The 224,824-nt window shown below is 68.1% G+C and carries 230 protein-coding genes, 3 tRNA genes, 6 pseudogenes and 1 riboswitch (1 of these 240 cut by a window edge); of the genes and pseudogenes, 138 read left to right on the top strand and 101 right to left on the bottom strand.

Annotated features, from left to right (window positions below; all coding sequences use genetic code 11):
* The 4 genes in view from EV644_RS09940 to EV644_RS09930 are tightly spaced (at most 51 nt apart) and all read right to left on the bottom strand, a layout consistent with a single transcriptional unit that may run on beyond the window.
* Positions 1–843 carry the 5' portion of an oxygenase MpaB family protein gene (locus EV644_RS09940; protein WP_132190024.1) on the bottom strand. 57 nt of this gene lie to the left of the window's left edge, so the window shows 843 of its 900 coding nt (coding positions 1–843); its start codon is at positions 841–843; the stop codon falls past the left edge of the window.
* Between the two features lie 51 nt (positions 844–894).
* Positions 895–1,428 carry a GNAT family N-acetyltransferase gene (locus tag EV644_RS09935; protein ID WP_132190025.1) on the bottom strand — a complete coding sequence of 178 codons (534 nt, stop codon included), beginning with the start codon at positions 1,426–1,428 and terminating at the stop codon, positions 895–897.
* Between the two features lie 8 nt (positions 1,429–1,436).
* Positions 1,437–1,862: a hypothetical protein gene (locus tag EV644_RS46200; protein ID WP_241998462.1), complete on the bottom strand. Its 426-nt coding sequence runs from the start codon at positions 1,860–1,862 to the stop codon at positions 1,437–1,439.
* The gene (locus tag EV644_RS09930; RefSeq protein WP_241998463.1) at positions 1,778–2,731 is read right to left on the bottom strand and encodes a hypothetical protein; all 954 of its coding nucleotides are present in this window, start codon (positions 2,729–2,731) and stop codon (positions 1,778–1,780) included. The genes EV644_RS46200 and EV644_RS09930 overlap by 85 nt, the downstream gene beginning before the upstream one ends.
* A gap of 230 nt (positions 2,732–2,961) precedes the next feature.
* Here EV644_RS09930 and EV644_RS09925 point away from each other — a divergent pair, with 230 nt between their 5' ends.
* On the top strand, positions 2,962–3,141 hold the full coding sequence (locus tag EV644_RS09925; RefSeq protein WP_132190026.1) for a hypothetical protein: 180 nt from the start codon (positions 2,962–2,964) through the stop codon (positions 3,139–3,141).
* Positions 3,142–3,206: 65 nt separating this feature from the next.
* A complete protein-coding gene (locus tag EV644_RS09920) occupies positions 3,207–3,386 on the top strand; it encodes a hypothetical protein (RefSeq protein WP_132190027.1) in 180 nt (59 codons plus the stop codon).
* A gap of 74 nt (positions 3,387–3,460) precedes the next feature.
* Here EV644_RS09920 and EV644_RS09915 read toward each other — a convergent pair whose 3' ends face one another.
* On the bottom strand, positions 3,461–3,802 hold the full coding sequence (locus EV644_RS09915; RefSeq protein WP_199239724.1) for a hypothetical protein: 342 nt from the start codon (positions 3,800–3,802) through the stop codon (positions 3,461–3,463).
* Between the two features lie 41 nt (positions 3,803–3,843).
* On the opposite strand from EV644_RS09915, the gene EV644_RS09910 reads away from it, so the two are divergent.
* A complete protein-coding gene (locus EV644_RS09910; protein ID WP_132190028.1) occupies positions 3,844–4,278 on the top strand; it encodes a MarR family winged helix-turn-helix transcriptional regulator in 435 nt (144 codons plus the stop codon).
* A 4-nt stretch (positions 4,279–4,282) separates the two neighbouring features.
* Here EV644_RS09910 and EV644_RS09905 read toward each other — a convergent pair whose 3' ends face one another.
* The gene (locus EV644_RS09905) at positions 4,283–5,317 is read right to left on the bottom strand and encodes a GNAT family N-acetyltransferase (RefSeq protein WP_132190029.1); all 1,035 of its coding nucleotides are present in this window, start codon (positions 5,315–5,317) and stop codon (positions 4,283–4,285) included.
* Positions 5,318–5,374: 57 nt separating this feature from the next.
* On the opposite strand from EV644_RS09905, the gene EV644_RS09900 reads away from it, so the two are divergent.
* Both EV644_RS09900 and EV644_RS09895 read left to right on the top strand, forming a co-directional pair.
* Positions 5,375–5,923, top strand: coding sequence for a hypothetical protein (locus EV644_RS09900; protein WP_132190030.1), 549 nt, complete (start codon positions 5,375–5,377; stop codon positions 5,921–5,923).
* A gap of 26 nt (positions 5,924–5,949) precedes the next feature.
* Positions 5,950–6,825 carry a proline dehydrogenase family protein gene (locus EV644_RS09895; RefSeq protein ID WP_132190031.1) on the top strand — a complete coding sequence of 292 codons (876 nt, stop codon included), beginning with the start codon at positions 5,950–5,952 and terminating at the stop codon, positions 6,823–6,825.
* Positions 6,826–6,830: 5 nt separating this feature from the next.
* On the opposite strand, the gene EV644_RS09890 is transcribed toward EV644_RS09895, so the two are convergent.
* Entirely contained in the window at positions 6,831–8,279 is a 1,449-nt protein-coding gene (locus EV644_RS09890; protein WP_132190032.1) for an MDR family MFS transporter, read from the bottom strand.
* Between the two features lie 180 nt (positions 8,280–8,459).
* Between EV644_RS09890 and EV644_RS09885 the strand changes: the two genes are divergently transcribed.
* Positions 8,460–10,751, top strand: coding sequence for an NACHT domain-containing protein (locus tag EV644_RS09885; protein ID WP_241998464.1), 2,292 nt, complete (start codon positions 8,460–8,462; stop codon positions 10,749–10,751).
* On the opposite strand, the gene EV644_RS09880 is transcribed toward EV644_RS09885, so the two are convergent.
* From EV644_RS09880 to EV644_RS09855, 6 genes are read right to left on the bottom strand one after another with little or no spacing between them, the layout of a single operon-like run.
* On the bottom strand, positions 10,738–11,346 hold the full coding sequence (locus EV644_RS09880) for a TetR family transcriptional regulator (RefSeq protein WP_132190033.1): 609 nt from the start codon (positions 11,344–11,346) through the stop codon (positions 10,738–10,740). The genes EV644_RS09885 and EV644_RS09880 overlap by 14 nt on opposite strands.
* Positions 11,343–12,191 carry an SDR family oxidoreductase gene (locus EV644_RS09875; RefSeq protein WP_241998465.1) on the bottom strand — a complete coding sequence of 283 codons (849 nt, stop codon included), beginning with the start codon at positions 12,189–12,191 and terminating at the stop codon, positions 11,343–11,345. Before EV644_RS09875 ends, EV644_RS09880 begins: the two co-directional genes overlap by 4 nt.
* Positions 12,184–13,749 (bottom strand): AMP-binding protein, encoded by a 1,566-nt coding sequence (locus EV644_RS09870; RefSeq protein ID WP_132190034.1) that lies wholly within the window; start codon positions 13,747–13,749, stop codon positions 12,184–12,186. Before EV644_RS09870 ends, EV644_RS09875 begins: the two co-directional genes overlap by 8 nt.
* A 47-nt stretch (positions 13,750–13,796) precedes the next feature.
* Positions 13,797–14,954, bottom strand: coding sequence for an acyl-CoA dehydrogenase family protein (locus tag EV644_RS09865; protein ID WP_132190035.1), 1,158 nt, complete (start codon positions 14,952–14,954; stop codon positions 13,797–13,799).
* The gene (locus EV644_RS09860; protein WP_132190036.1) at positions 14,951–16,930 is read right to left on the bottom strand and encodes an ATP-binding protein; all 1,980 of its coding nucleotides are present in this window, start codon (positions 16,928–16,930) and stop codon (positions 14,951–14,953) included. The genes EV644_RS09865 and EV644_RS09860 overlap by 4 nt, the downstream gene beginning before the upstream one ends.
* A 5-nt stretch (positions 16,931–16,935) precedes the next feature.
* Entirely contained in the window at positions 16,936–18,501 is a 1,566-nt protein-coding gene (locus EV644_RS09855; RefSeq protein WP_132190037.1) for an acyl-CoA carboxylase subunit beta, read from the bottom strand.
* Positions 18,502–18,559: 58 nt separating this feature from the next.
* On the opposite strand from EV644_RS09855, the gene EV644_RS09850 reads away from it, so the two are divergent.
* Positions 18,560–19,756, top strand: a complete 1,197-nt coding sequence (locus EV644_RS09850; protein ID WP_132190038.1) for an RNA-guided endonuclease InsQ/TnpB family protein — start codon at positions 18,560–18,562, stop codon at positions 19,754–19,756.
* 33 nt (positions 19,757–19,789) lie between these two features.
* On the opposite strand, the gene EV644_RS09845 is transcribed toward EV644_RS09850, so the two are convergent.
* Genes EV644_RS09845 through EV644_RS09835 form a run of 3 tightly spaced genes read right to left on the bottom strand, consistent with a single transcriptional unit; the run spans position 19,790 to position 23,590 of the window.
* Complete coding sequence (locus tag EV644_RS09845; RefSeq protein ID WP_255511334.1) at positions 19,790–20,923, bottom strand: acyl-CoA dehydrogenase family protein; 1,134 nt, start codon at positions 20,921–20,923, stop codon at positions 19,790–19,792.
* Positions 20,920–22,779 carry an acyclic terpene utilization AtuA family protein gene (locus EV644_RS09840; protein ID WP_241998466.1) on the bottom strand — a complete coding sequence of 620 codons (1,860 nt, stop codon included), beginning with the start codon at positions 22,777–22,779 and terminating at the stop codon, positions 20,920–20,922. Before EV644_RS09840 ends, EV644_RS09845 begins: the two co-directional genes overlap by 4 nt.
* A gap of 22 nt (positions 22,780–22,801) precedes the next feature.
* Complete coding sequence (locus EV644_RS09835; protein ID WP_132190040.1) at positions 22,802–23,590, bottom strand: TIGR03084 family metal-binding protein; 789 nt, start codon at positions 23,588–23,590, stop codon at positions 22,802–22,804.
* A gap of 333 nt (positions 23,591–23,923) precedes the next feature.
* Here EV644_RS09835 and EV644_RS09830 point away from each other — a divergent pair.
* A pseudogene (locus tag EV644_RS09830) lies at positions 23,924–25,167 on the top strand (IS256 family transposase).
* 181 nt (positions 25,168–25,348) lie between these two features.
* Entirely contained in the window at positions 25,349–26,074 is a 726-nt protein-coding gene (locus tag EV644_RS09825; protein ID WP_132190041.1) for a GntR family transcriptional regulator, read from the top strand.
* A gap of 11 nt (positions 26,075–26,085) precedes the next feature.
* On the opposite strand, the gene EV644_RS09820 is transcribed toward EV644_RS09825, so the two are convergent.
* From EV644_RS09820 to EV644_RS09810, 3 genes are all read right to left on the bottom strand, one after another.
* Complete coding sequence (locus EV644_RS09820; protein ID WP_241998467.1) at positions 26,086–26,538, bottom strand: MarR family winged helix-turn-helix transcriptional regulator; 453 nt, start codon at positions 26,536–26,538, stop codon at positions 26,086–26,088.
* Positions 26,539–26,738: 200 nt separating this feature from the next.
* Complete coding sequence (locus tag EV644_RS09815) at positions 26,739–27,188, bottom strand: SRPBCC family protein (protein ID WP_132190042.1); 450 nt, start codon at positions 27,186–27,188, stop codon at positions 26,739–26,741.
* Between the two features lie 62 nt (positions 27,189–27,250).
* Positions 27,251–28,084 (bottom strand): LLM class flavin-dependent oxidoreductase, encoded by an 834-nt coding sequence (locus EV644_RS09810; protein WP_132190043.1) that lies wholly within the window; start codon positions 28,082–28,084, stop codon positions 27,251–27,253.
* A 169-nt stretch (positions 28,085–28,253) separates the two neighbouring features.
* Between EV644_RS09810 and EV644_RS09805 the strand changes: the two genes are divergently transcribed.
* From EV644_RS09805 to EV644_RS09795, 3 genes are read left to right on the top strand one after another with little or no spacing between them, the layout of a single operon-like run.
* A complete protein-coding gene (locus tag EV644_RS09805; RefSeq protein WP_132190044.1) occupies positions 28,254–29,183 on the top strand; it encodes an N-acetylglucosamine kinase in 930 nt (309 codons plus the stop codon).
* Positions 29,176–29,928, top strand: coding sequence for an N-acetylmannosamine-6-phosphate 2-epimerase (locus EV644_RS09800; RefSeq protein ID WP_132190045.1), 753 nt, complete (start codon positions 29,176–29,178; stop codon positions 29,926–29,928). Before EV644_RS09805 ends, EV644_RS09800 begins: the two co-directional genes overlap by 8 nt.
* A 1-nt stretch (position 29,929) precedes the next feature.
* A complete protein-coding gene (locus tag EV644_RS09795) occupies positions 29,930–31,186 on the top strand; it encodes a neutral/alkaline non-lysosomal ceramidase N-terminal domain-containing protein (RefSeq protein ID WP_132190046.1) in 1,257 nt (418 codons plus the stop codon).
* Positions 31,187–31,290: 104 nt separating this feature from the next.
* Here the strand turns inward: EV644_RS09795 and EV644_RS09790 are convergent, their stop codons facing one another.
* Positions 31,291–33,354, bottom strand: a complete 2,064-nt coding sequence (locus EV644_RS09790) for a YhgE/Pip domain-containing protein (RefSeq protein ID WP_132190047.1) — start codon at positions 33,352–33,354, stop codon at positions 31,291–31,293.
* Positions 33,351–34,091, bottom strand: a complete 741-nt coding sequence (locus EV644_RS09785) for a hypothetical protein (RefSeq protein WP_241998468.1) — start codon at positions 34,089–34,091, stop codon at positions 33,351–33,353. Before EV644_RS09785 ends, EV644_RS09790 begins: the two co-directional genes overlap by 4 nt.
* A gap of 57 nt (positions 34,092–34,148) precedes the next feature.
* Between EV644_RS09785 and EV644_RS09780 the strand changes: the two genes are divergently transcribed.
* Positions 34,149–34,751 (top strand): TetR/AcrR family transcriptional regulator, encoded by a 603-nt coding sequence (locus EV644_RS09780; protein WP_132190048.1) that lies wholly within the window; start codon positions 34,149–34,151, stop codon positions 34,749–34,751.
* 9 nt (positions 34,752–34,760) lie between these two features.
* Here EV644_RS09780 and EV644_RS09775 read toward each other — a convergent pair whose 3' ends face one another.
* Both EV644_RS09775 and EV644_RS09770 read right to left on the bottom strand, forming a co-directional pair.
* Positions 34,761–36,281, bottom strand: a complete 1,521-nt coding sequence (locus tag EV644_RS09775; protein WP_132190049.1) for a molybdopterin-dependent oxidoreductase — start codon at positions 36,279–36,281, stop codon at positions 34,761–34,763.
* Between the two features lie 135 nt (positions 36,282–36,416).
* A complete protein-coding gene (locus tag EV644_RS09770) occupies positions 36,417–36,959 on the bottom strand; it encodes a MarR family winged helix-turn-helix transcriptional regulator (RefSeq protein ID WP_241998469.1) in 543 nt (180 codons plus the stop codon).
* A gap of 186 nt (positions 36,960–37,145) precedes the next feature.
* Here EV644_RS09770 and EV644_RS09765 point away from each other — a divergent pair, with 186 nt between their 5' ends.
* From EV644_RS09765 to EV644_RS09755, 3 genes are all read left to right on the top strand, one after another.
* A complete protein-coding gene (locus EV644_RS09765) occupies positions 37,146–37,997 on the top strand; it encodes a DUF8175 domain-containg protein (protein ID WP_132190050.1) in 852 nt (283 codons plus the stop codon).
* Positions 37,997–39,268 (top strand): TrbL/VirB6 family protein, encoded by a 1,272-nt coding sequence (locus EV644_RS09760; RefSeq protein WP_132190051.1) that lies wholly within the window; start codon positions 37,997–37,999, stop codon positions 39,266–39,268. Before EV644_RS09765 ends, EV644_RS09760 begins: the two co-directional genes overlap by 1 nt.
* 119 nt (positions 39,269–39,387) lie before the next feature.
* Positions 39,388–40,173, top strand: coding sequence for a metallophosphoesterase family protein (locus tag EV644_RS09755; protein WP_132190052.1), 786 nt, complete (start codon positions 39,388–39,390; stop codon positions 40,171–40,173).
* Between the two features lie 41 nt (positions 40,174–40,214).
* Here the strand turns inward: EV644_RS09755 and EV644_RS09750 are convergent, their stop codons facing one another.
* Entirely contained in the window at positions 40,215–40,859 is a 645-nt protein-coding gene (locus tag EV644_RS09750; protein WP_132190053.1) for a GNAT family N-acetyltransferase, read from the bottom strand.
* A 95-nt stretch (positions 40,860–40,954) separates the two neighbouring features.
* On the opposite strand from EV644_RS09750, the gene EV644_RS09745 reads away from it, so the two are divergent.
* Complete coding sequence (locus EV644_RS09745) at positions 40,955–41,881, top strand: hydroxymethylglutaryl-CoA lyase (protein WP_199239723.1); 927 nt, start codon at positions 40,955–40,957, stop codon at positions 41,879–41,881.
* A gap of 125 nt (positions 41,882–42,006) precedes the next feature.
* Complete coding sequence (locus EV644_RS44450) at positions 42,007–43,887, top strand: hypothetical protein (protein ID WP_158292778.1); 1,881 nt, start codon at positions 42,007–42,009, stop codon at positions 43,885–43,887.
* A gap of 48 nt (positions 43,888–43,935) precedes the next feature.
* Here the strand turns inward: EV644_RS44450 and EV644_RS09735 are convergent, their stop codons facing one another.
* Positions 43,936–44,403, bottom strand: coding sequence for a VOC family protein (locus tag EV644_RS09735; protein WP_132190055.1), 468 nt, complete (start codon positions 44,401–44,403; stop codon positions 43,936–43,938).
* 151 nt (positions 44,404–44,554) lie between these two features.
* On the opposite strand from EV644_RS09735, the gene EV644_RS09730 reads away from it, so the two are divergent.
* Positions 44,555–45,421: a helix-turn-helix transcriptional regulator gene (locus tag EV644_RS09730; protein WP_132190056.1), complete on the top strand. Its 867-nt coding sequence runs from the start codon at positions 44,555–44,557 to the stop codon at positions 45,419–45,421.
* Here EV644_RS09730 and EV644_RS47720 read toward each other — a convergent pair.
* From EV644_RS47720 to EV644_RS09715, 3 genes and pseudogenes are all read right to left on the bottom strand, one after another.
* Positions 45,366–46,201, bottom strand: a pseudogene (locus tag EV644_RS47720) (helix-turn-helix transcriptional regulator). The gene EV644_RS09730 and the pseudogene EV644_RS47720 sit on opposite strands and share 56 nt — an antisense overlap.
* 31 nt (positions 46,202–46,232) lie before the next feature.
* Entirely contained in the window at positions 46,233–46,619 is a 387-nt protein-coding gene (locus tag EV644_RS09720) for a VOC family protein (protein ID WP_132190057.1), read from the bottom strand.
* Positions 46,620–47,315, bottom strand: coding sequence for an EcsC family protein (locus EV644_RS09715; protein ID WP_132190058.1), 696 nt, complete (start codon positions 47,313–47,315; stop codon positions 46,620–46,622). It abuts the gene before it with no gap.
* A gap of 169 nt (positions 47,316–47,484) precedes the next feature.
* Between EV644_RS09715 and EV644_RS09710 the strand changes: the two genes are divergently transcribed.
* Together EV644_RS09710 and aat are read left to right on the top strand one after the other, a co-directional pair.
* Complete coding sequence (locus EV644_RS09710; RefSeq protein ID WP_241998470.1) at positions 47,485–48,201, top strand: MBL fold metallo-hydrolase; 717 nt, start codon at positions 47,485–47,487, stop codon at positions 48,199–48,201.
* A 48-nt stretch (positions 48,202–48,249) separates the two neighbouring features.
* The gene (gene aat / locus EV644_RS09705) at positions 48,250–48,915 is read left to right on the top strand and encodes a leucyl/phenylalanyl-tRNA--protein transferase (RefSeq protein ID WP_132190059.1); all 666 of its coding nucleotides are present in this window, start codon (positions 48,250–48,252) and stop codon (positions 48,913–48,915) included.
* On the opposite strand, the gene EV644_RS09700 is transcribed toward aat, so the two are convergent.
* Positions 48,908–49,609, bottom strand: coding sequence for a TetR/AcrR family transcriptional regulator (locus EV644_RS09700; protein ID WP_132190060.1), 702 nt, complete (start codon positions 49,607–49,609; stop codon positions 48,908–48,910). The two genes, aat and EV644_RS09700, sit on opposite strands and share 8 nt — an antisense overlap.
* Positions 49,610–49,731: 122 nt before the next feature.
* Between EV644_RS09700 and EV644_RS09695 the strand changes: the two genes are divergently transcribed.
* Entirely contained in the window at positions 49,732–50,193 is a 462-nt protein-coding gene (locus EV644_RS09695) for a nitroreductase family deazaflavin-dependent oxidoreductase (protein ID WP_132190061.1), read from the top strand.
* 71 nt (positions 50,194–50,264) lie between these two features.
* Here the strand turns inward: EV644_RS09695 and EV644_RS47715 are convergent.
* A pseudogene (locus EV644_RS47715) lies at positions 50,265–50,648 on the bottom strand (DUF1016 N-terminal domain-containing protein); the annotation flags it as partial.
* Positions 50,649–50,734: 86 nt separating this feature from the next.
* Between EV644_RS47715 and EV644_RS09685 the strand changes: the two are divergent.
* The 5 genes from EV644_RS09685 to EV644_RS09665 all read left to right on the top strand — a co-directional run bounded on the left by EV644_RS09685 (position 50,735) and on the right by EV644_RS09665 (position 55,192).
* The gene (locus EV644_RS09685) at positions 50,735–51,826 is read left to right on the top strand and encodes an adenosine deaminase (protein ID WP_132190062.1); all 1,092 of its coding nucleotides are present in this window, start codon (positions 50,735–50,737) and stop codon (positions 51,824–51,826) included.
* A 62-nt stretch (positions 51,827–51,888) separates the two neighbouring features.
* Positions 51,889–52,401 (top strand): GNAT family N-acetyltransferase, encoded by a 513-nt coding sequence (locus EV644_RS09680; RefSeq protein ID WP_199239720.1) that lies wholly within the window; start codon positions 51,889–51,891, stop codon positions 52,399–52,401.
* A 94-nt stretch (positions 52,402–52,495) separates the two neighbouring features.
* The gene (locus tag EV644_RS09675) at positions 52,496–53,206 is read left to right on the top strand and encodes a PadR family transcriptional regulator (RefSeq protein WP_132190063.1); all 711 of its coding nucleotides are present in this window, start codon (positions 52,496–52,498) and stop codon (positions 53,204–53,206) included.
* Positions 53,207–53,357: 151 nt separating this feature from the next.
* Positions 53,358–54,368 carry an ATP-binding cassette domain-containing protein gene (locus tag EV644_RS09670; protein ID WP_132190064.1) on the top strand — a complete coding sequence of 337 codons (1,011 nt, stop codon included), beginning with the start codon at positions 53,358–53,360 and terminating at the stop codon, positions 54,366–54,368.
* Complete coding sequence (locus EV644_RS09665; protein WP_132190065.1) at positions 54,368–55,192, top strand: ABC transporter permease; 825 nt, start codon at positions 54,368–54,370, stop codon at positions 55,190–55,192. Before EV644_RS09670 ends, EV644_RS09665 begins: the two co-directional genes overlap by 1 nt.
* A 149-nt stretch (positions 55,193–55,341) precedes the next feature.
* Here the strand turns inward: EV644_RS09665 and EV644_RS09660 are convergent, their stop codons facing one another.
* Genes EV644_RS09660 through EV644_RS09650 form a run of 3 tightly spaced genes read right to left on the bottom strand, consistent with a single transcriptional unit; the run spans position 55,342 to position 57,324 of the window.
* The gene (locus EV644_RS09660) at positions 55,342–55,878 is read right to left on the bottom strand and encodes a hypothetical protein (protein WP_132190066.1); all 537 of its coding nucleotides are present in this window, start codon (positions 55,876–55,878) and stop codon (positions 55,342–55,344) included.
* A 58-nt stretch (positions 55,879–55,936) separates the two neighbouring features.
* Entirely contained in the window at positions 55,937–56,371 is a 435-nt protein-coding gene (locus EV644_RS09655) for a GNAT family N-acetyltransferase (RefSeq protein WP_132190067.1), read from the bottom strand.
* A complete protein-coding gene (locus EV644_RS09650; protein ID WP_132190068.1) occupies positions 56,371–57,324 on the bottom strand; it encodes a GlxA family transcriptional regulator in 954 nt (317 codons plus the stop codon). Before EV644_RS09650 ends, EV644_RS09655 begins: the two co-directional genes overlap by 1 nt.
* An 83-nt stretch (positions 57,325–57,407) precedes the next feature.
* Between EV644_RS09650 and EV644_RS09645 the strand changes: the two genes are divergently transcribed.
* A complete protein-coding gene (locus tag EV644_RS09645; protein ID WP_132190069.1) occupies positions 57,408–57,677 on the top strand; it encodes a hypothetical protein in 270 nt (89 codons plus the stop codon).
* A gap of 46 nt (positions 57,678–57,723) precedes the next feature.
* On the opposite strand, the gene EV644_RS09640 is transcribed toward EV644_RS09645, so the two are convergent.
* Both EV644_RS09640 and EV644_RS09635 read right to left on the bottom strand, forming a co-directional pair.
* A complete protein-coding gene (locus tag EV644_RS09640; protein WP_132190070.1) occupies positions 57,724–58,236 on the bottom strand; it encodes a hypothetical protein in 513 nt (170 codons plus the stop codon).
* Positions 58,230–58,778, bottom strand: coding sequence for a superoxide dismutase family protein (locus EV644_RS09635; RefSeq protein ID WP_158292777.1), 549 nt, complete (start codon positions 58,776–58,778; stop codon positions 58,230–58,232). The genes EV644_RS09640 and EV644_RS09635 overlap by 7 nt, the downstream gene beginning before the upstream one ends.
* 142 nt (positions 58,779–58,920) lie before the next feature.
* On the opposite strand from EV644_RS09635, the gene EV644_RS09630 reads away from it, so the two are divergent.
* The 3 genes from EV644_RS09630 (at position 58,921) to EV644_RS09620 (ending at position 61,042) form a co-directional block, all read left to right on the top strand.
* Complete coding sequence (locus tag EV644_RS09630) at positions 58,921–59,451, top strand: RNA polymerase sigma factor (RefSeq protein ID WP_132190072.1); 531 nt, start codon at positions 58,921–58,923, stop codon at positions 59,449–59,451.
* Entirely contained in the window at positions 59,448–60,083 is a 636-nt protein-coding gene (locus EV644_RS09625; protein ID WP_132190073.1) for a hypothetical protein, read from the top strand. The genes EV644_RS09630 and EV644_RS09625 overlap by 4 nt, the downstream gene beginning before the upstream one ends.
* A 131-nt stretch (positions 60,084–60,214) precedes the next feature.
* Positions 60,215–61,042, top strand: a complete 828-nt coding sequence (locus EV644_RS09620) for a class I SAM-dependent methyltransferase (RefSeq protein WP_132190074.1) — start codon at positions 60,215–60,217, stop codon at positions 61,040–61,042.
* A 56-nt stretch (positions 61,043–61,098) separates the two neighbouring features.
* On the opposite strand, the gene EV644_RS45225 is transcribed toward EV644_RS09620, so the two are convergent.
* On the bottom strand, positions 61,099–61,242 hold the full coding sequence (locus EV644_RS45225; RefSeq protein WP_199234685.1) for a hypothetical protein: 144 nt from the start codon (positions 61,240–61,242) through the stop codon (positions 61,099–61,101).
* Positions 61,243–61,417: 175 nt separating this feature from the next.
* On the opposite strand from EV644_RS45225, the gene EV644_RS09615 reads away from it, so the two are divergent.
* The 3 genes from EV644_RS09615 (at position 61,418) to EV644_RS09605 (ending at position 66,588) form a co-directional block, all read left to right on the top strand.
* On the top strand, positions 61,418–62,275 hold the full coding sequence (locus tag EV644_RS09615) for a DNA-formamidopyrimidine glycosylase family protein (protein ID WP_132190075.1): 858 nt from the start codon (positions 61,418–61,420) through the stop codon (positions 62,273–62,275).
* Positions 62,276–62,594: 319 nt separating this feature from the next.
* On the top strand, positions 62,595–62,918 hold the full coding sequence (locus EV644_RS09610) for a rhodanese-like domain-containing protein (RefSeq protein WP_241995325.1): 324 nt from the start codon (positions 62,595–62,597) through the stop codon (positions 62,916–62,918).
* 148 nt (positions 62,919–63,066) lie between these two features.
* A complete protein-coding gene (locus EV644_RS09605) occupies positions 63,067–66,588 on the top strand; it encodes a phosphodiester glycosidase family protein (protein WP_132190076.1) in 3,522 nt (1,173 codons plus the stop codon).
* A 167-nt stretch (positions 66,589–66,755) separates the two neighbouring features.
* Here the strand turns inward: EV644_RS09605 and EV644_RS09600 are convergent, their stop codons facing one another.
* A complete protein-coding gene (locus tag EV644_RS09600) occupies positions 66,756–67,040 on the bottom strand; it encodes an antibiotic biosynthesis monooxygenase family protein (protein WP_132190077.1) in 285 nt (94 codons plus the stop codon).
* 79 nt (positions 67,041–67,119) lie between these two features.
* Here EV644_RS09600 and EV644_RS09595 point away from each other — a divergent pair, with 79 nt between their 5' ends.
* Positions 67,120–68,037, top strand: a complete 918-nt coding sequence (locus tag EV644_RS09595; RefSeq protein WP_132190078.1) for a S66 peptidase family protein — start codon at positions 67,120–67,122, stop codon at positions 68,035–68,037.
* 15 nt (positions 68,038–68,052) lie between these two features.
* Here the strand turns inward: EV644_RS09595 and EV644_RS09590 are convergent, their stop codons facing one another.
* The 3 genes from EV644_RS09590 to EV644_RS09580 all read right to left on the bottom strand — a co-directional run bounded on the left by EV644_RS09590 (position 68,053) and on the right by EV644_RS09580 (position 73,483).
* Positions 68,053–69,855, bottom strand: a complete 1,803-nt coding sequence (locus EV644_RS09590; RefSeq protein ID WP_199239719.1) for a S9 family peptidase — start codon at positions 69,853–69,855, stop codon at positions 68,053–68,055.
* Positions 69,856–69,944: 89 nt separating this feature from the next.
* Positions 69,945–71,723: an ABC transporter ATP-binding protein gene (locus EV644_RS09585; protein WP_132190079.1), complete on the bottom strand. Its 1,779-nt coding sequence runs from the start codon at positions 71,721–71,723 to the stop codon at positions 69,945–69,947.
* Positions 71,720–73,483 (bottom strand): ABC transporter transmembrane domain-containing protein, encoded by a 1,764-nt coding sequence (locus EV644_RS09580; protein WP_132190080.1) that lies wholly within the window; start codon positions 73,481–73,483, stop codon positions 71,720–71,722. The genes EV644_RS09585 and EV644_RS09580 overlap by 4 nt, the downstream gene beginning before the upstream one ends.
* Positions 73,484–73,652: 169 nt before the next feature.
* Here EV644_RS09580 and EV644_RS09575 point away from each other — a divergent pair, with 169 nt between their 5' ends.
* Complete coding sequence (locus EV644_RS09575; protein WP_132190081.1) at positions 73,653–75,089, top strand: MFS transporter; 1,437 nt, start codon at positions 73,653–73,655, stop codon at positions 75,087–75,089.
* A gap of 17 nt (positions 75,090–75,106) precedes the next feature.
* Here EV644_RS09575 and EV644_RS09570 read toward each other — a convergent pair whose 3' ends face one another.
* Entirely contained in the window at positions 75,107–76,138 is a 1,032-nt protein-coding gene (locus EV644_RS09570) for a GTP pyrophosphokinase (RefSeq protein ID WP_132190082.1), read from the bottom strand.
* A gap of 413 nt (positions 76,139–76,551) precedes the next feature.
* On the opposite strand from EV644_RS09570, the gene EV644_RS09565 reads away from it, so the two are divergent.
* The 6 genes from EV644_RS09565 to EV644_RS09540 all read left to right on the top strand — a co-directional run bounded on the left by EV644_RS09565 (position 76,552) and on the right by EV644_RS09540 (position 82,851).
* On the top strand, positions 76,552–77,745 hold the full coding sequence (locus EV644_RS09565) for an ATP-binding protein (RefSeq protein WP_132190083.1): 1,194 nt from the start codon (positions 76,552–76,554) through the stop codon (positions 77,743–77,745).
* 393 nt (positions 77,746–78,138) lie between these two features.
* Positions 78,139–78,996: a DUF3152 domain-containing protein gene (locus tag EV644_RS09560; RefSeq protein ID WP_132190084.1), complete on the top strand. Its 858-nt coding sequence runs from the start codon at positions 78,139–78,141 to the stop codon at positions 78,994–78,996.
* Positions 78,997–79,055: 59 nt separating this feature from the next.
* A complete protein-coding gene (locus EV644_RS44445; RefSeq protein WP_158292776.1) occupies positions 79,056–79,976 on the top strand; it encodes a chromosomal replication initiator protein DnaA in 921 nt (306 codons plus the stop codon).
* The gene (locus EV644_RS09550; protein ID WP_132190086.1) at positions 79,973–80,635 is read left to right on the top strand and encodes an alpha/beta fold hydrolase; all 663 of its coding nucleotides are present in this window, start codon (positions 79,973–79,975) and stop codon (positions 80,633–80,635) included. Before EV644_RS44445 ends, EV644_RS09550 begins: the two co-directional genes overlap by 4 nt.
* Before the next feature lie 19 nt (positions 80,636–80,654).
* Positions 80,655–80,783: riboswitch (TPP riboswitch) on the top strand.
* Positions 80,778–82,106, top strand: coding sequence for a purine-cytosine permease family protein (locus tag EV644_RS09545; RefSeq protein ID WP_132190087.1), 1,329 nt, complete (start codon positions 80,778–80,780; stop codon positions 82,104–82,106). (Overlaps the previous riboswitch by 6 nt.)
* A gap of 64 nt (positions 82,107–82,170) precedes the next feature.
* Positions 82,171–82,851 (top strand): class I SAM-dependent methyltransferase, encoded by a 681-nt coding sequence (locus EV644_RS09540; RefSeq protein ID WP_132190088.1) that lies wholly within the window; start codon positions 82,171–82,173, stop codon positions 82,849–82,851.
* Positions 82,852–82,943: 92 nt separating this feature from the next.
* Here the strand turns inward: EV644_RS09540 and EV644_RS09535 are convergent, their stop codons facing one another.
* The 3 genes from EV644_RS09535 to EV644_RS09525 form a co-directional block, all read right to left on the bottom strand.
* Positions 82,944–83,600: an alpha/beta fold hydrolase gene (locus EV644_RS09535; RefSeq protein ID WP_132190089.1), complete on the bottom strand. Its 657-nt coding sequence runs from the start codon at positions 83,598–83,600 to the stop codon at positions 82,944–82,946.
* Positions 83,601–83,905: 305 nt separating this feature from the next.
* Positions 83,906–84,472, bottom strand: a complete 567-nt coding sequence (locus tag EV644_RS09530; protein WP_132190090.1) for a methylated-DNA--[protein]-cysteine S-methyltransferase — start codon at positions 84,470–84,472, stop codon at positions 83,906–83,908.
* Entirely contained in the window at positions 84,465–84,959 is a 495-nt protein-coding gene (locus EV644_RS09525; RefSeq protein WP_132190091.1) for an RNA polymerase sigma factor, read from the bottom strand. Before EV644_RS09525 ends, EV644_RS09530 begins: the two co-directional genes overlap by 8 nt.
* Before the next feature lie 210 nt (positions 84,960–85,169).
* Here EV644_RS09525 and EV644_RS44440 point away from each other — a divergent pair, with 210 nt between their 5' ends.
* The 6 genes from EV644_RS44440 (at position 85,170) to EV644_RS09500 (ending at position 90,013) form a co-directional block, all read left to right on the top strand.
* Positions 85,170–85,319: a hypothetical protein gene (locus EV644_RS44440; protein WP_158292775.1), complete on the top strand. Its 150-nt coding sequence runs from the start codon at positions 85,170–85,172 to the stop codon at positions 85,317–85,319.
* A 170-nt stretch (positions 85,320–85,489) separates the two neighbouring features.
* Positions 85,490–86,050 (top strand): flavin reductase family protein, encoded by a 561-nt coding sequence (locus EV644_RS09520; protein ID WP_132190092.1) that lies wholly within the window; start codon positions 85,490–85,492, stop codon positions 86,048–86,050.
* 21 nt (positions 86,051–86,071) lie between these two features.
* Positions 86,072–87,127: an ABC transporter substrate-binding protein gene (locus tag EV644_RS09515; RefSeq protein WP_132190093.1), complete on the top strand. Its 1,056-nt coding sequence runs from the start codon at positions 86,072–86,074 to the stop codon at positions 87,125–87,127.
* Positions 87,124–87,975 (top strand): ABC transporter permease, encoded by an 852-nt coding sequence (locus EV644_RS09510; protein WP_132190094.1) that lies wholly within the window; start codon positions 87,124–87,126, stop codon positions 87,973–87,975. Before EV644_RS09515 ends, EV644_RS09510 begins: the two co-directional genes overlap by 4 nt.
* Entirely contained in the window at positions 87,951–88,676 is a 726-nt protein-coding gene (locus EV644_RS09505; RefSeq protein WP_132190095.1) for an ABC transporter ATP-binding protein, read from the top strand. The genes EV644_RS09510 and EV644_RS09505 overlap by 25 nt, the downstream gene beginning before the upstream one ends.
* Positions 88,673–90,013 carry an LLM class flavin-dependent oxidoreductase gene (locus EV644_RS09500; protein WP_206751497.1) on the top strand — a complete coding sequence of 447 codons (1,341 nt, stop codon included), beginning with the start codon at positions 88,673–88,675 and terminating at the stop codon, positions 90,011–90,013. The genes EV644_RS09505 and EV644_RS09500 overlap by 4 nt, the downstream gene beginning before the upstream one ends.
* A gap of 152 nt (positions 90,014–90,165) precedes the next feature.
* On the opposite strand, the gene EV644_RS09495 is transcribed toward EV644_RS09500, so the two are convergent.
* Together EV644_RS09495 and EV644_RS09490 are read right to left on the bottom strand one after the other, a co-directional pair.
* A complete protein-coding gene (locus EV644_RS09495) occupies positions 90,166–91,137 on the bottom strand; it encodes a zinc-binding alcohol dehydrogenase family protein (protein WP_255511336.1) in 972 nt (323 codons plus the stop codon).
* Positions 91,138–91,291: 154 nt separating this feature from the next.
* Positions 91,292–92,164 (bottom strand): glycerophosphodiester phosphodiesterase, encoded by an 873-nt coding sequence (locus EV644_RS09490; protein ID WP_132190097.1) that lies wholly within the window; start codon positions 92,162–92,164, stop codon positions 91,292–91,294.
* 810 nt (positions 92,165–92,974) lie between these two features.
* Between EV644_RS09490 and EV644_RS09485 the strand changes: the two genes are divergently transcribed.
* Together EV644_RS09485 and EV644_RS09480 are read left to right on the top strand one after the other, a co-directional pair.
* A complete protein-coding gene (locus EV644_RS09485) occupies positions 92,975–93,391 on the top strand; it encodes an ATP-binding protein (protein WP_132190098.1) in 417 nt (138 codons plus the stop codon).
* Between the two features lie 138 nt (positions 93,392–93,529).
* On the top strand, positions 93,530–94,498 hold the full coding sequence (locus EV644_RS09480; RefSeq protein WP_132190099.1) for a DUF5926 family protein: 969 nt from the start codon (positions 93,530–93,532) through the stop codon (positions 94,496–94,498).
* A gap of 180 nt (positions 94,499–94,678) precedes the next feature.
* On the opposite strand, the gene EV644_RS09475 is transcribed toward EV644_RS09480, so the two are convergent.
* Positions 94,679–95,878 (bottom strand): arginine deiminase, encoded by a 1,200-nt coding sequence (locus EV644_RS09475; RefSeq protein ID WP_132190100.1) that lies wholly within the window; start codon positions 95,876–95,878, stop codon positions 94,679–94,681.
* Between the two features lie 269 nt (positions 95,879–96,147).
* Here EV644_RS09475 and EV644_RS09470 point away from each other — a divergent pair, with 269 nt between their 5' ends.
* The 4 genes from EV644_RS09470 to EV644_RS09455 all read left to right on the top strand — a co-directional run bounded on the left by EV644_RS09470 (position 96,148) and on the right by EV644_RS09455 (position 99,661).
* The gene (locus tag EV644_RS09470) at positions 96,148–96,750 is read left to right on the top strand and encodes a dihydrofolate reductase family protein (protein WP_132190101.1); all 603 of its coding nucleotides are present in this window, start codon (positions 96,148–96,150) and stop codon (positions 96,748–96,750) included.
* Between the two features lie 225 nt (positions 96,751–96,975).
* The gene (locus EV644_RS09465; protein WP_241998473.1) at positions 96,976–97,680 is read left to right on the top strand and encodes a glycosyltransferase; all 705 of its coding nucleotides are present in this window, start codon (positions 96,976–96,978) and stop codon (positions 97,678–97,680) included.
* Positions 97,681–97,694: 14 nt separating this feature from the next.
* Positions 97,695–99,311, top strand: coding sequence for an MptA/MptB family glycosyltransferase (locus tag EV644_RS09460; RefSeq protein ID WP_241998474.1), 1,617 nt, complete (start codon positions 97,695–97,697; stop codon positions 99,309–99,311).
* Between the two features lie 32 nt (positions 99,312–99,343).
* Positions 99,344–99,661, top strand: a complete 318-nt coding sequence (locus EV644_RS09455; protein ID WP_132190103.1) for a cupin domain-containing protein — start codon at positions 99,344–99,346, stop codon at positions 99,659–99,661.
* Positions 99,662–99,688: 27 nt separating this feature from the next.
* Here EV644_RS09455 and larC read toward each other — a convergent pair whose 3' ends face one another.
* Together larC and larB are read right to left on the bottom strand one after the other, a co-directional pair.
* A complete protein-coding gene (gene larC, locus EV644_RS09450) occupies positions 99,689–101,035 on the bottom strand; it encodes a nickel pincer cofactor biosynthesis protein LarC (protein WP_132190104.1) in 1,347 nt (448 codons plus the stop codon).
* On the bottom strand, positions 101,032–101,751 hold the full coding sequence (gene larB / locus EV644_RS09445) for a nickel pincer cofactor biosynthesis protein LarB (RefSeq protein ID WP_132190245.1): 720 nt from the start codon (positions 101,749–101,751) through the stop codon (positions 101,032–101,034). Before larB ends, larC begins: the two co-directional genes overlap by 4 nt.
* A 107-nt stretch (positions 101,752–101,858) precedes the next feature.
* Between larB and EV644_RS09440 the strand changes: the two genes are divergently transcribed.
* Entirely contained in the window at positions 101,859–102,371 is a 513-nt protein-coding gene (locus tag EV644_RS09440) for a DUF4446 family protein (RefSeq protein ID WP_199239717.1), read from the top strand.
* Here the strand turns inward: EV644_RS09440 and EV644_RS09435 are convergent.
* Positions 102,339–103,931 (bottom strand): bifunctional phosphatase PAP2/diacylglycerol kinase family protein, encoded by a 1,593-nt coding sequence (locus EV644_RS09435; protein ID WP_132190105.1) that lies wholly within the window; start codon positions 103,929–103,931, stop codon positions 102,339–102,341. The genes EV644_RS09440 and EV644_RS09435 overlap by 33 nt on opposite strands.
* A 106-nt stretch (positions 103,932–104,037) precedes the next feature.
* Between EV644_RS09435 and serS the strand changes: the two genes are divergently transcribed.
* Both serS and EV644_RS09425 read left to right on the top strand, forming a co-directional pair.
* The gene (serS, locus tag EV644_RS09430) at positions 104,038–105,315 is read left to right on the top strand and encodes a serine--tRNA ligase (protein ID WP_132190106.1); all 1,278 of its coding nucleotides are present in this window, start codon (positions 104,038–104,040) and stop codon (positions 105,313–105,315) included.
* Positions 105,312–106,106: an HAD family hydrolase gene (locus EV644_RS09425; RefSeq protein ID WP_132190107.1), complete on the top strand. Its 795-nt coding sequence runs from the start codon at positions 105,312–105,314 to the stop codon at positions 106,104–106,106. The genes serS and EV644_RS09425 overlap by 4 nt, the downstream gene beginning before the upstream one ends.
* 170 nt (positions 106,107–106,276) lie before the next feature.
* Here EV644_RS09425 and EV644_RS09420 read toward each other — a convergent pair whose 3' ends face one another.
* Positions 106,277–106,786, bottom strand: a complete 510-nt coding sequence (locus EV644_RS09420; protein ID WP_241998476.1) for a WhiB family transcriptional regulator — start codon at positions 106,784–106,786, stop codon at positions 106,277–106,279.
* Positions 106,787–107,389: 603 nt separating this feature from the next.
* Between EV644_RS09420 and EV644_RS09415 the strand changes: the two genes are divergently transcribed.
* A complete protein-coding gene (locus EV644_RS09415; protein ID WP_132190109.1) occupies positions 107,390–108,202 on the top strand; it encodes an HAD family hydrolase in 813 nt (270 codons plus the stop codon).
* A 56-nt stretch (positions 108,203–108,258) separates the two neighbouring features.
* On the opposite strand, the gene EV644_RS09410 is transcribed toward EV644_RS09415, so the two are convergent.
* On the bottom strand, positions 108,259–108,870 hold the full coding sequence (locus EV644_RS09410; RefSeq protein WP_132190110.1) for a bacterial proteasome activator family protein: 612 nt from the start codon (positions 108,868–108,870) through the stop codon (positions 108,259–108,261).
* A 31-nt stretch (positions 108,871–108,901) separates the two neighbouring features.
* Positions 108,902–109,432, bottom strand: a complete 531-nt coding sequence (locus EV644_RS09405; protein WP_132190111.1) for a CGNR zinc finger domain-containing protein — start codon at positions 109,430–109,432, stop codon at positions 108,902–108,904.
* 619 nt (positions 109,433–110,051) lie between these two features.
* Between EV644_RS09405 and EV644_RS09395 the strand changes: the two genes are divergently transcribed.
* Together EV644_RS09395 and EV644_RS09390 are read left to right on the top strand one after the other, a co-directional pair.
* Positions 110,052–110,375, top strand: a complete 324-nt coding sequence (locus tag EV644_RS09395; protein ID WP_132190113.1) for a hypothetical protein — start codon at positions 110,052–110,054, stop codon at positions 110,373–110,375.
* Between the two features lie 94 nt (positions 110,376–110,469).
* On the top strand, positions 110,470–110,793 hold the full coding sequence (locus tag EV644_RS09390) for a transposase (RefSeq protein WP_439649157.1): 324 nt from the start codon (positions 110,470–110,472) through the stop codon (positions 110,791–110,793).
* Positions 110,794–110,923: 130 nt separating this feature from the next.
* Here the strand turns inward: EV644_RS09390 and EV644_RS09385 are convergent, their stop codons facing one another.
* Positions 110,924–111,496 (bottom strand): TetR/AcrR family transcriptional regulator, encoded by a 573-nt coding sequence (locus EV644_RS09385; protein ID WP_132190114.1) that lies wholly within the window; start codon positions 111,494–111,496, stop codon positions 110,924–110,926.
* 73 nt (positions 111,497–111,569) lie between these two features.
* On the opposite strand from EV644_RS09385, the gene EV644_RS09380 reads away from it, so the two are divergent.
* Positions 111,570–111,989, top strand: coding sequence for a VOC family protein (locus EV644_RS09380; RefSeq protein ID WP_132190115.1), 420 nt, complete (start codon positions 111,570–111,572; stop codon positions 111,987–111,989).
* Positions 111,990–112,026: 37 nt separating this feature from the next.
* On the opposite strand, the gene EV644_RS09375 is transcribed toward EV644_RS09380, so the two are convergent.
* The 3 genes from EV644_RS09375 to EV644_RS09360 form a co-directional block, all read right to left on the bottom strand.
* Positions 112,027–113,004 carry an NAD(P)H-quinone oxidoreductase gene (locus EV644_RS09375; protein WP_132190116.1) on the bottom strand — a complete coding sequence of 326 codons (978 nt, stop codon included), beginning with the start codon at positions 113,002–113,004 and terminating at the stop codon, positions 112,027–112,029.
* Between the two features lie 380 nt (positions 113,005–113,384).
* Positions 113,385–113,924, bottom strand: a complete 540-nt coding sequence (gene mobA / locus EV644_RS09365) for a molybdenum cofactor guanylyltransferase (RefSeq protein WP_241998478.1) — start codon at positions 113,922–113,924, stop codon at positions 113,385–113,387.
* A 67-nt stretch (positions 113,925–113,991) separates the two neighbouring features.
* Positions 113,992–114,102, bottom strand: coding sequence for a MerR family DNA-binding transcriptional regulator (locus EV644_RS09360; RefSeq protein ID WP_132190118.1), 111 nt, complete (start codon positions 114,100–114,102; stop codon positions 113,992–113,994).
* 66 nt (positions 114,103–114,168) lie between these two features.
* On the opposite strand from EV644_RS09360, the gene EV644_RS09355 reads away from it, so the two are divergent.
* The 5 genes from EV644_RS09355 to EV644_RS47710 all read left to right on the top strand — a co-directional run bounded on the left by EV644_RS09355 (position 114,169) and on the right by EV644_RS47710 (position 119,045).
* Entirely contained in the window at positions 114,169–114,960 is a 792-nt protein-coding gene (locus EV644_RS09355; protein ID WP_132190119.1) for a carbon-nitrogen hydrolase family protein, read from the top strand.
* A gap of 54 nt (positions 114,961–115,014) precedes the next feature.
* A complete protein-coding gene (gene cobC, locus EV644_RS09350; protein WP_132190247.1) occupies positions 115,015–116,103 on the top strand; it encodes an Rv2231c family histidinol phosphate aminotransferase CobC in 1,089 nt (362 codons plus the stop codon).
* A gap of 121 nt (positions 116,104–116,224) precedes the next feature.
* Positions 116,225–116,704, top strand: coding sequence for a BatC protein (locus tag EV644_RS09345; RefSeq protein ID WP_199239716.1), 480 nt, complete (start codon positions 116,225–116,227; stop codon positions 116,702–116,704).
* 5 nt (positions 116,705–116,709) lie between these two features.
* A complete protein-coding gene (locus tag EV644_RS09340; RefSeq protein WP_132190120.1) occupies positions 116,710–117,978 on the top strand; it encodes a cupin domain-containing protein in 1,269 nt (422 codons plus the stop codon).
* The gene (locus EV644_RS47710) at positions 117,975–119,045 is read left to right on the top strand and encodes a sucrase ferredoxin (RefSeq protein WP_369410490.1); all 1,071 of its coding nucleotides are present in this window, start codon (positions 117,975–117,977) and stop codon (positions 119,043–119,045) included. The genes EV644_RS09340 and EV644_RS47710 overlap by 4 nt, the downstream gene beginning before the upstream one ends.
* A gap of 309 nt (positions 119,046–119,354) precedes the next feature.
* On the opposite strand, the gene EV644_RS09330 is transcribed toward EV644_RS47710, so the two are convergent.
* The 6 genes from EV644_RS09330 to EV644_RS09305 form a co-directional block, all read right to left on the bottom strand.
* Complete coding sequence (locus EV644_RS09330) at positions 119,355–120,038, bottom strand: IS3 family transposase (RefSeq protein WP_241998506.1); 684 nt, start codon at positions 120,036–120,038, stop codon at positions 119,355–119,357.
* Positions 119,990–120,253: a hypothetical protein gene (locus EV644_RS09325; protein ID WP_132190123.1), complete on the bottom strand. Its 264-nt coding sequence runs from the start codon at positions 120,251–120,253 to the stop codon at positions 119,990–119,992. The genes EV644_RS09330 and EV644_RS09325 overlap by 49 nt, the downstream gene beginning before the upstream one ends.
* A complete protein-coding gene (locus tag EV644_RS09320) occupies positions 120,250–120,561 on the bottom strand; it encodes a transposase (protein WP_158292774.1) in 312 nt (103 codons plus the stop codon). Before EV644_RS09320 ends, EV644_RS09325 begins: the two co-directional genes overlap by 4 nt.
* A gap of 64 nt (positions 120,562–120,625) precedes the next feature.
* Entirely contained in the window at positions 120,626–121,228 is a 603-nt protein-coding gene (locus EV644_RS09315; protein ID WP_132190125.1) for a gamma carbonic anhydrase family protein, read from the bottom strand.
* Positions 121,229–121,538: 310 nt separating this feature from the next.
* Complete coding sequence (locus EV644_RS09310; RefSeq protein ID WP_132190126.1) at positions 121,539–122,765, bottom strand: MFS transporter; 1,227 nt, start codon at positions 122,763–122,765, stop codon at positions 121,539–121,541.
* A gap of 79 nt (positions 122,766–122,844) precedes the next feature.
* Positions 122,845–124,074, bottom strand: coding sequence for an MFS transporter (locus EV644_RS09305; protein ID WP_132190127.1), 1,230 nt, complete (start codon positions 124,072–124,074; stop codon positions 122,845–122,847).
* 336 nt (positions 124,075–124,410) lie between these two features.
* Between EV644_RS09305 and EV644_RS09300 the strand changes: the two genes are divergently transcribed.
* Together EV644_RS09300 and EV644_RS09295 are read left to right on the top strand one after the other, a co-directional pair.
* Positions 124,411–124,499 (top strand) — tRNA-Ser (locus tag EV644_RS09300).
* A 215-nt stretch (positions 124,500–124,714) separates the two neighbouring features.
* Positions 124,715–126,673 (top strand): hypothetical protein, encoded by a 1,959-nt coding sequence (locus tag EV644_RS09295; RefSeq protein ID WP_132190128.1) that lies wholly within the window; start codon positions 124,715–124,717, stop codon positions 126,671–126,673.
* A 721-nt stretch (positions 126,674–127,394) separates the two neighbouring features.
* On the opposite strand, the gene EV644_RS09290 is transcribed toward EV644_RS09295, so the two are convergent.
* Complete coding sequence (locus EV644_RS09290; RefSeq protein WP_132190129.1) at positions 127,395–128,105, bottom strand: hypothetical protein; 711 nt, start codon at positions 128,103–128,105, stop codon at positions 127,395–127,397.
* Between the two features lie 123 nt (positions 128,106–128,228).
* Here EV644_RS09290 and EV644_RS09285 point away from each other — a divergent pair, with 123 nt between their 5' ends.
* From EV644_RS09285 to EV644_RS09260, 5 genes are all read left to right on the top strand, one after another.
* On the top strand, positions 128,229–129,065 hold the full coding sequence (locus EV644_RS09285; RefSeq protein ID WP_132190130.1) for a hypothetical protein: 837 nt from the start codon (positions 128,229–128,231) through the stop codon (positions 129,063–129,065).
* 37 nt (positions 129,066–129,102) lie between these two features.
* Entirely contained in the window at positions 129,103–129,333 is a 231-nt protein-coding gene (locus EV644_RS09280; RefSeq protein ID WP_132190131.1) for a hypothetical protein, read from the top strand.
* 514 nt (positions 129,334–129,847) lie between these two features.
* Entirely contained in the window at positions 129,848–134,272 is a 4,425-nt protein-coding gene (locus tag EV644_RS45220) for an NACHT domain-containing protein (RefSeq protein WP_199239715.1), read from the top strand.
* A gap of 58 nt (positions 134,273–134,330) precedes the next feature.
* On the top strand, positions 134,331–134,699 hold the full coding sequence (locus tag EV644_RS09265; protein ID WP_132190132.1) for a nucleotide pyrophosphohydrolase: 369 nt from the start codon (positions 134,331–134,333) through the stop codon (positions 134,697–134,699).
* Between the two features lie 3 nt (positions 134,700–134,702).
* Positions 134,703–135,758, top strand: coding sequence for a hypothetical protein (locus EV644_RS09260; RefSeq protein ID WP_132190133.1), 1,056 nt, complete (start codon positions 134,703–134,705; stop codon positions 135,756–135,758).
* 216 nt (positions 135,759–135,974) lie between these two features.
* Here the strand turns inward: EV644_RS09260 and EV644_RS09255 are convergent, their stop codons facing one another.
* The 3 genes from EV644_RS09255 to EV644_RS44435 form a co-directional block, all read right to left on the bottom strand.
* Positions 135,975–136,634 (bottom strand): DUF6308 family protein, encoded by a 660-nt coding sequence (locus EV644_RS09255; RefSeq protein WP_132190134.1) that lies wholly within the window; start codon positions 136,632–136,634, stop codon positions 135,975–135,977.
* Positions 136,631–137,086, bottom strand: a complete 456-nt coding sequence (locus EV644_RS09250) for a hypothetical protein (protein WP_199239714.1) — start codon at positions 137,084–137,086, stop codon at positions 136,631–136,633. The genes EV644_RS09255 and EV644_RS09250 overlap by 4 nt, the downstream gene beginning before the upstream one ends.
* Before the next feature lie 1,079 nt (positions 137,087–138,165).
* A complete protein-coding gene (locus EV644_RS44435) occupies positions 138,166–138,342 on the bottom strand; it encodes a hypothetical protein (RefSeq protein ID WP_158292773.1) in 177 nt (58 codons plus the stop codon).
* Between the two features lie 377 nt (positions 138,343–138,719).
* Here EV644_RS44435 and EV644_RS09245 point away from each other — a divergent pair, with 377 nt between their 5' ends.
* Together EV644_RS09245 and EV644_RS09240 are read left to right on the top strand one after the other, a co-directional pair.
* A complete protein-coding gene (locus EV644_RS09245) occupies positions 138,720–139,553 on the top strand; it encodes a hypothetical protein (protein ID WP_132190135.1) in 834 nt (277 codons plus the stop codon).
* A 3-nt stretch (positions 139,554–139,556) separates the two neighbouring features.
* Positions 139,557–140,288: a hypothetical protein gene (locus tag EV644_RS09240; RefSeq protein WP_132190136.1), complete on the top strand. Its 732-nt coding sequence runs from the start codon at positions 139,557–139,559 to the stop codon at positions 140,286–140,288.
* A gap of 482 nt (positions 140,289–140,770) precedes the next feature.
* On the opposite strand, the gene EV644_RS09235 is transcribed toward EV644_RS09240, so the two are convergent.
* The gene (locus EV644_RS09235; protein WP_132190137.1) at positions 140,771–141,826 is read right to left on the bottom strand and encodes an IS110 family RNA-guided transposase; all 1,056 of its coding nucleotides are present in this window, start codon (positions 141,824–141,826) and stop codon (positions 140,771–140,773) included.
* A 224-nt stretch (positions 141,827–142,050) separates the two neighbouring features.
* On the opposite strand from EV644_RS09235, the gene EV644_RS09230 reads away from it, so the two are divergent.
* The 3 genes from EV644_RS09230 to EV644_RS09220 all read left to right on the top strand — a co-directional run bounded on the left by EV644_RS09230 (position 142,051) and on the right by EV644_RS09220 (position 143,616).
* Positions 142,051–142,284, top strand: a complete 234-nt coding sequence (locus tag EV644_RS09230) for a hypothetical protein (protein ID WP_132190138.1) — start codon at positions 142,051–142,053, stop codon at positions 142,282–142,284.
* A 183-nt stretch (positions 142,285–142,467) separates the two neighbouring features.
* Positions 142,468–143,136, top strand: a complete 669-nt coding sequence (locus EV644_RS09225) for a hypothetical protein (RefSeq protein WP_132190139.1) — start codon at positions 142,468–142,470, stop codon at positions 143,134–143,136.
* A 96-nt stretch (positions 143,137–143,232) separates the two neighbouring features.
* Complete coding sequence (locus tag EV644_RS09220; RefSeq protein ID WP_132190140.1) at positions 143,233–143,616, top strand: hypothetical protein; 384 nt, start codon at positions 143,233–143,235, stop codon at positions 143,614–143,616.
* A 579-nt stretch (positions 143,617–144,195) separates the two neighbouring features.
* On the opposite strand, the gene EV644_RS09215 is transcribed toward EV644_RS09220, so the two are convergent.
* Positions 144,196–145,017 carry a hypothetical protein gene (locus tag EV644_RS09215; RefSeq protein ID WP_132190141.1) on the bottom strand — a complete coding sequence of 274 codons (822 nt, stop codon included), beginning with the start codon at positions 145,015–145,017 and terminating at the stop codon, positions 144,196–144,198.
* A complete protein-coding gene (locus tag EV644_RS09210; protein WP_199239713.1) occupies positions 145,014–145,901 on the bottom strand; it encodes a sigma-70 RNA polymerase sigma factor region 4 domain-containing protein in 888 nt (295 codons plus the stop codon). The genes EV644_RS09215 and EV644_RS09210 overlap by 4 nt, the downstream gene beginning before the upstream one ends.
* A gap of 149 nt (positions 145,902–146,050) precedes the next feature.
* Here EV644_RS09210 and EV644_RS09205 point away from each other — a divergent pair, with 149 nt between their 5' ends.
* From EV644_RS09205 to EV644_RS09145, 14 genes are all read left to right on the top strand, one after another.
* Entirely contained in the window at positions 146,051–146,272 is a 222-nt protein-coding gene (locus EV644_RS09205; protein WP_132190142.1) for a hypothetical protein, read from the top strand.
* Positions 146,269–146,589, top strand: a complete 321-nt coding sequence (locus EV644_RS09200) for a hypothetical protein (protein WP_132190143.1) — start codon at positions 146,269–146,271, stop codon at positions 146,587–146,589. Before EV644_RS09205 ends, EV644_RS09200 begins: the two co-directional genes overlap by 4 nt.
* The gene (locus EV644_RS09195) at positions 146,589–146,870 is read left to right on the top strand and encodes a hypothetical protein (RefSeq protein WP_132190144.1); all 282 of its coding nucleotides are present in this window, start codon (positions 146,589–146,591) and stop codon (positions 146,868–146,870) included. Before EV644_RS09200 ends, EV644_RS09195 begins: the two co-directional genes overlap by 1 nt.
* On the top strand, positions 146,867–147,220 hold the full coding sequence (locus EV644_RS09190; RefSeq protein ID WP_199239712.1) for a hypothetical protein: 354 nt from the start codon (positions 146,867–146,869) through the stop codon (positions 147,218–147,220). Before EV644_RS09195 ends, EV644_RS09190 begins: the two co-directional genes overlap by 4 nt.
* Positions 147,217–147,696, top strand: a complete 480-nt coding sequence (locus EV644_RS09185; RefSeq protein WP_132190145.1) for a hypothetical protein — start codon at positions 147,217–147,219, stop codon at positions 147,694–147,696. The genes EV644_RS09190 and EV644_RS09185 overlap by 4 nt, the downstream gene beginning before the upstream one ends.
* A gap of 25 nt (positions 147,697–147,721) precedes the next feature.
* Positions 147,722–147,961, top strand: a complete 240-nt coding sequence (locus tag EV644_RS09180; protein WP_132190146.1) for a hypothetical protein — start codon at positions 147,722–147,724, stop codon at positions 147,959–147,961.
* The gene (locus EV644_RS09175; protein WP_132190147.1) at positions 147,961–148,332 is read left to right on the top strand and encodes a hypothetical protein; all 372 of its coding nucleotides are present in this window, start codon (positions 147,961–147,963) and stop codon (positions 148,330–148,332) included. Before EV644_RS09180 ends, EV644_RS09175 begins: the two co-directional genes overlap by 1 nt.
* Positions 148,329–149,321 (top strand): hypothetical protein, encoded by a 993-nt coding sequence (locus EV644_RS46190; RefSeq protein ID WP_241998480.1) that lies wholly within the window; start codon positions 148,329–148,331, stop codon positions 149,319–149,321. Before EV644_RS09175 ends, EV644_RS46190 begins: the two co-directional genes overlap by 4 nt.
* The gene (locus EV644_RS09165; RefSeq protein WP_132190148.1) at positions 149,321–151,657 is read left to right on the top strand and encodes an FtsK/SpoIIIE domain-containing protein; all 2,337 of its coding nucleotides are present in this window, start codon (positions 149,321–149,323) and stop codon (positions 151,655–151,657) included. Before EV644_RS46190 ends, EV644_RS09165 begins: the two co-directional genes overlap by 1 nt.
* Before the next feature lie 283 nt (positions 151,658–151,940).
* Positions 151,941–153,014 carry a hypothetical protein gene (locus tag EV644_RS09160; RefSeq protein WP_132190149.1) on the top strand — a complete coding sequence of 358 codons (1,074 nt, stop codon included), beginning with the start codon at positions 151,941–151,943 and terminating at the stop codon, positions 153,012–153,014.
* Positions 153,011–153,283, top strand: a complete 273-nt coding sequence (locus EV644_RS09155; RefSeq protein ID WP_199239711.1) for a hypothetical protein — start codon at positions 153,011–153,013, stop codon at positions 153,281–153,283. The genes EV644_RS09160 and EV644_RS09155 overlap by 4 nt, the downstream gene beginning before the upstream one ends.
* A gap of 20 nt (positions 153,284–153,303) precedes the next feature.
* Positions 153,304–153,477 (top strand): hypothetical protein, encoded by a 174-nt coding sequence (locus EV644_RS44430; protein ID WP_158292772.1) that lies wholly within the window; start codon positions 153,304–153,306, stop codon positions 153,475–153,477.
* Positions 153,465–153,659 (top strand): hypothetical protein, encoded by a 195-nt coding sequence (locus EV644_RS09150; protein ID WP_132190150.1) that lies wholly within the window; start codon positions 153,465–153,467, stop codon positions 153,657–153,659. The genes EV644_RS44430 and EV644_RS09150 overlap by 13 nt, the downstream gene beginning before the upstream one ends.
* 5 nt (positions 153,660–153,664) lie before the next feature.
* Positions 153,665–154,171 (top strand): single-stranded DNA-binding protein, encoded by a 507-nt coding sequence (locus EV644_RS09145; protein WP_132190151.1) that lies wholly within the window; start codon positions 153,665–153,667, stop codon positions 154,169–154,171.
* A gap of 200 nt (positions 154,172–154,371) precedes the next feature.
* Here EV644_RS09145 and EV644_RS09140 read toward each other — a convergent pair whose 3' ends face one another.
* Entirely contained in the window at positions 154,372–155,040 is a 669-nt protein-coding gene (locus EV644_RS09140) for a hypothetical protein (RefSeq protein ID WP_132190152.1), read from the bottom strand.
* Between the two features lie 101 nt (positions 155,041–155,141).
* Between EV644_RS09140 and EV644_RS09135 the strand changes: the two genes are divergently transcribed.
* From EV644_RS09135 to EV644_RS09055, 17 genes are all read left to right on the top strand, one after another.
* Positions 155,142–156,041: a bifunctional DNA primase/polymerase gene (locus EV644_RS09135; protein ID WP_132190153.1), complete on the top strand. Its 900-nt coding sequence runs from the start codon at positions 155,142–155,144 to the stop codon at positions 156,039–156,041.
* 11 nt (positions 156,042–156,052) lie between these two features.
* A complete protein-coding gene (locus EV644_RS09130) occupies positions 156,053–157,621 on the top strand; it encodes a DNA cytosine methyltransferase (RefSeq protein ID WP_199239710.1) in 1,569 nt (522 codons plus the stop codon).
* A complete protein-coding gene (locus tag EV644_RS09125; RefSeq protein ID WP_132190155.1) occupies positions 157,621–158,415 on the top strand; it encodes a deazapurine DNA modification protein DpdA family protein in 795 nt (264 codons plus the stop codon). The genes EV644_RS09130 and EV644_RS09125 overlap by 1 nt, the downstream gene beginning before the upstream one ends.
* A complete protein-coding gene (locus EV644_RS09120; RefSeq protein ID WP_132190156.1) occupies positions 158,415–159,416 on the top strand; it encodes an AAA family ATPase in 1,002 nt (333 codons plus the stop codon). The genes EV644_RS09125 and EV644_RS09120 overlap by 1 nt, the downstream gene beginning before the upstream one ends.
* Before the next feature lie 139 nt (positions 159,417–159,555).
* A complete protein-coding gene (locus EV644_RS09115) occupies positions 159,556–159,753 on the top strand; it encodes a helix-turn-helix transcriptional regulator (protein ID WP_132190157.1) in 198 nt (65 codons plus the stop codon).
* Positions 159,753–161,126, top strand: coding sequence for a tyrosine-type recombinase/integrase (locus EV644_RS09110; RefSeq protein ID WP_132190158.1), 1,374 nt, complete (start codon positions 159,753–159,755; stop codon positions 161,124–161,126). The genes EV644_RS09115 and EV644_RS09110 overlap by 1 nt, the downstream gene beginning before the upstream one ends.
* Before the next feature lie 322 nt (positions 161,127–161,448).
* Positions 161,449–161,946: a hypothetical protein gene (locus EV644_RS09105; protein ID WP_132190159.1), complete on the top strand. Its 498-nt coding sequence runs from the start codon at positions 161,449–161,451 to the stop codon at positions 161,944–161,946.
* 350 nt (positions 161,947–162,296) lie between these two features.
* Positions 162,297–164,492, top strand: coding sequence for a KAP family P-loop NTPase fold protein (locus tag EV644_RS09100; RefSeq protein WP_158292771.1), 2,196 nt, complete (start codon positions 162,297–162,299; stop codon positions 164,490–164,492).
* 186 nt (positions 164,493–164,678) lie between these two features.
* Positions 164,679–165,494 (top strand): HEPN domain-containing protein, encoded by an 816-nt coding sequence (locus EV644_RS09095; protein ID WP_132190161.1) that lies wholly within the window; start codon positions 164,679–164,681, stop codon positions 165,492–165,494.
* Between the two features lie 722 nt (positions 165,495–166,216).
* On the top strand, positions 166,217–166,702 hold the full coding sequence (locus tag EV644_RS09090) for a deazapurine DNA modification protein DpdA family protein (RefSeq protein ID WP_439649156.1): 486 nt from the start codon (positions 166,217–166,219) through the stop codon (positions 166,700–166,702).
* On the top strand, positions 166,702–167,697 hold the full coding sequence (locus EV644_RS09085) for an AAA family ATPase (RefSeq protein ID WP_132190163.1): 996 nt from the start codon (positions 166,702–166,704) through the stop codon (positions 167,695–167,697). The genes EV644_RS09090 and EV644_RS09085 overlap by 1 nt, the downstream gene beginning before the upstream one ends.
* A 133-nt stretch (positions 167,698–167,830) precedes the next feature.
* Positions 167,831–168,031, top strand: coding sequence for a helix-turn-helix transcriptional regulator (locus tag EV644_RS46185; RefSeq protein ID WP_132190164.1), 201 nt, complete (start codon positions 167,831–167,833; stop codon positions 168,029–168,031).
* Positions 168,031–169,050 carry a site-specific integrase gene (locus tag EV644_RS09075; protein ID WP_199239708.1) on the top strand — a complete coding sequence of 340 codons (1,020 nt, stop codon included), beginning with the start codon at positions 168,031–168,033 and terminating at the stop codon, positions 169,048–169,050. The genes EV644_RS46185 and EV644_RS09075 overlap by 1 nt, the downstream gene beginning before the upstream one ends.
* A complete protein-coding gene (locus tag EV644_RS45210) occupies positions 169,029–169,400 on the top strand; it encodes a site-specific integrase (RefSeq protein ID WP_199239707.1) in 372 nt (123 codons plus the stop codon). Before EV644_RS09075 ends, EV644_RS45210 begins: the two co-directional genes overlap by 22 nt.
* Before the next feature lie 165 nt (positions 169,401–169,565).
* The gene (locus EV644_RS09070) at positions 169,566–169,871 is read left to right on the top strand and encodes a hypothetical protein (protein ID WP_132190165.1); all 306 of its coding nucleotides are present in this window, start codon (positions 169,566–169,568) and stop codon (positions 169,869–169,871) included.
* Between the two features lie 1,178 nt (positions 169,872–171,049).
* Positions 171,050–171,679 (top strand): winged helix-turn-helix domain-containing protein, encoded by a 630-nt coding sequence (locus tag EV644_RS09060; protein WP_132190166.1) that lies wholly within the window; start codon positions 171,050–171,052, stop codon positions 171,677–171,679.
* Positions 171,679–172,941 (top strand): MFS transporter, encoded by a 1,263-nt coding sequence (locus tag EV644_RS09055; protein ID WP_132190167.1) that lies wholly within the window; start codon positions 171,679–171,681, stop codon positions 172,939–172,941. Before EV644_RS09060 ends, EV644_RS09055 begins: the two co-directional genes overlap by 1 nt.
* Here the strand turns inward: EV644_RS09055 and EV644_RS09050 are convergent.
* Both EV644_RS09050 and EV644_RS09045 read right to left on the bottom strand, forming a co-directional pair.
* Positions 172,855–173,493 (bottom strand): hypothetical protein, encoded by a 639-nt coding sequence (locus EV644_RS09050; RefSeq protein WP_132190168.1) that lies wholly within the window; start codon positions 173,491–173,493, stop codon positions 172,855–172,857. The two genes, EV644_RS09055 and EV644_RS09050, sit on opposite strands and share 87 nt — an antisense overlap.
* 76 nt (positions 173,494–173,569) lie before the next feature.
* On the bottom strand, positions 173,570–174,250 hold the full coding sequence (locus EV644_RS09045) for a TetR/AcrR family transcriptional regulator (RefSeq protein WP_132190169.1): 681 nt from the start codon (positions 174,248–174,250) through the stop codon (positions 173,570–173,572).
* A gap of 58 nt (positions 174,251–174,308) precedes the next feature.
* On the opposite strand from EV644_RS09045, the gene EV644_RS09040 reads away from it, so the two are divergent.
* Both EV644_RS09040 and EV644_RS09035 read left to right on the top strand, forming a co-directional pair.
* Entirely contained in the window at positions 174,309–174,869 is a 561-nt protein-coding gene (locus tag EV644_RS09040) for a hypothetical protein (RefSeq protein ID WP_132190170.1), read from the top strand.
* Positions 174,866–175,558 carry a DUF4386 domain-containing protein gene (locus EV644_RS09035; RefSeq protein WP_132190171.1) on the top strand — a complete coding sequence of 231 codons (693 nt, stop codon included), beginning with the start codon at positions 174,866–174,868 and terminating at the stop codon, positions 175,556–175,558. The genes EV644_RS09040 and EV644_RS09035 overlap by 4 nt, the downstream gene beginning before the upstream one ends.
* Positions 175,559–175,704: 146 nt before the next feature.
* Here the strand turns inward: EV644_RS09035 and EV644_RS09030 are convergent, their stop codons facing one another.
* The 5 genes from EV644_RS09030 to EV644_RS09010 all read right to left on the bottom strand — a co-directional run bounded on the left by EV644_RS09030 (position 175,705) and on the right by EV644_RS09010 (position 180,827).
* Positions 175,705–176,838 carry a serine hydrolase domain-containing protein gene (locus tag EV644_RS09030; protein ID WP_132190172.1) on the bottom strand — a complete coding sequence of 378 codons (1,134 nt, stop codon included), beginning with the start codon at positions 176,836–176,838 and terminating at the stop codon, positions 175,705–175,707.
* Positions 176,839–176,898: 60 nt separating this feature from the next.
* Positions 176,899–177,678, bottom strand: a complete 780-nt coding sequence (locus EV644_RS09025) for a YybH family protein (RefSeq protein ID WP_132190173.1) — start codon at positions 177,676–177,678, stop codon at positions 176,899–176,901.
* 82 nt (positions 177,679–177,760) lie between these two features.
* Positions 177,761–178,741, bottom strand: coding sequence for a sigma-70 family RNA polymerase sigma factor (locus tag EV644_RS09020; protein ID WP_132190174.1), 981 nt, complete (start codon positions 178,739–178,741; stop codon positions 177,761–177,763).
* Positions 178,726–179,769: an anthranilate phosphoribosyltransferase gene (gene trpD / locus EV644_RS09015; protein ID WP_132190175.1), complete on the bottom strand. Its 1,044-nt coding sequence runs from the start codon at positions 179,767–179,769 to the stop codon at positions 178,726–178,728. Before trpD ends, EV644_RS09020 begins: the two co-directional genes overlap by 16 nt.
* A 164-nt stretch (positions 179,770–179,933) precedes the next feature.
* Complete coding sequence (locus tag EV644_RS09010) at positions 179,934–180,827, bottom strand: SDR family NAD(P)-dependent oxidoreductase (RefSeq protein WP_132190176.1); 894 nt, start codon at positions 180,825–180,827, stop codon at positions 179,934–179,936.
* A gap of 100 nt (positions 180,828–180,927) precedes the next feature.
* On the opposite strand from EV644_RS09010, the gene EV644_RS09005 reads away from it, so the two are divergent.
* A complete protein-coding gene (locus tag EV644_RS09005) occupies positions 180,928–181,782 on the top strand; it encodes a helix-turn-helix transcriptional regulator (protein WP_241998482.1) in 855 nt (284 codons plus the stop codon).
* A gap of 36 nt (positions 181,783–181,818) precedes the next feature.
* Here the strand turns inward: EV644_RS09005 and EV644_RS09000 are convergent, their stop codons facing one another.
* Positions 181,819–182,580: a glycoside hydrolase family 16 protein gene (locus EV644_RS09000; protein WP_132190178.1), complete on the bottom strand. Its 762-nt coding sequence runs from the start codon at positions 182,578–182,580 to the stop codon at positions 181,819–181,821.
* A 92-nt stretch (positions 182,581–182,672) separates the two neighbouring features.
* Between EV644_RS09000 and sigJ the strand changes: the two genes are divergently transcribed.
* Positions 182,673–183,551, top strand: a complete 879-nt coding sequence (sigJ, locus tag EV644_RS08995) for an RNA polymerase sigma factor SigJ (protein ID WP_132190179.1) — start codon at positions 182,673–182,675, stop codon at positions 183,549–183,551.
* Positions 183,552–183,611: 60 nt separating this feature from the next.
* Here sigJ and EV644_RS08990 read toward each other — a convergent pair whose 3' ends face one another.
* A complete protein-coding gene (locus tag EV644_RS08990; RefSeq protein ID WP_132190180.1) occupies positions 183,612–184,433 on the bottom strand; it encodes an aminoglycoside phosphotransferase family protein in 822 nt (273 codons plus the stop codon).
* Between the two features lie 20 nt (positions 184,434–184,453).
* Between EV644_RS08990 and EV644_RS47490 the strand changes: the two genes are divergently transcribed.
* A complete protein-coding gene (locus tag EV644_RS47490; RefSeq protein WP_132190181.1) occupies positions 184,454–185,779 on the top strand; it encodes an FAD-binding oxidoreductase in 1,326 nt (441 codons plus the stop codon).
* A 91-nt stretch (positions 185,780–185,870) separates the two neighbouring features.
* Here the strand turns inward: EV644_RS47490 and EV644_RS08980 are convergent, their stop codons facing one another.
* Positions 185,871–186,767 carry an SH3 domain-containing protein gene (locus tag EV644_RS08980; protein ID WP_242001015.1) on the bottom strand — a complete coding sequence of 299 codons (897 nt, stop codon included), beginning with the start codon at positions 186,765–186,767 and terminating at the stop codon, positions 185,871–185,873.
* Between the two features lie 404 nt (positions 186,768–187,171).
* On the opposite strand from EV644_RS08980, the gene EV644_RS08975 reads away from it, so the two are divergent.
* From EV644_RS08975 to EV644_RS08970, 3 genes are all read left to right on the top strand, one after another.
* On the top strand, positions 187,172–187,951 hold the full coding sequence (locus EV644_RS08975; RefSeq protein ID WP_132190183.1) for an enoyl-CoA hydratase/isomerase family protein: 780 nt from the start codon (positions 187,172–187,174) through the stop codon (positions 187,949–187,951).
* Positions 187,952–188,096: 145 nt separating this feature from the next.
* Positions 188,097–188,252 carry a DUF6131 family protein gene (locus tag EV644_RS45205; protein WP_199234527.1) on the top strand — a complete coding sequence of 52 codons (156 nt, stop codon included), beginning with the start codon at positions 188,097–188,099 and terminating at the stop codon, positions 188,250–188,252.
* A 79-nt stretch (positions 188,253–188,331) separates the two neighbouring features.
* Positions 188,332–188,682: a YciI family protein gene (locus EV644_RS08970; RefSeq protein ID WP_132190184.1), complete on the top strand. Its 351-nt coding sequence runs from the start codon at positions 188,332–188,334 to the stop codon at positions 188,680–188,682.
* A gap of 156 nt (positions 188,683–188,838) precedes the next feature.
* Here the strand turns inward: EV644_RS08970 and EV644_RS08965 are convergent, their stop codons facing one another.
* Positions 188,839–189,429, bottom strand: a complete 591-nt coding sequence (locus tag EV644_RS08965) for an alpha/beta fold hydrolase (RefSeq protein WP_132190185.1) — start codon at positions 189,427–189,429, stop codon at positions 188,839–188,841.
* A gap of 88 nt (positions 189,430–189,517) precedes the next feature.
* On the opposite strand from EV644_RS08965, the pseudogene EV644_RS08960 reads away from it, so the two are divergent.
* Positions 189,518–190,132: pseudogene (locus EV644_RS08960) on the top strand (helix-turn-helix transcriptional regulator); the annotation flags it as partial.
* Positions 190,133–190,440: 308 nt separating this feature from the next.
* Here EV644_RS08960 and EV644_RS08955 read toward each other — a convergent pair.
* On the bottom strand, positions 190,441–191,853 hold the full coding sequence (locus tag EV644_RS08955) for an MFS transporter (protein ID WP_132190186.1): 1,413 nt from the start codon (positions 191,851–191,853) through the stop codon (positions 190,441–190,443).
* 193 nt (positions 191,854–192,046) lie between these two features.
* On the opposite strand from EV644_RS08955, the gene EV644_RS08950 reads away from it, so the two are divergent.
* Genes EV644_RS08950 through EV644_RS08940 form a run of 3 tightly spaced genes read left to right on the top strand, consistent with a single transcriptional unit; the run spans position 192,047 to position 194,379 of the window.
* Complete coding sequence (locus EV644_RS08950; protein ID WP_241998510.1) at positions 192,047–192,400, top strand: YciI family protein; 354 nt, start codon at positions 192,047–192,049, stop codon at positions 192,398–192,400.
* Positions 192,397–193,635, top strand: coding sequence for an RNA polymerase sigma factor (locus tag EV644_RS08945; protein ID WP_132190188.1), 1,239 nt, complete (start codon positions 192,397–192,399; stop codon positions 193,633–193,635). Before EV644_RS08950 ends, EV644_RS08945 begins: the two co-directional genes overlap by 4 nt.
* A 51-nt stretch (positions 193,636–193,686) precedes the next feature.
* Positions 193,687–194,379 (top strand): hypothetical protein, encoded by a 693-nt coding sequence (locus EV644_RS08940; RefSeq protein ID WP_132190189.1) that lies wholly within the window; start codon positions 193,687–193,689, stop codon positions 194,377–194,379.
* Positions 194,380–194,401: 22 nt separating this feature from the next.
* On the opposite strand, the gene EV644_RS08935 is transcribed toward EV644_RS08940, so the two are convergent.
* Both EV644_RS08935 and EV644_RS08930 read right to left on the bottom strand, forming a co-directional pair.
* The gene (locus tag EV644_RS08935) at positions 194,402–194,953 is read right to left on the bottom strand and encodes a DUF4240 domain-containing protein (protein WP_132190190.1); all 552 of its coding nucleotides are present in this window, start codon (positions 194,951–194,953) and stop codon (positions 194,402–194,404) included.
* Positions 194,954–195,044: 91 nt separating this feature from the next.
* On the bottom strand, positions 195,045–195,992 hold the full coding sequence (locus tag EV644_RS08930; RefSeq protein ID WP_132190191.1) for an aldo/keto reductase: 948 nt from the start codon (positions 195,990–195,992) through the stop codon (positions 195,045–195,047).
* 102 nt (positions 195,993–196,094) lie between these two features.
* On the opposite strand from EV644_RS08930, the gene EV644_RS08925 reads away from it, so the two are divergent.
* On the top strand, positions 196,095–196,667 hold the full coding sequence (locus EV644_RS08925; protein ID WP_132190192.1) for a transglutaminase-like domain-containing protein: 573 nt from the start codon (positions 196,095–196,097) through the stop codon (positions 196,665–196,667).
* Positions 196,668–196,806: 139 nt separating this feature from the next.
* Here the strand turns inward: EV644_RS08925 and EV644_RS08920 are convergent, their stop codons facing one another.
* Positions 196,807–197,808 (bottom strand): LacI family DNA-binding transcriptional regulator, encoded by a 1,002-nt coding sequence (locus tag EV644_RS08920; protein ID WP_132190193.1) that lies wholly within the window; start codon positions 197,806–197,808, stop codon positions 196,807–196,809.
* 349 nt (positions 197,809–198,157) lie between these two features.
* Between EV644_RS08920 and EV644_RS46165 the strand changes: the two genes are divergently transcribed.
* The 8 genes and pseudogenes from EV644_RS46165 to EV644_RS48270 form a co-directional block, all read left to right on the top strand.
* Positions 198,158–198,754, top strand: coding sequence for an ATP-binding cassette domain-containing protein (locus EV644_RS46165; RefSeq protein ID WP_241998486.1), 597 nt, complete (start codon positions 198,158–198,160; stop codon positions 198,752–198,754).
* A 17-nt stretch (positions 198,755–198,771) separates the two neighbouring features.
* Positions 198,772–199,119 carry an L-rhamnose mutarotase gene (locus EV644_RS08910; RefSeq protein WP_132190194.1) on the top strand — a complete coding sequence of 116 codons (348 nt, stop codon included), beginning with the start codon at positions 198,772–198,774 and terminating at the stop codon, positions 199,117–199,119.
* Position 199,120: 1 nt separating this feature from the next.
* A complete protein-coding gene (rhaI, locus tag EV644_RS08905) occupies positions 199,121–200,278 on the top strand; it encodes an L-rhamnose isomerase (protein ID WP_132190195.1) in 1,158 nt (385 codons plus the stop codon).
* Positions 200,275–202,314, top strand: coding sequence for a bifunctional aldolase/short-chain dehydrogenase (locus tag EV644_RS08900; RefSeq protein WP_132190196.1), 2,040 nt, complete (start codon positions 200,275–200,277; stop codon positions 202,312–202,314). The genes rhaI and EV644_RS08900 overlap by 4 nt, the downstream gene beginning before the upstream one ends.
* 12 nt (positions 202,315–202,326) lie before the next feature.
* Positions 202,327–203,790, top strand: a complete 1,464-nt coding sequence (locus tag EV644_RS08895) for an L-fucose/L-arabinose isomerase family protein (RefSeq protein ID WP_132190197.1) — start codon at positions 202,327–202,329, stop codon at positions 203,788–203,790.
* A gap of 16 nt (positions 203,791–203,806) precedes the next feature.
* A complete protein-coding gene (locus EV644_RS08890; RefSeq protein WP_132190198.1) occupies positions 203,807–205,249 on the top strand; it encodes a rhamnulokinase in 1,443 nt (480 codons plus the stop codon).
* Entirely contained in the window at positions 205,246–205,503 is a 258-nt protein-coding gene (locus EV644_RS08885; protein WP_132190199.1) for a LuxR C-terminal-related transcriptional regulator, read from the top strand. Before EV644_RS08890 ends, EV644_RS08885 begins: the two co-directional genes overlap by 4 nt.
* Positions 205,504–205,588: 85 nt before the next feature.
* Positions 205,589–205,909: pseudogene (locus EV644_RS48270) on the top strand (glycoside hydrolase family 78 protein); the annotation flags it as partial.
* A 60-nt stretch (positions 205,910–205,969) separates the two neighbouring features.
* Here EV644_RS48270 and ilvA read toward each other — a convergent pair.
* Complete coding sequence (gene ilvA / locus EV644_RS08875) at positions 205,970–207,241, bottom strand: threonine ammonia-lyase IlvA (protein ID WP_132190200.1); 1,272 nt, start codon at positions 207,239–207,241, stop codon at positions 205,970–205,972.
* A 232-nt stretch (positions 207,242–207,473) separates the two neighbouring features.
* Between ilvA and EV644_RS08870 the strand changes: the two genes are divergently transcribed.
* Positions 207,474–208,340, top strand: a complete 867-nt coding sequence (locus EV644_RS08870) for an HIRAN domain-containing protein (protein ID WP_132190201.1) — start codon at positions 207,474–207,476, stop codon at positions 208,338–208,340.
* A 75-nt stretch (positions 208,341–208,415) separates the two neighbouring features.
* Here the strand turns inward: EV644_RS08870 and EV644_RS08865 are convergent, their stop codons facing one another.
* From EV644_RS08865 to EV644_RS08855, 3 genes are all read right to left on the bottom strand, one after another.
* Complete coding sequence (locus EV644_RS08865; protein WP_132190202.1) at positions 208,416–209,375, bottom strand: acetylxylan esterase; 960 nt, start codon at positions 209,373–209,375, stop codon at positions 208,416–208,418.
* A 49-nt stretch (positions 209,376–209,424) separates the two neighbouring features.
* Entirely contained in the window at positions 209,425–209,883 is a 459-nt protein-coding gene (locus EV644_RS08860; protein WP_241998488.1) for a hypothetical protein, read from the bottom strand.
* 235 nt (positions 209,884–210,118) lie between these two features.
* Entirely contained in the window at positions 210,119–211,588 is a 1,470-nt protein-coding gene (locus EV644_RS08855) for an LCP family protein (protein ID WP_241998490.1), read from the bottom strand.
* A gap of 341 nt (positions 211,589–211,929) precedes the next feature.
* Here EV644_RS08855 and EV644_RS08850 point away from each other — a divergent pair.
* Positions 211,930–212,019 (top strand) — tRNA-Ser (locus EV644_RS08850).
* Positions 212,020–212,551: 532 nt separating this feature from the next.
* On the opposite strand, the gene EV644_RS08845 is transcribed toward EV644_RS08850, so the two are convergent.
* Positions 212,552–213,445 carry an LLM class flavin-dependent oxidoreductase gene (locus EV644_RS08845; protein ID WP_132190204.1) on the bottom strand — a complete coding sequence of 298 codons (894 nt, stop codon included), beginning with the start codon at positions 213,443–213,445 and terminating at the stop codon, positions 212,552–212,554.
* A 169-nt stretch (positions 213,446–213,614) separates the two neighbouring features.
* On the opposite strand from EV644_RS08845, the gene EV644_RS08840 reads away from it, so the two are divergent.
* Positions 213,615–213,839 (top strand): hypothetical protein, encoded by a 225-nt coding sequence (locus EV644_RS08840; RefSeq protein WP_132190205.1) that lies wholly within the window; start codon positions 213,615–213,617, stop codon positions 213,837–213,839.
* A 37-nt stretch (positions 213,840–213,876) separates the two neighbouring features.
* Here the strand turns inward: EV644_RS08840 and EV644_RS08835 are convergent, their stop codons facing one another.
* From EV644_RS08835 to EV644_RS08810, 6 genes are all read right to left on the bottom strand, one after another.
* Positions 213,877–214,293, bottom strand: coding sequence for a PPOX class F420-dependent oxidoreductase (locus EV644_RS08835; RefSeq protein WP_132190206.1), 417 nt, complete (start codon positions 214,291–214,293; stop codon positions 213,877–213,879).
* A gap of 90 nt (positions 214,294–214,383) precedes the next feature.
* Complete coding sequence (locus EV644_RS08830) at positions 214,384–215,115, bottom strand: hypothetical protein (RefSeq protein WP_132190207.1); 732 nt, start codon at positions 215,113–215,115, stop codon at positions 214,384–214,386.
* A gap of 322 nt (positions 215,116–215,437) precedes the next feature.
* The gene (locus EV644_RS08825; protein WP_241998492.1) at positions 215,438–217,330 is read right to left on the bottom strand and encodes a phosphoenolpyruvate carboxykinase (GTP); all 1,893 of its coding nucleotides are present in this window, start codon (positions 217,328–217,330) and stop codon (positions 215,438–215,440) included.
* Positions 217,331–217,727: 397 nt separating this feature from the next.
* Positions 217,728–218,870 carry a hypothetical protein gene (locus EV644_RS08820; RefSeq protein ID WP_132190208.1) on the bottom strand — a complete coding sequence of 381 codons (1,143 nt, stop codon included), beginning with the start codon at positions 218,868–218,870 and terminating at the stop codon, positions 217,728–217,730.
* On the bottom strand, positions 218,867–219,445 hold the full coding sequence (locus EV644_RS08815; protein ID WP_132190209.1) for a hypothetical protein: 579 nt from the start codon (positions 219,443–219,445) through the stop codon (positions 218,867–218,869). The genes EV644_RS08820 and EV644_RS08815 overlap by 4 nt, the downstream gene beginning before the upstream one ends.
* A gap of 137 nt (positions 219,446–219,582) precedes the next feature.
* On the bottom strand, positions 219,583–219,834 hold the full coding sequence (locus EV644_RS08810; protein ID WP_241998494.1) for a hypothetical protein: 252 nt from the start codon (positions 219,832–219,834) through the stop codon (positions 219,583–219,585).
* A 316-nt stretch (positions 219,835–220,150) separates the two neighbouring features.
* Between EV644_RS08810 and EV644_RS08805 the strand changes: the two genes are divergently transcribed.
* Positions 220,151–220,226: transfer RNA gene (locus EV644_RS08805), tRNA-Arg, on the top strand.
* A gap of 73 nt (positions 220,227–220,299) precedes the next feature.
* Here EV644_RS08805 and EV644_RS08800 read toward each other — a convergent pair.
* Genes EV644_RS08800 through EV644_RS08790 form a run of 3 tightly spaced genes read right to left on the bottom strand, consistent with a single transcriptional unit; the run spans position 220,300 to position 222,272 of the window.
* A complete protein-coding gene (locus EV644_RS08800; RefSeq protein ID WP_132190210.1) occupies positions 220,300–221,538 on the bottom strand; it encodes a tyrosine-type recombinase/integrase in 1,239 nt (412 codons plus the stop codon).
* A complete protein-coding gene (locus tag EV644_RS08795) occupies positions 221,538–221,720 on the bottom strand; it encodes a helix-turn-helix domain-containing protein (RefSeq protein WP_132190211.1) in 183 nt (60 codons plus the stop codon). The genes EV644_RS08800 and EV644_RS08795 overlap by 1 nt, the downstream gene beginning before the upstream one ends.
* 15 nt (positions 221,721–221,735) lie before the next feature.
* Complete coding sequence (locus EV644_RS08790; RefSeq protein ID WP_369410489.1) at positions 221,736–222,272, bottom strand: replication initiator; 537 nt, start codon at positions 222,270–222,272, stop codon at positions 221,736–221,738.
* Here EV644_RS08790 and EV644_RS47705 point away from each other — a divergent pair.
* The 4 genes and pseudogenes from EV644_RS47705 to EV644_RS08775 all read left to right on the top strand — a co-directional run.
* Positions 222,229–222,351, top strand: a pseudogene (locus EV644_RS47705) (UTRA domain-containing protein); the annotation flags it as partial. The gene EV644_RS08790 and the pseudogene EV644_RS47705 overlap by 44 nt on opposite strands.
* A gap of 29 nt (positions 222,352–222,380) precedes the next feature.
* The gene (locus EV644_RS47115; RefSeq protein WP_132190213.1) at positions 222,381–222,638 is read left to right on the top strand and encodes a UTRA domain-containing protein; all 258 of its coding nucleotides are present in this window, start codon (positions 222,381–222,383) and stop codon (positions 222,636–222,638) included.
* Positions 222,638–223,135: a GNAT family N-acetyltransferase gene (locus tag EV644_RS08780; RefSeq protein WP_132190214.1), complete on the top strand. Its 498-nt coding sequence runs from the start codon at positions 222,638–222,640 to the stop codon at positions 223,133–223,135. Before EV644_RS47115 ends, EV644_RS08780 begins: the two co-directional genes overlap by 1 nt.
* A 201-nt stretch (positions 223,136–223,336) precedes the next feature.
* Positions 223,337–223,675 (top strand): hypothetical protein, encoded by a 339-nt coding sequence (locus EV644_RS08775; RefSeq protein ID WP_132190215.1) that lies wholly within the window; start codon positions 223,337–223,339, stop codon positions 223,673–223,675.
* Between the two features lie 204 nt (positions 223,676–223,879).
* Here the strand turns inward: EV644_RS08775 and EV644_RS08765 are convergent, their stop codons facing one another.
* Positions 223,880–224,359 carry a mycothiol transferase gene (locus EV644_RS08765; RefSeq protein ID WP_132190216.1) on the bottom strand — a complete coding sequence of 160 codons (480 nt, stop codon included), beginning with the start codon at positions 224,357–224,359 and terminating at the stop codon, positions 223,880–223,882.
* Positions 224,360–224,824: the final 465 nt, after the last annotated feature.

Here is a 224,824-nt window from a genome sequence, read left to right as displayed (position 1 = left end):
GCGGGTCAGCCCGTCCCCGGCCGCCCGGACCACAGTGCTCTCTGCCAGCGGCAGATACGGCAGCCGCAGCGGCCACCGGGTCCACCTCGGCAGCAGCCCGACCGCCGCGGCCGTCAACACCCCGTACGCCGGACGCGCCGCCCACGGCACAGGCGGATGCACCAGGATGAAGCGAGCCGCCTGCCGAGCCTCGGTGGTCCCCCGCAGTTCCGACCGGTACTCCGCCAGCGCCTGCCGCAGTTGCCCCTCAGTGGTCGGCGGATCCACCACACCGAGAGCACGAGCCACCCGGGCCGTGTCCTCGACATACGCGTCCCTCTCGGAGGCGTCGAGCGGTGCTGCGCCGTACCGCTGGTGGGCGGCAAGGAAGCTGTCCACCTCGGCCACATGCACCCACCCCAGCAGATGCGGGTCCGACGCCTGGTAGCGAACCCCGTCCGGGCTGGTACCGCGTACCCGCTCGTGCACCGCCTTCACCCGAGCAACCGCCTCCTCCGCCTGCGAGGCAGCGCCGTACGTCGTGATCGCCAGGAAGTAACTGGTCCGCTGCAGCCGGCCCCACGGGTCGCCGCGGTAGCCGGAGTGGGCCGAGACAGCCGCCATCGCCAACGGGTGCAGCGACTGCAGCAGTAGTGCCCGCAGGCCGCCCGCGAACATCGAGGCGTCGCCGTGCACCCGCCGGATCGGCCGGTCCGGCCCGAACCACCTAGGTCCCGGCGTGTTGTGGACCCGGTCGCGCTCCGCCTGTGGGTCCGGGCCCGCGACCTTGGTCATGATCATCCGGGCAAGGCCGTCCCTGAGCGGGTCGAGCACTCCGTCGGTCGGGTGGGCGGTAGTGGTCATAGATCCAGTCTCCCCGCCACTCCAACCCGACGTCACTGTGCGCCGGATGAACTAGCCGCGGTACTCGCCGGCGAGGATCGAGTAGAGCAGGGAGTCACGCCAGGCGTTGTTGGTGAAGACGTGGTGGCGGATGCGGCCCTCGTAGCTGAAGCCGAGGCGCTTCACCACGGCGACCGAAGCCAGGTTCTCCGGGCCGATCGCGGCGCTGACCCGGTGCAGGTCGAGGTTCTCGAAGGCGAACCTCACCAGCGTCCGGGAGGCGTCCGTGGCATAGCCGTGGCCCCAGTGGTCCGCGGCGATCGCGTAGCCGAGGTGGGCCGCTTGCACTCCGGTCGGCCCGAGCCGGGCGAAGCCGATCAGCCGGTCGTCGTCCAGGCGGGTGACGGCGAGCATGTAGTCCAGCCGATCGTCTTGCTGGGACCGCTCCACCGCGGCGGCGAGTGCCGTCTGCGCGCTGTCGCGGTCGCGGCTGTCGAAGGACAGCCAGTTGGTCACCCGGTCGTCACCGACGATGGCCAGGTAGTCGTCCAGGTCGTCGAGCCGGAACTCGCGCAGCCTGGTGCCATCGCCGGTGAGCGGATCCATCCCGCCTGCTACCGCGGGAAGGTCTGGATGGGCGTCCGGGTGAACATCTCGATCTCCTCCTGCAGGTCGCGGGCGTCGTCCGCGCGACCCGACTGCCGCAGTGCCTGGTGGACCCGGCGGGCCGAGTGCACGACACCGTTGATCCGGCGCTCCGTGGGCAGGCCGAGGACCGGCGCGATCGCGTCCGCCGCGCCGTCGAGCTCACCGTTCGCGATCCGGGTGATGGCCATGGCGGCCTGGCTGCCGGCGGCGTCGCCGAAGGCCCACTCGGGGTGCGATTGATCGGTGTAGGCGTCGACTGCCTGGCTGGAGTACCGCTCGGCTGTCTCCACCTCGCCCGGCAGCCACGCTAGCGCGTCGGCCGCGTAGTACAGCTGCCGGTTGCGGCCGAAGGTGCACAGGCCGCCCATGTCGTCCAGGTCGTCGTTCTGCACCGAGGCCAGGCGTTCTCGGCGCGCTCCAGCGCGGCCCGGGCGGCGTCGGCATTGCCCAGCGCGGCCCAGGCACGGGCCTCGCTGACCGGGAGCCAGACGCCGGTGGTGCTGTTGGCCCGCTCCGCGTACCCCGCGCCGAGCTGGGCGTAGCGGACCGAGTCGTGCGGGTTGCCCGCCCAGTAGGACACCAGCGACTGCAGTCCGCGGACCCAGGCACGCAGCCCGTGGTGGTCGGCGTTGTCGGCGCAGAGGAAGGCCGTCCTGGCCTGGGTCAGGGCGGCGTGCGGGTTACCGAGGTCGTGGGACGCCTTGGCGAGCAGGCCACCGGTCACGCCGCCGAGGAAGTACAGCTGCCGTAGGTGTTCCGGACGCTGCCGGCTCTCCAGCAGTGCGAAGACAAGGTCCTGGGTCTCGACCAGCTGGCCGAGGATCTCTGGGAGCGGGCGCTGCGGGTACGCCTTCGCAACGTGTCTCACATCGTCGTACACCTGTTCCATAGCCTCGCTACCGAGACCGGTCTGGGCCGCGAGGGCAAACGCCCGCGCACGGCTGGCAGCCATGTCGAGAACCTCCGTCTCATTACCTGTCGTGAACCGTCCACCCCCGGCAGACGCCGGCACCACCTGGCCGGCCTGCTCGGGGACGTACGGGGTGAGGAGTTCCTCGACCGGCTTGCCGAACATACGTTGCAGGGTGCGCCGGGTCTGTGGAGTGGTTCCCGCGCGCTCGCCCGATGCGAGGCGCCGCAGGTGCCGCTCGGTGATGGTTCCACCCAGCTCGACGAACTCGGCGACGATCTCGGAGTAGGTCTGGTTCCGGCGCTGGATCAGGTGCGCAAGAACCGTTCTTGGCGTATACCTACCCGCCATCGTTCCTCCCGTTCACGTCAGACAAGACGGTGTCTCGACTCATGCCCCACGACAAGGTGTAGTCCTCCAGATGTCCGCCAGAGGTCCTGAAGAGGTCCGGCAAAGGTCCGGTCCAGGTCCTGGAGCTGTCACGGTCGGTCTGTGCACCATTACTGCCATGACAACCAGCAAGTCCAACTGGTTGCAAGGTCCGATAGTTACGGGGTGAGCAAGCAGTGACTGTTGCAGAAATGACGTCGAGGCAGCACCGCCGCCGAGTGCGGGTCTGGTTCGGCGAGCACGTCATCGCGCAGTACGTCGCGGAAGCACCGCTGGCGGCGCGGTACGAGCAGGCAATGCGGAGGCGGTTCGCCGGTCTCCGGGTCACGAACGACATCCTCGGCCCGCAGCCGGACACAGACAACATCTGAGCTCACCAGATCCTCCTCAGATCCGGTGGTTGCTCCTGGGGTCTCCTCACGTCCAGGAGTGGCGAATGAAGGTCCGGGACACTCCTCAGTCCCGGACGAAACCAGAGGTGCGGTCCGGAGCACTCCTCAGCTCCGGACCGCACCGCCCACCGGCCCGGCTGGGCCGGCGGTTGAGTCCCTGCATCGCCGCCGCCCAGCCGTTCCAAGCCCACCTCCTGGCCGACACCTCGGGCCGGGCGGGCTAGTGGCTCGTGACACCTCACCACGAGCCACACTCCGAGGTGGCCGACTCCGCTGTGTGACCGCCGCGCCTGGGCGGTCACACGGCGGAGCCATTTGTGGGCTGATAACCCAGGTTCACCGCCATCCGGCGCAGTACGTCGATCGTCTGCAGGTACTCCGAGTCGACGATGCCGTTGGTGATCCGGCGGCGCTCCGCCTGCACCTTCTCCGTGACCGCGGCGAGTTCGGCCGGGTCGCCGGCCAGGAACGGCGCCAGCGCGACCTCGATCGGCTCCTCGCCGCGCGCCGCGTTGAGCGCCTGCCACTGCCGCCGGCTCACCCCGTCGGCCGCGAGGACCCGCTCGAACGCCAGCTCGAGCAGCCGATCCACTTCCTTGATCCACCACCCGATAGGCTTGTTGTCACCTGACATATGCATGTCAATGAGCATATACCTGAGGAGTGGCCCTGAGGAGTGACATGGTCGACCCCGTCGCCGAGGTGGAGGCCGCGATGGTCGTCGTCCGCCGGCGCCAGACGCGCCGGACGCTCGCCCGCGAGGTGGGGATGGCGCCGCAGGACGACGCGATCCAGCAGGTGATCGACGCGCTCGAGGCGGCCGGAGACGAACTGATCGGGGTCAACGGGGTCGCCGAGGCGCTCAGCGTCGACCAGCCTCGGGCCAGCAAGCTGGTCGCGGCCGCGGTAGCGGCCGGCCTGGTCCGCCGCGAGACCGATCAACTTGACGGCCGGCGGACGAATCTGGTGCTCACCGACGACGGCAGAGCGAGGCTGGATGCTGTCCACGCCATCCGTCGCGCCCGCTTCGCTACCGCGATGGAGGACTGGCCCGAGGCGGAGAGGGCCGCCTTCGCCGCCCTCCTGACCCGCTTCGTGTCCGCTCTGGACCGCTAGACCGCTAGGCGCGGAGCACGTAGACCGCGAAAGGAGCGTCCGGGAGGACTCCGGACTGTCCTTCGAGCAGGCCCTCGGTCCGGATCTCCCCGGCGAACTTCATCCCGAGGCGTTCCATCACCGCACGCGAGGCCCGGTTGTGGCGTTCGGTGAATGCGATCACAGCACCAGCCCCCAGCGTCGCGAAGGCGAACTCCAGCCCGGCCCGCCCGATCTCTGTGGCGTACCCACGCCCCCGAGCCTCGCCCAGCAACGCCCACCCGAGCTCGAGCCGATCCGCCGCCCACACCTCCCCGAGCGACTCACCCCCCGACCCAGCCGAGTCGAGCAACTCCGTGATGGCCGAGGTCACCGCTCCGTCGGCCGGCAACCGCGACAACCCGCCCCGCCCGACCAACCCGGCGGCGGGCTCGTACGCCATCCACTTGCTCACGCCGTCGTGTTCCCAGGCGACGTGCATCGCGGCGGAGCGCAGCACGGACTCTTCGGTGGACCATGCGCCGCCGTACCACTCGGCCACCCAGGGATCGCTCAGCAGGCGCTCGAGGTCCGCCGCATGTCCGGGCAGGACCTCCCCTGGACCGGTGACGGGTTCCAGCCGCAGCCGCTCGGTGAACCTGGTCCGTACCGAGTGCGCCACGATGTCCCGCAGCCGGCGGTCCCCATCCGTCCGGTTCAGCATCAGCAGTTCGAGGTCGTCCGGACCGACCCAGGCGTTCGCGTCGTGCTTGCCCTGTTCGAGCCGCGGCTGCCGCAGGTCCCCGTCGATCGTCACCATGTAGTCGAGCTCACGGCGGATCCGTCCCTGGTGCTCCCACTCCCAGTCGGTGACCGTGGCGACGATCTCCCGGACCCGCCACCCGGTCTCCTCCTCGACCTCCCGTGCCAGCGCCTGCTCCGGCGTCTCCCCGTCCTCCAGGTGACCTCCGACGATGTCCCAGATCCCGGGGAACAACCGGCGGTCCGCAGTACGGCGATGCACGTAGACCCGGTGCTGCTCGTCCTGGATCAGAGCCCCGACACAATCCACTGGCCGCATGCCCACCAACCTAGACTCCGCCGGGTCTGCCCTGGTCGCGTGGCAGAGTTTCCTCCCATGTCCAGAGCACCCCGGTACGTCGGCCGAGCTGTGGGCCTCGGCTTCGCTGTTGCCGTGCTCTGTGGTGTGGGCGGCGCCTTCGTCGGAGAACCCGTGGTCGCCGCGGTCGGCCGCCTCGTCAACCACCACGAACTCGTACTCCGAGGGCTCGGCTGGTGCTGGGGCGGGCTGCCGTTCGTAGTACTGGTGGCTGCCTACACCCAACGCCACCGGCTGTCGCAGCACGCCAAGCAGGTAGTCGCCTACGCCCTGCCGATCTGGGCCGCCGCTGCCGCGCTCCTGATCCCCGGCCGGCACAGCACTCTGGAGGAGAGGTTCAGCAGCGCCTACCTCGACGCCCGCCCGCTCGCCTTCGGCTGGGCCGCCGGCTTCCTCTCCACCTTCGCGACAGTTCTCCTCGTCGCCCTCCTGATCATCGGTTGGCGCAAGCTCACCCGCACCGTGACCAAGCAGTCCGTGGTCATCCTCAACCGAGCCATCACCATCCTCTGGAGCGTCCTCGCCGCAGCAGGCCTGGCCGCGGCGTTGATCGCACCCCTCCCCTAAGGCGTCCTAGCTGGCAGACTCCAGGTATGCGTGCGGACCGGGCGATCCTCTTCAAGCTGGCGACCAACGAGCGAGTCGAACAACTGGTCAAGGGACTGCCGGGCGGCGAGGAGAACGCCTGGCGGGCAGCCTCGCGGTATGTGGCCGGCCGGACTCGTGACGAGGCGCTGGAGGTCGTCGCCGAGCAGTTGGGCAAAGGCCACGGCGTGAGCGTCGACCTGTTCGGTGAGCTGTCCACCGACCCGGCAGACGCGGCTCGAGTCGTCGACGAATACCTGGAACTGGCCAGGCTGGTACCGGAGCCTCCGGCTGACGTCTGGTTGTCGCTGGACCTCTCGCACCTCGCTCTGGACGTGGACCCGGCCGGTGCTGCGGACCTGGTCGCGAGGATCGCCGAAGCACTTCCACCCGGCCGCTTGCTCCAAATAGGCGCCGAGGACACCGCTCGCACGGACAAGATTCAGCAGTGCGTCCTGGAAGTAGCCAGTCGCGGCTTGGCCGATCGCCTCGGCGCCACGGTCCAGGCGAACCTCCTGCGCTCACCGAATGACGTCGACGCGCTCATCTCCGCCGGAGTACAGGTCCGGCTCGTCAAGGGCGCGTATGTCGAGCCGACTGGATCCCACCCGTACGGCGAACCTACGGACATCGCGTACCTCCGCCTGGCCCACCAGTTGGCAGCTTCCGGCGGCAGGTGGTCCCTAGCTACCCACGACGGCCGCCTTCGCGAAGCAGTACTACTCGGACTCGGCCCAGTCCCGGTGGAACAATTACTGGGTGTCCGCCCCGAGACCCTGGACGCCCTGCACTCTCGGGATATCCCCACCCGCGTCTATATCCCCTACGGTCCCGCCTGGTTCCGCTACTGGATCCGCCGCCTGGCCGAGTCCCGCGGCGCCTGAGGAAGTCAGACGCGAGGTTGCTCGGCCACGCGGTTGGGCATGAAGCTGACGGCCACGACCAGAAGGAGTGCGGCGACTCCGGCTCCGTAGTACACGTCGTGGATCGCGGGGGCGAGGATGTGGCTCGGGAGGTTCTCCAGGTCGTCGTGGCTGTCGCCGAGGCGGGAGGCCACGACGCCGTTCGCGACGGCCCCGAAGATGGCGACGCCGATCGCGCTGCCGACGGACCGGGCGAACATGTTCGCGCCCGTCACCACACCGCGGCTGCGCCAGTCCACGGACGACTGGGCGGCGACGATGCCGGGTGAGGCGGAGAAGCCGAGACCGAGGCCGATCACGAAGCAGGCGAGAGCGAGGTACAGCACCGAGCTGTCCGAGCGCACCGTCAGCAGCAGCGCGGCGCCGACCACCACGATCACCGCACCCAGCAGCATCGTCGTGCGGTACCCGAGCCGCAGGTAGATCCGCCCCGCGAAGGACGCCGCGATCGGCCAGCCCAGCGTCATCGCCGCAAGCGCGAAACCCGCTACCAGCGCGGACGTCCCGAGCACCCCTTGCGCATACAGCGGCACGTACGTCGACAGCCCGATCATCAGTACGCCGATCAGCAGCGCGGCCGAGTTCGCCGAGTTCAGCACCCGGTGTCCCAGCACCCACAGAGGCAGGACGGGCTCGGCCGCACGGCGCTCGACGAACCCGAAGGCGACCAGCAGGAGCACCGCGAGAGCCAGGATCACGATGCTGGTCGGGGAATCCCAGGACCACAACACGCCGCCCTCGAGCAGACCGAGCAGCAGCAACGAAGCACCGACGGCGAGCAGGATCGTGCCCGCGTAGTCGATCTTGTGCCGGGTGGTCACCTTGACGTCCTCGTGGAACCGCCGGAACAGCACCCACCAGGCGGCCAGGCCGAGCGGCACGTTCACGAAGAAGATCCAGCGCCAGGAGATGAAGTCCGAGAAGACGCCGCCCAGCGTCGGCCCGACGAACGAGGCGATCCCCCAGACGCTGGCGATGTATCCCTGCACCTTCGCGCGTTCGGCGACCGAGTAGATGTCGCCCACGATCGTCATCGCGATCGGCTGGATCGCGCCCGCGCCGAGTCCCTGGACCAGCCGGAACGCGATCAGCGCCGACATGCTCCAGGCGAACCCGCAGAGCACGGAGCCGAGCACGAACAGCGCGACGCCGAGCAGCATCAGTGGTTTGCGGCCGCGCAGGTCCGCGAGCTTGCCGTAGATCGGCACCGAGACCGCCTGGGCGAGCAGGTAGATCGAGAACAGCCAGGGGAACTGGGTGAACCCGCCGAGGTCCTCGACCACGGACGGCACCGCGGTCGCCAGGATGGTCGCGTCGATCGCCACCAGGCCGACGCTCAGCATCACCGCGAGCAGGATCGGTCCACGCTCCGACCGCAGCCCCACGCTCGCCCGGTCGATCCGCTCAGTAGTCATGACAAAGGGAAACCTACGTGACGGGACAACGTTTCCCCGAGCCCCGGACCGCCAGTTGGGACAGGACCGCCAGGCGGAACGCTGCTGACGTCCTGCCCGGGCTCGAGCGATGGCACCGGGATGGCCGGTGAAACGCGGAGAGCGACTCCGCGGGAACCGCCGGCTCGATACTCTCCGTGGGTGAGGATCCGTGGGCTGCTCCGCATCGCCCTGCTCGTCCTCACGCTGTCGCTGACCCTGGTACTGCTGCCGATCGCGATCAACGTCGGTACCGGCGGCACCGCCCCGGACTTCCTCGCGCCGTACGTCGACTGGACCTGGCCGGTGATCGGCGTGCTCTGGCTGGTCGCGGTCGTCACCGGCCTGATCGAGTACCGCAGCCGCCGGACGGTCGGCCACTCGGCGCGGTCCGCGGACCAGCCGCGGAACCGCCCGAACGCCCTGGCCCGGGTCGATCGCTACCTGGCCGACCGGTTCGCGGGCTCGCTGGCGTCGCGGACCAGGCTCGCCCTCGCGCTCGACCTCCGGCCGGAGGCGGTGATCCGGCCGTACGACCTGCTCGTCCAGCCGCTCGGCAGCAGCGTTGCGGAGGTCCGCGAGGACGCCGACATCGTGGCGGCCTTCGACGATCTGCAGGACTCGATGCTGATCCTCGGCGCGCCAGGCTCCGGCAAGACCACGCTGCTGCTGGAACTCGCCCGATCGCTGGCCGCGCAGGCCTACAGCGATCCGGACAGCCCCATCCCGGTACTGGTCGGGCTGGCCGGCTGGACCGGTTCGACCGGACGGCATGCCGATGACGATCCCGGTGACAGCGCCTTGCTCGCCGGGTTCGTCCGCTGGCTCCTCGAGGAGCTGAACGACCGCTACCAGATCCCTGTCGCAGTAGGCCGGGTCTGGCTGCGCAAGGGCCGCCTCGCGCTCCTCCTGGACGGTCTTGACGAGGTAGACGGTCCCCACCGCGACAAGCTCGCGCCTGTACTGGCCGAGCTGGGCCGTCGCTACCTGATCGGCCAGCTGGCCGTCACCTGCCGCAGCCAGGACTACGAAAACCTCCATCACCGCCTCAAGCTGTACGGCGCTGTGCACATCCGCCCGCTGAGCCGTCGCCAGGTGCTCGACTACTTCGCGTCCGGCGGGAGCGAGCTGGCCGGTGCACGGGCCGCCATCGAGCGGGACGAAGACCTGTGGGACCTGATCAACTCGCCGCTGATGCTGAACGTCATGGCGCTCGCCTACCAGGGCCGGGACGCTCGCGACATCGCCGCCGGCGGACTGGCAGACCACCGGCGCGAGCTGTTCGACACCTTCATCTCCGAGGTGCTGGCCCGCTATCGTCCGGCCAGTCGCCAGTACGAGTCCCGCGCCGTCATCCGGTCGCTCTGGTGCCTAGCCTGGTGGACGAGGACCCGAGCAGGCGACCGGATCGAGGTCCCCAACCGGCTGACACCGAACGGCTGGTACGGCCTGGTCCTGCCCGCCGTGGGCTACCTGGCCCACATGGTCTGCCTCCCCGCCCTCTTCGCCGGTCTGATCGGCGGCGCCACCCTCGCCACGACAGCCCTGTACGGCGTACCGGCGGGGCTGGCGGTGGGAGCGTACGGGCTACTGCTCGTGCACGTCAGGCCACGGACCTGGTGGGTTCTCCAGGACAGAGCCAAACAGCCGCGCCTCCTGCTGACGGCGATGATGCTCTGCGTGGGTGCGGTCGCCGGGCTCGGCTCGATCCTCCTGGGCGCGGGCGTCGTCTCGCGCCTACCACCGTGGCTCGGTCTCGCCCTCGCCGCGACGGCGATCGGATCCTCCTACGCGCTGGAGTACGTCCTCTCCGGCGGCATCCACCGCAGAGTGCTGCTCGCCGTCCGGCTGGTCGTCGTGATCGCGGCCGGCTGGATCGGCTACACCTGGGCCGACTCGCCCGCGGCCTTCGTGGCCGGCCTCGCGATCGGCCTGATAGTTGCCCAGGGCATCCGTCTGGTGAAGGCGCTGCCGATGGATCACCTGGTCTACCCGCACAACAAGGACGAGTCCCAAGAAGGGCCGCGAGCCCAGTGGCTGATGGATCCCTGGGTGGTAAGCGGCGTCCTGGTCGCGCTCCTCGTGGCCGTGGCGCTAGGAGCGAGCCTGGGATCGGCCGAGCCTGAGGCGGCCCTCGGAGTACTGGTCGGGGCTGTCGCTGCCAAGGCCTGGCGGCGGCGGGCTCCACTGTTCGCCGGTGGTCTCTCCCGGCTGCTGCACGGCTTCCTGCTCCGGTGGAGCGGCTACCTGCCGTGGCGACGCCGCGCCTTCCTCCGCTACGCGGCCGATCGCTATGTACTGTCCAGGACCGGGCGAGGCGAGTACGCGTTCATCCACCTGCTCGTGCGCGACCACCTGGCCGACTGTGACCCAGAGGCCCTCGCCGCGAAGGTCGACCAGCGCATCGCCGCTCGAGGCGCTCGCACCAGCCGGCCGGCCACTAGCGACCTGTAGCCAGCGCCTGGTCCAGGATGGCGGCCCACTGCCGGACGATGCCACGCCGGCGGCGAGCGTCGTCCGTGAGCAGGTCGGCCAGGCCGAGTCCGCGGGCCATGTCGAGCACGCCCTGCACGGTCTCGCGTACCCCTGGCGTGCGCTCGTCGACCTCGAGCACCTCCAGCAGCGCCCGATGCGCCTGCCGTCCGACGTGCGCCTCCAGCCGGACGATCTGCTGGCGCAGCGGCTCCTCGGTGGACGCCGCCACCCACAGATGCAACGCCGCCCGGAACAGGGGACCGGTGTAGACGTCCGCCAGCATCCCGACGATCGCCTCGGTCCGCCCGTCGCCACTGGGCAACCCGGCGGCCTGCTCACGGATCTCCGCCAGCCGCACCTCGGTCATGTACTCGACGGCCGCCGCGAACAGGTCCTGCCGAGTGGGGAAGTGATGCTGCGCGGCGCCCCGGGATACTCCTGCGCGAGCGGCGACCACCGCGACGGTGGTCGCCGAGTACCCGACCTCAGCGAGCGACTCGAGCGCGGCCGCCAGGAGCTTCTGCCGGGTCGCCCGGCTCCGGTCCTGCTGCGGTTCGCGGAGCGCCTCGCTCACAACGACTCCAGGAAGAGGTCCGGCGCCAGGTCCGCTTCACTCGCCGCCAGCCGGTACTGCGAGAAGTCGGTGATCCCGGCCTCGGCAAGCACCTCGTCGTCGATCAGGAACTCCCCGGTCCGCCGCCGGGTCAGTACGACGTACGCCGCGTCCGCCACGATGTCCGGAGTTCGGGACCGGCTGGTCGCCGCGGAGCCGCCGAGCAGATTCTGCACCGCGGCGGTCGCGATCAACGTCCGCGGCCACAGCGAGTTCACCGAGATCCCGTCGGCCCTGAGCTCCTCCGCGAGCCCGAGCGTGGTCAGGCTCATCCCGTACTTCGCCATCGTGTACGCCAGGTGCGCGCCGGCCCAGCGGGGGTCCAGGTTCAGCGGCGGCGACAGCGTGAGGATGTGCCCGGCCGGCGACTTCCGCAGCCACGGGATGCACAGCTTCGACAGCAGGAACGCGCCACGCGCGTTGATGTCCTGCATCAGGTCGTACCGCTTCATCGAGATGTCCGCCGCCGGCGCCAGGTCGATCGCGGACGCGTTGTTCACCACGATGTCGATCCCGCCGAACTCCGCCGCGGTCCGCCGTACCGCCTCGGCGACGGACTCGTCGGAGCGTACGTCGCCCACGATCGGCAACGCGTGCCCGCCCGCCACCTCGATCTCGGCGGCGGCCGTGTAGATCGTGCCGGGCAGTTGCGGATGAGGCTCGGCGGTCTTCGCCAGCAGCGCCACGTTCGCCCCGTCGCGGGCGGCCCGGAGCGCGATCGCCAGGCCGATCCCGCGGCTGCCGCCGGACATCAGCATCGTCCGACCGGCGAGACCTGAGGACTGCCCGGCTTCCGATTCACTCACGCGCGGCCTCCCGTGCTCGCAGCTCACGCCGCAGGATCTTGCCCGAGGCCGCCTTCGGAACGGCGTCGATGAACTCCACCTGCCGGATTTTCTTGTACGGCGCGACCCGCTCCGCGACGTACGCCATCACGTCGTCCTCGGTCAGCTCGGCCCCCGGCATCGGCACCACGAACGCCTTCGGTACCTCGTTCCCGTCCGCCTGGACGCCGATCACGGCGGCATCGGCGATCCGGTCGTCCGTCAGCAGCACGGCCTCCAGCTCGGCCGGCGGCACCTGGTACCCGTGGTACTTGATCAGCTCCTTCAACCGGTCCACGACGTACAGGTAGCCGAGGTCGTCCACCCGGCCGATGTCGCCGGTGTGCAGCCAGCCGTCCGGGTCGATGGTGGCGTCGGTGTCCGCGGGCCGGCCGAGGTACCCCTTCATCACCTGCGGTCCGCGGATCCAGATCTCCCCGGTCTCGCTCTCCGGCACGTCCTCGCCGTCGGCGCCGACCAGCCGCATCTCGGTCGACGGGAAGAGCTTGCCCACGGCACCGGCCGGCGGATCGATCGCGTCCTGCGGTACTGCGTGGGTGCCCGGCGAGAGCTCGGTCATCCCGTAGGCCTGCAGGACCGCGTGCAACCCCAGCCGCTTCGCGCAGGCCTCGGCCAGGTCGCCGTCGAGCGGAGCCGCCGCACACGTCACGTACTTCAGCGCGGACAGGTCCACGCCGTCGACCGCCGGGTGCTTCGCCAGTGCGAGCACGATCGGCGGCGCGACGAAGGCCCGGGTGATCTTCTGCTGGTCGAGCACCGTGAGGAACTGCTGCAGGTCGAACTTCGGCAGCACCACCACGGTCGCGCCGAGCCGCAGCGGCAGGTTCATCAGCACAGTCAGTCCGTAGATGTGGAAGAAGGGCAGGATCGCGATGATCCGCTCGTTCTCCCCGACGGCGATCGTCGGCTCGGCCTGCGAGATGTTCGTCGCGATGTTCCGGTGGGTCAGCATCACGCCCTTGGCCGCGCCCGTGGTCCCGCTCGAATACGGCAGTACCGCGACGTCGTTGGCGGGGTCGATGTTCACCACGGGTTCCGGTGCGGTGCTCGCCAGCAGTTCCATCACCGGGCGGTATCCCTCGGCCGTATCGCAGACCAGGATCTCCTCGACGGCGGTGCCCTCGATGGCGGCGGTGGCGACCGGCAGGAACAGCGAGATGGTGACGAGCAGCCGCGCCTTCGAGTCGATCAACTGCTTGTTCAGTTCGGACGCGTTGTAGAGCGCGTTGACCGTCGTCACCGTGGCGCCCGCGCGCGTAGCGCCGTAGAACACCGCCGGGTAGATGATCGTGTTCGGGCTGTAGAGCGCGATGGTGTCGCCGTGCTTGATGCCCATCTCGGCGAACCCGGCGGCGATCCGCCGGCTCATCCCGTCCAGCTGGGCGTAGGTGATCTCCTGGCCGGTGACGCCGTCCACCAGCGCCGGCCGGTCGCCGTACTCCTGGGCGCGGCCGAGCACCGCGTCATGGATCGGGAGGTCGAGGATCTCGACGGGTGGGAACTCACTCTGGATGACCATGGGCCGGTCCTCTCAACTCGTCGACTAGGAGGATGACTGTGGCGGAATCAGTACGACTTCGGTAGGCCTAGGCTGTGCTGCGCGACGAAGTTGAGGATCATCTCCCGGCTGACCGGCGCGATCCTGGTGGCGCGGGCCGCGGCGACGAGCGAGGCGACGCCGTACTCGACCGTCATGCCGTTGCCGCCGAGTGACTGGACCGCCTGGTCAGTGACCCGGACGGTCGCCTCGCCGGCGGCGTACTTGGCCATGTTCGCGGCTTCACCGGCGCCCAGGTCGTCGCCCGCGTCGTACAGGGCGGCGGCCTTCTGCATCATCAGCCGGGCCAGCTCCAGCTCGATCTTGCACTGGGCCAGCGGGTGCGCGATCCCTTGGTGGGCGCCGATCGGGGTCTTCCAGACCTGGCGTTCCTTGACATAGGCAACGGCCTTGCCGAGCGCGTGCCGGCCGATTCCGATCGCGAAGGCCGACGCCATGATCCGCTCCGGGTTGAGGCCCGCGAACAGTTGCATCAGGCCCGCGTCCTCCGACCCGACCAAGGCATCCGGGGGCAGTTGCACGTCGTCGAGGAACAACGCGAACTGCTTGTCCGGGCTGATCAGGTCCATCTCGATCTTCCGGAACTCGACCCCCGGAGCATCGGTCGGCACGATGAACAGCGCGGGCTTCAGCCGGCCGGTCTTCGCGTCCTCGGTGCGCCCGACCACCAGCACCGCCTTGGCCACGTCCAGGCCGGAGATGTAGACCTTCCGCCCCGACAACGACCAGCCGTCGTCCGTACGGCGGGCCGTGGTGGTGATCCCGTGCGAGTTGGATCCGGCGTCGGGCTCGGTGATCGCGAATGCCATCGTGGTGGAGCCGTCGGCCAGGGTCGGCAGCCACCGCTCCTTCTGCCCGTCCGTGCCAAACCGGGCGATCACTGTGCCGCAGATCGCCGGTGACACGACCATCATCAGCAGCGGGCAACCGGCCGCGCCGAGTTCTTCCAGCACGATCGACAGGTCGGCCATCCCGCCACCTCCGCCGCCGTACTTCTCGGGCAGGTTCACGCCCAGATAGCCGAGCTTGCCCGCCTCCTGCCAGAGCTCGGTGGTCTGCCCGCCGGAGCGCGCGCGTTCGTTGAAGTAGGCGTACCCGTACTTCTTGCCCAGCTCGCTCACCGCGGTTCGCAGCGCCCGGCGCTCTTCGGTCTCGACGAAGTTCATGCGTCTTCTCCTTCGGCTGCTTGCACGACGGCCAGCACGGCGCCGACCTCGACCTGTTGCCCTGGACCGACCGCGAGTTCGGCCAGCATGCCGTCGGCCGGCGCGGAGATGGTGTGCTCCATCTTCATCGCCTCCAGCCACAGCAGTGGTTGTCCCTGCTCGACCTTGTCGCCCACCTTCACCGCGACCCGGATCACGGTGCCCGGCATCGGTGCAAGCAACGACCCCGCCGCCACCTGCGCCGACGGATCCGCGAACCTCTCGACAGGCTTCAACGCCACCGACCCCAACGCCGAGTCAACACACACCAGCCCGGGATAGGCCGCGACGTCAAACGCCCGCCGCACTCCGCCCAGCTCCAGCAGCACGCGCTCGGCCCCGGCGTCCACCAACCGAACATCTCCCGCGACCACCGGCCCGTCCCGAGTCAGCCGATAAGCGACCTCGTACGTCGAATCGCCCACCCTGTACGACTTCGTCTGAGCCTGCGACGGCACATTCCGCCACCCACTCGGCAACCCCTTCTGCACCTTCGCAGTACCCCGCCGCCTCGCCGCGTCGGCAAGTGCCGCCGCCAGCGCACACAGTTCCTCCACAGCAGGCTCGGCCAGTGGACGCGACAACTCTTCCAACCCATTCCGGTCGAAGAAGGCTGTGTCGGTGTCGCCTGCGAGGAAGGCGGGGTGGCGGAGGGTGCGGACCAGGAGGTCGCGGTTTGTGCGGACGCCGTGGATCTGCGCCTTCGACAGCTCGGCCGCCAGCCTGGTGGCTGCTTCTGCGCGGGTGGCGCCCCAGACGATCACCTTCGCCAGCATCGCGTCGTAGTACGGGGAGACCTCGGAGCCGCTGACCACTCCGGAGTCGACCCGCAACCACGGCAGACCCGAGCGTGGTCCGCCCGGCCCGAACTCGGCAACATCACCAAGGTGGAAGCGCTGCAACGTGCCGGTCTGAGGTTGCCAGTCGCACGCGGGATCCTCGGCGTACAACCGAACCTCGATCGAATGCCCAAGCGCAGCAGGCGGTTCAGCGGGCAAGGCCTCACCAGAAGCGATCGCGAACTGCAGCGCGACCAGGTCGAGGCCGGTCGTCGACTCGGTGACGGGGTGCTCGACCTGGAGGCGCGTGTTCATCTCCAGGAAGTAGAACCGCCCGCTGTCGTCCGCGAGGAACTCCACAGTGCCGGCACCGACGTACCCGATCGCCTCGGCAGCCTTCCGCGCCGCCGCGAACAACTCGGCCCGCATCGACGGAAGCCGTTCCACCAAAGGCGAAGGAGCCTCCTCGAGCACCTTCTGATGCCGCCGCTGGATCGAGCACTCGCGCTCGCCGACCGCCCAGATCGTGCCGTGGTGGTCAGCCAGGATCTGGACCTCGATGTGCCGGCCGGTCGCCAGATACGGCTCACAGAACACCGTCCCGTCGCCGAAGGCCGACAGCGCCTCCGCTTCGGCGGCGGCGATCTCCGACCGCAGGTCCTCCAGGTGGTGCACGACGCGCATCCCGCGCCCGCCGCCGCCCGCCGACGCTTTCACCAGCACCGGGAGTTCCGCTTCGGTCACGTCGTCCGCGGAGAGTCGCGGCAACACGGGAACTCCCGCCGCGTCCATCAGCTTCTTCGCCTCGATCTTCGAGCCCATCGACTCGATCGCCTGCGGCGGCGGCCCGATCCACGCCAGCCCAGCGTCCTCGACAGCCCGCGCGAAGGTCGCGTTCTCCGACAGGAACCCGTACCCCGGATGCACCGCATCCGCCCCGGCTCGACGGGCCGCCTCGATCAGCAACTCCGTCCGCAGGTAGGTCTCACCCGGCGCGTTGCCCGGCAGGTGGACCGCCGCGTCAGCCTCCCCGACGTACGGCATCGAGGCGTCGGCAGTCGAGTGCACGGCGACAGTCGACACCCCCAGCTCGCGCGCGGTCCGGAACACCCGCCGCGCGATCTCGCCACGATTCGCCACCAGTACTGAAGTGAACATCGCCATCACATCCGGAAGACGCCGAAGTTGGCGCCGTCGAAGCGGGTTCCCTCGACCGGAGCCGAGTGGATGGCGGACAGGCACAGGCCGAGCACGGTGCGCGTGTCGCGCGGGTCGATCACGCCGTCGTCGTAGAGCCGGCCGGACAGGAACATCGGCAGCGACTCCGCCTCGATCTGGCCTTCCACGTAGGCCCGCATCGCGGCATCGCCGTCCTCGTCGTACGGCTGGTTCTTCGCGGCCGCGGCGGCGCGCGCGACGATCGACAGCACCCCGGCGAGCTGCTGGGGGCCCATCACCGCGGACTTCGCGGACGGCCAGGCGAAGAGGAAGCGCGGATCGAACGCCCGCCCGCACATGCCGTAGTGCCCGGCGCCATAGGAAGCGCCCGTGAGGATCGAGATGTGCGGCACGCGGGAGTTGGAGACCGCGTTGATCATCTGCGCGCCGTGTTTGATGATCCCGCCCTGCTCGTACTCCCGGCCGACCATGTACCCCGTCGTGTTGTGCAGGAAGATCAATGGCACCGAGGCGCGATTCGCGAGCTGGATGAACTGCGCGGCCTTCTGCGACTCCTCGCTGAACAGCACGCCACGCGCGTTGGCCAGCACGCCGACCGGATACCCGTGGACCGAGGCCCACCCGGTCGCGAGCGATGACCCGTAGCGCGGCTTGAACTCGTCGAACACCGACCCGTCCACCACCCGGGCGATCACGTCCCGCGGGTCGAACGGGATCTTCAGGTCGCCCGGCACGATCCCCAGCAACTCGTCCGCGTCGTACAAGGGCTCCTCGTACTGCGCTGCCGGCGGCGGGCCGAGCTTCTTCCAGTTCAGCCGCGACACGATCTGCCGGCCGAGGCGGATCGCGTCCGGTTCGTCCACGGCGAAGTAGTCCGCGAGCCCCGAGACGCGGGCGTGCATCGAGGCACCACCGAGGGACTCGTCATCCGCATCCTCGCCGGTCGCCATCTTCACCAGCGGCGGCCCGGCCAGGAACACCTTCGCGCCGCCGTCGACCATCACCACGTAGTCGCTCATCCCCGGGATGTACGCGCCTCCGGCGGTGGAGTTGCCGAACACCAGCGCGATCGTCGGGATGCCCTCCGCCGACAACCGGGTCAGGTTGCGGAACATCGCGCCGCCCGGGATGAAGATCTCCTTCTGCGTCGGCAGATCCGCGCCGCCGGACTCGACCAGGCTGATCACCGGCAGCCGGTTGGCCCGGGCGATCTCGTCCGAACGCAGGGCCTTCTTCAAAGTCCAGGGATTGCTCGCGCCGCCCTTGACGGTCGGGTCGTTCGCGGTGATCAGGCACTCGACGCCCTCCACCACGCCGATCCCGGTGACCAGGCTCGCGCCCACGGTGAAGTCGCTGCCCCACCCCGCGAGCGGCGACAACTCGAGGAACGCGGTGTCCGGGTCCAGCAGCAACTCGATCCGCTCGCGAGCCAGCAGCTTGCCGCGCTTGTGGTGGCGCGCGACGTACTTCTCCCCACCCCCGGCCAGCGCCTTCTGATGCTCGGCATCAAGCTCAGCGAGCTTCTCCAGCATCACCTCGCGATTGTTCATCCGACTGCCTCCCTTCGAACATCGGAAACTGTCGGTCGCGGCTGATTGGATCGATTCCATGTCCAGGTTCCGGATGTACCCGACGCCCGCGCAGCAATCTGCGTTGCTGCAGCAATGCGGACACGCCCGGTACGTGTGGAACCTGGCGCTTGAGCAGTGGTCGATGTGGACCCGCGACAAGCGACCAACGCCTCGGTACGTCGAGCAGGCACGGCAACTCACCGAGGCCCGGGCTGCGTTCGACTGGCTGCGGGCCGGTTCGCAGACGGTGCAGCAGCAGGCGCTGCGTGACTTCGACGAAGCCGTCAGGTACTTCCTTGCAGGGAGCCACCGGCGGCCGACCTGGCGCAAGGCCGGGCTGCATGAGGGGTTCCGCATCGTCGGTGCCCAGGCGTCGCGGATAGTGAAGCTGAGCCGGAAGTGGGCCGCGGTCAACGTGTCGAAGGTCGGCTGGGTGCGGTTCCGGCTGTCGCGTGCGGTTCCGGAAGCGAAGTCGTACCGCATTACCCGCGACGGGGTGGGTCGCTGGCACCTCGCGTTCGCCGTCATCCCGCCGCCGATCCCGGCACCGGGTACGGGTGAGGTCGTCGGTGTTGACCGCGGCGTGACCGTCTCGGCGGCACTGTCCACCGGCGAACTCCTGTCGTGCCCAGGGCTGTCGGTGACTGAACAGGTTCGACTGAAGCACTTGCAACGTCGCCTGTCCCGATGCCGTCGCGGCTCCAGTCGACGTCGGCGGGTGAAGGCTGCGATCGCGAAGCTGTATGCCCGTGCCGGCGATCGTCGCAAGGACTGGGTCGAGAAGACGAGCACCGACCTTGCCCGACGGTTCGATGTCATCCGGGTGGAAGACCTGCGCATCGCCCAGATGACCAAACGCCCCAGGCCCAAACCCGATCCCGAACGACCAGGTAGGCACCTGCCGAACCGTCGCCGGGCCAAGGCAGGTCTGAACCGGGGCATTCTGGCCAACGGCTGGGGCGATCTGGTGACCCGTCTGGAGCACAAGGCCGCTGGACGGGTCGAGAAAGTGAACCCCGCGTACACATCGCAGACCTGTAACGTCTGCGGGCACTGCACACCGGACAACCGCAAGAGCCAAGCGGTGTTTCGGTGCGCAGCCTGCGGACACCAGGCGAACGCGGACGTGAACGCAGCAGTCAACATCGCGGCCGGACGGGCCGTCAGCGCACGCCGAGAGACGCCGGTACAGGTCTCGCTGAAGCGTGAACCTCAACTCACTACCTCCACGTAGTAGTTGGAATCCCCGTCGTGGACGGGGAGGACGTCAAGCGGTGAACCCCAGTCGTTTGGCTGCCAAGTTCGTCATGATCTCGGTGGTGCCGCCGCCGATCGCGAGGATCTTCTGGTCGCGGTACTGGCGTTCAACCTCGGCCTCGCGCATGTACCCGAGCCCGCCGTGCAGCTGCAGCGCCTGGTCACACACCCAGGCGCCCGCCTCGACCGCGGTGTTCTTCGCGAAGCACACCTCCGCGATCACGTCCTCACCCTGCTCGGCCTTCTCGACGACGTGGTGCACGTAGACCCGGGCGACGTCGATCCGCCGCGCCATCTCGGTCAAGGTGTGCTGCACGGTCTGCCGCGTGATCAGCGGTCGCCCGAACGTCTCCCGCGCCCGGCACCACTCGACCGTGAGGTCCAACGCGCGCTGCGCCCCGGCATACGCCTGTACTGCGAGGGTCAGGCGCTCCGCGACGAAGTTGATCGCCAGCTGGACGAATCCCGAGCCCGGCTCGCCCACCAGGCTCGCGGCCGGCACCCGTACGTCAGTGAACGACAACTCGGCCGTGTCCGAGCAGAGCCAGCCCATCTTCTCGAGCTTGCGGGACACCTTGAAGCCCGGCATGCCGCGCTCGATCACCAGCAGGGAGATGCCGTGCGCGCCGGGCCCGTCCGTGCGGACCGCGGTGGTGACGAAGTCCGCGCGACATCCTGAGGTGATGTAGGTCTTGGCGCCGTTGACGACGAAGTGATCCCCGTCGCGGCGGGCCGTAGTACGGACGGAGGCGACATCGGAGCCGCCGTCGGGTTCGGTGATTGCCAGGGCGCCGATCAGCGAGCCGTCCAGGGTCGGCCGCACCCAGCGTTCAGCATGCTCTTGATTGCCCGCAGCAACGATGTGTGGCAAGGCGATCCCGCAGGTCAGCAACGAGGCGACGAGTCCGCCGGAGCCGCCCGCATAGTGCAGCTCCTCGACGACGGCGATCGCGTCGGCCAGGGAGCCGCCGCCACCACCGACCGCCTCGGGGAAGGCGACTCCGAGCAAGCCGAGCTCGCCCGCCTTCTTGTGGAGCTCACGAGGCAGTTCGCCATCGCGCTCCCACTGGTCGAGGTTGGGCAGCACCTCCGCGGCCATGAACCGGCGGACCGTCTCGCGGAGTGCCTTCTGCTCATCGCTCACAGCAGCACCTCCGGTACGTCGATGTACCGCGAACGCAACCATTCGCCGACCGCCTTCGCCTGCGGGTCGAACCGCGCCTGCGACGCGACCCCTTCGCCGAGCAGGCCGCCGACCACGAAGTTCAGCGCCCACAGGTTCGGCAGGACGTGCCGGGTGACGGAAAGATCCTGGGTCTCCGGCAGCAACTCCCGGAACTTCTCGACCGTCATCGTGTGCGCGAACCAGCGCCAGGCGGTCTCGCTCCGCACCCACACACCTACGTTCGCGTCGCCGCCCTTGTCACCACTCCGCGCTCCGGCGACCCGGCCCAGTGGCACCTCACGGGTCAGCGACCGCGCAGGACGCCCCGCAGCCACCAACTGCGGCAACGGCATCGGCAAGGGCCCGTCCTCGGCTGGCTCCAACCCCTGCGTCTCGGCCGACGGCTCGATCGCCTTGCGGCTGCCGTCGGGCAACACCACCACATGCTCGACCTCGCCGGCATCGACATACCCGGCCGTGAACACCCCGTACGGCGCTGCGTCACCGGGCGGAGCCGTGACATGGAAGCCCGGATAGCTCGCCAGAGCCAGCTCGACCGCCGCACTGGAGAAGGCCCGGCCGGCCACCTTCGGATCGGGGTCCTTCACCGTGCACTTGAGCAGCACACTCGCCTGCTCCTCGGTCTCCGCGTTCGGCTGCTCCGTCCAGTTCAGCGACCACTTGAGCTCGGCCGGCCTCCTGCGCAGCCCTCGCTCGAGCTGCCGCTGGACCAGCTCGGCCTTCGCCTCCAGGTCGAGCCCCGTGAGCACGAAGTCCACCTCGTTGCGGAAGCCACCCACCGCGTTGAGAGACACCTTGTACGTCGGGGGAGGTGGCTCGCCCTCGACCCCGGAGATCCGGATCCGGTCGGGCCCGACCTCGCTCAGCTCGACGGAATCCATCCGCGCGGTGACATCCGGACCGGCGTACCGGGCGCCGGTGATCTCGTAGAGGAGCTGCGCCTTGACCGTGTCGAGGGTGACGGCGCCACCGGTGCCGTCGTGCTTGGTGATCACGCTGCTGCCGTCGGCGTGGATCTCCGCGATCGGGAACCCCAGGTGGCCGAGGTCGCGGATCTCGTTGAAGAACGCGTAGTTGCCGCCGGTCGCCTGACAGCCGCACTCGATCACGTGCCCGGCGACGACCGCGCCCGCGAGTTCGTCGTACTGGGTCCGCTTCCAGCCGTGGTGGGCCGCGGCGGGTCCGACGATGACGGACGCGTCGGTGACTCGTCCGGTCACGACGATGTCGGCGCCGGCCTGGAGTGCCTCCGCGATTCCCCACGCGCCGAGGTAGGCGTTCGCCGTGAGGGGCTGGCCGAGGTCGAGCTCCTTGGCTCGGGGGAGGAGGTCGTCGCCTTCGACGTACGCGATCTTCGGGTGCAGGCCGAGCCTGTCCGCCAGTTCCTGGATGGCGCCGGCGAGGCCTGCCGGGTTGAGGCCGCCTGCGTTGCTGACCACCTTCACGCCGCGATCGAGCGCTTCACCGAGGCCGGACTCGAGCTGCTTGAGGAAGGTCTTCGCGTAGCCGAGCGACGGATCCTTCAGCCGGTCCCGGCCGAGGATGAGCATGGTCAGCTCCGCCAGGTAGTCGCCGGTCAGCACGTCCAGCGGCCCGCCGGTCAGCATCTCCTGGAAGGCGCTGAACCGGTCGCCGTAGAACCCCGAAGCGTTCCCGATCCGAATCGGCTTCCGGAGGCCCTCGGGCGTTTGCTCCGGCGTGCCGTCCCCGGCGCTCTCGGGCGCGTCCGCCTGCGTGCTCTCCTGCTCGCCCTCCTCCGGGACGTCGGGCGTGCTCGCGGGGGTGCTGGCCTTGGTGTCTTCCGGGGTGGTCATGCCGAGACTCCCGCGCCGCGGGTCATGCGAACTGCCCTCGCTCGCGGCCCTTGCCCGGGAGACCGGCGAAGGCCTGGATGATGCCGAGCCACTCGTCCGCCTGCTCGCCGGACGCTTGTACGTCGAGATCGTCGCGGTGCCGGCGTTGGGTCGCCAGCAGGCAGAAGTCGAGCGCCGATCCCGTCACCCGCTGCTCGGCGTCCTCGGGGCCCCACGTCCACAGCTCGCTGTCCGGTCCGCGAAGTTCCACGTGGAACGGAGCCTCGGGCGGTTTGCGGTCGTTCAGCAGGTAGGAGAAGTCGCGGGTCCGGACCGCCAGGTGCGCGACGTGCCGCAGTCGCGCGGACGGCCGGCGATGGACCCCGAGGGCGTCGGCGACGTCCAGCCCGTGGGCCCAGGTCTCCATCAGTCGCGCGGTCGCCATCGAGGTCGGGCTCATCGGCGGACCGAACCACGCCACCTTCTCGCCGCTCGGCACTGCCCGCAGCGCGTCCGCCAGCTCACCGCGGGTCTCGCGCCAGTAGGTCAGCAGCTCGCCGGGCGGCAGCGAGGCCGTCTCGGCGGCCCCCTCATCCACGTAGCCACTGGGGTTCTTCAGCGCCTGCTTCAGCGTGGCCTGGAACTCCTCGGGCGCGGCCGCGGCCATCCGCGCCGCCTCGTCGGTCCAGGCCAGATGCGCGATCTGATGTGCGATCGTCCAGCCCTCGGCCGGCGTCGGGGTCGCCCAGGCGTCCGCGCTCAAGCCGCCGACGAGCAGGTCCAGCTCGACGCTCTCGGCCCCCAGATCAGCAAGCACCTCGTCCAGTTGCACACGCGACTCCCTGCCTCGGATCGTGCCCCGAGCCTCCCACCGTCCCGAAAAAGAATCAAGGGTGCTTGTTTTTGAGCTGTGCCACTCACCGGGACCCTCATACCGCGCGGGCTTCGACCGCGTCGGCCAGTCCGAGTACGCCGAGGACGCGGATCGCGTTCGGCCAGAGCGTCAGGCCGGCACCGACGATGATTGCCGTGGAGGGCGCTGTAGTGGCGTCCAGCAGAGTGGTGTACGGCAGGCCCGCTGACGGGCGTGGCGTAGACGTGTGAAAGCGGTCATCGCGTGATCCTTTGGAAGACCTCTCACAGACTTCTGAAGGAGAAGAACGCGATGACCGCGAACACCAGTATCGACCCTGCCGAGTTCCTGCACGAGCAGCTGACCACCGCGTCGCCGGATCTGTTGCGTGACATGTTGACCACGTTCATCCAGGCGCTGTTGTCGGCGGAGGCGGACGCGGTCTGCGGCGCGCCGTACGGCCTGCCCAGCAGCGAGCGGGTGAACTCCCGCAACGGGTACCGGCACCGCGACTTCGACACCCGCGCCGGCACCCTGGACGTGGCGATCCCCAAGCTGCGCTCGGGCAGCTACTTTCCCGACTGGCTGCTCGAGCGTCGCAGGAGGGCGGAGAGGGCGCTGACGACGGTGGTGGCGACCTGCTACCTGCTCGGGGTGTCCACGCGGCGGATGGAGAAGCTGGTCGAGACCCTCGGCATCACCAGGTTGTCGAAGTCGCAAGTCTCGGTGATGGCCGCCGAGCTCGACGAGGCCGTGGAGCAGTTCAGGACCCGGCCGCTGGACGCCGGCCCGTACACGTTCGTGGCCGCGGACGCGCTGGTACTGAAGGTCCGCGAAGGCGGCCGGGTCGTCAACGTCCACGCCCTGGTCGCGACCGGCGTAAACGGCGACGGACACCGAGAAATCCTTGGCCTACAAGTGACTTCGGCCGAGGACGGCGCCGGCTGGCTGGCGTTCCTGCGCGACCTCACCGCCCGCGGCCTGACCGGCGTCCGCCTCGTCACCAGCGACGCCCACGCCGGCCTCGTCGCCGCCATCGGCGCCACCCTGCCCGGCGCGAGCGGGCAGCGCTGCCGCACCCACTACGCCGCCAACCTGATGTCGGTCACCCCCAAACCTCCTGGCCGTGGGTGAAGACGCTGCTGCACTCGGTCTACGACCAGCCCGACAAGGACGCGGTGCACGAACAGTTCGACCGCGTCCTGGACGCCCTGGCCGACAAGCTACCCGCGGTCGTCGACCACCTCGAGACCGCCCGCGCAGACGTGCTCGCGTTCACCGCGTTCCCCAAGGAGATCTGGCGACAGATCTGGTCCAACAACCCGCAAGAACGGCTGAACCGCGAGATCCGCCGCCGCACCGACGTGGTCGGCATCTTCCCCGACCGCAACGCGTTGATCCGCCTCGTCGGCGCCGTGCTCGCCGAGCAGCACGACGACTGGATCGAGGGCCGCCGCTATCTCGGCCTCGACGTCCTCGCCAAGTCCCGACTCGCCCTCATCGAGACCACAGAGGAGACCACCACAGACACCGACATCCCGGCGCTCAGCGCCTAACCAACCCAAGGATCACGCGACACCACCGCTACACCACTCCGCTGGACTTGACCGGCGCTGTCCCGCTGCTCATCCTCCGGACACTACTTCTCATCGCGCGGCTAACGCTCCGGGGTCGAGGTTGTCTGTCTGTGCTGCTGGAAGGGTTCCAGTGGACCCGTGTGAGTGTTAGTCAGGACGGATGCACAGTTCGCTGCCTGGAAAGGCCGCCGAGATCCGGGCACTGCTGCTCACCTTGATCGACACCCTGCCCGAGGGTGCCGCGCTGCCGCCCGAGCGCGAGTTGGCGGCCAGGTGGAACGTCGCGCGGATGACGCTGCGCCGGGCGGTGGACGAACTGGTGATCGAGGAACTGCTCGTCCGCCGGCACGGCAGCGGCACGTACACCACCCGCCCGAAGGTGGCGAAGTGGCTCGGCATGATGGGCTTCTCCGAGGACATCCGCCGGCGCGGCATGATGCCGGGCAGCAAGATGCTCGAGTTCCGCCGGCAGAAGGCCGAGCGCTCGGTCGCCCGGCGGCTGCGGATCCCGGTCGGCGATCCGGTGCTCACGTTCACCCGGCTCCGGCTGGCCGACGACCTGCCGATGGTGGTCGAGCGGACCACGCTGCCCGACAGCTACGTGCCCGGCATCGAGGCGGCCGACCTGAACGGCTCCCTCTACGAACTCCTCACCAGCCGCTACGGCATCGAACTGGTCAGCGGTACGTCGAAGCTGGAGCCGGTGATGCCCGACGCGAGAACGGCCGGCTGGCTCGGCATCCCCACGACCCAGCCGTGCCTCGGCCTCAACGGCGTCAGCTTCGACCGCCGGGAGCGCGTCTTCGAGTACACGTCGGGCGTCTACCGCGGCGATCGCTACGCCTTCACCGCCGAGCTCCGCATGCCCCCGCCGTCCCATTCCTAGCCGAAGGGCTCCTAACCCCTGCGCTGGTGTTCGACCACGTCAATGAAGGTGGTCTTGAAATCGGCGTACTTCTCCCGGCCCAGTCGCCGTGCGTGCCGCTCCTGCATCGCCGTCATCATCTTGTCGGCTGCAGTCATCTGAGCCAGCCCCCGCTCCGTCGGGCAGACCAGTTTCGCCCGTCGGTCCGCCGGATCCGGCCGGCGCTCGACATATCCGAGCGTTTCGAGCTCGTCGATCATCGTCCCGATCACCTGCTTGTGCTGCCCCGACAGCCGCGACAGGTCGGTCGCCCGGATGCCGTCGACCTCCAGATACGCGAGCACCGCCCCGTGCCGCGGATGCAGATCATCGAACCCCAGTTCCGCCAGCGCCCCGAACAACTCCCCCTGCACCGCGAACAACAACCGCCCGGCCAGCATCCCCAGATCCGGATCCTCCTGACTCCGCCGTACCCGACTCTCCACCCGCCACCTCCACCAACCAATAGTCACCAAACCTGACCATCCCACGCTAGCGCTTCTGGTACGTGCCGGACATGAGAGGGGCTCGGGCGACCCTTGCCGGGCTGATCGCCAAAGGGCTCGTCGAGCGAGCCCCTGTCGACAGCGAGGTGGTCGGAAATCTTCTCAGCTCGGCGACCTGAGTCGGGTTTCGCTGAAGCCGGCTAACGCCGCGAGGTTGTCTCGAGAATCTCGCGCAGGCGATTGAGATCCTTCTGGTTGGCGCGACGCATGGCGGCGGCCATCACCGGCGCGGCCAGGCCTGCGAACCCGGACGGCTCGCCACGGTTGCGCAGGCTCATCCGGGTCGAGTCGGCACCCTCGGCGGACCATTCGTAGCTGGTCTCCATCGGGAACGGCCCTTGCGCGGTCCGCATCACCAGCCGCCGCAGCGGCTCGAACTCGACGATCTCGTAGGTGTAGGCCAACCGTCGTCCCAGGAAATGAGCGACGAAGTCCATCCGTGAGCCGAGCGCCACTGGCGGCGGGGTCTGCCACTCGACCGACTCGATGTTGGCGTACCACTCCGGCGCATTGGAGGGATCCCCGACATACCGAGCGACCAGCTCGACCGGTCGCGCGATCACGATCTCGGTGAGTACGTTGACAGCCATCTCGCCTCCTCGCACCGACACTAGACCGCCGAGCACCGGAGCAGGCGGTCCAGCCCGAGCGACTAGCGGTACGTGTCGAGCCGGGCGATCACCCTGTCGAAGACGGCTCGTTCGTGGTCCTTCGGTGCGTAGAGCACGAGTTCGTTGAAGCCGATGCCGCGGTACCGGTCGACCAGTCGGGCGAAGCCGTCCACCGAGGCCCACGGGTCGATCTCGCCGTACGCGAGCAGGATCCGGCGGATCTCGCGTCGTCCCTCGAGCAACGAGTCGAGCAGTTCGGTACGCCGTACGGAGGCGTCGTAGAAGTCCGCCTCCGCGGCAGCGCCGGGGAACGTCACCCAGCCGTCGCCGTGCGCCGCGACCACCGCGAGTGCACGAGGTGCGTTGGCGGCGACGATCAGCGGCAACCGCTCCTGCACGGTGCTCGGCGTCATCGCGGCCAGCGTGTACGGGTAGTACGGCCCGGCGTGATCGCTCACGTCACCCGACAGCAGCCGATCCACCACGGCGACGAACTCGGCCAGCCGGTCCGTCCGCTCGCGGGCCGTCCACACCTCGGTCCCGGCCATCCCGTGATCGGTCGGCCAGACGCCCGAGCCGATCCCCAGGTCGAACCGCCCACGGGACACGTGGTCCAGCGTGGTGGCCTGCTTCGCGAGCACGGTCGGCTGCCGGAACACCATGTTGGCGATCAGCAGCCCGACCCGGATCCGCGTCGTCGTCGCGGCCCAGCCGGCGATGATGGTCGGGCCGTCGTGCACCGGGATCGCCGGATCCCGCGGGTTGCGCAGGTTGTCGCCGGTCCACAGTCCGTCGAACCCGGCCGCCTCCGCGATGCCGGCCCACTGCGACGCGTCGTCCCACCCCGCCGGATTCACCTTCAGCCCGAACCGCATGCCGCCCGCCCCTCACGATCGGAAACCGTCCGGCGTCAGCCTGCCACGGGAAGATTGCGCGAGCACACGACGGGCGCCAAGTGGTCTACTCGGATTGCTTTACCCGCAGAGGTCCGGGGAGCGAGAGTAGGCCAATCAGTACTTGCAAGAAGGCAGAGGTCCACCGTCCATGACCGCTCACCCAGCCTCGGCGGACCCTGCAGCGCGCGGGCCGATCCGCCTCGCCTTCGACGGCGGGCAGTCAGCGCTCAGAGTGCGCGTTATCCCCGATGGCAGGACCGGCAGCGGCCCGGGCTTCACGCACAGTGCCAACAGCATCCAGGCCACCGTCGACGCCGTCCGCGCGGCCGCCGATCAGGCAGGTGTCACCGGACCGGTAGAAGTCGCCGCGCTCGGCCTGACCGGCTTCCCGAAGGACCTGCCGACAGCCGAGATCCTGGCCAAGAGCATCGCCGAGACCCTGCGGGCTACCGAGGTCAGGCTCACCCAGGACATGGTCACCGCCCACGCCGGCGCTCTCCCCGACCGGTACGGCGTCGTGCTGGCCGCCGGTACCGGCGTGGTCTGCCTGGGGATCGACCGGGACGGCTCCTGGTACAAGATCGACGGCCACGGCTACCTCTTCGGAGACGCCGGCAGCGCCTTCGCGATCGGCCGGGCCGGGCTTGTCGCGGTGCAGCGCGCCAGGGACGGCCGTGGCCCGGCGACGGCCTTGGCCGACACCGACCTGGACCCGATCGCGCTGTACCCGTCGCCGACGCTGGTGGATGACGTCGCCCGCTTCGCTCCCGTCGTACTGCGTCGCGCCGCCGAGGGGGACCCGGTCGCACACGACATCGTCGTACGGGCTGCTGGTGAGCTCGCGGAGACGATCGGTGCGGCGATCGGGTCGTTGGCAGGCCAAGGACAGGTGCCGGTCGCGTGTGTCGGCGGGCTGTTCGACGGTGCGGGCGATCAGTTGGCCGAGCCGCTGCGGGCGAAGCTGCCGAGCAGGGCGGAGCTTATAGTTGCTGAGGGCAACTCATTGGATGGTGCGCAGAGGTTGGCGAGCGGTCCACCTGGGCCGTACGACGAGCTGATCGTGACCCACCATGCCTGACCGCACCGCGGTCCTCGACCGCGGCTGCCTGGTGGTGTCCTGCCAGGCAGGTCCCGGCAACCCTTTCAACGCACCCGGGCCGATGGCGCTGATGGCCCGCGCGGCTCTGGCGGGTGGCGCCGGTGCGATCCGTGCCAACGGCGCTGCCGACGTGGCAGCGATCAGGGCTGTCACGGACCTTCCGATCATCGGCCTCAACAAGCTCGGCGACCCCGCGGGAGTGTTCATCACGCCGACGTACGAGTCGGCCGTCGGGATCGTCGAGGCAGGCGCCGACCTGATCGCACTCGACGCCACGCTCCGCCCGCGCCCGGACGGACTCCCGCTCGAGCTACAGATCAAGCGCATCCACGAAGAACTCGGCGTAGCCGTGCTCGCGGACTGCGACAGCCTCGAAGCAGGACATGCGGCCCGCGCGGCCGGCGCCGACCTCGTCGCGACAACGCTCTCCGGGTACACCGCTGACGCCGTACCGGATGAGCCGGACATCGAGTTGATCCGGCAGTTGGTGGCCGAGGTGGACTGCCCGGTCGTGGCCGAGGGCCGGATCCGCACCCCCGAGGACGTCCGCGCCGCCTTCGAAGCCGGTGCGTACGCGGTCGTCGTGGGGACGGCGATCACCAATCCGATGGAAACCACCGCGCGTTTGGTGGGATCGATTCCGCGGTACGCAGGAGCCAACTCCCCCCGAGGGGACCAGTTGAGCGCACCACCCGCCTCGGCGGACAGACTGCTGGAGCGTTGACGTGAGCGAGCTACTCCTGGGCGCGGCCTCCCTCGATGTCACCCCACCGCCAGGACACCGCCTGGACGGATACGCCGCTCGCGCGGACCTGGCCACCGGTACTGCGGACCCGTTGCGGGCGACGATGATCTGGCTCAGTACGGCGGACTCGCCGGGCGTGCTCTGGTTGAGTCTGGACGCGATCGCGGTGGGCCCCGCCCTGGTGGCCGAGTTGTCCGCGGCAGCCGCATCGGCCGCGGGGATCCCGCCGGAATGTGTGGTCGTCTGTGCCTCCCACACCCACTCGGGCCCGTCCGGGTGGACCGGACAGATCCACCCGGTGATCCCCGCCTCGCGGGAACCGTCGCTGTACGAGCCGCTTGTCGCGGCAGTCGCCTCGGCCCCTCTGCAGAGGCAGCCGGTGCGTGCTTCGTGGCGGTCGGTGGAGGTCGTCGGCGTCGGGACCAACCGGCACCGCAAGAACGGCCCGCACGACAACACGGCCGGCGTGCTTGCGTTGCACTCGCTGGATGGTTCGCTGGCCGCGATCCTGCTCGACTTCGCCTGTCACCCGACCACCTATGGGCCGGAGAACCTGCGCTGGTCCGCAGACTGGCCGGGCGCGGCTCGGGCGGCTCTGAGCGCGGACTCCGTGGTGGTGGGGTTCCTGCAGGGCGCCGCCGGCGATGTGAGCCCCCGCTTCACCCGTCAGGGTCGTGGTGCGCAGGAGGTCGACCGCCTGGGCGGACTACTTGCCGCCCGCGTCGCCGCCGCCCTGGCCGGACCAGGCCTCGACCTACCCGCCGTCGCCCCGGCCATCCGGCGTACGACGGCTCGGTTGAAGGTGCGGGATCTTCCCGCACCGGCGGAAGCGGCCGCGATGGTTGCTACCGCCGCGGCCGGCATCCACGGTGGCCTCGACGAACCGGCGGTCCGGATCGCGCAGACCCGCCTCGACGGTGCTCGCGGTCAAGCCCTGATGTCGGCCGCGGAGCTCCCCGAGTACCTCGATCTTCCCGTCAGCGTGGTCGTCTTCGGCGAAGTGGCCTGGGTGCACCTTCCGGTCGAACTCTTCGCCATTCACGGCGCCTGCCTGCAGGCGGACAGCCCGCACCCGGTCACGCGGGTAATCGGCTACACCGACGGCTACTACGGGTACGTCGTCGACCCGGACGCCGCCCAGCGCAGTACCTATGAAGCGCTCATCACTTTCTTCGACCAGCCCGCCACGAACCACCTCCTCGGCACCGCCTCCGCCCTCCTCGGAGTGACCCGCTAACTCTCCGCGCATCCCAATTCAGCTCGGGCGAAACCCGCCCCGGCATCCGCACCCCCACCGCGTGGCACCTCAAGACCTGACACCCCTGCGGCGCCGGGTGACGCTCAGAGGGCTAGTTCGGGTTGGAGTATTTTGGCGGGCCAGACGCGTTGTTTGCGGGCTGCCAGGGCTGAGGCGGTGATGCCTGCGAGGAGCCAGGCCGTCAGCACCAGGAGGTCCTTGCCGAGGTTGGGTCCGGGGCCGCCGTACATCAGGTGGCGGACGCCGTCGATCGCGTAGCTCATCGGCAACACGTGGTGGAAGAAGTAGAGCGGTGCGGGGATCGTCTGCCACGGGAAGGTGCCGCCCGCGCTGACCAGTTGGATCACCATCAGGACCAGTCCGAGGAACTTGCCCACGGCACCGAACCAGGCGGACAGTGCGTGCAGGATCGCTACGAACGTCAGCGACGTCAGCATCAGGTAGCCCACCGTCAGCCACGGATGCGCGGTGTCGATCCCGAGGACGATCACCACCGCGGTGAACACCAGCGTCGCCTGGACCGCACCGAGGATCGCCGGCGGCAGCCAGCCGCCGAGGGCGACCCGCAGAGGTGCCTGCAGACCAGCCAGCGCCCGGGGTGACAACGGCCTGACCAGCAGGAACAGCACGTAGGCGCCGATCCAGCAGGACAGGCTGAGGAAGAACGGCGCCAGCCCCGCGCCGTAGCTGTCGGCCGTCGCCTGCGAGGTGTTCGTCAGGCCGACCGGGGCTCCGAGGGTCTCCGCGACCGCCTTCCGTGCCTCGGGCGACGGGTTCGGGATCCGCTTGGCGCCGTTGGTGAGCGCGGTGTTGAGCTCGGTCGCGCCGGTCTTGAGCTTGCCGACGCCGGTCGCCAGGCTGTTCACGCCGGTGAGCAGTTCACCCTGGCCGGCCACCGCCTGCTGTTCGCCAGTCGCCAGCTTCGACGCGCCCGCTTGCAGCGACGCCACACCCGTCCTCAACTGGGTCGCACCTGTGCTGAGCTTGGTCGCGCCAGTGGACGCGCTGTTGATCCCGGCGGTCAGAGCCGGTGTGGCGTTGGCCAGGGCGGTAGCGCCGTTCGACACCTGCCGAGCGCCACTGGCGAGCTGGTTCAGCTGCTTCGAGGTGGACTGGATCTTGGTGTTCGCGGTGACAGCAGGACCACGCAGCTTGGCCGTTTCCGCGAGGACCTGGTTGATCTGCGCCTGAGTGAACCCGCGAGCCTTGAGCCGCGCGGCCAAGTCGCCATCGAGCGTGCTCAGGTCCTTCACCAGCGTGCCGGACGCGGTCGCCACCTGCTGCCCGGTGGTCGCGATCTTCTCGTTGCCATCAGCAACCTGATCGGCGCCGCTCGCCAGCTTCTTGGTCTCGGCCGGCAGCGTGGCGGTCTTCGTCTTCAGGGTTCCGAGCCCGGTGCTCAACTGACTCGCGCCACTCGAGAGGTCAGTGGCGCCCTTGCCTGCCTGAGTGAGGCCGGTGGAGAGCTGGGTCGCGCCCGCCGAGAGCTGCTTCTGCGCGGTGTTCAGCTGCCCGGCTCCGGTCTGCAGCTTGGTCACACCGGTCGCGGCCGAGGTGAGACCGCTCTGCAGCTGCCCGGCGCCCGTCGCCGCCTTGGTGATCTGCCCGTGGATCGTGCTGAACCCGGCCAGCAGCTTGCTCGCCGCAGTCTCGCTCACCTGGGCGGCGACGGTCTTCGTCACCTGCGCGACGACCTGGTTCGCGATCGTGTGGGCGAGATAGTTGTTCGCGTCGTTGGTCAGCAGTTCGAGATTCGCCTGCCGTGGCGCGAACTCCGCGCTCGAGGCGAGATCCGCCGAGAATGTCTTCGGCAGCACCAGCGCGAACTCGTACCGCCCGTCGGTGACGCCCGCGTTGGCCTCCGCCCGGTCGACGCGGTGCCAGTCGAAGCTCTTCGACTTCACCAGTTCGTCGGCGACCTGGGGGCCGACCGACAGCTTCTCGCCGGTCGACAGGGTGGTCCCCTCGTCCTCGACGACTACCGCCGTCGGGACCTTGTCGAGTCGCCCGTACGGGTCGTGGTTCGCGTACAGGTACAGCCCGCCGTACAGCATCGGGACGCACAACAGGGCCACCACCGCCAGCTTCGGCAACCGCCCGGCGGTCAACCGGCGCAACTCGCTCAGCGCCATCCGGATGGCCGTCATACCCCGTCCTTCACGACTTCGTCGTCCTTCTCTGCTGCAGCTTCTGTTTCGGCCGGCGCTTCGGGTTCGGCCTGTACTTCGGACGCCGGCGCGGCGGGTTCGACCTGCACGGGGTCGGGCTGATTCACCGAACCCAGCTGTGCCGCCGGTACGCCGAGCAACCGGGCCGAGGCATCCGCGCAGGTGATGAGCACGCCGTATCCCCGGGACGCCAGATCCCGCCCGACGCCGTACCAGTCGTGAGGATCCCCGCCGAGCCGGTCCGGCATCGTCAGGATCACCACCTTCACGTCCTTCCGCGCGACGGTGAGCTCCGCGAGCAACTCCGTCCGCACACTCACCGGCAAATGCTCGAACCGCCGGTCGGCGTACTCGGACCACTCGTGCTCGCCCAGCCACTCGCGCACCGCTTTACGCCCTGCCTTGCGCCCACCGATCGCCAGTTCCTCGCCGACAACCGTCTGCACCGGCAGGGCGTCGTCCGGCTCGGTGATCCCCGGCGCGTCCACCACAGCGACACTCCGGCGGAGCAGGCGGCCGTCGGGGTGCCCGTCGAGCTTCACCTCGCCACCGTCCGGCTTCAGCCGACCGGACAGACCGAGCGCGGCAGCGACGTGACCAGGGCCGGGATAGCCCGCGAGCAGCACCACCTGGTGGTCGCCGACGTTCACCGACGTCGGCTGCAGCATCGGCGCGTGCGGACCTTGCACGCTGATCGCGTAAGCCCTGAGCTCCACTGTCGCTTCCCCGTTCAATACGTTTGTGTATCCAATACAAGACTGTATCGTACGGCTATGGAAACCCCCAAGCGACGTCGCTCCGCCACCCGCGCCCGGCTGCTGGAAGGTGCCCTCGAGGTGTTCGCCGAGCGTGGTTTCCACGGCGCGTCGGTGGAGGACATCTGTGAGCGGGCCGGGTTCACCCGCGGCGCCTTCTACTCGAACTTCGGGTCCAAGGACGAACTCGTGCTGGCCCTGTTCCAGGCGACCACGGATCGCCTGCTGGAGCAGATCAGCGCGCTGCTGCCCGACCTTGCGAATCAGCCTGGATCGCTGCTCGACGCAGTACTGGGGTTGCTGGACGACGCGGCGCCCGACCAGCGGCAGTGGCACCTGATCTCGACGGAGTTCACGCTGCACGCGCTGCGGAACGCAGACGCGGCCAAGGCGCTCAACGAACAGCGCGCGATGTTCCGCGAGCAACTGACCCGGCTGGTCGAGGAGATCACCGCCGCGAGCAACCTGCGGCTGTCCGTGCCCCCTGAGCAGTTCGTCCGCCTGGTGATGGCGCTGCACGAGGGCGCGCGCTCGCAGTACCTGCTGGAGCCGGCGAAGGTCCCGGCCGGCTCCCTGGAGCACACCTTCCTGCCGATGGTCCTGGAGACCATCAGCAGTTAGGGACTGTTGTCAGTCGACCTTGATGTTGACGGTGTGCAGGCCGGTGGAGCCGTTCGGGGCGGGCGGGGCCTGCGCCTCGATCTGCGGGTTGCCCTTGGCGTCGAACGCGCGGACCTGCAGGACATGGTTGCCGCGCTGCGCGTCCCAGCTCCAGTGCCACTGCCGCCAGGTGTCGATCGACGCATCCGTGGCGAGGGTCGCTTGTTGCCAAGGGCCCCCATCAACGCGGACCTCGACCTTGGACACCCCGACGTACTGGTCCCACGCGACCCCGGCGACGGTGACCTGACCACCCGACGCCTTCGACCGCGGTACGTCGATCCGCGACGACAACTTGATCGGCCCGAGCTCGTCCCAGCCGCGGGGCGTCCAGTACGCCTCGAACTGGTCGAACCGGGTCACCTCGATATCCACCAGCCACTTCGTCGCCGACACGTACCCATACAGCCCAGGTACGACGATCCGCACCGGGAACCCGTGCTCCAACGGCAACGGCTGCCCGTTCATCGCGAACGCGAGCATGGACTCGCGATCGTCCAGCAAGGTGCTCAACGGAGTACCGGCGGTGAAGCCGTCCTTCGAGGTCGACTGGATCGCGTCCGCGTCCTTCGAGGGCCCGGCCTCGGCGAGCAGATCCTTCAGCAATACTCCGGACCAGAGCGCGTTGCCGATCAGGTCGCCGCCGACCTCGTTGCTCACACAGGTCAGCGTGACCCACTTGTGGATGACCCTGCGCTTCAGCAGGTCGTCGAAGGTCAGCTCGATCTCGCGCTCGACCATGCCGTGGATCCGCAGCTTCCAGTCCTTCGGCTGGATCAGCGGCACGGACAACGCGGTGTCGATCCGGTAGAAGTCGTCGTTCGGAGTAGCCCACGGCGTTGCACCGGCAGCCTGTACTCCGGCCGGTGGTGCCAGGGTGGGCGGCTTCGGCAGGGCGAGGGCAGCCCGGGCATCCGTCACGGCGGAGCGGCGGCCACCGACGACCCTGCCGAGTGCGCCTACCGCGACAGTGCCGAGGGCGACGCCTGCCGTGAGCTGGAGGAACCCGCGCCGGCTGACTCCGTCCTCCTCGGCGCCGCCGAGGTCAGCGAGCCGGTTGGAGAACAACCTCAGGACGAGAAGGGCGACGATCCCCGCGACGAACGACGGGACGAACCCGGTCTGCCCGGCGTCGGGACGCGTCGCCGCGGCGATAACGGCCACCCCGGCCAGGACGATCACGACGAGCGCGCCTGCCCAGTACCGGCGTACGGCGAGAATGCCGCCGACGGCGGCCAGCGCGAGCAGAACGACGAGGATGCCGGTCTTCAGCGCGGTCTTGTCATGCGTCCCGAAGAGGGAGATCGCGAGGTCCTTCAGCCACGGCGGGACCCGGTCGATGAAGGCCGAGCCGATCGCCACCACCGGCGTCTGTGAGGTGCCGAGGACCGCGGCGGCCACGCTACCCGCCGCGAGTCCCGCGAGCGCGGCGAGGATGCCACCGATCGCTGCGCGGATGAGGGGCAGGCGCCGGGGCTGAGGTTGGTTCACCTCTCAACAATCGCTCGGTCGGGCACCCGACACCAGCCGGGTGCCACAACCGTTAGTTCCAGGTAACCGGTATTGCGGCAGGTCATGCCCGGCGCTTGGGCACGACGGTAGACCGATCGGTCCGGGTCGGGCCGGTCAGCGGGTGATGGGGCCGAGGCTGGGCCGGCCGTTGGGCCAGCGACGGGCGTTGTCCCGGACCCGGCGGAGCCTGCCGAGCACGAGCTCCCGCTCGTCCGCCAACTGGGACATCCACAGGCTGTCGATCTCCAGGAGGTGGTCCGGCAGCGCTTCGCGCAGCCGCCGCTTGCCCTCCTCCGTGAGGACCGCGAACGACCCGCGGGCGTCGTCGGGACAAGGCTCCCGGCGCACCAGGCCGAGGTTCTCGGCGCGGTCGACCAGCCGGGTGATGCCGCCGGTGGTGACGGTCAACTCCCGGGCGAGTGAGGTGAGACGCTGCTTCTCCCCGTGGCTGCGGGCAAGCCGCAGCAACAGTTCGAACATTGCCATTTGCAGACCACTGCGCTTGAGAGAATTGCGCATCAGGTGATCGAGTTCGGCCGCTGCTTCACGCAGCAGGCCGTACGCGCTGATCAGGTCGCTTTCCCAGGGTTCGGCGACATGTGTGGGTTCTGCATCGGCGAGCGCTCGGGGCGAGCAAAGCGAAGGCGCGATGGTCATGCGCGGACTCTATTAGCTGACCCGGTCATTTCGCTACACGGGGTGACCTTTCGGCTACAGGTCGGGACGCGTTCGATGGCAGCTTGAGCGTGACTCCGGCCTGCCTGTGGATAACTTCCGCGGCGGTCGGCCGATCTTTGCCAGGCTTTCCCCGTCAGGCGAAACCAGCGGGAAAGCGGGGAACCGATGAGCGAGAACGAGGACCAGTCACCCTTCGGCCGGGGGTTCGTCGCCGCATGCATCGTGATCGGAGCCATTCTGGCCTGCGGCGGTCTGCTCATCATCACCGGCCTCTCGTCGGACGCCTCCTCCGCACCCACCCCGGCATCGTTGCCAGCCCCAGCGGGCATCGACCTGGCCGCGGAACCAGCCGGCCCCGCCGGTACCGCGGGCCCGGCAACCCCCGCCGGTACGGGAGGCCCGGCTACCCCCGCCGGTACTGCGGGCTCGGCGACGCCCGGCTCCGAGGATCTCGCGGGTGACTCTGGTCGCGACGGCGCGAGCCGGTGTGGACTGGCGGCCGGCGACCAGGCCATCCCTGCCTCGGCGCCTGCGGTCGACGGCTGGGAGGTCACTCGCCGGGTGGTGGTCCCGCGCTCGGCCGCCTACGGACCCGCCAAGGTCGACGCCGACGGTTTCCGCCGGTGCTTCGCGCACTCCCCGACCGGCGCGGTCTTCGCGGCGTACAACGCGATCGGTGCGATCGCCGACCAGCGCAAGGCGGTCGCGACGGCCGGCAAGCTGATGCTGCCGGGCCGCGACACCGACGCCCTGATCAGGGAACTGCGGTCCGAGCCGGTGAGCGACAGTTCCGACTCGGCCCAGCCGGTCGCCTACCGGGTGCTCGACGCCTCCCGCGACCGCGCGACGGTGATGCTCGCGATGCCGGTCGAGACGGCGTTCGTCAGCGCGACCCTCACTCTCGCGTGGTACGACGGCGACTGGCGAGTGGTGCCGCCGCCGGCCGGCGAAGCGGTCGGCGCGCCCTTCGCCCAGCGCCGTGACCTCGACGGATTCGTGGCCTGGAGTGGTATCTGATGTGCGGCAAGCTCGAGATCGGCTGCTCGATCAAGGAAGGCTTCCAGTCGATCGTCACCGGGCAGTTCGACGCCCTGGCCACCAAGATCGGTGAGCTGGCATCGGCCGGCCTGCAGGCGGTCGCCACATTCTGGATGAAGATCGACAGCCCGACCCTGGACCCGCAGCATTCGGACACCGGCACTGCCGCCAGCGGGTCGATCGAATTCCTGCACGGCCACGCTCTGGCGGTGTCGGGCGCGATCTTCACCTTCGCCATCCTGGCAGCGGGCCTGCGGATGGCCTGGGAACAGCGCGGCGAGCCACTCCGGGAGTTGCTCAAAGCAACGATGTTGTTCGTCCTGGTCGCCACTGCCGGGACAGCCTTCCTGCAACTGCTGGTCGCCTTGTCCGACGAGTTCGCGATGGAGGTGGTGCAGAGCGCGACTCCGAAGGACCAGCAGTTCCACCTGGCCCTGGGCGCGATGGTGGTGAAGGGTGGAACGCAGGCCGCGACCAACCAGCTTCCGCTGCTGGCGGCGATGTTCCTCGGGGTCGCGGTGTTCTTCGCGGCCGTGATCCAGGTCGTGCTCATGCTGATCCGCTCGGCGATGCTCGTCCTGCTGGCCGGAACCTTCCCGATCGCGGCGGCAGCAACGAACACCGAGGTCGGCAAAGCCTGGTTCAAGAAGTACTGCGGCTGGGCGCTGGCCTTCATCGCCTACAAACCCGCGGCCGCGTTCGTCTACGCCGCGGCGATGAAGATGAACCAGGCGGGCATGACGAACCAGTCAGGCAACGGCCTGGTCCAGGCGCTGACCGGCCTGATGATGATGCTCCTCGCAGTCTTCGCCCTACCTGCCCTGCTCCGATTCGCAGTACCCCTGACAGCAGCCGTCTCCGGCGGCAGCTCAGGCATGGGCAGCGGAGTCGCAGACCCAGGCGGCGCTGCCTCCGGCGCCGTCTCCATAGGCCGCTCCGCCTTCGGCGGCCGCTCATCCTCAAGCGGTGGCGGCGGGGGAGGAGGCGGCGGCAGCAAAAGCGCATCCGGCGCAATCGGCGTCGCAGCAAGCGGCGGCCTAGCCGCAGCCGGCGCAGCAGTAACCGGCGCCAAGAAGGCCGGCGGAGCCCTAGCCGCCGCGGCCTCCCACTCAGCCGGCGAATCCGGCGGAGGTGGCTCCTCGGGCAGCACCTCCAACAGCTCAGGCGGCCGAGGCTGGGGCGGCTCCCGCAAGAACTCCGCCCCAACCACCCGCACCCCCGAACCCACAGGTCCAAAGGGCAGCAAGTAACCACCCCACCCGACAACACCTGTCTCGCACACGCCCACCTGCAGCAACCACCGCCGAGACCGTCCAGCCCGACCAACCATCCGTGCGGACTGACCTGGGGGCGGTGTGAGGATGGGGTCATGGGGCTGGAGCGGATTGCGTTGATCTCGGATGTGCATGGAAATCTGACCGCGCTCGAGGCGGTGCTCGCGGATATCGAGGCGAGGGGGATCGAGCGGATCTTCAACCTCGGCGACTACGTGGGCAAGGGCCCACGGGGCAGTGAAGTGGTGGATCGGTGCCAGCAATTGTGCGAGGTGAACATCCTCGGCAACTGGGACGACTTCCTGCCCGACCCCGACCGCGAGTTCGACAACGAGGCCCTCCGCTGGTGGAAGAAGGAACTCCGCGAGGACCAGTGGACCTGGTTGCGCGCCCTCCCGTTCTGCCACGACTTCGTGCTGAGCGGTCGGCAGATCCGGCTCTTCCACGCGTCGGAGACGACCGTGCACCGGCGGGTCCGGTTCGACCATGACGAGCGGGAGTTCCTCGCCATGTTCGAAAACACCGAGGCCACCGGCGACGGCCCGATCCCGAACGTGGTCGGCTACGGCGACACCCACGACGCCTTCTACGAGGTCGACCTCGGCGGCCGCACCCTGTTCAACACCGGCAGTGTCGGCAACAGCATGAGCGACCCCACCCCGGTCTACGTCATCCTCGAAGGCGTCCCCGACACCCCCGACCCGGCCCCGTTCTCCATCCAGTTCGTCCGCGTCCCGTACGACGCCGCCGCCGAGCTGGAGGTCGCCCGCGACCTCGGCATGCCCGACCTCGACGGCTACGAAAGCGAAATCCTCCACGGCATCTACCGAGGCGACTTCTACTCCAACGCCCCGCCCACCTACCACCGCCCACCCCACTAACAGCTATTGGAGCTGGCGGGGGCTGGCGGACGTGGCTCGGGCTAGCGGACGAGGAGGGCTTCGGAGCCGATGGGTTGGTAGCCGGCGGCTAGGAAGGTTCGGGTGGAGGCGGCATTGCCGGGGGTGACCTGGGCCCAGATGTGGGCGGTCGGTGGGATGAGGGCGCGGGCTGCTCGGGCGAGGCGGCGGCCGTGGCCCTTGCCGCGTTCGCCTTCCGGGACCTCCAGGGCGCACTCGAGGCGGCCGGCGAGCCCGCGCCCGGTCAGCACCAGCCCGCCGTACGAATCGGCGTACACGTGTACGTCGTCGCGGTACCGCCAAGCTCGCTCGACGCGCGGGTGCTCGTGGTCAGTCAGTTCCGTGAGCCCCTCGATCGCGGCGGCCCGCTCGACGGGATCCACCAACGCAGGCGCGAGCAGCATCGCGTCGATCGCGTTGACCCGGCGGCCGGTCAGTTGCTCGAGTGCGTAGAGGAAGGGCGGGTTGAGGGGCGCCGAGAGATCCCCGGGCGGGATGCGTTCGGCGACCCAGGCGGGGTCGACGTCGGCGGCGACCACGATGTGGCCGGTGAACGCGACGACGCAGCTCTCCCGGTCGGACGGCGCCGGGACGACCGTGACGCTCAGGTCCGGGGCGGGGAAGACGCCGCGTTCGATGCCGCGCAGAATGTCAGCCAGAGTTGTCATCACGAGCCATTGTGGAGGAGAACCCTCGCGGGCTCAGACGGCGGATCCGCCCACGAAGCGGTCGCGCCACGAGGTAAGTGGACAGGGAGGCAGACGTGCGGAAGCCGGAGCGGGTCGGGGCCGAAGGGCTGCCCGAGCGGGTGACGATCTACGAGGTCGGACCCCGGGACGGGTTGCAGAACGAGGACGCGATCGTCGACGTGGCGGTGAAGGCGGAGTTCATCCGCCGACTGGTCGACGCCGGGCTGACGACCGTCGAGACCACCAGCTTCGTGCACCCGAAGTGGGTGCCGCAGCTCGCTGACGCCGCCGAACTGCTGACCATGCTGGACCTCCCCGAGGGCGTTCGCGCCCCGGTCCTCGTCCCGAACGAGCGCGGCCTGGACCGTGCCCTCGAGGCCGGGGTCAGAGAGATCGCGATCTTCGCGAGCGCGACCGAGACCTTCGCGGCGAAGAACCTGAACTCGACCGTGGACAACCAGTTCGCCATGTTCGCCCCGACGGTCGAACGTGCGCTGGCACAGGGATTGACGGTCCGCGGCTACGTCTCGATGTGTTACGGCGACCCGTGGGAGGGCGATGTACCGATCGACCAGGTGGTCAAGGTCGGTGCGCGCCTGGTCGAGCTCGGCTGCCACGAACTCTCCCTCGGCGACACGATCGGCGTCGCGACCCCGGGCCAGGTGATCGCGTTGATCCACGCCTTCACCGCCGCCGGTGTTGGTGTGGACACGCTGGCCGTGCACTTCCATGACACCTACGGCCAGGCGCTCGCCAACACCCTCACCGCGCTCCGCGAAGGCGTCACCACGGTCGACAGCTCCGCGGGCGGGCTCGGCGGCTGCCCGTACGCCGAGAGCGCGACCGGCAACCTCGCCACCGAAGATCTCGTCTGGCAGCTCGACGGCCTCGGCATCCAGACCGGCGTCGACCTCGAGAAGCTGGTCGCCACCAGCGCGTGGATGTCCACCCAACTAGGCAAACCCTCCGCCAGCCGAGTAGTCCAAGCCCTCGCTGGCTGACTACTGATCGTCAGGTATATCCGTTCTCCGCAGACCTCGCCTGTGACGTTTTCCCTTGTGGATAAGGGGAATCTGACGCTCTGACGGTTTGCGTCCGGACTGACACGGACGGTAGTATCGAACACATGTTCGCCCGTGATGTGCCGCCTGACGTGGCCGCGTTGAGTGCGGCCGAGACGCTCGCCTCGGCCGCACAACTGCACGCGCAACGCAACCGCGCCGACGTCGAACTGCTCGAACTGGCCCTGCACTTCGCCGACCTGCACCCCGACCCCGCCACCGTGCCCGGCCACCACCGGGTCCCCGGTGGAGAACGCGGCGTCGTGTACGGCGGACCGGGCTGCCCGGCGGTCGCGGAGTTCGCCGTGGCCGAGTTCGGCGCCGTGACCGGCCGCTCCACCGGCTCCGCCGCCGCCTACCTCGGCCAGGCCCTGGCGCTGCGCCACCGGCTGCCCCGGATCTGGGCCCAGGTCCGCTCCGAGCACGCCACCGCCTGGAAAGCCTGCACCATCGCCACCGCCTGCCTGCACCTGTCCGAACAGGCCGCCGCGATCGTCGACGCCGAACTCGCCGGCATCGTGGACACCGTCACCCCGCACCGGATCGCCAACATCGTCCGCGCCGCGCTGTGGCGAGCCGACCCCGCAGCCGCCCAGGCCGCCGCCGAGGCCCGAGCCAGACAACGCGGCGTCTGGCCCGGCCGCACCGACGAACACGGCACCACCACCTTGTACGTCAAGGCCGCCACCGGCGACATCATCCGCCTCCACGCCACCCTCACCCAGCTCGCCGACGCCCTGGCCGACCTCGGCGACACCGACCCCCTCGACCAACGCCGCGCCAAAGCCATCGGCATCCTCGCCGACCCAGACCTGACCCGCGAACTCCTCACCGTCGCCCAGCACCTCACCAACACCCCCACCCCGGCACGGCCTCAGCCACTGGCATCGGCCGTACCGCGCCCACAGGCACCGCCACCGCCGCCCTGTGACCAGGCCCCGCCAGGCGACTCTCAGCCTGCCAGCACGCCCCAGGCCGAGCAGACGGCCACAGCCGAGCAGGCGGCTACAGCCGAGCAGGCGGCTACAGCCGAGCAGGCGGCTACAGCCGAGCAGGCACCACCTCTCGAGGACCAACCGCACGTGGATGACCGGTGCGAGCCCCGCCTCGACGCCGAGCCCGGCCCGGACGACGAAGCCGACCGCGACGCACCCCACCCCAGCGAGCCGGCATTCGACGAACGATCCGAACCACTCTCGGCACCCGACCACAACAACACCAACAGCGGCGACAGCGGCAGCAACAGCCGTCACATCAACCCGGCCGAACCAACCACCGACGCGGGGATGGACGCCGCCGCGCGCCGCGAACTCGCCCGGAAACTAGCCGCCATCAAACAAGGCGCCCACAGCAACCACCCCACCAGCGGCGCCGGCACCACCGACAACCGCACCACCGACGGCCACACCGGCGGCGCCGAGAGCACCGGTCGCACCGGGCGCAAGCCGGCCCGGACCACGACCCTCTACGTGCACATCACCGACCAGACCCTGCTCGCCGGCGGCGGCATCACCCGCGTCGAACGCTTCGGCCCCGTCTACGCCGCCCGCCTCCAAGAACTCCTCGGCCACGACCAGATCACCGTCAAGCCCGTCATCGACCTCAACAACAAGATCAGCGTCGACGCCTACGAAATCCCCCGCCGGATCCGCGAACACCTCAAACTCACCCACCCCGTCGAACAATTCCCCTACGGCACCGCAGAAACCACCCACCACACCGACCTCGACCACATCCAGCCCTACAACTTCAACACCACCGGACCACCAGGCCAAACCAGCACCACCAACCTCACCCCGCTCCGGCGCCACAGCCACCGGGTCAAAACCCACGGCCACTGGACCGTCCACCGCCTCGACGACGGAGCCCTGCAATGGACCACCAAACACGGCTACACCTTCCGCGTCGACCACACCGGCACCCACCCCGTCGCAGACCAGCCATGACCCCCATGACCTGCGAGCGCCCCCGGAGATCTGGTGGTTCGCGGAGGGTCAGGCGCCGGCGCCCGGGAGGGTTTCGGAGAGTTCGATCATGTTGCCCCAGGGATCGCGGAAGAAGGCCAGGCGGCGGCTGATGTCGTCGATCTCGAAAGGGTCGCCGATCAGGTCGACACCGCGGCGGGCGAGTTCCGCGACAGCCTTGTCCACGTTGTCCACGTGCACGCAGATGTGCTGGTAACCACCGTGCTGCAGGCTGACCCCGAGATCGTCGAGCACCTCGTTCGGGAACGGGACCGGGCCGGCCAGCAGTTCCAGGTGGAAGTCGTCGTCGTTGGCAGGGCTGAGGTACGCGAGCTTGAGATCGCCGTACGGCCACTCCTGCAGCACGCGGAAGTCCAGCTTCTCGACGTACCACTGCTTGGCGGCCTCGTAGTCCGGCACCCTTACGCCGACGTGGTGGCCGGCGAACGACGCGAAGGGGCTGGACGGGTTCTTCGGGGGATTGCTGGGCATCGGCATGATCTGTCTCCTCGAGCTCGAAGCGCGGACGAGCTCAGTCAAGAGCGCGGCATCTCCGCGCAGAAGGCGGAGCAAGGCCCTGGTCAACCTAGGTCTGGCAGACCCACCCACCTCCTCGCCGGCGGAGCTGCCAGCGAGCGAGACTGGGAGCATGAACGAGCTGGGTGAATTCCTCCGCTCCCGTCGGGCCCGCCTGACGCCACCGGAGGTCGGCCTGCCCTGGCGCTCGGGGAGCCGTAGCGTGAGCGGACTGCGACGTGAGGAGATCGCCTTGGTCGCCGGCGTCAGCGCCGACTACTACACGCGTCTCGAGCAGGGCCGAGCCAGGAACGTGTCCGCGCAGGTCCTCACGGCCGTCGCCGACGCGCTCAGGCTCGACCAGCTCGAGCGGCAACACCTCACGGATCTGGTCAAGCCGACCGGGCGGCCCGACCAGCCACGCCCACCGAAGGCACGACCGGCGATCCGGATGATGCTCGACGCCCTGGACCCGGTGCCGGCGGTCGTCCACGGACCGCGGCTGGAGGTCCTCGCGATCAACCGGATGGGCAAGGTGCTGATCGACGACTTCGACGCGATGCCTGCGGCGGAGCGCAACATGGCCCGCTGGATGTTCCTCAACCCGAAGGCGCGCGAGGTGTACCCGGACTGGCCCGAGATCGCCGCGCAGATGGTCGCGATCCTGCGCGCGGCGGCCCGCCCCGATGCGTCGGACCCACTGCTCGCCGCACTGGTGGGAGACCTGACCACCCGCTCAGACGAGTTCGCCCGCTTCTGGGCCGACTACAAGGTCTTCAAGCACACGCATGGCACCAAGACGTTCCACCACGAGGCCGTCGGCGACCTGCGGATCAACTACGAGTCGCTCGTGCCGGCCGCGGATCCGGACCTCTCGTTGATCATCTACAGCGCCGCCACGGGATCGCCGTCGGAGGAGAAACTGAAGCTGCTCAGTAGTTGGGTCACGTCTCGGCCGTTATCGGTTCCCGGCGAGTCAGCGGCAGCCTCTCGCGAGTGAGCTCGTCGGCGGGGGTCTCCACGAAGAGAACCAGTTCGGGGTGGGCCGGTACGGAGAGCTCGGTGACGGTGAAGTGGAGCTCGCCGGCGATCGGGTGGACGACGTGGCGGGGCCGCGGGCTGCATTCGGCCACCTCGTGCTTCGACCACAGCTCGTCGAACTCCGGGCTCAGCTTGCGGAGCCGGGCGAGGTCGGTCTCCCAGTCAGGATCGCCGATGTGTTCCCCGTACGCCGACCTGAGCCGGGCGACGAGGTACGGAACCTCGTCCTCTAGTTCAGCAGTTGCTCCCGCGCGAGTGGCTCGGTGACGATGCACCAGAGCAGGTTCTTGTGGACGCAGGGCAGCGTGTGCCAGTCGTGGAAGAGATCGCTGAACGCTTGGTTCGGCTGGATGATGTCGAAGCGGGTGTTCGTGATCACCGCCGGCAGCGGATCGAGCGCGTCGAGGATCTCGGTCAGCACCAGCTCGTTCGCACACTCGCGGGGCTTCGGCCGCACTGTCGTCGCCTCGGCCAGACGATAGAGGTGCGCGCGCTCGGGTTCACTCAGCCGCAGAGTCGCCGCGACGGCGTCGAGCACCTGGCCGCTCACGTTGATCGGGCGCCCCTGCTCGAGCCACGTGTACCAAGTCACCCCGACGCCTGCGAGTTGGGCGAGCTCCTCGCGCCGCAGGCCTGGAGTACGGCGTCGTCCGCCCGGCGGCAGGCCGACAGCCTCGGGGGTCACCTGGGCGCGGCGCGCCTTGAGGAACTCCCCGAGCTCAATCCGTCGGGTACTCATCCAGCCATGCTGACACGCACCACCGACAGTTTCACCGGGATTGCGCGGGCGCGGCCGGCGTACCCCAGGTGGTCAGGCAGAACGGATGCCCGGCCGGATCGAGAAACACGCGGAAAACCGACGGCGCAGGCTGTACTGCGGTCTTCGTGGCGCCGGCCGCGAGTACCTGGGCCTCTTCGGAGTCCAGGTCGGCCGTCTTGAAGTCGAGGTGGCACTGCTGCGGCACGCGGGGTTCGGGCCAGGTCGGCTCGCGGTAGTTCAGATCCCGCTGGAACCCCAGGCTGAACCCGTCGCAGCGCAGCTCCACGAACGTCTCGCTGGAGACGGTGATCTCGCCACCGCAGACCCGCTGGTAGAACTCGGCCAGCCCGCGAGGCTCCGGACAATCCAGCGTCGGCCCCCAGAACGGCGCGACCATCTACTGCTCGATCGGCCGCGGGATCCGCCGCACCAGGCTCTTGTCGGCGTACTGACCGACCCGGTACGTCGACCAGCCGTCCACGCCGGCGGCAACCGCACCGCCGAGCAGCGGGACTCGCCGGGTCACCATCAGGCCCATCCGCTTGCCGCTGATCCGGGCGATCAGCTCACCGACGACCTCGCCGGAGACCAGCCGGTCGAGCTCCGGGTCGAACACCGGCGCGGTCGCGATCGCCAGCGGTGACGTCGGCAGGCTCGACTTCTTCAGCCGGTCGTCGACACCTTCCTCGCCCAACATGCAGGTGATCACCGCGGTCCGGACTCGCGGATCGTCGAGGTCGTAACCGCGCAGGTGCGCGACCGCGGCGATCATCCGGGCCTGCACGACGGCGAGGCCGGTCAGGTTCGCGGGCAGCGCGACCGGCAGCGTGACGAGTCCGCCGATGCTGGTGACGAAACCCTGCACTCCGGCCAACCGGATGTGCTGGTCGATCACGGCGTCGACCGCCAACTGCGCGTCGTTGCCGTTCTTGGAGAGCTGGCGTTCGGCGACCTTCTCCGCGCCCGGGAACCGTTGATAGCCGTCGATCGCGATCTCGAGGACCTGACGGAGCACACCCGCCGCGGCCTGCGGGGCGAACCGCTGGGCGGCAGGCGCGAGACTGCTGGCGACGAACCTGGCTACTCCGGCCACAGCACTCCTTCACAACTCGGGCACCCGCCCCGGGGTTCCGGCGGCGGGTGCAGCACTTTCAACTCTACGTGGCTGCCCAGCGCGCGCCACTCGGGAGAAACCCCGGCCGGTCCCCCACCGGGGCAGTTTCCCCACCGGCCCGGCCCTCACCGGGCGATACGTTCGGCGGATGAGACTGACTGTGGTCGGCTGCTCGGGCTCCGCGCCGGGTCCGGATTCCGCCGCGTCGAGCTATCTGGTCGAGAAGGACGGTTTCCGGTTGCTGCTCGATCTCGGTGCGGGCGCGGCCGGGCCGCTCCAGCGGTACGCCGCGGCGGAGGACATCGGAGCCGTGATCCTGTCGCATGCGCACTCCGACCACTGGTCGGACGTGACTCAGCTCAGCTACTACCGTTCCAAAGCGGTCCGCGACGGATCCGACTGCGGTCCCATCCCGATCTTCGGCCCGTCGAACATGAACCCGGTGCTGACCACCAACCCGGACGACTTCACGACCACGGTCATCCAGGCGGGTGTCCGCATGCTCGGTCCGCTGACCGTTCGGCTGGTGGGCGTGCGGCACGGTGCGCTCGGGTGCTGGGCCACGAGGGTCGACGATGCCCTCTGCTACACGGCCGACACCGAGCCGTGTGCCGCAGTCGAGGAGCTGGCCGTGGGCTGTGGAGTGTTGCTCGCCGAGGCTTCGGGGTTCGATGCCGACGGGCCGCTGCGCGGGCACCTCACTGCCGGGGACGCCGGCCGGCTCGCCGCGAAGGCGGGCGCCAGGCTGTTGATCCTGACCCACCTCCGCGCCTGGCAGGACCACCTCCGGCTGCTCGACGAGGCCTCGCAGCTGGCGGGCTGTCCCGTCGTCCTCGCCCAGCCCGGTATGCGCGTCGCCCTCTGACGGCCCGCCCGGCGTTTGGTTGTTCGGGGCGTAGGTCAGGATGGTGGGGTGCCTCTCGAACCACCAGCCTCCGTGTGGGACTTCCCGCCGGTCGCGGTCGCCGGTCCCAGCGATGTCGTCGCGGCCGGGGCTGATCTCGAACCGGGCACGGTGCTCGCGGCGTACCGGCGGGGGCTGTTCCCGATGCCCGACAGCCATGGACCGCTGCTCTGGTGGTCGCCGGTCGACCGCGGCGTGATCGAGATCGACGGGTACGCGCCGTCCCGGTCGCTGCGCCGGGCCCGGCAGCGCTTCGAGATCCGGGTCAACACCGCCTTCGACCAGGTGATCCGCGCCTGCGCCGACCCCAGCCGGCCGGGTTCGTGGATCGACGCGGACATCATCGCGTCGTACACCCGGCTGCACCGGATGGGCTGGGTCCACTCGGTCGAGGCCTGGGACGGCGACGAGCTCGCCGGCGGCCTGTACGGCGTGGCGATCGGCGGGTTGTTCGCCGGGGAGTCGATGTTCCACCACAAGACCGACGGGTCGAAGGCGGCCGTCGCCGGACTGGTCGAACTGCTCGACGACAAGTACGCCGCCGACCGGGTGCTCGACATCCAGTGGGTGACCGACCACCTCGCCACCCTCGGCGCCGTCGCGATCCCTCGCGAGCAGTACATCCGCCGGGTCGAACGCGCCCTCACCCTCCCGCTCCCGGACGCCTTCAGCTGAGCTCCTGGGTGAGTCCGATGAAGTCGGCGAGCTGGGACGTGGCCTGGAGGAAGAACTCGTCCGCGGGATCCATCGTGCCGACCAGCTGACCGAACAGCTCGAAGCTGATCATCCCGAACAGCTGCGTCCACGCGATCACCGTCCGCACCAACACCTTCGGCGGTACTCCGGGCGCCATCTCCTTGAACACGGTGAGCTGCTCCGCGAGCAACCCCAGCGGTTCCGGCGCCTCGGCAGGAGCAACCAGTACTCCGGTGTCCTGGGCCCGGCTGAGTATCCCGAGCAGCACGACCGCGACCCGTCCGGCCGGCTGGATCGTGCTCTCGGGCGCCTTGTACCCGGCGACTGGCGAGCCGTAGATCAACGCGTACTCGTGCGGATGCGCGACCGCCCAAGCCCTGACCGCCTGGCAGACCGCGAGCCAAGCCGTAAGCGGATCGTCCTGGTCCTTGGCCGCGGCTTCCGCCTTCGCCCCGAGCGCGTCGTACGCGTCGATGATCAGGGCGGTGAGCAGGTCGTCGCGGCTGGGGAAGTACCGGTACAGCGCGGACGAGACCATGCCGAGCTCGCGGGAGACGGCCCGGAGCGAGAGGCGCTCGGCCCCTTCGGCCGCCAGTTGGCGGCGGGCGGCGTCCTTGATCTCCCGCGTCAGCTCGGCACGGGCACGGTCGCGGGCGGTTCGTCCGGCGTTCATGGCGGTCAGTCTGCCATGAGCACCGGACTAAATCGAGAGCAGTGCTCTTGACATGTACCGCGTGTCGGTGTTCACTGGTCACAACAGAGAGCACCGCTCTCGCAAACTGGGAGGCGATCCTGATGCAGGAGTACAACGACAAGCGAGTGTTCACCGGCGGCCGCCGCACCATGCTGATCATGAACAAGGTCGTCGCGGGGCTCGCGAAGGTCGGCATCAGCCTGATGGGCAGCCGGGTCCTCTCGGTCCGGGGCCGCAAGTCCGGCGAGTGGCGCAGCGTCCCCGTCAACCTGCTCACCGTCGACGGCGAGCGCTACCTGGTCGCCCCGCGCGGCCACGTCCAGTGGGTCCGCAACCTCCGCGCGAATACCGAAGGCCGGCTCGCCATCGGCCGCCGGGTGGAGGTCTTCCGCGCCGAAGAACTCGCCGACCCCGCCAAGCCCGAGATCCTCCGCGCCTACCTCAAGAAGTGGGCCTGGGAAGTAGGCGCCTTCTTCGGCGACGACGTCCGCGCCGACTCCCCCACCGAAACCCTCCTCCACGTAGCCCCCGGCTTCCCCGTCTTCAAAATCCACACGGTCTGAGTACTCCGCCCCACGTCGCTCCTACGTCGCGGCTCGAAGTTGGTCACCGCTTGGCCGGCCCGCTCGTGGAACCGGCCCTCGATCTGGGGTGCGAGAACATCCCGGCTCCAGCCGCGCTCGACCGAAGCCGCGGCGTACCAGAGGCGGAGGTCGGCATCGTCGAGTTTCTGCAACAGAGCGAGATGGTGGTACCAGGGCAATTCTGCAAGCGGCGCTTGCAGAATTGTGCGACTCGGCCAGGCAGAGGCAAACGAACGCATGTAGCGAAGGTTCCGAGGTGAGTAGCCCTTGGCGCCGGGAAACCGCGACTTGAGGTCCGTCGACAATCGATCGATGACGCTGCTGCCCCGTCCCTCCTCGTGTTGCCGGCCCAAGGTCTCCTGACCGATGCCCCAGTAGCTCCTGATCAGTTCGGTGTTGGCTGCCGAGACGGCTCTGCGGTGGCCGGCTGAGATGTGCGCGGAGACCCGGTCCAGGAGATCCGGGTACCAGGCGGGGCAGCCTGGGGCAGATTGTCGAGCTTGCCTGCGAAGATGGCTGGATGATCAGTGCGGAGGAGTTGACGGCGGCGCCCAAGGTTTTGTTGCACGATCATCTGGATGGTGGGTTGCGGCCGGGGACGATCGTGGAGTTGGCGGCGGAGATCGGGCACAAGTTGCCGCGACAGGATGCCGGGGAGTTGGGGCTGTGGTTCGTGGAGTCGGCGGATTCCGGGTCGCTGGAGCGGTACCTGGAGACGTTCGACCACACCGTCGCGGTGATGCAGAACGCCGAGGCGATCACCCGCGTGGCCAGTGAGTGCGTCCAGGACCTGGCGGCCGATGGAGTCGTGTACGCCGAGATCCGGTACGCGCCCGAGCAGCACCTCACCCGCGGACTGAGTCTCGAGCAGGTGGTGGACGCGGTTCGCGAGGGATTCGAGCACGGGATGGCGAACGCCGAGCGCCCGATCGTCGCGAGGCAGTTGCTGACCGCGATGCGCCACCGGGCCCGTTCGATGGAGATCGCCCAGCTTGCCGTCGCCTACCGCGACGTGGGGGTCGTCGGCTTCGACATCGCCGGCGCCGAGGCCGGTTACCCGCCCACCCGGCACCTCGACGCCTTCGAGTACCTCCAGCGCGAGAACGCCCACTTCACCATCCACGCCGGCGAGGCGTTCGGGCTCCCCTCCATCTGGCAGGCGATCCAGTGGTGCGGCGCTGACCGCCTCGGCCACGGTGTGCGGATCATCGACGACATCACGTACGACGAGTCCGTCGATCTCCAGCACCTGGACGGAAAGGTCGAGCTCGGCCGGCTCGCGGCGTACGTGCGGGACCGGCGGATCCCGCTGGAGATGTGCCCGAGCAGCAACCTGCAGACCGGCGCCGCCGACTCGATCGCGCAGCACCCGATCGGCCTGCTCGCCAAGCTGAAGTTCCGCGTCACGGTGAACACGGACAACCGGCTGATGAGCGGTACGTCGATGAGCCGTGAGCTGGCGTTGCTCGCCGAGGCCTTCGACTACGGCCTGAGCGATTTCCGCTGGTTCGCGATCAACGCGATGAAGTCCGCGTTCCTCCCGTTCGACGAACGCCTCGCGATCATCGAGAACACCATCAAGCCCTGGTACGCCGAAGCGCTGTCCCGCTGAGCCGAGGTCTGACAACCGTTAATCGGTCGCAGGGCGGGGTTCCCGGCCGGATGATGGCCGTGATGACTACCTCCACGAAATCGGTCCGCTTCGTCGAGCTGACCAGTACTGCGATGCGCGCGTTGCTCGCCGACGATCTTGCGGCCGCGCGGGCGGAGACCGGGTACGAGCTCGGTGACGCCTTCCTGACGGATGCCGCCAAGTGGCTCTGGCAGTACCGCGTCGACCAGATGGCCGCGGATCCCACCAGCGTCGGCTGGCTCGTCAAGCTCGTGCTCTCCGACCCGGGCGTCGTCGGCTACGCCGGGTTCCACGGACCACCCGACGCGGCCGGGATGGTGGAGATCGGCTACACCGTCGACCCGCAGTACCGGCGGCAGGGCTACGCGCGGGCGATCGTCGCCGCGCTGCTGGAACTCGCCGCCAGCAAGCCCGAGGTACACACCGTCCGGGCGTCGATCAGTCCCACGAACGCGGCCTCGCTCGCCACCATCGCCGGCTTCGGCTTCCTGGAGGCCGGCGAGCAGTGGGACGAGGAAGACGGCCTGGAACTCCTCTTCGAACGCCCTGTCTGACCGGTTCCACCGGTTTCACGCCGAATACTTGACATCGGATACACGGAAGCTAATACTCGATTTCGAGTAACCGAGATCGAGAAGGTGGGCTGCAGTGGTCAAGCGCAAGGTGGCGAACCCGCTGGCGTTCGCCGTGCTGGGCAGTCTCGCCGAGCGGCCGATGCACCCGTACGAGATCTCCACGATGCTCAAGAGTCGCGGCAAGGACCTGAGCATCAAGCTCAACTACGGCTCGCTCTACTCGGTCGTGGCGGCGCTCGAGAAGCATGGTTTCATCGAGGCGGTCGAGACCCTGCGCGACGGCAATCGCCCGGAGCGGACCGTGTACGACATCACCGAGGCCGGCCGGCTGGAGTTCCAGGACTGGCTGACCGAGCTGCTCGGCACGCCGGAGAAGGAGTTCAGCCAGCTGGAGGCCGGGCTCGCGTATCTGCCGGCCTTCCCGCCGGACCGGGTGGTCGAGCTGCTGGACCAGCGGATAACCGCGCTCGAGGCAGAGATCGCGGAGGTCGAGGGCGCGCACGCCTCGATGGAGGCGATCAAGTTCCCCCGCGTCTTCTGGGTCGAGTCCGAGCTCCGGCTGGCGTTGCTGAAGACGCAGGCCGACTTCGTTCGCCAACTGGCGAAGGAGATCCGCTCGGACGAGCTCGAAGGCAGTGTGTTCTGGCGCAAGGGCTACGAGCTGGTGGAGACGCTGGGGATCAAGCCCGCCGACCTGTTCAAGGATCCGGTCAAGTACTTCGGGGAGGAGTTCACCTGGATGCAGGCCATGCCTCCCGAAGCAGGCGCACCAGAACCAAAGTAAGGACGGCCCCCGACCAAGGTGCGGCAACACCCGGGTCAAGGGCCGCAGTTCCTCGAGTCGGTCCCGAAGGACCTGGCACCCAAGGCGCAACCATCAGGATAGCCAGGCCGCCGTGGATCGACTCCTCACCCATCAAGAGGAGTCACATCACATGCCATCAACCAGTCATACCCTCGAGGCGTCCGACCTGGTCAAGACCTATCCCGACGGGCGGAAGAAGCCGCCACTGCGGGCTCTCGACGGACTCACCTTCGCCGTACCGGAGGGCGTCGTACTAGGTCTGCTCGGTCCGAACGGCGCCGGCAAGTCGACCACCGTGAAGATCCTGACCACCTTGTCCCGGGCGGACTCCGGTACTGCGCGGGTCGCCGGGTTCGACGTGGTCCGACAGCAGAACGACGTCCGGCTCGCGATCGGGTACGTGCCGCAGAAGTCCAGCTCCGATCCGATGGCCACAGGCGTCGAGAACCTCGTCCTGAGCGGGCGGATCTACGGCCTGTCGCGGCAAGAGGCCGTACGGCGGTCCGCCGAGCTGCTCGAGCGGTTCGACCTGACCGAGGCGGGTGGTCGCCAGGTTCGCACCTACTCGGGTGGAATGCAGCGCAAGCTGGACGTCGCCCTGGGCCTGGTCCACCGGCCGCGGGTGCTCTTCCTGGACGAACCGACCACCGGACTCGATCCCGAGGCCCGCGCGGATCTGTGGAACGAGGTCGAGCGGCTCTCCGGCAACGAAGGTCTGACCGTGCTCCTGACCACGCACTATCTGGAAGAGGCGGACCGCCTCGCCGACCAGCTGGCCATCGTCGACCACGGCCAGGTCGTTGCCGAGGGCACACCGGAGTCGCTGAAGGCCGAGCTCCGTGGTGATTCCGTCCAGGTCGAGCTCGTCGACGCCGATGTCGACGGCAACGTTCGCCGGCTGCTCGGCCACCTGCCTGGCATCGGGGAGATAGTTGTCGACGGCAACACCTTGCGAGCCCGAGTGGATCGCGGCGCCACGGCGGTGCCCGCAGTACTGGGAGCCCTTGAGGAGAAGGCGATTCCAGTCACTGCGGTGACGGTTTCGCGGCCGTCGCTGGACGACGTCTACCTGCAGTACACGGGTCGCTCGTTCCGGGCGGCCGAGAACACAGCCGGACAGGTTGAGGGGAGGGCCGCCTGATGGCCACGATCACCGCGAACCCCGCAAGGACTACCGGAACCGCCCGCCGGGGTGGGTTGGTCAGTCAGACGGGATACATCACCGGGCGCTGGCTGCGGGCGCAGTACAGGTCGCCTGCTCTGATCGCCTTCACGTTGGTGCAACCGGCGATCTGGTTGTTGCTGTTCGGCCAGCTGTTCAAGGGCGTGGTGGCTCTCCCGGGCTTCGGCGACTCGTCGTACATCGCGTTCCTGACGCCGGGCATCGTGATGATGACCGCGCTGATGACGAGCGGCTGGGCCGGCACCACCTTCATCGCCGACATGGAGCGCGGTGTGATGGACCGGATGCTGACCTCGCCGGTCCGCCGGGGTGCGCTGATGGCGGGTCAGCTGATCAGCAACGGAACCACCACCGTGATCCAGACCATCATCGTGTTCGCGATCGGCATCGCCGCCGGCGCCCGGTACGACGGGGGCGTGGTCGGCTACCTGGTCACGATCGTGGCGTCGATGCTGGTCGGCACGGCGTTCGGGTCGCTCTCGAACGCGGTCGCCCTGCTGACCCGTCAGCAGGAGGCCCTGATCGGGATCTTCCAGTTCGTCTCGCTGCCGCTCACGTTCCTGTCCTCGATCATGCTGGACCTGGAACTGGCCCCCCACTGGGTCCAGGTGGCCGCCCGCTACAACCCGGTCGACTGGGCCGCCGTAGCCGCCCGCGAAGCCCTCTCAGCCGACCCGGACTGGTCCTCAGTAACCCGCCACGGCGTCTACCTGACCGCCTTCACCCTGATAGTCGGCTATCTCTCAACCCGAGCCTTCCGCACCTACCAACGCTCGGTCTGAACCCCGAAAGCCCTCCCGCCGCTCCGGGAGGGTTCTTCGAGGTAGCAGACCGTGGGCAAGGATGTGTACGCTTGACACAGCCCAGGCAATAGCCGCGGGAAGTGAACCCGGGAGCCGTCCGGACGGTCGGTCGCCCGGGTTTCGCGTGTCTACGGGCCGACATCACGGACGTCGAGCAGTCCTTGCCCACAGCGCCGCTTCCAGTCCCCACCCCTCCCGACGGCCCACGCCATGATGTCCGGCAACCACAGCAACGGTTCACTCGCCGGAGCCGAGTGAAGATAGGTCAACCGGTGTCCGGCCGGGCGATCGCTCAACACCTCGCGGATCACCTGGTTGTCCTGATGGTCCTGGTCGCAGGATTCGACAACCATCCGGCCTACAGCGAACTTCTCCAGCAGATCCGGCACCATCGTTCTGAAGCACTCGTCCTGCGCCCGGCGCTCCGACCGTCCGTTGAGCACAGCACGATAGACGAGCGTCTGGGCGTCGAGCTGTGAGACGGCGCTCAGGATCTCCCGCCGGCGCCCGTCGCTCTCGTGCTTCATGTGCACTCTGCGCTGACCCGGCTTGCAAAGGGTGCGCAGAGTACGGCGGATCGCGGTCACGTCGGCAGGCAGGATCACCACCGCACAGAGCAGATAGCCACTCCGGGATGACTCGTCGACGTAGGCATGGGAAGCCATGATCGGCCAACAATAGAAGGGAAATCAAGGCTTACCAAAACCCCTGGAAGCTGTCGCGTCAGGCTAACGGTTTCACCCAGCGGGTCCAGTTGTCTTGGGGGCTGTAGCCGGCGGCGGTCCAGGTCGGGTGGGCGTCGGTGTTGACGTCGAGAACCATGGCGTCGGCTCGGGTGCCGCCGTAGGTGGTGAACCGGGTTTCGGCCAGGGAGACGAGGGTTCGGGCGATGCCGCGGCGGCGGTGGGTGGGGGCGACGCCGAGGCGGTAGAGGTGGCAGCGCCAGCCGTCCCAGCCGACGATGATCGAGCCGACGATCGCCTCGTCGTGGACAGCGAGGATCAACGCCGACGGGTCCCGCGCGATCAGGCGCAGGACGGCTTCAGGCGAGTCCGGTGGGCGGTGTGAGTCCTCCGCTGCTGTCGCCCAGAACGTCATCACGGCATCCGCGTCGGCCGGTACTGCGAACCGGTAGCTGAGGCCGTCATCGGATCCCATCAGCTGGTGGTTTGGAAGGTTCGGCGGTAGTCCTGGGGTGGGACGCCGACTACTCGGCGGAAGTGGTGGCGGAGGAGGGCGGCGGTGCCGAAGCCGGCCTCGGACGCGATCTGCTCGATGCCGAGTTTCGTCTGCTCCAGCAGGGTTCTGGCGTGCAGGACGCGCTGGGTGGTGACCCATTTCAACGGGGTCGTGCCGGTCTCGGCGACGAACCGGCGGGCGAAGGTGCGGTCCGACATCCGCGCGCGCCGGGCGAGGTCCGGGACGGTGTGCTCGACGGTGAGGTTGCCGACCATCCAGTCGAGCACCGGCTGCAGGCTCTCGCCGGACGACTCGGGCACGGGCACCTCGACGTACTGCCGCTGGCCGCCGTCGCGCTGTGGCGGGACCACCATCCGGCGGGCGATCCGGGTCGCCACGGCGCTGCCGAGCTCCCGGCGTACCAGGTGCAGGCAGGCGTCGATGCCCGCGGCGGTGCCGGCGCTGGTGATGATGTTGCCGTCGTCGACGAAGAGCACGTCCGCGTCCAGCCGGGCCAGGGGGAACTGCTCGCGGAACTTGTCCGCGTAGCGCCAGTGAGTCGCGCAGCAGCGCCCGTCGAGGAGCCCGGCGGCGCCCAGTACGAAGGCGCCCGAGCAGACCGTCAGCAGGATCGCGCCGCGCTCGGAGGCCTTGCGGAGCGCGGAGAGGATGCGTTCGTCGTACTCGCCGCGCCAGGTGGTGGCCGGCAGCGCGACCAGGTCGGCGTCCTCCAGCTCCTCCAGCCCGTACGGCGCGATCACCGCGGAGTGGCTGCTGGTTCGCAGCGGCTCACCCGGGCGGGTCGAACACACCTTGAAGTCGAACGGCGGCACACCGTCGTCGGTCCGGTCGATGCCGAACACCTCCGACAGCACTCCGAACTCGAACACGGCGACGTCCTCCATCAGGACGACAGCAATCTTCCGCAGCATGCGAACCAGTATGGCAGGAATTAGTGGAAGGATGTCAATAGTGCCAATTGTGGCGGGATCTAGTTGATAGCATAGTTACTGCCATGACCGGAATCATCGTCCTCGCAGTACTCGCGCTGGTCGTGATCGCGGCCCTCGAAAGCAGCAACAGGAAGCACGCAACCGGGCTCGGACACGGGCCCGAAGGCGCCTGGGTTGCCGACGATCGCGATCTCGCCAGGTCCAAGCTCGACTTGCTCGCCCTTGGTGGCGCAGCCGAGCCCTTCTCCCACAAGCCCGCTACCACCCCCGGCAGCGTCGTCAACATCCACCGGGCCCGCATCCTCCAGCACCACAGCCGCCACGCGGCCTGATCCACCCCCCTGAGCCGGCGGAAGGACCACTTCCGCCGGCTTTCCGCTACTTTGCGAGCGCTACCGCAGGCTCTCGGCGGCGTGCTGGGCGGGGAAGATAGAGCTCGGCTGCTCCCGCAGTCAGGGCCACCGACAGCAGGAGGAAGCCGCCGTACATCGTTGCGGGGTTGACCGATGCCGGCTCCTGCTGATTGAGAATCCACAGCAGGAGTACTCCGCAGGCGACCGCCGCGGCACCGATCACCTTGCACCAGATCTGCCGGAGATGAAGCAGGCCGCCCAACAGGAACGCGGGCAGGAAGACAATCCCCGGGCCCGCGAAGACGAACAACCAGCACAAACCGAGCAGTCGCCACGAGCGGGACCGGCCGGCCCGGCGGGCGCCGTACAGGAATCCGAGCGCCGCACCGCAGACGGCAGTCGAGCCGAGGATCATGCCCGTCCCGGTCCAGCTGAACTCCGGATCGGTGGAGATCAGCCGCATCCACACCCGAGCCGCTGCTCCCCACATCAGCCCGAGCGCGAAGCCTGCGCCGGTAGCGCGCGGGATGCTCACCATTCCACCGGCAGGCAGGCGAGCCGTGGACCGGCGGCGCCCTGCGGATCAGTGGGTTCCTGGTGGATCACGATCGCCCGCCGGCCCGGCAGCGGCGCGAACGGCACCTGGGTGAGCGCAAACCCGGTCCCAGCCCGGGTTGCGGTGAAGTCGAGCCATACCTCCGTGGTCGCGTCGACCCGCGGTGGGACGCGCCCGGCCACAGTGTCCGCGTTGTAGTGCGGCCCGGCCGCGGCGCCGTCACCGGTCACACAAGGCCCCACGTGAAGGTGAGCGCCGAAGTCCCGCCCGGCCACCGATCGGTCGATTCCGCGGACCTGGAGAACGACCAGGCTGCGACCGTTGTGCTGAACCATCACGAGCGCGGCCCTGGCGTGATCGAAAGGTCCGGCCGCACCGGGCTGGAGATCGCGGAGATTGCCGTGGGCACTCACCACGCGGGTCGTGCCGTGGCCGGGATGGGCTTCGGCTGTGGCCGGCATGAAGACGGCGGTAGCCAGGAGGACCGCTGTTCCTCCTGCGGCGGCGAGCTTCGTTGTTGTCATGACTCCCCCAATCGGGTCCATGCTGGGTGCACGGATCACTGCAACAGACGGGTCTGGACGCGGCCTGGGTGACAAGGAAAAGAAGATCTCCGCGCTGTCACCCGGCTGGTGGTTTCGCTCGTCCGTCAAGGTGATGGGGGCTATGGATGCGGCTGCGGAACTGTCCGGTGCCGGCGTACGGCGGGACGCCGACGCGCTGGTCGTCGCGCTGTTCCGGGCCGAGGGCGCGCGGCTGGTCCAGCTCGCCCGGTGGTTCGTCGACGACCGCACGGCCGCTGAGGACCTGGTGCAGGAGGCATTCCTGCGGCTGGCCCGCAACCAGCACCGGATCAACGACCCGGACCGGGCCGCGGCGTACCTGCGCTCGATCGTGATCAACCTGGCCCGCGACCACAACCGGCGTGGTCTGGTCTCCCTGCGGCACCGGCCACCCGCCGAGGTGGACGACCGCTCCGCCGAGGACCACGTGGCCGACGGGGAGAGCCGCCGCGAGGTGATCGAGGCGTTGCGCGGTCTGCCGCGGCGGCAACGCGACTGCGTCGTCCTGCGGTACTACGTCGAGCTGCCCGTCGCGGAGATCGCGGCGACCCTCGGCCTGTCCCCGAACTCGGTGAAGACTCACTTGCAACGCGGCCTGAGGTCGCTCAAGGCGGAACTGGAGGAACCCCGATGACAAGACATCCGCCCGCCGGCGACCTGCCGTCCAGCGACCCGACACCGGTGGAGCGCCGACTGCTCGAGGCACTCGGGCCGGGACAACCCCGCAGTACCTCGCCTGATCTGTTCGACCGGGTGCTCGGAAGCATCGCCGACGACCGGATCCGTCGGCGGCGGAACCGGCGCGGGGTACTGGCGGCGGTCGCCGGTCTTTTGTTGCTCACCGCAATCGTTTTGTTGCTCACTCCGACGAAGAACGGACATCTGCTGATGGACTGGTGGGTTCTCGAGCTGATCACCACGGGCCTGCTGATCGGACTCGCGCTCTGGCTCGGGCCGTTCATCAAACGCTTCGGCCGGGCCTATGCGGCCGACGTCTTCCACGACAACCCGCAGACCGGCAAGAGCTACATCGTGCTGACCGACATCGTCTACTACCTGATCTTCACGGCGTACATCCTGTTCACGGTCAGCTTCGAGCCGCGGCCGTTCTGGGGGCTGAGCGTGCTGCCGCGGCAGGTGTCCTTCGAAGCCGCCCGGCTCGGCGGCATCCTGCTGATCATCGGGGTGCTGCACGGCCTCAACATCGTCCTGATGCCGGTCCTCGGCCGCCTGTTCTCGCTCAACCGGAAACTCTCGGGCCACTAGCCGGTGGATCTTCGGTCGGATCGGAGGGTGACCATCTGGCGTTGAAAGGTAGATGCTCCGGGCGAAGCGCCTGATCGACAGCTCGAGGAAATCCCCGCGCGGTGTTGGCCGGTGTGTGTCAGAGTCGCTTCGTGGATGACTATCGCGTGCTGAATCGGGCGAGCTGGGACGAGCGGGTTCCGGCGCATGCCGCGTCGCCCGACTACATGCTCGAGCGGTTCGTGGACGATCCGGATTTCCTCAGCGGTGTGGTGCGGTTCGACGTACCGCGACTCGGGGACATTTCCGGACTGCGCGGTGTCCACCTGCAGTGCCACATCGGCACGGACACCGTCTCGCTCGCGCGGCTCGGGGCGCGGATGAGCGGGCTGGACTTCTCGACGCCGGCGATCGAGCAGGCGCAGGGATTCGCCGACCGGCTCGGGCTCGAGGTCGACTTCCACCAGGCAGACGTGTACGACGCCGTCGAGGTGCTGGGCGGCGCGTCGTACGACCTGGTGTTCACCGGGATCGGTGCGATCGGCTGGCTGCCGAGCATCGAGCGCTGGGCGAACACGGTCGCCGGATTGCTCAAGCCGGGCGGCCGCCTCTTCATCCGCGAGGGTCATCCGATGCTCTGGGCGCTGGAAGGCTCGAAGCATCCGGGGCTGATCACCCTCGGCTATCCGTACTTCGAGACCGAGGAACCCATGGTCTGGGACGAGGGCGGCACGTACGTCGCGACGGACGTCGAGTTCCAGCACAACGTCACGCACGAGTGGAACCATGGCCTCGCGGAGATCATGAACGCGCTGATGACCGCGGGCATGGAGATCACCGCGTTCGAGGAGCACGACAGCGTCCCCTGGGAAGCACTCCCGGGTCACATGACCCTCGACCCTGAATCAGGCGAGTGGCGCCTCACCGAGCACCCCGAGCGACTGCCCGCCAGCTACACCCTCCAGGCCCGCCGCCGCTGACCACCCAGCACAAGCCGCACCCCGTACGACGTACGCGGTGCGGCCGAGTGTGGAGGCTAGTGCGCGTTCCGGCGCTGCTGGACCTTCTGGAACATCTCCTTGGCCTTGCGCTGGTTCTCCGGCTTGCTCAGTTCGCGCTGCGCGACCTGCACCAGCTTGGCGACCACAGCGCCCTTGACCAGTGTCTTCACGAAACCCATCGGGGGCCTCCTTCTCTACTTCCTACGAAGGTAGCGGTACCCGCAACCATTCCCTATGGGTGATCCTCCTGGCTTCCCCCTGTTTCCCAGCCCCACAGCCCGAGTCAGGCTCGTGATCGCAGGGAGCTGAGTACTTTTCCGGGAAATGTCCCTGTGTTGTGGGCACAATGGGTGGGTGCCTGAGTTGCCGGAGGTTGAGTCGCTGGCGGGGTTCCTGCGGGAGCGTGCCGTTGAGCGGGCTTTCGTGCGGGCGGACATCACCGCGATCAGCGCGTTGAAGACGTATGACCCGCCGATCTCGTCGCTGGTGGGGTTGCTGATCGACGACGTGCAGCGGCGCGGGAAGTTCCTGGACATCTCGGCGCAGGGGATCCACCTCGTGATCCATCTGGCGCGGGCCGGGTGGTTGCGGTGGCGGGAGGAGCAGTCGACCGGGCTGGTCCGGCCGGGCAAGGGGCCGATCGCGCTGCGGGTGGTGCTGGACGACGGGTCCGGGTTCGACCTGACCGAGGCGGGCACGCAGAAGAAGCTCGCCGTGTACGTCGTTCGCGACCCCGCGGAGGTTCCCGGCATCGCGCGGCTCGGGCCCGATCCGTTCAGCCTGTCGCTCGAGGACTTCGGCGGCATCCTGAAGCGGGAGGGCCGGGTCCAGCTGAAGGGCGTACTGCGGAACCAGTCGGTGATCGCCGGCATCGGCAACGCGTACTCCGACGAGATCCTGCACGTCGCGAAGATGAGCCCGTTCAAGCCGGCCTCGAACCTGACCTCGGACGAGCTCCAGCAGTTGTACGACGCGATGCAGGAGACGCTCCGCGACGCCGTCACCAGGTCGGCTGGCCTCGCGGTACAGGACCTGAAGTCGGAGAAGAAGAGCGGGATGCGGGTGCACGGCCGCAAGGGGCTGAAGTGCCCGATCTGCGGCGACATCGTCCGCGAGGTGAGCTTCGCGGACTCGTCCCTGCAGTACTGCGCGACCTGCCAGACAGGCGGCAAGCCACTCGCCGACCGCCGCCTCTCCAAGCTGCTCAAGTAGTCAGCCGGTGTGACAGAGAGGCCGGGCGACGCCCCGCGTCGAGGTTCACGGTGAGCTCCGGCTCCCTGGCGCTCGTGGGGATCTCGACCACGACTGCGCGCCAGGCGAGACCGGCTCGACCGTCAGAGCGACCACCCGCGCCGCGAGATACGCCGTCGGCCTCGCGGGATCCGCGAGCACGTCCTCTCCGGCCGGCGAGTCCTGCCTCGACCTTCGGTGTCCGGCCTCGCGACTGTCAACGCTCGATCCAGCACTCGGGCAGCCGCATTCCTCCCGGCCCCGAGAGCGGCGATTGGGTGGGGCTGCGATGATCTGAGGCATGTTCCAGACTCCGGAGATTCCTGCCGTCGTGGTTGCCGATGTCGATGACGACCTGCTGGGCGAGGCGTTCGTGCTCGACGTGCGCGAGCCCGACGAGTGGGCTCGTGGTCACATCGAGAGCGCCGTCCACATCCCGCTCGGCCAGTTGCAGGAACGGGTCGGCGAAGTACCGCTCGGGCAGAAGGTGCTCTGCGTGTGCGCGGTCGGTGGCCGGTCGTCGATGGCGACCCAGTACCTCGCCTCCGAGGGACGCGACGCGATCAACCTGGACGGCGGCATGCACGCTTGGCAGGTCGCCGGTCGCCCCGTCGCCGTCGACTGATCCCGGCGAATTCATGACAGAAAGCTTCCGGTTGGTCGCTGAGGGCGTTACTTTGTCACCGGTCGGTTGACCGGCGTACACCTGCGCCGCACACGGCGGTAGGTCCCACGGCGTCGGATGGCCGCGTCCGCCCAGCCCAGGAGGCCCCGTGTCCACGCCTGCTCCGCCCGCCTTCCGCCCGGAACCACCCGAGACGCCAGCCCGTACGCCAGTCACAGGGACCAAGCCGCGCCGCCGGACAGCGGCATTGAGCCTCGTGCTCGGCGGCCTGCTGGCCACGGCCGCGGTGAACCCTGCCTCGGCCGCCCAGCCCTCGCCCGACCAACTCCTGCAGACCACCGCGGTCGAGGCGCACCGCGGCTCGTCCGCGGCCTCGGACATCCCCGATGTCGCCATCGCCCCGCCCGGCGAAGGAATCATCACCAGGCGCGAGGACACCCCGGTCGCGCCCGGCGTGAGCTACACCAGCTTCGACCGGCTCGACGCCCGCGGCTGGTTGCGCGGCGACATCCTGGTCGCGGACCTCGACGCGGGTGGTGTGACCGTCGACTACCTCAACCCCGGTACCGTCTCCGGCCGCGAGGTGCTCAGCCAGCAGGTCGCGCGCAAGGGTGCGATCGCCGGTGTGAACGGCGACTTCTTCGACATCAACGACACGGGCGCACCGCTCGGCATCGGGATCGAACGGGATGCCGACGGTGGCGCCGGCCGGTTCGTCAACGGCCCGGCCGCCGGTCACAACGAAACCGCCGTCATCGACAAGAACGGCCTCGGCCGGATCGCCCAGGTGTTCCTCGAGGGCACGGCGACCGACGACGACGCGAGCAAGGTCGACCTGACCAACCTGAACTCGCCCTCGGTCAACAGCGGCGGCATCGGTCTCTACACCCCGCAGTGGGGTGAGGCGGCCCGGACTCGCACGGTCGACGGCCTGCCAACGGTCCGCGAGGTCATCCTCCGCGACGGCGTCGTGGTCTCCTCGGCCACCACCCCCGCGACCACCCCGCTGGCTGCGAACGAGTTGGCCCTGGTCGGCCGCGAGGCCGGAGCGACCGCGCTCACGGCGTTCGAGCCGGGCGACAAGGTCGAGGTGAAGTACGGTCCGCGCGCCGATGCCGCGGATGTCGCCGTCGGCCTCAGCGGCAACATCCAGCTGGCCCGCGACGGCCAGATCCTGAACGTCGACGACACTGCCCTGCACCCGCGGACCGCGATCGGCTTCTCCGCCGACGGCCGCCGAATGGTGCTGCTCACGGTGGACGGCCGGATGGTCGACTCCCGCGGCCTGACCGAGAAGGAGCTGGCCCGGCTGATGCTGGACCTGGGCTCCGACGACGTGCTCAACCTGGACGGCGGCGGCTCCTCGACGATGCTGAAGCGCTCGCCCGGCGAGGCCACCCCGGAGGTCGTGAACAAGCCCTCGGACGGTTCCGAGCGGCTGACCCCGAACGGCCTGGGACTCCTTCCGGTCAAGGGATCCGGCAGGCTCAAGGGCTTCCGGATCGAGGCCACCGGCACCGCCGCCGAGCTCGCCGACACCGACATCACCCGCAGCTCGCGGGTCTTCACCGGCCTCAGCCGCGTCCTCACCGCCCGCGGCCACGACGAGACGTACGCCCCAGCACCCGGTACGCCGTACTGGTCGGTCGGCAGCAACGCCAACGTCACCGGCCAGGGGATCGTCACCGGTCGTCGTGCGGGTGATGTCATCGTGACGGCTGCCAACGGAACCGCACGCGGCCGCTTCCCGATGACGGTTCTCGGTACGCCGATCCGGCTGGCGCCCTCGAGCAAGCAGGTGTCGTTGCCCGACGCAACGGCGAAGGGGTTCTTCACCGTCAGCGGATTCGACGCCGACGGTTTCTCCACCTGGGTCGAACCGCGGGACGTCAAGCTCACCTTCGACCCGGCGCTCGTCAAGGTTGTTGCCTGGGGCAATGGGTTCGACGTGAGCGCAGTAGGCGCCGACGCGGTGTCCACCGTGGTCACCGCGAAGGTGGGAGACCTCACCACCCAGCTCAGTGTCACCGCCGGCCTGAGCAGCGAGGTGGTCGATGAGGTCGACGACACCACCCGCTGGCAGGCGAACGCAGTACCGGTGGGTGCCGCGACGGCGTCCCGGTCGGCCGCGGAGGGTCACGACGGCGGCCAGGCGATCGCGCTGGACTACTCGCTCACCGGGAGCACCGCCACCCGGGCGGCGTACCTGTCGCAGACTCCGCAGCAGACGTTGCCCGGTCAGCCGCAGAAGCTCGGCGCCTGGGTGTACGGCGACGGCAAGGGCGCCTGGCTGCGGGCCAACGCGTACGACGCCGCCGGTGGTGCCGCGCAGACGCTCAACCTCGCCGCGGCGGTGGACTGGACCGGCTGGAAGTACGTCGAGGCGGACATCCCGCCGGGGCTCACGATGCCGTTGAGGTTCTGGCGGATCTATGTGGTGGAGACGGTGCCGACCCGGCAGTACTCCGGACGCATCGTCATCGACGACCTGACCGTTCGGGGCGCTCCGCCGGTGACGGTGACGCCGTCGGCCAAGGTGGTCGACCCGATGGTGGTGACGGATGGCACCGCGACAGGTGGTGGCCGGTGGAAGTTCGCGGTGATGTCGGACGCGCAGTTCACCGCCGACGACCCCGAGTCCGACTTCGTGAAGCAGGCGCGGCGGACGATCCGCGAGGCACTGGCGCAGAACCCGGACTTCCTGGTGATCAACGGCGACTTCGTCGACCGCGGCTTCTCCAACGACGTCGCGCTGGCGAAGAAGATCATCGACGAGGAGGTCGCCGGCAAGGTGCCGGTGCACTACGTACCGGGCAACCACGAGAGCTACGGCCCGGGCGACCTGTCCGAGTGGAAGAAGGTCTTCGGCGAGCCGACCAGCACCTTCGACCACAAGGGCACCCGCTTCGTACTGCGGGACTCGTCGCTCGGGTCGCTCCGAGCGGGTGGGTTCGACCAGATCCTCGACCTGCGCAAGCAGTTGGACGACGCGGCGCGCAACCCGGAGATCCACAACGTCGTGATGATGGCACACCACCCGATCGACGATCCCTCGCCGACGCAGAACTCGCAGCTCGGTGATCGCAAGGAGGCCGACCTGCTGGTCCGGTGGCTCGCGGACTTCCGCGCGTCCACAGGTAAGGGTGCGGCGTACATGGCAGCTCACGCGGGTACCTTCGCGGCGACTCGTATCGACGGCGTCCTGCTGCCGCTGACGGGTAACTCGGGCAAGGGCCCGGCCGCCGCACCTGACGCCGGTGGGTTCACCGGCTGGGCGCTGGTCGGGATCGACCCGTCGGCGCGCGAGGCCGCCGCGGGTGAACGGCACTGGTCCGCTCCCGAGCGGTCGTGGTTCCAGCTCGAGCTCCGGCCGCATGTCGACTCGCTCGAGCTCGCGGCGCCCACCTCGCTTCGCAGCGGTACGAGTGCCCCGGCGGCGGCGACCGTCGTACAGGAGAACCGGCGGGTGCCGGTGTCGTTCCCGGTGTCGGCTGACTGGTGGGGTTCGAGCTTGCTGCACATCGGCCCGGCCCGCACCGCGCCGTTCTGGGCGGTCGCGGCGTACGACCCGGCGACGGGCCAGCTGACGGGCATCCGCCCGGGCACGGTTCAGGTCGGCGTGACGGTCAACGGCGTCAGCAAGAGCGCCACCGTCAAGGTCGACTGGTAAGCAGCAGACCGCCGCCACTCACCAACTCCTCGGCCATCCAGTCGCCGAGAGCGCCCGCCCTCCCGGGTCGGGGTTTGGTGAGTGGCGGCGGTCCGCGACCGGCGAAGGCGATGATCGACATGGCGGCGGTCGAGGAGCCGTCGAAGGGCTGGCCGAGCCCCCAGCTGTCAGATGTCGGTGAAGTGCTCGACGTGCGGCGGGTTGGCGAAGTGGGGACCGATCAAGCCGCGCCAGACACCGAAGGCGTCACTTGCGCGGAACACGTTGTGCGCCTCGACCGAGTCCCACTCGACCATCAGCACGAACCTGGTCGGCGTCTCGATACCGGCGGTCATCCGGATGCTGCGGCTGCCGTCCGCCTGCTCGATCTGCTGCCGAGCCTCCTGGTACGCCGCCGCGAAGGCGTCTTCCTGACCGGCCGTGACATCGATCAATGCAACCTCGAGCACCATGCCCGCCACTCTTTCACGCCACCTGTACCGCGTACTCCGCCAGCCCGGCTGGTGGGACGGGTGAAGTAGCGTCTGGGGCATGACTGAGGTGAGGAGACCGCGGCGGCTCGAGCGCGGAGATCGGGTGGCTGTGGTGGCGCCGGCCGGGCCGTTGTCCGCCGAGCGGCTGGCGGACGGGTCGGAGTACTTGCGGGCGTGGGGGCTCGAGGTCGAGCTGATGCCGTCCGCGCTGGCGATGCACGACGAGTTGCCGTACCTGGCTGGTGACGACGAGGCCCGGGCTGCCGACTTCCGGGCCGCCTGGCTGGATCCGCAGTACAAGGCGGTGTTCGCCGGTCGCGGCGGGTACGGCGTCCAGCGGATGCTGCAGCACCTCGACCTGGACGAGCTCGCGCCGATCGGCAAGATCCTCGTCGGGTTCAGCGACCTGACCGCGCTGCACGAAGCCTTCAACGCTCGCGGCCTCGTCACGATCCACAGCCCGATGGCCGCGTCCGTCGGTCAGCTGCAAGTGCCCGCATCCCACGACCGGCTCCGGGACCTGCTGTTCGAGCCGGGCTCGATCAAGGATCTGCTCGACCCCGTCGGCGCCCGGACCGTCATCCCTGGTACTGCGGAAGGCCGCCTGCTCGGGGGCAACCTGGCGCTCCTGGCCGCCAGCCTCGGTACTCCGACCTTCGCCCAGCCGGACGGCATCGTTGTGATGGAGGACGTGAGCGAGGACGGGTACCGGGTCGACCGGCTGCTCACCCAACTGCTGAGGGCCGGCTGGTTCGACCAGGTCACCGGACTGGTGATCGGCGACTTCAGCGAGTCGGACGACCAGGGACTGGTGGCTCATGTCGTCCGTGAGCGGCTCGAACCGCTCGGCCTGCCGATGGTCGAGGGCGCCGCGATCGGGCACGAGGACCTCAACCTGGCGATCCCGCTCGGCCTGCCGGTCCGCCTGGACGCGAACGACGCCACCCTCACCCCACTGCTGGAACCGCTCAGCTAGAACTGGTGGAACCGCTCAGCCAGCCAGGTGTACGCGGAGGAATGCGAACGCCTGCGGGTAGGCGTCGAGGCGGTTCGCCCGCTTCGCAAGACCGTGGCCTTCGTCCGGGTAGACCAGTAGCTGACACGGCACGCCACGCTTCTCGAGAGCCTTGGCGATCTGTTCGGCCTCGGACAAGGGCACCCGCGGGTCGTTCGCGCCGTGGATGACGAACAACGGCGCGCGGATGTCGTCCACCCGGTTGAGCGGACTCGCCTGCTCGAGGAAGTCCCGGTCCTCGGCCAGTACGCCGTACTCGCGTTCCCGGGCCACCTTCCGGTACTCCGAGGTGTTCTCCAGGAACGTCACCAGCGAGGCGATCCCGACGATGTCGACACCTGCCGCCCAGAGGTCCGGCTGGAAGGCCAGGCCGGCGAGCACCATGTACCCGCCGTACGAGCCACCCCAGAGCGCAGTACGGCCGGGGTCGACGCCGATGGACGGCAACCACTCGTGGATCGCGGCGAGGTCCTTCACCGAGTCGAGCCGCAGGTGTTTGTCGTCGAGGGAGTACCACCGCTTGCCATAGGAAGCCGAGCCACGCACGTTCGGTACGACGACCGTGTGGCCCTGGGCAACGAGTGCCGGGACGAGGGGATTCCAGATCCGCAGGGACATCGCCTCGGGGCCGCCGTGCACCAGCACCACGGCTGACCCGTCTCCGCCATCGGCCGGGCGGTACACGAAGACCGGCACCTGCTCGCCGTCGAAGGAGGTGACCCGATGGCTCTCCGGATGGGCCAGACCCTCCGGCAGAGCGGGCATGTAGGGCACGTGGATGGCGACGACCTCGCCGGTCTCCCGGTTGTAGCGGAACACCGACAGCGGTTCGACGGGTGAGCTGTGGTTGAGCAGCGCGAACGTCCCGTCCGGCGACCACAACGGATCCGGCGCCATCAGCAAGCGTGCGGCGCATCCGCCTGTGGGTAAGGCGAGCGGCGCGACGAGCGAGGCGTCCGCGAGCTTGTGCAGGGCCATCGACACCACGCCGTCGTCGGTGGTCCCGATCAGCAGGTGCTCGCCGTCCGGGCAGACCCAGCCGGCCAGATCGTGCTCGTCGTCGACCAGGAGATCCGTCCAGGTCGCCGTGCCGAGGTCGTACCGCCGCAGCGCCAGCCGGTCCCGTCCGGCATCGCTCGCGACGACGAAGGCGGATGAGTCGGGCAGCCAGGAAGGCCCGTCCTGATAGTTCGGGGCGTCGTAAGCCGTGAGCTCCGTGACCGCGCGGGTGGTCACGTCGACCAGCAGCAGTTGGGTGGAGTTGCCCGGGCCGCCGGCGAGGACGATCACCGCCGAGCGCTCGTCCGGCGACGCGTGCACCGAGCCCACGTAGCCGCCGCCGTCGTACAGCACGGTCTCGGCACCGGTCGCCAGGTCCCGGGCGATCAGGTCGAAGTCGACGTTGTTGCGCCGGTTGGTGAGGAAGAGGATCCGGGTCGGCGTCGCGTCCGCCAGGTGGTGGAAGTACTCCGGGTCGTGCACCAGCGGGGTCAGCTCGGGCAGACCGTCGGGGCCGCTGCGATCGTCCAGGTCGAGGATCGACAGCTGGCCGCGTTCGTCCCCGCCGCTGTCGTGCTCGACGACCACCTTGCTGCTGTCCGGGACGAACCGCGCCGCCCGGGCGGTGTCGTCGAGCGCCGTCAACGCCCGCCACTGGCCGTCGGGCTCCACCTCGTGGATCTGCCGGATCCCGCTCCCGTCGTACCCGACCAGCAACCGCCCTTCGCTATCGACATCGAAGGCCATCACGGTCGGCAGCGAGAGCAGTGTTTTCAGCACGGCGATCAGTCTCACATGCAGGCACAAAGCAAGGGAGGGGCGGTCAAGGCTGCCCCTCCCTTCTTCTCCTGCTGTTCGTCTGGCGGCCTCTAGCGCTCGCCGTGCCAGGAGTGCCACAGCGCCGCGTAGGGGCCCTCGGCATCCACCAGGTCGTCGTGGCCGCCGAGCTCGACGATGCGACCGTCCTCGACCACGGCGATCACGTCGGCGTCGTGCGCGGTGTGCAGCCGGTGCGCGATCGCCACAACCGTTCTGCCTTCCAGTACGCCGGCCAGGGACCTCTCCAGGTGACGAGCCGCTCGCGGGTCCATCAGCGAGGTCGCCTCGTCGAGGACCAGCGTGTGCGGGTCGGCCAGGACCAGCCGGGCCAGGGCGACCTGCTGGGCCTGCGCCGGAGTCAGCGAGACTCCGCCCGAGCCGACCTCGGTGTCGAGGCCGTGTTCGAACCCGGCCACCCAGGCGTGCGCGTCGACCGCACGAAGAGCCGTCCACAGCTCCGCATCCGCTGCTGCCGGCCGAGCCAGCCGCAGGTTGTCGCGGACGCTGCCGACGAACACGTGGTGCTCCTGGTTCACCAGCGCCACGTGGCTGCGCACCTGCTCGGCCGACATCTTGTCCAGGGCGGCACCGCCCAGGGTGATGTCGCCCAGCCTCGGCGAGTAGATGCCTGCGAGCAGCCGGCCCAACGTCGATTTCCCTGCCCCAGAAGGGCCTACGAGCGCGACCCGGGCTCCCGGCTCCACCGTCAGGGTGACGCCGTGGAGCACGTCGCGGCCTTCGAGGTACCCGAAGCGCACCTCGTCCGCGAGCACCGTCCGCCCCTCCGGCTCGTCCTGCTTGCCCGCCGCCTCGGCCTCGATCTCCCGCACGCCGACGAGCCGGGCCAGGGAGACCTGGGCCACCTGCAGTTCGTCGTACCAGCGGATCATCATGTTGACCGGCTCGACCAGCATCTGGATGTACAGGGCGCCTGTAGTGAGTGCGCCCACGGTGATCCAGCCCTCGATCGCGAGGCCGCCGCCGATCACCAGCACCGCGGCCAGCGAGACCGTGTGGGTCATGTTGATGACCGGGAACAACACCATCCGCAGGTAGAGCGTGTACCGCTCCCAGGCGACCCACTGGCCGATCCGGGTGTCACCGAGCTTGATCCGGCGGTTGCCGAGGCGGTGCGCCTCGACGGTCCGGCCGGCGTCGACGGTCTCGGCCAGCGCCGAGGCCACCGCCGCGTAACCCGCGGCCTCGGACCGGTACGCCGATGGCGCGCGGCGGAAGTACCAGCGGCCGCCGATGATCAGGATCGGCGCGGCGATCACGATCGCGACGGCCAACTCCGGCGCCGTGACGATCAGCGCGCCGATCAGCAGCGCGGCCCAGATCACCGCGATGGTCAACTGCGGTACGGCGTCCCGCATGGCGTGTGAGAGCCGGTCCACGTCGGTGGTGATCCGGGACAGCAGGTCACCGGTGCCGGCCCGCTCCAGCACACCCGGCGGGAGCGCGACGGCGCGGACCAGGAAGTCCTCCCGCAGGTCGGCCAGCATCTCCTCGCCCAGCACCGCGCCGCGAAGGCGGGTGAGCCGGACGAACACCGTCTGCACCGCGAGGGCGCAGAGGAAGCCGAGCACGACGTAGGGAAGGTCGACGTCCGTCTCCCCGAGCGACAGCTTCTCCACCACGTTGCCGAGCAGCCAGGGCCCGACCATGCCGCTCAGCGCCGCTATCGCGTTGACCAGAGTCAGCCAGCCGAAGGCGCGACGGTGCCGCTTGAACAGCGTCTTCAGGTAGGCCCGCACAGTGGCGGTCCCGGCCACCGGCAGGCGAGCCGCCTCCTGCGGGGCTGCCGGGTCGTACTCCGGGCGCTTCACGCCGACTCCTCGAGGGTTGCTTCCTCTTCACGGGTGACCACCGCGCGGTAGCGGGGGTTGGTGTGCAGCAGGTCGTGATGGGTGCCGACGGCATCTACCCGGCCGTCCGGCACGAACACGACCTGCTCGGCGCGGTCCAGCATCAGCGGGCTGGACGTGAACACCACAGTGGTCCGCCCGGACCGCAGGAGCCGCAGGCTGTCGGCGATCCGTGCTTCGGTGTGGGCGTCCACCGCGCTGGTGGGCTCGTCGAGCACCAGCACCGCCGGGTCGACGTACAGCGAACGGGCAAGAGCCACCCGCTGGCGCTGTCCGCCGGACAGCGAGCGGCCACGCTCGGTCAGGACCGCCTGAGTGGCATCGGTGACACCCGCGGGCAGGGTCTGGCGCAGTACGTCCAGGATGTCTGCGCACTGCGCAGCCTCGAGCGCTGCCTCGACCGGGACGGCTCCACTGGCCGGTACGTCGAACAGGTCGCGCACCGTGCCCGAAAGGAGCACCGGGTCCTTGTCCTGCACGAGCACTGCCGTGCGGGCGGAGTCCAGCGGCAGGTCGTCCAGCGCGACACCGCCCAGCAGCACAGACGGGTCCTCGGCCTCCGCCTCTGGGCTGTGCCCGCCCAGGCGGTTCGCCAGCAGACCACCCGCGTCAGGGTTGCCGCAGACCACTGCCGTGAAGGAGCCGGCCGGCACCTCCAGGCCGGAGAGCGGGTCGACCAGGTCGCCGGTCGGCACCTGCGCCTCCGAGGTCCCCTTCGTGTCGTCCATCCGCTGCAGCGCCAGCACGCGGGCAGCGCGACGGGCGGACACCTTCGAGAAGATGAACGCGCTCGCCGTCTCCTCGAACGTGTGCAGCGGCACCAGCATGAAGGTGATGAACCCGTACGTCGTGACGAGCTCGCCGACGCTGATCCGGCCCTGGGTGACCAGGCCGACCCCCAGCCAGACGATCAGCACCAGGAACAACCCGAACAGCAGCACCTGGATCGCCGCGATCAGCGACCACATCTTCGCGCTGAGGACCGCGCTGGCCCGGAACTCCTGCGAGGCCGAGCGGTATCGCTCCAGGAAGAGCTGCTCGCCGCCGATGCCCCGCAGTACCCGCAGACCGGCGACGGTGTCCGCGGCGAGCTCGGTGGCCCGGCCGCCCTTGGCGCGCTGGACGTCGGCCCGGCGCTCGGCCGGACCCATCAGCGGCACGATCGAGAAGGCCAGGACCGGCACCGCGATCAGCACCACCAGGCCGAGCAGTGGCTCGTAGAAGAGCAGGCCGATGACGACCGCGAAGCAGGTCAGCAGGGCGGCTGCGAAGCGGCCGAGCACCTCGACGAACCAGCCGATCTTCTCGACGTCGCCGCTGCTCACGGCGACCACTTCACCCGCGGCGATCCGGCGGGTCAGCATCGAGCCGAGCTCGGCAGCCTTGCGGGAGATGAGCTGCTGGATCCGGGACGCGGTACTGATCCAGTTGGTCACCACGGCACGGTGGAAGAACGCGTCGGAACCGGCCTTAACGGCGCCCATGGCGAGCATCAGGAGGCCGGCCAGCAGGAGCTTCGGCCAGGACTTGTCGATCACGGCCTGGACCGCGAGGCCGACCGCGACCGGCGCGGCGGCGATGCCGCCGAAGTACAGCAGGCCCCAGCCGATCGCGACGGCCTGCCCGCGCAGTTGCTGGTGCTCCAGCCAGAGAATGAGTCGGAGGCCGGACCGGGTATCGGGTACACCCGGGTCGGCGAACGGAATGAGGCGCAGCGACATGACGTCCCAAAAGAAGACATAGGAGGGGGGTTTTGAACACCTGACCAGGCGAATGCATCAAGCCTAGGCTCCCTGGTGAGGGCCCTCAACCGAGTTTCGAGCGGTGGCCTGGGCAGGCGGTAGTACAGTCTTCAACGGGTTGTCGACAGGTGATTCGGAGGCTGATGGGGTGCGGGAGTTGAGCCGGCGGCGGCGGTTGCTGGTGCTCGGCATCTGCTGCCTGAGCCTGTTCATCGTCGGGCTCGACTCGACCATCGTGAACCTGGCTCTGCCGGCCATCCGTAGTGACCTCGACGCCTCGGTCTCCAAGCTGCAGTGGACGATCGACGCCTACACGCTGGTGATCGCCAGCCTGCTGATGCTGTCCGGCTCCACCGCCGACCGGATCGGCCGCCGCCGGACCTTCCAGGCCGGGCTGGTGCTCTTCGGGGTCGGCTCCCTGCTCTGCGGCATCGCGCCGACCGTCGACCTGCTGATCGTGTTCCGGATGCTGCAGGCGATCGGCGGCTCGATGCTCAACCCGGTCGCGATGTCGATCATCACCAACACCTTCACCGACCCGCGCGAACGCGCGCAGGCGATCGGTGTCTGGGGAGGCGTGGTCGGCCTCAGCCTGGCGGTCGGCCCGGTCGTCGGCGGCGCCCTGGTCGACACCGCGGGCTGGCGGTACATCTTCTGGATCAACGTGCCGGTGGTGCTGATCGCCTTCCTGCTCACCGCGCTGTTCGTGCCGGAGTCCCGGGCCGCCGTCGCGCGCCGGATCGACCCGGTCGGGCAGCTCCTGGTGATGCTGTTCCTGGTCGGGCTGACCTACGGGATCATCGAGGGCCGGTCCGCCGGGTGGGGTTCACCGCTGATCGTCGGTTGCTTCGTGGTGGTCGCGCTGTCGCTGGTCTTCCTGGCGCTGTACGAGCGGCGACGGGAGCAGCCGCTGCTCGAGCCGCGGTTCTTCCGGAGCGCGCCGTTCTCCGGAGCAACGCTGATCGCGGTCTGCGGGTTCGCCGCGCTCTCGGGCTTCCTGTTCCTGAATTCCCTTTATCTGCAGGAGGTCCGGGGATTCTCGGCGCTGCACGCCGGGCTGCTGACGTTGCCGATGGCAGCGATGACGGTGGTCTTCGCGCCGTTGTCCGGCTGGCTCGTCGGCAATCGCGGACCGCGCGTCCCGCTGGTGGTCGCAGGCACGATGCTCGCCGTGAGCGGCCTGGTGCTGTCACGGTTGACGGACAGTACTGCGACCCCGCTGCTGCTCGGCGGGTACCTGATCTTCGGTCTGGGCTTCGGCATGCTGAGCACGCCGATCACGAACGCTGCCGTATCGGGCATGCCGCGCTCCCAGGCGGGCGTCGCGGCCGCGATCGCCTCGACCAGTCGTCAGGTCGGCGCTTCGCTGGGCGTTGCGATCGTGGGGACCGTGCTGACCGCCCGGCTGGTCGGGTCGCTCGAGACCGGGTTCGTCTCGGCCGCTCGGCTCGGGTGGTTCATCATCGCCGGTTGCGGAGTGCTCGTCCTTGCCCTTGGGGTGATCACCACCGGGCGCTGGGCGCGGAGTACAGCTGAAGCTGTAGCTGCCGACCTCCAGGTGGACAGGGCGACTGTCTCTGCCTAATCGCTTGTTGTCAGGAGTCAGGGGAGGTCGACGAGGCCGGCGCGGGCGAGGGCCTTCAGGCGGCCGCGGAGGATCTTCTGCCGGCGCTCCTCCTCCGGGAAGAGCTCCACGTACGCCGAACCGCGCGCCGCGAGCAGGTCGTCGTCGAGCCGCCGGACGGTCCCGGCCGGGAAGCGGTGCGTCATCGCCGCCTGCACGGCCGCGCTGTCGATGCCCCGTAGCAACTCGGTCAACTGCTTCTCGGTAGTGACGCCGAGTTGGGCGAGGATGCCGAGGATCCAGGTGTAGTGGTTCGTCTTCGCGTGCGGCGCGTCGGGGTACCGCCTGGTCAGGTAGGTGGTCAGCGTCGCCGTGGTCAGGTCCATCGGCGCCGCGTCGGGTTCGGCGGCGGCCAGCTCGCGGTACAGCTTGTCGATCTCGGCGAACTCGTTGTCCGCGAGCTCCATCAGCGCCGCCGCGAGCAGGAACCGCCGGTCGAACTCAGGCTTGCGGTCCGGCGGGATGTCCAGCTTGTACCGGATGTCGTGCTCGAACTCGGCCCACGCGTGCTGGACCGCGGTACGGACCTGGATCTCCATCGTCAGGTTCTTGAGCACCGCGTACTCCGGGAGCTCGCGGCGGTGCGCGTTCAGCCGGACCAGGTAGTGCTTGCTGGCATAGCCGAACGCGCCCTGCGCCCGGGTGTGCGCGCCCATGTCGGTGTGCTCGACGATGTCGAACTCCGACTCGATCACCTCGCAGACCCGGTCCACCGCCTCCACCAGGAACGTGATCACCCGGGCGGCGACGAGGTCGGTGATCTGGTTCAGCGGATCGTCGTACTTCGGCCTGCTCGGATCGTCCGGGTGCGGTTTCGACGCCTTCGCCAGGAACGACTCGGGCTCCTTCGCCCGCGCCGTCGCACTCAGGTAGTTGATGCCTTCTTCCTCGCCGATCAACTCGTTGATCAGAGCTTCCAGCTTGCGGGCACCCCCGACGTACTGCTGATGCGTCCGCTCATACTGCCCCGCGGCCTGCACCGTCCACTCCCGCAACTCAACCCCACCCATGCGCAGACTTTAGCGGGCGGAGTTGACCCGGCGAGTCGGAGTACTTCGGCACCCGGGCGCGGGGTTCGCCTACCGGGCCGGGCAGTGGGCGAACCCCGTCCGGAGGAGCCAACCCCGCCGAGCGGGCGGAGTTGACCCGGCGAGTCGGAGTACTTCGCCCCCAGGCGCGGGGTTCGCCCATCGGGCGGGCAGTGGGCGAACCACGTCCGCAGGAGCCAACCCCGCCGAGTGCGCAACCGGCCCGCGATGCCTGAACCCCACCGGACCGACCGCTGCTAGCGAGGGCTAACACTGTCTAGTGGTTTCTAGGGAAAACAGTAGACGGGGTAAGAAGTTGGTAGGGCAGCGACACGCGATCGGGTTGGCTAGCGAAATCTAAGGAAAACGCTAGACACGCTCATAGAGTGAAATGCATGGATCCGATCCGGAATCCCTATGCGCCCGGCGCCGGTCAGCGCCCGCCTGAGCTGGCCGGTCGCGACACCGAGGTGCGGCAGTTCGAGGTGGTCCTCGAGCGCGTCGCGGCGGGCAGGCCGGAGCGGAGCCTGGTGCTCTCGGGACTCCGCGGCGTCGGCAAGACCGTGCTGCTGAACACCCTCCGGAGCCAGGCGATCAAGCGCGCCTGGGGCACCGGCAAGATCGAGGCCCGGCCCGACCAGAGCATCCGGCTGCCCATCGCCCAGGCGCTGCACACCGCGATGCGCGAACTCGGTCACCGGCACCGGGACGACGAACGCGTCGACCAGTTCAGCGCAGTACTGAAGGCCTTCGCGCTCCGGACCGCGCAGAACGACCGCAAGGGCATCCGCTGGCACCCACCCGTCGACGTGGTCGCCGCGAAGGGCCGCGCCGACTCGGGCGACCTCGAGATGGACCTGATCGAACTCTTCGCCGACGCCGCGGACCTGGCCGGCGACCTCTCGGTGGGCGTCGGGCTGTTCATCGACGAGATGCAGGACATCAGCGCGGACGATCTCTCCGCCCTCTGCGCCGCCTGCCACGAGATCTCCCAACAGAGCGCACCCCTGGTCGTCGTTGGCGCCGGCCTGCCGCACCTCCCCGCAGTACTGTCCGCCAGCAAGTCGTACTCCGAGCGCCTGTTCCGCTACATCCGGGTGGACCGCCTGGCCCGCGAAGCGTGTGACCGAGCTCTCATGGTGCCCGCCGAGACCGAGGACGTCCGGTACGACGAGGAAGCCCTCGACGAGCTCTACGCCCAGACCGACGGCTACCCGTACTTCGTCCAGGCCTTCGCCCACGCCACCTGGGACCACGCGCCCGCCAGCCCCATCACCATCAAGGACGTCGCCGTCGCCGGACCCGAAGCCTCGGCCGAACTCACCGTCGGCTTCTTCGGCTCCCGCTACGAACGAGCCACCCCGGCCGAACGCGAATACATGCGAGCCATGGCCGAACTAGGCGTCGGCGTAGACGACGGCTCCGTCCCAACCGCCGAAGTAGCCAGCACCCTCAACCGCAAACCCCAGTCCCTCTCCCCAGCCCGAGACGGCCTCATCAAGAAAGGCCTCGTCTTCTCCGCCGAACGAGGCACCGTCGCCTTCACAGTCCCCCACTTCGGCAAGTTCCTCCGCACCCGTACCGCGTAACCCACGCACCTTCTCCGTCGCCGCTCAGCGAATGCCGGGTGTCGCAGTGGAGTCACGGATCACCGGGCGGTCCGGGGTGGTTGGCAGGCCGCTGCGAGGCTGTTGGGCGGCTGGCTCGCGTGACAAGAGTCTCCCCGTGCTGGTGCATAGGCACGGCTGTACCGATCGACAGGAAGATGTCGGTGGCGACGTCGACCTCCACGCGTACCCAGGCGGTTGGGGAGCAGACAGAACGCAGTACTTCCTGTCGGTCCGTACGCCGCAACCCGTCCTCAGCTCTTGCCCCAACATGTGGTGTGCGAGGCGGTTCTGCGGCGTGTCGGTGGTGGTGGGGAGGTTCGGCGGTGGAGGGGCCTTTCGGGAATTACCGGGGAGTCGCTAGGGTGAATCGTCATGACCACCGGGCGGAACGGGCAGCGTGCCAGCGCGCGTGCTCGTCGTCGTCGGAGTGGGCGGCATAGCCGGCGGAAGTCGTACAAGGCGCAGTGGTTGTCGGTGAGCGCGCTGGCTGTGCTGGGAGTCGTGATGGTGGCGCATCCGGATGCCACCAAGCAGAGCAATCTGGCCGCTCGGTTCAGCGGCAGCGCTGTCGCCGCGAGTGAGCCGTCGCTGCCTCCGGTGGTGACGCCGACACCTGTTCCGACGCCGACGGCAACGTTGACCACGCCGTTGCGCCCGGCACCTACCTTGACCCGGCAGGCCAAGGGGTCGAAGCCGAACGTGCTCGTCTCGACCGGGCGGCTGGCGGTGGTCCCGGGCTTCTCGAAGGCGACCGGTGAGCGGGACAAGCTCACGTACCGGGTCGAGATCGAGGAAGGGCTGTCGTTCAACGGAGCGGTCGTCGCCGCGGCGATCCACAAGACGCTGACGGACGCGCGCGGCTGGCAGGCGATCCACCCGGTCAGCTTCGAGCGGACCGACAAGGCCGACGTCGACCTCCGCATCATCGTCGCGACCCCGACCCTGACCGACAAGCTCTGCCTGCCGCTCGACACCGGTGGCGAGGTCTCCTGCCGCGTGGACGACCGGGTAGTGCTCAACGCCAAGCGCTGGATGTACGCCGTCCCCGCGTACTCCGGCCAGGTCGACCTCTACCGCAGCTACCTCGTCAACCACGAGGTCGGCCACGCGCTCGGCCACGGCCACTCCACCTGCGCCAAGGCGAAGACGCCCGCGCCGGTGATGATGCAGCAGACCAAGGGCCTCGGCGGCTGCCTCCCGAACGCCTGGCCCACGATCAAGGCGACGTAGTACCTCCCGCTCGTGAGAGCCTAGGCCGGAGAAGGTCCGATCGAGCCGAGGGAGCAGCGATGTCGTCACCTCAGTTCCCCACCTACGGCCGGGGCGACGACCCCGACGAGTCCGGCGAACAGGACCACTACGCCAAGCCGGCCCCGTACGGCGGCAACACCTACGGCTCCAGCCCGTACCACGACCAGCCCCCGCCCGGCTCGTACGTCGCCCCACCCGAGCCCGGCGCCTACCAGGGTCAGCCGGGCCAGTACGGCGCCCCCGGACCGTACGGCGAACCCCAGCCCGGCCAGTACGGCGCACCGGGCGGACCACCGGGTGCACCAGGCGGACAAGCAGCGGCACCGGGCCAGTACGGCGACCCGCAATCCGCGTACAACCAGCCGCCGACCTACCGCCCGGGTCACCCGTACGGCCCTCCGGCGCACCCCCAGCAGCACGAGCTCCCGGCGTACGGCAGAGACTCCGCGCCTCGTGATCCCCGCGCGGCCCGAGTGCTGCTGCTCGCCACGATCATCGCCGCGGTCTACGGCCTCCTGGTCCTCTCGGTCCAGCGGGTGTCCCTCCGTGAGATCTCCCAAGCCCCGGGCTCGTCTCTGAACCACCCGCTCCGCACGGACGTCATCGACACGATCGGCCAACTCCTCATCCTCGTCGTCGGCGTCGCGGCCATCGTGATGTGGCTCCGTGACGTGATGAGCCGCCGGAAGGCCGGGCAGCAACCGGACCCCGTCGAGCTCGGCGGACTCGGCCTGGTCGCTCTGTCGCTGATCCCGCTGCTGATCTGGATGGTGATGGTGCTCACCACCGGCATGGGTGCCATCGACGACTCCCTGCACCGCCTGCCCACGGCGTACGGCTGGGGCGGTGTCGGCCTGCTGCTACTCGCTGTCGGGTTCGGCCTCGGCTACCGCGAGCTCAAGCCGGAGGTGTCGAACCCAGTCGTCAAGGCAGCTCCCGACCGCCCGCCCTGGGAATGACCACGCCGGTCGTCCTGGTTCCCGGGCTCGGACTCGGGCCGGAGTCGTACGCGCCCACCCTGCAGCACGTCGAGGCGCCGTACGAGGTCGTGACGCTCCCCGGGTACGGCAGCAAGGCACGCAGGGGTGATGACCTCCACACCGAGGCACTGGCCGAGCGACTGGCGCAACGGATGCCAGAGCGCGCCGTACTGGTCGGGCACTCGGCGAGCTGCCAGATCGTCGTGGCGGCCGCCCTCGCCCACCCCGACCTCGCCAAGGCGCTGGTGCTCGTGGCGCCGAGCGGCGACGTCCGGGCGTCTGGCTGGCCGACGCTGGCCGCCAGGTGGGCCCGCTCGGCTGTCTGGGACGACCCTCGGCTAGTGCCGACCCTGAGCCGCCAGTACTTCCGGACGAGCTTCCCGTCGATGGCCCGGGCCATGGAGGCCGCACGGCACTACGATCTGGCCGCGGCCGTCCGCCGACTCGAGATCCCGACGCTGGTCGTTCGCTCGGAGCACGACCGGATCGCCCCGCAGCGATGGATCCAGGAGGTCGCCGACCTGTCCCACGGCGAGTCCTGGACGCTGCCGACCGGGTCTCACATGCCCGTGCTCACGAACGGCCGGGAGCTCGCGGCGTTCATCCACCGGTACGCGGGTGTATACAAAGCCGGGTAAGGCGTATCGTTGGCGCGGTAACCACCTCCGCGGGAGCTCGCGCCGATAGAGCGGGCTGAGAGGGCGACGAGCTGAGAAACCAGCCGGGTCGCCGACCGCCTGAACCTGACCGGGTAATGCCGGCGTAGGGAGCAGGTCAGCCATGACCACGACTGCTGCACGTACGACCAGTACCGACACCGAGGCACCGCTCGTCCTCACCACGGACGCCCCGCGCACGCTCGGCTTCCTCGACCAGTTCACCCTCTGGGGCAACTTCGGGATCTCGCTGTTCGGCCCCGTCACCGGAGCGCTCGTCGCGGCGTACACGGGCTCGCTGGTGCAGGGCCTGCTCGCGGTCGTCGTCGGCTGCGGGATCGGCGCGCTGGTGCTCGGCGGCGCGGCCGTGTTCGGCTCGCAGACGGGTGCGCCGGCGATGGCCAGTCTGCGCGGGTTGTTCGGCCGCCGCGGCTCGATGGCGCCGACCGTGCTCAACATCGCGCAGAACATCGGCTGGGCCACGATGGAGATCATCGTCATCTCCCAGGCGGCCGTGGCGGTGACGAGTGAGCGCTGGCGCTGGCTGTTCGTGATCCTGGCCGGCGTGATCGCCACCGCGATGGCCGTGCGTCCGCTGGGCAGCGTCAAACTGCTCCGGAAGTTCATGGTCTGGCTGGTGCTGATCGCGTCGGTCTACTTGTTCGTCGCGGTGCTCAGCAAACCGGTCCACGCTATCCCGCAGGACAGCGTGTTCGGCTTCTGGCCGGCCGTCGACCTGGCCGCTGCCGGGGTCGTCTCGTTCGCCCCGCTCGCCGCCGACTACACCCGGCACTCGCGGACGAACAAGGCCGCCTTCGCCGGTTCCGCCCTCGGCTACGGCCTCGCCGCGATGCTGTACTACGCCCTCGGCGTACTGGCGGTCGCCACCCTGCAGACCAACAGCACCGACGTGATCACCGCACTGGTCACCTTGCCCGCGGGTGCGATCGCGCTGTTCGTGCTGCTGGTGGACGAGGTCGACGAGGCCTACGCGAACGTCTACTCGACCACCATGGCCGCGCACAACCTGATCGGTCACGTGGACCGACGGTGGATCTCCGTGGTGATCGGCGTGCTCGCCACCGGGCTCGCCCTGCTGGTTGACCTGGGCAACTACACGCAGTTCCTCTACCTGATCGGTTCCGTGTTCATCCCGCTCTTCGCGGTGGCGATCGCGGACTTCTTCCTGGTCAGCAAGATGCGCTGGGACGTTTCCGACACCGCCCGCTTCCGTTGGCAGCCCGCGTTGGCGTGGGTGTGCGGATTCGTCGCCTACCAGTTGGTGAACCCCGGCACGGTGGAACGCTGGTCGCCGTTCTGGCAGGACCTCCAGTCGCGCCTGTTCAACGGCCAACCCGTCCCCGGCTGGCTCGGCGCGACGTACACGTCGATCATCATCTCGATGCTGGCGGCAATTGTCTTCGGCCGCCTGGGCAGGTCGCGGGGCAGATAACGCCTTCGCAGTTGTCTGGCACCCGGTACTGACAGTGACACCTCGGGGCCGGGATACTTGCGCAATGCTGAATTCTGCACTGCGCAGCCGGGCCGAGTACGAAGAACTCGGCGTCGAGGGGCTCGCCAGTCGCACCACGCCTGAACGTGACGCCGCCACCGTCGAGGCCGTCGAGGAACTCCTGGAAGGCCGGGAGTCCGTACTCGACCTGTGCTGTGGGTACGGCAGGATCAGCCTGCCGCTGAGGCGGGCGGGCAAGGTCGTGCGTGCGCTCGACATCTCCCCGAACCTGGTCGAGGCCGGCCGTGCGAAGGCGGCAGAGGAAGAACTGTCGATCGACTGGGCGATCGGCTCGATGACGGATCTGCCGTACAGGTCGGACTCGTTCGACGCGGTGATCTGCCTGTGGACGGCCTTCCACGAGTTGTTCTCCGAGGACGAGCAGATGTCGACGATCTGGGAGATCTCGCGGGTTCTGAAGCCGGGCGGCCTGGCGGTGATCGAAGGCCCGATCTGGGGCCCCGCGACGGCGTCCGAGATCGCGAACGGGCTCCGGCAGGGGCCGGAGCACCGGATCGTCACCACCGAGCACTTCGGCACCAGCAGCGTCCACTTCATCCATGACGAAGCCAGCTACGGACGGCTCTGCACTGCGGCAGGGATCAAGGACTACAAAGTCTACAAGCGCGAGTGGGGCGGGCGTCGGCGGTTGATCCTCGAGATTCGCGTTCCTGCTGGGGATTGATCGCTCGTACTGCGCTACCGCGGCTGGCCGTCGCGCGCACGTGCAGGCCCGGCCCAGTCCCGACCTCCCAGTCCGGCCCACGCCTATCACGCTCAAGCTTCCAGGAAGTCCTTGATTGCAAGGGAAAGCTCGGTTGTTGCTGTGAGCATCGGTAGGTGGCCCGTGGGGAGTGTTCGGGTGTATGCGGGGTTGAGGTTGGTGATGAACGTTTGTTGTAGGGGCTGGGGGAACTCTTTGTCTGCTGTGGTTTGGATGTAGGCGGTGTGAGTGGGGAAGTGGCGGGCGGGGACGGGGTCTCGGTAGAGGTGTTGGGATTCGGGCTTGAAGTCCGTGACGATGCGGTCGGCCTGGGCGGGGTCGACGCCGCCGGTCAAGCCTGTGCGGATGGCCTTTTCGGGGGGCTTGGTGCCAGCCAGGCGCATGGCGAGGCTGATGATCAGTTTGTTCGGGAACGGCAGGGCTTTGAGGAAGGACTGGCCGGGCCTGGGGAAGGAGGCGGCGATGCCGAGGAGGGCTTCGACTCGCTCGGGCGCCTGGGCCAGGAGTTGGCTGGCGACGACGCCGCCGATGGAGTGGGCGACGATGACGAATCGCCCGGGTGCCTCCGCCAAGACCTTGGTGGCGTAGTCCTGCAGCGTTCCCGTGCTGGGGTACGCGGCGACGGACGAGTCGGGGTGGGCGGCGCGGACGTCGTCCCAGATCCAGGCAGGGAGTCCGGCGCCGCTGAGGAACAGCAGAGGTGAGGTCATGCGACCAACCTATTCGCCAAGACCGACACTCTTCCCGGGCGAGGTGGCAGCCCTGGTGGTGTCGCTGAGTCCGCGCTGACGGGAATGCGGGAACTCCTGGCCGCCCTCGGCGTAGCTAGCTGACCCGTCAGATTCCCCGGGAACTATTCGCCGGAATTCCCTTACCAATGGTGAGCGACGCCATTCATCAGGGCTGGATCCCCCTTGCTGGCAAGGAGAAAACAAAGAGCAGGTCCCCACTCCACAATGGGGACCTGCTCCTTCTTGTCATCAGGGTAAATGCTTGACTCCGGTCGGCGGAAAACTCAGCTTTTCGATTCAAGATTCAGCAAGAAGCGTTTCGCGTCGAGTCCACCCGCATACCCGGTGAGCGCCCCGCTCGCCCCGATCACCCGGTGGCAGGGCAGTACGACGCACAACGGGTTCGCGCCCAGCGCAGTACCGACCGCGCGGGCCGCCTTCGGCCGGTCGATCTCACCGGCCAGCCGCCCGTACGTCGTAGTACGGCCGTAGCTGGTGTGGCTCGGCAGGTCGCTGAGCACGAGCCGCTGGAAAGGTGTGGCCAGCGCGAGGTCCACCTCCAGGTCGAACGTGTGCCGCCGTCCGTCGAGGTACTCGTCCAGTTGCCGGCGTACGTCGTCCAGCGCGGCGGGCTGGCGCAGTACTCGGGGGGAGATCGCGCGGGCCAGCCGGGTCGTCATGGTCTCCTCGTCGCCGAAGGAACTGGCCACGACCCGGCCTGCGGCGGTAGCGAGCAGAAGGGTGCCGATCGGGGTGTCGTGCAGGGCATAGGAGACGTCCGCGGCGGGCAGTACTGGTGGCCTGCCGGATGCGGAGGTGAGACGGCTGAGCCGGCTCTCGAGGTCATTCATGGTCAACTCCGAGTTTGTTGCGCAAGGTCGCGAGCGCATCGCTGACGAGTCGGCGGGATGCGGCGGGCGTGGTGTCCAGAGCGGCGGCCACGCCATGGTGGTCCAGGTCGCCGACGTATTTCAGCGTGACGGCAAAACGCTGCCGTTCGGGGAGTTCGTTGACCGCCTGCCAGAGGTCCGGATCCGGCCACTCGGCGGATTCCGGGCCGTCGACCGCGACGGGCAGGCTCTGGTCCAGCGGGCTCTGTGGCTTGCGGGCGCGGTGCAGATCCGTGGCACAGCGGGAGGTGATGGTCAGCAGCCAGCTGCGCAGGTTCTTTGCCGAGGTGAGGTTCGGGTAGGCGGCGAAGGCCTTCTCCCAGGCGCGTTGGGCGACGTCGTCGCCGTCGACCGGTCCGGCCAGTGCGCGCGCCAGCCTGGCCACGTCACGCCAGTGCTCGTCGACGAGCGCCTGGAACGGCGGCAGCGAGACCCTCTCCGAAACCATCACGCCAGTAGAACGCACGCCGCAAGCCAGATGTGAGGGCGACACCCGGCCGCGTCGCCGACACCCGACCGCGAAGTCGCCGACACCCGACCGCGAGGTCGTCGGCAACCCGGACGCGTGTCGTTCCAGCAGCCGGTCAATTTCGGACAGGTGTTCCGAATGACGAGATTGTCTAGTTCTTCAGTCGACTTTGATGAGAGAGTCGTTGACATGACGAAGACCTGGCAGCCTGCGAGCGGACCGGTGGCCCCGAGCCACCACCGCGTGCTGCCCGGTGACCTGCCGGTGCTGATCAGCCGTCTGCTGACCCGCCGCCGCGTGATCGACCAGATGCGCACGGCCAGCGCCACCTGTCGCTGATCACCCGCTGTCCCGGCGTGCCCCGTCAGGCGCCAGCTGGCCTCGAGCCGCCGCCATCACCCCCTGACAAGCCGATGCCCTAGAGGTCCGGCTGCCAACCCCACCCGTCCGGTCGCGGTGTCTTCGCCTGTCCGCTGCCGGTCGTCCCTGCCCCGTCCCGAGGGAGAGACATGTCCGTCCACGCGTTCAACCCTGCCCGAACGAGCCGCCCCGGCCTGACCGTCGTACCGGACCACGTCGAGGAGCGGGCGGTCGATGCCGACATCTTCCGTACCGTCTTCCGCCGGCACGCGGCCGGTGTCGTGGTGATCACCGCGGACTCGGGCCACGGCCCGGTCGGCTTCACCGCCACCTCGCTCGTGTCGGTCAGCCTGCTGCCGCCGCTGGTGTCGTTCTCGATCGCCACCACCGCGTCCAGCTGGCCGACCGTGCACCAGGCCGACAGCCTGGTGATCAACTTCCTCGACGCCGACCAGTACGCGATCGCCGGGGTGTTCGCCACCAGCGGCGTCGACCGGTTCGCCGAACCGACCCGCTGGTCCCGGCTGCGCACCGGTGAACCCGTGCTGGACGACGCCCCGAGCTACCTGCGGGCTCTGGTCGAGCACCGCTTCGCAGTCGCCGATCACCACATCGTCGTGGCCCGGCTTGCCACCCATGCCGAGCGCCGCGAGCACGAGCCGTTGCTGTACCACGACGGCCGCTACGCGACCACGCACCGGCCCGCCTGAACCCCTGTCTGGAAGAAGCTCATGCCCAAGAAGAAGTCCTTTCTCGTACTGGCCGCCGCCCTGTCGGCGCTGACCGTTCTGTCCGGCTGCGGCGGTGACGCCGAGGCCGGCGGCGGCCAGAAGCTCGCACTCGACGCGGCGCTGCCGACCGAAGTACCTGACGGCGTCAAGATCGTGGTCGGCGATCCGGCCACCCAGAAGGCCCTGGAGCTGTCGGGGCAGATCGACAAGGTCTCCAAGTTCGTCCAGTTCGCGAACCTCAGCGGTGGACCACAGACCACCGAGGCGTTCCGGGCGAAGGCGCTGGACCTCGGCTCGGTCGCGGAGATCCCGCCGATCCACGCCACCTGGACCGGCCTGCACGTGAAGATCGTGGCCTCCAAGTTCCGCCAGGACGCGATCAACCACCCGATCTACCAGCTCGGCGTCGCCCCCGGAGTACAGGTGAAGTCGCTGGCAGACCTGCGGGGCAAGAAGATCGCCTACAGCCCGGGCCAGGCGCAGGGCGCGCTCGTGCTCAAGGTGCTGAAGAAGGCCGGATTGACCAAGGACGACGTCAAGTTCGTCGAGCTTCCGAGCACCGGCGACGTCTACTCGAATGCGCTGGCCGCGAAGCAGGTCGAAGTCGCGCCGATCGGCGGTGTCCAGATCAAGCGGTACCTGACGAAGTACGGCAAGGACGGCGCCAGCACCATCCAGCACGGGATCAGGGACGACGCCGGCCACCTCTACGGTCCGACCGAGTCGCTCGAGGACGCCGGCAAGGCCGCCGCGATCAGGGCGTACGTCGCCGCCTGGGGTGTCGCCCAGGAGTGGATCGACAAGCACCCGAAGGAATGGATCGAGGGCTACTACGTCAAGGACCAGGGCCTCACCACCGCCGACGGCGAGTGGCTCGTCGAGAACGCCGGGCACCCGGACATCAGCGCTGACTGGAGCGAAGCGATCAAGCGGCAGCAGGAGACGATCGAGCTGCTCGCCAAGGAGACCGGCAACAAGGTGATCCAGGCCGCGGACCTCTACGACCTGCGCTTCCAGAGCGTGGCCTCCGACGCGATCAAGGCGGCAGCGAAATGACTCAACTGGCAACCCTCCCAGGGGTTCGCGCCGAGCGGGACCAGACCGCCGTCGCAGCTCCCGTACGCCGCCGGCGCCGGCTCGGGCCGGGCAAGCCGATCAAATTCGGCGCCGCGATCGGCCCGGTCCTGCTGCTGGTCGTGTGGAGCATCGGCTCCGCCACCGGCTGGCTCGATCCGCGAGTGCTCTCGGCGCCCTGGACCGTGGTCACCACGACCGGCGACCTGATCGCCGACGGCCGGCTCCAGTCGAACCTGCTGACGTCGGCCCAGCGAGCCTTCGTCGGCCTCGGCCTCGGTATCGCGCTCGGCACCGTCCTGGCCCTGCTGTCCGGCCTCAGCCGGTTAGGCGAGGCGGTCCTGGACGGCCCGATCCAGATCAAGCGGGCGATCCCGTCGCTCGCGCTGCTGCCGCTGCTGATCCTCTGGCTCGGCATCGGCGAATCGATGAAGATCACCACCATCACGCTGGGCGTCTTCGTACCGATCTACATCCACACCCACAACGGTCTGCGCACCATCGACAGCCGGTACGTCGAACTCGCCGAGACCGTCGGGTTGTCGCGCTGGGAGTTCATCCGCCGGGTGGTTCTGCCGGGCGCGCTGCCCGGGTTCCTGCTCGGTCTGCGGTTCGCGGTCACCGGCGCGTGGCTGGCGCTCGTGGTGGTCGAGCAGATCAACTCCACCAGTGGGATCGGCTACATGATGGAGCTGGCCCGCACCTACGGACAGACCGACATCATCATCGTCGGCCTGGTCCTCTACGGCGTCCTCGGCCTGCTGTCCGACGGAGCCGTCCGACTGATCCAGAGGAAGGCTTTGTCATGGCGACGCACGCTGGCGGACTGACTCTCGAGAAAACCGCCGTCGAGGTTCGCGGCCTGGTCCGGAAGTACGGCGAACGCGCGGTGCTCGATGGAGTTGACCTGACCATCCAGCCCGGGGAGTTCGTTGCCCTGCTGGGAAAGAGCGGCTCCGGCAAGAGCACGCTGCTGCGGGCGTTGGCCGGGCTCGACTACGACGTGGACGGCAGCGGCGAGCTCGCAGTACCAGCGAATGTGTCGGTGGTCTTCCAGGACTCGCGGTTGTTGCCGTGGGCCCGGGTGCTCGACAACGTCGTACTTGGGCTGCGGGCAGCTGACGAGCGTGGACGGGAGAGTCTGGCCGAGGTGGGACTGGCCGGGCGGGAGAGGGCTTGGCCGAACGAGTTGTCCGGCGGTGAGCAGCAGCGGGTCGCGTTGGCGCGGTCGCTCGTGCGGGAGCCGGCGTTGCTGCTGGCGGACGAGCCGTTCGGGGCGCTCGACGCGTTGACCCGGCTCAAGATGCACGTCCTGCTGCGCAAACTCTGCGCCGCGCACCAACCCGCGGTACTGCTGGTCACGCACGACGTCGACGAGTCGATCGTGCTGGCCGACCGGGTGATCGTCCTCGACGAGGGGCGGATCGTGGCCGAGGAGTCGATCGACCTCGCCGAGCCGCGCAGCCCTGCCGACCCCGGGTTCACCGCCGTCCGTTCCAGACTTCTAGACGCTTTGGGAGTGTCGCTGTGAGCCGTCACCTGCATCTGAACGCGTTCCTGATGAGCACCGGGCACCATGAGGCATCCTGGCGGCTGCCGGAGAGCAACCCGGTGGCGAACACGGACGTCGCGCACTACCAGAACCTGGCGCGGATCGCGGAGCGCGGTAAGTTCGACTCGGTCTTCTTCGCGGACTCGCCGGTGCTCATCGGCGACGTCGGCCGACGCCCGGCCGGATCACTCGAGCCGACCGTGCTACTGACGGCGATCGCGGCCGCCACGGAGAAGATCGGGCTGATCGCGACCGCCTCCACGACGTACAACGATCCGTTCAATCTGGCTCGCAGGTTCGCGAGCGTGGATCACGTGAGCGGTGGACGGGCCGGCTGGAACGTCGTCACCACGGCCGGGCCGGAGGCGGCGTTGAACTTCAACCTGGCCGACCAGCCCGCCCACGCGGAGCGGTACGACCGGGCGGCGGAGTTCCTCGAGGTCGCCTACCGGCTGTGGGACTCATGGGAGGACGACGCGACGCTGGCCGACAAGGAGTCCGGGGTCTGGGGCGACAACGCCAAGGTCCACCCGATCGATCACCTCGGGCGGCACTTCCAGGTCCGCGGGCCGCTGAACCTGCCGCGGTCTCCGCAGGGTCATCCGCTGATCGTCCAGGCGGGCTCCTCGGAGGACGGCAAGGGTTTGGCCGCTCGCTATGCCGAGGCCGTGTTCACGGCGCAACAGACGTTGGAGGATGCGCAGGCGTTCTATTCCGACCTGAAGGCGCGGACGGCCGCGCTTGGTCGGGATCCGTCGTCTTTGAAGATCCTTCCGGGCATCGTGCCGGTGATCGGTGGGACCGAGGAGGAGGCGTTGCGGCTGGAGCGGGAGCTGGATGAGCTGATCAGGCCCGAGTACGCGCGGCAACAACTGGCCAAGACGCTGCGGGTACGGCCGGAGGACCTGCCGTTCGACCAGCAGTTGCCGGCGGACCTGCCCGACGAGGACGAGATCGAGAGCGCGAAGAGCCGCTACACGCTGGTCGTCACCCTGGCCCGGCGGGAGAAGCTGACCGTGCGCCAGTTGATCGGCCGGCTCGGTGGTGGCCGCGGACACCGAACCTTCAGCGGTACGCCGGAACAGGTGGCCGACGCAATCGTCGAATGGTTCAACGCAGACGCCGCCGACGGCTTCAACATCATGCCCGCGGTACTACCTTCGGGCCTGGAGGCCTTCGCGGACCAGGTTGTCCCGATCCTCCAGCAACGCGGCCTGTTCCGCACGGACTACACAGGTACGACGTTGCGAGACCACTACGGCCTAGCCCGCCCACCGTCGCAGTACGAACAGCTGCAGCGGCTGGCCACGGTCTGAACCTAGACATCGGATAGCCGGCAGACCACCACAAACCCCGTTCATTCGGTTCTTTTCACCCGTCAGACCACGGTCGCCTGGACCGCAGGCCCGCACGATGGTGAAAAGGACCGAATGAACGGAAACCTGTACCACCGCTAGCGGACGCTGGCCTACCGAACCCGCACCACCAGCTTCCCAACCGCACCACCAGCCTCCATCACCCGATGCGCCTCCACGATCTCCTCGAACGCGAACACCCGATCCACCCGGATCGGAAGCTTGCCCTCAGCAACCAGATCCACATACCGCTGGAAGTCCGCCGCCGGCAGATCGCTGCTCTCCCCGCCGTACCCCGTCAACCGCACCCCGTTCGGCAGATACCCGATCGGATAGAAGTCCGGGATCGTCCACTGATCACTCAACATCCCTGTAAAACAAACGGTCCCATGCACCTTCGTACTCCGAAGGGTGTCCGGCAGCACGTTCGTCCCCACCAGTTCGAGCGCCGCATCCACCCCTTCCGGCACGATCTCCCGCACCTTCTCCGCAACGTTGCCATCATCAACCAACGGATGATCCACCCCGAGCCTCTGCAGCATCTCCACCCGCCCCGGATTCCGCGTGGTCGAGAACACCGTCAGCCCGAACTCCTTGGCCAGCACAGCCGCCGCCACCCCGACGGACGACGTACCGCCTCGCACAAGCAACGTTTGCCCCGGCTGGATCCCCAGCCCGGTGTGCAGCGACCCGTGCGCCGTCTGCAGCATCTCCGGCAACGCCCCGAGTGTCGCCCAGTCCAGGTCCGTCTGCACCGGCAACACCGAACTCACCGGCACCACCGTGTACTCCGCGTACCCGCCGTCGAACTCCCGCCCCATCCCACCCATCATCGCGACCACCTGCTGCCCGACGGCGAACTCCCCACCCGGCGCCAGATCCACCGTCCCCACCGCCTCGATCCCCGGCACGATCGGAAACCGGGCGTTGGTCGCCAACCCGGCCCGCAAGTGATACTCCGACCGATTCAGCCCGAACGCCTCAACCCGAATCCGAACCCACCCAGCCTCAACCCCAGGCACCCCCACCTCCCGGATCCGAAGCACCTCCGGCCCACCCGGCCCGTCCAACACCACAGCCCGCATAGTCGCTTCCACCCCCCAAGTCTCCGCCCCCCAACCCCAACCACCCACCCACGACACCGCCCACAACCCTCACCCACCCGCCGGCAACCCGCGCCTTGCTCCCACCGTCCCCGCGACACCCGCCCCCGCAGTACCTCGGCTGGTGAGCGCGTGGTCAGGCTGGGCGCCGCGGGCGGCGGAGGGGGGAGCGGGAGGGTTTGGGGGGTGGCGTGGGGAGCCTGGCTGGGCGGGGGGCGGCGAGGGTGTTGAGGGCTAGTTCGGGGCGGTCGCTGATGATCGCGTCGACGCCGATGTCCGCGCAGTGGAGTACGTCCTGCTCGGTGTTCACGGTCCAGACGTGTACCTGGTGGCCATGCTTGTGAGCGCGATCCACGAACTCCGGGTGGGCCGTGACGATCTCCAGGCTCGGCCCCGCGTACGAGACACCCGTCGGCAACGACCCGTCACGGAACCGCAGCGGTACCCGGTCCATCAGGAGCACCGTGCGCAGACCAGGTGCCATCACCCGCATCCGCCGCAGGGACAACCAGGAGAAGCTCATCACCCGGACCGGCGACTCCGACCCGATCTTCGGATGCGCCCACCCGAACCTGTCCAGCATCTCGATCAACCGCCGCTCGACCAGCCCGGCGTACCGCGTCGGGTGCTTCGTCTCGATCGCGAGCTCCAGCGGCCGGCCCGCATCGCGAACCGTCTCCAGCAGCCTTTCCAGCGTGAGCACCTTCAGCAGGTCCGGATCCGGCAGTTCGGCCTCGTCGTCGAGGTCGGCCCACGGCGTCTTCCACGAACCCCAATCGAAGCTGTCGAGCTCCTCCAACCGCATGGTCGACAACACCCCGCGGCCGTTCGAGGTCCGGTCGATCCGCCGGTCGTGCACGCAGACCAGGTGACCGTCAGCCGTCAGCCGGACGTCGCACTCGAGCCCGTCCGCTCCGGCCTCGACCGCCCGGCGGTACGCCGCCAGCGTGTGCTCCGGACTGACCTCACTAGCGCCACGGTGGGCCACCACGCTCGGGCGTTTCCCCATGAACCCAACTCTGGCACGCCCCCCACCGAACCCCTAAACCGGCCACGCCGCTCCCGGGAAAACGATTGCTACCAACCCTCTGTACTCCGGTACGCCGGGCCCGGGTCGAGCTCGGCAGGCCTCCGCAACCCTCCGCGCCAAGGCAAGCAACCAGGCATGCCCGGGATCTCCGCCGACAGCAGGCTGACCCGACCCGCGGAGCGTAAGCCGGATGAGCGCGCCGACCGGGGGTCAGCCAAGCGGGTGCTGAGCGGGCTCATCGGCATGCCTGGTAGGCCCGCAGGTTGGGATGGTTGCAGCGAGGCGGTCACTGGCGAGGTCGTGGACTCGGGCTCAAGTGGCCATGGCGTGGAGCAGGGCTGATGGACGAGAGGGCGGGGGCTGACTGAGGGGTTGACCAGCGTCGCTGGCGTTTCCCGGGTGGTGGGGGCTGACGTGCGGCGGCGTGGGGCGGGTTGGGCGTGGCGGCACGTCGCGGCTGACGGGACACGGTGGGCTAGGTGGGGGCGGTTTGGGGGTGGGCGAGGTGGGTGGTTCACGGGCGTGGTGAGGGGGAAGGCTGGGAGGGTGTTTGGGGGTGGGGAGGGTGGTTGCAGAGGGTTTTGGGGAGGGGGCCGGGGTGGTTGTTCTGTGTAGTTGGGTGAATGCGGGGGGTTATTTGCACGTTCAATTCCGTCGCTTTTGTCTCGGTTTCTTTGCTAAACGTGTGATCTTCCCCGGTGTGATGTAACGGAATTGCTGAGAGTGTTTTCAACGGGTTGATGCTGGGCAGAACTGCTAGTGCTGTTCCGATGACTGAGGAGACCCTGCTTGTCCTCTGCGACCTTGCCTGCCGACGTGAGCGTGATGGACGTCGTACTGCCGCACGAAGTGTCCGCGGTAGCGGATGCCCGCCGCCGTCTGGCCGGCTATCTGAAGCGGCATCGGGTCGCCGAAAATGCGTGCGATGACGCGCAATTGGTGCTCTCGGAACTGCTCTCCAATGCGATCCGGTACGCGCCGCCGCTGCCCGACGGTGAGGTACACGCGGCCTGGTGGATCGACAAGGCCGGCATCCACATCGAGGTGACCGACGGCTGCGGGGACACCGAGCCGCAGCGGATCAACGACCCGCACCCCGAGTCGATCGGCGGCCGTGGGCTGGCGATCGTGGAAATGCTCACCGTCGAGTGGACCGTACGCACCGCCGACAAGCGCCGCACCGTCCACGCCATCGTCCCCCGCTGACCTCCCCAACGCCATCGCCTCTCCCGGACCACGTGTTGACCTCAACCGTCGTCGTACCGCGCGGCGCTCCCGCGCCGTGGCCCGGCCCGGGATGTCCGTGGGTTGGGTGTGGTGGCGCGGTGCTGCAAGACTGCGGGCATGGGAAAGAAGTCGCGCAACCGCGCCAAGAACACCACGACCGTCACACTGGACCCGGCCGACCTGGTCGACGTCAGCCCGCGCGAGCCCTGCCCGTGCGGCTCCGGGAAGCGGTTCAAGCAGTGCCACGGCCGTGAGCAGGCGCAGGCCGCCGACGCTTTCGTGGTCCGGCCGTTCGAGGGACTGCCGGCCGAGTGCGACCTGATCGCCTTCCGTGAGATCGTCCCGGCCGGTACCGCCGAGGTGACGCTGACCGGTGAGCACAAGGGCAAGACGGTCAACCTGGTGACGCTGCTGCCGATGGCGATGCCGGGTCTGGTTCGCGACGACGAGACGATCTGGATCGGCCTGCAGACTCACGCGTCTTCGGGTGACCCGAGCCGCGACGTCGCCCATGCCATCACCGCCGCGCTGAACACCGAGCCGGGCAACCCGATCCAACTGGGCGACCTGCTCAAGGACGGTCCGCGCCTGCAGGATCTGATCGACACCTCCAAGCCGATCACCGTGAAGGTGCATGAGGGCTTCGACTACTGGGTCGGCGAGAACGTCGAGGATCCGACCGGTGAGGTCGCCGCCGGGCTCGAGCGGGCGAACGCCGCCGCTGCGCCGACGATCCGCCTGGAGTCGGTCGAGGCGGCGTACTGGACGCAGATCGGTGACCGCCGGTACCTGCGCTGGGTGATGCCCCACTCGGAGGACACTCTGCTCGACGCACTGGCGCGCCTCCACGCTGCCGGTTCGTCCGCACTCACCGACGGGAGCCGCCTGATCGGGTCGTTCCGTGCGCTGGGTGTGCTGGCTCCGGTCTGGGAGTTGCCGGCCGATGCGGAGGCCGCCGACCTGGAGAAGCCGGCTGCCGATTTCGCCGCGGCGCTCGACAAGGCGCTCGCGACCGAGGACGCGCTGACCACCGAGGAGCGGGCTGCTCGCGCGGGGCTGGCCAGCCGGCAGTTGACGATCCGCTAGGACCTGACATGACGAAGGGCCCGCGCTCGATGAGCGCGGGCCCTTCCACGTGGACGGCCCAAGTCCTGCTGACGGGGGAGCAACAGGGCCTGGGCCTAGGCATGAAGAGTACTCACAACCGGCCCTGACAACAACCCCCGATTTCACTCCGCGTGTCGCCGGGTTTACGTGCCTTGTCAGCTACCCGATCGTGATTGGTTCGCGTAGTACCGGGCAGGACATGCAGCGGGGTCCACCGCGGCCCGAGCCCAGCTCCGAACCGGAGATGCGGATGACCTCGATGCCGGACTCCTCCAGGCGCGCGTTGGTCTCGACGGTCCGCTCGTACGCGATGCAGACCCGTGGCGCCAGCGCCAACGTGTTGTTGCCGTCGTCCCATTGTTCGCGTTCGGCGGTGACCGGGTCGAGGCCCGTGTCGATCCTGCGCAGGGTGTCGATGCCGAGTGCCTTCGCGGCCGCGACCAGGAACGGCTCGGACTCCGCCACGTGCAGTTCTTCGCCATCCGTGGTGACCGCGAGCGCTCGCATCTCCTCGGCCATGTTCGGGTACATCAGCACGGCGTCGACGTCGACCATCGTGCACACGGTGTCGAGGTGCATGGTCGCCCGCTGCTGGGCGATCGGTACTGCGAGAACGGTGTGCGCCAGGTCCTTGGCGAACACGCGCCGCGCCAACCGCTCGACACCAGCAGGAGTGGTCCGCTCACCCACGCCGACAGCCAGTACTCCGGGGCCGAGCGCCAGCACATCGCCGCCCTCGACGTGCTCCAGCGTGTGGTCGTAAACCTTGTCCGCCCCGGAGAAGCGCGGGTGGAACTTGTAGATCAGCTCGGTCAACTGCGTCTCCCGGGCCCGCGCCGGCATCGCCAGCGACGTGACCGCGACCGAGTCACGGATCCACACGCTCGAGTCCCGCGTGAAGAGCAGGTTCGGCAGCGGGTCGATCAGGAAGTCCTCGTGGGCGAGCAGCGACGTCACCAGACCACCGGCCCGTACTTCGTCGTTCCGCACGCCGGCCATCAACGCCTCCGCGAGCTGCTCCGGGTCGAGCGCCGCCAACGCGGTGCGCAGATAGTCGCGGAGGCTGTCGCCGAGGCGCAGGTCCTCGGTGGTGCCGGAGACGGCCGAAGCGCGCGCGGCGGGATCGCCCAGAGCCTCGCTGAGGAGTTGTCCGAGGTAGAGCACCTCGACATTCCGGTCGCGGAGAGCCTGCGCGAACGCATCGTGCTCGTCCTGAGCCCGCCCGACCCAGGGGATGCCGTCGAACAGCAGTTTGTCGTTGTTCCGCGGAGTCAGTCGCCGCAGTTCGTTGCCGGGACGGTGCAGCATCACCGTCCGCAGCGGCCCGACCTCGCTGTCGACGCCATACGCCTCAGTCATGCGCCTGCCCTCTCGTCCCGATCCGGTCGTCCCACCCAAGCTACGGCAGCACCGCCGCCGACGCGGGGAACTGCCCTGATTCTGTCTGATTGTCCGACAATTTTGCCGAAGCTCCAACTCGACCGCCCGGCGCCTGCCCAGGTCGCGGTACGGGATCGGCCGGGGGTGGGCGCAGATCGGCCACGTGGCCGATGTTCCACGGCGAGGTCTCCGACAGGATTGTGGTCAAGAGGACGCCGGAAAGGGCGTTTCGACCAGGAGGAACAGAAATGACCAACGGAAACGCCCGCACGGTGACCGGCAACATCATGCTTTCGCTCGACGGTCGCGTGAATGGCCCTGGTGGTGACTACGACATGAGCTGGATCGTGCCGCACGCGATCACCGAGGGCGCCCGGGACCACATGACCCGGGTGACGAGCCCCGCCACCACGGCGTTGCTCGGACGCAAGAACTACGAGGGGTTCGGCGGCTTCTGGCCGGCGGTCGCGGACGACGAGAACGCGGCGCCGCAGGACCGGGCCTTCTCGCGGTGGCTGAACTCCACGGAGAAGGTGGTCTTCTCCTCGACCCTGAAGGACACGCCGTGGCAGAACTCCCGGATCGTCGACGGCGACCCGGCGGCCGCGGTGAAGCAGTTGCGGGCCGAGGAAGGTGGCGACATGGTCGTCCTCGCCAGCGGCAGCGTGATCAAGGCATTGCTCGCGGCCGACGAGCTCGACCGGCTCAGCATCACCTTGGCCCCTGAACTGGTCGGTGGCGGCGAACGCCTCTTCGAGGACGGCATCCCGGCCACGTCCTGGAAGCTCGTCTCCTCGGCTCCCACCGAGTCCGGCGCGTTGTGCCTGCTCTACGACCGCGTCCGCTCCTGATGCGCTCATGACTTCTCCTTTCGGTCCTGCCAGAGAAGATGCCGCGATCGGCTCCGGCAGGACCGGAGTTGTCCACAGGCCGCGCACCCGATCGTTCGAAAGAACGAGATATCCCCAGGTGACGGGTGCGGAGGGGTGGATTCGGCTGGGGAACAACTAGGCTGCGGTGCTGTGTCCGGTTCAGATCTGCCCCCCGTCGAGCCCTTCGAGAGATCCGTTGCGTGCGTGATCCCGGCGAAGGACGAGGTCGAGCGGATCGCCGCGACAGTGGACGCGGTGCACAAGATCGCCGGGGTCGACCTGGTCGTCGTCGTGGACGACGGCTCCACGGACGGGACGTCGGCAGCGGCCGAGCGGGCCGGGGCAGTCGTCGTGCGGCACGAGCGGAACAAGGGGAAGGCAGCGGCGATGGAGACCGGGGCGGCGGCTGTTGCCGAGCGCGACGGCGCCCGCGCGCGTCATCTGTTGTTCGTCGATGCCGACCTGACCGACTCGGCGACCGGTGCCGAGCCGCTGATCGAGCCGGTGATGTCCGGCCGGGCCGACATGACCATCGGCACTCTCCCGGCCCAGGTGCGTGCGGACGGTAGCAAGGCCGGCGGCCACGGATTCGTGGTGAGGCTGGCCCGGGAGGGGATCGAGCAGGCGACCGGTTGGGCGCCCGAGCAGCCGCTGTCCGGCCAGCGTTGCCTCACCCGGGACGCGTTCGACGCAGCTGTTCCGCTGGCGAGCGGATTCGGTGTCGAGACCGCCCTGAGCATCGACCTCGGCCGGAAGGGTTTCCGGATCCTCGAGGTGCCGATCGACGTCCGGCACCGTGCGACCGGCACGGACCTGCGCGGCCAGTTGCACCGCGGTCGTCAGTTCCTGCACGTACGCCGCGCCCTCGCCGCCCGGAGTGCGCTTCCGTCCCGAAAGCCCGGCCGATGAGTGCCGAAGGACCGATGAGCGCCGGCGAGACAGGCCAGGCGAGCAACGACGAGAGCGTGGCTGACGCCGTCGATCAGAAGTCCGGGGACGTCGACCGGAAAGCCGGGGACAGGGACGGCCGCAGAGCAGTCGGGCTGTACCTGATCTCGACGGTGCTGATCGTTGCCGCCGGACTGCTCGGGCCGTCCGTGGTCGTGCTGACCCTGACGAACCGCCACACCTGGCTCCCGTCGTACTGGTTCAACGCGAAGCCGAACGACTGGCTCGTCACGCTGATGGTGTACGTCGCGATCCTGCTCGGTGGATACGGCGTCTACCTCGCCACCCGGGCGCTCAAGAACGGCTGGGCGCCCCGCGTCCAGCGATTGGTTGCCCTGGGCATCGGTACTACGGCCGCGATCACGCTGGTCCCGCCGATGGCCTCGGGCGACGTGCTGATCTACGCGGCGTACGGGCGGATCATGTCGCTCGGCGGCAACCCGTACACGACAGCCCCGGCCGACACCATCCGGCTCGGCTACGACCCGGTGATCGCGGCGACCGAGCGCCCGTGGCAGGGCGCGAAGAGCGTGTACGGCCCGATCGCCACCTGGATCCAGTGGTTCTCCTCGTGGGTCGGCGGCGACTCGATGCAGCTCACCGTGTGGATGCTGCAGTTGTCCGTCGCGATCAGCCTGGTCGTCTCCGGTCTGCTGCTGATGAAGCTGGTCGGCCCGAACCCGGTGGCCCGGCGGCGCGTGGTGATGCTCGGCCTGGCGAACCCGCTGATCCTGTGGACGGTGTTGGCCGGCGCGCACAACGACGCAATCGCGGTGATGTTCGCGGTGATCGCGCTCGTGCTGTTCCGGCGGCACATCTTCTGGGCCGGCATCATGCTCGGCGTCGCCGGCTGTACGAAGCTCTCGATCGGTCTGGTCGGTATCGCGATGCTCTGGTCGCTGCGCGCGGACCGCCGCCGGATGATCATGCTCTGCCTCGGGGCCGGCATCTCGATGATCGGCCTGTACGCCGTGGTCGGGCTCGAGGCGCTCCAGCAGGCCCGGTCGAACAGTTCGTTCATCTCGACGGGGACGCCGCACAAGGTCCTGCTCAGCTTCTTCGACCTGTTCCTGCCGGGGGCGCTGGTCAGGACCGTGCTCGCGATCGCCGCCTGGGTCGGTCTGATCGTCGTCGCGATCCTGCTCTCGCAGGTGTTCCCGAAGTCGCTCGTGCCGCAGGCACACCCCGAGGACAGAACGCCCGACGCGATCCGCTACACCGCGATCTACGCGATCGCCTGGCTGGTCACGGCGATGTACTCGCTCCCCTGGTACGACATCATCGCCTGGGTCGCGCTGGCCGCGATGGCGGCGTCGAAGGTGGACAAGCTGATGGTCATCCGGACCACCATGCTCGCGATCGCCTATGTGCCCGGACGGGACCCGAACGCCCGGCAGGTCGCGGCGAGCCTGTCCGACTCGCTGGAGTGGTTCAGCACCCGGCTGCGCGACACGATCTGCCCGGCGGTCGAGCTGGGCGTGCTGATCGCGCTGATCGTCTGGGCCCGGCGGGGCGGGGCCCAGTGGTGGCCATACGACTGGCCGAAGCGGAAGTCCAAACCCGTGACCGAGAAAGCCCACGCCGGAAGCTGAGTGCGGACCGGTTGGCCGTTAGGGTCTGGCGGATGCGGAAGTTGTCTGGGGCGGGTGTGTTCGAGCGGGTCGAGCCGAATCACTTTGCCGAGCAGTTGAGGACCGACTCGTTGTCGGTGGGGACCTACTCGATCCCGGCGGGCGGTGTTGACGACCAGGCGCCGCACCACGAGGACGAGATCTACGTCGTGACGACCGGGCGGGCGACCATCGTCACCCCGAGCGGCACCGAGCCGGTCGGCCCCGGTGATGTCCTGTTCGTCCCCGCCGAGGAGGAACACCGCTTCACCGACATCACCGAGGACCTGGCCCTGCTCGTCTTCTTCGCTCCGCCGTACTCCGGCCGGTGACGTAGCCCCGTCAGCTCCGGAGCCCCATCAGCTCCAGAGGTCGTGGCCGGCGGCGATCGCCTTGGCGAGGATGGTCTTCACCGGCTTCTTGAGCTGGGCGGCGGCCGCCGCGACGTCGTCGTACTCGGGTTGCACATTGACCACCTGACCGCCGTACCGGGCGATCTTGACGTGGATGAGCTGGCCCTCGACCTCGACGCTGGCGAACTCGCGGTCCGCAGCGTGCTTGCGAACGCTGAACTCGCGAAGGCCGATCGCCGACGTCTCGGCCAGGATCACCGAGCGGACCACCTCGGCGCTCGCGCTGCCGACCAGAACCGACAGCGTGTGCGCCGGGCGGCCCTTCTTCATCAGGATCGGGGTCAGCCACGCGTCGGCGGCGCCGGCCTCCATCAGCCGGGCGAGCACCTGCGGCCAGATCCGCGGGTCCAGGTCGTCGACGTTGGTCTCGTAGAGGAGTTCGGTGGACGGCCGGTCGACGGCGTCGCCGATCACCACGCGCACGATGTTCGGCACCTCGACCGGGTCACGGCCACCCGCGCCGACACCGGTCTGCTGGATCCGCATCGGTGGCAGCAGCCCGAATTCGTCGGCCAGTGCGGCGAGCAGCGCGGCCCCGGTCGGCGTCGTCATCTCGTACGGCGCGCTGCCGCCGGTAACAGGTGCTTCTGCCTCGGAGAGCAGTGCCAGTACTGCGGGGCCGGGTACGGGAATACCGCCGTGTTGGCCGCGGACCTGGCGTCCGCCACCGAGCGCGATGGTGGAGACGATCACGCGGTCGAGTTCGAGGGACACCGACGCGGCGGCGACCCCGACGATGTCCGCGATCGCGTCGAGCGCGCCGACCTCGTGGAAGTGCACGTCGTCCGGGGCGACCCCGTGCGCGGCCCCCTCGGCCCGAGCCAGCCGCGCGAAGGTGTCGAGCGCCAGATCCCGCACAGCGTCGGCAAGCCCGGCGGCCTCGACCAGCCGCCGTACCTCAGCCCAGCTCCGCGTATGCCCAGCCCCAGCAGAAGCCCCGTGCCCATGCCCAGCGCCGTCCTCATGCCCGTGCCCGGCGCCGTCGTCGTGCCCATGACCATGCCCGGCACCGTCGTCGTGCCCGTGCCCGGCGGTGGACCCGGCTTCGGGCTCAGCGGAAGGACCGACGCCCTCCGGGAAGTTCTCCGGGTGTAGCTCGCCCGAGACTCGGACCGAGGCCTTGGTGGCGGCGATCTGGTGGCGGCTGGTCTGCTCGACCGTCACCGACAACGACGGGTCCACCGCGGCCATCGCCGCGTTGACCACCTCCAAGTCGGCCCCGGCCGCCAGGAACGCTCCGAGGAGCATGTCCCCGGACGCACCGGCCGCGCAGTCGATCCAGGCGACCCTCACTGCGCCTTCACCTCTGCCGGCGCCGCACGCCGGGCGACCCGTGCCGCGAAGACCCCGGCGCCGAACCCGTTGTCGATGTTCACCACGGTCACCCCCGGCGCACACGAGTTCAGCATCGCCAGTAGGGCCGCAACCCCACCGAACGAGGCCCCGTAGCCCACGGAAGTCGGCACAGCCACGAGCGGAACGCCGACGAGCCCCCCGACCACACTCGGCAGCGCGCCCTCCATCCCGGCCACCACGATCAGGCAGTCCGCAGCGTCGAGCCGCTCCCGCACACCCATCACCCGGTGCAGCCCCGCCACTCCGACATCGGTGATCAGGTCGACCCCAGCGCCGAACACCCGCGCAGTAGTCGCGGCTTCCGCAGCCACCGGCGCATCCGACGTACCAGCCGAGACCACGGCGACTGTGCCACGCAGTACAGGCGCCTCGCCTAGCACCGCAGTACGGCCGACGGGGTCCACGACAGCCTCAGGCAGAGCGGCGGAGACGGCTTCTTGAGCCTCTACCGCCAGCCGGGTCGCCAGAACGGCATGGCCGGGGTGGGTAGCGTGCAGCGTGCGGAGCAGTTCGACGACCTGTGAGGGCGTCTTGCCGGCGCCGTAGACCACCTCGGCGTCGCCGGTGCGCTCCAGCCTGTCGGTGTCGAGCCGCGCGTAGCCGAGGTCATGGACCCCGGGCAGCGGGCCGCTAGCGGGAGTTTGGTCAGACAAATGGGTCACGCCGTGAATCTACGTGGCTTGCTCGGAAGTGGCGCCGCGGACCCAGTAGCTGACACGCAGCGCGCCCAGCTGAGCACGCAGCCATTAGGCTGCGGTGCGTGTCTTCGACGTTAGCCGGTGCTTTCGGGATCGCCGCTCTGTTCGTGGCGGTGCTCGCCCTCGTGTTCGCCGTCCAGGCGCTCAGGGCGCAGTCCGGCACGGCCAAGGCCGTCACGGAGCTTGCCGCCACCCCAGAACCCCAGCAGCAGGCCCAGGCACAAGCCCAGCCGGAGGCCAAACCCGGCACGGTGAAGTCTGAGCTCCGCAGGCTGAGCAGGGAGCTCGAGGAGGCCCGCACCGAGCTGCGAGAGACGCTGCAGCACCTGGCGGTCGTCCGCTACGACGCGTACGGCGAGATGAGCGGCCGGTTGTCCTGGTCGATGGCGTTGCTGGACGACAACGGCGACGGAGTCGTGCTGACCTCGATCAACAGCCGGAACGACGCCCGCTCCTACGCCAAGGAGGTCAAGGCCTTCGAGAGCGACGCCAAGCTGTCGCCGGAGGAGGAAGAGGCGATCGACACGCTCCGCAAGGAGGCGTCACCGACGCTTGGGAACCCGGACCACCAGTGACCCCGGCTCGACCTCCGCGGTGAGGCTGCGGCCAGGGCCGATCCCGTCCCCGTCGAGCTGACGCTGGACGTCCACCGCGGCGGTGACCTCCACCTTCCGCCCGGTGAACCGCTCGAGGTACATCTCGGTCCGCTTGGTCCGCGTCATCACCCGCCAGAACACCAGCGGCCACTGCGTCACCCTCCGTGGCGCGATCACCACCACGTCGATCAGGCCGTCGTCCGGCCGCGCGTCCGGCAGCAGCGGGATGTTCGCCTGCAGCATGCCGACGTTCCCGATCACCACCGTGCGCACCCGCCGCTCGACCGGTTCCTCGTCGTCCAGCGAGATCCGCACCTTCACCGACGGGTGGTTGATGTTCCTGGCCGCGGACACCAGGTACGCCGTCCAGCCGATCTGCGCCTTCAGGATCGGTGGCGCGCCGGTGATGATGGCCGCGTCCAGCCCGAGCCCGGCCATCACCGCGAAGTGGTCGGTGTCCAGGCCGTCGCCGTGCACCCTGACCAGGTCGATCCGCCGGTCCCGGCCTTCCAGGATCCGCTCCAGCGCGTCGTCCAGGTCGAGGGGGATGTGCAGGTTCCGGGCGAGCAGGTTGCCCGTGCCCGCCGGGATCACACCGACCGGGATTCCGGTGGAGGCGAGCGCGGCGCAGACCACCCGGACCGTGCCGTCGCCGCCCGCGACCAGGACCAGGTCGGAATCGTTCTCGATCGCCTGCTTGGCCATCGCGTTGCCCGCGTCGTCCTCCCGCGTCTCCAGCCACAACGGGTCGTCATACCCCCGTACTGCGAGCGCGCGGGCGACCTTGCGGCGGAAGGCCACGCCGTCACCGACCTTGATCGGGTTGACGATCACCGCAGCCCGGGGCGGCACCGTCGTACCGTCATCCTCCGTCTTCGGTCGCCGGCGGCGTCGGCGCAGGCCCGGGCGAAGCCCGAACCCGATCGTGGTGGCGGTCAGAATCGCCAGTCCGAGGGCCCAGCCGCCGATCACGTCGGAGACGTACTGGAGGTTCAGCGCGACCCGGTCGAACGAGACCAGCAGAACCACCGCGATGGCCGGCAGCGTCACCAGCAGGCGGAACCGGCGCCGCCAGCCGCGGACGGACGGCAGCACCACGCCGAGGGCTCCCGCCATCACGAAGGCGGCGGTCGAGTGTCCGGACACGTAGGACCAGCTGTCGACCTCGACCAGCGCCTGCTCCGGCGCGGGGCGGTCGAAGGTGTGGATGACGGCCTGGACCAGGGCAAGCTCGGCCCCGACGGTGACCAGCAGCCAGATCGTCAGCAGGCGGGCCCGGCGGTGCCACAGGTAGATCGCTACCACCAGGACGACCGCGCGCACGGTCCACGGCAGGATGACGGTGCCCAGCAGCTGCCAGAGGTCCACCCAGCCCTCGTGCGACAGCCCGTGCTCCGCGACGCGGTCCGCCACGGACTCGTCCCAGCGGCGCAACGGCGGCCAGTCCTTGAAGACGAGCAGCGTGACCGCGACGAACGGCAACACACCCAGGACGACCGTGAGCGCACGGCCGACGTGACTGGGTGGATGGTGGTTCATGGCCCGCTGATTCCCCCTCGATGGCATCGCCGGCACGGCTGGTGCCCAGCCCATCATCCCGAATACGCTTCGCCACCCCTGACACGCCCCAGATACCCTCGGGGGTGTGATCGACGCCAAATTGCTCCGAGAGAACCCCGATGCCGTCCGCGAGTCCCTGACCAAGCGCGGCGAGAGTACTGATCTGGTCGACCAGATCCTGGCGGCCGACGGTGATCGTCGATCGTCCATCGCGGCGTTCGAGTCGTTGCGGGCGGAGCAGAAGGGCCTCGGCAAGGAGGTCGCGCAGGCCAAGGGCGACGAGCGCACCGCGCTGCTGGAGCGGACCAAGGCGCTGTCCGCCGAGGTGAAGGCCAAGGAGGCCGCCGCGAACGAGGCGGAGACCCGGTTCACCGAGCTGTCCCGCGCCCTGCCGAACCTGGTGTCCGAGCAGGCGCCGGTCGGCGGCGAGAAGGACTTCGTCGTGATCGAGGAGGTCGGCAAGCCGCGGGACTTCGCCGCGGAGGGCTTCGAGCCGCGCGACCACCTGGAGCTGGGCGAGCTGCTCGGCGCGATCGACATGGAACGCGGCGCGAAGGTGTCCGGTGCCCGGTTCTACTTCCTCAAGGGCGTCGCCGCGCAGCTCCAGCTCGGCATGCTCCAGCTCGCGATCGCGCAGGCGGTCGAGAACGGCTTCACCCCGATGATCACGCCGACCCTGGTCAAGCCCGAGGTGATGGGCGGAACGGGATACCTGGGCGCCCACTCGTCCGAGGTCTACCACCTGGAGGAGGACGACCTCTACCTCGTCGGTACGTCGGAGGTCCCGCTGGCCGGCTACCACATGGACGAGATCCTCGACCTGTCCGCCGGCCCGGCCCGGTACGCCGGCTGGTCGTCCTGCTACCGGCGCGAGGCCGGTTCCTACGGGAAGGACACCCGCGGGATCATTCGTGTCCACCAGTTCGACAAGGTCGAGATGTTCTCCTACACCAGCCCCGAGGATGCCGAAGCGGAGCACCAGCGGCTGCTCGGCTGGGAGAAGGAGATGCTGGACAAGATGGAACTGGCCTATCGCGTGATCGACACGGCGACCGGTGACCTGGGCACGTCGGCGTACCGGAAGTTCGACTGCGAGGCCTGGGTGCCGACGCAGGGCGCGTACCGCGAGCTCACTTCCACCTCGAACTGCACCGACTTCCAGGCCCGCCGGCTGAACATCCGCTACCGCGACGCGGACGGCAAGACCCGCCCGGTCGCGACGCTGAACGGCACGCTGGCCACCACGCGCTGGCTGGTCGCGATCCTCGAGACGCACCAGCTGCCGGACGGTTCGGTCCGGGTGCCCGCGGCACTCCGGCCGTACGTCGGTGGTCGTGAGGTCCTCGAACCGGTCGGCAGATGACGAAGGGCTGGCGGCCGAAAGCCGTTGCCCTTGACATCGACGGAACCCTGATCGACCACGACGAGTCGCTCTCGCCGGCGGTCGTCGACGCGGTCCGCCGTACTGCGGCGCAGGTGCCGGTGATCCTGGCCACCGGCAGGTCCTGGCAGACCACCCGGCCGGTCGCGGAACTGCTCGGCCTGCCGGACGGCGGATTGGTTGTCTGCAGCAACGGTGCACGGACGCTCCGGTACCCCGACGGCGAGGTGGTCGACGAGCGCACCTTCGACCCGTCGACGGTGATCAGGTCGGTCCGCAAGCACGCGCCGAACGCCCGGATGGCCGTCGAGGAGCACGACGGTGGCTACCTGGTCACCGCGCCCTTCCCGGACGGCGATCTCGGCACGGGCGCGGGGATCCGGGTCGTGGCGGACGAGGAGCTCGCGCCGGAGCCGGTGACCCGGTTGATCATCCGCGACCCGGAGCAGTCCGAGGCCGACTTCGTCCAACTGGCGGAACGGCTCGGTCTGCACGGCGTCAGCTACTTCGTCGGCTGGACCGCGTGGCTCGACATCGCCCCCGAGGGTGTGGACAAGAGCACCGGCCTGAAGGTCGCGCTGGCGCAGTGCGACCTGGAGCCGGCGGATCTGCTGGCGATGGGCGACGGGCGCAACGACATCGAAATGCTCGTCTACGCCGGCCTGGGGATCTCGATGGGCGCAGCACCCGACGAGGTCAAGGCCGCCGCGGACGAGGTGACCAAGTCGGTCCAGGACGACGGCGTCGCGGCCGTGCTCAACCGCTGGTTCTGAACCGCGGACCTCGACACGAAGTAGAACAGGTTCAAGCCCGAACCGGTTCAAAGGGCAATCAAATAGGTTTAATGGGCAACCAAAAGGCCCGGAACCCCTGTGGAGACAGGGGTTCCGGGCCTTCGTATCCGTCCGGTGCTGATAGTCCGCTGGCGGGCCGAGTATCAGCGTCAGGCGACGCGGGTGCTGCCGGGTCGTGGCGACTGGCGCGGCTGGTCCACCACGGCGTCGAACGCGTCCAGGACGGCGCTCACCTCCGGGCGGGGACGCGGGGCCTTGGTGGCGGGGCTCTGGCCTCGCCGGGCCCTGCGCAGGTGACGCTTCACCGTCGACAGCGAGCAACCCAGCCGCATGGCCAGCGATTCCAGGCTGTCGTTCGGGTACTGCGTCCGCAGCCGGAGTACTTCTTCGTGGCTGACTGGCCGACGCGTGCCGCGGGCTCCGGCCAACTGGTCGAAGTCGTCTGCCTGGACCTCGACGTCCAGCAGGTTGCGTATCGAGCGCCGCTGGGCGGCGGTCGTGCCGGCGACGAAGCCGCTGACATCGTGCTCGGCGACGGCGCTGAACAGGCAGTCGGTGAACAGCGGACAGGACGCGCAGAGCGTCTTGGCCTCACGGACCAGCTGGTCGTAGCGTTCCCGGGTTCGCCGGGTCGCGGATGCGGGCGGCGGTTCTTCCATCAAGCGGTGCTGGAAAATGTCCGTACGTGCAGTACAGCCGGTCATGGCCCCTTCCATGATGGAAGATGTGTCGACAGCCGCACGAGAGCTGGTGCTCCCTTGCCCCGCTATCTTGGCGCTGTTGACGATCATCGTGGCTCCCCAAGTTCCCGGACCCGTGTGAACGAACGATGAATCACGTTCGAACACCCGGACCCACTAGCTGACGGACCGATCTGTTGCCGACCCACCCTTGTCGTCCCGGCGCGAGACGCACCGATGCATAACTGTTGACGCCATGGATGTGGATTTGGTTGCACCCAATTCCGCATCGCTACTCCGACGGCGCTGGTCGAGGTTGGGGCCGCTCCAGATCAGGTGATCCAGAACGGACGTACGACGCGGTTGAATCGCCCCCGGTTCCCCGCTAGCCACCGCATAAAATCATGCACAAACCCTGCTGTGCATGGGAACTAGCTGCCTTTGCAGCATCCTGCCGTAACGGTCTGGTGACGTTGTTCAATGGTCAACCAGATTGCGGGGAAAGCGATGTCCAATCGCTTGCGCCGAAGGGCTTCGACAGGGTAAGGCGGCGACTCTGTCGCAGAAAGATACGGTAGTGCGGTGTCAGCCCGAGATGCAGTCCGCCCACCCCGTCTGGTCGCCACCGATCTTGACGGAACCTTGGTACACAGCGACGGCTCGGTCACGCCCCGGACGAAGGCCGCCGTGCTCGGCGTGCAGGAAGCCGGCGCCGTCTTCGTGATGGTCACCGCGCGGCCACCACGCTGGTTGCACGCCCTCGCCGACCTGGTCGGCGCGCACGGCGTCGCGATTGTTGCCAACGGCGCCATTCTGTACGACGTCGTTCAGCGGCAGGCGATCCGGACCGCGATGATCGATCCGGTGGTCGCGCTCGAAGTGGCGAAGGCGATCCGCGCGGAGATTCCCGAAGTGGAGTTCGCCATTGAGCGATCGAACCGTTACGGACAGGAGCCGCGGTACCTCAACCGGTGGCCGACGCCGGACGACACTTTGATCGCGGAGATCGAGGAACTGCTGGCCGAACCGGCGGCCAAGCTGCTCGTCCGGCATCCGAGCTGGCACTCCGACGAACTGCTGGCACGGGTCATGCCGCTGGTCGGGCAACGCGTCGCAGCGAGCCACAGCGGCGGCCACAGCCTGGTGGAGATCTCCGCCAGCGGGGTGTCCAAGGCCGCGATGCTCGCCGATTTCGCTGCCAGCCAAGGGATCTCGGCCGATCAGACGATCGCGTTCGGTGACTCGCTGAACGATCTCCCGATGCTGGCCTGGGCCGGTACGTCGTACGGGGTGGCGAACGCGCATGCGGACGTGCTCGCGATGGTGGATGTCGTCTGCCCCACGAACGACGAGGACGGTGTCGCCACCGTCCTCGAAGAACTCTTCAATCTTTAGCTGTTGCAGGCGGATCGGCTACTCGGAGCGCACCACCCGTCACACAAAACCAGGAACTACAGGTACATCCCACCGCTGCCGGGACCGTCGGTACTGCGGGCCTGCGGTCCACCCGGGAAAGCGGCGGCTTCCTCCGGTGACATCTGCTGGCTGCCGGGCAGTGCGCGCCGCATCTGCTCCAGCTGCTGGCGGGCCGCCATCTGCTGGGCGAAGAGGGCGGTCTGGATGCCGTGGAACAAGCCCTCCAGCCAGCCGACGAGCTGGGCCTGCGCGATCCGCAGCTCCGCCTCGGTCGGCGTGCTGTCGTCGGTGAAGTCGAGGCTGAGCCGCTCCAGCTCATCCACCAGCTCGGGAGCCAGGCCGGTCTCGAGCTCCTTGATCGAGGCCTCGTGGATCGACTTCAGGCGCTGCCGGGACGCCTCGTCCAGCGGTGCGGCCTTCACCTCTTCGAGCAGCTGGCGGATCATGTTGCCGATCCGCATCACCTTGGCCGGCTGCTCGACGAGTTCGGTCACCGACCGCGGCTGGTCGTCATCGTCGGCGGCACGCGGCGGACCCTCGACGGCCATGCCGTCGGGACCGACGATCAGAACCTTGCCGTCCTCGGTCTGGGCGCCGGTCATCGGGATCCCCTGGCTGCCCTGGTTCTCGCTGCTGCTCTCGCTCATCCCCCCATCGTAGGCGTCTGTCCCAGCGCCCTCAGATTGCCTTCGATCTGTGCCTGCGGACGGCGTCGCGGTTGGCGCAGGCGGGACTGCAGTAGCGCTGGCGCCCGCCCCGGGACAGGTCGGCGTACACGTTGCCGCAACCGTCGGTGGCGCAGCGGCCCAGGCGGCTGATGCCGCGGCCGGCCAGGTGCAGCGCGGTACCTGTGCTGATCAGGGTGGCGACCAGACGGCCGACCGGGACTTCGTCAGGCCGGTAATGCATGTGCCAGCCGTCGCCTGCGTGGTTCGTGAGCCGCGGGTGTTCGGTGTATTTGGCGAGCATCTCGTTCGCCAGCCGCACTCGGGTCTGCTCGTCCGGGGCGTCCACCACCCCCAGCCATTCGTCGAGGGCCACCCGTACTGCGGCGAGGTCCGCGGCGGTGACTCGCCGGTCCCGGACCAGGCGACTCTCGACGCCGCTCTCCTCGCAACGATCGGCCAGTTCGCCGGCGGTGGTCGCGGGGTTGGTGACCAGGTTGACGGCCAGCAGGACCGCGTCCGCGCCGTAAGGGTTGAGATGCACAATGCCATTACATCATGATGGGCGCATGACCACCAGAGAAGAAGTTCACCGGCACAGTTGGAGGGTGGCGTCCTCTCACTCTGTCAGCGAGGGACTGATCAGCTACCAGCAGTGCGCCTGCGGCGAGTGGCGAGTGACCAGTACTCCGCTGCACCCCGTCGCGCACCCTGAGCTGGCCAGGGTCCGGGCGCCTTTTGATGCCTAGGGCAACAAACTGGATGCCCTAGGCAAGAAGAGACCCGTCGACCACAGCTTCTAGCACGCGCACGCCGCGCCGACCCCGCTCTGCGCCAGCCACGTTGCTGACGGTAGCGCCCAGTGCGCTCCGGTACTGCGAAGGCGACGCGGGCGGCGAGGCGCAGTACAGGCTGATGCCTTGCGCAACTAGAGAGCCCTGTACAACTAGTGCCTGGCGCTAGGCCGTGTTGCTAAAGGGAGTTGGTGAGCCGGGCGCACCCCAGATTTCGGCGTCGAGCGCCGTCTCACAGCATGGACCACGCCTCCCGCCTGCGACAGTGCGGCCGTGTCCATCTCGCTGCGTAAACTGTTGGCTCGTGTTCCTGTCCGTGACGTCAACGCGCGCACTGACGGTTACCCGTTCGATCCGAAGGACTGAGCTGTGCCTGACCGGCCTGAGATTGTGTGCATCTGCGGCTCTACCCGGTTCGTGGACGAGATGCGCGCGGCGAACCGCGACTTGACCTTTGCAGGCGTCATCGTCGTCGCGCCAGGCGTCTTCCTGCGCGCCGAGGATCACGAAGCAGACGAGTTCATCACCAACGAGCAGAAGACCGCGTTGGGCGCCCTCCACCTGCGCAAGATCGACCTGGCTGACCGCGTTCTGGTCGTCAACCCCGGCGGGTATATCGGCGAGTCCACGAGCAGGGAGATCGCATACGCCCGCGCCACCGGCAAGCCGATCTCGTTCACCGATCCCGTCTGACCAGTCGACGCTTCGTGGTGCGCGCGGGCAACGAGTCTCGGTCAGTCACCTAGCGTGTTGCCAGAGGGTCTTTGATGTCGTCGGGCGCAGCCTTGTGCTCGTGTCGCGTGACGTGGTCTCGGATAAGGCGTGGGCGGTGATCGGGCCGCTGTTCCCGGCGCCGAAGGCAACAGGCCGCCCTCCTGTGGACCGGCGCACGGTTGTCGAGGCCACGGCGTGGCGGTTCCGGACCGGGGCGCCGTGGCGGGACCTGCCCGAGCGGTTCGGGAACTGGGCCGGGCATGGCTGCGCGAGCGCGGCGTCGCCGCGACGATCCCGGAACGTGACAACCAGATCGCCCACCGCCGCAAGCGGCCCGGGGGGCCGATCGACTTCGGTGACGAGCAGCGGCAGCGGTACCGGGGCCGCAACGTCGTAGAGCGGTGCTTCAACAAGCTCAAGCAGTGGCGTGGGCTCGCAATGCGATCAGACAAGACTGCCCGGAACCACCACTCCGGTCAGTGCCTCGCAGCCACACTCCACTGGGTCCAGACCTTTAGCAACACGGCCTAGTCGTCACGGACCAGGCGGCGGACGAGGCGGGCGGTGACGGCGTCTACGTCGTAGCGGCGGCCGGCGCCCGGCGTTAGCTGGTCGAGGATGAGGCCTTCGATGGCGAAGTGCAGCAGGCGGACCTCCTCGGCGCCGCCCGGCAGTCCGGCCTGGACGTGGAACGAGACGTCGGTATCGAACCCCTGCTGCAGGGTGCGGGACAGGATCTCGTTCAGCCCGGGGCGGCGAGCCGCCTCCAGTCGCAGCTCGAAGAGCGCAAGGGACAACTCGGGTCGCTTCAACAACCGCTCAACGATGTAGTGGACGTAGTCGACGACGAGGTCCACGGTCGGCTCTCGCTCGGCCAGCGGAGCCAGTACTGCGTCGTCCGGCGCGAGCCGCTCGAAGATGCGCTCGCCGAGCGCACCGAGCAGAGCGTCGCGAGTGCGGAAGTAGTTCGAGGCGGTGCCGGCCGGGAGCCCGGCCGTGGCGTCGACCGCGCGATGGGTCAGCCCGCGGGCGCCTGACTCGGCCAGGACGGCCAGGCCCGCGTCGGCCAGTTGGGTGCGGCGTTCGGGGTTTCTCGGCATGTTGACAAGCCTAGCAGCTATCCACTACAACTGTCGTACTCAACCACAACAGATGTAGTAGTCAGGAGTCAGGATGTTACCCGCAGCATTCGGCGCGACGGTCGTCACCTCGCGCCCGGCGGAGGTCGCCGCCTTCTACCAGCAGCACTTCGACCTGCAGATCACCATCGACCTCGGCTGGTTCATCTGTCTTCGCCGCGGCGAGGCGGACTGGGAACTGGCGATCTCCGAGCGCGGCCACGCCTCGGTGCCGGCCGCGGTCTCGGCCACGAAGGACAGCACCAACATCTTCGGCTTCGTCGTCGAGGACGCCGACAAGGTCGCGCAGGCGCTCACCGAGGCCGGCGTGGAACTGGAGGGCGAGGTGATCACCGAGCCGTGGGGACAGCGGCACTTCTACGTCCGCGACCCCGAGGGCACCTGGCTCGACGTGATCCAACTGGTCGCGCCGGACCCCGAGTGGCTCGCCGCCAACATCCCCACGGCGCAGTAGCAGGTGCGGCGTGGTGACGATGCCGGCGGTGAGGAGGTCAGACGGTGAGCAGGACCTTGCCGATGTGATTCGACTGTTCGAGGGTCTCGTGGGCCTGGGCGACGGCTTCGAGCGGGAAGGTGCGGTGGATGATCGGCCGCACCTTCTTCGCCTCGACCAGCGGCCAGACGTGCGCGACCACCTCGGCGAGAATCTCGCCCTTGTCCAGCACCGACCGGGACCGCAGCCCCGTCCCGGTGACCAGGCCGCGACGGCTCATCAGCCGGCCGAGATCCAGCTCGCCCTTGGTGCCGCCCTGCATGCCGATCACGACCAGCCGGCCGTCGAAGGCCAGTGACTTCACGTTGTCCTGCAGGTACTTCGCGCCCATGATGTCGAGGATCACGTCGGCGCCGGCCTTACCGGTCGCCTCGCTGACCACCGAGGCCCACAGGGCTTCCTTGTAGTTGATTGCCACGTCGGCGCCGAGCCGCGTGCAGAACTCCATCTTCTCCGCGTTGCCGACCGTGCAGAGCACCCGAGCGCCGTGCGCGACCGCGAGCTGGATCGCCGTCGTACCGATCCCGGAGGAGCCGCCGTGCACCAGCAGCGTCTCGCCGTCCTTGAGGTGGGCGGCCATGAAGACGTTCGACCAGACCGTCGCGACCGCCTCGGGCAGCGCGGCGGCGCTGACCAGGTCCAGGCCGTCTGGCTTCGGCATCACCTGCGGTGCAGGGACGACCACCTTCTCGGCGTACCCGCCGCCCGCGAGCAGCGCGCACACCTCGTCGCCGACGGACCAGCCCTCGACCTCGGCGCCGACCTCGGAGATCGTCCCGGACACCTCGAGGCCGATCGTGCCGGGCGCACCGGGCGGCGGCGGGTAGTGCCCCTGCCGCTGCAGCAGGTCCGCGCGGTTCACGCCCGCGGCGACCACATCGATGACGACCTCGTCCCGCGCCGGGGTGGGATCCTCGATCTCGGCGACCTTCAGGACCTCGACGCCACCGGCACCCTCACAAACGACAGCTCGCATGGTGGCCACGGTACTGCGTTGCCCGCGCTTCCCCATTGCTCGCCCGTGTCGGTCCGGGTGGTCAGCTCCGGACGATCGTGGCCAGGTCGCCGGCGATGCTGTCGAGGGGATCGACAGTGCCTGTCGACTTGATCCAATCCCATAGTTCGAGTGAATGGTAAAGCCGGTAGAGCGTGGTCCGTTCGCGCCAGTCCTCCTTGGCTTGTTTCCACGCCCACTCTGGCGCGTAGATCTTGACGATCAGCCGAGCGGCGGCGCTTCGCCGTACCTCGAAGTGCTCAGCCGGCCGGCGGACCGTGGCACGATCTCCGCGACATTTTCGATCACCCGCGTCGCCGTAGGGCCGGGGGTGCTTGGCTAGCGACCGAATTACCGGGGGGTCAGTCGTCGAAGTCGGACCAGGTGTCGACGTCGTCGCCCGCGCGGGTCGGCTCGGACCAGGCCAGGTCGAGCCCCGCGAAGAGCCGCCGCACCGACTGGTCCCGCGGATTCCCGATCATACGCAACGCGTCGGCCAACGCCGTACGCCGGTACGCCGCGGCCAGGCGTTGCTCCCGGCCATCGGTGTCGAGCAGTCCGAACCCGTCGTGCTCGTCGAGTCCCTCGACCAGGCGGGTCACATCGTCCTTCGTGATCCACGGTAGGTCGCACGAGACCACCACGATCACGGGTGCTGCGCCTTTCGCGACACCTGCGGCGATGCCCGCCACGGGGCCACCCGACGGTGGATCCTCGAGCGTCCAGTCCACGGTCCGGTACGTCTGCCGCGCCGGACCGACCACCACCGTGGACGTCGCCCCGATCGTTGCCGTCAGCACCCGATCGAGGAGCGAGATCCCGTCCAGTACCAGCAGCGCCTTGTCCACTCCGCCGAATCGGGTAGACCCGCCGCCCGCCAGTACCACCGCATCGAACTCCACCCCTGAAGTCTCCCGTAGTCCGCAGCCCCCTGCACTCGACACACTCGGCGCTGCGGATCACTGGGGCTCATTGCTGCGGCAGCACGCCGATCTCGTCGTAGTGATGCAGGGCCCGGACGCCCACCCCGGTCGCCGTGGCGAGCTCGCCGACCCGCCAGGTCTTCTCCCCGGTGTTCATGCTTCGAAGCTAGGTCCTCACGTGGGGTGAGGTTCAAGTGTGGCTGATTTGCGGCACCATGGAGGCGTGAAGATCGCCGTGGTCCAGACCGCCAGTTCGCACGACAAGGCAGCCAACCGGGAGAAGGTGGCCGCCCTCGTCGCCGAGGCCGTGCGGGACAAGCCCGACCTGGTCGTGCTGCCCGAGGCGATGATGGCCGACTTCGCCACCGAGGGTGGATCCGTCGGCGATCTCGCCGAGTCGCTCGACGGAGAGTTCGTCAGCGCGTTGCGCAAGGTCGCGCTCGAGCACGGCACAGCGATCGTGGCCGGCATGTTCGAGCGGAGCTGCGACGAGGCCCGGCCGTACAACACGCTGCTCGCGGTCGGCGCCGACGGAGACCTGCTCGGGGCTTACCGGAAGATTCACCTGTACGACGCCTTCGGGTACCGGGAGTCCGACCAGCTCACCCCGGGTGATGTCGCCCCGGTGGTGGTGGGGATCGCCGGGCGGAAGCTCGGGTTGATGACCTGCTACGACCTGCGATTCCCCGAACTGTCGCGGGCGCTGGTGGACGCCGGGGCGGAGGTGCTCGTCGTACCGGCTGCCTGGGTGCGGGGGCCGCTCAAGGAGCACCACTGGACCACGCTGCTGACGGCTCGCGCCATCGAGAACACCTGCTATGTCGCGGCGGCCGCGCAGAACGGGAAGAAGTACTGCGGGCTGAGCCAAGTGATCGACCCGCAGGGAGTCGCGGTCGCCGCGGTCGGCGAGGCGGACGGGTTCGTCCAGGCCGAGATCTCCCCGGACCGGCTGGCCGACACCCGCACCCGCAACCCGTCCCTCAAGAACCGCCGCTTCACCGTCGCGCCACGCTAGGTAGTGAGATTCCGGAGCCATGGAGGCGGCGTCCGGGTTAGCCTCCTGGGTGTGATGCAGCGGCCGGACGGGTTCGACCTCGACCACCACGGTGATCTGGAGGTCGGTCATGGACTTGTCGATCTCGCAGTCAACGTCCGAACCGGTACGCCGCCGGCCTGGCTGGTCGAGGAGATCGCCGGAAGCCTGGCGGACCTCGCGTCGTACCCGCGGCAGGAGCCGGCCCTGGCCGCAGTCGCCGCTCGGCACAACTGTGAGCCCGATCAGGTGCTCCTCACCGCGGGCGCGGCCGAGGCGTTCGTGCTGATCGCGCGGGCCTTCAAGACCAAGCACCCGGTCGTCGTTCATCCCCAGTTCACCGAGCCCGAGGCGGCCCTGCGGTCGGCTGGGCATCTGGTCGATCGGGTGATCCTGCGGCCCGAGGACGGGTTCGTGCTCGACCCGCGGGCGGTGCCGGCCGATGCGGATCTCGTCGTGATCGGCAATCCGACCAACCCGACCTCGGTGCTGCACCGCGCCGACGACCTGCGGGAACTGGCCCGGCCCGGCCGGATCCTGGTCGTCGACGAGGCGTTCATGGACGCGGTGCCGGGCGAGCCGGAGTCACTGGTCGGTGCCTCGATCCCGGGGCTGATTGTGATCCGCAGCCTGACGAAGACCTGGGGTCTGGCCGGGTTGCGGGTGGGGTACGTCGTGGCCGCCGCCGGGCTGATCGAGCAACTGGCGGCGGTCCAGCCGCAGTGGCCGGTGTCCACTCCTGCACTCGCGGCGGCAATTGCTTGCAGCAACAAACGAGCACTGGAGGAATCCGCCCAGGCGGCCCTGGAGATCGACCGGCACCGGGCCCATCTGCTCGACGGCCTCGGCTGCTCGGCGGGACTACCTGGCGGCGCGGCTTCGGAGTACGGCGTCGGGGGTTCGGAGTACAAGGGGGTGGAGACGTTCGGGGTGGCGCGGGGGCCGTTCGTGCTGGTGCGGGTGCAGGGGGCGGCGATGCTGCGGGAACGGTTGCGGGAGCGGGGAATTGCCGTGCGGAGGGGTGACACGTTCCCCGGGCTGGGGCCAGACTGGCTGCGGATCGCTGTGCGGCCGGACAGTGTCACGGACGGCTTCCTCAAGGTCTGGCGCGACCTGCTTGGTTGACACCGGCGATCGCTGCTGAACCGAGTGCTCGCTGTACCCCGCGCAGAGGTTTAACCCCGATCTACTTTGCACACAGGGAGTCCACTCAGGTACTCCAGGCATTCCCGAAGGGAGCAGCATCATGGGCATCAACGACGACGACATGACGACCTCGTCCGGCGGAGGCGAGGGCCTTGCCGACGGTGGCGCGACACCCGGTGCGCACGACGGGGGCGCCGACGGAGGTGCGGACAGCGGTACCGGCGGTGGTGAAGGACCCGCGGACGGTGGCGCTGTGAGCGGTGCGACCGACGGTGGTGCCGACGGCGGGGCAGCGGTCGAAGCCAGCGACGGCGGCGCGGACGGTGGCGCCGACAGTGGTGCGGAGGGTCCCGCGGACGGTGGCGCCTCACCCGGTGCGACTGACGGTGGCGCGGACGGTGGCGCCGACAGTGGTGCGGAGGGACCCGCGGACGGCGGTGCCTTGCCAGGTGTCAGCGATGGCGGCGCCGACGGAGGAGCCGACAGCGGTGCCGAAGGACCTGCCGACGGTGGAGCTTCTCCGGGTGCCACTGACGGTGGGGCGGACGGTGGCGCCGGCGGAAACTCCGGGAGTAGGTGATTCCCATGCCGGAAGCCGGGCCGCCGCCGGACAGGCACCCGGCTTCCGGTCGTCCGGCTTCTGACCGCCCGGCGCTCCGGCGCTGCGTCGCGGCTGACCTCGACGAGTTCAGTAGTTCGTACTGGGGCTCGCAGGCTCTGCTCTCACCTGCTGAGGAGCTAGAGGGTCCCTTCGACGACCTGTTCACCCTGCAGGCCGCTGACGAGTTGCTCTCCCAGCGCGGACTCCGTACGCCGTTCCTGCGGATCGCGAAGAACGGGGAGGTCGTCGGGGACGGGCAGTTCACTGGGGCTGGCGGAGTGGGTGCCGAGATCGCGGACCAGGTTCGGGACGACAAGGTGGCCGCACTGTTCGCCAGCGGGCACACCGTCGTACTGCAGGCGCTCCACCGCACCTGGCCGCCACTGGTCGACTTCGCCACGCAGTTGTCGTCCGAGGCCGGGCATCCGGTGCAGATCAACGCGTACATCACGCCGGCGGAGTCGCAGGGGTTCTCCGCGCACTACGACGTACACGACGTCTTCGTGCTGCAGGTGGCAGGCGAGAAGCACTGGACAGTGCACGAGCCCGTGCACGTGGATCCGCTCCGCAACCAGCCGTGGACGGACCACTCGTCTGCTGTTGCCGCAGCTGCTCGGGACAAGGCGCCAGTGATTGACGCCGTACTGCGCCCGGGTGATGCGCTGTACCTGCCGCGGGGCTTCCTGCACTCGGCCAAGGCGCTTGGTGGAGTCAGTGCGCACCTGACGGTCGGCCTGCACACGATGACGCGATACCTCCTCGTCCAGGAACTGGCCAACCTCGCCGCAGACGAGGCCGAGCTGCGGACTGCCTTGCCGCTCGGGTTCGACCCAGGCGACCCAGCACAGGTCGCCAAGGTGCTGGGGAAGGTGTCGTCGCTCTTCGCCGAGAAGATCCAGACCGCGTCGGCCGACGAACTCGCCGCACGCCTCCGCCGCCGTACCTGGTCCGGCAACCGACCCGCCCCGCTGCCACCACTCGCCCACGCCGCAGCAATCGCGGCCCTCGCCCCCGGTACTGCGGTACGCCTGCGCGCGGGCCTTCGGTATCGCCTGGTCGAGGGCGATCCAGTCCGCCTCCAACTCCCGGACCGGACAATCTCGTTGCCTGCAGCAACCTACGATGCCCTGGCGCGGCTTCTCTCGGGCGACGAGCTCAAGGTCGGCGAGCTACCCGGCCTGGACGAGGCCGACCAAGTGGTGGTCGTCCGTCGCCTGATGACCGAAGCAGTGCTCATCGCGAGCACTCCGTGACCCACCCCTCCCCACCCACCCCGCGACCCCCCAACCCGGACTCGCGGCCCGAGCCGTCTCCACCCGGACGGCGGTCGCCAGGCTCGGACTCGTGGCTCGAGCGTTCGCCAGCTGGATCGCGGTCGCCCGAGTCGGTGTCGCCGTCCGAGGTGCTGAGGTGCGCGGCCTCTGCCGAACTCCGCGGCGACTCCCTGGTCGCCTCTGCCCCGCCTGCAGAACGCTGGTTGCTGATCGAATCCCGCACCCCCTGGCCCCGCGAAGCCCTCAACGCCCTCCGCCCCGCCGATCCGACTACCGGCCTCGACCTCGCCGCCGCGGTCGCTCGTTTGTGTGTTGCTCAGCGATGCCGACCTGCTCTGATCAGGCGCTACGGCCGCATCGACCGCAAAGCTCCCCGTCGGTGGGCGATGGTCGACAGCCGCCCCGGTCACGAGTCGGTCCGCTGGGGCGACCTCCCCAACGACGACCACCTGCTGAACGTCCTCTCCGGCGCCGACCCAGGAACCCCCAGCACCGAACCCATCTACCTCGTCTGCACCCACGGTCGCCACGACGCCTGCTGTGCCATCCGAGGTCGTCCTGCGGCAGCAGTCCTCGCAGCCGCCTATCCGAACCAAACCTGGGAATGCAGTCACGTAGGCGGCGACCGCTTCGCCGCCAACCTCGTCTTCCTCCCCCACAGCCTCTTCTACGGCCACGTCCCTGCAACCCATGCCGCCACCCTGGCAGCCCAATACAACAAGGGCTCGATCGTCCCCGCGTACTTCCGAGGCTCGGCCGCGGTGTCCGCGCCCGTCCAAGCAGCCCAACACTTCGCCCGAGAAGCCGGCCTCTCCCTCTCCGTAGACGCCCTCCACCCCATAGCCGTCCACCAACTAGCCCCCGCTCAGTGGCAAGTCCTCCTGGACAACGATGGCCATCCGCTCGAGGTAAAAGTCTCCGCCCACCTCACCACCATCAACGCCGCCCTGACCTGCGCCGCGACGGCCCCCGGCCAAGCCCGCACCTTCACCCTCACCACCCCCATAAACTCCCCTAGCGACCCACCCCTGGGAGGCGGCCGATGACTGGAGAGTGCGGCTCATGGCTGACCGAGGAATGAGGCTGTCACCGCAATGCGGAGCATGACCCGCACCAGGCTCCCACTGCGAACACCCGCCGGAACCGCGGACACCTCACCGGTACTTCGGACACCTGAGCGGGACCGCGGACACGTTATTTCCTGTCCGAGGTCCCCTCTTCTTGTCCGAGGTCCTGGCAGGGTATGCGGACCCACCACAGGCGCACTGGCGCGGCCCGAAGCGTCACCGACGTCCGGGTCGAGGCACGCCTAGTGGGATTGACCCGTTTCGACGGACAGGGTTGATGTGGGGTGGTCAGGCTACCTGTTCGGCGGTGGCTGTGATGGTGGATTCGTACTGTGTGGGGCTGAGGTAGCCGAGGGTGGAGTGGCGTCGGCGGGTGTTGTACCAGCCCTCGATGTAGTCGAAGAGCGCGCTGGTGGCGGCCTTGCGGGTAGGCCAGGCGCGGCGGTGGATGAGTTCGGTCTTCACGGTGGCGAAGAAGGACTCGGCCACGGCGTTGTCCCAGCACTGGCCCTTGCGGCCGACCGACAAGGTCACGCCCAGATCGGTTGCCAGGTTGGCGTACTGGGCCGAGGTGTACTGGCAGCCCCTATCGGAGTGGAACACCACCCCGGGCGCGGGGCGGCGCCGGTTGACGGCGTCGGTGAGCGCCTCGGCGACCAGGTCGGTGCGCAGGTGGTCGGCTGTCGCCCAGCCGACCACGCGGCGGGATGCGAGGTCGATCACGGTGGCCAGGTAGAGCCAGCCTTGCCAGGTGTGGATGTAGGTGATGTCGCCGCACCAGCGGCGGTCCAGCTGACCGGGGTGGTTCGGGTCGATGCCGAAGTCGCGGCCGATCAGGTCCGGGCGGTGTGCGGCGTCGGGGTCGGGGATCGTGGTCTTCTTCCATCGCCGCGGGATGCGGCCGTGCCGGTCGGCGGCCTGCATCAGCCGGGCGATCCGCTTCCGAGAGCATCTGTGGCCCTGGTCGAGCAGTTCGGGTGCACCCGCGGTGAGCCGTAGGTCTGGGTGGATTCGTCGTGGATCTCGATGATCTTCGCCGTCAGTTCGGCGTCGCGCTGCTCGTGGCGCGACGGGCCGCCGGCGCGGTCGGTGTAGTAGGCGGAGCGGGAGACCTGCAGCAACTCACACGCTCGCTTCACGTTGTGGTCGCCTTGCTTTTCCGCCTCGATGAACGGGTAGCAGTTCACCGGGTCTCCTTCGCGAAGAAAGCCGTGGCCCGCTTGAGGATCTCGACGTCCTCGCGCAGCCGGCGGTTGTCCCGCCGCAACTGCGCAAGCTCGTCCTTCTCGCTCGTGGTCAACCCGCCATCACCGGTGCCGGCGTCACGTTCGGCCTGTTTCAGCCATTCCCGCACCGAGGTCTCAGTCAGATCGAAGTCCTTCGCGACCTGACCCACCGACCGGTCGCCGCGCTGGCACAGCTCCACGATCTCGGCCTTGAACTCAGGCGTGAACGAACGACGAGGCCGCGGCTTCTTCTTGCCCATGGACTCCATGATGAACATCCTTCCGGAGCACAAGCTCCTGATCTCGGATGTCCGTCAAAACGGGGCAGGTCCACTAGTCCGGGGTGGGGAGTTGGCGGTCGGAGCTGTGGGCGCCGTAGTACGCGGACTGGCGGGACATGATTTCGGACATGGGCGTGCCTCGGGGGACGCCGTAGACGGTGCCGGGGAAGTCCAGGTCGCGTTGGACCTGCCAGAGGTCGTCGTGGCGGTCGGGGGAGAAGAGTTGGGCTGGATTGCCGGCGGCGATCCAGCCGATCGGCAGGACCGTGCCGGGGGCCAGGTGGGAGTTGACGTGGAGGACGCTGTTGATCCGGAGCTCGGCGCCTGTGCCCGCGACTGCGCCCGGGAAGAGTGAGGCGCCCGTGGCGATGAAGACTTCATCTTCGACCGTGGCTCCGTTCACGTGGGCGTGCGGACCGACCAGGACCGAGTCGCCGATCAGCGCCGGATGATCCGCCCGGCCGCGGACCAGGGCGTTCTCCATCACGACGCTGTTGAACCCGAGGCGGACCTCGCCGTTCTCCGCCGTCAGTACTGCGCCGTGCAGCACCCGGCTGCCTTCGCCCAGCACGACGGCTCCGCAGAGCACAGCCGAGGGCGCGACATATGCGGACTCAGGGACGACCGGTTGCCGGCCGCGGTGTTCGAGCAGCATCAGGAAATCCTCTCGTCGGACATCACCTCGGCCATCCTGTCGCAGTTGTACTTTTCGTCGGGCGGATTCTCCACAGCCCGGGCCCTCACTGCCCGGGCGGCCATCGTCCGATCCCGGCCGTCCACATCGCAGGTGGGAGGTTCGGCCGTTCGAACGAGGGTGTGGGGTGGCAGATGGAGAACCGCGAGCTACAAGGAGGACAGTAGAACATCCGTTCGAACGACGCAAGCATGCCTGACGAGTCAGCGAGCCGCCGTCGCGACCCTTGCCAAAGTCCTTACAAATAAGGCCTTACGGCCACTGTCAGGCGTCAGTCCGGTCGGCGCACAGCAGCGTTGGGAAGCACCCGCTCCAACCCGACGATCGTCCCAGCAGCCAGCAAGGCAAGGAGAGAGATCGCCAGCCACGGAAACTCGTGCCGCACCTCGAACAACTGCGCGAAGAACGCCGGCACCAGCACGCTCGCGAACGCGAACGAGTACTGCCAGTACGACAGATACTTCCCATGCCCGACGTCAGGAGCTACCGCCGCAGCGAGCGCGTTGCCCGTCGCCGCATGCAACACATCCGCCGCAGCGAAGACCACCGTCGCCAGAATCAACCCAGGCACCACCAGCTCAGTCGGAACATGCAGCAACCCGGCCATCAGCAAGCCCCAGACCGCCCACAGCACCCCGGCGAGTACAAGCACCTTCGTACGCCGCCGCCGCTCCGTATGCCGCACTACCAACGTCTGCCCAGTAGCTAGCACCACAGACACCGCCGCCAGCAGCACTCCCACGATCCACTTGGGCGCAGGCAGTGCCTCGGAGACGTAGACCGGCAGCGCGACGCCCATCAGCATCGTGCACAACGCGAGCACGGTGTTCGCGCCGATCAGTAGCAGGAACGGCTTGTCCTTCCGCAGCAACGGCGCAGGCCCGCTGTCGGCCGCCGCAGCCGCCCGGGCCTCATGCGAGGCGTGCAGCCGCATCAGTAGGAAGCCCGCAATGAAGAAGGTGACCGCGTTCACCGCCATCGCGACCAGGAACGGCCCATCGCCGCCGATGCTGAGCAGTATTCCGGCCGTCAGCGCGCCGAGCCCGAACCCACCGGCCTGCATCATCCCGGCGAGGCCGAACCAGCGATCCCGGTCGCCCGGATCCGAGATGTCCGACAGCAGGCTGAAGATCGCCGACCAGAACACCCGCTGCCCGGTCGTCGTCACCAGTGCACAGAGGAAGAGCAGCCACAACGATCGCCCGAAGAAGAACCCGACGAAGGCCAGACCCTGTGCGAACTGCGCCCCGATCACCAGGTTCCGCGGCCCGACCCGGTCGATCACCACCCCTACGGCGGCTGGTGCGGCGATCGAGAAGAGCGTGGCGACCGTCAGCATCAGCCCAGCTGTACCGAGCGGGATGTCCGCGACCCGGACGAAGAAGAGCAGGAGCAGCGGCCCGGCGCAACCACCGCCGAAGGAGTCGATCGCCAGACCGAACAGCAGTGGCGATCGACCGCGGACGTTCGGCAGTCCGAAAGACGTGGCTGTAGGCATGGAAGGGACAACCTGCTCACAGTTGGGGGCTTCCGGCCGACGACAGTAACAACGGCCGCCCGGAAGCCTCCACTCTATTTCACCCCTGCGGCGCCGCCTCCCGTACCGACACGTGCCGCAACGGCCGCCAGGCGATCGCGGTCGTCACCACCATCCCCACGAACGCGAACTGGAACGGCGCAACCAGCCCGTAGTTCTGAGCCAGTGCTCCGCCCAGCAGCGCCCCGAGCGCGGAACCACCCACAGACGCCAGCGCGTACACGCTGTTCACCCGGCCCATCAGCGCCTCCGGAGTGGCGAGTTGCCGGGCAGTGGTCGACACGATCCCCCACACCACGGCGTGTACTCCGAACACGGTCATCGTCGCGCCGGCCACCCATGGATTCCGGGTCAGCGCCAGGATCAGGTGAACAGTGGTCTCGATGACGAGCCCGGCGCGCAGCAGGGTCAGGCTGCCGACCCGCGGCTCGAGGTAGTGGTACACCGGCATCCCGGCGAGCGCGCCGAGCGAGGTCCCCGAGATCAGCAATCCGTACTGCGTATCGCTGAGCCCGAGCCGTTGCTTGGCGAACAACACCCACGTCGCGAAGGCCGCCATGAAGGTGATGTTCATGACGAGGATGGCCAGCGCGAGCGTCCGGACCCCCGCGTGGTTCCACAGCCAGTGAACCCCCTCGCGTACGTCGAGCCACAGCGCAGTACGGGCTGTTCCGTCGGAAACAGGCGGGCGGACGCTGACTCGGGACATCAAGGCCGCGGCGGCCGCGAAGGTGACCGCGTTGAGGAGCAACGGGACGCCGGCGGCCACGGCGAACAGCAGGGCGCCGATCGACGGTCCGACCAACTGATTGCCGATGGTGCCGGTCAGATAGAGCCGGGCGTTCGCCATCCCCAGGTGCTCCTTGGGAACAGCGGTGACGAGCAACGCGCCGGACGCATTGTCGGCCAACGTCTCGGCGGTGCCCATCAGGAACAAGGCCGCATACACAGCCCACAACGGAGAAGCATCAAGCAGTACTGCGGACCCGAGCGCGGCCAGTACCACGGCGCGAAAGGTGTCGGCGGCAACGACCATCAAGCGGCGGTCGAGCCGATCGGCGAGGGCGCCGCTGAACAACGCGAACAGCAGCCAGGGGAGTTGCTGGATGAAGGCGGCCGCACCGACGGCGGCGGGTTCATCGGTGATGGAGGCGACCAGCAGCGGGCCGGCGGCGAGCATGGCGCCGTCGCCGAGATTCGAGATGGCCGCGGCGGGCCAGATCTTGCGGAAGTCCCGCCCGAGTTCGGGTGGGAGAAGAGAAGGACGCATCGACGCTCCAGAGGACTGACGGCAGGCTGGACAGGCGACGCCACTCGACGTCGCCGGGTCGCCCGGTCAGGGGCCCCTGCGTCAGCGGAAGCTGATCAGTACGCCGACCGGACGGTGCGGGCCACGTCCTCCGATGATCTGGACATCGCTCCCACCTCCTGCCTTCGATGCGGGACGGGCGGTCGCTCCGCGCCATCTCGGCCCAGACCTTACCGCCGTCCACCACCCCACCGGCACCCATTTCTGCCCTCAGCAGCAAGGTCCAGTCCACCCCCGCCGACCAGGAGCGCTATCCTCGACGATCGGCAGCCCGCTCGGTTCCCCGACGGTCCGCCTGGAGGGTTCGCATAGTGGCCGAGTGCGCTGGTCTTGAAAACCGGTATGGCGGGTGACCGTCATCGTGGGTTCGAATCCCACACCCTCCGCTTTGAGGGGCGCGAATAGCCTCGTGACCTGCGAAAACACCCGGCTGAGATCGCCACCGCGTCTGTCCGGCTGAGTCCGGCTCTATCCAGTTGAAACCGGCTGACTTCGGCTCTCCATGCAATATGCGTGCAATCGTCCCCTATGTTCCAGCCCACGCAACTTGACCCCTGAGGGCTGGAACATAGGGGGCGGCCCGTGGGCCAGAATGTGCCGCATGACTGTTCGCCTGTACGTCGGCCCCGCCTATGGCATCGCAGATGCGGACGACCTTCGTGCTCGGATCGAGGCCTGGCGGTCAGATCCATCATCGCCACCTCCTCGAGCCGCACGGACGGGGGAGTACCTCCGTACCGGCGCCGGACAGCTTGTGTGGGTGGGGGACGACGACGTCGTACTTCCGCTCGCGTGGTTGGCCGACGAGTCGGCAATCTCGATCGCAAAGGTGATAGGCGATGCGTACCGACACGCGGCGAGGTTGCCGCGTCGGGCTCTCCTCGATGACGTGACGGTCGAAGCTTGGGTCACCAGTATCAGCGGCGAAGACTTTGCCGCTTTGACAGCAGCTGGGGCCCTTGAGCACGCACCGACTGGCGATGCGCGTCTGGTAGTCGGCAACACGGTGAGGGTGCGTGCGCACGGTGAAGTGCCGAGGTCGGCTGACCTGGATGAGGCCACGATCTTCAAGATCGCGGCTCAGCATCTGCCGAAAGGCATGACCGTCACTGGCGTCGAGGTGGTGGTAATCAACAGCACTCACGATCTTGTAATCGTTGAGGCAACTCTCAGCCCACGTTCAAGGCTCACTCTCGGGCAAGTGATCCACGCAGGGGAGGGCATCTCGGCCCTGCTTCAGGTAGCTGAGTTGGATGCTGCCAGGGCGTGGGCACTCGTGCAGAGTGGACGGGGTGACCTGCTGATCGGGCAACACGAGAGCGACTGGTTGGAGGTGAAGTCGGCTGCGTACAGGTTGGAGGAGCCAGCGCAGGTCATCGAAGCTTCCCAAGATGTCGCAAGGCTGGCGAATGGCGGCACAGCCGGACTGCTCGTCTGCGGGTATAAGACGAAGCGGCTCCAAGGTGGAGGTGAGCTGATCACAGCTCTCTCTCCGATTCCTGATGACCGCGCGCAGGTCGCACGTCTCCGTCGTGCCCTCGACCGCACGATCTATCCACCTATCCCAGGACTGCGGATCTCCTATGTCCCAGTGGCACGGTCCTCCACCGGGTTGCTGGCCGTCTTTGTGCCACGACAGCTGCCGAGGTTGAGGCCCTTCCTCGTACACGGCGCCGTCGCGGCTGGCCGGGTGGAAGGCGCATTCATTTCCATCGTGACGCGCCGCGACGACGAGAGCCTGTCCATTACGGCGGCCCAGATCCACGCCTTGTTGGCTGGTGGTCTGGCCCAGGATCCAGCCGAATATGCGGACACAGTTCAGGATGCAGGTCTGCCGATGAGTTATCCCGAAGTACCCCTGACGCCTAGGTTTCATCCGAGCCGTTTCGCGGACCCCCTTCAGTTTCAACCTGACATGCCAGGCCTGAATTTGCGCGCAGTGATGAGTTTGGAAGTTCCCATTGGACCTGAATTCCTAATTGAGCCACGCCACCGGAAGCGGCTCCTCGCGGCCTTGGACGCGTGCGGCGGGAACGCCTGGATGCAGCCGTCCGGCGCATGGCAGTCCACATCTCACGCGGTCTTCGCCCGCGAGGTCGACAACGGGTTTGAGCGGTTAACGATCACCCGTGAGACGGGAGTGAACGCCATCATTGTGATCGCCGATCATGTCGCCGCGGCTCACGGACAGATGGCGAGCATGGCCTTCGTGATCGACCAGTTAGCCGATTTGATTCGTCGCTGCGCATCTGACCTACGCGCTCCAGTCCACGGGATTGCCTCAGGCGGACGCCCTCGCGTGGTGGAACTCCATATTGAGGCACGAGGCAAGACGCCGGCCGGCTCATCTCGAACGCTGTCTGAATTCGTTGATTTGGCGCCGCTCGGAGAGGGACGAACGCGAGGGCTGACCGACGGAGCTACAGCGTGGCCACCTTCGTGGGCTACCGGCGGCGCCGAACGCGCGCTCGCTCTCGAAGCTTTCCGGCGCACGGCGCTCGACTGGGGGTATCTGGACCCTGATCCCGCATTCGCGGCGCTTGGCTGGTCCCCGGGCTGAACAGGGTGGTGCTCACCGACCAGACGGTTGCAAACCTTCCCGCCCGCTGGCCCTGTCGGGGACAGCGGGGACAGGTGATTCGCGCGGTCCCCGATGTTTCGGTGCAAAACCGCAGGTTAGAGCCTAGCGGGGACAGCGGGGACAGCGGGGACAGCGGTTGGAGTCCCCCGCGCTGGCCGTGCTGCGAAGGCGACGCGGAACGCCGTGCAAACCACATGGCCGGCGCGCTCAGACGAGGAAGGCGGTCAGGGGCGGTCTCGAGCCGCGACCTTCCGCTTTTCAGGTCGCGAGACCACCGCACTCCACCGCAATCGCGACCGTGGCTGAGGTCGCCGCTAAGCGTCGAGCATCGGCTGCAAGACGCCGATGTTGCTACAGCGATGGCTACACCGCGCAGCCATCTCCCGTATGTTCCAGCCCCCATCCACCGGGGTCGTGAGGCTGGAACATACGGGGATCTGGCTTGGTGGGGTGAGTGCTGCGGTGGTGGCGCCGGGACAGCCGGGACAGCCTTTGCGGGGGGTGTCCCGGCTCGCCGGGGGTAAAAACCGCAGGTCACCGCGCTGCCGGGACAGCCGGGACAGGTGGTGGGTGAATGTGGTGCTGCTGGGGCGGCATGCGAAGCGCGCTGCGCAGGTCGTAGCAATACAACCTTTGCGATAGAAGCGATACCGGCGAGGCGATACAGCCATCGCAGAGCTCAACCTCGCAGTCTTCGTGGTCAGTACACGCCGAACACCCAGATCGCGGCCGCCGCGAGGACTGCACCGATTGGCAGAGTGATTGCTGCAACTTTCAAATCAGCATGACGATCGGCTCGTCGATTGCGGATCTCCTGTCGTGACATCGCTCTGATCCTGTGGCCTGGAAATCCGTAGCCAACTCGCCTTTGCAACCGCTCCTGGAGATCCCAGCCCGTGACGGTGGACAGGACTGCGATTAGGGTCCCCGATATCCCTATGCTGATTGGTGGACGTTGATCGACCAGGAACCACGCCCAAGAGACGAGAGCCCCGCCAGCCGCCAGGATCGGAAGTCGTGTCGTGAGCGGCTTCCAGCGCGGGCGCGGCGTTCCTTCCGCCAGCAGGACGTCTGCAACTTCACTTGCGATGTGCTTCTGCGCGGGATCGGTGAAGGTGATGGAGGGTTGTTCTCCATGGCGGAAGTCCACCCCAAACCAGCTGTGACCCGGTCCGCCGCGCAGCATAAGGCGTCGTGTCTCCCAGTCGGCGGCAGTGCCGAGCCTGGAGATGTCGAACTCGGTTGGATTCCCGTCATTGCCGATGTAGTAGAGGCCGGCATCGCCGGTTCGTTCCTTCATCAGTGCAACTGCGTCCCGAATGGTGTCCTGATCCAGCCGAAGCGATCTGATCTGCAGGATGCCGGGCCCGAGGTCCACCACGCGGGGCCCGAAGAGCCAGTTGAGAGCCATGCACCGAAACCTATTGCAAGAACTCTCAGTTGCGCCTCGTGCATCGCTAGCTAGGCGCTCGGCAGCTTCTCTGAGCCTCCGGCTCAAACCTGGCTGCCATGCCGAGCGCGATGGAGGAGAATCATGCAGGTGTCGAAGCTGCACCTCCCCGGAGAGCCCGATCTGACGCCTCTTGATCGGCGGGCTCTGGCCGCGCTGACCCGCGATCTGTCGGCGGTCGATTCAATCTGGTCACGCCTCGATGTTGCGATGCTGACACCTCCGGCGGCGGGAAGTGTCGCGAGTGCCGATCTGACGGATAAGTTGCATGCCTACGCCCATGATCACGCCGCGATGTCGCTGCGGGCGTCGGTCGACCACCTTATGGCCTGGCGAACCTTGCTGCGCGCAGGTGAGATACCGATATACGCCCACCTGTCGCTCCTCCGCACGGCCCACGAGGCTGCGCTTATGGCTTACTGGCTCGCGGAGCCAGCCATCGACGCAAGGAGCCGCCTTGGACGAGGTGTGGCAGCGCAAGCCGCTGACTACGACGAACGCCGCAAGTTGGAAGACGCGATCGGCCTCACCGTGGTCGCTCCACCAGCCAAGCTTGCAGTCGACCGTCTGAGCGATCTGATGAAAGCTGCCGACGGTCTGGGGCTCGTATGCCTCAACAAGAAGGGGCAGCAGGTGCTGGCGGTCGGCCTGCCCGCGACGGTTGAGTTGTTTGATCTCTATGAGTCGGTCGAGCGGGGCGCTAAGGCACAGTCTCTCTACCGGTTCTATTCGGGGTACGCACATGCCAAGCAGTGGGCGCTATCGCGAGGCGCCCAGCCGCAAGCACCGCTTGACCATTTAGGCCGAACCGTGGCGCGCATCGAAGGAAGCGCCCTTGTGGCAGTTGGTGCGACACGGCGGGCAGTCGAGGCACTCGATCGCGCGACCACCGCGTACGAGATGCTGCGAGCCACAATCTAGGCCCAGTCATCGACTGGGACCACTGCCGGGGGTGCCGATGTCCGAGCCTGTGCCGGCGGTTCGCTCGAAGCCGGGTGAGTACTTCGTTGCGGCTGAGCGCGTCGAAGTCGATCTCCAGTTCTGGTACGGCGACGCGGTGTACGAGGTCATCAGCGTGCCGAGGCGGTGGGGTGCGGCTTGGATGGCGACAGTCCGCCAGATCGAGGGGTTGCGGCCGGGGATCGAGTTCCGGGCGATGCTGCACGTGGGTCGCAAGGTGGATGGCTGATCGAAGCAGGTCGCAACCGGAGTGCACGGCCTTCTCTTCACCCCGGAACATGACCTCGTAGGTCTTGCCGCCGGTATCGATTGCGACCGTGCTCGAGGAGGCGAACTTTCCGAAGAAGTTCTTGTCCGACACATAGGAAACTGACTTGATACGGCTATACGGGATGCTAGTCACGGCGGCCTGCTTCACGGATCGTGGTGAGGCGGCGCGTGGAGGGCTCTGCGGATGCGAGTGAGCCGGCCGGTCGATGCTGTTGGTGCCCTAGCCTTCGAGGATGGAAGAAGGTCTGGAGGCACTGCGGCAGGCCCTGGCTGAGTCCGCTGCTGAACGTGATAGGAGCAGTTCCACACGGCCAAAAATTTGGTGATGGTTCTGGCTGGGGAGATCCGAGAGTTGGTGGCCGACTTGCAAGTCCTTATCAGTTTCGCCTGACTGTGGTAAGAAGCCGATGCAGAATTGCTGCCCCAGAAGCCCCCAAGGCTTGAGGTGGCACGGAAGTAGGGGAAGAGCGCTGGTGGGCTTTGTCAACGGTGAGCAGGTTCGGTGGACACGTTGGTGGGCGCCGGCAGGGGTGGAGTTGAGCACCTCGAATGGCGTATTGCCAGATCCACGTGGGGAGATCAGCCAATACTTCAACCGGGAGGTCCGCGAACTCAGCGAGTTTCAAGGCATGCGGGCTCTGGTTCTACTTGGTGAGCCAGGCGTCGGCAAATCTGCAGAACTCAAGAAGGAGCTCGCCCGTCGCGCCGTAACTGGTGACGATGTCATTCTCGTCGATCTCGGCGAGTACACGACCGTCGGCGAGGTCGAGTCAGCAATCCAGCAGGCAGTGACAGCCTGGAAAGCGAGGGCAACCGCTGAGTTGACGCTGGCGTTCGACGGATTCGACGAGCCACTGCTTTCAATCTCCAACCTCTCGGACGTCCTGAAACGCGAACTCGAAAAGCTCGACCTCGCGAGGCTGCGCGTGATGATCGCTAGCCGTGGTGCGCAGTGGCAAACAGTCCTGACCGATACCTTCGAGGGGTGGTGGCCAACCGCCGTCGTGACACTGGTACTCGCGCCGCTCACAGAAAGCGACATCCGCGCCGCGGCGTCCACCGAGCTCGAGGACGTGGATGGTTTTATCGAGGCAACACACGCTGCGTCTGGCGAGCCTCTGTCGGCTTGGCCCATAACGCTACGTTTGCTCCTTGCCGCAGCCCGACAGGGCAGGTTCCCTGAGCGCCGAGTAGATGTCTACAGGGCCGGCATCGAAGGGCTCGCCGCGGAAACAGGGCGGCGACGCGACCGTCGTCAAGACGGCCCACCGCTACCTCGTCGCCTTGCAGCAGCCCAGAAGCTCGCTGCGATCGGCCTCCTCACCGGACGCAGCGCGATCGTCCGACGGACAGAACCTGGCGCCGACAGCAACATCCTTGCCCTTGACCAAGTGATGAGCGACGACGTCACCCTGGTTGAACTCGAGGCTGTCTACGACAGCGCCCTTCTCGTTGGTGACGGGGAGGCTCGGAGATGGACCCACCGAACTGTCGAGGAGTATCTGTGTGCTATTCACCTGCACGAACTCCCGCTGCGTACGGCTCTCAGCCTGCTCGCCGACCCGGGCAAGCCCAGCCAACTCCTGCCACAAATGGTGGAGGCAGCCGGATGGCTCGCTGCCCTACGCGACGACGCGTTCGACTGGCTGGTTGATCATCAGCCAACCGCATTGCTGACCCCGGACCTCCGCAGCCGCCCTGACTACCAGCGTGCTCGCGTCGCTAAGGCCTTGATCGACGGCATGGTCGACGGTGAACCGATCGCGGATCGAGTCGCCTATGACGGCCTTGCCTATACAGGACTGGCCTCCGACCTTGCGCCGCTATTAGCTCCAACAGAACCGGACTGGCGACAGCGCGAAGCGGTAGTCATCATCTCGCGGACAGGGATCCGCGAACTCGACGAACAGTTGGTCGCGATAATCGAACTGGCGGCTGCGGAGCATGGCTCGCACGAGTACACCATGAAGGTCATCACCGCCGAGTTGGCAGTATCTGCCTTGGGCACGGTCAGCGAAACGGATTTGGTCGAGCGTCTCGTGACGATCGCGACGGATCCGACGTGTCCTTGGCCGCTCCGAGCGGCCCTGATCGGGAACCTATGGCCGCAGCATCTCGACACGGCGCAACTATTCGCGACAATCTCTGAATACGATCGCGGCACTCGCTCCCGCTTCGGGCGGCGACTCACCCAGATCTTCTACCGAGCCATACAAGAGGGCAGTGCAAAGCCAAGCGAATTCGTAGACTGGGTCGCCCACCTCTCGTCCAGCGATCACCACGAACCAGCAGTGGGCCGCGTGATCAGTGCACTCGCAATCGAGGTCATCCAATCTGGGGAGCCAGGCGATCAGGCCTGGCAAACGGCCGTAGCCGGCGTAACTGGGCAACTGGGCGCTACCCGCCCGTTGCCCGGACTTCGAGAGGCCGACGTCACGGAGTTGCCCGATGAGCGGCGCCGCCTCTTCGTTCGCGACCTGTTGATGGCGGCGCGAGCCACCCGAGCAGTCGAGATCACGATCGAGCGACTGCACCGCCGTTTGTTCATCGTGTCGTCCGATCTTGGGTGGTGGGTCGATCATCTCGTCGAAACCTATGAAGAAGGCGATGAACCGAGTGTCGCCATCGCAGTGTTGAAACGACTCGCCTGGGATGCCACGGACGATGAATTGAACGTCGCATACCAACGGGACAACGTGCCGTCGGCCGCGAGGGTCGTACTCGACGCTGTGTTCGGCGAGCAGGCCAGGGCAGAGCGGGCGCTGGCACGTGAGGATGAGGCGCGACGCGCAGCCGAGGCCGAAGCCGACAAACACGCAGAGCAGTTCTCGGCCAGCCGGTTCGCAGACGCAATAGCGGCAGCAGACTTTGGACTCCTGGCAACGGAACTCGACCGCGAAGTCGAAGGCTCGGAAACGACCAACTGGCCGGGACGGGCCTGGGGAGCTCTCGATGCGGACCAGCGGCGCCAAGCCGCCAACCTTGCAATAGATTTCCTAGCGAGTATCGGAGACCCGGCTGGCAAGCCAAACACACTGGGCCGGGCGGCCGTCGCACACGCAGTAGCCGGGGCCGTAGACCGAGCGCTGGTTGGCCAGGTGACTCCTCAGGCCTGGCTCACCATGCTCCCCAGCCTGCTGAGTGCACCAGGTTGCCGGGACGTCACCTTGGAAGCCCTTCCACACGCACATCAACTCGACCCCGAGGCAACAACTCGCTACCTCGTCGAGCAGTTGAAGAGCGACGCCGCCCGCGGCTCCGTGCTTTTGATTGAGGCTCAACAGCTAATGCGGATCGAACGGCTGAGCGAAGAAGCGCTGAAGTGGGTGGAGGACCCGAACCTGGATCGGCGCGGCACAACCAGCCTCCTGGTCTTGGCGGCGACCACACATCCAGAACAAGCAACCGAACTAGCGATCCGGCTGATCGGACAACTACCGGCGCCGACGGGCTCCTCGCCGACAGATGCGGATGCTGCCGAGCGCGACAACCAGGCACGGCGGACGGCCGTCATGGCAGCCACAGCACTAACAAGTATCGGGCTATCTGCGCCGGCATTCGAACTTCTACTGCACGCTTTCGCATCTGACACAGCATTCGCACAAGAGGTCATACGCGAGGCCGACCGTATCGCAGACTGGAGATCTTGGACCGGGTTAACCAACGCTCAGATCACCGAACTCTACATGTGGGCAGAGAAGGACCTGCCGCACGAACAGATCGCACCTCCCGGCGGAATCACCCAGGCCGATCCCGTCGGCGAGTTCCGTTCCAACCTCATTCGGCGACTAATCGCCGCCGGCGATGAAGAGGCAGCCAGCGCTCTCGAAGACCTGTCAAAGCGCACCGACAACGTGTGGTTGCGCTCCGAAGCAAACAAGATTCGAGACGCCAGAAGAGCCGACGACTGGTCACCACCCTCGCCATCCGAGGTACTCGAGTTGACTACCCACCCAGACAAACGCATCATCGCCACGCGAGAGCAGTTGGCAGAACTCGTGCTCGATGTGCTCGACGAGATCGCTCAAGAACTGCAACGTGATCGCGGACTCCTTACGGACCTCTGGCCGCGCCAACGTGTGCACAACAAGTGGGTTGGCCGCGTGCCAGTAGACGAGAACGCCCTATCGACCTGGCTTTCTCGGCAGCTTCAAACCAGACTGTCTAGCCGAGTCGCGATACTGCGCGAAGTTGAGGTGCAACCAAGACTCAGCGGAGCCATAGGGGACATCCCAGACCTGCTGGTCGTGCTCACGACTAAACGCGGCGTGCTGACCCTGCCCATCGAGGTCAAGGGCAACTGGCACGCGGAGGTGACCACGGCGATCGAGGACCAACTCGCTGATCGCTACCTGCAGGGACCCAATGGCACGATCGGCATCTACATCGTGGGCTTCTTCGCAGGCAGCGACTGGAGCGATAGCGACCAAAGGCGCCGGTCGGATGCAGGAAGAATCGGCCACGAGGATCTCACTACGCAACTGAAAGCCAGGGCTGCTTCGCTGGCCGAGCGTGGTCTAACCACGCATCTCAGGGTCATCGATCTGTCGTTAGCGCACGGAGAGCCGGATGCCACTGCTAACTGGGGTGCGGCAGCGAAGAAGGCTCCCGCGAAGAAGGCTGGGGCTGCGAAGGCGGCAGCGAAGAAGGCTCCCGCGAAGAAGGCTGGGGCTGCGAAGGCGGCAGCGAAGAAGGCTCCCGCGAAGAAGGCTGGGCCTGCGAAGGCGGCAGCGAAGAAGGCTCCCGCGAAGAAGGCTGGGCCTGCGAAGGCGGCAGCGAAGAAGGCTCCCGCGAAGAAGGGTGCCGGCGCGGGAGGCAGGTCGAGCAAAAGAGTGGCGGCGCCCGGCTTGGGAAGGGGGCCGGCAGCCGATTCTTCGATTCGAGGTAAGGCTGAGTAGTCCCTATCAGCCTTATCCGTGGGCGCGGTGCGCGTTGTATGTGCCATATCCTTTGAGGATGCAAGAAGGTCTGGAGACACTTCGGCAGGAATTGGCTGAGTTTGCGGCCGAGCGTGACTGGGAGCAGTTCCACACGCCCAAGAACTTGGCGATGGCTCTAGCTGGTGAGGTCGGAGAGTTGGCAGCCGAGCTGCAATGGCTTACCGACGAAGAGATCCGGCAGGGGCTCGCCACGGGCGTTCTCCGTCAACGGGTTGCTGGTGAGGTGGCAGACGTGTTCATCTACCTGTTGCGGTTGGCGGACGTATGCGGGATTGAGCTGTTGTCGGCTGCGCACGCCAAGGTGGTCGAGAACCGCGTCAGGTATCCCGTGGAGAAGGCGCGAGGCAATGCGCGCAAGTACGACGAACTAGCGGATGAGGAGTAGACCGTGCGGGTGATCATCCAGCCGTCCTTCGGCAATCCGACAGCGCGAAGGCACTGGAAGGACACGCTGGCCAAGGACGTCCCGTTCGCCAGCGAGCCATACGTCAGCGCGCTCAGGGCCGGGCAGTTTCGGTCACTCCAGGAGTTCCACCCAAACGGAGCTGCCCGGTTTTGGGGAGCCCAGAAACAGCACAACGCCAAGATGGAGACGATCGAACGCGGCGACGTTGTCCTCTTCACTGGCCAAAACCACGTGCAGGGCATCGGCGAAGTGGCGGCATCGTTTCGGAACGCAGCCTTTGCCGACCTGCTGTGGACGCCAGATCCGGAGAAGGGGTCTTGGTTGAACGTCTACAGTTTGCGCGCATTCCAGCACACCCAGATCCCATACACGGAACTGCGGCCGCTCATCGATAGCGACCCCAAGGACGTCTTCATGGGCCTTCGCATCATTCGAGATGAACGAGTCGACGTCATCCTCGACGGCCTCGGCATCTCCACGCTCGAGAACGACCACCGCGAACTAGAGCAGGCACACCGTATAGCCCTCGATCTAACCATGCGGACAGGCAACGGGCTAGTTGCTCTCGAGAGGGTCAACGTGGAAGCGACGGCCTACACCCGCACCGCGCGCGACATCGAAATCCGCCGGACCGAGGCGCTCCTGGTGCAGGCCTACCAGCAGACGCTGCCAGCCGAGAGCACAGCCAGCCGGAACCGCTGCTCTGCAGGTGTCACGGACCTGTACGTCCAGACAGGAGACATCGGCGAACTGATCGAAGCCAAGAGCCAGCCCAGTCACCACTACGTGCGAGAGGCGCTCGGCCAACTTCTGGACTACGCGGCAAGCCTTTCCGAACGGATCGATGTGCTTAGCGCCCTCTTCCCGTCCGAGCCGGCGCCCGCCGACGTCCAACTCCTGCACAGATACGGGATCGACTGCCTCTACCGGAACGCTGGCCACACTTTCTCCCGGCGTCCAGCTCTGCCCGCCCGACGACACATCTGGACCGGGCCCCGCCCAGACGCCAGAGTGATTGCTCTGGATCCTTCTCGATGAACTGTTCTGGTTGCGACTGCTAGACCCGCTGCGCCCGAGACGGTCGGTCAAGCCAGGTCTTTTTCGGAAGCCCGAATGAAGTCGTCCGGTCATCGCGCGTGAGCAGCATTCTCAGCCGAGATCGGCTCCACGAACAAGCCTGCCCGCGGGGCCTTGTCGAGCAAACTGGATCGCCTCGGCTGGCGACGAACGGCAGATGGAGCCGATGCCGCTTGGTTACGCGGAATCGGTGCACGCGGAGGTTGGGGCGACCTGGTGCTCCCAGACGACGATGTCGGCGGCCCGGAGCAGGGTGAGCTCGGCGGCATTCTCAGGTTGGTGTCGGGCAGTGACCTGTGTGAGCCACTCCTGATGGACGCGTAGGTCCGCCTGCAACAGCGGCCAAAGGTCTTGATGCGCTGTCCACCTGTCGGTGGGGGGTCCGACGTAGTAGCGGTAGAGCTCTCTGTCGTAGATCGGCACCAGCTTGGGCCGTTTGCGGTGAAGGATCTTCGACACCTTGACGACCTTGATGTTGTGTACTGGATATGACGCCTCGAAGGCATGGCGGACTCGGGCCCAGGGCCCGCGGGGGTTGTCGAGGTCGATGGTGAGGAAGTCCGCGTTGCGGCAGGCGGGGTCGGTGAGTACCGCTTCCATGGCGGTGCGTAGGTCGCGGTGGTGCCCGGTCTTGGCGAACATGGGAAGGATGTCGGCGTAGGTGAGTCTGACCGACAGCAGGACGGGAGCGAGCATGTCGAGCGCAGTGAGCGGATCCGGGTCCTCGCCGGGGCCGTCGTATGCGTGGAATGCACGCGGCGTGCGATGGTCTGGGTCCAGATAGCGCGCGAGATGCACGTCTGCGCAATTGCGGAGGTCCCCGATGCTGCGGGTCACCGGAGCCGGTTCCACAGTTCGTGGGATACGAGCGAGGACAACACAGCCCTCTCGAGTGCGCGCGCTGCATGGCGGTCGGCGGTGACGGCCCACCGCAGTTGCAGATCAGCGCGCTCAATCGCGGCCTGTCCCCATTGTTTGGCGCGCATTGGCTCACCTGCCTCGACCTCGGCTAGTCGTGCGCGCAGCCAGGCAGGGTCGGCGAGCGCCCTGTCCATCGCAGCCTCGCCTAGTCCGCTTACGAGGCCCTTGCCGCGGCTGTAGACGTGGAGTCGTCCGCGGATGCCCTTGCCGGCGCGCTCCCCGGCCATCCCCACGTAGACGATGGCCCCACGCGCGCCTTCACGTGCCATGTACACCCCCGGAAGCAGGGGAGCGGTCGCGATGGCCTCCTTCAACGGAACCCAGGTTGACCACTCCGCCATGGTGTCGAGCTGCCCAAGATGTTTCATGACCAAGCACTGTGGCACGCGAACGAGCTGCGCTCGCTTTCGGGAGGCCAGCCGACCTGCAGCGAGGTGGGCCGGCTGAGCGTGCTCTATTGACCACCTCGGCCAGAACCGCCTCCACAAAGGCACGATTGGCCATAGGCGACTATCGCGGCGCTCTGTGTAGGAGCCGTACCTCGCAGGATGTGCCGTGACAACACCCCGAGTCTTCTTCGCTCTTGCTGCGGCGACGCCCAGACGACCGCTGGATTGGCTGCGCTCCCCTTCGGCGACGGATGGGATGAGCGCTAGCCGGATAGATCCGAGGTGCGGTGAGGACTGAACGGTCGCCGAGGAGTGCGTGTTCGGCCAGCCGGGGCCCAGTGAGTAGCAAACGCGGCTTGGTACGACGAGGCTGCCTTCGCAGCGGCGGACACAGCAGAGTCACTGGCGGTGTGGGTGCAGATGGTGGTAGGCGATGCCCTCAATGCCGGCTGCGTGCCAACGACGAGCAGTGAGATCTCCATCCAGGGCGCCACGAGGAGCTGCTGCAGGGATCGCCCAGGAGACCGTCCGCTTCTGAAATGGAGGTCCGTTGCTACAGCCGGGACGCCAGGAAAGGCGGCCGAAGGCAAGAAACCGCAGGTCACAAGGGTGGTCAGGGGCGGTCTCGAACCGCCGACCTTCCGCTTTTTCAGGTCGCGAGACCGCAGCAGTCCACGCAATCGCGACCGTGCCCGAGGTCGCCGCTGAGCGCCGAGCGTAGGTCGGAAGGCGCCGATGTTGCTACAGCAACAGCTACACCCGACAGCCCACCCTCCCGTATGTTCCAGCCCCCTCCCGCCGGGTTGTGAGGGCTGGAACATACACGGGGTCTCCGCTAGGACCGCTGCGGATGGGTTGCCGGGACCGGGAAACGACAGACGGTCATCAGGTCAAACGCCTCCAATAGCTAGCCATGCCCCTGCCTGGGATTGGGCTCTCACCGACCATCCAGCGGGAACCGCAGTCGGAGCAGTCCCAGGTCTCGCCGACAGTACCGAGATCGGGGACGGTGCATGGGTGCTCGTCCTTCGCCCAGCGAATCTGGAAGGGCTTGCGCATCACACCTCACCCCTCGCGGCACGCATTATCGCGGCCCACTCGGCGCCCTGGGCAACTACGTGCATGTGTCCATCACAGACCGCATAGCCGCGGATGATCGTCTCGGCGAAGTGCCCCACCTGCTCGTCGTCGGGCAGTTGGATGCAGATGGCGCACATCAGGTACCACTCAGGCATCCCGGCCTCCGAACGGCACGTAGTGCGGTTCTCTGTCACTCATGGCCAGCACGCTAGGTCCGCCAGGCAACGCCTGTACACTCCCTGACTGCCCTCGGCGCCTGTGTAGTCCGACTGGAGCTTGGCTGGAGATGTGCTGCTGTGAGGCATCGCCGGGACAGCCCAGGTCTTGGGGTGTCCCGGCTCGCGGCGGGTAAAACCGCAGGTCAGAGCGTTGCCGGGAAAGCCGAGACAGCCGAGACAGTTCCTAACGTGTTGGCAGATATGGCGGCAGGCGCATCTCGCCACGTTCGTGCCGCCGGAGCGCCCGTCGGACAGAATGGCGTCTGCAAGCAAGTGGTCGTCCACACTGGGCGAGTGAGCGAAGGGGAGTAAACATGGCCTCGCAGCCAATCCCGCCGCGCGCGGGGCGGCCCGCTCCGGAGGAGATGCGGTCCTCCGTGTCACCAGCCCTCCGAGCAGGACTTCAGAGGTGGCTGGGGGACTGGCTGGTAGGCAACGCAGACGCCCAGGGCCGCGCCGTGCTGGTGGCCATTGGCCTGGACCTCGACTTTGAAGGCCGCACCGACTGGGCTTTCGGGGAAATCCTGTCCCACGCGGACCAGGGGGACGACGAACTCCTCGATGCGGTCCATGTCACCCTCGGCGTCCTCGCCTCCGGGCCGACGACCCTCCGCGCACCACCGCATCTAGAGGTCGCCCGCCTGCTCGCTGTCGGCCGGTCGGCCTGGAGCGCCACCGAGGAAGGGTTGGTGCACCGCGCTGACCCGACAGCACAGGCCGCCTTCGAACTCGCTACCTCCATCCCCGGCTCGGTCAGCACAGAACTGACGGAGGCGTGGGAGAAGGCTCACGCTCGCCAGAGCAAGCCGGGGGACGCCTGGGACCACGCCATCAAGGCGGTCGAGGCCGTGCTGATCCCCATCGTCCTGCCCCCAACCCAGATCAAGCCAAATCTCGGTCACGTGCTGGGCCAACTCCGCCAGCTCCGGGGACAGACGGAACTGTGGACGCTCGGCGTTCGGGGGCAGAGTCGGGACAACAGCATCCAGCCTCTCGTGAGCATGCTCACCTTGCTCTGGCCAGACCCTAATCGACATGGCTCTCCAAATCCGGAGCCCCCAGCCACGCCCGAAGAGGGCAGGGTGATGGCCAACCTCGCAACGACGATCGTGCAGTGGGCTCGCGACGGCCTGATCACTCGGCGGTGATCTGTGGCGATCGTTGACCTGGACGACCAAGAGTCGTGGCCGGCGGGGGTTGCCGATCTCGCACACGGCGAGGCGCGACGGCTGGCAGGGACGACCGAGCACTACACCGATCTGCGGGTAGTGCAGGATCACGACCTGCTCGCCGATCTCAGCGGGCACAAGCTGCGTGCCTTTCATTCGACGCGCCTTCTCGATGTTGAGGTGTCGGCAATCAGGGAGACCGGCTTGGTCGCTCTGTCAGAGGATCTGATTACCACCCGTCTTGGGTATGCCGTCGCCGCTGGAGCGCTGTCACCGGAAGCGGCTGAGGTGATCGCCTCTGAGCATCTCTTGAATGACCTTGACGGGCGCGGGGCGTATCGGGTCGGGCAGGTCTGCTTTGTCTCTGGAAAATCCGTATTTGTTGACGATGTCGACGGATTGTCGCCGCTGCTTGGGCATTGGGGAGGCGAGGCTATCTACTTTGCCTACCACGAAAAAGATCCGAGAGCGCTGCGTCTGCGCCGTATCGGTCAACCGGCAGTTGTGGTGGCGCATCTCGACCTGTCAGTCGGTGGCATCCACGATTACCAAGTCGATCGGTTGCTCAAGGCTTTCGTGGGGCGGGTGCTCAAACTTGGATGTGTTGCTCCAGAATTCCATTATTTTGCCAACGTTCCCAGTGGCGATATTGAGGATATCTTGAGACCCGGCGATGCCGACTACGCTGCGCTCGGAGATATGCCGTCCGCCTGATGTCAATTGCGCGAAGCCAAGTCACCGGTATCCCGGCTCGCCCGAGGGATAAACCGCAGGTCATTCCTAGGAGCGGGGACGGTCAAGAGGGTGTTACGACCGTTCTTTGTGCTTCTTCGCTGTGGTTTGGGCGCGCCGAGGTAAGGCGTCGGGGTCAGGGCTCGGACGTAGTCCGACCGCGGAGCGGCCGGAGGGCCTTGACGCCGGCGCCGTTCGGCGCAGGCTATGGGGAAGCGGAGAAGGAAGCTGGGGGCTCCTGCTGGTTTGGGGGTTTGTGTGGATGTTGCGCTCGTCATTGCCCGGGTTGCCGGGGGTGTGGCAGGGCCTGGTTGGGGCTGCTGTCATTCCTTCGCCGCGGCTGGCGGCATGATGGGGTTCGCAGTGGCTGGGGTCGGTCGGGGTCATTCACAGCGGCGACCACGCCGGGGCTGGGGGTCTTGACCTGCACGACCCGCGCCGACCGGTTCGGGCGAGGCGGCGGCTCATGCCGCGGGCCTCGCGTGCTGACTCGTGTGGTTCAGGGCCCGGACGTGGTGGTCGCGCAGCGCGTAGAACACGTACTCGAGCTGGCGGCGGGCGGCCGCGACCACGCCGATGTTGCGGCCCCGGCGGGCCGCGACCCGGTCGCGGAACTGGCCGACCATGGTGGTGTCGGGCAGGACCTGGACCGACTCCACCACGGCCCAGCGGACCAGCCGGGAGCCCTGCTTGGTGATCCGGCCGCGGTGCACGTGGGTGTCGGACTCGTGATGCTTCGGCGTCAGCCCGGCCCAGCAGGTCAGCTGCTCCGGGCGGGTGAACCGGTCGATGTCGCCGATCTCGGCGACCAGCACCGCGGCCAGGGTCGGGCCGATCCCCGGGATCGTCTGCGCCGCGACATAGCCCGGATGCCGCGCCAGCCGACCGCGGACCATGCCGGCTGTGTGGTCGATCTCGAACTCGAGTAGGTCGATGATCCGGCGCAGCGACCCGATCCGGGCCGCATACGGCGCCGCGAGCTGCGACGAGTCACGCAACTGGTCCAGCAGGGCGGTGCCGTCGAGCCCGAGCAGGTCGCTCATCCGCACCGGCACCCCGCACTTGGCCAGCACCGCATGGATCTCGGCCTTGCAATGCGAACGCAGCCCGACCAGCTTGGCGCGGTGCCGGACCAACTCCCGCAGCTCCCGCGTCGCCGGCGGCGCGATCCACGCCTCCGGCAGCCGGCCCATCCGCAGCAGGTCGGCCAGGTCGGCGGCATCCCGCTCGTCGTTCTTCACCCGCCGGTACTCAAACGCTTTCACCCCCAACGGGTGCGCCATGTGCACCACCGCGCCCTGTTCCCGCAACACATCCACCGCCCAGTACCAGCCGTAGGTGGCCTCCAACACCACCTCCGGGCACTCACCAGCCCGGGCCATCACGGCCGCCAACCGGTCGACGTCGTTGACGATCCGAACCCGCTCCAACACCTCACCACCGGCCGTCATCCGCACCAGCACAGACCTGCGCCGATGCAGATCCATACCCACAAACTGCCGTCCCGCGTAGCCTTCCATCAGGGGCCTCCTTCGTCGTGAAACGCGAGCAACCCCAGCATCCGCCGGGACCCACGAGGAGCGGAGGCCCCGCTCCTTCATCGCATCACAGAGTTGCCGGGACAGCTCCCACGGCCTTCGGGGGCGAAGATGTGGCTCGCCGCGCTCGCGCCGGGCTGGTTCCGTGAGCAGATCGAGCAGTGTTGCGATGTGGGTGGCAGGGGGCGGGGGCGCAAACTGTAGCCGTGAGCAACGAACCAATCCCTGCCGTTCGCGTGAAGCCGGGTGAGTACTTCCTTGCGGCTGAGCACGTCGAGGTCGGTCTCCAATTCCGGTACGGCGACGCGGTGTACGAGGTCATGAGCGAGCCGAAGCGGTGGGGTGCAGCTTGGACGGCGACGATCCGGCAGATCGAGGGGCGGCGTCCGGGGATAGAGTTCCGGGCGATACTGCATCTGGGACGCAAGGTGGATGGCTGATCGAACCAGGCGTGACTGAAGCGCTGCACAGCCCCAGCCTCGCGGGACAGCCCGGGATGGCGGGGGTCCCGGCTCGCCGGGTGAATCCGCAGGTCACGAAGTTGCCGGGACAGCCGGGACAGCTTCCCGACGCATGCGCCCCGCCTCATGCTGGGCCTTACGGAAACCTGGCACCCTGATGATGTGACGCCAGAAGACAAGCTGCCGCCGAGCATCCCGGACATTCTCACGAGGGCGGCGATCGAAGCCGTCCCCATCCCCAGCGCTTCGGCTTCATTGATGACCATCTATGACGGGTTCCACAAGCGCCGCGCGCATCGCATGGGCCAGGCGCTCGCAGAGATCACCGAGCGGGTCACAGTGGAGCAACTCGAGGCGCGGCTAAGTGAATCCGAGAGTCTGGACGCGGTGTTCGGGACCGCATTGGCCGCCGCCGCTAGCTCGGGGCTTGAGGCCAAGCGCCGCATGCTTGGTGCCGTTGTCGCTCAGGCTGTGCTGGACGACGCCATGATCGATGAGGCCATCCTGCTGACCGACGTGTTGTCGCAGATCGAAGCGCCGCATGTCCGCTGCCTAGAGGATGTCCACCGAGTGCAGAAGGAAGTCGAGACCTCGGGAGAGAGGCCGCCGGCCGCCGCAGGTGCAGAGCGGGAGATCAACCAACGAATCCTTGACACTGGTCGCAAATACCCGTCCCCGCTACTGAAGACCTTGGCAAACCTCAGTCTGCTGGACGCTGAAACGTCGTGGGACCGGTCGGTTGACTACGTCCACGGCTTGACCACCTTCGGCGAAGAGTTCTTGCAGTACCTCCACGGGATGGGCGACGCCGATCGGGGCGACCCGGTCTAGCCACAGTCGTCAGACCGGGGTTGCACTGGCGTATGGTGTCCGGCTCGTGGGGTGCGCGGGCTGGGTCGCTGATCGAACATGTGTTCCAATGTGATCATGACGAGCAAGGGGATCGGCGACGTGCGGCGGGCGCTGGGCCAGCCGAAGTCGTGGATAGAGCAGACCTTTCCGAAGCCCTGGCCGCCGTTGCCCCCGGCCAGGGGGGATGCGCAGCTCGGCTTCGTCTGCGCACGCGTGAGTCAATGGGAGACGCAGGTGGCGACTGAGGCTGCCGAGTACCGCAGCCAGCCACTGGGGGCGGCGATGGTGCGCTACGCGCGGGACATCCGCCAGCAGTGCGCTGCGATTCGCTCGGTCCTCGCCCGGTACGGCGAGATGAGGGACGCCGACTCTCCCGATCTGGCCGCGGTCCGCTGGATCATTCAGGCCCTCTCGATCGCATGGCGCAATCACCCAGACTGGCGCGAGGAATGGTCGTAGCTCGCCTTCAGCGAGCGACAGGGACGGCGGGGCGGTAGGAGGTGCCTCCCCTCGTAGGCCCCCCGCCGGATGGCTGTCAGGGCACTTGAGGGGCAGAGTGGGAGGGCGGATTTGGCGTTCATGCTCTCTAGTTGCAATGCGACCCCGGATGGTCTGCGAGACTCGCGGAACCCCCGTAGCCGGCTATCGAGCGGCGCGTGACGGGTGCTGAGCATCGTGACCTTGTCCGGGGTCGCCACACCAGGATGCAGGCAACCGAGCATCGCGCGCTGGAGTTATCCACAGGCCGCGATCGGCTCCCGAATGTGCGGATGCGATCGGTGCCCACAGGGATTCAGCCCAAGATGTGCGCCTTCAGTACTGCACGTGCGTTCGAGGCGGTGGCGTCGATAGCAGGTTGCTCTACAAAGTCCTCAAAATAGTGCCGGATTGCATCAAGAGCAATGTCGGCCAAGCATATGGCGCAGGCAGCTTCTTCGCGGTGGTCACATCGTGCACCATGTTCCTCGAATGAATTGGCGAGCATACGGTGTAGATCAACGCGGCGGGAATCAAGACCGCTCTGTTGGTTCACTAGAATCAGCCTCCGATTTGGCTCAGGTAGACAACGGTAGCATCGTCGCTTTTCTTGTTGCGCGCCCATCTCTGGCCGGTCGGATCGGAATCCTCGGCGGCGCGGACCTGCTCAACGACATGAGTCGGTCCGGCCCGCTCCATTGTCTCTAGTATCTCTGACCAGGTCATGAGTCCGAATGAGTTGGCACGGGCCGCGCCATCGGTAAGAATTGCGATCCGGGTCACACCTGTTGCTTTGCCAATCAATGCATGGTCTGCGGCGCGTGCATCGGCCGCCGCGATCCAATAATCGCGATTCCGCGCGGCTAGTTCGACGTGCTTCATCGCGATCATTGCGGACTCTTTTTCTGCAGAGCCAATGGGCCAGCGGTCAGCCTCAATGCGCTCTCGTTTTGCCGACTCTGAAATGCGGTTGTCCGCAGTGGCTATCAGTCCGTCGAGGGTGTCTAGTACTACCGTGACATCGCCCAGAATCGCGTATTCCCACAGTTGCTGGCCCGCTGGACGGACTATGGCTACTGCGGCGGAAGGTGTGCCTGGATGATTTAGGTCGCAGGTGTCGCGATGTAGTTCCGCTACGGCGGCGATTCCGCGAGCGAGGATGCTCCTCAATGATTCATTTGGTCTTGTCTGCAGCAGCGCTAGCAGTTCAGTACCTAGGTGCTTGGAGTACCACGAGACGCCGTGAATGCAGCCGGTCTCGGTACGGGCAGTTCCGCCATCTAGCACCACGATTGGCGCAGGCTCGTCCCAGTTGGCCACGCCAAACCAGTCTTCATCAGGCTTGACAGACGACCCCGGCTCAGAGTGTGCTGCGGTAATCATTTTGTGCCTTCGTGCCGCACGATCGGTGCGAGTTGACTGGTAGCGATCGGGCGACGATTCTTGTCGTAGTCGACGCTGATTAATGCCGACCACCGTTTGCCTCGGGTTTCGCGATAGACCAAATCAATGTTGTCTGCCAACCAGTAAGCGGCTCCGAGGGTTCCGGGAGCATGGAGGCCCGCGATATAAAGGAAAGTCCCAGCGCCATCCGGCCGCGGTAGACGTCCGACATAGCCGTAATCCGTCGGCTTACCAGCATCTGAAGGCGAGTAAATCTTCTGGTCGTTCGACTTGTCGTGCACGAACCACCCCTCGTCGTCAAGCTCTATGCCGTATGTCGGGTCCGATGGCAGGATTTGAGTCAGAAATGGAACGCGCGCGGGCGACCCAAGCACGACAAGATTGCCGCGGTTGAGATCGACTAGGCCTGGCGGCGGAACAACCTCGTGTCCGCAGTCCAGTCCGAGTGCTCGTGCCACCTCTGCCAGCCGTTCATAGGCCGCGAATGCCTCAACTGACGCGACTGGATTAGGCTTTTCAGCCTCGTGCTTTCCGCCGATAGCGACCGTAAGTTTGCCAGCGGTTCCAAGTACGGCCCGGGCAGGTCGCGGCCCGCCGGCCATAAGCTGGCGGACCCGTTCGGGCGTCAGGTCGAGCGCTCGCGCGATGTCTGCTTGCGTAAGGCCGGCGTCCAGCATCGCTGTCATCGCGTCGCGCCGTAGCGCGCCCAACTCGGTGACGGCGCTCTGGGCTGCGTTGACGGAAACTTGTGCAGCCCGCGCTCGTTCGCTGGGGTCCCTGATATCCCGCACCTGCTGAACGGTCGCTTTGACGAGCTCTGCAAGGTCGGCGGGTCCTGCATCCGTCTTCGTCCCGTCAGTCATGTAGTCCCCTTCTCTCTCCCGGCGAAGTCTAGCCCCCTTACGCCCTGTCGATCATCAACCCCTCTTGCGTCGATCTCTCAAGGGGTCTATGGTCTTCACTCAAGCCCCCTTGGGATTCCTGTCAAGGGGTATTGGCCGAAGGAGGACGCATGGAACTGGCGATCTTCGGGTTGGTGCTTCTGGCGGCGCTGATCCTGATGTGTTGGAAGAACTTCGTTGCTGGCCTGGTCGCAGTGATCGCCCTGATGCTGGGCATCACGATCGCGAACAGTGGTGGTCTGTTGTCGGAGCCGTCGCAGGACTTCACGAACGGCACGCGGACCACGATCGGCAAGCTCGGCGCCGCGCTGTTCAGCGGTGGTGGCCGGTGACCGCCCGGGTGGTCTGGGGCCGCGTGATGGACGCGCTGTATGCCGCGTCGGATGCCTCCCACCGTGCGCGGGGCTGGGAGGTCCGCAAGGGCGCCTTCGGTTCGCGTCGTTACCGCTTGGACGTGGCCGCGTGGCTGGAGTCGCAACGCCGTCTGGAGCGGTTCGGCTCGATGCCGGGCCCGTCGGCGGTGGTCCGTGACGAGGCCGTTGACGTGTGGGATTCGATGCGCTGGAAGCAGGCCGATATGACGCCGGTGCTGCGCGAGGCGATCGAGCAGGGCCGCGAGAGCAACGGCTACCGGCGGGAGGCGGCGTGATGGCCGGGCTGCGTATCGACCGGCCGTGCCGGGTCCGCAAGGCCGCTGAGGGCTGCTGGGAGTGGACGTGTCTGTGCTCGCCCGCGGTGTGGCCGTGCACGAGTCGTGAGTCCACGTGGGAGGCCGCGCAGAACGCCGCCGCCCACCACATGACCATCAACCACCCCGACCCGACTGTGCTGCTGGCGCCGGTGATCGACCTGGCCGCGTACCGCACAACGAAGGTTGCCGCCGGCGCACGGGTGCTGGCGTTCGTGCGGCCGGGAGGTGGGGCGGCATGAGTGGCGCGTTCGAGCCGTTCCGGCCGCCGATGGTCGGTGCCGAGATGTGGCAGACGGCGATGGCCGCCGCCGGGTGGGTGTGCGAGTGCACCGGGCAGTGCGGCAAGACCCACGCGAAGACCGCCGGGCGCTGCGGTGTCGCGCACGGTTCGGCTCACACGCTTGCGGTGGTGGCTGCCGACCCGACCGTTTCCCTGCGCGCTGCGGTCACCGGTGCCGAGCTCGTGGCCCTGTGCGCGGGGTGCCAGTCCGCGATCAAGCGGGCCGCGACCAACGCCGCCGAGCAGGCCGCCGCCGCCCGCGCCGACCAGCTGGACCTGTTCGACCTGATCGGAGGCGAAGCCGCATGACCACCTCGACCCAGAGGGCCGTCGTCGTCGCGCCGATCACGTCGGTTCCGTTGGCCGACGACGAGACGACCAAGGCCGCGATGCGGCACGAGTTCGGGTCGCTGGACGACGCCGGGCTGCCCGGACCGGCCTACACCCGCGACCAGGCGCAGGCTGAGCGGAACCTGCATGCGGGGATCCGGGCCGCCTACGACGACGGCGTGACCGTGCCGTGCCTGACCGACCCGGCGACCTGGGACGCCGACCCGACCGTGGGCGCGGTGACGCGAGAAGACGTGTTCCGCGCCGCGCAGCTATGCCGCACCGCGTGCCCGGTGTTCGAGCGCTGCAAGGCGTTCCTGGCGACCGAGCCGCCCGTGGTCGGCATCGTCGCGGGCCGGTTCATCAAGCACCCCAGTGAGATCCGCCCCGAGCGGCCCGCCGCCAACCTCAAAGACGACTGGGCAACCGGCGCAACGACCGCCGACGCGGCCTGACGACTCCCCTGACTGGAGACCGCTGATGAACCGCAAGCGCTACAACACCACCGCACCGCGCGATCTAGTGCTGCGGGTTGCCGAGGGCACCGACCGCCTGTGCGAGGCGTGCGCGCTGCGGCGGACCCGGCGGCGGATGGACGTGGCCGGCGTGGTGTTCGCGATCTGCGAGTCCTGCGCCCCGGTGCCGGTGATGGCGATCCTCCCGGCCCGCGACGGCGCCAACCAGACCTGTGACCGCACCGACTTCGAGGACGCTGCCTGATGAACGACCAGAGCCTGATCAAGCACGCCGCCGACGCCTACGAGGCGATCCGTGCCCTGAACCACGGCACCTACCGCACCATCCCGGCGCCGCTGGCCTACAGCCTGCTCGGCAACCTGCGCTCCCTGGGTGTCGCGCTGTCGCAGCTGGCCGACCAGATCGACGCCGGTCTGAGGTCGTCGCTGACCACGCACGACGTGTACGACGACAACCGCGACCCGGCGGCCAGTGTCGAGCTGGCCGACGAGGCGCTGAACAAGGCCGCTGACCACGCCAACGACATGGCGTGGCTGTTCGGCCGCGCGCAGGAGGCGATCGCCTGGCAGGGCTACCGGACCGACAACGACGACGACGAGGAGGGCCAGCGATGAGCAGGGCACTGGTTGCCCCCGGCAACGTGAAGTCGTCCGGTGTGGACAAGCTGCGCGAGTCCGCAGCGCAGGCGTCGCAGGTGCGGACGCTGTCCACGCACCCAGACGTGATCGCACTGCGGGTCGAGTCGATCCGTACGCAGGTGGACCGGTGCATGTGGGCCGGGATCGTGCTCGGGCTGGCCTTCACGATGGTCAACGTCCAGGCGTTCGCCGCTCAGGACGCCGCGCTGTGGTCGCTCGCGTGGTTCGCGGCCTGGCTGCTGGACCCGATGGTGTCGCTGGTGTTGATCGCGGTGCTGCGCGCCGAGCAGATCACCGCCCGGTACCAGGTCGAGGACTCGACGAAGTGGCTGAGCCGTACGAAGCGGTTCGCGTTCGCCGCGACGTACGTGATGAACACGTGGGCGTCGTTCGGCCACCGGGATCTGGCCGGGATCGTGCTGCACTCGGTGCCGCCGCTGCTGGTGTTCTGCGCGGCCGAAACCGCCCCGGTGCTGCGTGACCGGCTCACCGAAGCGGTCATGCGCGCCGAGCGCGCCGCCGCCGAGGCCAACCCGACCGCGCTGCCGCTGACCGAGCCGACCGCGCCGGAGCCGACGTCCGTACTCGAGTCGCACCAGCCGACCGCCGAACCGGCGACCGAACCGGCCACCGGCACGACCCCGGCCGCACCGGCCCGGAAGCGGCCCGCACGCAAGGCCCCGGCCCGCCCGGCGGGCAAGCGCGGCGGCAAGACCACCGGCAAGGAGAAGGCCCGGGCGCACTGGGATGCCGAGATCGCAGCGGGCCGTGAGCCGACCGGCGGCGAGCTGGCCCGAGTCGCCGAGGTTGACCCGTCACTGGGCCGCCGGTGGGCGCGCGACTGGAAGACCGAAACCCCCGACATTCCTGGCAGCCATGCGGTGGCGGCCGACATCACACCGGCCGCGACCACCGACACCCCCGGCACGACCGGCACGAACGAGATCGAAGGAGAGGCCGCCTGATGCGCTTCATCGGCCGCAAGAACGACGACCAGGACTCCGACCGCGACCAGCGGCCCGACGACGACAACGACCCCATCGGCATGGGTGAGGTGGTCCCGCTGCACCGCGAGCCCGTCCGGACCGACGCGGACGCGACCGACGCCGACGACAGCCGCCCGCGGGTGCAGGACGTGATTGCCCGGCCGGCTCCGGCTGCGGAGTCGGTCGCGCCGGCCGACTACGACGTCGACCCCGACGAGGACGACGAGGAGGGCGCCGAGGTTCGGCCGGTGCCGGTGGACCCGGTGCCGGGGTCGGTCCCGGGCCTGTTCCCGTGGGACCGCACGGATGAGCGTCGGGCACCGATCCCGTTGTGGGTCAGCGACGCCGCGACCCGCAAGGCCGCGGTGCGGTGGGTGGGCGACATGGCCAAGCACAAGGCGAAGTTCCACGCCGTGCGCACGCCGCTGTACGCGGGCCGGGTCGCGGTGCGGGTCCCGCGCGGCGGCGCCCGGGTGCTGCGCGATTACACCCGCTGGGTGACCGACGCCGAGACCCGGCCGCTGCGCGCCGAGGCGGTCCGCAAGGCCGACGCGGTCGAGCACATGAAGCTGGCCCAGAAGACCGCCGAGCGGCAGAAGGCCCGGCTGGCGATCTCGGGTGTGCTCGCGGTCCCGGTCCTGGCGGGACTGGCGGTGGTGGTGTTCGCCGCTCCGGTCCCGGTCGCGGTCCTGCTCGCGGTCGGTGCCGCGTCCTGGCTCGGGGTCCGGGGTGGGACCGAGGACACGCCGCTGTTCGGTCGCGCCGTGGTCTCCGGCAAGGTCCCGGAACTCACCAGCGACATGATCATCCGGGCACTGGGCAGCCTGAACAACTCGCTGCTGAACAACGCCGTGAAGTCCGGTCGCGGGATCACGTTCCCGGCGCCGATCACCCGCGAGGGTCCCGGCTGGCGCGCCGACATCGATCTGCCGCACGGCGTGACCGCGAACGACATCATGGAGAAGCGTTCCGCGCTCGCCTCAGCGCTGCGCCGGCCGCTGGGCTGCGTGTGGCCCGAGCCGGACCCGAACCAGCACGAGGGCCGCCTGGTGCTGTGGGTGGGCGACAAGGACATGGCCCAGTCCCGGGCCGCTGCCTGGCCGCTGGCCCGCAAGGGCAAGGCCGACCTGTTCGAGCCGTTCGCGTTCGCGACTGACCAGCGGGGCCGCACGGTGTCGCTGCTGCTGATGTTCGCCAACATGCTGATCGGCGCGATGCCGCGCTACGGCAAGACGTTCGCGCTGCGGGTGATCGCCCTGGCCGCCGCGCTGGACCCGCTGGTGCGCCTGTACGTGTACGAGCTCAAGGGCACCGGCGACCTGGCCTCGATCGAAGACAGCTGCCACCGGTACCACTCCGGTCCCGCCGAGACCGAGGACCTGGAAGCCACCATGGCGGGACTGCGCGAGATCGCCAACGTCGAGCTGTCCCGCCGCGCGAAGGTGATCAAGTCCCTCCCCAAGGACAAGTGCCCGGAGAACAAGGTCACCCCGGAACTGGCGGCCAACAAGTCACTGGGACTGTTCCCGATCCTGCTGATGATCGATGAGTGCCAGGAGCTGTTCAAGTCCGACGAGTTCGGGGCCGAGGCGGCCGAACTGTGCGAGAAGATCATCAAGCGCGGTCCCGCCCTGGGCATCATCTTGGTCCTGGCCACCCAGAAGCCCGACAGCAAGTCCCTGCCGACCGCGATCTCCTCGAACATGGGCATCCGGTTCTGCCTGCGGGTGATGGACCAGACCGCCAACGACATGGTGCTCGGGACCTCCACTTACAAGGCCGGCATCCGGGCCACCGAGTTCAAGGCCAAGGACAAGGGCATCGGCATCCTGCTCGGTCACGGCGACTCCCACCAGACCGTCCGCTCCTACTACATCGACGGTCCCGCCGCCGAGGCGATCGGCAAGCGCGCCCACCAGCTGCGCGAGAAGGCCGGGACCCTGTCCGGGCAGGCCACCGGCGAGACCCCGCAGACCGCGACCGGGCCGCGGTACTCGCTGCTGGACGACATCGCCGCCGTCCTCGCCCCGGGAGCGGACAAGGTCTGGTCCGAGACCATCTGCGACCGCCTGGCCGACCTGCGCCCGGACGTGTACCGCGGCTGGGACGCCACCGGCCTGTCCAACGCGCTCAAGCCGCACGGCATCACCACCGGACAGGTCTGGCTCACCGACGCGACCGGCAAGGGCGCGAACCGGCGCGGCTTCACCCGCGCCGACCTCGACAAGGCCCGCCGCGCCGCCGGCCAGGCCAAGAAGACCACCAAGCCTGTCACCGACAGTGACGGAGAGATGGGGGAGGAGGAGAGCGCCTGACCCCGCCAAGACCCTGACAACTCCATCCCGCGGCTAGCCGCCGCACGGGCCTAGCGGGGCCAGGCAATCTCCAGACTTCCTAGCACCTGGCCCCGCTAGACCTAGCACCACCGCTAGCAACCGCATCTAGCCCGTGACCTGCGAAGACATCAGGTCTAACGGGTCAGCCGACTCATGCCAAAAACGGCCAAAACAGGCCCCAGGAGCCCCCTTGACCCCCTTCACGGCCGCTAGTGCTAACCCAACCCCACAACGCCCCACACACGGCCACAGGAGCCCGCTCGTGCGCACTCTCACCACCACCCTCAAGGCCCTCCTCCAACGCCTCAACGGCGACTCTCCGCAGTCGCCGAAGGGGTTCGCCCTGCGCCTGCCTGCGCTGCCGACCGCGGCGCCGCTGCCCGGCGAGATTGGGGTGCCGCTCGGGATCGACGCGGCCGGGCAGCCGGTGTCGATGCCGCGCGGCGCGTCGGTGCTGATCGCCGGAGACCCCCGCACCCATGTGCTGACCGCGCTGCGGACCCTTGCGCTCGGCCACGCCCGGTTCCCGGGCACCCGGCTGCACGTCTACGACCCGAACGTGCTCGGTGATCTGGTCGCGCTGCGCGGCCTGGCCCACCGCTACATCGACACCTCCCACGGCGGCGCCACCATCCACACCGCCACCAACGACCTGCGCGACCTGGCCGACCTGATCCGCCGCCGGCGGCGCCGACTGGACGACCTGAACCGTGAACTGGCCGCCGCCGAACCCGCGATCCGCCGCGCCACCGGACAGCCCGCTCCGGTGCTGACCGACCTGCGCGACATCCACGCCGTACCGCAACGGGTGTGGGCCGCCGCGGGCATCCACTCCGACCGGGTCGATTCCGACACTGCCGACCTGCACCCGCACGTCGTGGTGATCGGGCATGCGATCCGCTGGGCGCTCAGCGAGGACGATGGGACGGCGTTCACCACGATGCTGACCCGGGTCGCCCGCCGCGGTCACGGCCTGGGCGTGACCGTCCTGCTCGGCGCCGACTCCGCCTACCTGCCCTACCTCCCGGCCGATCTGCTGCCTGCCTTCCGGCACCGGGTCGCGCTCGGACTGGACAACCCCGATCACGCCGACCAGGTACTCGGCGCCCTGGCGCGCCAGTCCGGGGTTGACCCGCACCCGGACCGGCGCCACCGCCCGGGGCAGGGCTGGCTCGCCGAGCTCGGCGCCGACACCGAACCCCGCTACCTGCGGATCCAGGTGTACGACGCCAACCCGCATGCGTTCCGCGCCGACTGCATCCGGCTCACCCGGACCCGCGCCCGGAACGGCTGGCTGACTGGCGACGCCGCCAACACGCGTGGAGGCCGCCGATGACGGCGATGAGTGTGCTGGTGGCCCTGGTCACCGCCGGAGGTGCGCTGCTGCTGATCACCGCGGCGGTGGTGTTCGGCGGTGGCTACCTGCTCACCTGCCGGATCTGGCCGTTCCGGGCCTGCGGGCGCTGCAAGGGACTCGGTCGGCTGCACGCCCCCAACGGCAAAGCCTGGCGCGACTGCCCCCGCTGCAAAGGCACCGGCCGCCGCCTGCGGATCGGCAGGCGCCTGTGGAACCACGCCGAACGCACCAAACGCAACGCCATCTGACCCACCACCCGAAAGGAGCCATGACTGTGGCGAAAACCAAGACCAGCAAGAACAAGCTCAGCCCGCGCGAGGAATACAACGAGGCGCTGGCCGACCTGAACCGCTACTCCGACAACAACGAAACCCGCGACGCGGTCAAGGCCCGTCGCCGGTTCGAGAAGGCCGCCCGGCGGGTGCGCTGGTGGCACCGCTGATGGCCATCAAGGTCCGGCTGTCCGGCGAGCCCGACGACATCGCCCGCCTGGTCGATCACCTGCGCGCCGAGTTCGACGTGGCCGGGGCCGACCGGTCCTACCCCAACCGCGGCTCGTTCGGTGTCCGCGTCTACCTCGAACTGCGCAACCACACCACCACCGACAACACGGAAGGCAAGTAGGAGCCATGAGCAACGAAACGATCATCACCATTGTCGGCAACCTGACCGACGACCCTGAACTGCGGTTCACCCCGTCCGGTGCCGCGCTGGCCCGGTTCTCGATCGCCTCGACGCCGCGCCGCTTCGACAAGGCCGCGGGCGAGTACGTGGACGGAGACACGCTGTTCCTGCGGGCGACCGCGTGGCGGCAGGTCGCCGAGAACGTCGCCGAATCCCTCCAGCGTGGCCAGCGGGTGATCGCGACCGGGCGGTTGCGGCAGTCGAACTGGGAGACGCCCGAAGGCGACAAGCGGTCCTCGATCGACCTGGAGGTTGACGAGATCGGCCCGTCGCTGACGTTCGCCACCGCCAAGGTCACCAAGGCCACCCGCGCTGCCAAGACCAGCGGCAACCCCGACGACCCGTGGGCCAGCGCCAACCGCGAGCCCGTCACCGCGGGCACGGCCGCGAACAGCACGGCCGGCGGCGGTGATCCGTGGACCAGGCAGGGCATGGAGGAACCGCCCTTCTAACCCCCTTCAACCCCGGTGGCCGGGCTGCGCACACCTAACGGCCCGGCCACCGGACACCACCCGACTCGTGCGTGTGCCCGATCTCCTTTGGAGGAATTGTGATTGCGTTGGCCTCTTACGTCATCAACCGTCATCAGTTCTTTGTGCTTCCTTGCGCATCTAGGTCCGAGCCATGGATCGGCGCGCGATGCGGTAGGCGGTCAGCCACCAAGCTTGCAGATGCCGAGCTTTCCATTCCCCTTCACGCGAACTGGATCGCCAGGGTCGGCGTTCGGCGGGAACACCGTGCTCTTCCATTGCCTGCGCCCGGTCTTTGCGAGGATGGATTCGACAGCAGATCTGTCCATGACGACAACCCACAGGTCGTAGTAAAGGGTCTTCGAGCGTCCTGGATCCTTGTCGTTGCCGAGATGGACGAGGGCGCGCCACGTCTTCGGTGTGGTGGCGAGGTCGACCGCACCTTCGAAGAAGATCTCGCCGTCTCCGTTCTCCTCGTTTGCTATCACCACGGTCTTGTCCGACGGCAGATCGGGGATGGCGCCGTACACCGTGTTGCAGACCGGGACGAGTTCGTCTGCCTTGGGTCGGTTCATGGTTCGTTCGACGGGCGGCCTTGCAGTAGGCGAAGGCTTCGCAGTCGGCGACGAGTTCGCAGTAGGCGAAGGGGTCACAGTCACGGTGGCGGTCACTGCACTCGCCTGGCCGTTGTCGGTCTGCCCCTTACCTACCACCAGGCCACCAAAGAAGCTGAGGGCTGCTACAACGATAGCGACCCCGCCCTTTATCAGTTCAACCCAGACCGCAGTTCTGTCAGGCGTCGGCTTGGGTGGATCGGTGTTGGCTTTAGCCGCCGGATCGGGATCAGTCATTGGTACCCCCTGACTGGACATTACCGGTCCTTAGACCGATGCGATAGCAGATGTCAGAGGGCTCTGGCGGGGTGTCCGTCGAACACGCTGGACGGCTCACGATGAGGCTGAACGAGGCCTTGCAGACCGCAAGGCGCGGCTGGCCGGTGTTCCCGCTGTGCCCCGGCTCGAAGGTGCCCGCGATCGAGGCTTGGGAGTCCTCCGCGACCACCGACGAAGTCCGGCTGACCCGATGGTGGAACTGGCCCGGGCACGCCCGCCACGGTGTCGCGATCGCGTGCGGACCGGCCCGCCTGGTCGTGATCGACCTGGACCAGCCCAAACCCGGCCAGACCGCGCCCACCGCGTGGCAGCGGCCCGGGATCACCGATGGCTGCGACGTGTTCGCCGAGCTGTGCGCCGACGCCGGGCAGCCGTTCCCGTCCGACACGTTCACGGTCCAGACCGGGCGCGGCGGTTTCCACCTGTACTTCGCCGCCCCGGCCGGTGTGGAGGTGCGCAACACCGGCGGTACCCGGGGCCGCGGGCTGGGGTGGCTGGTCGATACCCGTGCGGCCGGCGGGTACGTCGTGGCCGCCGGGTCGGTTGTCGCAGGCAACCGTTACACCTTGGTCCACGACGTACCCCCAGCGCCGCTTCCCGGGTGGCTCACCGAACGCCTCACCGCCCCGGCCGTGACACCCGCGCGGGCGCGGCCCGTGCAGCTGCACACCGGCCGCCGATCGGCCTACCTGGACAAGGCCATCACGGACGAGTGCCGCCACGTTGTCACCGCCGCTGCGGGTGAGCACAACAGCGCGCTGTTCATGGCCGCGCAGAACTTGGGCCGCCTCGTCGCCGGAGGCGCGCTCACCGAAGCCGAGGTGCTCGGCGCGCTGCTGGACGCCGAACGGCGGCTGGCCGCGACGTGCCCCGAGCCGCACAGCGAAACCCAAGCCCACAAGACGATCACGTCCGGCCTGCACGCCGGTGCGAAGCGACCCCGGAAGGTAGCCGCCTGATGAGTTTCGCGATGAGTTGGACCGACCTGTTCTGCGGGGCCGGGGGATCGAGCACCGGCGCGATCCAGGTCCCCGGCGTCACCGTGCGGATGGCCGCCAACCATTGGCGGCTGGCCGTCCAGACGCACAACACCAACCACCCGGCGACCGATCACGACTGTGCCGACCTGTCGCAGGTCGATCCGCGCCGCTACCCGCGCACCGATGGCGCCTGGTTCTCCCCGGAGTGCACGAACCACTCCCAGGCCAAGGGCCGCAAACGCAACATCGACAACACCCCGGACCTGTTCGGCGAGACCCTGCCCGACGAGGCCGCCGAACGGTCGCGGGCGACGATGTGGGACGTGCTGCGGTTCACCGAGCACCACCGCTACCCCGTGGTGATCGTGGAGAACGTCGTAGACGCGGCCAAGTGGGTGCTGTGGCCGTCGTGGCGGGCCGGGTTCGACGCGCTCGGCTACTGCCTGCACATCGTCTACCTGAACTCGATGCACGCCCAGGCCGGCGGCATGCCCGCCCCGCAGTCCAGGGACCGCATGTACGTCGTCGCGCACGCGAAGAAGACCCGGTGCCCGGACCTGAACCGGTGGACCCGGCCCATGGCGTACTGCCCCGGCTGTGACGAGTTCGTGCGGGCGATGCAGGCGTGGAAGAAGCCCGACAAGGCGTGGGGCCGCTACCGCGCGCAGTACGTGTGGCGCTGCCCGAACGTGGCCTGCCGCAACCAAGTGGTGGAGCCGGGCTGGCTGCCTGCTGCGTCCGCGATCGACTGGTCCCTGACTGGTGAGCGGATCGGCGACAAGGCGCGCCCGCTCGCGCCCAAGACCATGGCCCGGATCGTCGCCGCGCTCGATCGGCAGGCCCGGATCGCCGCGCCGTTGGTGGTGCCGATGGAAGGCCGCGACGGCAAGCAGGCCATACCCGTCACCGCCGTACTGCGCACCCAGACGACCCGCAACGAGAACGCCCTCCTGGTCCCTGCCGGAGGCACCTGGAACGACACCGGCACTCCGGTCACCGAGGTGATGCGGACCCGGACCGCGACCGAGTCCGAAGCGCTGGTGATTCCGCTGTGCGCCAACAACACCGCCAAGACCACCGGGCAGGTGTTCGACACGTTCGCCGCCGCAGGCAACCACCACGGTCTGCTGATGCCCTACTACGGCAACGCGACCGCCCGCAGCACCGACGACCCGCACGGCACCTTCACCACCCGCGACCGCTACGCCCTGGTGATGCGCAACAACACCAGCAACGGTGATGGCGCTGAGATGTCCACGCCGGTCGGTGAACCGCTGCGCACGTTGACGACCGCGGGGCATCAGTCGCTGCTCGAGTACGAGACCCCGGCCGTCGAGGACTGCCTGTTCCGGATGCTGGAGCCGCACGAGATCGCCGCCGGGATGGCATTCACCCCCGGCTACGTCGTGCTCGGCAACAAACGTGAACGCGTCCGCCAACTCGGCAACGCCGTCACCCCACCCGCCGCTCGCGACCTGATCGCCGCCACCGCCGAAGCACTCGGCCATGACGTCGGCGACACCGACGACCTCGCCGCTGGGCAGGCGGTGGCCGCCTGATGACCACCGTGGAGTTCTTCCTGGGCACGCACGAGCCGGGGTGGCTGGCATGGTCGCCGGTGCCGCTGTTCGTGTCCGACCGGCGATTGCGCAGGTACCGAAGTCTGCCCCGCGCAGCCTCCCGCTGGGCACTGGACTCCGGTGGGTTCACCGAACTGGACACCCACGGCAGTTGGGACCACGGACCCACACCGGCCGCGTACGTGGCAGCGGTCCGCCGCTACCGCGACGAGATCGGCCAGTTGGCCTGGGCCGCACCTCAGGACTGGATGTGCGAACCGTGGATAACCACCAAAACCAGGCTGACGATCGCCGAACACCAGCGCCGCACCGTCGACAACTACCTGACCCTGCGCGCATTGGCGCCTGACCTGCCATTCGTTCCTGTCATCCAGGGCTGGCAGGTCGGCGACTACCTAGCCTGCGTCGAGATGTACGCCGCCGCCGGTGTTGACCTCACGGCAGCACCGGTGGTCGGCCTTGGATCGGTCTGCCGCCGCCAGGCCACGGGTGAAGCCGCCGACATCGTGGACGCGCTCCGCTCGGTTGGCGTCGCTCGCCTGCACGGGTTCGGCATCAAGATTCTCGGCCTGCGCCGCTACGGCCAGCGTCTCGCGTCGGCCGACTCCATGGCCTGGTCGATCGCCGCTCGCTACGAACCGCCACTGCCCGGCTGCACCCACGTCACCTGCTCGAACTGTGCGCGGTACGCGCTCGCTTGGCGCGCCACCGTGATCGCTTCCATCCCCACTCACGAGCCCTTGTCGCTGTTCGACCGAGAGGCCGCTGCCTGATGACCGCCAACCCACTCGACCCCGGCCAGTACGGCGACAACGTGCGCGTGCTGCACCCGTTCGCCGACGCCTGGACCGCCGACCGGCTCGTACATCACGACTTCCCCGAACCGAACTGGGCCATCACCGGCCTGGTCCCCGAAGGACTCTCGGTGCTCGCGGGGGCGCCGAAGGTCGGCAAGTCATGGCTCGCGCTCGGCTGGGCGGTCGCCGTGGCGGGCGGGTACCGGGCACTGCACGCGATTGACTGCGCAGCCGGCCCGGTGCTCTACCTGGCACTGGAAGACAACCCGCGCCGCCTGCAAGGCCGCATCCTCAAGGTGCTCAACGGCGCCCCCGCGCCGGCCGCGCTGTACCTGCCCACCGCATGCCCCAACCTGCCCGCCGGGGGAGCGGACATGATTCGCGCCTGGCTCGACGCCCACCCCGACGCCCGGATGGTCGTCATCGACGTGTTCGCCAAGGTCCGTGGCCAGGCCGCCGGATCGAACGCCTACAGCGATGACTACCGCGCCGCCGGACTCGCCAAGGCCATCGCCGACGAATACGGCATCGCCGTCGTGCTGGTTCACCACACCCGCAAGATGGCCGCCGACGACTTCCTGGAGGAACTGTCCGGAACCAACGGCATCGCCGGTGCCGCCGACACCATCCACGTCCTGTCCCGCTCGCGGCACGAGGCCGACGCCGTACTGAAGACCACTGGCCGTGACGTGGAAGAAGCCGAACGCGCCCTGAAGTTCGACCAGCCCACCGGCACCTGGTCCCTGCTCGAAGGACCGGCGGTCGAGCACACCGTGCATAGCACCAGCGCGACCATCCTGCGGTACGTCCGGGGACACCAAGGTGCGACTCCGCGCGAGATCGCGGACGCCACCCGACTCGGCTACGACAACACCAAGCGCACCTGTTCCCGGATGGCCCAGCGCGGCCAGCTCGTCAGCGTCGGCGACGGCCGGTACGCCGCGCCACCCGAACCGGGGACAGGGGTCGCTCCATGACCTGTCCCCGCTGTCCCCGCTGTCCCCGCAATGCACCGACCTGCGCAGAACACCCACGAATCAGCGGGACAGCCCGAATCGCGCCTGTCCCCGCTGTCCCCGCCGCCTCTGATCCATTGCCTGTGAAGGAGATGCACCGATGACCACGCCGATCCGTCCCCAGGACCGCCTGACGATCCCCGAACTGTGTGCCGAACTGCGCATCTCGAAATCGACCTTTTACGAGTGGCGCACCAAGGGCATCGCGCCGCCGTGCATCAAGCTCCCGAACGGGCAGATCCGCGTCCGACGCCACGAACTGGAGCGCTGGCTCGACAGCCTGGAGGAGGCCGCCTGATGGAAACGACGTTTGATGTGCGGATCTCCGAAGAGCTACAGGTCAACAAGCTTGCCAAGGGCAAGAAGAGTTACACCGTTCGTTGGAGGGTTGCGAAGGAGCCGTTCAGCCTGACGCGCTCGAACAAGACTCTCGCCAAGAACGAGCGGTCCAAGCTGGTCAGCGCGGTCGGCCGCGGCGAGGCGTTCTACACCGACACCGGGCGGCCGATCTCCGAAGCCCGTGCGCTGAACAAGGTGACGTTCTACGACTTCGCCTGTGAGTACGTGGACATGAAGTGGCCGCGAGCGGCGGCGAACAGCCGTCGCAGCATCGCCGACGCCCTGGTAGCTGTCACCCCCGTGATGCTGAAGGGGCGCAAGACAGGTGCAGACGCCAAGGCACTACGGAAGGCGCTACACAGGTGGGCGTTCAACAGTGCTCAGCGCGAATCGGCTCCCGACGACGTACGGGCACTCCTGAAGTGGGCCGCTGCAAGTAGCAAACCGCTCGCAGATCTTGCCAAGCCCGACACCATCCGCGCCGTTCTGGACGCGGTCGGAAGCAAGCTGGACGGCAAGGCCGCATCGGTCACCTACACGGCCCGCCGGAGAGCTGTGCTGTGGAATCTGTGCGAGTTCGCCGTTGAGAAGAAGCACCTCGCGGTGAACCCGATCACGACCATCAAGTGGGCACGACCGAAGGTCCACAACGCCGACGTTGTGGACCCGGCGACGGTGCCGAATCCACAGCAGGCCAAAGCGCTGCTGACGGCTGTGGGTGAGCTACCAGGCAGTGGGCCACGGATGGTGGCGTTCTTCGCCTCTATGTACTACTCGGCACTGCGTCCCGGGGAGGCGGTTGACCTGACCAAGTCCAACCTGCACATCCCGGACGAGGGACGCGGGAAGCTGTACCTCACGGGGTCGAATCCGTTCGCGGGCAGCGCCTGGACCGACAGTGGAGAGAACCGCGACCAGCGAGGACTGAAGCACCGCGAGGAGGGCGCCGGCCGGTGGGCTCCATGCCCACCAGAGCTGACCGAGATCCTTCACGACCACCTCAACCGATTCGGCACGACCAAGGAAGGGTTGATGTTCTGGGGTCAGCGAGGCGGAACCCTGCCGGGCAAGACGTACCAGGCGATGTGGAAGGCCGCACGGGCCGCAGCCTTCGGTGAGGAAGTGGCCCGAACCTCACGACTCGCAGAACGCCCGTACGACCTTCGACACGCCGCGGTGTCCACCTGGTTGGCCAGCGGGGTTGATCCGCAGCGCGTCGCCGACTGGGCGGGGCACTCGCTCGAAGTCCTGATGCGGGTCTACGCGAAGTGCCTAGACGGTGAGGAGGACCAGGCGATGGACCGGATCGAGGCGAAGCTTCGGGGCGAGTAGTTCCCTAGTCCCTGACCTGCAAAGGCGGCTGTGGCGCTCCCGCCTGGCCGAGCGGTAGATCGCTGAGCGTGGGCTCGACCGGTTCCACGCCCTGAGTGACCGGTCGCGCCCGCTCGTTTGTTCTCGTTAGGGCACGGGAAGGGCACGCCCTGTCCACGAAATTCAAAGTTGCCGCGGAACGGTCCGTACCGGTCCACCCGACACCTGTCGCCAACCCTGAGCGTGAACCCGACTCAGCTCACTCCTGGTCGTCCACCCCGATCCACACCGTTTGTTAGGAAATCCGATTAGCAGACCGGCTTGTCCCGCTAGCATGGTCGGCGTGAGTGGATGGGCCTTGGCCGTGTCGTTTCTAGCCCTCGTCGTTTCGCTAGCTGCCGCCTGGTTCGCCTACGAACAGAAGGAAGCCGCAAGGGCAACCCTGAAGGTCGAGAGCGACCGCCTGACCGACGAGCGCACACCGTCATTCACGGCCGCGGTTGTCAGCCACGACGGCGGTGAGACCCAGTGGTACCGACTCACGCTAACTCTTGACACCCCGTGGGCACTGACGAAGGTACATGTGAAACTGCCGGAAAATCACGGGATCTCGTTTACGTCGAGCCAGAAGGGCGTTGAGCCCGACGCTTCGCCGCCGATCCTGTCGGCCGACGGCGGGCCATTGACCGCGGGCCGCGAACTGACCTGGCGGATTGCGCTGGACGAGCAATGGTCACGCAAGGCACTACTTCAGGTCCTATGCTCCGACCGCGATGGGCGGCATTGGACGGTGGCCGTTCCGCTGACGCTCCCTTCGCAGCCGTTCGCGATCTGGGAGTGATCGCCAAAGCCAGGCCCGGGTCGGTGAACGGCAGGAGGCCGCATGCGCACGCCCGCGCCGAAGGCGCGCCTTGATCCATAAGAGGCAAATTCGGCCGACTCCGCGCCCGCCGTGGGGCCGGTCAGCCTATACATGGTGCCGCCTGAGTTCATGCACGAGGCACGGCGGGAGAGAGCAGGACACGCAGCTATGCCGAAATGACGTTCTGCATGGCAGGATTCGTCTGTGTCCGAATCGGTGTCGCTGGGTCGCAGGCGTAGGAGCCGTGAAGTACAAGAGACTCTGCCGGCAGTTAGTCGGCCGCGATGAGGTGGTTTGGCCGTGGGAGGCGTCGCGACGAGCAGGAACCTATGAAGCTGGCTGCGACGATTGAGCCTTCGCCCGTCGAGGGGGAGGTCGGAGACTATTTGGCCGACAGTCCTATCGAGGATGCCGAACAGGACCGGTTTGGGCGGCGCGCTTGGGCGGGACGTGTGGCGGAGACGATTGCGGCGCAGCGGGATGCGTCGAGCCTGGTCGTGGGGATCTACGGGCCATGGGGTGACGGAAAGACGAGCGTACTGAACCTCATCCACGACACGCTCAAGAAGACAGCGGGAGTCATACCCGTCAGGTTCAACCCATGGCGGCTCGGCGACGAGACCGAGATGTTCCAGGGATTCTTCGCGACACTCGCGGACGCGCTTGACGAGCAGATGGCGTCAACCGCGGAGCGCCTGGGGCAGACGCTTCGTGACTACGGCGGGCTGCTCGTCGCGGTACCCGTTGTCGGAGACGTGCTGAAGGAGGGGGCTGGCGCGGCTGCCGCGAAACTGTCAGAGACAAGCCTGGCCAAGCAGCGAAAGAAGATAGAGGATCTGCTCGCGAAGCACGGGCAGCGCGTCGTCATCCTCATCGACGACATCGACCGGCTCGACAAGAGCGAGATTCAGGCAATGTTCCGGCTGGTGAAGATTGCAGCAGACTTCAAGCACACGGCGTACGTGCTCGCGTTCGACCACCGCGTTGTTGCGAGCGCGCTCGCGGAGCGGTACGCCGCCGAGCCGACGCACGGCGCGAGCTTCATGGATAAGATCATTCAGTTGCCGCTGCACCTGCCGCCGGCACCGCCGGATGTGCTGCGCCGCCTTGCTCTAGAGACGGTCGACAGGGCGCTCGCTCAGGCTGAGATCGACCTCCCGAAGGAGGCCGCCGCCGCATTTGTCTCGGCTTTCGATCGCACCATTGGCCCCCGACTCACGACTCCGCGGGCGGCCAAGCGGTACGGGAACGCGCTGCTCTTTAGTTTGCCGATGATCGGCGGTGAGGTGCATCCCGTTGACCTGATGCTGGTCGAGGCGATGCGTGTCTGCTATCCACCGCTGTACGAGTGGGTCCGGTCGCACCCCCAAGAGGTCCTCGGCCCCTACTCCGGCAGCGGCGGTCACGACCAGCCGGCGCTCGCTGCCCTCCGCAACGCCGTTGACGCCGCGACGGAGGGGTTGTCCGCGGATGACACGGCCCGCGCCCGTACGCTGCTGACGACACTGCTGCCGCGCACGGAGAGCGCGTGGGACAACAAGCAGTGGGGTAGTGACTGGGAAGATTCGTGGGCGCGAGAGAAGCGGATTGCGTCCAAGTTGTACTTCCGGCGGTACTTCACGTACGCGGTCCCGCCAGGTGACGTGCCCGACGCCGACCTGGACACGCTGCTCGCAGAACTCGATAGCGGAGAGCCAGACATGGACCGGGTTGTGTCGATTGCCTTGGCGATCCTCGACACGGGCGGGGCAGACACGGTGATCCCGAAGCTTGCGGCCCGCGTTCCCAGCCTAGGGTCGAATGCAGCAGCGCGCCTTGCGATGGTCGTCACGGGCCTCAGCGATCGGTTTTCCGATGCGTCCGGTTTCCTTGCCCTGTCGCCCCTTGAGCGGGCGGCGGTCCTGGTCCGCGACCTGCTCGGCCAGGTGGTCGTTGACGAGCGCGGTGACCTCGCGGCGTCGCTAATGCGCGACGCGCAACACCTACCGTTCGCGGTTGAACTGATTCGCTGGCTGCGGCCGCAGGATGATCGTCAAGACCGTGCGGTCCTTACCATGGAGGCTTGCGATGCCGCCGGGCGAGTCCTGGCCGACCGGCTCCTTGAAGTCTGGTGCGCTGGTGACCCGTTTACGCGACTTGCGAGGAAGGCGTCGGCATCGCTGCACGTGTCTGCCATCTACGGCGACGGTGACGCGTTGCGCGAGTGCCTGCGCCGCCGCATCGACGCCGACATCGCTTTCGCCTTTGTCCTGATGCGCTCGTTCCTCGGCCAATCATGGTCACTGGAAACGGGCGTTCCGCTCGTTCCTGAGATGAGCCGAGAGGGTTATGAGGCCCTCCGCGAGTACGTCGACCCAGATTGGCTCTTCTCCCGCCTTCAGCAGAGCTTTGGCGACGGAATCGGCGAGGGCGAAGAGCACTCACAGCGGAGCGTTGACGAGGAGTTGCGGATCGCCGACCAATACGCTCGCTTCCACCGCGCCGACGTCGATAACGCAGATGCTGAGGCCGAGGAAAGCGGCTGACCCGCTGTAGTGCCTGGCACATTGGCGTTCTCCGACGTCCCGCACATCGGCTGCGTGCGTTGGCCGGCGTGCCAGGTGGTCGCCCAGGCTTCTAGCCTGTCGTGCATCAGTTGGCGGACATGTGTCGCAGATCTGCTGGCGGATCACACCGCGCCCGCCGTGTGGAATGGTGAGCACGTAGAGGAGATGACCAAAGTGAGCGACCCGAATCCGGCGGTGGATCAGTCCGGGGAGATCGCGGCAGAGTCCGAGTTCGCCCAGAACACCTTCCAGAGCATGTTCGACCTCTTCTGGAATCCAGAGATCGAGCGCCGTGGCGGTCATGAGGTAACTGGGCCGCTGCGCAAGGCGCTCGCGATCATGAGAACCGACCAACCCGTAGAAATCCTGCTGAACGAGGAGGCCGATCTAGTCCTCAGTGCCGAAGCCACCGGACCGATCGAGCGCGGTGATCCGATCTACCCGGACGACATCGGCGATGTGTCGGATCTCAGGCCGCTCCGGATTGACGAAGAAGCGGGCTGGGTGGCCTTTGCTGTGCTCCCGAACGGTCAAGGCATGCTCGCGTTCGACTTCCGTCGAAATCGCGGTCGAGGTCGGAGGCTCTTGGGACTCGCCCGGGAGTACCTTGAGGTTGCCCAAGGCGCTTGCGCCGCCGGTCACGAGCGGCCAGCAGTCGAAGCTGCGCACGCCTGCGCCGAGTTGATCGTCACCGCGATGATGTATCTGACCGACGAGGCACCAGTCAACGGCGGGCGTTCGCCTCACGGCAAGCGGAAGCACTGGCTGAACGTTCACACCCATCTAGGCAACGCGCCGGTTCGTTTCCACGAAACGCTCGTCCGACTGGGCGAGTTGCGCCCTTCGGCTCGCTACGGCGAGGAGAAGCGCCAGCCCGCCAGCGGTGAGGTTGGCAAGCTCATTGACGTGCTGCGAGAGATGATCGAGCACGCCGCCGTGCGGGTCGGCGAACCGCTCCCGGAGATCGTTGATCTCGACTAGTCCGAGATCTGGCGCGGAAGGGGGTAGACGATCGTCGGCGCGACGACGATGCGTGCCCGGCGAGTTGAGGTCTGCGGTTGGCTGCGGGTCGGCCGGTCGTGCGTAAGTTCCGTGAGTCCCCGACCTCCGAGTCCGGGCCGGCCCGTTGGCGGCCGGACAATCGAGCGGCCAGGGGACGGGATCACCGCCCGCGCTGAGCCACGTTCGCGAGCGTGTTTCAGGCGACTGTGCAAAATACGTGCAGACGTGCGAGTTGCGGCAGCTGCGCGACCTCGCGTTTGCGCAGGTCAGGGCCGCACTTGGGGTGTTCGGACGCCTTGGCCTTGAAAACCGGTATGGCGGGTGACCGTCATCGTGGGTTCGAATCCCACACCCTCCGCCTAGAAGCTCTCAAGAACATGCTCTGACCAGCGGAAACGCTCCTCTTGGCCGTATCTACCGACTGTCCGACCATGTCCGGTGCGATCCGGCTGAAACCGACTGACAATGGCCATTCGGGCCCTATACGGGCCTGCGCTGGCCGACTCCCCGCACCTCAAATCCCCCCGTATGTTCCAGCAGGTATCTGGGCACGGAGCGGCTGGAACATACGGGGGGTGGCTGGTTGCTGGGCTCCTTCCCAGGACAGCCGGGACAGGCTGTCCTGGGGGTGTCCCGGCTGATCGAGGTAAACGTGCAGGTCAGAGCGTTGCCGGGACAGCCGGGACAGGTACGGGTCGAGGGTGGTCGCCGGGACAGCCGGGACAGCCTTGGGGTGGGGGTGTCTCGGCTCGCCCCTGGCACCTGACCTGCCCTTCGACCCTGTCGTGCAGGGCTGGCAGGTCGATGACTACCTAGCCTGTGTCGACTTGTACGCCGCCGCCGGCGTTGACCTCGCGGCGGCGCCGGTGGTGGGTCTTGGGTCGGTATGCCGCCGCCAAGCAACCGACGAGGCGGCCGAAATCGTGGACACCCTTCACTCGGTTGGTGTCGGACGCCTGCACGGGTTCGGCGTCAAGATCCTTGGATTGCGCCGCTGCGGCCAGCGCCTCGCCTCCGCTGACTCGATGGCCTGGTCCATCACCGCTCGCTACCGACCACCGTTGCCCGAGTGCACGCATGTCACCTGCTCGAACTGTGCCCGGTTCGCGTTGGCCTGGCGCGACGACGTGATCGCATCCATCCCACCTCACGAGCCTTTGTCGCTATTCGACCGAGAGGCCGCCTGATGACTGCCAACCCGATCCATCCCGGCGAGGACAACGTGCGGATGCTGCATCCGTTCGCCGACGCCTGGACCGCTGATCGGCTACTCGACACCGAGTTTCCCGAACCGGCGTGGGCGATTCCCGGCATTGTGCCCGAAGGACTCTCGGTGCTCGCGGGGGCGCCGAAAGTCGGCAAGTCCTGGCTCGCCTTGTGCTGGGCGTTGTCCGTCGCCGCTGGTGGTCTGGCGCTCGGATCTCTCCAGTGCGACGCCGGCCCCGTGCTCTACCTCGCCCTGGAAGACAATCCCCGCCGAATCCAGCGGCGCATCCGCACTGTCCTCGACGGCGCACCGGCTCCCAGCGGACTACACCTGGCTACGGACTGCGCGGCGCTGGGAGCGGGTGGTAGCGACGACATCGCAGGATGGCTGGACTACTTCACCGGCGCTCGCATGGTCGTGATCGACGTGTTTGCCAAGGTGCGCGGCCAGGTCGCCGGGTCCAATGCGTACGCCGACGACTACTGCGCGACCGGCCTCGCCAAGACAATCGCCGACCGCTACCAGGTCGCAGTGGTCCTCGTGCACCACGTACGCAAGATGGGTTCCGAAGACTTCCTTGAAGAACTGTCCGGTACCAACGGCATCGCCGGGGCCGCGGACACCGTTCATGTACTCGGGCGTGAACGGTACGACGCAGACGGCACCTTGGCTACCACCGGCCGCGACGTAGAAGAAACCAAGCGCGCGCTCCACCAAGACCCCAGAACCCATGCCTGGTCTCTTCTCGACGGCCCCGCGCTCGATCACACCGTGCACGACACAAGCGCAACCATCCTGCGCTACGTCCGCGGCCACCAAGGCGCCAGCCCGAGAGAGATCGCTGACGCCACCGGCCTGGCGATCGACCTCACCCGCAAGACCTGCGCCCGGATGGAGAAGCGCGACCACCTCATCCGCGTCGGCGACGGGCGCTATGCCGCGCCGCCCGAACCCGAGACAGGAGACCTGCCATGAGGTGTCCCGGCTGTCCCGGCAACGCTCTGACCTGCGCATTTGCCCCCGATCAGCCGGGACAGCCCCGACAACTGCCTGTCCCGGCTGTCCCGACCTGCACGACGAATCAGCTTCGACCCGAGGAGACCTCCAAGTGACAACAACTCCCAGTCGCCGCCGCAATCACCTGACCGTCGCTGAGTTCTGCGAGGAGCTGGGCATTGCCCGTTCGACCTTCTATGACTGGCGAACCAAGGGCACGGGCCCGAAGTGCATCAAGCTGCCGAACAACGAACTCCGTGTACGACGCGATGAGCTGGAGCGTTGGCTCGACAGCCTGGAGGACGCCGCCTGATGGGCACGACCTTCGAGGTTCGCATTGAGCCCAAGATCCAGAAGAACCGCTTGGCAGGCAAGGACCGGTTCAGCTACACCGTCCGCTGGCGGGTTGCCGGTGAGCGTTGCAAAAAGACCTATGCGAGTCGCGCGTTGGCGGACGGGCGTCGCTCCGAACTGGTCAGCGCCGTTCGGCGGGGGGAGGCGTTCGACATCGAATCCGGGCTACCAGAGTCCGAGGCGCGCGCCAGGGACGCGATGAGCTTCTACGACTTCGCGTGCAAGTACGTCGACATGAAGTGGTCGCGGGCTGCCGCGAACACGCGCCGGAGCATCGCAGATGCCCTGATCGCGGTGGCGCCGGTGATGCTCGCCAACACCCGGTCAACCCCGGATGGCAAGCTGATGCGGAACGCATTGCACAAGTGGGGGTTCAACACCGCGCGTCGGCCGGATGCGCCGGTAGATATCGAGGATGTCCTCGCGTGGGTCCAGCGAAACAGCCTGCCAGTGTCGGCGCTCGGTAGGGCTGAGACCATCCGCGCCGTGCTCGACGCTGTCGGGAGCAAGCTGGACGGCAAGCCGGCCGCAGTGACGTACACCGCCCGGCGGCGAGCCGTGCTCTGGAACCTGTGTGAGTACGCCGTCGAACTCGGGCAGCTCGACGCGAACCCGATCCCAACGGTCAAGTGGTCGCGGCCGAAGCGGACCATCAAGCGCGTCGATCCGGCGACGGTGCCGAACCCGACTCAGGCTCGTGCATTGCTCGCCGCTGTCGCCGCACGGCCGGGCGCTGGACCGCGGATGGCGGCGTATTTCGGCAGCATGTACTACGCCGCCCTGCGGCCGGCCGAAGCGATCGAGCTGGGGCTGTCGAACCTGCGCCTGCCGAGGGAAGGCTGGGGCAAGTTGATCCTGAACGACTCCAACCCCTACGCGGGGTCGGCATGGACCGACAGTGGATCGGACTATGACCATCGTCAACTGAAGCACCGAGAGGTGGCGAAGAGCGTTCGGTGCCCTGTCCTCCCGACCTGACCGCGATGTTCCACCATCACATCACCAAGTTCGGTACGGCCCCGGACGGGCGCCTGTTCTGGGGTCGGGGCCGCGGTGTGCTGTCCGCGAAGTACTACCAGGTGATGTGGCAACAGGTTCGCGAAGACGTGCTCGGAATCGAGGCGGCCAAGTCGTCGCCGCTAGCGCAGCGGCCCTACGACCTACGTCACGCGGCCGTCTCGTCGTGGCTTGCGAGCGGGGTCGATGCGGCCCGCATCGCTGAGTGGGCTGGGCACTCTCTGGAGGTGTTGCTGCGGATCTACGCGAAGGTGATCGACGGTCAGGAAGAGCAAGCCCTGGAGCGTATCGAGGCGTTCCTGCGGTCGTAATGCTCCGTGCGCCGGACCGGTGCGCACCGACGCACGGGGGCGGCGCACGGGCTGGGGCTATAAAGCAGATGACGCCTATCGCAGGGAAAGCTTGTAGTGCCTGGGAAACGGGTGCACGCTGATCTGAGCGTGGAGCGCTCTCCATTAGAAGGGAAGGACATAACAATGGCACTGACGGTGATCCTCGGGCCATACGAGTCGGGCAGCCTTGGAACGCTCCCCCCGGGCGAGTCCCACGTTTGGGCGCTAGCCGTACTTACGGCACTGCCAGAAGGCCAGCAGCCACTTCGAGCCCTCACTGTCACGGCGGTCCCGACACCGACCGCGAGTGCGCAGGCGCTGGGGGTCACCGCGACCACCATCGTCGCTGAACCCAGCGGACAGCTCACCGTCAACTTCACCGTCACCAATACCCACGCTTTCTCCAATTGCTTCGGCTACAAGTGGTACGTGGTCATGGTTCTTCCCTAATCATTGGGAGTTAAGAATGAGGCTTTTCGTGGTTCATGACGATGCGGGCACGATCTATCAGGCGGTCAGGTGTCCTTCGGACGCGCCAGCGCCTGCACTGCAGACTGCTCCGGGCCTGCAATTCTCGGAGGTTGATCCTCCCGAAGGCTTCCGCGAGGACGCGGACCTCCGAGAGTTCGTCAACAACCATCGGGCGGAAAATATGGCACGTCCGAGGGGTTCGGTCGTGCGGCTAACGACGCCAGAAGACCAGTGACCGGACCTTCGGGGCCGCCTCGGGTGCTGCCCCGACTTCATACACGATGGCTGGCTCGGCATGCTCTCGGTCCCGTACATAGGACGCCCTCGACCCTCATCTCGCGGATGAGCGCCTCGTCGCTGTCGTGCATCGTCAACTCTTCCCTGTCATCTGCCGGTTCAGACGCTCCGAGTGTCAGCACACGTGGGCACGCGTTGCGCCCGGCACAGACGCGCGCAGCGGGGGCCTCGACCGGAGCGCGTCCCTGCATGGCCGGCTTTTGATTACCGACCGTCACCTGTCCAGAGCTGGAAAGGTTCAGCGCCGGGCGGCTGGTCGCAGCCGAGACGTCGGCGGAACCGCTACCAGGTGCCGGTGGGGCGGTCCCCGGGCTACATGATGACCCGGTGCACTACGGACTACAGCTGCGGGCCGCGGATCCTCGCGGCGATCGACGACGCGCCGGACGACTGCGCCAAGGTCGCAGAGGGCGCGCCTTCTTTGTGCTCGGGGCCTGCGCCCCTCAGGTTGAGCCACGAGGGTCTTTTCGAATCGATGCCTCGTCGGGCCGCCGCATGCAGCAGGGGTGCCTCAGGGGTGTGGGGGCCCTATGCGGGCCCGCGAGGGACGGTTGCGGCGTCGTTGTGTCCATGTTTCCGCAGGTCACAGGCGAGTTAGACCTCCTGGCATAACTCGGTCTTGAAAACCGGTATGGCGGGTGACCGTCATCGTGGGTTCGAATCCCACACCCTCCGCCGGGTCCCACTGAGAACCCTGGCGCTGACCTAGTGTCCGGCGGCGTTCGGCCAACCATGGTTGTGGGCGGTCATCCTTGCCCTCTACGTGCCCGCGAACGAGATCGTCCCAGGGCTCCAGGCCGACACTCAGGCCACCTCGTGAAGGTATTGCAACAGGTCTTTCGAAAGAGTACTTTCGATGCATGGACAAGCTTTCCCAGCGTCGGATCACGGATGCGCGGACCCTTCGGGCAGTCGCGCATCCGTTGCGGATCTCGATCGTGGAGCAGTTGACGGTGCATGGGCCGATGACCGCGACGGAGCTGGGCGACCGGCTGGACGAGTCGCCGGCCAACTGTTCCTGGCATCTGCGGAAGCTCGCGGAGTACGGCTTCGTCGAGGAGGCCGCCGGTGGTACCGGGCGGCAGCGCCCCTGGCAGATCACCCATCTCGGGATGTCCTGGGGTGACGAGGAGGACGGCCCGATCGCGCTGGATGTGCAGCTTGCCGGGCGCGCGATGACCGAAGTGGTCGTCGGCCGCGAGCTCGACCGGCTGCTCGAGAGCCAGGTCCGGGCGCCCGAGGAGCCGGCCGAGTGGCGGAAGGCGGCGACGGCGTCGCAGTCGATGGTGTGGCTGACCGCCGAGGAACTCGAGGCTGCCAACCTCGCAGTACGGGAAGTGCTGATGAAGCACTTCGACCGGCATCAGGATCCGGCGCTGCGGCCGGCCGGGTCGCGGCTGTGCGCGTTGGTGGGCTGGGGCGTCCCGACGTACGGGCTCGCCGACGAGACCCCGGCCGACGAGGCCATTCCTGCTGGGGAGGAGGGCTGATGCGCGCGATGTTCTCGTCGCCCGGGTTCCGGCGGCTTTTCGCCGGGATGGCGACGTCGATGTTCGGCGACTCGGTGATGCTGCTGGTGCTGAGCATGTGGGTCAAGAGCCTGACCGGATCCAACGCGCAGGCCGGGTTGACATTCTTCTGGATGGTGGTGCCGACCTTCATCGCGCCGCTGTTCGGGCTGTTCGTCGACCGGCTGCGGTCGAAACTCGTGCTGGCGTGGGGAAGCCTGGCGTCGGCGATCGCCGTACTGCCGCTGACCTTGGTACGCGACGCGGGCGATGTGTGGATCGTGTGGGGAGTCGCCTTCCTGTACGGCATCTCGATGATCGTGTTGCCGGCTGCGCTGAACGGGCTGCTCAAGGAGATCGTCAGTGATGAGCAACTGGTGCAGGCGAACTCGTCGCTGCAGACAGTCAAGGAGGGTTTCCGGCTTGTCGGACCGATCATCGGAGCCGGGTTGTTCGCCTGGCTCGGCGGGTGGGCGGTCGCCGTACTGGATGCCGCTACCTTCGTCGCCGCCGCGGTGGTCATCGGCTCGATGGCGTTGCAGGACAAGCGTCCTGCCCGCTCCGAGGGGAACTGGCTGACCGAGATGAGTGGTGGGGTCCGGCACTTGTGGTCCGACCGGATCCTGCGCCACACCTTGGTCGGTCTCGGCCTGATGCTGCTCGTGCTCGGCTTCAGTGAGGCTTCGATCTACGCGATCATCGACGTTTTCGAGAAGCCGGTCGAGTTCGTCAGCGTCATCGTGACGGTCCAGGGCATCGGGGCTTTGCTGGGTGGGCTGACTGCGACTTGGTGGGTACGGCGGATCGGCGAGGTGGGCGCGTTCGCAGTCGGTGCGCTGGTGCTTGCCGCCGCGCTCGGGGTGATCGCAGCGACGGAGAGCCTGCCGGTGTTGCTGTTCGACGTACCGCTCTTCGGTTACAGCATCCCGCTGGTCATCGTCGCCTTCATGACCCTGATCCAGCGCCGCACGCCACTGCGGTTGATGGGACGCGCCTCAACGGCCGTCGAGGTCGTCATGGGCACTCCGCAGGCCGCGAGTCTCGCCTTCGGCTCGGTGCTCGTCTCGCTGGTCAGCTACCACGTGATCTTCATGGTCATGGCGATCGTCGTAGCCGGCTCGGTCCTTTACCTGTGCGTGACCCTACGAGGGCAGGTACTACGCCCCGTCGCCGCCTGGCAGGAACCCTCTCCGGAGCAGGTCACGGTCGTCGGCGTCCTGGCAGAGCCACTCGAACGCACCTGACGCGTTGGGCCGGCTTCGGATCGCGTGAGATGCCGGCGGCAGGGCACACCCACTGCCTGGCTGGCGGTTCAGCTGGATCTCCTCGTTGGCGAGGCGGGGAGAGCATCCGATGAAGACGAGGGCCGTGCCTGGCACGCCCCAGGCCAGGAAGGTCGCGGTGATGCTCGCGGTCAGCGCCTGGTTCTGTGCTTCGGTGGTGACCGTCCAGATCCCGGCCATGAGGTGAGCCGACTCGTTCAGCGCGATGCCGATCAGCACATAGCCGACGATGATCAGAATCCGTCCAGCGCGATCGTGGAAGCCGTGCCGCCTCCCCGCGCGCCACAGGTAGGCACCCACCGTGACGAGGACCGCGCCCCAGACGACAGTGCTCGTGGCGTCGGCGCTGGCCGCCGGACCGCTGCCGGCGTACTGATCCGGCAGTTCCATGGTGTCGAGGACGCGGCGAACGCCCCGCACGATCGTGATCAGGCCGACGGCGATCGTCCCCGCTCCCATGCCCCAGTACAGGGTTTGGGGCTCGGTCGCCCGGCGCGAGCCATCCCCCACCATCTCGATCTACCTGCTCTCCACCAACTCACTGACCCTTCACCTGGCGGAGAAGCCACCACGGCAAGCTGATACAGCCCTATAGCTGGGGAGCGGTGGACTTTTCGCCGGTCAGTAGTTGGTTGAGGACGAGGTTGTAGTGAGCGTCGCTGCCGTAGTTGCCCATTGAGCTGGCGACGCTGATCGTCAGGGGAAACTGGTCGGCGGGAAGGGCCGCCAAGGCGGCAGGGAGGGTTGGTTCGGCGGAGTCGTCGCGAGCGACGGTGAAGGCGGACCAGCCGTAGTTGAGGGCGATGATGCCGCTGAAGGTGGCGACGGCGGCGTCGTCCGTGATGCCTCCGCGGGCGAGGATGCGCAGCGCCTCCTCGCCGATCCGTACTGCGTTCAGCCCCGGGCTGGGGTGGCTGAACAGGGGTGCGACGGCCCACGGATGCATCGTCAGGAGCCGCCGGTGGGAGCGGGCGAAGGTTCGCAGGTCCTCGAGCCAGTCGTCGGTGGGCGGCGCGCATTCGAAGCGGCCGAGGACTGTGTCCAGGAGCGCGTCGACCAGCAGTTCCTTGGTGGTGAAGTGCCGGTAGAGCGCCATCGCGGACGACTCCAGGTCGGCGGCCACGGCGCGGACGGTGAGCGCCTCGAAGCCTTCGGTCGTCGCCACGCGTTCGGCGGCCTCGACGATGCGGTCGGGGGTCAGCGACCCGCGCGGCCGGCGTTGGCGTTGCCGCGGCGCGGGCGACGTGGTCGGAGGGGTTGACGGCTTCATGTGTACAGCGTACGTTATCTCTCAAGCGTACAAAGTACACAAACTTTTGGAGCATCTGATGATCGTTCGCTGGCTTCCCACCTTCCTTGGCTTCCCCGTCGGCGGCTGGCTCGCCGCCCAGGCCGTCGGATCCGTCCGCGGTCCCGGTACCGCGGCGCTTGCCGGCTTGATCGCCGGCCTGGCCATCGGCGTCGCGCAGTGGCTCGTACTGCGCTCGCGCGGGGCTGATCTCCGCTGGGTGGTCTACACGGCACTCGGCATGACCGTCGGCGGTGCGGCCGCCGCCGTTCTGACCGGCGCAAACACCGACGTGAAGTCGCTCGTACTCACCGGCCTCGTCGCCGGAGCCGCAGTCGGTGCCGCGCAAGCCACCCTGCTCGCACCTAGTCTTCGGGCCGGAATTGCGTGGAGCGCACTGGTGAGCATCGCCTGGGGGCTTGGCTGGCTGACCACGGCCAACGTCATCGTCGACGCCGAGAGTGGCTTCATCATCTTCGGCTCCAGCGGCGCTCTCGTGGTGACCGTACTGACAGGGCTGGGCATGCGGTGGCTCCTGGCTGTCGAAACTCCCGCGAAGGTCGTTTCCGCTACGCCGCCTGTCGCTGAAGCCCACCGATGAGCAGCGCCACGGTGACGGGCGTGACGCTGGTGGCCCTGCCGCTGGCCTTCAACGCAGCCTTCGCCGCACTGGCTGCGAAGTTCGACTACCCCGACATCCTGCGCCGCCCGACCCATGAGGTTCTTGACCGCTTTCGCTGCGGCGGATCGTCCCTGGTCTTGCTGTGGTGGGCCTTCGCCATGACGGCCGTGGCCCTCGCACCCCTTGCTGTTCTCCTTGGCCGCACACTCGACGGAGCCAACGACGACCTCCGCTCCGTCGGCGTCACCATCGGTGTACTGGCAGCGGTCGTGCAGTTCCTCGGCCTGATTCGCTGGCCGTTCCTTGTTCCTTACCTGGCACGCGTTTCTGCCGAGCCAGATGCCGATCCGGCTCGGCGCGAAGCGGTCGACATCGTGTTCCAGTCCTTCAACCGCTACCTCGGCGTCGCAGTCGGGGAACACCTGGGCTACCTGTTGACCGGCGCCTGGACCGTCCTGGTTGGTGTCGCGCTGACCCAGTCGACGGTCGCGCCGGGCTGGCTTGGGATCCCCGGCATCGTCATCGGCGTCCTCCTCGCTCTTTGCTCGCTCGAGTTCGTCGGCCCGTTCGAGCAGGCCGGCTGGAAGCTCGCAGGCATCCTCACGCCCATCGTGTACATCGCCTGGTCCTTGTGGCTCATTGCCGCCGGCATCGCGCTGCTGCTCTGAAACCTGTGGTGAACTCGCCCCATGACCTATGTCGGCTCCTACACCTGGGAGCTGAGACAACACCTCGGCCCGGACAGTCCTCGCCCCTTCACCAGATCTTCCTCGCCACCAGCGAATTCCAGGCCCGCTGGTGATCCGCGCAGATTTCAGCTGTCGAGTGAGGACCAGAAGGCGTTGAGCAAGGGCTCGGGTGGTGGGAGGCACTGGGTCAGGAGGATGGCGGCTGTATGGCGGTCGGGGTAGTTGAACCAGGTGGTGCCTAGGCCGCCGCCCCAGCCGTAGCGAGTGGGGGACACCTGTACTCCGTAGCCCCAGCCGGCGCCATCAAGGAAGATTTCGGCTGAACTTCCACTGTGCTGGGCAGGTGTCAGCTGATCCGTGGTCATCGCCCGGAACGCGTCAACGGAAAGCAGCCGTTTCCCCTCATGCGCCCCACCGGCCAGCATGAACTCGGCGAAGCGTAGGTAGTTCGAGGCCGTCGACGCCAGGCCGCCGCCGGCGTGCGGGAAGAGCGGGTCCGTGGACCAGTCGCTGCCCTTCGCAGGGTCGAACACTGCCAGCCCGCCCGACCCATCCGCCGTATAACAAGGCACCAACCGCGCCTGATCCGGTACTGCGAACCCGGTGTCACCCATCCCCAACGGCGAAAGCACCCGGTCAGCCAGGAGTTCGCCCAGCGGCTGCTCCCCGGCCCGAGCCAGCAGCACCCCGAGTACGGCGTACGCGAGGTCGTAGCGCCAAGCCGACCCGGGGTGTTCCATCAACGGGAGTTCACCGAATCGCGCGATCCACTCGTCGGGTCCGACGGCGACAGCAGACGGCAGCGGCGGCCCCATCCCGAGACCGCGGGCGTCGGCGGCTTCGGCGACCGGGCATGACGCGACCTCGAACGCGAATCCGAAGCCCATCCGCATTGTCAGCAAGTCCTCGACAGTGATCGCGCGTTCGGCCGGAACCGTCTCGTTCACCGGCCCATCGAGCCGGCGCAGTACCCGGCGGTCGGCGAGTTCGGGCAGCCACCGGTCGACCGGATCGTTCAAGGTAAGAACGCCTTCGTCCACGAGCATCAGCGTCAGCACAGCCACCAGCGGCTTGGTCATCGAGCTGATCCGGAACACCGCGTCGGTGGTCATCGGCTGACCCTCGAGCGAAGCGTTCCCGACGGCCTCCAGCAGCACCTGGCCGTTGTCGCTCACGGCAAGCACCGCTCCGGGCGCAGTACCGGGGCCGAGCTGTTCACCGACCGCGGCCAGCAAGCGCTCTGAGGGTATGGGTGCCATCAGGACCTCCTTGGCGGCCCATCAAACACCAGACCCCCGACAAAACGAGGCAGCGTTGGCTCAGGAGTCAGGTAGCGACAGATGCTGGTGGATCATCTTCCAGCCGTCGGCCTGCCGCTGGAACACCCGCGTCGCCCGCGACCAGTTCTCCTCCGAGCCGTCGACCACGATCCGCGTCAGCCCCCACGCCACCGCGAGGTCATCCCGCGCCTTCACCGTCAGCTCGGGAACGCTCATCTCCACCTTGCCGCCCGACTCGAGCCCGGTCGCGCAGACCGCCCGGACCGCGTCCTTCCCCACGTACTGCAGCGGACCGCCGTACTCGTAGGACACGACGTCGTCCCCGATCGCGTCCATCAGCCCGTCGAGATCCTTGGCAGCTGTCAGTTCCGACCACTGGTCATGAATTTCCCGTACTGCGGACTCCGCGACCGCGGGCGGTGTGTCGGTCAACGGGAACGAGTGGTGCTCGTGGGTCACCACCCAGCGGCCGTCCTCCTTGCGCAGACCGAGCGTCAACCGCAGCCGGTTCGGCGAACCCTCCTCGAACTCCTCCCGCAGGCCGCACTTCAGCAACGCATGGGCGAACGCGACGTCCGCACCCGCGGTCACGTCCAGCGAGACGAGCTCGAAGATCGCCCCCGACGCCTGCCACTCGAAGAACCCGGGCCAGGTCTCGCGGTACGCGTCGAGTCCCCGAACCCCGTCGTACGGCGGCGGTACGTCGAACATCACGATGTCGCCGGAGTGGTCCTGCAGCACGGTGTCCAGATCGCCTTCGTGGACCGCCGCCGCCCAGCGCTCGATCAGTGCCCGGATCTGCTGCTCGTCGTTGCTCATCAGCCAGTTCCTTCCACCGGTGAATTGCTCTGTCACCACTACAACCCGGGCCGGCGCCGAAACTCATCGCCGCCCACGAAACTCATTCCGCCAGCGACGCCAGCGACGCCGGCAACCCGAAGGAAGGGAAGTCCGCCTCCAGGAACGAGACCACCTCGGCGATCGACGACCCGCGCAGCCGGATCAGGTCGAGCCCGGCCGGCACGTACCGCCCGTCCTTCCACAGATAGGTGCCGAACGCGAGCTGCCCGTTCGCCCGCGCCGGCAGGAACCGCCACCGATCTCGCAGCGGCCCATCGACCAGGAACCCGCGGATCCCGTCGTGCCCCTCGAACCACAGCGGCAGCGGCGGCATCGAGTACTTCGCGTCGTCCGTCAGCATCTCCACGATCGCCTCGACGTCCCCCGCCTCCCAGGCAGTCATGTACCGCCGAGCCAGTTCGCGCTGCTCCGCCTCCCCGAGCTTCTCCAACGTCACCTGCTGGGTGGGATCGGGCAGTGCGCCAGCCACCACCTTGCGGGCACGCTGCAGCGCACTGTTCACCGCAGCCACGCTGGTGTCGAGCAGGTCAGCCACCTCAGCCGCCGCGAACGCCAGTACGTCGCGTAAGAGCAGTACTGCGCGCTGCAGCGCCGACAAGTGCTGCAGGCAGGCGACGAACGCGAGCTCCACACTCTCAAGCGCAACCACCCGAGCCTCCGGACTCAACTGCGCAGTCCAGGCCAAGCGCTGCTCGGGGTACGGCTCCAGCCAGACGGTCTCTGCCTGGGGAGTACTCAGGTCGGTCGGGAGCTCCCGGCGACCCTTGCGCTCGATCAGCGTCAGGCAGCGGTTCGTGGCGATCTTGTAGAGCCACGGCCGCAGCGAAGTCCCCTCGAACCTTCCCAGGTTGCTCCACACGCGCACCAAGGTCTCCTGCACGCAGTCCTCGGCGTCGTGGTCGGACCCGAGCATCCGGTAGCAGTGCGCGTGCAACTCGCCCTGCAGCGGCCCGATCAGCTGACCGAAGGCGGCCTCGTCCCCGGCGCGTGCGGCCTCCAAGAGCTCTACGCGTTGATCCACCGCTCCAGTGTGGCGGCTGCCAGGCCACTGTCGACCGCTTGGGCACACCGCTCCATACAGCCGGCCAACTGCTCAACCAGAGGCTCACCAGTCAGCGCGACCGTTGCCACAGCCGCAGCAGCATTGAGCAGTACTACGTCCCGCACCGGCCCGGGCTCTCCGCCCAGCACCGACCGGGCGATCCGCGCGTTGGTGGCGGCATCACCACCCCGCAGGTCGGAAGCCGGGCACAGCGGAATTCCCAGCTCACGCGGATCGAGCAGCACCTCGGACGTAGTGCTGCCGCGAACCACCCACACACGTGAAGGAGTAGTAGTGGTCAGCTTGTCGAGGCCGTCCTCACCCCGGACTACCAAGGCGGAACCACCCCGCGCGGCAAGGACGGACGCGATCACCGGTTGCATCCGCGCGTCCGCGACTCCTACCAACTGGTGTCGTGGATCCGCCGGGTTGATCAACGGGCCGAGCACGTTGAACGCCGTCGGCACGGCCAGCTCACGCCGCACTGCGGCCACGTGCCGCAGGCCCGGGTTGAACCTCGGCGCGAACAGATAGGTGATCCCCGCCGCGGCGACGGTTCGCAGTACGGCCGAGGGGGTGAGGTCGAGCGGGATGCCGAGGTGTTCCACCAGGTCGGCCGAGCCACCGGTCGTCGACGAGGCGGCCCGGCCTCCGTGCTTGACCACCGTGACACCCGTGGAAGCCGCCACGATCGCGGCAATGGTGGAGATGTTCACCGCGCCGGTCCCGTCGCCGCCTGTCCCCACGATGTCGACGAAGGGACCCGGGACGGCGATGGGTGTCGCGTGGCGGCGAAGGGCCTCGGCGAGTCCCGCGATCTCCGCCGGGGTCTCGCCCTTGGCCCGTAGGGCGATCAGGAATCCCGACACCTGCGCGGAGGTCGCCGTACCGCCGACGACCTCGTCCATCGCCCACCAGGCGTCGCCCATCGAGAGGTCACGCCCGCTGAGCAGGGCGGAGATGATCCCGGACCAGGTGCGATCCGCAGTACGGACTGTTGTTGCCATGGGCGATCCTCGGGGTGCTGGGCCCCGACGAGGGTGGTGCGAAAGCAACGGCCGCCTCGTCGAGGCGGCCGGTTGATTCGCGTGAGCGCAGGAGCAGGGGCCGCCTAGTCGGCGGGCCACCAGCTGCTCAGACGCGTGCTCACAGCGGAACCATAGCAAGTCCGTCAGCTGATGAACCCGGTGGCGAGATCCCAGAGCCGTACGGCGTTGGCCGGGTCGAGGGCGAAGGGTGCGACGCCACCGCCGAACATCACGGGGGCCCCGGTCAGCACCTCCGCCTCGTCGCAGTCCTCGAAGTAGCGGCCGCCGATCCCGTCGAGCAGTGGGGAGGCCGCGACCAGGACCGAGGTCGCCGCACCCTGCTCAACGGTCTTGCGGCGCTCGACCGGAGTACGGAGGCCGCCAGTGTGCTGCTGCAGGTTGGTGGCGATGGCGCCTGGGTGCACGGCGTTGGCGTAGATGCCTTCGTCGGACCAGCGCCGGGTCGCCTCGACCGCAAGGAGCGCGGTGGCCGTCTTCGACTCGGCGTACGCGCCGATCGGGTGGTACGGCCGGTAGATCCAGTCGAGGTCGTCGAAGACCGGCGGCCCGAACTGGTGCGCGTTCGAGCTGAGCGAGACGATCCGGGCGCCTCCGGCCTCGGTGAGAGCGTCGTGCAGGCCGACGGTGAGCGCGAAGTGGCCGAGGAAGTTGACCGCGAACTGGAGTTCGTGGCCTTCCGGCGTGCGGGCGAGCTCCGGCACGGCCATGATCCCGGCGTTGTTGACGAGCATGTGGAGAGGGCCGTCCCAGTCGGTGACGAAGGATCGGACGGAGGCCAGGTCGGCCAGGTCGAGCCGTGCCACGGAGACGTTCTCGTTTCCGATCGCCGTGGCGGTTTGCTTGCCCGCGTCAACGTTCCGTACTGCGAGCACGACCTCGGCACCCGCCGCGGCCAGGGCGCGAGCGGTCTCGACGCCGACGCCGGACGTGGCTCCGGTGACAAGCGCGCGCCGGCCGGACAGATCGACGCCGGCCAGTACGTCGCTCGCGGTTGAGGTGAATCCAAAGGGGGTCATGCTTCGAGGGTGCGTGCCGAGTGGATCCGTAAGAAGGCTCTGCCGACACTGGTATCGGCAGGGACAGGATGAGCTCGCGCGACGCCTCTACTCTGGAAGCGTGAGCAACCTCGGCGAGTACCTGAAGGTACGTCGCGAACGGTTGCGCCCGGAGGACGTCGGTCTTCCGAGCGGCAGCCGTCGGCGCGTACCGGGGTTGCGGCGCGAGGAGGTCGCGCTGCTCGCCGGGATCAGCGTCGAGTACTACCTGCGACTGGAGCAGGGGCGCGACCAGCATCCGTCGGAGCAGGTACTCGAGAGCCTGGCCCGCGCACTCCAGCTCGACAACGACGCCGAGATCTACCTGAAGAAGCTGGCGAATCCGGCGAAGCCCGCCCGACGCCGACCGTCACGCCCCGAGCACGTGAGCGCCGGCGTTCGCGGGCTGATCGACAGCTGGCCGACGACACCCGCGCTGGTGCATGGGCGGTACCTGACGACGCTGGCGGCGAACTCCATGGCCGTTGCCCTCAGCCCCTTTTTCGCACCGGGCGTGAACACCTTGCGGGCGGCCTTTCTCGAGCCGGAGCTGCGGGAGCTCTACCGGGACTGGGACGAGATGACCGCGAAGGCCGTCGCGTACCTGCGGTCGGTGATCGTGCCGGCGATGGACGACCCGCGGGTGGTCGAGTTGATCGGCGAGCTCAGCCTGCACAGCGACCGCTTCCGGACGTTGTGGGCCCGGCAGGACGTCCGCCAGAAGACGAGCGGCCTCACCCGCCTGAACCACCCGCAGGTGGGAGAGCTCGACCTCCACTACGAGAAGCTCGCCCTGCCGGGAGCGCCCGGCCAGATGCTGATCACCTACCACGCCGAGCTCGGCTCGCCCTCGCACGAGAAGCTGGAGCTCCTTTCCCACTTGGCGATTCCTCGCTCCGATCACGCCAGGCCGGAGCTCAGAGCCGCAGCAGAGTGAGTGGTGCCGGGTTCCGGTAATTCGGCATCTTGGATTTCAGCGGTAGCCGCGGATGTAGTCGATGACGAACTCCGGGGTCGGCGGTTCGCCGATGGACCCGTCCGGGAAGTCGAAGGCCGCCACCATCAGCTGCAGCGGATACGCCGGCGGCTGTGGACAACTGCGGATCAGGCGGCCGTCGACGAAGAAGTCGGCGCGCTCGGCGGACCACTCCACGGCGTACAGGTGGAAATCGGTGATCTCGATGGGCAGCGGGACGGCCTCGAAGTTCTCCTTGACCGCGGGGTCGCGAAACGCGTGCAGGCCCATCCCGACGGCGGTCGACTTGCCGGGGACGATCGCGTTGCCGAACATCTCAGTCACGCAGATCTCCGCGCAGCGCTCCGGGCGGTCCTCCAGCCCGACCATCCACAGCGCGACCATCGAGCGGGGTGAGACGACGCCCCGGGCGCGGAGCTCGAGGTAACCGCCGTCCGGGGTCCAGCCCCAGAAGGGCTCCTGCTCCTCGCGGACGACCAGCCCTTCGCGGTACGGCTGCTGACCGATAGTGCTGCCGACCGGCCCGGAGAAGTTGCCCGACTGGATCCCCGACACCCGCATCGCCGGAGAGTGGTCGTTCTCGCACCACAGCCCGTGGCCAGGCGGGACCGTCAGGTGCAGGCACGAGTCGCGCAGCTCGTACTGCGCTGCCGTGGCAGCCCGCGAACTCCACTGCGGCAGGTAGTGGGGCAGCCAGACCGCCGGGTCCAGCTCCGGACCGTCGAAGTCGTCCTCGAAGACCAGTCGGCGTTCGGCCATGGACCCATCATCGGCGCGCGCTCCCTGGCTGTCACATGATGGGGCTCTGAACCGTCAAGCTAGTGACGGATCGCGACGGGAGATTGTGACCAGTGGACCAGCACGACCAACTCGCGGAGAAGTTCGAGGAGAACCGCACCCAGTTGCGCTCGGTGGCGTACCGGATGCTCGGCTCTGTCAACGAGGCCGAGGACGCGGTGCAGGAGGCCTGGTTGCGGCTGAGTCGGTCCGATGTGAGCGAGGTCGCGAACCTGAGCGCCTGGCTGACCACGGTGGTGTCCCGGGTCTGCCTCGACATGCTGCGCACCCGCAAGTCCCGGCGTGAGGACCCGCTGGACATCTTCGTACCCGACCCGATCGTGAGCCCGCTGGATCCCGAGGAAGAGGCAGTCCGCGCCGACTCGGTCGGGCTGGCGATGCTGGTCGTGCTGGAGACGCTGGCACCGGCCGAGCGGCTCGCGTTCGTGCTGCACGACATGTTCGCGCTCAGCTTCGACGAGATCGCCGAGATCGTCGACAAGTCCCCGGCCGCGACCCGCCAGCTCGCCTCCCGCGCACGCCGCCGCGTCCAGGGCGTCCCGGTCAGCGACGGCGATGTCGGCCGGCAGCGTGAGGTCGTCGACGCCTTCCTCGCCGCCTCCCGCAGCGGCGACTTCGAGGCCCTGCTGTCCCTCCTCGACCCCGACGTCGTACTCCGCGCCGACGCCGGTACGACACCTGCCGACCCCACCGGACCGGCCGTCTCCAAGCTGGTACGCGGAGCCCTCGCGGTCGTCGAGCAGGCCCTCATGTTCACCAGGCTCGCCCCCTACTCCCGCCCAGCCCTGGTCAACGGAACCCCCGGCGTCATCACCGTCGTCAACGGCCAACTCCTGGGCGTCATGGCCGTCACCACCCGCAACGGCAAAATCACCGAAATCGACATCCTCGCCGACATCCCCCGCCTACAATCCCTCCCCATCCGCGCCTGAACCAGGTACTCCGGCCCTCCGATCGCGTGATGGTTTCGGCGTGGCGCAGGCGGGCTGGGCTCAGGTCGTGCTCAGTAGCTGCAGGACTCGGAGTGCTTGCTGGGTGGGGATGTCGGGTGGATTGCGGGCGGCTGATGGGGCGCCGGGGCGGAGGAGGGTGAGCCAGAAGATCGACCAGAGGCGGCGGGCGGTCAGGTGGCGATGACGGTCGATGGGAAAGCGGTTGACGAAGGTGGTCCAGTCGGTGGCGCGGGTGGAGATGTGCTCGACCAGGTTGGCTAGTTCCACGGCCAGGTCGCTGCGGCCGGCGTCCTCGAAGTCGACGATGCGCACCCGCTCTCCATCCCACAGATAGTTGGCGAGATTCGGGTCCCCATGGCCGATCACCGGACGTGCAGCCTCGAACAGCAGGTCTACCGGGGGCCCGCTCAGCCAGTCGGTCGCCGCCGCGTGCGCTTCGGCGACGATGCCTGAGCCCTGGTACGCCGAGACGCCCGCGCGGGTCCGTGCGATGAAGGCGGACAGGTCGAACGGGGACAGATCCTCCGGTGGGATCGACCAGAGGGTTCGTAGGGCGGCCTCGAGGCCAGCTAGTTCCTCGGGAGTGAGGGCGCCGCTCAGCGGGCGGCCTGGGAGGCGGGACATCGTCAGCGACGGCTCGTCAGGCGACAGGCTCAGTGGGGTCGGGACCAGGGTCGGGGCGGCTGCGGCGATCGTCTGGAGGGCGGCCCATTCCCTGGCCGGCTCGTTGCGGGACCAGGAGGCGTAGGTCTTGGTGACCACCTGATCGTTGGTGGACAGGTGGTGGGTGTGGGTCACGAGAAAAGTTTGGCGGGTGTGTCCATCTGGGGCGGTCTCCTTCGACGTGTTGGTAGAGACCAGACACGGCTAGGGAGTTCGAGATGACCACGCAGGCGATTTTCACCCCCGACGTCACCGGTTGCGATGTCGTCGCCGGGCTGCTCGGGGCCGGGTTCAACGGGGCGATCCACCGGCCTGGCGACCCGGAGTACGACGTGCAGCGGCGGGCGGTGATTCCGACGGTCGACTCGCGGCCGCTGGTGGTTGCCGAGGCGCACCACCGGACCGACGTACAGGCGGCGGTGCGGACGGCCCGGGAGTACGGGTTGCCGCTCGCGGTGCAGGCGACCGGGCACGGTACCCGGACACCGGCGGACGGCGGCATCCTGCTCAAGACCTCGGCGATGACGTCCGTGCTGGTCGATCCGCAGCGCATGGTCGCGAAGGTCGGCCCGGGCACCCGCTGGGGCGCCGTGATCGACGCGGCTGGCGAGTTCGGTCTGGCACCGCTCGCCGGCTCGTCGCGGGACGTCGGCGTCACCGGCTACACCCTTGGCGGCGGGCTCGGCTGGCTGGCCCGAAAGTACGGGTTCGCCGCCGACAGCGTGATCCGCGCCGAGGTCGTCACCGCCGACGGCCGGGTCGTCACCGCCAGCGCCGACGAGCACTCGGACCTGTTCTGGGCGGTCCGCGGCGGCAGCGGCAACTTCGGCATCGTCACCTCGCTCGAGTTCCGCCTGTACCCCGTCCCGGTGGTGCACGCCGGCATCGTGTACTTCGGGATCGACCGCGTGGCCGAGACGCTGAAGTTCTACCGCGACTGGTCCGCCACCATCCCGAACGAGCTGAGCACCGCGATCGTCCTGACCCGGATCCCCGACGCGCCGGCATTCCCCGAGGCCGTCCGCGGCACTCGCGCCTTGGCGATCAAGGCCCTGTACTCCGGTGAGGCCGACCTGGCTGAGCACCTTCTCAAGCCGTTGTTCGAGGTGGCCGGGCCTGTGCTGGCCGGCGAGCTCCGGTCGATGCCGTTCGGGGAGTCCGCGATGGGCGGCACCCCGGCGCGGTACCTGGATCTGGTCGACGCGCTCCCGGACGACCTGATCGACGAACTCGCCCAGCTGACTGGTGACTCGGCGCCGACGGTGGAGATCCGCCACTGGGCCGGCGCGATGGCGCACCCGGGCCCGGGCGCGGGACCGGTCGGGCACCGCGACGCGACGTACTCCGTGATCATCGACCAGGAGGTCCCCGACCTGGCTCCGGTACTCCGGACGACCGGCAGGACCTTCGTGAACTTCCTGGCCGACCCGGCGCGCGCCGCGACGGCGTACGCGCCGGCCGATCTCGACCGGCTCCGCTCAGTCAAGCGGGCCTACGACCCCGACAACTTCTTCCACCTGAATCACAACATCCGCCCAGCCTGAGGAGACCTGCTGACGACGCGGAACGGCCCGGACTCGAAGATCGAGGCCGGGCCGTTCCGTGCGCGATGCTCAGGTGGTGAAGTGGTGTTGCTCAGGCAGTGCCGGAGTTGCCGTAGACCGTGACGTGCACGTGGTCGTAGTGGTTGGCCGTCGTGCTGCCACGGTCCTCCATCGCGCGCCAGCCTTCGCTGCTGCGCTGGACCGTCCAGATGTGCTGCTGCCAGATCAGTTCGCTGACGCCCATGGCCTTGCGGTTGGCCCTGAGCCAGTCGGCGATCTCCTGGCCGGTCTGGCCGCTGACCATGATGTCGAGCGCGTGGCCGCTGGAGTGCTCGCTGCCGCTGTCGCCGCTGCGGAGTCCGCCGTACGAGGTGACGGACGGGAACAGGTGGCAGATCGCGCGGTGCACCCGGATCGCGTCGGCCGTGAGGCCGGACTCGACGCTGGAGCCGGACGCGCAGGCCGCCTGTGAGGGAGTGCCGGCGGTGCTCGTCGCGGCCGGCTTGGTCGCCGACAGGTACTGCGCCTTGACCCAGCGGGAGACGCCGTCGCGGACGATCTGCGCCCAGATGCCGTCGATCTCGCCGGTGACGGAGACCTTGCTGCCCTTGTCCAGCACGGTCAGCAGGGTTCCGGTACCGCCGGCCGTCGACCAGACGTTCACGTCGGTGGTGGTGTATTTGCTGCCGATGATCTTCAGCGGCTTGACCACGGCCGCGGCCCGGGTCTTCGCGGCAGTCGGCTTGGGGATCGGTGCTTGTTTCCTGAGGTGCTTCGCGATCGGCGGCGCCTTGGGCTTCGGAGCCGGGGTCGGGGAGAGGTCGAGCGAGGGGCGGAGGGCGTCCCGGCTGGCTTGCGTCTCACGCTGCAGCTGCAGGGGCGAGCTGGCGGTAGGCGCATCCGTCGCGGGGGCCTGATCGGCGGAGAACGCTACTGCCGACCCGGTGGCCAGGAGAGCCACCGCCGCACCGGGTATCGCAACCTTCACGATGCCGGGGCGGATCACCTTCGGGCGCGGTTGACGGTGCCGCGCCTGTCTATGCCGTCCTTCAGCCACTTGGAGAACCACCCAATCTGCCGAGATCAAAACGTTATCGACGCGGAGGAGTCAAGCACACATCCCGGCGGGTCTCACAACTGGCGCCCACTTTTAACGTATTGCGAACATGGCGCACGCTCAGCGGCACGTGCTCCGCCCACTGAGCGTGCGGAGATCCGCACGCTCAGAAGGTGTGCTCCGCACGCTCAGCGGGATGTCCCTGCACGCTCAGCCGGGTGAGGCCGGACGCTCAGCTGGGTCGGTCCGCGCGCTGAGCATGATGAGTCCGCATGCTGGGCATGGTGTGATCTCGGCAGCGGCGCGGACGGCCGCGCTCTGCTTGACTGCGGCTCATGAGCGACCTCGGATTCAGCGTCGACGCAGGTCCCGTGGCGACGCTGGTGATCGACCGGGTGGACAAGCGCAACGCGCTCACCCGGGCGATGTGGGAGGCGCTGCCGGGCCTGCTTGCCGACCTCGCCGCCGACCCGCAGGTCAAGGTGCTGCTGGTCGTCGGAGCCGGGCCGACGTTCTCCGCCGGCGCGGACATCGGAGATCTCGTCTCCGGCGCCGATCCGGCCGATCCGATGGCCGAGATCCGCGCGCACAACCTCCGCGCCCAGGCGGCGTTGCGCGAGTTCCCGAAGCCGACGATCGCGGTGGTCCGCGGCCACTGCATCGGCGGCGGCCTCGAGATCGCGGTGAACTGCGACTTCCGCTTCGCCGCCGAGGATTCCACCTTCGGCGTGACGCCCGCCCGCATCGGAGTGGTCTACCCGCCGGCCGCGATCAAGGTCCTGCTCGACCTCGTCGGCCCGGCGACCACGAAGTACCTGCTCTTCAGCGGCGACCTGCTCACCGCCGCCCAGGCGTTGTCCAAGGGTCTGGTCGACCGGGTCTTTCCGGCCGCCGACCTCGACACCGAGGTAACCGCCGTCGCCAGCACCCTGGTCTCCCGGTCCCAGTTGACGATCCGCTCGGCCAAGGAGACCGTCAACGCCCTTCTAGCGGGCGAAGACGCCAACCCGGCAGCCCTCAAGCGCTACCAGGAAACGATCACCACCGGCGAACTCCACGAGGGCACCAGTGCCTTCACTGAGAAACGCCCTCCGGCCTTCCCCTGGGGCAACTGAGAAGCGCCTGACTGACCTGTACGCCGGGTGGGCGGTGGTTGCTGTAGGTGCTCGGAAATCCGCTGCGATTACTGACGAATACGGCTGGGCACTGGAGTCGACGGCCGCCAATCCCGCCCGGCGGCGTACTCAGAAGGAGGGCTTCATGCTCATTCTCGGACTGATCCTGCTGTTGCTGGGGTTCCTGTTGGGTGTCCCGGTCCTGTGGACCATCGGCATCGTCCTGCTCATCATCGGTGCTGTGCTGTTCCTGTTGGGATCGACCGGTCGTGCTGTCGGGGGACGCCGACACTGGTTCTGATCGTCTGAGGAGACGGGCCCCGCGAGCTCCGGCTCGCGGGGCCCTGTTCTGTCGGAGGGGCTGGTTACGATGCGCCGGTATGAAGTACCTCGTGATGATCTTCGGCAATGCCGACGACTCCTGGACGGGTTCCGAGCAGGACCGGCAGGGGTTGCGTGACCTGATGACGTTGAAGGACGAGCTCGCCGCGACCGGCGAACTGGTCAGCGCGGAAGGCCTCACCTTTCCCAGCGACGGCAGGATCGTGCAGATCCGCGACGACGTGCGGGTCGTCACCGACGGACCGTTCGGCGAGGCCAAGGAACAGATCGCCGGCTTCTTCATGATCGACACCCCCGACGACGAACAGGCCCAGCAGATCGCCGCCAAGGTCTCCGCCCTGGTCGGCGACCGCGTCGAACTCCGCGGCACCGTCCTCACCGCGCCCTAGCGACCGCACCGCAGAGCTCAGTACAAGCGGAGACCTCAACACCCGCAGGGATTCAGCACCAGCGGAGGATCACCTCGGCTAGCGCGTCCGGTCGGGTGATCATCGGCCAGTGTCCGCTGGCGATCGTGTCGACGTCGAAGCCGGGCGTCTCCGCCGTCACCGCCGGCTCGCCAGGATCGTTGCGCACACGACGTACGTGCGCGCCACCTTCTCCACCCCGCTGAGATCGGCCGGCGCCGGATCGGTGTACGGGCCGATCGGCTGCGCGGTCCCGCGCGCCCGCAGGTACTTGCGATCCTCCGGAGTCAGCCCGTGGTCGCCGAACACCAAATCCAGCAAGAAGTCCGTCATCACCGGGATCTGCTCGTCCACGACAGTCTGCCGGATCGCGCCCTCCGTCTCCGGCCCCGCCACCTCGAACAGCGTCTTCCCCGCCACCGGCAGCACCCCGCCGATGTAGACCATTCGCGCGATCCGCTCCGGGATGCGGCTAGCCGCGATCGTCGCCGGAGCACCCGCGTACGAATGCGCCACCAGCACGACGTCCCGCAGATCGGCGTACTCGATCGCGTGCACGATGTCGTCCGCGTTCAGGTTGAGCGTGGTCTCAGCGGAAGCGAGGTGATACCTGTCGCCGGTCCCGGTCAAGGTCAGCGGCAGCACCCGCTGCCCGGCCGCCTCGAGCAGCGGCGTCACCTTCTCCCACGCCCAGCCGCCGAGGAACGAACCACCTATGAGGACGATCATCTGCTTGCTCCTTGTGTCGTTCGGTGCCCTACACCAAGCAAGCTACTGAGGATTGTGGACAGGTTCTGCCCTGTTTATCCTCGAGTTTGTGTCCAGACCCGCAACCCGCGTTCTAGCGCTCCTCGAGCTGCTGCAGGACCGCGGCCTGGTCTCCGCCCAAGAACTGGCCGACCGGCTCCGCACGGACGCCCGCACAGTGCGCCGCTACGTCACCGCCCTCCGCGAGATGGACATCCCCGTCGAAGCGGAACGAGGCCGGTACGGCGGCTACCGCCTGGCGCGCGGCTACCGCCTGCCACCACTCATGCTGGGCGACGACGAGGCCGTAGCCGTCGCTGTAGCCCTGGCAGCCGTAGGTGATGCCGAGGACGTTACTGAGCCGTCCCCGACAGCACGAGCCCTCGTGAAGCTCAACCGCGTCCTCCCGACCGCACTACGCGAGCGCGTGAACGCCTTGATCTCCGGTACGTCGGTGGTCGCCGACCGCAGGCCATCCGCCCAACCAGAGCCCGAGGTGGCCCTCACCCTCGCCGCAGCCGTCCGCGCCAAGCACAGGATGCGCATAGAACACCGCCCGTACTCCGGGGAGCCGGTCGTGCGCGAGGTGAACCCGTACGGGCTCGTGGTCCACGGCAAGCGCTGGTACCTCGTCGGGCACGACCACCTGCGCCAGGAAGTCCGCACGTTCCGCGTGGACCGGATCGGCCGAGCCACGGAACTCGCCACCCGGTTCACCCCGCCTGACGGCTTCGACGTCGTGGCCCATGTGATGCGCGGGCTCACCTTCGGAGCCTGGTCGCACCGCACCGAGGTCTGGCTCGCAACCGACCTGGAGACGGCCCGCGCAAGTCTCCCGCTGACTGCGGGAGACCTGCACGAGGACCCGGGTGGTGGTGTCGTCCTGATGAGCGGTGCGGAGGACCTTGCCGCCATGGCGAGGATGCTGTCGGGCCTGCCGTGGCACTTCGCAGTACGGCAGCCGATGGAGTTAGCGGAGGCTGTCAGGGCGCACTACGAGTGCCTGGCGACCTCCGTGGCCAACTGCGGGCGATCGGCGGAACGCTTGCCCAGCAAGGCAGTTCCCAGCAGGCCGACCGCGATGAAGGCCCAGCAAGCGGTGAACGCGACCCGGTACCCGTGGACCAGTTCGGCAGGCGACGAGCCGGGCGTGTGAGCAACGGCCACCGCGGAGAGCGCCGCGATCCCGACAGCGCCGCCGATCTGGAACGTCGCGTTCTGCAGACCCGAGGCGACTCCGGAGTCCTCGCCGGCGACATCGCTCAGCGCGGCGATGGCTCCGGCCACCGAACCGGCACCAAGTCCTGCCCCGAAGATCGTCAGCCCCCAGAACGCCGTCTCGAAGTACCCCGAGTCGGCAGTCATCAGGCTCATCACCGTGCTGCCGATACCTGCGACCACGAGTGCCGCGGCCGCGACCGGGCGGGGGCCGATCCGGGTCACCAGGTTCTGCCCCAGGATGGAGCCGCCGACCGCGGCAGCCGCGAGCACCGATGACATCAGGCCGTACCGGATCGCCGAAGTACCGAGCGCCAACTGGGCGTACTGCGTGTAGACGAAGTTCAGCCCGAACGCGGCCAGACCCCAGGTCATCCCGATCAGGTTGCCGCCGACTACTGCACGCGAGCGGAAGAGCCGCAGCGGTACGAGCGGAGCGGACGACCTCTGCTCGACCAGGACGAACAACGCGAACAGGGTGGCCGAGAGGAGCGCCAGCAGCGTGGTGCGTCCCGCGGAGGAGGTCGGCGCCTCGATCACGGCGTACACGAGAACGATCAGGGCGGCGGTCACGGTCACCGCGCCGGTGACGTCGAACCCGCGCCGGCCCGGGCCGCGGCTGTCCTTCAGCAGGGTGGGCGCCAGCACCGCCACCAGCAGGCAGACCGGCACGTTGATGAAGAAGATCCACTCCCAGCCGAGCCCGTCCGTGACCGGCCCGCCGATCAGCGACCCCGCAGTACCGCCGACGCCGCTGGTGGCTCCCCAGATGCCCAGCGCCTTGTTGCGCTCTGCCCCGTCCGGGAACGTCGTCATCACGATCGACAACGCACTGGGAGCCAGTACTGCGGCCGCGATGCCCTGCAGCCCTCGGGCGAACACCAGCGCGTCGCCGGTCCAGGCGAACCCGCAGAGCAGCGAGGAAGCGGCGAAGAGAAGCAGCCCGGCGATGAACACCCGGCGGCGTCCGAGCAGGTCGGCGATGCGTCCGCCGAGCAGCAGCAACCCGCCGAACATCAGGGCGTAGCCGCTCGGCACCCACTGCACACCGCCGGTGGAGAAGGTCAGTTCGCGCTCGATCGACGGCACCGCGACGAGGACGATCGACGCGTCCAGGATGATCATGAACCCCGCCAGGCACAGCAGGGCCAGCGCGAACCAGCGCTTCGGGTCAGGTTCGGTCTGCATGGTGGTCGTCCTCCGGTACTCCGGACGCCCGGGCTGGGCGTCTCACACCGGGGACGTCGGCTCCGTCCGGACCACCTCGACATTTCGATCAGGGACCGTTTTCTGTCGAGATCAGGGGGTCCGGTTCCGACGTACCAGGCGAGAGGGGGTCACAAGGGCCTCCGCGACCGTCAGGATGGTGCCCGTGAAGTACATGCTGCTGATCTACAGCAACCCGGAGAGCTGGGCGGGCCTGTCCGCCGAGCAGCGCGAAGCCCTGGGCCGCTCGCACGAGGAGCTGAGCCGGGAACTCACCGAGCAGGGTCTGCTGGTCAGCTCGGCCGGTCTGGCCGACCCGATCACCACCCGGACAGTCTCGGTGCGCGACGACATCCCCACCACCACCGACGGTCCGTACGCCGAGGCCAAGGAACATCTGGCCGGCTTCTACCTGGTGGAGTGCGAGAACATCGACCAGGCGATCGACTACGCCGCGCGAATGCCGGACGCGAAGTACGTCGCCGTGGAGGTGCGGCCGGTGATGGACAGTTCCGGGCTGGAGATGTGAGCGGGTTCGAGCTGCTGCTGCGGGAAGAGACCCCGCAGGTGCTCAGTGCGCTGGTGCGGCACTACGGCCACTTCGATCTGGCCGAGGAGGCCGTCCAGGAGGCGCTGCTCGCGGCTGCTCAGCAGTGGCCGGAGGAGGGGGTCCCGGACAACCCGCGCGGCTGGTTGATCCGCGTCGGCTCACGGCGGTTGACCGACCTGCTGCGCAGCGACTCCGCTCGCCGCAAGCGTGAGGAGAACGCCGCCAATCTGGCCGCGCCGGAAGAGTTCGTTGCCGCAGGCCCTGAAATCGACGATCCGGGTGGTCAGGACGACACCCTCACGTTGTTGTTCCTGTGTTGCCATCCGGCGCTTTCCGCGGCCTCTCAGATCGCCTTGACACTAAGGGCTGTCGGCGGTTTGAGCACGGCGCAGATCGCTGCCGCTTTTCTGGTGCCCGAGACGACGATGGCGCAGCGGATCAGTCGTGCGAAGCGCAGTATCAAGCAGGCGGGCAGCTCCTTCGAGATGCCACCCGAGGCTGAGCGCGACGCCCGGATGGGTGCTGTGCTGCACGTCCTCTACCTGATCTTCAACGAGGGCTACACCGCCTCGTCCGGCACCGATCTGCACAGTGCCGAGCTCACCACCGAGGCGATCCGGCTGGTGCGCGGTGTCCGCCGGCTGCTGCCCGATGACGGCGAGGTCGCCGGGCTGCTGGCGTTGATGCTGCTGACCGACGCGCGCCGTCCGGCTCGTACCGATCCCGACGGCGGGCTGATCCCGCTCGCCGAGCAGGACCGCTCACGCTGGAACAAGACCGCCATCGAGGAGGGCGACGCGCTCGTCACCGACGCGCTCTCTCGGACCCAACTGGGGCCGTACCAGGTGCAGGCCGCGATCGCCGCCGTGCACGGGACCGCGGAGCGGGCCGAGGACACCGACTGGCCGCAGATCGTCGCGCTCTACCAGGTGCTGGAACAGATCTCCGACAACCCGATGGTGCGGCTCAACCACGCCGTCGCGGTGTCGATGGCGACCGGTCCGAAGGAGGGCCTGGCGCTGCTCGAACCGCTCGAGTCCGACCACCGGATGACAGACCACCACCGCCTCGAGGCCGTCCGCGCGCACCTGCTGGAGATGTCGGGGGACCTCGACGGCGCCCGGGCGGGCTACCTGCTGGCGGCCCGTCGTACGACGTCCATCCCCGAGCGCCACTACCTGCAGTCCAAGGCGGACCGGCTCAGCACTTCCTGAGCCCTCGTACCCCGAGTCGCGATGTCCGGGGAGTTGTGTCAGTTTTGAGGGGTGGACCTCACCAAGGCGTCGCTGCTCCGCGAGCTGCTGACCGGCACCGAGCTCGGCAGCCGGACCACCGAGTTCGCCCACTCGCTGCGCAGGTTCACCACCCGCACCGGCGGGCTGATGCTGTTCGGCCCACCTGAGGACGAGCCGTGGCACCTGACCGCGCACCTCGACGACGAGCTCCACGGCGCGGGCATCGAGGACATCCGCCCGGCCCTGGTCCGCTGGGCACCACCGCCGGACGCGCCGCCGCACCTGTCGATCGGCCTCGACCGGCTCCGCGAGGCAGGCCGGGGCGAGTCGCTCCTGGTCGTCGCCGAGAACGCCCCGGCGGACACCCTGCTCGAGCGGATCGACGACGTACGCCGCCGCGGTACGACCATCTTCAGCATCGACAACGGCAGCAAGGACCTGGCCTCGCTCTCGCACGAGTCACTCGTGCCGGAGCTGCTGGTGCCGAACAGCTTCGGCGCCGGCTGGGTGAGCCACCCGGTCGGCCAGGACCACGACGAGCCGGACCACGGGCGGCACGGAGTACCGGAGGAGACGCTGACCGCTTTGCGCGACGCGGTCGCCGGCTTCGAGATGACCCAGCACCTGGTCAGCCTCGCCGTTGCCGACGAGGACGTCCTCCAATCCCGCTGGCGTCTGCGGCTCCGGAACTTCATCGAACGTATCAGCGGCGAACCCGCCTGACTTTTCCTGGCCAGGAGTCCTGTCAGTCGGTCAGGAAGAGGCCGGCGAGGAGCGGGTAGCGGGTTCTCATCTCGCTGTGGTCGTCGAAGTCGAAGTTCTCACCCATCGGCACGTCCGGGGTATCGATGCCGGCCTCCTCGACCGCGTCCCAGTAGCCCTGGTCCGAGCCGGTCGAGGATTCGTAGGCGTTCACCGCGACAGTGAGCATGCCCACGCCGTCGAAGCCCTCGAACTCCTCACCCAGGTCCTCGTCGACCACATCGGCGAGCGAGTCCGCGTCAGCCAGCGCGGCGTCCCAGACCTCCTGCCCCTGGGCGATCAGCCAGCCGCGGAAGTAGTCGAACCCGTCGTCCGACGCCCCGCCGTTGATCAGGTACGCGGCGCCCCAGAGCTCCTGGCGGTACGAATCGGCCTGCAGACGCTCGAGCTCGACCCCGAACCCGGCGATCTCCTCAGCCGCCAGCTGACCGAGCGCCTTCGTCAACGTGTCGGCGACCCCGTCAGGATCCGCGACCGTGTCATCCACCTCAGCCCGAGCCGACTCGACAAGCTCCCAGAACCCATCTCTGTCCACCCCGAAATCGTGACACGAAACCCGGTCCACCAGCAGCCCACGGTCTCCAGTTTCGGACACCGGTGGTGGATCCGGTTTCGTGCGCGCGGGTTCACCAGGCTTCGTCGAGGAGGGTTCTGAGGTTGGTGGGGAGGGTGAGGTGGGCGCCGGCGAGGGCGGTTCGGAGGTAGGTGGGGGTGCTCATGCCGACGATGGGGGTGACGGTGGGGGAGCCGCCGGCGAGCCAGGCGATGACCACCTCGCTGCGGGTGACGCCCAGTTCGGCGGCGACCTTGGACAGGACCTCCAGGCGCCGCGTCGTACCGGGGTGGTCGAACGCCTCCTGGATCGGGCGGTCCTCGCGTTCGTAGCCGCCCGACATCAACGGGCTGTAGGCGAACAACTCCTGCTCCGGGTTGCGGTCGGCGTAGTCGAGCACCTCGTCGGTGATCCAGCCGAACCGGTGGTCGTGCGCGTTGTTCCTGACGAACGGCCTCGGCTGCAGGTACGAGTACCGCAGTTGCAGGGCAGTCGGGCCTTCGACGCCCTGCGCGAGGGCCAGTCCGCGCATCCGCTCGACCCGCCACAGCGCGTAGTTCGACAGCCCGATCCGGCCGATCGTGCCGGCCTTCGCGTGCTTGCCGAAGGCGGCGACGGTCTCCTCCAGCGGTGTGGTGAGGTCGTCGCGGTGGGCCCAGTACAGGTCGATGTGGTCGATGCCGAGCCGTCGCAGCGAGGCCTCCAGCGCCGCGTCGATCACCTTCTCGCTCAATCCCTCCGTGTGCTCGGGGAAGCTGCCCGGCCACAGCGGCTCGCAGCCGACCTTCGTGGCGAGCTTGACCCGATCGCGAACGCCGGGCCGGGCCGCGAACCAGCGGCCGAGCAGTTCCTCGCTCTGACCGCCGCGGCCGCTCGGGACCTGCCAGAACGAGTAGCAGTTGGCCGTGTCGATCCAGACGCCGCCGGCGTCGACGTACGCATCCAGCAGGGCGAACGAGGTCTTCTCGTCGATCCGGCTGCCGAACTCCATCGCTCCGAGAGCGATCTTCATCTCTGTCATGTGCTGCACCCTCTGAGCTGGAGTCCACTCAAGGTCAATGGGTATATCCGATAAATGAGACGATCAGTTTCGAATCATGGACGCTCGTGCCAGACTGAGCGCATGGAGGAGTACCTGGCCGAAGACGACGTGATCGACGTTTCGCATCCCGCCATCACCGCGCTCGCCGCCCGCCTCCGCCGCGACAACCCCGGTACCACGGACTTCGCGCGCGCCGCGTTCGACTTCACCCGCGACGAGGTGAACCACTCGATGGACGTCGATGATCCGCGCGTCACGGTCAAGGCGTCGGAGGTCCTCGAGCACCGCACCGGGTTGTGCTTCGCCAAGTCCCACCTGCTGACGGCTGTGCTGAGAGCCGGGGGAGTTCCCGCGGGCCTCTGCTACCAGCGGCTGTCCAACGGCAATGGCGGCCACTTCCTGCACGGCATGGTCGCGGTCAACCTCGACGGCACCTGGTACCGGCAGGACCCGCGCGGCGACAAGCCCGGCGTGACCAGCGAGTTCTCCCTCGACGAGGAGCGCCTCGCGTACCAGCCGGACCCGGCGCTCGACGAAGCCGATCTCGACGAGATCCTCACCTCACCGGATCCAGGCGTCGTCGCAGCCCTCCGCGGCGCCGACAACGTCGTCGACCTGGTCCGCAACGACGGCCTCCCGGCGCACCTCGCGTAGCGGTTTGGTTTCCCTCGGCCTCGGGCCGGCTTCCCATACCGCCGTCCGCAGGGGTACGCCGGTCAGCAGGCCGGCCCGAGCCCAAGGGAAACCAAACCGGAGCGCTCGCCTGTCCGGCGGGCGCGGGGTGCCTGGGTCGTCAGGTGGTGCCGCGGGTGGAGGTGCGGACGATGAGTTCGGGGGTGAAGGTGACTCGTTGGTGCTCGTGGTCCGGGTTGCTCGACTCGTCGAGGAGCAGTTCGGCGGCCCGGCGGCCGAGGAGCTGGCGGGGCTGGCGGACCGAGGTGAGCGGCACCGCGGCAGCCGCGGCGAACTCGATGTCGTCGTAGCCCACGATCGCCAGATCCTCCGGCACCCGCAGCCCCAGGCTCACGCACTGCTGCAGCAAACCCAACGCCAGCAGGTCATTCGCGCAGAATGCGGCGGTCGGGCGACGATCCGCCCGCAGCCCGGCAAGTCGTTGCCCAGCGCCCCTACCCTCGGCGACCGTCAGAGCGCCGGTGAGTACGTCGACCAGGCTGTCGGCCGGCAGGCCCGCGTCCTCGACCGCTCGCCTGGCACCCTCGCGGCGGTCCGTCACCTGGCCGATCGTGTTCGGTCCGCCGACGAACGCGACCCGCTGATGGCCGAGCTCGATCAGGTGGGACAGGGCGATCTCGCCGCCGAGCACGTCGTCCACCGCGACCGAGCAGTGCTCGTCGTCGTCGATCGCCCGGTCCACCAGGACCACCGGCGTACCGCGAGACGGTAGTTTGCGCAGCCGCGAGGAGTCGGGGTCGATCGGCGTGATCAGCACGCCCTGGACCCGCTGCTGCTCGAGCAGGTCGAGGTAGTCGGCCTCGCGCGCCGCATCCTCGTTGCTGTTGCAGAGGAACACCGACAGGCCGGCTGCCTGAGCAGCCTCCTCCACGCCGCGGGCGACGTCGGTGAAGAACGGGTTGCCCGCGTCGAGCATCAGGTAGGCGAGGATCCGGCTGCTGCCGGCGCGCAGCTGCCGGGCCGACTCGTTCCGGACGAAGCCGAGTGACGCCATCGCCGCCTCGACCTTCGCGCGGGTCGTCGGGCTGACCATCTCCGGCCGGTTCAGCACGTTCGACACCGTGCCCAGCGACACCCCGGCCGCCGCCGCGACATCCTTCACGCCAGCCGCCGCGCGGGTCACCCGCCCGGGCCGCAGTCGCCGAGCCTGCCGCCGCACACTCGGACTGACCGCCCGCTCAGCACGCTCCGCCCGCCCAGTGGTGCCGGGATCAGGAGTTTTGCGGGCACGGTCCGCTGCGCCACTCGGTGTCACGCGGCCTCCCCGGTTTGAAACGTGATAGGGGACGAAGCGTACCCCCGCCCTGTGGTTTTCCTCAGTCTCATCCTGTGGTTTCCCACCCGATTCGGGCCGAACCCTTGACGACCGGATACGGCCACGCATACTTTCTTGCAATCTCGTTGAAACCTTTCAGCAATCGACTCACCCAGCAGCCAGTGATCACCCAGGGGTGACCCCCGAGCGACCGGAGGCGGACATGCCGGACCAGGCGCCGTTGCTGCGTGTGCGTGAGGTGTCGAAGTCATTCGGCGCCGTCGCCGCGGTGCAGAACGTCTCGTTCGACCTGTACGGCGGCGAGGCCCACGCCCTGGTCGGCGAGAACGGCGCAGGCAAGTCCACCATCGTGAAAATGCTCGCCGGGGTGCATCGCCCGGACGTCGGCACGATCGAACTGGACGGTTTCCCGGTCGAACTGCACACCCCGGCCGACGCCAAGGCGGCCGGGATCGCGGTGATCTACCAGGAGCCGACGCTGTTCCCCGACCTGACCGTCGCGGAGAACATCGCGATGGGCCGCCAGCCACTGGGTCGTTTCAAAACCATCGACCGCACGGTGAAGAAGTTCGCTCTCTGGAACCCGGCCGACATCGGCTACCTGGCCGCGTACGCCGGAGCGTCGCTGAAGTCCGGGCAGATCACCGGCGCGCAGGGCGAGAAGTTCAAGGCCGGCAAGCTCGACGAGTACACCGTCGGCGAGGCAGGCGAGATCGTGCTCGGCCCGCCGACCGAGTTCACCGCCGCCAACATCGACCAGTTCGACTTCTGAGCCACCCCGGGGATCTCGTGAACCGCTACTGCTTCTGCCTCCAGGTCAAGCCGGACCGGCTGGACGAGTACGTCGAACGGCACCGCGACGTGTGGCCCGACATGCAGGCCGCGCTCCGCGACTCGGGGTGGCACAACTACTCGCTCTTCCTTCGCGACGACGGACTGCTGATCGGGTACGTCGAGGCCGACGACCTGGAGGCGGCGCAGAAGGCGATGGCCGCCACCGAGGTGAACACCCGCTGGCAGGCCGAGATGACCGAGTTCTTCACCGGCCGAGAAGAAGGCGCCGAAGGCCGGCCGCCGGACGAGTCGTTCGTGCTGCTGCCCGAAATCTTCCATCTGACCCCGAATACCGAGGATTGACATGACCAGCGTGACTGAAGCCCTCAGCCGTCAGGAGATCGAGCTGCCCTCGTGGGCGTTCGGCAACTCGGGGACCCGGTTCAAGGTGTTCAGCCAGCCCGGCGTGCCCCGCTCCCCGCAGGAGAAGATCGCCGACGCCGCGGTCGTGCACAAGCACACCAGGGTGGCGCCGAGCGTCGCGCTGCACATCCCGTGGGACAAGGTCGACGACTACGCCGAGCTGGCGGCCTATGCCAAGGAGCAGGGCGTCCGGCTGGGGGCGATCAACAGCAACGTCTTCCAGGACGACGACTACAAGCTCGGCAGCGTCACCAACTCGGACCCGCGGATCCGGCGGAAGGCGACCGACCACCTGCTCGAGTGCATCGACATCATGGACGCCACCGGGTCGCGCGACCTGAAGCTGTGGTTCTCCGACGGCACGAACTATCCCGGGCAGGACGACCTGTGGGACCGGCAGGACCGGCTCTCGGAAGCGCTGCACGAGGTGTACGAGCGGCTCGGCGACGACCAGCGGATGCTGCTCGAGTACAAGTTCTTCGAGCCGGCCTTCTACGCGACGGACGTGCCGGACTGGGGCACGTCGTACGCGCACTGCCTGGAGCTCGGGCCGAAGGCGACCGTGTGCATCGACACCGGGCACCACGCGCCGGGCACGAACATCGAGTTCATCGTCGCGTTCCTGCTCCGGGCCGGGAAGCTCGGCGCGTTCGACTTCAACAGCCGGTTCTACGCCGACGACGACCTGATGGTGGGCGCGGCGGATCCGTTCCAGCTGTTCCGGATCATGAACGAGATCGTCCGCGGTGACGCGCTCGATCCGGACCGCGGGATCGCCTTCATGCTCGACCAGTGCCACAACATCGAGGCGAAGATCCCGGCGATCATCCGCTCGGTGATGAACGTCCAGGAGGCCACCGCGAAGGCGCTGCTGGTCGACCGCGACGCTCTTCGCAAGGCCCAGCAGGAAGGTGACGTGCTGGCCGCGAACGCGGCGCTGATGGACGCCTTCAACACCGACGTCCGGCCGTTGCTGGCCGACCTGCGAACCGCGCAGGGGCTGGACCCGGACCCGGTCGCCGCCTACCACCGCACCGGCTACTTCGAGCAGATCAGCAAGGACCGAGCCGACGGCCGGCAGGCCGGATGGGGAGCATGAGAGTGAGCGAGACCGCAGCCGAGCTTGTTGCTAGGAGCAACAGACTGGGCGCCGACCCGCGCAACACCAACTACGCGGGCGGCAACACGTCCGCCAAGGGCACCGCGACCGATCCGGTCACCCAGCAGCCGGTGGACCTTGTCTGGGTCAAAGGCTCCGGCGGCGACCTCGGAACCCTCACCACCGCAGGCTTGGCCGTACTGCGTCAGGACCGGCTGAACGCACTCGTCGAGCTCTACCCCGGGGTGGACCGTGAGGACGAGATGGTCGCGGCGTTCGACTACTGCCTGCACGGCAAGGGCGGAGCGGCGCCCTCGATCGACACCGCCATGCACGGTCTGGTTGATGCGCGGCATGTGGACCACCTGCACCCGGACTCCGGGATCGCGCTGGCCACCGCGGCCGACGGCGAGAAGCTGACGGCCGAGTGCTTCGGCGATCGAGTGGCCTGGGTGCCGTGGCGGCGGCCCGGTTTCCAGCTCGGCCTGGACATCGCCCAGGTGAAGGGGGACAACCCGCAGGCGATCGGCGTCATCCTCGGCGGTCACGGCATCACCGCCTGGGGTGACACCTCCGCGGAGTGCGAGGCGAACTCGCTGGAGATCATCCGCACCGCCGAGCTCTTCCTCGCGCAGAACGGAAAGCCCGAGCCGTTCGGACCCGTAGTACCGGGGTTCGAGGCCTTGGCACCGGCCGAGCGGAGGCAGCGGGCTGCTGCGTTGGCGCCGCTGATCCGTGGGCTGGCGTCGACGGACAACCCGCAGGTCGGGCATTTCACCGACTCCGACGTGGTGCTGGAGTTCACGGCGCGGGAGCGGCTGGCGGAGTTGGCCGCGCTCGGCACGTCCTGCCCGGACCACTTCCTCCGAACCAAGGTGCGGCCGCTCGTCCTCGACCTGCCGCCGTCGGCGTCGATCGAGGAGGCGTCCACCAGACTGCGGGAGCTGCACCTGCTGTACCGCGAGGACTACGCCGCCTACTACGACCGGCACGCGACGCCGGACAGCCCACCGATGCGCGGCGCCGACCCGGCGATCGTGCTCGTGCCCGGGCTCGGCATGTTCAGCTTCGGCAAGGACAAGCAGACCGCCCGGGTCGCTGGTGAGTTCTACGTCAACGCCATCAACGTGATGCGCGGCGCCGAGGCCGTCTCGACGTACGCGCCGATCGACGAGAGCGAGAAGTTCCGGATCGAGTACTGGGCGCTCGAGGAGGCCAAGCTGCAGCGGATGCCCGAGCCGAAGCCACTGGCGACCCGGGTCGCTTTCGTGACCGGCGGTGGATCCGGTATCGGCAAGGCCATCGCCCACCGGCTCGCCGCGGAGGGTGCATGCGTGGTCGTCGCCGACCTTGACGCGGCCGCGGCCGAAGCGGTCGCCAAGGAGATCGGCAGCACCGACCTGGCCGTTGCCGTGAGCGTCGACGTGTCGAACGGCGACGCTGTCGACCGAGCGATGCAGGAGGCCGTGCTGGCCTTCGGCGGCGTCGATCTGGTCGTCAACAACGCCGGTCTCTCGATCTCCAAGCCGCTGCTGGAGACGACCGAGAAGGACTGGGACCTGCAGCACGACGTGATGGCGAAGGGGTCGTTCCTCGTCTCCCGCGCGGCCGCGAAGGTCCTGATCGACCAGGGCATCGGCGGCGACATCGTCTACATCTCCAGCAAGAACGCGGTGTTCGCAGGCCCGAACAACGTCGCGTACGGCGCCGCCAAGGCGGACCAGGCGCACCAGGTCCGGCTGCTCGCGGCCGAGCTCGGGGAGTACGGGATCCGCGTCAACGGGGTGAACCCCGACGGCGTCGTCCGCGGTTCGGGCATCTTCGCCAAGGGCTGGGGCGCCCAGCGTGCCGCGGTGTACGGCGTACCGGAGTCGGAGCTGGGCGCGTTCTACGCACAGCGCACGCTGCTCAAGCGCGAGGTGCTGCCGGAGCACGTGGCCGCGGCTGTCTTCGCTCTCGCCGCCGGGGACCTTTCCCACACCACCGGCCTGCACGTACCCGTCGACGCCGGCGTTGCCGCCGCCTTCCTGCGCTGAGGAGGAATCACCATGTGGAGCAGTGACCCGAGTCGCTCGGTCGACGGGAACGGCGTACTGCCGTGGGTCGAACCGCGCAAGACCCGGATCGGCCTGGTCGCCGGTGGGCTGGGCGCGTACTGGCCGCAGTTCCCCGACTTGCTGCCGCAGTTGCAGGCCTCGGCGCGACGGGTGTCGGAGCGGTTCTCCGAGCTCGAATGCGAGGTGGTGGACGTCGGCTTCATCTCCGACGCTTCCGAGGGAGCCGCCGCAGCCGAGAAGCTGAGGCTGGCCGACTGCGACCTGATCGTCGGGTTCCTGACCACTTACATGACCGCCTCCATGCTGGTCCCGGTTGCCCAGCGAAGCGGTGCTCCGGTCCTGCTGCTCAACCTGCAGCCGACCGAGGCGATGGACCACCCGTCGTTCGACACCGGCGCCTGGCTCGCGTACTGCGGCGCCTGCCCGCTGCCGGAGATGGCGAACGCCTTCGAGCGTTGTGGCATCGACTTTCGCTCGGTCTCCGGGTACGTCGAGGACGAGCGTGCGTGGGCCCGGATCGAGCGGTGGCTCAAGGCGGCGGGAGTCCGGGCGGCGCTGCGGCACGGGCGGCACGGCCTGCTCGGGCATCTCTACCCCGGCATGATGGACGTGATCACCGACCCGACCCTGGTTTCCGCGCAGCTCGGCGGGCACGTCGAGATCCTGGAGATCGACGACCTGCGGGTCCGGGTGGAGAAGGTGACCGAGGCCGAGACCGAGGCCCGGATGAAGGTCGCGCAGGACGTCTTCACGCTGGACGATTCCGTGGTCGAGGACGACTTCCGCTGGGGCGCCACCGTCTCGGTCGCACTGGACCGGCTGGTCGAGGACTTCGAGCTCGACACCCTCGCCTACTACCACCGCGGCCTCGACGGCGAGGCGCACGAACGGGTCGCCGCCGGGATGATCCTCGGCGCCTCGTTGCTGACGGCCCGCGGAGTCCCCGCCGCGGGTGAGTACGAGCTGCGCACCTCGCTGGCGATGCTGGTGATGGACAAGCTCGGCGGCGGTGGTTCGTTCACCGAACTGCAGGCGCTCAACTTCAACGACAACGTGGTCGAGATGGGTCACGACGGCCCGGCCCACCTCGCCATCAGCGCGAAGAAGCCCTTGCTACGCGGACTCGGCGTGTACCACGGCAAGCGTGGCTGGGGTGTCTCCGTCGAGTTCGACGTGAAGCACGGACCGGTGACCGCGCTCGGCCTCGGACAGCTCCGGGACGGCTCGTTCAAGCTGATCGCGTCCGAGGGCACGGTCGTTCCCGGGCCGTTGCTGCAGATCGGGAACACCACCTCCCGCGTCGACTTCGGGTGCGACCCCGGTGAGTGGACCGACGTGTGGTCGGCCTCCGGGGTGGCGCACCACTGGGCGCTCGGCACCGGCCATCGCGTGGCCGAGTTGAAGGCGGTCGCTGACCTGCTCCACCTCGACCTCACCGTCGTCGACCCGCGGTGAGCAGGAGGAGACACAGGTGACTCTGAGACTGGCTGCGGTGGACCTGGGCGCTTCGAGCGGCCGGGTGATGCTCGGCCGCGTCGGCCCGGACGAGCTGGAGCTGACAGAGGTCCACCGCTTCTGGAACGGCCCAGTCCGCCTGGGAGAGACCCTGCACTGGGATGTCCTCCACCTGTACCGCGAGATGCTCGTCGGCCTTCGCAACGGGGGTTCGGTGGAGGGTGTGGGGATCGACTCCTGGGCTGTGGATTACGGGTTGCTGGATGGCAGTGGGACTCTGCTGGGCAACCCGGTGCACTACCGGGACGCGCGGACCAACGGTGTGATGGAGCGGGTCCTGCAGACCGTTCCCGCCGACGAGTTGTACGCCGTGACCGGGCTTCAGCAGCTTCCGTTCAACACGATCTACCAGTTGGTCGCGGAAGGGAATCTGGATCGCGCGGAGACGCTGCTGATGATCCCGGACCTGCTGGCCTACTGGCTGACCGGCAAGCTCGGCGGGGAGGCGACGAACGCCTCGACCACTCAGCTGTACGACGTCCGCGCGCACGGGTGGAGCGAGACGCTCGCCGCGCGGGCCGGAGTACCGGTGAGGTTGTTGCCGGAACTGCGGGAGGCCGGGGACGTGATCGGGCCGCTGCTGCCTGCGGTGGCCGAGGAGGCCGGGCTGGACCCGGCGACTCCCGTGATCGCGGTGGGGTCTCACGACACCGCGTCATCGGTGGTCGCCGTGCCCGCGGCGGAGGGAGAGCGGTTCGCCTACATCTCCTCGGGGACCTGGTCGCTGGCCGGGCTTGAGCTGGACGTACCGATCCTCAGCGACGAAGCGCAGCGGGCAAACTTCACGAACGAAGGCGGCGTCGACGGCCGGATCAGGTTCCTCAAGAACGTGATGGGCCTGTGGATCCTGCAGGAGTGCCTGCGGGTCTGGGGGACCGACGATCTGCCCGGGCTGTTGAGCGAGGCCGCCGCCGCGCCGGCGTACGCAGTACTGATCGATCCGGACGATCCGAGTTTCCTTGCCCCGGGCAACATGCCGGCCCGGATCGCGGAGTTCTGTGCGAAGTCCGGGCAGGAGCCGCCGCGATCGAAGGCGGCCGCCGTCCGGTGCATCCTCGAGAGCCTGGCGCTCGCCTACCGCCGCACGCTTCGGCTGGCGCAGACGGTGGCCGACCGCGAGATCGACGTGGTGCGCGTGATCGGCGGGGGTTCCCGCAATGAACTGCTTTGCCAACTGACCGCTGACGCTTGCGGCCTGCCGGTTCTCGCGGGACCGGTGGAGGCGTCCGCCCTGGGTAACGTGCTCGTCCAAGCACGCGCCCTCGGCGCTCCGCTGCCCGACCTGACCGCGATGCGCGCGCTTGTGCGCGCGACCCACGAACTGCGGCGCTACGAGCCGCAGGGCAAACCGGCCGACTGGGACGCCGCCGAGTCCCGGGTGTTCGGAGGTTCCGGATGACCGTCCTTCACAGCGAGACCCTGCCCAGCACGCGACGGGCCCTCCACCGTGAGACCCGCCACCGCGAGATCAGCCATGACGACCTCCAGCTCCTCCGACTGCTCGCGACCGGGCTGCCGGTGGAGTCGGTCGCGCGCCGGCTCGACCTGTCCGAGCGGACCGTCCGCCGCCGGACCCGCGCCGCCTGCGACCGCCTCGGCTTCGGCACCGCGATGGAAGCCATCGTCTGGGCCGCCCGCCGCGGCCTCCTCTGACCCCTCCCTCCCGACTCGAAGTACGACGACACATCCCCTGTTCTCCCCCTGCAGATCCGCCCGTCTCTGTGAGGAGTCCGCCCCGATGTCGCTTCGCTCCCGCCTGACTTGCCTGCTGGCAGCCGTCCTGCTCCTGACCCCGTTGCTGCCTGCCACCGCGGCACCGCCTGCTCACCCAAGCTCCCCCGTGCCCCAGAACCTGAAGACGAACAACCTCACCAACCCCCTCGGTATCGCCCCCGGCGCGCCCCGCCTGAGCTGGCAGCTCGACGGCAGCCGCCGGGGCACCACCCAGACCCGCTACGAGATCCATGTCGCGTCGACCCCGGCAAAGACCACCAAACCCGACGTATGGAACTGCGGATCCGGGTTCAGCACAACGCGACTGCTTCCGGCTCCGACCCTTCCCTCGCTGACGTCTGGTCGTTGCCGATGCCCTGACCGTCCAGGACGCTGCTGGTCGGCGTCAGATCAGGTAGCGGAACTCGGCGGAGTCGGGCTTGATCCGCTCGATGTCCAGCGGTGCGGCGTCCATCCGGTCCAGCAGGACGGAGAGGTCGCCGGGCCGGCCGATCTCGATGCCTACCAGCGCAACACCAGTCTCGCGGTTGTTGCGCTTCACGTACTCGAACAGGGTGATGTCGTCGTCCGGGCCGAGCACGCCGTCGAGAAATTGCCGCAGCGCGCCCGGCTCCTGGGGGAACGTCACCAGGAAGTAGTGCTTCAGGCCCTCGTGCACCAGTGAGCGTTCGAGGATCTCGCCGTACCGGCTGACGTCGTTGTTGCCACCCGACAGCAGGCAGACCACTGTCTCACCCGGCTTCACCTCCACGCCGTGGCCAAGAGCCGCGGCGGACAAGGCTCCAGCGGGCTCGGCGATCAACCCGTCGGTCTGGTAGAGCTCCACCATCTCGGAGCACACCAGGCCCTCGGGCACCGAGGTCATCTCAACACCCGCCGCCGAGACCAACGGCAATGTCACCTCGCCTACCCGCCGAACCGCCGCGCCATCGACGAAGCTGTCCAGGTGGGGCAAGGTCACCGGTTCCCCTGCTGCCAAAGCCGCGGCCATGCTCGCCGCCCCACCAGGCTCGACTCCGACAACCCGTACTCCGGGGTGGCGCTCCGCCAGCCAGGTCGCAACGCCCGCCATCAACCCGCCACCACCAACGGGAACCACCAGTACGTCGGGCGCCTGGCCGAGCTGATCCACCAGTTCGACCGCGAGAGTCCCTTGTCCCGCGACGGTTCGGGGATCGTCGAAGGCGGGAACCAGCGTCGCGCCGGTCTCGGTCGCCTCGGCGAGAGCGGCCGCGGCGGCGTCGTCGTACGTGTCGCCGGTGACGATCACGTCGACCTGGCTGCCGCCGAGTGCGGCGATCCGGTCCCGCTTCTGTCGCGGTGTCGTCCTGGGCACGTAGACGCGGCCGTGCACGTCGAGGATGTGGCACGAATACGCCAGGCCCTGGCCGTGATTGCCTGCGCTGGCACAGATGACGCCGGCCTTCTTGGCCTCGTCGTCCAGTTGTGCGATCAGGTTGTAGGCGCCGCGAAGCTTGTAGGAACGGCCGATCTGCAGGTCTTCCCGCTTCAGCCAGACATCGGCGCCGGTGCGTGCGGAGAGTCGCAGGTTGCGTTGCAACGGGGTGCGCACCGCGACCCCGTCCAAACGCTTGACCGCGTCCTCGATCCGCTCCGCGTCGACGGTGTAAGGAGCGACTGAATCACTGCCCTGCATGGCGTTCCTTCCCGTGCATCTGCACGATCTCCAACGATTTGCTCGCGGCACAAGACACGCTACGTCCAGAGTCCGGACCGACGGACACCGTTCCACAACACGGTCATGGTTTCCATGCGTGAAACGGCTATGGTTTGGGCAGTCTAGTTCTCATACGCTCACTCGGTGTAACGACCAGGGTCCTGGACGGGATGAGCCGAGTAAACCGGTCAACGGGGACTGGAGGGCACAGATGGAATCGATTCCGTTCAGTCTGTGGGGAGATGCCTTGTGGTGTGGTCAGGAGGTCGTGCGGGAGGCTCCGCACGAGCAGGCGATCCGTCGTCTCTTTCCTGATCCCATCCCGGCTCGAGGTGCAGACCTGGACACCACTGCGGAGCTCGTCCCGGAACCGCAGAACCGCTTCGACCCGCGCTCGATCGCCGTTCGGGTGCAGGGCAAGGTGGTCGGCTACCTGCCGAGGGACGATGCGCACCGGTACCACCCGGTGTTGTCAGAACTGGTGGTACAGGGCCTGCAACCGCAGGTGCCGTGCCACTTGTGGGTCAGTGAATGGGAACCGGCGGACTGGGAAGGCAAAGGCGACCAGGGCACCGAGTTCCACGCCAGCGTGGCAGTAGCGCTGGGCCAGCCGCACATGCTGGTCCCGGTCAACCTGCCACCGCCGGGCAGCTATCACCTGCTCCCGCCCGGCAGCGGGATCGTGGTGCCCGGCGGCGAGGTGCATCCGGACGTGCTGGCGCCGTTCTTCCGGCCGGAAGGCGAGTGCTGGGCCTACGGGACCATGCACGCGGTCGAGGAGGAGGACGGGTTCTCCGAAAGACCTCGGATGGTGGTGGAGGTCAGGCTGGACGACGATCCTGTCGGCCGGCTGAGCCCTCGCCTCAGTGCCGAGTTCCTGCCGGCGATCCATTACCTGGCGGACATGCGGGCCGAGACAGCCGCCAGGGTCGCCGTCCGCGGGGACCGGACAGCATCGGAGGTGGCTCTGTACGCGGCCCGGAGTCACGACCTGCCGGCCACCTGGCCGGACGGTCTGACTCGGTCACCAGTGGCGTCACCACCATGGCACTACTGGGTCGGCAAGGAAGCGAACTGAGGAATCCCGAGGCGGCCGCGCAGTACGCACCAATCATCAGGTGGTGGCGGGTACTGCGGGGCTACCGACACTCCTTCAGAGCTTCTGGCTGAGGGTCTGGAAGATCTCGTCGAAGGCGCCGGGCAGATCGTCGTGGCCGAAGTCCGGGTAGACGCGGAGCTGCTTGGCCGTCGTCAGCTTGTTGTAGGCCGCGTACTGCGTCGACGGCGGGCAGACCTGGTCCTCGAGGCCGACGTACAGGGTCACCTCGGCCTGGATCCGCGGCGCGAGGTGCTGCAGGTCGATGTAGCCGAGGGTCGTGAACACCTCCTGCTCGCGCAGGTGCCGGGGATCGCGCTTCTTGAACCAGGTGGTGATCTCGTCGTACGGCGCCGTCTCCAGGTTGAGCTCCCACGCGCGCTGGTAGTCGGTCAGGAACGGGTAAACGCTCGCCGTGTACTTGATCCCCGGCGTGAGCGCGGCGCAGACCAGGCTGAGCCCGCCACCCTGGCTCCAGCCGGTGGTGCCGATCCGGGTGGCGTCCACCTCGGGCAGGCCGCCGATGATGTCCGCGAGCCGCCGCGTGTCCAGGAACACGTGCCGGTACAGCAGGCTCTCCGGACCGCCGTCGAGGCCTTCGACGAGGTGGTTGCGCAGCGAGAAGCTGTTGGCCTGCTGTGACTCCGTCCGGAACGCGACCTGCTCGCGGACGTCCAGCGCGGCCACGGTGAACCCGCGGGCGGCGTACGGGAGCAGGTCGACCCACTTCGGCTGCTCGCCGCCGTACCCGTGGAAGATCAGGACCGCGGGCCCTTCGGCCTGGTGCGGGCGAATCACCTTCGCGTGCACCCGGTAGCCGCCGGTGCCGGTGAAGTAGAGGTGCTCGGTCCGCGCGAACGGCAACGGGAAGTCCGTCGCCTCGGTGAACTCGGTCTCCGGGTCGGTCGCGGCCAGTTCCGCCAGCGCCTTCTCCCAGAACTGGTCGAAATCCGCGGGCCTGGGGTTCGTCCCCTGGTAGGCGAGCAGTTCCTCGGACGACATCTCGAACGACAACACGGCTTCGGTGCTCCCTTGTCAGCGCAACTGTCAGCTCAAACGAATGAGCTCATTCTGCGCGGTCGTCCGGCTCACCGGCAGTCCCGTCCCAGATGGTGTAGCCGTGGGCCTTGTTGAGCCTCTCGCGCAGCTCCGTCTCGAGCTTCCCGATCTGCGCCGGAGCAAGCCAGCGCAGCGGGACCAGGACCGAGTGCTCGGGCTGCTTCGTGCGGAGCGCGACCGCCACGCCCTGGGTGGTGTCGACCCGGCCCACCTCGGTGATGTCCGTCCAGGAGGTGCGCAGTCCGCGTACCTCGACCTCGTCGTCGCTCAACTTCAGCAGCACCGGCGGCCGGAGCAGGATCCACAACCCGGCGAGCACGATCAACCCGCCCAGGGTGACGAACACGGCCACCGCGGCAGCCGGCGCCCCGAACGCCCAGAGCACCGCCGCCACGCCAAGGATGATCAACCCGGCGGCCGGGATCCCCAGGAACCGCCCGGGCCGCATCCGGTACGTCGTACGCATCGGGCAAGGATCTCATCGCGGCGGTGGACCGGCTGACCCCGGTCCGGCTCAGAAGGCGGAGACCTCGCTGGTGAGTGCGTTGCCGCTCTCGGTCTTGGCCAGGCTGATCTTCCAGTTGTCGCCTGTATCCGCTCACGCCGGCAGTCTCCCGTGGCGTGGGATCCCTCACACCGCAGCGACAACTTCCTGCCGTGTACTACGAACCGCCCCGGCCGCGGGCGGTTCGCAGTACGGGTCAGTTGCCGGTCTGGGAGGGGTCGTAGGCGCAGGCGTCGTTCAGGTTCTGCGGGGTGCCGGCCTGGGGCTTGGGTGGGGTGGAGGTCTGCTTGCCCGGCTTCTTGGTCGTCGTGCTGGACGGCGTCGAGGCGACCGGCTTCGTCTTCGGCTCGATCGCCTTCTGCACGATCTCGCGCATCGCCTCGTAGTCGGGGTTCTTGCCGGTCGGGAAGTTCTTGCTCTTGTCCAGGTCGACGTTGGAGACGCTGGCGTTCTTCACCTTCAGGCCGAGCTCGATGAACGCCGGCAGGATCTCCTGCGGGATGTCGGTGCGCAGCAGTTGCTTGCTGGCCGAGGCGATCGCCTGGTACTTCGTCGCCAGGGTCTTGGGGTTCGCGCTGTTCACGATCGCGTGGATCGTGCAGCGCTGCCGCTCCTGCCGGGACGGGTCGCTCAGGCCGTAGCGGCCGCGGGCGAACCAGAGCGCGTCGTGCCCGTTCAGCTTCTGGTTCGGGCCGGGCTCCAGGTAACCGGACGGCTTGCGCTCGCTGTTCGACCCCGGGCCCTCGCCGTAGTCGCCGCCGATCGGGACCTTGTAGTTGATGTTGACGGTGATCCCGCCGAGCGCGTCGACGATCTGCTCGAAGCCCTTGAGGTTGACCTGCATGTAGTAGTCGATGTCGAGGCCCATCGCCGCTCCCACCGACACCTTCATCACGTCTGCGCCCTCGTTGTCGGACGGTCCGAGGATGTGCGGGTACCTCTTCGGGATGTTGTCGTACATCGAGTCCAGGTAGAACTCCGGCTGCTCGACGTTGCCGAGGCTCGGATCCCAGTAGCCGTCGGGGAACTTCTTGTGCAGCGGGGAGTCCTCGGGGAACGGCATCCGCATGAAGTTCCGGCTCAGCGAGATCAGCGAGGTGTCACCGGTCTTGGTGTCGATGCTGGCCACGATCACCGTGTCGGTGCGGGTCCCCTCGCGGCCGACGCCGTCGTCCGCGCCGAGGAGCAGCAGATTCAGCCGGGGGGTGTTCGCCCAGGGGTCCTTCTTGTCCTCGACGTTGGGCCGGGTGGCGCTCTTGGAGTTGCCCTCGGACTGGAACACGCTGCCGACCAGGTCGCGCTGCGCCATCACGGTCTGCGCGGCGACGGTGGTCGGGACGGCGATGCCGAAGCACAACAGCCCGACGAACATGGAGCCCGCCAGCCGGCCGGTCGCGGTCAGGCTGACCGGACGGAGCAGCTTGTGCGATGAGACCACGATGCAAATCCAGATCAGGCCGAGCAGCACCACCCCGGAGCTGGCGATGAGCAGCTGGCTCGGGTCCACCGCCAGGGCGAGGATCGAGTCGCGCTTGGTCAGGCCGATGTAGGCACCGATCGCGAGCAACCCGACGCTCAGCGTCATGATGAACGCGCCCAGCTTCGCCCGGCCGCCCATCACGAAGCCCAGGCCCGGGATCAGCGCGCTGAGCAGCGTGAGGCCCATCGCCTTCGAGGTGGTTCTGGCTCGATGCGACCGGTGACGGGCTCGGCTGGCTCTAGGCGCGGACCTGCGTCCTGCTGCGCGAGTGCTCCGCGACATGGCTCCGTTCCCTGATCGACGACGTGACGGCGTGCCGGGCCGTGATCACGGCCCTCGATTGTTCAGACGCCGGCACGGCCTCCTTGGTTGACGTTCATTCGATTCCTGACGCTACCGACCCGTCGATTCGGCCAGATTACAGGGGTGGTGGTCGACACACCCAAGGCGACTGGCACCCGCTTTGCCCACGACCCACCTCTCCGGATAGTCTTGGCCGTCGTCGCGTCCCCTCGGGGACCGTCGGAGGAGGCGTCGCCTAGTCCGGTCGATGGCGCCCGCCTGCTAAGCGGGTTGAGGGTAATCCCCTCTCGGGGGTTCAAATCCCCCCGCCTCCGCAGTACAGAGAGCCGCCAGCGCCAACGCGCAGGCGGCTCTCGCCGTTTCCGCGGGTACTGCGGCCCCTCGGCGGCTCGTGGCTTGGTGGGTACGAGCTGGTCGCCTCGAACGCCTGGCCCCTTGGCTGCCCGCGGTGGAGTGACGTGGTGGTCGCCGCCGTGCTCGGGTGGTACCAGGCGCCGCGGCGAGGTGGGGCGGCGCGGCTCGCCTTCCGGGACCCACATACCCGAGCAGTTGGGATGTACCGAGTGACAGGTAGAGGTCGCTAACGACGTCAACCTCCACGCTCACCGAGGCGGTCGAGGCGCAGACGGAACGCAGGACTTCCTGTCGTTGCGCACACCGTCCGCGCGACCCCAGCGGTTGCACCACGCCTCCGCCTTCAAACAGTTGCTCCAGGCATCCAGCGGCAAGCCACCCGATGGCTTGGCGCAGTCATTGACACTCGACCGCAGCTCCCACCCACTCAGGCCCGCCGCCACCTCGGCCGGCAAGCCGCTGGTATTCCGCTCGGCGGACCGGCGTACAGGGCTAGTCGTTGGCGAGCCGCTTGGCGTCGGCGAGGCGTTCTACTGAGCGGGGGCTCATTGGCTCCATGCCGACGATCAGGTGTTCGACGCCGAGGGATTCATAGTCCTTGAAGAGGGTGGCGAGGTCTTCGACGGTGCCGGCGAAGGCGTGGTCGTCTGGTTCCGGGACTGCGCGCTGCTCGGGATCGCGGACGCTGAGGCCGACCGTTTTCGTCACCTCGTCCTCCGGCCGCCCTGCCGTGGCGAGCGCCAACTGGAATTCGCGCAGCCGACTCTTGACCCGATCGTCGACCGCGCCGAACCACGCCGTGTTCCAGGAATCCGCCCAGCGCGCGGCCAGGTCGAGCATCCGCGGCTGCCGGGCCGCGACCAGGATCGGGATCCGCCGGGGTGCGGGCGGCTCGAGCGCTGCCTCGTGGACCTGGTGATACTTCCCGTCGAAGGTGACGGTCTCGCCGCGGACCAGTCGTGCGACGATCTCCAGCCACTCCGCGAACCGGCCGACCCGGTGATCGGTCGGCAACCCGTTGGCCTCGTACTCCGGGTCGTGCCAGCCGGCGCCGACCCCGAGGATCAGCCGGCCGTCGGAGACCTCGTCGATCGTCGCCGCCATCTTCGCGACCAGCCCGGGGTCGCGGAACGACGCGCACATCACCATCGTGCCGAGCTCCACTCGGTCCGTCACCGCGGCCACCGCGCTGAGCAGCGTCCACGCCTCGTGCATGCCGTACGTCGTACCGTCGGGGGCCAGGTAGAAGAAGTGGTCGGCGAGCCAGACCGAGTCGAGCCCGGCCTCCTCCGCCGACTCCGCTATCCGGCGAACGTCAGCCCATTCAGGCATCCGCCCGTCAGGTCCGTCCGAACCACCCACTGGAAGCATCACGCCAACCTTCATCAGGCCAACCTAGTGCCGAGTGACGCCTGAGGGGAGGTTCTTCGTAACGCTTCCGTGGCAACTTCGCGATACGCAGAAGGCCGCGCGACCGGCATCGGTTCGTGAGGCCGCGGTTCGGAGAACGGGGTGCCGGTTCTCTGCGAAGGCCTCACGAGAGGGTGTGGTGGTGATGACGGACTCGGCCGTCCGGCCGGAGCTGGACCTCCGATCGATCCTGGGACTGGACCTTCCCGCGCACGTGGTCGCTCTGGTGGACGACGGCTGTCGCTCCGCCTGGCTGATCGGCCACCTGCACTGCGGCAACGGCTGGATCGCCTTGATCCAGTACACAGACGCAGGCGGGCACGAACTGACCCGCCGAGTCCCCTTCGACCAGCTCGGCCCCCACTGCTGAGCGCGGCTGTCCAACAGCTCGTGGGCTCTGGCCGGGTTCAGCTGGTCCAGGGACCGACACCGGAGATGCGGTCGACGGTGATGTGGGTGACGTAGCCGGCCGGCAGGTTGTCGCCGGGCAGGAAGTCCGCGTCCGGGCCGATGTACGTCTTCGCCAGCTCGCGCAGCACCTCGACCGCGCCGCCCTCCGTGATCCGGGCGGTGCCCTTGATCACCAGGTACTCCGTCAGCCCTTGCTCGTTCTTGTTCGGCGTCTCGATCGACAGCACGACCCGTCCGTCACGCCGGATGTTCTTCACCTTCTGGTTGTTCGGCACATGCGCGGCGACGATCTCGTCCCCGTCCAGTCCGATCCAGATCACCGACACCTGCGGACTGCCGTCCGGGTTGATCGTGACCAGATGCCCCAACGCGTCCGACTCCAGCACTGCCCGCGCACTCCCCGGAATCTCCATGCCGCTCAAACTAACCCGCCACCAGCCCCCGCAGTACTGCGAAGCGCGCCGCGCCTGGCCTCGCCATTCGGACCGGCCAGCGCCCGACCGTCACCGCGGACTGAGCTGGGTCAACTCGTGGGCGAACAGTTGGAGCGTCGTCGCGGTCTTGGTCACCTCGTTGCCGTCGGTCGGCAGGTGGTGCTTCGTGATGAACTCCCGCCATTCGGCCATCCCTGCGAATGCCTCGGCAGACGGCACTCGCCGGGAGATTTCGAGAAGGCGCCGACCGCCGGGGTAACTCCAGAGGTCCACGACGAGCGGATGGGGCAGGCCTGGGATCCGCTGCCGATCTCTGAGCGCCAGGACAGGGCCCAGTACGCTGAGGTCGTCGAGCGTGAGCCCGTCCGGTGCGTACGCGTCGAAGAACCGGCGTTGTTCGGTGGTGAAGACCCGGCTCCATCGCCGGGTTCCGGCAACGGCCTCGGCGATCGCGCCTTCGTGCGGTCGGCGCTTCAACGAAGCCGAGCAGACGAATTCGCCGGGCGTCACGTCGATCTCGACCTTGAAGCCCTTCAGGTGCCGCAGGTCGGCGCCGAGCCGGTCAGGGGTGGCGGGACGCAGCTTGATCACCGAATCGTCCTTGCGGTGATGGAACTGGCGGGCGCGGACGATCAGTCCGGCCTGGTGGAGGGTCAGGTCAGGCGTGTCGCGGTAGAAGATCTGTTGCGGTCGTGCCTTGCGCAGATCGATCCCCAGCGCGGCGACGGCCGGCCCGACCTGGCCGTCGATCAGGCAGATCTTGAGCTCGACGCTGTCGGCCGCGTCGACGAGCGATGGCAACAATGGAGGCGAATCGAGCGCTGGCTTGCGTGCCGTGTACGAGCTACGGCATCCGATGGGTCGCTGGTCGATTCGTCGCGAACGGGTGAACACCTCACGATCCAAGGCGTCGCCTGAATCGGGTTCAAGGTTCGCAGACGGTTCCTCGCGATCCTCTGTCAAGAGTCGCGGCAGCTCTATCAAGACCCTCGCCAGGCGGGTCAGGGGAGCGGGCGGCAGGCGTACGCAGTACGGGAACAGCGAAACGCCCCGGCTGGGCCGGGGCGCTTCGTTTGCAGTCCGACGGGCTGGCTTCCGGGTCAGCTGTCGGAGTACTGAGGGTTCAGCCCAGGCGGGCCTTCAGGCCGTCGAGCTCGAGCTTGAGTGCGGCCGGGACCTTGTCGCCGAGCTTGGCGAACCACTCCTCGATCAGCGGGATCTCGGCCTTCCACTCCTCGTCGTCCACGTTCAGCGCGACCTGCAGGGCCTCGAGGCTGAGGTCCAGCCCGGTGACATCGAGCGCGTCGGTGGTCGGCACGTACCCGATCGGGGTCTCGACCGCGGCCGCCTGGCCCTCGAGGCGCTCGATCACCCACTTGAGCACCCGGCCGTTCTCGCTGAAGCCCGGCCAGACGAACTTGCCGGCCTCGTCCTTGCGGAACCAGTTCACGTAGAAGATCTTCGGCAGCTTGGATGCGTCGTTGTCCTTGCCGACGGTCAGCCAGTGGTTCAGGTAGTCACCGGCGTTGTAGCCGAGGAACGGCAGCATCGCCATCGGGTCGCGCCGTACGACGCCCACCTCGCCGACCGCCGCGGCGGTCGTCTCGGACGACAGTGTCGCACCCATGAAGACGCCGTGGTCCCAGTCCCGCGACTCGGTCACCAGCGGCACCGTGGTCGCGCGCCGGCCGCCGAAGATGATCGCCGAGATCGGTACGCCGTTCGGGTCCTCGTACTCGTCGGCGATGATCGGGCACTGCTTGATCGGCGTGCAGAACCGGCTGTTCGGGTGGGACGAGACCTCGCCGGACTCCGGCGTCCACTCGCGGCCCTTCCAGTCGGTCAGGTGGTTCGGCGGGGTCTGCGAGTAGCCCTCCCACCAGACGTCACCGTCGTCGGTCAGCGCCACGTTGGTGAAGAGCGAGTTGCCCTTCTCGATCGTGCGCATCGCGTTCGGGTTGGTCTTCCAGCCGGTGCCCGGGGCGACACCGAACAGCCCGAACTCCGGGTTGACGGCGTATAGGCGGCCGTCCTCGCCGAAGCGCATCCAGGCGATGTCGTCGCCGAGCGTCTCGACCTCCCAGCCCTCCAGCGTCGGGTCGAGCATGGCGAGGTTGGTCTTGCCGCAGGCGCTCGGGAACGCGGCGGCGATGTAGTGGACCTTCTTCTCCGGCGAGATCAGCTTCAGGATCAGCATGTGCTCGGCCAGCCAGCCCTCGTCGCGGGCCATCGCCGAGGCGATCCGCAGCGAGTAGCACTTCTTGCCCAGCAGCGAGTTGCCGCCGTAGCCCGAGCCGTACGACCAGATGGTCCGCTCCTCGGGGAACTGCACGATGTACTTCTCGTCGTTGCACGGCCACGGCACGTCCTTCTGCCCCGGCTCGAGCGGTGCGCCGACGGAGTGCAGACACGGCACGTACTTCGCGGCCGTGCCCATCTTCGCCAGTACTTCGGACCCGGTGCGCGCCATGATCCGCATGGAGGCGACCACGTACGCCGAGTCGGTGATCTCGACCCCGAACATCGGCTTCTCCGCCGTCAGCGGGCCCATGCAGAACGGCACGACGTACAGCGTCCGGCCCTTCATGGAGCCCCGGTAGAGCTCCGTCATCAGGGCCTTCATCTCGGCCGGCGCCATCCAGTTGTTGGTCGGGCCGGCGTCGGCCTCGTCGACCGAACAGATGAAGGTGCGCTGCTCGACCCGGGCGACGTCGGACGGGTCGGTGCGGGCCCAGAAGGAGTTCGGCTTCTTCTCGTCGTTCAGCCGGACCAGCGTGCCGCCGGCGATCAGCTCGTCGGTGAGCACCTTGTACTCCGCGTCCGAGCCGTCCACCCAGTGGATCCGGTCGGGCTGGGTGAGCTCGGCGACCTCGGCGACCCAGGCCAGCAGGCCTGCGTGGTCGGTCGGCGCGTTACTCAGGTCGAAGGTCGTGGGGGTAGTTGCTGCGGCCTCGGCGCTGAGGCCAGCCGTTGCGGATACGGATTCGGTATGGGCAGGGCTGGCGGTGGTCGTCATCGGCGGCTCATTCCCTCTCGCGATCGACCGACGGCTTGGACCCTCGACGCTGAGGGGGTACGACGTCGGCCGCCGGGGTCTCCGGCGGTTCGATTCAGCTGGCTGGCGGTGTGATCTGTCGCATACCAGTATGCCCAGTGGGCGTATACCAGTGTGCAAGTGGTACTAACCGTACGCGACTGCGGAGGGTGCTGAAAACCGTTCAGACGTGAGGCCCGTCACAGATTTCCGCCGACAAGGGCTTTCCCAGGAAAAAAGACCGGCCGCGCGATGATCGCGCGGCCGGTTTCCGGTTCCAGCTGGTCTGGAAGCAACTTCTGTTGCTGGTGGGGCTCCTGATGAGCCGACGCAGGCCTGTCGGGCGGTGCTGGAGTGAGGCGGTGGTGCTGGCGGTGAGTTACTGCGTCTGGCGCCAGATGTCGTTGAGGACTCGCTGGGCGGCGGGCTCCTCGCCGGTCAGGCCCGTCACGGTCACGCCGACCAGCCAGGATCGGCCGGCGCTGGTGTAGGCGTGCGTCATCGTCAGCGTGTACGGCGACCCGTTGCGCACGGTAACCCAGGTCCGCGCGTCCTTCGCGGTGGCCGGCACCGGCGTCTTGAATGCGGTCGTCCAGTCCTTGTCGAACGCCGCCCGCTCGGCCAGGCACGCCGCCAGGTCCTTGCAGGGGTGAACCGCGATCCGCGCGTCCAAGGTGGACTGGGTCGGGGTCTTCTCGGTCAGCACCCGCCGGTAGAGCACCGACGACGACTCGCCCAGGTCGACCGTGACCGGCGGCCGCGGCCAGCCGAACGCGAACGGCAGACCGACCTCTCCGACCACCTGCACATCGGCTCCGCGCTCGTACGTCCCGCCGACCAGACCCACCGCCGGGACTGGTGGCGCATAGGCAGCGGTCTCGGCCTTCAGAACGCCCGGCAGGAGCGCCGGCGAGGGGAGCGGACCCGGGCTCACGGGTGCGGCAGCGGGGCCTTCCACCGGTGGCTGCTCCTTGACAGCACTACCGATCGCGGCGCCTACGGAGTACAGGACGGTGAAGACGAGCAGCACGATGAGAACGACGACCAGGTAGGTCCACCGGCCGATCTTGCGCCGGACCTGCCTCGCCATCTCGATCTTGTTCACCGGAGCCGCCGCTGCCGGTTGATCCGCCGGCGGCAGGGGCACCGCGCCGTACTGGGCCAACTGACTTCGTACTGCGGCCAGCGACTCCTCGTCGTTCCCCAGGAGTCCGTCGAGTGAATCCAGCAGTCGTTCAGCGCCGGACTGGCCGGGGACCAGCTGGGTGATCGCGTATGGCCTGTCGGTGCTGAGGTTCGCCGCCCAGAGAGGCGTCTGCTGCTGGCCAGGTCGGAGCGCGGCGCCGCGGCTGGCCAGGTCGAGGCGGTCGCGGACCTGCGGATCAGCCGAGCCGGCCTCGCTCAGGACGAGTGCGACGACCTCCATGCCGGTGAACGAGCGGCCGCGCCAGATCTCCGCCAGCGGGTGGCCGAGCAGTCGCTGGTCGAGCTCGAAGCCGTTGATCTGCGGGGTGGGGTTCACTTCGCCTCCCAGATCGCCCGGTCGGCGAGGACCAGCGCTGCCTGCTCGGCGACGACCCCGTCGATCGGGTGCGCCGTGTAGTCGACCTGGACGATGACGTCGGCCCGCAGTTCCAGCACCGAGATCCGCCAGCCCTGTCGGCTGAGGTCCCCCCGCTTGTCCAGCTTGGTCGGGAAGGGGCGGTCCTTAACGTCCTGCCAGGACTTGCGCTGGAAGGCCTGCCGGGCCACGGTGGCCGGCGTGAACGGCGGTTGACCCGCGCCCGCGGCCTTGCCGGCGTACGGGGTGATGTGGATGCTCACCGCCGCGGCGGTGTGGGTGGGTTGCGTCTGCTCGTCCGCCTTGGCGCTGCAGTAGACGGTGGACGTACCGGTCTGGACGAGTGTGGGTTTGGTGGCCTTCGGCAACAAGGTGGAGACGTCGCCGATCCGCGCGCACAGATCCGCCGGCAGTTTGCGCGCGGGGAGGATGTCGTCCGGACTGACCGGTTCCCCCAACGCGTATCCGACCCCGAGGCCCGCGATCGCGGCCACCCCGCAGGCGATCGCAGTACCCCGGACCAGTCGACTCGCCATACCCGCGACCCTAGCCACGCAAAGGTCCTCCCTTACCAATCAACGGTCACCCACGCGCGACCGGCGCCTTGGACGTCACCTGCAGCCGGTCGGTTCCGAGCAGTTCCGAGCGCGCGCGCGGCTTGGGCAGCGACTGGCTAGGTTGCTGGGGCGGGCCAGCTGATCAGAGTGTTGACGGAGCCGCCGGACTCGGTCAGCTTGGCACCGAGGCCGGCGAGCGCCTCGCCGACGTTGGCGAGGATGCCGGACAAGTCCCGCAGGTTGCCCGCGAGGCTCTCGATCTCCGACGCGACGTCGCCGATCGTGCCACTGCGGTCGTTCAGCCGCTTGGCCGCCGCGTCGCCGATGCCGGGGATCTTGTCGAGCTCACCCGCGAGACCGGCCAGCATGCCGGCGGCGTCCGTACCCGCACCAGCTTGAGGATCTTCTCGAAGTCGTCCGAGTTCTCCACCACGAACCCGACGGCCTTCTTCACATCGTCGAGATCCCGCCCACCCAGCAAATCCCCGATATCCATCCCCCGGATGCTATTGCCCACACCTCCTCCCCGACCCCTCTTTCCACCCCCACCAACCCTGGCGCATCGCCCTCTCACAGCCCCGGATCCCGACGCCCCCAGACCGCAGTACAGCCCACCCAAACCCCACCAAACCCCCGATTGGCACCCAACCCCCCAGCCCGTGTATCGTTACCCAACGTTGTCCGGCGCTCGTAGCTCAACGGATAGAGCATCTGACTACGGATCAGAAGGTTGGGGGTTCGAATCCCTCCGAGCGCGCCAGCAAAACCCCAGGTCACAAGGTGGATGACCTGGGGTTTTCGCCTTTTCTGGGGCGACTTTGCTAACGCCCTTGCTAACACGGTGCCAGCGCTGACGGGTCCGGCCCGTCTTCCTCGTCCGCCTGGTCCTCGTCGACCTGGGCAGCCGCAGCGGCGAACACATCAGCGATTCCGGCTGCATGGCGACGGATCACATGGGCATACAGCCGCAGCGTGACCGAGGGGTCCGCGTGCCCGAGCCGGTCCGCGACGACATGCACCGGGACACCGGCAACCAGGAGCAAGGTTGCGTGGACGTGTCTCAAATCGTGCAGCCGAGCATGCGGCAGCGGGAACTCTGGGGCGTCTGCGTCTTCGGCGGGCTCGTTGTAGGCCTTGATCGATTTCGCGATGAGCTGGCTGACGGTGTCGGGGTAGATGGGCAGACCGAACCCGGTCGTGAAGACGTGCCCCGTGTCGATCCATGAATCCCCGGCGAGCCGCAGATCCTCCAGTTGGCGGCGGCGGTGTGCCTTGAGGATCTCGACCGTCTCAGCGTCGAGGCTGACGGTCCTCTCCCGGCCGCCCTTGGTCGTGCCCTCGACCCTCGCCCCGTCGACCATGCCCACCGATCCACGAATCCGAATAGCCGGTGCCTTCCAGTCCACATCCGGCCACCTCAGGTTGAGCAGCTCCCCACGTCGGGCCCCTGAGTAGGCAGCCAGCCTGTAGAAGGCGAACAGCCGATGCTCGCTCATCAGGTCAAGGAAGCGGCGCAGCTCGTCGGCTGTCCAAATGTCGATCGGTCCACGGTGTTCCCGCCGGGGTCGCTTTACCCGCTCGGCGGGATTCGAGGCCAGCAGTTGGTCTGACCGGACCGCATCGTTGAATGCCTTGCGTAGAACGGCGTGTACGTAGTCGACGGTTCGGCGGGACAGCGGGGCGCCCTTCTGCCCACCATTGGCGAGCAGATCACGGTAGAGGCCGCTGAGCGTCGCCGGCCGGATCGCCTGCAAACGGAGATTGCCGATCCGCGGGGCGATGTACTGCCGAACGAGGTACTGGTATCCCGCGAGGGTCCGGGGCTTGACCTCTAGAGCGTGGACCTCCAACCACTCGTTGAGGTACTCCCCCAGCGTGACGGCGTTCCGGTCGACGTACTCGCCCCGGCGGGCAGCTCGGCGAGCCTCGTCACGAGCTTCCTTCGCGTCGTCATCGGTAGCGAACCCACCGACCCACTTCGGTTTGCTAAGCCCGGTCTCGGGGTCGATGACCCGAATGACGTACGACCACGTACTGCCTCGCTTGGTGATTCCGTCACGAACGGTGCCCATTAGGCAGCCCTCCCAAGACCGTCGACGAAGGAGCGCAGAGCCTGCCCCTTGATCCGGCGTGAGCCATCGATGCGCACCGAGTCGAGCGCCCCCGACCTGATCAGCTCGTAGACCTTCGCCCGGCTGAGACTCAGACGAGCGGCGGCCTCAGGGACGGTGTAGAGCAGCTTTCCGTCGTTCACGATCGTTCCTTTCCGTCATACCGCGGAGTTGGCGGGATGGTCGGTGGCAGTTGCCGAATTGGTGTCGTGGGTGGTGGGTCCGGCGCGTTTGGCTTGCTCGTAGTCGGTTCGCCAGCGGATGCGCTCGTTGATGCCTCGGGTGATGAGTCCGTGCCAGGTGGGGAGGTCGTCGTCGTTGGCTCGGTCGACGGGCTCCCAGATGAAGCGGGGTGATCCGTCCTCGAGGGATTCCGTCGCGGCGTAGCGGTCGGTGTCGTGCATCTCGACACCGGCAGCGGCCAGGGTTTGCCGGACGACTTCGGCGCGGTCTGCCTTGTGCTCTGCGAGCGTCTTGCCAGTCCACTGACGCGACACCAGGACACGGCGGCCACCGAGCCCCAGGTGGTGCCTGTCGTGGGCCTTGGAGCCGCACCAGCCGGGCCGCATGCCAGCTTCTGCGCCTTGGGGCTGTACGCCGAAGCGGAGCCAGTTCGAGCAGGTCGGGGAGCAGGGCAACGACCTGCACATCGTGGCCATCGCAGCCCCGGCCGATGTGGCCGAGGTGCTCGGCATTCCGGAAGGGACCGCCATCCAGGCTAGGCACCGTCTGCGGAGTGTCGACGGTGAACCGCACCAGCTCAGCGACTCCTACTTTCCGCCGTTCGTGACCGAAGCAACGAGTTGTTCTGGAAGCCCACCGACCTGGGAGTCAACGGGGGCTTGCTGGCCGCCACCGGTCACCCGCAGGCCCGTTGGCACGACACGCTCACGGCGCGGATGCCCACAGCCGAGGAGGGGCAGCGCCTGCGCATGGCACCGGGTACCCCGATGTTGGTCCACACCCGAACGGGCTACGACGCGGAAGACCGCGTTGTGCGGTACATGGTGACGCGGATGGCAGCCGACCGTGTCGAGATCTCCTACGACTTGGACGCCTGATGCTGATTCCCCTCGACGAGTCTCACCGCCCGCTTGTCCACCAGATCCGCAAGGACGCCGAGGACTGGCTTGAGGCTCGTGACATCGACCAGTACCGGCGAGGACTCGACCCCACCGTCATCCGCAGGAACATCGACCGTGAGTTCGACGCCGGGCAGTTCCGAGGCTGGCAGGTCGATGGCGAGATCGTGGCAATCCTGGCCATCATCGAGCCGGACGCCGACCTGTGGACGCCAGAGGAGCTCAGCGAACCGCAGACCTACGTCAGCCGGGTGATGGTTGCGAAAGGCCAGCACGGCAAGGGATATGGGTCGGCGATGTTAGCTGCTGTCGCCGACCATGCGCGAGCTCGGGGCGACCGCTGGATCAGGCTCAACTGCTGGAGCACCAACTACCCGCTGCACGAGTATTACATCGGCCTCGGCTTCAAGTACGTTCGCACCGTCGACATCCCCGGACGCATGAGCGGCGCCTTGTTCGAGCTGGATCTGTCCTAGCCGATTCTGGGTGTCGTCTATCCCGGTCGGTCGGCTCTGTCCTGTGACGGCTGATGCCTGACAGTCGTGTGCCAGCTGATGGTTGTCATCGGCACGACCGCGCGGATCGCGGCAAATGAGTGCGTCGCGTGAAGCTACGTCCGCTGCCGACGTACCCTGTCCGAAAACCGCACCGGGTCGCGTCACGTCACGGCGCAGCAGATGACTAAGAACGATTCACGCGGGATGCCTCATCGGCCCCGCGAGGCCAGAAGCGCCAATGGCCTCCATACGCAATGGCTGCTGCGGAGGTGGGATCACATCGTCAAGCTCGCCGAAGCCGGCTTCGACGAAACTTCGATCGGCTGTCCCGCATGTGACGGCACCGAGGGTCTCGACGCACGTGACGAGCTTGAATCACTGATGCGCCGAGGCGGCAGACGAGCCGAGCGCATCTCGGTCCAGGCGAAGGCGCTGGATGAGCGCATCCTGCGAGCAACTTCTCCGCAGCCATTCTCCCCCGTCGACGGCAACTGGTGGCGCTATCGCAATCTGGACTGAGTAGGTCCGATACCCGGCCGATGACGTTGCTCCTGAACATCCGTTCATCGGCAAGACCGCGCATCACAATCCGCGGCATGTGAGTGCGTTGCTCGGTCTTCGAATCGTGGCCCCGAACTCGTCACTCGGTGCCGTTCACCCGGTCTGACCGTCGATCGACTCCCTGATCGAGTCGGCGTGGCCGTTGTGGCGTGCACTCCTCGATCATGTGGACCAGGATCCACCGCAAGGTGAAGGTCTCGCCGGTTTGCGGTCTCGTGAGACTGACTCCTCGTCGAGTCCACCGCGAGTGAGCGCTTCGTCGATGACCGCGTCTGAACGGCTGACGGCCTCGTCGAACAGCGCCCGCAACTCCTCCGGAGTGTCGTCACGAGCCGATTCGAAGTCCCAGTCGTTCTCGATGAGAGCCCAGTCGACGGTGTCAAAGGGCGGCGCGAACCCTGCGTCGCGGAACCAGTGATCGAACCACTGGGACTCAACGAGCGAGAGGTGCTTCATCAGGCCCCCCAGCGTCATGTCGGTCGGCGGGCATTGCTGCGCCAACTGCTCCTGGGTCAGTCCGGAGCACTTCCACCGGAGCGTGTCGCGTTGGTACGCCAGTGATCCACGCAAGATTGCGACTTCGCTGCCGTGCAGTGGCGCTTCGGTGCGCGCATTGATGTCAAATTCCTGTGCTTCGCTCACAGGTGCGCATCGTACGGGGGACTACCGCTCATCGGCAGTTCCGCGCCTTACTCTCGGCGGCAGAGCGAACGTTCTTCCGCAGCCTCAGACCACCCAGGAAACGGCCCCTCAGTGGCGAACGATGCGCGCGCACTGCCCGCACACGTCCACTGAAGGGCCGCTCCTGCAACCGTACTCCGCAGTCGCCGGATCCACGACCGTACCTAGACACGAACGGGTGCTTGCGCGGGTCAGCGCTGGCGTAGCCCCGTCGAGGAGAGGTCGGTGACTTCGGGTCCGCCTTCCGCGACGACCGAGCCCTGTGGTCCGTCCCGCCGACGAAGAGGCCTCTGCGAGCGATCGGTACGACGGTCCGCAGACGGTTCGGGCTGGACCTCGATCGGACCCGGACGGGTGATCGTGCGGATGACGTCGAGGGGGCGCCGCGCCTTCAGCCGGCGTCGCCCGTGCTACCGGCGGACGTGT

Origin of the sequence: Kribbella orskensis (genome assembly GCF_004342085.1) — a bacterium.
Taxonomy (GTDB): Bacteria; Actinomycetota; Actinomycetes; order Propionibacteriales; family Kribbellaceae; genus Kribbella; species Kribbella orskensis.
This window is presented reverse-complemented; position numbering and strand designations above follow the sequence as displayed.

Coding starts and splice junctions, on each gene's coding strand:
- EV644_RS09935 (WP_132190025.1), bottom strand. CDS start 1,428: ATGGATCCGCTCACCGGCGATGGCACCAGGCTGCGCGAGTTCCGGCTC.
- EV644_RS09930 (WP_241998463.1), bottom strand. CDS start 2,731: ATGGCGGGTAGGTATACGCCAAGAACGGTTCTTGCGCACCTGATCCAG.
- EV644_RS09925 (WP_132190026.1), top strand. CDS start 2,962: ATGACGTCGAGGCAGCACCGCCGCCGAGTGCGGGTCTGGTTCGGCGAG.
- EV644_RS09920 (WP_132190027.1), top strand. CDS start 3,207: ATGAAGGTCCGGGACACTCCTCAGTCCCGGACGAAACCAGAGGTGCGG.
- EV644_RS09915 (WP_199239724.1), bottom strand. CDS start 3,802: ATGCATATGTCAGGTGACAACAAGCCTATCGGGTGGTGGATCAAGGAA.
- EV644_RS09910 (WP_132190028.1), top strand. CDS start 3,844: ATGGTCGACCCCGTCGCCGAGGTGGAGGCCGCGATGGTCGTCGTCCGC.
- EV644_RS09905 (WP_132190029.1), bottom strand. CDS start 5,317: ATGCGGCCAGTGGATTGTGTCGGGGCTCTGATCCAGGACGAGCAGCAC.
- EV644_RS09900 (WP_132190030.1), top strand. CDS start 5,375: ATGTCCAGAGCACCCCGGTACGTCGGCCGAGCTGTGGGCCTCGGCTTC.
- EV644_RS09895 (WP_132190031.1), top strand. CDS start 5,950: ATGCGTGCGGACCGGGCGATCCTCTTCAAGCTGGCGACCAACGAGCGA.
- EV644_RS09890 (WP_132190032.1), bottom strand. CDS start 8,279: ATGACTACTGAGCGGATCGACCGGGCGAGCGTGGGGCTGCGGTCGGAG.
- EV644_RS09870 (WP_132190034.1), bottom strand. CDS start 13,749: ATGGTCATCCAGAGTGAGTTCCCACCCGTCGAGATCCTCGACCTCCCG.
- EV644_RS09865 (WP_132190035.1), bottom strand. CDS start 14,954: ATGAACTTCGTCGAGACCGAAGAGCGCCGGGCGCTGCGAACCGCGGTG.
- EV644_RS09860 (WP_132190036.1), bottom strand. CDS start 16,930: ATGTTCACTTCAGTACTGGTGGCGAATCGTGGCGAGATCGCGCGGCGG.
- EV644_RS09855 (WP_132190037.1), bottom strand. CDS start 18,501: ATGAACAATCGCGAGGTGATGCTGGAGAAGCTCGCTGAGCTTGATGCC.
- EV644_RS09850 (WP_132190038.1), top strand. CDS start 18,560: ATGTCCAGGTTCCGGATGTACCCGACGCCCGCGCAGCAATCTGCGTTG.
- EV644_RS09840 (WP_241998466.1), bottom strand. CDS start 22,779: ATGACCACCCCGGAAGACACCAAGGCCAGCACCCCCGCGAGCACGCCC.
- EV644_RS09825 (WP_132190041.1), top strand. CDS start 25,349: ATGCACAGTTCGCTGCCTGGAAAGGCCGCCGAGATCCGGGCACTGCTG.
- EV644_RS09815 (WP_132190042.1), bottom strand. CDS start 27,188: ATGGCTGTCAACGTACTCACCGAGATCGTGATCGCGCGACCGGTCGAG.
- EV644_RS09810 (WP_132190043.1), bottom strand. CDS start 28,084: ATGCGGTTCGGGCTGAAGGTGAATCCGGCGGGGTGGGACGACGCGTCG.
- EV644_RS09805 (WP_132190044.1), top strand. CDS start 28,254: ATGACCGCTCACCCAGCCTCGGCGGACCCTGCAGCGCGCGGGCCGATC.
- EV644_RS09800 (WP_132190045.1), top strand. CDS start 29,176: ATGCCTGACCGCACCGCGGTCCTCGACCGCGGCTGCCTGGTGGTGTCC.
- EV644_RS09790 (WP_132190047.1), bottom strand. CDS start 33,354: ATGACGGCCATCCGGATGGCGCTGAGCGAGTTGCGCCGGTTGACCGCC.
- EV644_RS09780 (WP_132190048.1), top strand. CDS start 34,149: ATGGAAACCCCCAAGCGACGTCGCTCCGCCACCCGCGCCCGGCTGCTG.
- EV644_RS09770 (WP_241998469.1), bottom strand. CDS start 36,959: ATGACCATCGCGCCTTCGCTTTGCTCGCCCCGAGCGCTCGCCGATGCA.
- EV644_RS09765 (WP_132190050.1), top strand. CDS start 37,146: ATGAGCGAGAACGAGGACCAGTCACCCTTCGGCCGGGGGTTCGTCGCC.
- EV644_RS09760 (WP_132190051.1), top strand. CDS start 37,997: ATGTGCGGCAAGCTCGAGATCGGCTGCTCGATCAAGGAAGGCTTCCAG.
- EV644_RS09755 (WP_132190052.1), top strand. CDS start 39,388: ATGGGGCTGGAGCGGATTGCGTTGATCTCGGATGTGCATGGAAATCTG.
- EV644_RS09750 (WP_132190053.1), bottom strand. CDS start 40,859: ATGACAACTCTGGCTGACATTCTGCGCGGCATCGAACGCGGCGTCTTC.
- EV644_RS44450 (WP_158292778.1), top strand. CDS start 42,007: ATGTTCGCCCGTGATGTGCCGCCTGACGTGGCCGCGTTGAGTGCGGCC.
- EV644_RS09735 (WP_132190055.1), bottom strand. CDS start 44,403: ATGCCGATGCCCAGCAATCCCCCGAAGAACCCGTCCAGCCCCTTCGCG.
- EV644_RS09730 (WP_132190056.1), top strand. CDS start 44,555: ATGAACGAGCTGGGTGAATTCCTCCGCTCCCGTCGGGCCCGCCTGACG.
- EV644_RS09720 (WP_132190057.1), bottom strand. CDS start 46,619: ATGGTCGCGCCGTTCTGGGGGCCGACGCTGGATTGTCCGGAGCCTCGC.
- EV644_RS09710 (WP_241998470.1), top strand. CDS start 47,485: ATGAGACTGACTGTGGTCGGCTGCTCGGGCTCCGCGCCGGGTCCGGAT.
- EV644_RS09700 (WP_132190060.1), bottom strand. CDS start 49,609: ATGAACGCCGGACGAACCGCCCGCGACCGTGCCCGTGCCGAGCTGACG.
- EV644_RS09695 (WP_132190061.1), top strand. CDS start 49,732: ATGCAGGAGTACAACGACAAGCGAGTGTTCACCGGCGGCCGCCGCACC.
- EV644_RS09685 (WP_132190062.1), top strand. CDS start 50,735: ATGATCAGTGCGGAGGAGTTGACGGCGGCGCCCAAGGTTTTGTTGCAC.
- EV644_RS09680 (WP_199239720.1), top strand. CDS start 51,889: ATGACTACCTCCACGAAATCGGTCCGCTTCGTCGAGCTGACCAGTACT.
- EV644_RS09670 (WP_132190064.1), top strand. CDS start 53,358: ATGCCATCAACCAGTCATACCCTCGAGGCGTCCGACCTGGTCAAGACC.
- EV644_RS09665 (WP_132190065.1), top strand. CDS start 54,368: ATGGCCACGATCACCGCGAACCCCGCAAGGACTACCGGAACCGCCCGC.
- EV644_RS09660 (WP_132190066.1), bottom strand. CDS start 55,878: ATGGCTTCCCATGCCTACGTCGACGAGTCATCCCGGAGTGGCTATCTG.
- EV644_RS09655 (WP_132190067.1), bottom strand. CDS start 56,371: ATGGGATCCGATGACGGCCTCAGCTACCGGTTCGCAGTACCGGCCGAC.
- EV644_RS09650 (WP_132190068.1), bottom strand. CDS start 57,324: ATGCTGCGGAAGATTGCTGTCGTCCTGATGGAGGACGTCGCCGTGTTC.
- EV644_RS09645 (WP_132190069.1), top strand. CDS start 57,408: ATGACCGGAATCATCGTCCTCGCAGTACTCGCGCTGGTCGTGATCGCG.
- EV644_RS09640 (WP_132190070.1), bottom strand. CDS start 58,236: ATGGTGAGCATCCCGCGCGCTACCGGCGCAGGCTTCGCGCTCGGGCTG.
- EV644_RS09635 (WP_158292777.1), bottom strand. CDS start 58,778: ATGACAACAACGAAGCTCGCCGCCGCAGGAGGAACAGCGGTCCTCCTG.
- EV644_RS09630 (WP_132190072.1), top strand. CDS start 58,921: ATGGATGCGGCTGCGGAACTGTCCGGTGCCGGCGTACGGCGGGACGCC.
- EV644_RS09625 (WP_132190073.1), top strand. CDS start 59,448: ATGACAAGACATCCGCCCGCCGGCGACCTGCCGTCCAGCGACCCGACA.
- EV644_RS45225 (WP_199234685.1), bottom strand. CDS start 61,242: ATGGGTTTCGTGAAGACACTGGTCAAGGGCGCTGTGGTCGCCAAGCTG.
- EV644_RS09610 (WP_241995325.1), top strand. CDS start 62,595: ATGTTCCAGACTCCGGAGATTCCTGCCGTCGTGGTTGCCGATGTCGAT.
- EV644_RS09600 (WP_132190077.1), bottom strand. CDS start 67,040: ATGGTGCTCGAGGTTGCATTGATCGATGTCACGGCCGGTCAGGAAGAC.
- EV644_RS09595 (WP_132190078.1), top strand. CDS start 67,120: ATGACTGAGGTGAGGAGACCGCGGCGGCTCGAGCGCGGAGATCGGGTG.
- EV644_RS09580 (WP_132190080.1), bottom strand. CDS start 73,483: ATGTCGCTGCGCCTCATTCCGTTCGCCGACCCGGGTGTACCCGATACC.
- EV644_RS09570 (WP_132190082.1), bottom strand. CDS start 76,138: ATGGGTGGGGTTGAGTTGCGGGAGTGGACGGTGCAGGCCGCGGGGCAG.
- EV644_RS09565 (WP_132190083.1), top strand. CDS start 76,552: ATGGATCCGATCCGGAATCCCTATGCGCCCGGCGCCGGTCAGCGCCCG.
- EV644_RS09560 (WP_132190084.1), top strand. CDS start 78,139: ATGACCACCGGGCGGAACGGGCAGCGTGCCAGCGCGCGTGCTCGTCGT.
- EV644_RS44445 (WP_158292776.1), top strand. CDS start 79,056: ATGTCGTCACCTCAGTTCCCCACCTACGGCCGGGGCGACGACCCCGAC.
- EV644_RS09550 (WP_132190086.1), top strand. CDS start 79,973: ATGACCACGCCGGTCGTCCTGGTTCCCGGGCTCGGACTCGGGCCGGAG.
- EV644_RS09545 (WP_132190087.1), top strand. CDS start 80,778: ATGACCACGACTGCTGCACGTACGACCAGTACCGACACCGAGGCACCG.
- EV644_RS09540 (WP_132190088.1), top strand. CDS start 82,171: ATGCTGAATTCTGCACTGCGCAGCCGGGCCGAGTACGAAGAACTCGGC.
- EV644_RS09535 (WP_132190089.1), bottom strand. CDS start 83,600: ATGACCTCACCTCTGCTGTTCCTCAGCGGCGCCGGACTCCCTGCCTGG.
- EV644_RS09530 (WP_132190090.1), bottom strand. CDS start 84,472: ATGAATGACCTCGAGAGCCGGCTCAGCCGTCTCACCTCCGCATCCGGC.
- EV644_RS09525 (WP_132190091.1), bottom strand. CDS start 84,959: ATGGTTTCGGAGAGGGTCTCGCTGCCGCCGTTCCAGGCGCTCGTCGAC.
- EV644_RS44440 (WP_158292775.1), top strand. CDS start 85,170: ATGACGAAGACCTGGCAGCCTGCGAGCGGACCGGTGGCCCCGAGCCAC.
- EV644_RS09520 (WP_132190092.1), top strand. CDS start 85,490: ATGTCCGTCCACGCGTTCAACCCTGCCCGAACGAGCCGCCCCGGCCTG.
- EV644_RS09515 (WP_132190093.1), top strand. CDS start 86,072: ATGCCCAAGAAGAAGTCCTTTCTCGTACTGGCCGCCGCCCTGTCGGCG.
- EV644_RS09510 (WP_132190094.1), top strand. CDS start 87,124: ATGACTCAACTGGCAACCCTCCCAGGGGTTCGCGCCGAGCGGGACCAG.
- EV644_RS09505 (WP_132190095.1), top strand. CDS start 87,951: ATGGCGACGCACGCTGGCGGACTGACTCTCGAGAAAACCGCCGTCGAG.
- EV644_RS09495 (WP_255511336.1), bottom strand. CDS start 91,137: ATGCGGGCTGTGGTGTTGGACGGGCCGGGTGGGCCGGAGGTGCTTCGG.
- EV644_RS09490 (WP_132190097.1), bottom strand. CDS start 92,164: ATGGGGAAACGCCCGAGCGTGGTGGCCCACCGTGGCGCTAGTGAGGTC.
- EV644_RS09480 (WP_132190099.1), top strand. CDS start 93,530: ATGGGAAAGAAGTCGCGCAACCGCGCCAAGAACACCACGACCGTCACA.
- EV644_RS09475 (WP_132190100.1), bottom strand. CDS start 95,878: ATGACTGAGGCGTATGGCGTCGACAGCGAGGTCGGGCCGCTGCGGACG.
- EV644_RS09470 (WP_132190101.1), top strand. CDS start 96,148: ATGACCAACGGAAACGCCCGCACGGTGACCGGCAACATCATGCTTTCG.
- EV644_RS09460 (WP_241998474.1), top strand. CDS start 97,695: ATGAGCGCCGGCGAGACAGGCCAGGCGAGCAACGACGAGAGCGTGGCT.
- EV644_RS09455 (WP_132190103.1), top strand. CDS start 99,344: ATGCGGAAGTTGTCTGGGGCGGGTGTGTTCGAGCGGGTCGAGCCGAAT.
- EV644_RS09435 (WP_132190105.1), bottom strand. CDS start 103,931: ATGAACCACCATCCACCCAGTCACGTCGGCCGTGCGCTCACGGTCGTC.
- EV644_RS09425 (WP_132190107.1), top strand. CDS start 105,312: ATGACGAAGGGCTGGCGGCCGAAAGCCGTTGCCCTTGACATCGACGGA.
- EV644_RS09420 (WP_241998476.1), bottom strand. CDS start 106,786: ATGGAAGAACCGCCGCCCGCATCCGCGACCCGGCGAACCCGGGAACGC.
- EV644_RS09410 (WP_132190110.1), bottom strand. CDS start 108,870: ATGAGCGAGAGCAGCAGCGAGAACCAGGGCAGCCAGGGGATCCCGATG.
- EV644_RS09385 (WP_132190114.1), bottom strand. CDS start 111,496: ATGCCGAGAAACCCCGAACGCCGCACCCAACTGGCCGACGCGGGCCTG.
- EV644_RS09380 (WP_132190115.1), top strand. CDS start 111,570: ATGTTACCCGCAGCATTCGGCGCGACGGTCGTCACCTCGCGCCCGGCG.
- EV644_RS09375 (WP_132190116.1), bottom strand. CDS start 113,004: ATGCGAGCTGTCGTTTGTGAGGGTGCCGGTGGCGTCGAGGTCCTGAAG.
- EV644_RS09360 (WP_132190118.1), bottom strand. CDS start 114,102: ATGAACACCGGGGAGAAGACCTGGCGGGTCGGCGAGCTCGCCACGGCG.
- cobC (WP_132190247.1), top strand. CDS start 115,015: ATGCAGCGGCCGGACGGGTTCGACCTCGACCACCACGGTGATCTGGAG.
- EV644_RS09345 (WP_199239716.1), top strand. CDS start 116,225: ATGGGCATCAACGACGACGACATGACGACCTCGTCCGGCGGAGGCGAG.
- EV644_RS09340 (WP_132190120.1), top strand. CDS start 116,710: ATGCCGGAAGCCGGGCCGCCGCCGGACAGGCACCCGGCTTCCGGTCGT.
- EV644_RS09320 (WP_158292774.1), bottom strand. CDS start 120,561: ATGGAGTCCATGGGCAAGAAGAAGCCGCGGCCTCGTCGTTCGTTCACG.
- EV644_RS09315 (WP_132190125.1), bottom strand. CDS start 121,228: ATGCTGCTCGAACACCGCGGCCGGCAACCGGTCGTCCCTGAGTCCGCA.
- EV644_RS09310 (WP_132190126.1), bottom strand. CDS start 122,765: ATGCCTACAGCCACGTCTTTCGGACTGCCGAACGTCCGCGGTCGATCG.
- EV644_RS09305 (WP_132190127.1), bottom strand. CDS start 124,074: ATGCGTCCTTCTCTTCTCCCACCCGAACTCGGGCGGGACTTCCGCAAG.
- EV644_RS09295 (WP_132190128.1), top strand. CDS start 124,715: ATGACTGTTCGCCTGTACGTCGGCCCCGCCTATGGCATCGCAGATGCG.
- EV644_RS09290 (WP_132190129.1), bottom strand. CDS start 128,105: ATGGCTCTCAACTGGCTCTTCGGGCCCCGCGTGGTGGACCTCGGGCCC.
- EV644_RS09285 (WP_132190130.1), top strand. CDS start 128,229: ATGCAGGTGTCGAAGCTGCACCTCCCCGGAGAGCCCGATCTGACGCCT.
- EV644_RS09280 (WP_132190131.1), top strand. CDS start 129,103: ATGTCCGAGCCTGTGCCGGCGGTTCGCTCGAAGCCGGGTGAGTACTTC.
- EV644_RS09265 (WP_132190132.1), top strand. CDS start 134,331: ATGCAAGAAGGTCTGGAGACACTTCGGCAGGAATTGGCTGAGTTTGCG.
- EV644_RS09250 (WP_199239714.1), bottom strand. CDS start 137,086: ATGAAACATCTTGGGCAGCTCGACACCATGGCGGAGTGGTCAACCTGG.
- EV644_RS44435 (WP_158292773.1), bottom strand. CDS start 138,342: ATGCCTGAGTGGTACCTGATGTGCGCCATCTGCATCCAACTGCCCGAC.
- EV644_RS09245 (WP_132190135.1), top strand. CDS start 138,720: ATGGCCTCGCAGCCAATCCCGCCGCGCGCGGGGCGGCCCGCTCCGGAG.
- EV644_RS09235 (WP_132190137.1), bottom strand. CDS start 141,826: ATGGAAGGCTACGCGGGACGGCAGTTTGTGGGTATGGATCTGCATCGG.
- EV644_RS09220 (WP_132190140.1), top strand. CDS start 143,233: ATGACGAGCAAGGGGATCGGCGACGTGCGGCGGGCGCTGGGCCAGCCG.
- EV644_RS09215 (WP_132190141.1), bottom strand. CDS start 145,017: ATGATTACCGCAGCACACTCTGAGCCGGGGTCGTCTGTCAAGCCTGAT.
- EV644_RS09210 (WP_199239713.1), bottom strand. CDS start 145,901: ATGACTGACGGGACGAAGACGGATGCAGGACCCGCCGACCTTGCAGAG.
- EV644_RS09205 (WP_132190142.1), top strand. CDS start 146,051: ATGGAACTGGCGATCTTCGGGTTGGTGCTTCTGGCGGCGCTGATCCTG.
- EV644_RS09195 (WP_132190144.1), top strand. CDS start 146,589: ATGGCCGGGCTGCGTATCGACCGGCCGTGCCGGGTCCGCAAGGCCGCT.
- EV644_RS09190 (WP_199239712.1), top strand. CDS start 146,867: ATGAGTGGCGCGTTCGAGCCGTTCCGGCCGCCGATGGTCGGTGCCGAG.
- EV644_RS09185 (WP_132190145.1), top strand. CDS start 147,217: ATGACCACCTCGACCCAGAGGGCCGTCGTCGTCGCGCCGATCACGTCG.
- EV644_RS09180 (WP_132190146.1), top strand. CDS start 147,722: ATGAACCGCAAGCGCTACAACACCACCGCACCGCGCGATCTAGTGCTG.
- EV644_RS09175 (WP_132190147.1), top strand. CDS start 147,961: ATGAACGACCAGAGCCTGATCAAGCACGCCGCCGACGCCTACGAGGCG.
- EV644_RS46190 (WP_241998480.1), top strand. CDS start 148,329: ATGAGCAGGGCACTGGTTGCCCCCGGCAACGTGAAGTCGTCCGGTGTG.
- EV644_RS09165 (WP_132190148.1), top strand. CDS start 149,321: ATGCGCTTCATCGGCCGCAAGAACGACGACCAGGACTCCGACCGCGAC.
- EV644_RS09155 (WP_199239711.1), top strand. CDS start 153,011: ATGACGGCGATGAGTGTGCTGGTGGCCCTGGTCACCGCCGGAGGTGCG.
- EV644_RS44430 (WP_158292772.1), top strand. CDS start 153,304: ATGACTGTGGCGAAAACCAAGACCAGCAAGAACAAGCTCAGCCCGCGC.
- EV644_RS09145 (WP_132190151.1), top strand. CDS start 153,665: ATGAGCAACGAAACGATCATCACCATTGTCGGCAACCTGACCGACGAC.
- EV644_RS09140 (WP_132190152.1), bottom strand. CDS start 155,040: ATGACTGATCCCGATCCGGCGGCTAAAGCCAACACCGATCCACCCAAG.
- EV644_RS09135 (WP_132190153.1), top strand. CDS start 155,142: ATGAGGCTGAACGAGGCCTTGCAGACCGCAAGGCGCGGCTGGCCGGTG.
- EV644_RS09130 (WP_199239710.1), top strand. CDS start 156,053: ATGAGTTGGACCGACCTGTTCTGCGGGGCCGGGGGATCGAGCACCGGC.
- EV644_RS09125 (WP_132190155.1), top strand. CDS start 157,621: ATGACCACCGTGGAGTTCTTCCTGGGCACGCACGAGCCGGGGTGGCTG.
- EV644_RS09120 (WP_132190156.1), top strand. CDS start 158,415: ATGACCGCCAACCCACTCGACCCCGGCCAGTACGGCGACAACGTGCGC.
- EV644_RS09115 (WP_132190157.1), top strand. CDS start 159,556: ATGACCACGCCGATCCGTCCCCAGGACCGCCTGACGATCCCCGAACTG.
- EV644_RS09110 (WP_132190158.1), top strand. CDS start 159,753: ATGGAAACGACGTTTGATGTGCGGATCTCCGAAGAGCTACAGGTCAAC.
- EV644_RS09100 (WP_158292771.1), top strand. CDS start 162,297: ATGAAGCTGGCTGCGACGATTGAGCCTTCGCCCGTCGAGGGGGAGGTC.
- EV644_RS09095 (WP_132190161.1), top strand. CDS start 164,679: ATGACCAAAGTGAGCGACCCGAATCCGGCGGTGGATCAGTCCGGGGAG.
- EV644_RS09085 (WP_132190163.1), top strand. CDS start 166,702: ATGACTGCCAACCCGATCCATCCCGGCGAGGACAACGTGCGGATGCTG.
- EV644_RS09075 (WP_199239708.1), top strand. CDS start 168,031: ATGGGCACGACCTTCGAGGTTCGCATTGAGCCCAAGATCCAGAAGAAC.
- EV644_RS09070 (WP_132190165.1), top strand. CDS start 169,566: ATGGCACTGACGGTGATCCTCGGGCCATACGAGTCGGGCAGCCTTGGA.
- EV644_RS09060 (WP_132190166.1), top strand. CDS start 171,050: ATGGACAAGCTTTCCCAGCGTCGGATCACGGATGCGCGGACCCTTCGG.
- EV644_RS09055 (WP_132190167.1), top strand. CDS start 171,679: ATGCGCGCGATGTTCTCGTCGCCCGGGTTCCGGCGGCTTTTCGCCGGG.
- EV644_RS09050 (WP_132190168.1), bottom strand. CDS start 173,493: ATGGTGGGGGATGGCTCGCGCCGGGCGACCGAGCCCCAAACCCTGTAC.
- EV644_RS09045 (WP_132190169.1), bottom strand. CDS start 174,250: ATGAAGCCGTCAACCCCTCCGACCACGTCGCCCGCGCCGCGGCAACGC.
- EV644_RS09040 (WP_132190170.1), top strand. CDS start 174,309: ATGATCGTTCGCTGGCTTCCCACCTTCCTTGGCTTCCCCGTCGGCGGC.
- EV644_RS09035 (WP_132190171.1), top strand. CDS start 174,866: ATGAGCAGCGCCACGGTGACGGGCGTGACGCTGGTGGCCCTGCCGCTG.
- EV644_RS09030 (WP_132190172.1), bottom strand. CDS start 176,838: ATGGCACCCATACCCTCAGAGCGCTTGCTGGCCGCGGTCGGTGAACAG.
- EV644_RS09025 (WP_132190173.1), bottom strand. CDS start 177,678: ATGAGCAACGACGAGCAGCAGATCCGGGCACTGATCGAGCGCTGGGCG.
- trpD (WP_132190175.1), bottom strand. CDS start 179,769: ATGGCAACAACAGTCCGTACTGCGGATCGCACCTGGTCCGGGATCATC.
- EV644_RS09010 (WP_132190176.1), bottom strand. CDS start 180,827: ATGACCCCCTTTGGATTCACCTCAACCGCGAGCGACGTACTGGCCGGC.
- EV644_RS09000 (WP_132190178.1), bottom strand. CDS start 182,580: ATGGCCGAACGCCGACTGGTCTTCGAGGACGACTTCGACGGTCCGGAG.
- EV644_RS47490 (WP_132190181.1), top strand. CDS start 184,454: ATGACCACGCAGGCGATTTTCACCCCCGACGTCACCGGTTGCGATGTC.
- EV644_RS08975 (WP_132190183.1), top strand. CDS start 187,172: ATGAGCGACCTCGGATTCAGCGTCGACGCAGGTCCCGTGGCGACGCTG.
- EV644_RS45205 (WP_199234527.1), top strand. CDS start 188,097: ATGCTCATTCTCGGACTGATCCTGCTGTTGCTGGGGTTCCTGTTGGGT.
- EV644_RS08970 (WP_132190184.1), top strand. CDS start 188,332: ATGAAGTACCTCGTGATGATCTTCGGCAATGCCGACGACTCCTGGACG.
- EV644_RS08965 (WP_132190185.1), bottom strand. CDS start 189,429: ATGATCGTCCTCATAGGTGGTTCGTTCCTCGGCGGCTGGGCGTGGGAG.
- EV644_RS08955 (WP_132190186.1), bottom strand. CDS start 191,853: ATGCAGACCGAACCTGACCCGAAGCGCTGGTTCGCGCTGGCCCTGCTG.
- EV644_RS08950 (WP_241998510.1), top strand. CDS start 192,047: ATGCTGCTGATCTACAGCAACCCGGAGAGCTGGGCGGGCCTGTCCGCC.
- EV644_RS08930 (WP_132190191.1), bottom strand. CDS start 195,992: ATGACAGAGATGAAGATCGCTCTCGGAGCGATGGAGTTCGGCAGCCGG.
- EV644_RS08925 (WP_132190192.1), top strand. CDS start 196,095: ATGGAGGAGTACCTGGCCGAAGACGACGTGATCGACGTTTCGCATCCC.
- rhaI (WP_132190195.1), top strand. CDS start 199,121: ATGACCAGCGTGACTGAAGCCCTCAGCCGTCAGGAGATCGAGCTGCCC.
- EV644_RS08900 (WP_132190196.1), top strand. CDS start 200,275: ATGAGAGTGAGCGAGACCGCAGCCGAGCTTGTTGCTAGGAGCAACAGA.
- EV644_RS08895 (WP_132190197.1), top strand. CDS start 202,327: ATGTGGAGCAGTGACCCGAGTCGCTCGGTCGACGGGAACGGCGTACTG.
- EV644_RS08885 (WP_132190199.1), top strand. CDS start 205,246: ATGACCGTCCTTCACAGCGAGACCCTGCCCAGCACGCGACGGGCCCTC.
- ilvA (WP_132190200.1), bottom strand. CDS start 207,241: ATGCAGGGCAGTGATTCAGTCGCTCCTTACACCGTCGACGCGGAGCGG.
- EV644_RS08870 (WP_132190201.1), top strand. CDS start 207,474: ATGGAATCGATTCCGTTCAGTCTGTGGGGAGATGCCTTGTGGTGTGGT.
- EV644_RS08860 (WP_241998488.1), bottom strand. CDS start 209,883: ATGCGTACGACGTACCGGATGCGGCCCGGGCGGTTCCTGGGGATCCCG.
- EV644_RS08855 (WP_241998490.1), bottom strand. CDS start 211,588: ATGGGCCTCACGCTGCTCAGCGCGCTGATCCCGGGCCTGGGCTTCGTG.
- EV644_RS08845 (WP_132190204.1), bottom strand. CDS start 213,445: ATGAAGGTTGGCGTGATGCTTCCAGTGGGTGGTTCGGACGGACCTGAC.
- EV644_RS08840 (WP_132190205.1), top strand. CDS start 213,615: ATGACGGACTCGGCCGTCCGGCCGGAGCTGGACCTCCGATCGATCCTG.
- EV644_RS08835 (WP_132190206.1), bottom strand. CDS start 214,293: ATGGAGATTCCGGGGAGTGCGCGGGCAGTGCTGGAGTCGGACGCGTTG.
- EV644_RS08825 (WP_241998492.1), bottom strand. CDS start 217,330: ATGACGACCACCGCCAGCCCTGCCCATACCGAATCCGTATCCGCAACG.
- EV644_RS08815 (WP_132190209.1), bottom strand. CDS start 219,445: ATGGCGAGTCGACTGGTCCGGGGTACTGCGATCGCCTGCGGGGTGGCC.
- EV644_RS08810 (WP_241998494.1), bottom strand. CDS start 219,834: ATGCTGGCCGGTCTCGCGGGTGAGCTCGACAAGATCCCCGGCATCGGC.
- EV644_RS08800 (WP_132190210.1), bottom strand. CDS start 221,538: ATGGGCACCGTTCGTGACGGAATCACCAAGCGAGGCAGTACGTGGTCG.
- EV644_RS08790 (WP_369410489.1), bottom strand. CDS start 222,272: ATGCCGAGCACCTCGGCCACATCGGCCGGGGCTGCGATGGCCACGATG.
- EV644_RS08780 (WP_132190214.1), top strand. CDS start 222,638: ATGCTGATTCCCCTCGACGAGTCTCACCGCCCGCTTGTCCACCAGATC.
- EV644_RS08775 (WP_132190215.1), top strand. CDS start 223,337: ATGACTAAGAACGATTCACGCGGGATGCCTCATCGGCCCCGCGAGGCC.